Origin of the sequence: Actinoplanes derwentensis (assembly GCF_900104725.1) — a bacterium.
Lineage (GTDB): Bacteria > Actinomycetota > Actinomycetes > Mycobacteriales > Micromonosporaceae > Actinoplanes > Actinoplanes derwentensis.
Window position 1 is genome coordinate 9224038 of record NZ_LT629758.1, and the last position, 230686, is coordinate 9454723.

Genomic DNA, 230686 nt, shown 5'->3' on the forward strand with positions numbered 1-230686 from the left:
CACCGTACGGGTGTGCTCGCCCTCGAAGGTCCGGGCGATCTCCGGGGTGTCGTCGTCGGTGTTGTTGATGATGACGTGGATGACGTCCGGCATCCGGGTCTGGGCCAGCAGGCTCCGCAGGACGTCGCCGATCGTGTCCTGCTCGTTGTAGCAGGGGATGATGCAGCTGATCGTGGCGTGCCGGGGCCCGCCGGCCGCGGCGGCGGCGATCTCGCCGGAGACGGTCTCGACCGCTTCCAGTTCGGCCAGCCGGGGGACCGGCGGCAGGGCCATCGGGCCGGCTTTGGCGCTGCGGGGCAGCAGGATCTGGCGATCGCCGGAGCGGCGTAGGCCGGGAACGGTCTCAGTCATCGGTGGCACCGTCCTTGACCAGCGGCAGGGTGAGGGAGTCCAGAGCGGTGGACCGGTAGTAGGTGTCCGCCTCCGGAGCGGTCTCCACCAGGAGATCCATCCGGACGGTCAGCGTGAGCGCGGTGGCGCCCGCGGTGGCGGCCGGCAACGTCACCACCGTGTTGTAGGGGTAGGGCGGGGTGACGTCGAACTTGCCGTTGTCGGTGCGCACGTTGGCCCGTGCCGCACCGTCGTCCTGGGTCACCTGGAAAGTGCTGACCGTGACGCGCTGCTTGCCGTCGGTGTCCTCGATGTGGGCCGCGATGTTGAGGGTCTTGTTCGACCCGGCGGTGTAGAGCTTCGCGTTGTCGGAGGTCCAGTAGGTCAGCGTGACCGTGAAAGCGCCCTGCTTGACACGATGGACGACCGAGCCGGTGTCCAGTGGGCCGCTCGCCCGGACCGGCTTCTCCGCCGCGGCGCTGCTGCTGACCGACACCGACACCGATGGGGACGGTTCGGTGCTGGGATCGTTTGTCGAACTCTTGCCGAGCAGCGGTGTGCTGCTGCTGGTCAGCTCCTGGAAGCTGGCGCAGCCGGCCAGGCTGCCACACAGCACGGCGGCCATCAGGCCGACGGCCGCACTTCGGGGGAGGCGCACGGATGCCCCTTCGCTTGGGGTTCGGAGGGCTGGTACGGGCGGGGGACGACGGCCTGATCAGGCAGGGGTCGGCGGTTCAAGTCGGCGCCCCGGCGCCCCAGTTGAGGAATCCGCGGGAGGTTGTCTAAGAAGTGCTTAAGAGCGGGAGGTATTTGTACGAATTTGTGGCTGATGGTGAAATTCGCGTCCCGGAAACGATCAGAACTCTCATGGGCAATTCCTAGGAATCGCTTCTAAGTTCGATGGATGAAGACTCTGGCGGTCGTGCCGTGATGACGGTGCTCCGCCCGGATGGTTCCGCGACCCCGGAGCCCGTTCCGGAGGAGCCGAAGAGGCGGTTCAGCACCGCCTGGAACACGCCCGAGCTGCGCCGCAGACTGTTCATCGGCGCCATCGTGATCTGGGCTGTCGCGATCACGGTGCTGGTGGCCGTACGCGGCGGGGGTGACGACCAGACACCGGCCGCGGCCGGCCCGACGGCCTCGCCCTCCGCATCGGACGCGCCCCTGTCCGTCGCCGAGGTCTATCAGACCCTCACCCCGTCGGTGGTGCTGATCCAGACCACCGGACACGACTCGCAGGATCGCCTGGAAGCCGGCACCGGCACCGGCGTGATCGCCAACGCCGACGGCACCATCATCACCGCGAACCACGTGGTCGACGGCGCCGAGTCGATCCGCCTGGTCTACGCCGACGGCACCCGCTCCACCGCGGAGGTCGCCAGCGCCGACCCCACCCAGGACATCGCCACCCTCACCCCACAGCAGCTCCCGGAGACCCTGGTCCCGGCCGTGCTCGGCGGCGGCGCGGCGGTCGGTGACGACGTGGTGGCGATCGGCAACCCGCTCGGCCTGACCTTCAGCACCACCAGCGGCGTCGTCTCCGGGACCGACCGGGACAGCGGTGACATCGAAGGCCTCATCCAGTTCGACGCCGCGGTCAACCCGGGCAACTCCGGCGGCCCGCTGATCAACGACCGCGGTCAGGTGATCGGCATCGTCATCGCGCTCGTCAACCCGAGCGGCGCGGGCACCTTCATCGGCATCGGTCTCGCCGTCCCGATCGGCGCGGCCCTCGGCGGCGGCGAGGGCGAAGGCCAGTCCCCGCCACTGTGACAAACCCAGAAACCCGAGGACGGATACATGAGCTGGACCGAAGCCCCGCCCGCCTCCGCCGGCCCGATCGAGAAGGTCCTCTACGAGGTCAAGAAGACCATCGTCGGCCAGGACGTGCTGCTCGAGCGGCTGATCGTGGCACTACTGGCCCGCGGTCACATCCTGGTCGAGGGCGTGCCCGGCCTGGCCAAGACCCTCGCCGTGAAATCCCTGGCGGAGGCGATCGGCGGTGACTTCCACCGGGTGCAGTTCACCCCCGACCTGGTGCCCGCCGACATCGTCGGCACCCGTGTCTACAACCAGCAGAAGGCCGAGTTCCAGGTCCAGCTCGGCCCGGTCTTCACCAACCTGCTGCTGGCCGACGAGATCAACCGGGCTCCGGCCAAGGTGCAGAGCGCACTGCTGGAGACCATGCAGGAACGGCAGGTCACCATCGGCCGGGAGACCCACAAGCTGCCCGTCCCGTTCCTGGTGATGGCGACCCAGAACCCGATCGAGAACGAGGGCGTCTATCCGCTGCCCGAGGCTCAGGTCGACCGGTTCATGATGAAGGTCGTCGTCGGCTACCCGAGCGTGACCGAGGAGTTCGTGGTCGTCGAGCGGGCCCTCGCCCGGACCGCGGCCATCCAGAAGATCATCGACCCGCAGACGCTCGTCACCCTCCAGGAGGAGGTCGACCGGGTCTACGTCGATCCGTCCCTGATCGAGTACGCGGTGAACCTCGCCCACGCCACCCGCGACCCGTCCCGGGTGGGCCTCACCGACCTGGCGAAGTACGTCACCTTCGGCGCCAGCCCTCGCTCCTCGATCAGTCTGGTGCTGGCCGGGCGGGCCCTGGCCTTCCTCCGCGGCCGGGAGTACGTGGTGCCCGAAGACCTCGGCGATCTCGCGCTGGACGTGCTGCGCCACCGGCTGGTGCTCTCCTACGAGGCACTCTCCGACGAGGTCACCCCGGATCTGATCATCGCGAAGATCCTGGCGAACCAGTCGTTCCCGGAACCCGCGGGCCGGGTCCGGTAGATGACGACCGCCCCCGACCGGCTGCTGCGGCGCCTGGAGTGGAAACTCGGGCGCCGTCTCGACGGGCGTCTGCAGGGCTCGTACCGGACTGTGTGGCACGGCGCCGGTTTCGACTTCACCGATCTGCGGGCGTACACCCCGGAGGACGACGTCCGGCACATCGACTGGAACGTCACGGCGCGCCTGGACGAGCCGTTCGTCCGGCAGTACACCGAGGACCGGGAGATGACCTCCTGGCTGGTGATCGACCGGTCGGCGTCGATGCGGTTCGGCGGCGGCGCCGGCAAGGAGTCGACGGCCGCCTCGCTCGCTGTCGCGATCGCCCGGTTGATCTCCCAGGGTGGCAACCGGGTCGGGGCGATCCTTTTCGACAATCAGACCCATAAGATCATTCCGCCGCGTACGGGCCGGGATCAGATTCTGCGGATAACCCGCGATCTGACTTCTAGTGTCACGAAAAAGTCGGACAAAACGACGGACCTCGCGGAGATGCTGCGACTCGCCGCCACCACCACCGCCCGGCGGCGCAGCCTCGTCTTCGTCATGTCCGACTTCATCGGCGAACCCGGCTGGGACCGGCCCCTCGCCCAGCTCACCCATCGGCACGAAGTCGTCGTCATCCGCGTCGTCGACCCGTCCGAACTGGAACTGCCCGACCTCGGCCTGATCCTGGTCGAAGACGCCGAAACCGGCGAACAACTCCTCGTCGACACCAGCGACCCGCTGCTGCGCGCCCGGCTCACCGAGCAGGTCGGCGCCCGCGAGGACGAACTGGCCGACGGCATGCGCCGAGCCGGCGTCGACGCCCACCGGATCACCACCGACCAGGACATGCTGGCCACCCTGGTCGACATGGTCCGCCGTTCCGGACGGAGACGCCGGTGACCTTCCTCTACCCGGCCGTCATCGCGATCGCGGTGCTGGCCAGCGCGGCGGCCGTGGCCGGTTACACGGCCCTGCAGAAACGCCGCGCGGCAGCGCTGTCGGCCGCCGGGTTCTCGTCGCTCACCGGCGGGGGCGTGCGCAGACACCTGCCGTACGCGCTGCTCCTCGCCGCCCTTCCGGTCATGCTGATCGGCCTGGCCCGGCCACAGGCGGAAGTGGCCGTGCCCCGCGTCGCCGGGACCGTGCTGCTCGCCTTCGACGTCTCCAACAGCATGTCCGCCGACGACGTCGCACCGACCCGGCTCGCCGCCGCACAACAGGCCGCCACCGCGTTCGTCGAGGACCAGCCGGACACCGTCGACGTCGGAGTGCTCGTCTTCGGCGACCAGGCCCTGCTCACCCAGGCACCCACCGACGACCACGCGGCAGCGGTCGCCGCGATCGGCCGGGTCTCGCCCAGCGGCGGCACCTCGCTCGGGCAGGCCATCCTGGTCGCGCTCGGCACGATCACCGGCAAACCGGTCAGCCTCCCCTCGACGGAGGGCGGCGCGCAGGCCACCTCGGACCTCGGCTACTGGCCGTCGGCGACGATCGTGGTCTTCTCCGACGGCGAGGAGACCGGCGGGCCCGACGTGCAGGCCGCCGCCGAACTCGCCGCCGCCGCCGGAGTACGCATCCAGACGGTCGGCGTCGGCACCGCCAAAGGCGCGACCGTCGAAGTCGACGGCTTCCAACTGGGCACCCAGCTCGACGAGACCCTGCTGACCACGGTGGCACAGGTGACCGGTGGGGCGTACCAGCAGGCCGGCGACGCCGGGGCGCTCACCGACAGCACCAAAGCGATCGACCTGCGACTGACCACCGAGAAGGAACCGATCGAGCTGACCGCCCCGTTCGCGGCCGCCGCCCTCCTGCTCCTGACGCTCGGCGGGCTGCTCGGCACCCGCTGGCACGGAAGGATCGTCTGATGTCGCTGAGCTGGCCGTGGGCGCTGCTCGCGCTGCTGGCCGTCCCGCTGCTGCTCCTGGCCCGCTGGTTGCTGAACCGGCGGCGGAAGCGGACCGCGGTGACGGTGTCCAGCGTCGCACTGATCCGGGCCGCACTACCCGGGCGGACCGCCTGGCGCCGGCGGATCCCGGTCTACCTCTTCCTGGCCGGGCTGCTCGCGCTCGCCGGTGGGGTGGCCCGCCCGCAGGCGTCGATGGCCGTGCCCTCCAACGACACCACGATCCTGCTGGCCATCGACGTGTCCGGCTCGATGTGCAACATCGACATCGCACCGAACCGGCTGGCCGTCGCCACCGACGCGGCCCGCGAGTTCGTCGAGGCCCAGGACGGCGACACCCGGATCGGGCTGGTCGCCTTCTCCGGCATCGCCGGCCTGCTGGTCCCGCCGACCGCCGAGAAAGCGCCGCTGCTGGAGGCGATCGCCGGGCTCAAGACCGCCCGCGGCACCGCGATCGGCCAGTCCATCCTCACCTCGATCGACGCGATCGCCGAGATCAACCCCGAGGTGGCCGGCACCGGCGTCGAGCTGGCCGCACCCGCGACCGGCGGGGCGCCCGTCGACTACGAACCGGACACCATCGTGGTGCTCACCGACGGCTCGAACACCACCGGCGTCGACCCGGTCACCGCCGCCGAACAGGCCGCGGCCCGGCGACTGCGGGTCTACACGATCGGGTTCGGCACCACCGACCCGCAACAGATGGTCTGCACCCCCGACCAGGTCAGCGGCGACTCCGCGTTCGGCAGCGGCTTCGGCGGCAACGGGTTCGGTGGCGGCGGTGGCGGCCGGGGCGGCAACCGGGAGATCGACGAGGAGGCGCTCACCCAGGTCGCCGACCTGACCGGGGGTCGCTACTTCAAGGCCCAGGACGCCGAACAGCTCACCGACGTGCTCGGCGACCTGCCCCGCGAATTCGGCGTGACCAAGCAGAACGTCGAGATCAGCGTCTGGTTCCTGCTGCTCGGCACACTGCTGGTCACCGCCGGTGTGACACTCTCCCTCTGGTGGAACCGTGGCCCGGCTCCCCGGCGCCCGAAAGCAACCGCGGCCTAGGTTCCGGTGAGGCGGCGGTGGCGCTGGGCGGCCATCCGGACCGGGGCGTTCGGCTCGCCGAAACGGTCGTAGCCGGCGCGGCGTTCGACGATCTCGAAGAACACCCGGCCGCCGATCACCGGGGTGTAGAGGTGCAACAGTTCGCCGCCGTTCGCGTCCCGGTCGTAGAGGATGCCGTGCTTCCGCAACGTCGCCACGAAGCCGGCGTCCAGGGCGAACCGGGCCGCCAGGTCGTCGTAGTAGTTGTCCGGGACCGGGAGCGCCGGCAGGTCCAGGGCTTCGGCGGTGGCGAGCAGATCGGCGGTGGCGAAGGCCACGTGCTGGGGGTCGGAGACCGCGGGCGCCCACTCGCCACGGCGCAGAAGGGACACGGTCAAGGCCACCCGGACGCGGCGGGCCGGGTCGGCGACCGCGCGGGACCGCATCAAACCGAACGGGGCGGCGTACTCCTCGGCGGCGAGATGATCCAGGCCGAGAACCGAATGGTAGAAGAGGCCGGCCTCGTCGAAGTGATCGAACGGCTGCGCCAGCCCGAGATGATCAACAGCCAGCAGCCCGGCGCCGGCCTTCGCGTCATCGGCCTCCGGTTCGCCGGCCGTCCACCCGCCGGCCTTCGCGCCGGTCGGTAGGAAGTCCGCGCGCCACGGATTCGCCGGGCCGGTCACGAAGACCTGGGTGCCGTCGGGGGCCGTGATCGCGGCGAGTTCCGCCTCACCCGGCTCGCGGACGTTGGGGTGAGCGGGGGCCCGCAAGGCCTCGGCACGGGCGAGGGCGGCCGCCGGATCCACCGAGGTGACCGCGAAAGCGCTGATGGCGGCGGGGCCGGTCGCGGTCACCGCGCTGTTGAGGATCACGCGGCAGGAATGCTGTTCCCAGAGTTCCACCGGTTTGGTGCGGTGCTGACCGGTGTGCAGGAAACCGAGGCCCCGCAGGGCGGTGCGCAGTTCCGGGCCGGAGCGGCCGTCGACGGCGAATTCGGTGAAGGCGTGCCCGGTCAGGTCCGGCGCGGGCGGGAGCGCGCGGAGGGCGGTGCGGCTCCCGTCGTACCCGGCAATCGTCAGTTGATCTTCAAGGGCGACCAGGGACCGCATCGCGTCGACCGCGGTCCGGGTGGGATCGGCCTGCCGGAAGACGTCGTTGAAGACCTCCAGCGACAGCGGCCCGTCGTAGCCCGCGGCCAGCACCAGCCGGACGAAACCGGGCAGATCGAAGGCGCCCTGGCCGGGGAAGAGCCGGTGGTGGCGGCTCCACTGCAGCACGTCCATGCGCAGATGCGGCGCGTCGGCGAGCTGCAGGAAGAAGATCTTGCCGGGGGTGATGCCGGCGATCGGGTCCGGGCTCACTTCCCGGGACAGTACGTGGAACGAGTCCAGACAGAGCCCCAGCGCCGGATGATCAGCCCGCCGCACGATCTCCCACGAGCGGTCCCACGTGGACACGTGCCGTCCCCAGGCCAGCGCCTCGTAGGCGATGCGCATCCCGTGGTCCGCCGCCCGATCGGCCAAAGCGGCGAGCTGGGCGGCGAGCAGGTCGTCATCGTTCACGGCGTCCGGGGCCACTGAGGAACACACCAGCACCGTGTCCACCCCCAGTTGCGCCATCACGTCGAACTTCCGCCGTGCCCGGTCCAGACTCTTGCGGAAATGTCCGTCGTCGAGCGAGTCGAGGTCCCGGAACGGCTGGTACAGGTCGATCGTGAGGCCCAGGTCAGCGCAGCGGGACCGAACCTCCACCGGCGACCACGGCGACACCACGAGATCGTTCTCGAACAGTTCGATGCCGTCGAACCCGGCCGACGCGGCGGCGGTCAGCTTGTCGTCGAGGGTGCCGGAGACACAGACGGTGGCGATCGACCGGCGCATGCGGCCTCACTTTCGTAGATAGCCGGTCACCAGATCCCCGAGCATCGTCCGGTAGTGCTCCCGACGATCCGGGGCGAGCAGGTCCCGGTCGAAGAGAGCGCCCCAGGTGTGACGGTTGGCGACGCGGAAGAAACAGAACGAACTGATCATCATGTGTACGTCGAGGGCGTCGACGTCGTCGCGGAACACACCGTCGCGCACACCGCGGTCGAGGACTCCGCGGAGCAGGTCGACGGCCGAGCTGTTCAGGTCGACGAGCCGGGCCACGTGGTTCATGTGCTTGGCGTGCTGCGCGTTCTCCACCCCGACGAGCTTGATGAACGCGGGGTGCGCCTCGTGGTGGTCGAAGGTGACCTCGGCGAGCCGGCGGACGGCTGCCGGGGGATCGAGATGGTCGACGTCGGCGGTCTGTTCGGCGGCCCGGATCTCCGCGTACGCCCGTTCCAGAACTGCCAGGTAGAGCTGCTCCTTACCGCCGAAGTAGTAGTAGATCATCCGTTTCGTGGTGCGGGTGCGCGCGGCGATCTCGTCGACCCGGGCACCGCTGTAGCCGCGTTCGGCGAACTCGTCGGTGGCCACGTCCAACAGATCTGTGCGGGTGCGTACGGCGTCGCGCTGCCGTTCCTGCGTCATACAGGTAAGTCTGCCGTGGGTCTTGACAGTGTCGGCCGTCACACCTCATAACTAACGTACCAGTTCGTACATTAGCAAGGAGCTTGTGAATGTCGGCTTGCCGATGCGGGTTGATCGGGACCGGGATCGGCGCGTCGCTGTCACCGGCACTGCACGAGGCCGAGGGGAGCCACCACCACCTCGGGCTCACGTACACGTTGTTCGACGTGGACACCCCGGCAGAACTCGAACGCCGGCTCGATCTCGCCGAACGTTCCGGGTACGCCGGGCTCAACATCACCCACCCCTTCAAACAGCAGGTGATCAAGCACCTCGACGAGTTGTCCCCGCAGGCCCGGGAGATCGGCGCGGTGAACACCGTGGTCTTCCGGGACGGCCGCCGGTACGGCTACAACACCGACGCGCCCGGATTCGCCGAATCGTTCCGGACCGGCCTGCCCGGCGCTGCCACCGGCCACGTGGTGATGCTGGGCGCGGGCGGGGCCGGAGCCGCCTGTGGTCACGCGCTACGGGAGCTGGGCGTCACGGAACTGACCATCGTGGACCCGTCCGTCTCCCGCGGCCGGGAACTGGCCGACCGGCTGGGCGCCGGATACCTGCCCGCTGTCACCACCCTGAAAACCGCCGACGGCCTGGTCAACGCCAGCCCCATCGGCATGCGGCACCACCCCGGGATCCCACTGCCCGCAGAGCTGCTCCACCGCCGCCTGTGGGTCGCCGACATCGTCTACATGCCCGTCGACACCGAGCTGCTGATCGCCGCCCGTGCCGCCGGACTGCCGGCGATCGGCGGCGCCGCGATGTGCGTCTACCAGGCCGCCGCGGCGTTCGCACTGTTCACCGGATCCACCCCCGATATCGCGCGGATGTTGCTTCACCTCTCCCATCTTCTGGAGCGCCGCAATGTTGACCGAGACCACCACTCGTGAACTTCCCGAACCCCCCGCGCTACGCCGCATGGTCGGGCCCGGCATCGTCGCCGTCGGCATCGGCATGGCGGCCGGCGAGATCATCCTCTGGCCGTACCTGACCGCGATCGGTGGCCTCGGCCTGCTCTGGCTGGCCTTCACCACCCTCGCCGTGCAGTTCGTCATCAACATGGAGATCGAGCGATACACCCTGGCCACCGGCCAGACCGTCGTCGCCGGATTCTCCCGCTGGTGGAAGGGCTGGGGCATCATCATCTGCCTGGCCGGGGCCTTCCAATACGTCTGGCCCGGCTGGGCGACCAGCGGGTCCACCGTCTTCACCTACCTGATCGGCGGCGGCGACCCGGTCTGGATCACCGTCGGCGTACTGGTCACCATCGGGGTCTTTCTGACCCTGTCCAAAGTGATCTACAAAACCGTGGAACGCGTCGAGACCGTCAAGGTCATCCTGACCCTGTTCTTCCTGGTGGTCGTGGTGATCTTCGTGATCTCGCTGAGCACCTGGGGCGAGGGCGCGAAGGCCACCGTCACCGAATTCGGGCAGATCCCGGACGGCATCACGTTCACCATGCTGCTCAGCGCCATCGGCGCGGCCGGCGCTGGTGGCGTACACAACCTGGTGTTGAGCAACTGGATCCGGGACAAGCGATACGGCATGGGTGCCCACGTGCCCCGCCTGATCTCCCCGATCACCGGCCAGGAAGAGGCAGCCGGCGCCGACCGCTACACGTTCCCGCTCGACGAGACCTCACTGAGCCGCTGGAACCTGTGGTGGAAACGCGCCAACACCGAACACCTGGTCACCTTCGTAGCGGTCTGCTTCGTGACGATCGGCGTGATGAGCCTGCTCGCCTACGAGACCCTCTTCGGCCGCGGCGACCTCAAATCGGACCCGTCGTTCCTGCGGACCCAGGGCGAGATCTTCGAAACCGAAGTCGGCACCTGGCTCAAACTGCTGTTCCTGGCAGTCGCGGCGGTCTCGCTGTGGGCCGCGGCGATGGGCCTGCTGGACATCATCGGCCGGGTCGCCTCGGACTTCCTGCGCCGCAACTACCTTCTTGAATCGGCACGTTGGACCGAAGCCCGGATCTACCTGGCGGTGGTCTGGATCGAGATCGTCCTCGGCTCGGCGATCCTGCTGGCCGGGTTCACCCAGCCGCTGGGCCTGCTGATCGTCTCCACCTGCGCGGCCTCGGTGGTGACCCTGCTCTACTCGATCCTGCTGGTCCGCCTCAACACCCGCGACCTGCCGGGCCCGATCCGGATCCGCGGCTGGCGCCTCGGCGGCCTGCTGGTGGCGATCGCCTTCTACGGCTTCTTCGCCATCGCGATGGTCGTCACCCAGCTCGACAAACTGTGAGGTTTCGCCCGGGCTTTTGCAAGCCCGGGCGAACCCGTCAAACCCGGCGCCGTCGGGTCCAGGAGAAACCGATCAGGCCGGTGATCGCGGCGAGGATGCCACCGGTCACCGTCCACACCCATCGCGACGAGAAGTCCGGAAGCCAATCCACCGAGAAGTACTCCTCCTCCGGCTCCGCGCTCGCCGACGGCACCGGGGTGGTCAGCAGCTTGCCGGGCTGGTTGTTCGGCACCAACGGAGCAGCCAACTCACCCTGGTCGGCACCGGTGTCGCCGGTCGGTGACGTGAGAGTCAACGACACGTCGAGCGGCAGGCCCAAATCCTTCTCCGGCAACTCAGTACTGGACAACCGCACGTAATAGGTGCCGGGCAGCGGGTCACCGTCCCACGGCTCGGCCCATGAACGGACCTGCCGCAACCGGCAACCGAGCTTCACCGCAGTGTCGGTGGTCGCGGCCACCGGGCTCTGCTCGCCACCCACACAAGCCTGCCGGCGGCGCAACCCGTCGAACACCTCGACGGTCCACGAATGATCACCGCTGCGACCGCTACTGGGCAACGTGACGTCGACAGTCAGATCGGGCCGCTGCCCGGCCGTCGCCGGGAACTGCCAATACAGGTAGTCGCCGGTCACCGCACTCACCTTGACCGGCTGCTCCGGGGCGATCGCCACAGCGGTCAAGAACGACGTACCGGCCGACGTGATGCTCTGCAACGGCGTCGGCCCGTCCGTCGGATCGGCGGCGAAAGCGGGAACAGGCAGCAACACGAGACCGAGAACGGCCAACGGGAACAGTCTCCGCATGATCAGTTCTCCCTCCAGGTAGCGACCCACCAGCGGGTCAGCCAACCCGCCAGCACACCGGCGATCAGGCCGGCGATCGCGAGCACGAACAGCAGCAGCCAGCCGCGTCCCAGACCGGGAGCATCCGGTGCCTGCGAAGCCGGAACCAGGTCGATACTCAGCTCGACCGGCATACCGGGTGCACCGGCCGCCGTCGTCGAAGCGAACGAATTACTCACCACCAGGCAGATGTCCGAAGTCGCGGCCAAAGCCGGCTCCTCATCGCCGGACCAGCGCAGACCCGCCGAGATCACATCGGCGCGGCCACTACCCGCGTCCAGACCACGAACCAGTTCCCGGCCGTCCACCGTGGCCGCCTTCACCAGCACGCCATAGTCCCGGTTCAACGGCCGGTCCAAGGCGATACTGACACTCGCGCGCAGTTCGCGGCCGGCGTCCACCGACACCCGGTAGAAGCGGTGCTCGCCGATCAGCTCACGGTCGGTGTAGACACCGGCAGCCAGCAGCGGGGCAGTGGCACAGTCCTTCGCACCCTGCACCACGGCCGGGGTGACCGGCGGCGGCAGCGCGGCCCGGTCGACGAGCTGCTTGATCCGGTCGGTCAGCTCCTCCTCGCTGTTCGCCGCGGCATAGGTGCCACCGGTCGCCTGCGAGATGCAGACCAACTGCTTACGGGTCTTCTCGTCCGGTGCCAGACCGAGCGTGTCGACAACCAGATCGGTGCCCTGGGCGGCCAGTTCCCGGGCCACGTCACAAGGATCCGGCGGGGTGCAAGTGTCCTCACCATCGGTGATCAGGACGATCCGGCGGGCCGAACCGGCGCCTTCCAAGTCCTTGGCCGCCGACCGTAGCGCCAAACCGATCGGAGTGAACCCGGTCGGCTTCAACGTGGCGATGGCGTTCTTGGCCGCCACCCGGTTGACCGGGCCGACCGCGACGATCTGCTGAGTGTCCCGGCAGCCGAGCCGCTTGCTGTCACCGCCATACGTCGCGCCGAGCACCCGGATACCGAGCTGCGTAGTCTCCGGCAGCGCGTCGACGACCTCGTTGAAAGCTCGTTTGGCGACCGTCATCCGGGTCTGCCCGTCGATGTCGGCGGCCTTCATCGAGCCGCTCACATCAAGGACCAGTTCCACCACCGGTGGTTCGGTTTCCGGTGTGGGCTCTTCTGCGTACGCGGGGGTGGCGCCGAGAAAGGCGGAAGCCGCGATCAATCCCGTCGCTGTCACTATGGACAGTGTTCTGTGGATCACGCGGCAAGATCATAAGCAATCGATCCGGTACGGGGTAAACGGCACCCCCCAACCACATCCCCCTGTCTCGTGATAGCCCACACAGCCACCCCGCCAGAACCTCCCGCCCCGCCAGCCGGCCCCGCCGTCCCCGCCGGCCCCTGTCAGCCGGCCCGCCAGCGCTGGCAGTCACGGCCAGTGCCAGGACCAGTGCTGGTGGCCAGGTTCGGGGCCGAATCCTTCGGCTAGCCGTAGCTCAGCAAGGTCATTGGGGGTCGATAACCTCGCTCAGCTACGGCTCGAGTCACCCAGCCGTACACCAGACATGGAATGACCCCGTAATGACCTGTCTGAGCTACGGCTAGCCATGACTCGGGGGGTTTAACGTTGCTGAGGTACGGCTAGCCGCCACGGACGGGGTTGTTTTGGCTGGTGGGGGTGGGTTCCTCGGTGTCGTGGGTCTTGTGTGGATGGGGAGGAAGGGCTGTGGGTGGGGCTCTGGGGGGCTTACGAGCGCGGCGGTGTGGGACTAGCGGTATGCGGCGTGGCCCGTCAACGTCTGGCCGATCACCAGCGTGTGGATCTCGGAGGTGCCCTCGTAAGTCAGGACGGATTCCAGGTTGTTGGCGTGACGTAGCGGTGAGTAGTCAAGCGTGATGCCGCTGCCGCCGAGGATGGTGCGGCATTCGCGGGCGATGGCCAGTGCCCGGCGCACGTTGTTGAGTTTGCCGACGCTGATCTGGTGCGGTTTGAGCGTGCCGGCGTCCTTCAGGCGGCCCAGGTGCAGGGCGAGCAGTGCGGCGGTGTTCAGGTCGACCGCCATGTCGGCGAGTTTCTGCTGGGTGAGCTGGAACGCGGCGATCGGTTTGCCGAACTGGATCCGGGAGTTCGCGTAGCCGATCACGGTGCGCAGACTGTCCAGGGCCGCCCCGGTGGAGCCGAAGACGATGCCGAACCGAGCTTCGCCCAGGCAGCTCAGGGGCGCACCCAGGCCCTTGGCGAGAGGCAACTGGGCTGAGGCGGGCAGGCGCACGTCGTCGAGGGACAACTCGCCGGTGATCGAGGCGCGTAGTGAGAGTTTGCGTTTGATGGTGCGGCTGGTGAATCCGGGGGTGTCCCGGGGGACCAGGAAGCCGCGTACGCCGTCCTCGGTCTGTGCCCACACGGTGGCCACGTCGGCGATGCTGCCGTTCGTGATCCACATCTTGGAGCCGTTGAGGATCCAGTCGTCGCCGTCGCGGGCGGCCCGGGTGCGCATGTTGGCGGGGTCGCTGCCGAAGTCGGGTTCGGTGAGGCCGAAGCATCCGATCGCCTCACCCGCGGCCATCCGCGGCAGCCATTCGGTCTTCTGGTCCTCGGAGCCGTACTTCCAGATCGAGAACATCGCCAGCGAACCCTGCACCGACACGAAACTGCGCAGCCCCGAGTCGCCGGATTCCAGTTCCAGGCAGGCCAGCCCGTACGCCACCGCGCTCGTCCCGGCACACCCGTAACCGTCCAGGTGCATGCCGAGCACACCCAGTTTGCCCAGTTCGGGGGCCAGCTCCCGGGGGAAGGTGCCGTCTTCGAACCAGTCCGCTACGTACGGCCGCACGTGTTCGGTCACGAACCGGGCCACCGTTTCGCGGATCTGCCGCTCCTCGTCGCTGAGCAGGCCGTCGAAGTCGAGTAGTTCGAGCGGATCGGTGAGCGCCATCCGTCGATGATGCCACCGCGGGCCTCGTCAGCGGTCTCTCAGCCGGGTGTTCTAGCCTCATGATCATGACGGCCCCCACGCTCACCGACTTCATCGATCCGGCTGTCCGTGACTCCGTGACGGGGTTCCTGGCGACCGTGGAGACCGAGCTGCGCGTCGCCGTGGCCAGCCCGGACCCGCTGGTCGACGAGGTCGCGGCGTATCTGGTGCAGGCCGGTGGCAAACGGTTCCGCCCGCTCACCGTGGCGCTCTGCGCGCAGCTGGGCGACCCGGACCGGCCGGAGTTGCTGCCGTCGGCGGTGCTGATGGAGCTGACGCACCTGGCCACGCTCTACCACGACGACGTGATGGACGAGGCGTCGCTGCGGCGCGGTGCGGCCAGCGCCAACTCCCGGTGGAGCAACAAACTCGCGGTGTACGTGGGGGACTTCCTGCTGGCCCGCGCGGCCCAGATGGCCGCCGGATTGGGTGAGGAGGCGGTCCGTCTGCAGGCCCGCACCCTCTCCCAGTTGGTTCGTGGCCAGCTCGCGGAGACCGTCGGCCCGCGGGGCGCCGATCCGATCCGGTTCCATCTGCAGGCCGTCGAGGACAAGACCGCCTCGCTGATCGCCACGTCGGCCCGGTTCGGTGGCCTGTTCTCCGGCCTGCCCGCACCGCACGTGGAGACGCTCGCCGAGTTCGGCACCGCGATCGGCATCGCCTTCCAGCTCTCCGACGATCTGCTCGACATCGCGTCGGAGTCGGAGCAGTCCGGCAAGACTCCGGGCACCGATCTGCGCGAGGGTGTGCCCACGCTGCCGATGTTGTATGCGCTGGCCGCCGACGACACCGGGGCTGACGTACGACGGCTGAAGGAATTGTTGTCGTCCGGTCCGATCGTCGACGACGCGCTGCATGCCGAGGCGCTCGGGCTGCTGCGCGGGTCGGCTGCTCTGAAGCAGGCGCGGGAGACCGTGCACGGTTATGCCGGAGCGGCCCGCCGCAGTGCCGGCACCCTGCCGGACGGTGCGGCCCGCCGCACTCTGGAGTCGCTCTGTCACTACATCGCGGATCGCACCGGCTGATTTACCTTCACTTCCCGCGTTTTCCGCCGATGGTGCCAGTGCGATTTTTGTACGGCGGACAGCGGGGAGTGAGATGCGCGAGAAGGACGAAGGCTTCTCCATCGTCGAACTCATCATGGCGATGGCGGTGCTCAGTATCGCCATGGCCGGCTTCGGTGCGTTCTTCATCAACGGCACCAAGACCGTCGATCAGCAGCGTGACCAGCGGCAGGCGGCGCAGCTGGCGTCGACCGCCATCGAGCAGGTCCGGGCACTGCAGGCGACGGCTCTGATGAAGGACCGGGGCAAGACCGCCGTCCAGGAGCAGTGGGATGAAGCGCTGACGAAAAGCCTGTTCAAGGACCGGCTGAAACCGTATCTGGACAGCATGGCGATCGGGTACGACGAGAACGCCACCGGCGGTGCCGACGCGCCCATCTCCACCAGCACGATGACCCAGACGATCAACGGCACCGATTTCAAGCAGACCATCTTCGTGGGCACCTGCGAGGTGTACTACGCCTGGACCGAACAATGCGTCGACCCGGCCACCGCGACCCGGGTCCCGGCCGACGAGACCCAGAAGCTCAAGTACTACCGGGTGGTCGTGTTGGAGTCCTGGTCCCAGCAGGGCTGTGCCGGCGACCAGTGCGGTTACCTGGCCTCCACGCTGGTCTCCCGGGTCGCCGAGCCCCAATTCGACATCAAGCGGCCGTCGCCGGTGGTCCGCAGTCTCGCGCTGAACCCACTCCCGGTCTTCTACGTCGGGCTGAACACGGTCACCTACCAGTACAAGGCGACCGGTGGCACGCTGCCCAACGTCTGGACCTTCACCGGGCTGCCGACCGGCTTGACCGGTAACGCGGGCGGTCTGATCAGTGGCACCCCGACGACGGCCGGCACGGTCAGCGGCGCCACCGCGAAGGTCACCGACGACTCCGGTCGCTCGGACACCCTCAGCAACATCAGCTATACGGTGGTCGTCCCGCCGGTGGTGACCGCGCCGAGCGCCCCGAAGAATCACGTCGGCGAGGCCGTCTCGCTGCAGCCGACCGCGACCGGCGGAGACACCTCGGGCTCCCCGAAGTACACCTGGACCGCGACCGGGCTGCCCGCCGGTCTCGCCGTCGACGCGGCGACCGGGGCGATCACCGGCACCGCGAGCAGCACTTACACGGCCACGATCCGGGCCACCGACGTGAACGGCGTCTACGGCGAGGCCACCTACACCCACACGGTGTATCCGGCGATCGTGCTGACGAAGCCCGCCGACCAGACCGTGGCCCTCGGCGCGTCGGTGATCGCCACGCCCACCGCCTCCGGCGGTTTCGGCACGCTGACGTTCTCCGCCTCCGGCCTGCCTCTCGGCGTGTCGATCAACGCGTCCACCGGCGTGATCAGTGGAACCCCGACCCTGCCGGGCCGGTACGTGCCGACGATCAGCGTGACCGACAGCATCGGCCCGGCCGTCAGCGACCGGTTCATCCTGACGGTGACGACCACCGGGCTGACCCTCACGCTGCCGGGCGGTGACCCGACGTCGCCGACCGGCCAGGTGGTGACGATCCCGGTCGGCACCAACGCCTCGCTGCTCGGCATCACGATCCCGCCGACCACCACGGTGACGGGTCTGCCCGCCGGAGTGACGTGGAACAGCGGCAAGGGCACCCTCAGCGGCACACCCACCACACCCGGCGTCTACGTGGTGACCGTGAAGAGCGTCAGTACGGTGCCGGTGTCCACCGCCATCTACAACTTCGTCTGGACGATCACATGAAGCGGCTGATCCGGCGGCTCTCCGACGATCGCGGGTTCTCCCTGGTCGAGGTGATGATGGCGGCGACCATCATGACGTTCGTCCTGGCCATCGCGCTGACCGGGGTGGTGCAGTTCTACGCCAGCACCAACCAGACCCAGCAGACCTCGGACGCCCGGGACCAGTTGGACATCAGCTTCCGGCGGCTGGACCGGGAACTGCGCTACGCCACCTGGGTCGCCACCCCGGGCAAGGTCGGCACCCGCTGGTACACCGAGTACGCGCTGCCGGACGACGCCACCGGAAACAGCCCGTGCCGGCAGATCATCCTCAACAACGGCCAGCTGATCCTGGCCGCCTGGGACCTGCCCGCCAAGACGCCGGCGACGCAGACGGTCCTGGCCACCTACGTGACCGCGGACACCAGTGCCGGGCCGGTGGCGGTGTACTCACCGGGCGACTCGCCGTACGCCAGCGCGAGTGTCGGCGCCGCCGGTGTCGGCTCCGGCTTCCAGCCGCAGTTCAAGCAGGTCCGGCTGCGGTTCACGGTGACCGTCGGCAAGGTCGCGCTCCCCTTCGACAGCACCTTCACCGCCCAGAACATCGACCGCAACGCCAGCCAGAAGACCGCCAATGACTGCAGCCAGGGGAGGCCCACCACATGAGCCCACATCGCCTCTTCCGGGACGAACGCGGATCGCTGCCGATGGCGATGCTGGTCGTGACCATCGGCCTGTCCCTGTCCGCCATGCTGTTGCCGGTGATCCTGCGGCAGGTCACCAGCACCCGCACCGTGAACGACCGCAACAGCGCCCTCAACGGCGCGCAGATCGGGCTCGACGTGGTGATGGCCCGGGTCCGGGCGGCCTCCACCCTCAACGACAAGGACAAGTTGATGGGCCAGCTGGAGGACATGCCCGGCTGCGACATCACCGGTGACGGCGGGGTCGACGGCACCGGCGAGTCGCTGCGGTACATCGTCACCATCGTCTACAAGGACCAGGACGGCAAGGCTCTGGCCTGCCCGCTCACCAAGGTGCCGACCACCGCGACGGTCACCTCGCAGGGTCTGCGCAGCAGCGCCTCCACCGGTGACACGTCCGGCTCGCGCACCCTCAACGCCACCTACAACTTCTTCACCAGCAACACCAACATCCCGGGCGGTACGATCCAGATCGCCGCGTCCACCGTCGGCAGCCTCTGCTTCGACGCCGGCTCGAAGACGCCCGCGGTCGGCACCGCGCTCGTCGTGAAGACCTGCAACGGCGGCAGTAATCAGCAGTTCGGCTACACCGAGGACCTGTATCTCAAGCTGGTCAACTCGGAGACGACGGCCGCGACCGACGGCCTCTGCCTGCACTCCGGGGCGACCCACTCCAACAACAACCCGGTCACCCTGCAGAAGTGCCCGACGGACTCCCGTAACACGCTGTACCAGTGGAGCCTCGACGGCGCCAGCCTGTTCCACTCGACCAGCTCGAAATCGGCGATCGAGAGCACCTGCATCAACATGAAGACCGCCAACACCATCGGCAGCGCGGTCATCCTCAACTCGTGCTCGGTGAACACCTCGGTCACCGTGTGGCGGTCGTCCGCGGGTGTCGGCGCCGGCATGGCCGGTGACTCCACCAACCAGCTGGTCAACTACTCCCAGTTCAGCCGCTGCCTGGACGTGACGAACCAGGACGCCGGGTACTCGTACATGATCGCGTGGTTCTGCAAGCAGAGTCCCAGCGGCGCGGTCGACTGGAACCAGATCTGGGTGCACCCGGTCCCGGTGGCGCCGGCCGTCAAGGAGACCGGTGCGATCACCGTGACCAGCAAGGACGGCAAGACCAAGTACTGCCTCAAGACGCCGAACAGCACAGCCACCAACGCGTACGTCACGACGATGACCTGCCCGGCCACCCCGTCCAACAACAAGGACCTGATGTGGACCGTCGTGCACAACACCGGTGACTACGCGACGAGTTACCGCATCGAGGACAAGAACGGCTACTGCCTCCAGCCGACCGACCTGAACTCCTCGCCGAAGGACACCCACTCGGACGGCACCAGCAAGGTCAAGGTCGGTAAGTGCAGCAGCTCGGAACTCCAGAAGTGGAACGCGCCGGCAAACCTCAGCCGGCTCACCCCGCTGACCGACGTCCGGGAGAACTAGAAGAAGTCGCCGGACACCTTCAGCGAACCGGACTCGGCCACGTAGGTGTCGCCGCCCGCGTCCCGGCTGCCGGGCGGGTGCTTGTACCGCGCGGCGAACGTGTAGGTGCCCGGCGCCAGCGTGTCGGCCGGCGCCATCACGAACCGGTAGACGAAGGCGTCCGGATCCTCGGTGACCGTCGTGGTCACGCTGGCGCCGGGCGTGCTCTTCGCCCCGCTCCGGGCCACCAGGCCCTCGGTGCGGGCCACCCGGATCACCACGGTCAGCGAGGTCAGCGTCTCCGTCGTCTTCAGGGTGACGACGCTGGAGCCCTCGGACACCACCGAGCCGTCCGCCCAGAGCGGCCCCTGCTCGACCGGGGGCGTCGTCTTCTCCTGCGCCGGAGAGGCCGACGGGGACGGCTTGAGGGAAAGGAGCGAGGGTGACGGCGACGGGGTGAACGGGGCGACACTAACCGGGGCGGTGTCCACCGGACTCGGCGCGGCAGTGACCGGCGCCGGCGTCGGAGCGGCTTCCGGGCGGCCGGACGAAGAGGTCAGCGCCCAGGTGCCCACTCCGCCGCCGCCGAAGAGCACGGCCACCGCGGCGGCCACCGCGGCCGTCCGCATCCGCGGGCCTCTCCGGGCCGGGAGTCGATGCCCGGAGTCGCGCATCGCGGACGCGGTGATCCGGTCGAACATGGCCGCCCGGTCCGGCTGATGAGCGGCGGCCTCGGCCCGCAGCGCGGCCCGGAGCCGGTCGTCGTCGGAGGGCTTCACCGCGCCGCCTCCCAGCCGTCGATGCCGACATGATCACCCAGCATCCCGGCGAGCTGCTTCGCACCCCGGGACGTGGCGCTCTTCACCGCGCCCACGGAGATCCCCAGGATCGCGGCGACCTCCCGTTCCGGCAGGTCGAACGCGTACCGCAGGACCACGCAGGCACGTCTCCGATGCGGAAGTCTACGGAGCGCGCCACGCACGTCCAGGACCGCCGGCACATCGGTGTCGCGGCGCAGCGCCTCGAACGACAGCAGCCGCTCCCGGCCGCGCCGGCGCACCCAGTTGCGGGCCAGGTTCATCACGATGCCATGACCGTAGGCGGCCGGGTCGTCGGCCGCGGTCACCCGATCCCAGTGCCGCCACACCTCGGTCAGCGCGTCGGCGGCCAGATCGTCGGCCACCGACGACTCGCCGGTCATCAGGTACGCCAGACGGGACAGGGAGGCATGATGCCGCTCGAAGTACGCACGGAACGCCTCATCACGCACTCTGACACACCTCCCCGGTCAACCAGCAGACCGGCCGACGTTAGAGATCGGTACGGACCCAGGGCAAGCGAAGTTCGGTCGGTGAGACGCGGATATCATCCCCTGCGACATGGAGATCAGCTGGCAGACCGGGCCGGCCGGGTTCGCCGCCGGCCTGCTCATCTCGATCGTGACGGCACCCGTCGGCGGCGTCTACGGCATCGGCGAGGGCTCCCTGCTCGGCCCGATCCTGGCGGGCCGCGGGATCCCGATGTCGACCGTCGCCCCGGCCGCGCTGGCCGCCACCTTCGTCAGCTCGGTCGCCGGGTCCGGCACCTACGCCCTGATCGCCGTCACCACCGGCGGCGCCGAGATCGCCCCGCACTGGGTGCTGGGCCTGCTCTGCGGTCTCGGCGGCCTGATCGGCGGTTACCTCGGCGCCCGGCCGCAACGGCACATCCCGGAAGCCGCCCTGTGGTTCCTGCGCGGTGCCCTCGCGGTCGCCCTGGCCGTCTCCTACCTGGACTTCTAGAACGATCGTGCCGACGGCGCGGCTCGGATCGCCGAGGACGACCTCGCCGCTGGCGGGCTTCAGACCGTCAGGACCACCTTGCCGGTGGTGCGGCGGGCCAGCAGGTCCTCGTGGGCGCGGCGGGCGTCACCCAGCGGATAGGACGGTCCTGGCGGCAGGACCAGACGCCCGTCGGCGACCAGGGTGAGCAGCTCGGACAGCGGTTCGCGGAAACCGCCGGGCTGATCCAGGGCCGGGCGCAGCCAGAACCCGCCGACCGACGTGTTCCGATCGGCCAGCGCACCCGGGTCGACCGGCGCCCGCCCCTGCCGGGACGCGTTGCCGTAACTGATCAGGCGACCGTAGTGGGCCAGCCCGCCCAGTGCCGCGGCCAGCGTGTCACCACCGGTCGAGTCGAGGATCACGTCCGCGCCCCGGCCGCTGGTGGCTTCCAGGATCCGTTCCGCGTACCCGTCGGCCGCACTGTCCACCGCGACGTCCGCTCCGAGCCGCAACGCCCGCTCCCGTTTCTGGGCGGTGGAGGCGGCCGCGATCACCCGCCCGGCCCCGAACTGTGCCGCGAGCTGCACCGCGACGGTCCCGACACCCCCCGACGCGGCGCCGACCACCACGGTCTCCCCTTGCGACAGCCGGGCACTGCCACGCAGCAGATGCCAAGCGGTGAGCCCTTGCACCAGCAGCGCCAAGGCACTCGCGTCGTCCACTTTGTCGGGAATCTCGACGAGGTCACCGTCAGCCACCGAAGCCCGCGACGCATACCCGCCACCCGGGAACAGCAGCGCCACCACCCGCCGCCCGTCCGGCCCGACCCCGGCCACCTCGGTCCCCGGCACGAACGGCAACACCACCGCCGCCCGATAACTACCGTCGGTGCGATGCGTGTCGGCGTAGTTCACCCCCGCCGCCGTCACGTCGACCAGAGTCCGTCCCGGCTCCGCCACCGGATCGTCCAGCTCAGCGGCCTCCAGAACCTCAGGCCCACCAAGCCGGGACACCAGAATCGCCCGCATGCAACGCACCTCCCCAACCGCGCCACCAGCGCGAACCAAATACCAAAACCATAGAAGAACTATGATTCGGTACGGACCACACCCCCTCACAAGCACCCACCACGCCCGCAGCGATCACGCGAGCCAGGCGGCACTCCAGACCGTCCCCGACCGCCGGGCCGAATGCGATGGTCACCAAACCCCCAGGCCGCTCCGCGGCCACAAACCCGGTTGCGGTGGTCCCGGGCATTCCGGCCGGCTGCCCGCCACCGGGGTCTCCATCCGGGTGTCGCCAGTGGCCAGCCGGGTGCCGGCGGTGGTGTGACCGGGTGTTCTCAGTCGCTCATCAGGTGTTCGAGGAACCGGCCCGGGTCGGCCAGGAACGCCCGGGTCATGGCGACCGCCTCCACCTGGTCGTAGGCCACCTCCTCGATGGCCCCGCCCGCCGCGATCTCCAGAATCGTCGCCCCCGGGCAGGCCAGCAGAACCGGCGAGTGGGTGGCGATCAGGAACTGGCTGCCGGTCTCCACCAGTTCGGCGATCCGCAGCAGCAGCGCCAGACAGCCCTGCACCGACAGCGCCGCCTCGGGTTCGTCGAGCAGGTAGAGCCCACCGGCCCCGAACCGATGGTTGGCCAGGTCGAGAAACGACTCCCCGTGCGACCGCTGGTGCGGTGACACCCCACCGTAGGACCCGGCCACCCCGAGCCGCTCGATCTCGGTGGCGACGTTGTAGTACGACTCGGCCCGCAGGAAGAACCCGGTCCGGGGTTTACGTCCGGCGGTGCGCACCAGCGTCAGATGCCCGCCGAGCTCCGACTCACTGGCCCGGGTGGCGAAGTTGAACGAGGTGGTCCCGCCTTCCGGGTTGAACCCGGCGGCCACCGCGATCCCTTCGATCAGCGTCGACTTCCCACTCCCGTTGTCCCCGGCCAGCAACGTGACCGCCGTCGGAAACCGCAACTCCCCACCGGCGACCAGTCCCCGAACCACAGGCAACCCGAACGGATACCCGTCCCCCGGCACCGCATCCAGCCGAACGGCCCTGATGAACATCTCCCGCACGCTACCGGGCGTCACCCCGAGGACGTCCTCTTGGACCCGAGGTCGTCCTTCCGCCGCAACCAGAAGGACCGAGCCGGAATCCATCAGGTAGCTCGCAGAAGTAACCGCGACCCCGCGCTCACGCCCGGTGGTCGCGGTGCGGTCCGGGCCAAGCGCCTTGCCTTGCGGGGAAGGGGCGGGGCCGGTGGATTTCGGCGGGAGCCGTGGGGCGTACCGGCGCGGTGTGGTTCGGGTTCGGGTTCGGTTCTTGGGGTGGGCGGCGCGCGGAGGGCCGCGCGCCGCCGTCTGGTCAGTCTTCGTGGGGGACCGGGACGGGGGCGACACGCCAGATGCGGGCGGCGTAGTCGGCGACCGTGCGGTCGGAGCTGAAGAAGCCGCTGTGGGCGGTGTTCAGGATCGACATGCGGATCCAGCGGTCCCGGTCGCGCCATGCTTCCTCGACCTGCGCCTGGGCGTCCAGGTAGGCGCGGTAGTCGGCGAGGGTGAGGTATTCGTCCCAGCCGAGCAGGGAACTCGCGACCCGGTGGCCGACGTCGCCGAAAGCCCCGGAGCCGAGCGCGTCGATGGCGGCGCGCAGTTCGGCGTCGTGTTCGTAGAAGGCGCGCGGCTGGTAGCCGTTGATGCGGGCCTGCGCGGCCTCGTAGGCGTCCAGGCCGAAAAGGAAGAAGTTGTCCTCGCCGACCCGGGCCCGGATCTCGATGTTGGCGCCGTCCAGGGTGCCGATGGTGACCGCGCCGTTCAGGGCCAGTTTCATGTTGCCGGTACCGGACGCCTCCTTGCCGGCGAGGGAGATCTGCTCGGACAGGTCGGCCGCTGGGATGATCTTCTCGGCGAGGGTGACGTTGTAGTTGGAGGGGAAGACGACCTTGAGGTACGGCGAGGCCACCGGGTCCGCCGCGATCGTGGCGCCGACCGTGGCGATGAGCTGGATCAGGTCCTTGGCCGCGTGGTACGCCGGGGCCGCCTTGCCGGCGAACAGCACCGTGCGCGGCACCCAGTCCCCGGCCGGGTTGGCGTGGATCCGCTGGTAGAGCGTGACGACGTGGAGCAGTTTGAGTTGTTGCCGCTTGTACTCGTGGAACCGCTTGATCATCACGTCGGTGAGCGAGTCGGGGTCGCCGGCGGCCAGGGCGACCTTGTTGGCCCGTTTGATCGACTGCCAGCGGTCCCGGAACGACGCGTCGCCGATCAGGGACTCCAGCCCGGCCAGTTTCTCCAGGTCACGCAGCCAGCTGTCGTCGCCGAGGCCTTCGGTGATCAGGTCGGACAGGCGCGGGTTCGCGATCCGGATGAAGCGGCGCGGGGAGATGCCGTTCGTGACGTTCTGGAACTTGGCCGGCCACAGGTCGGCGAAGTCGTCGAGGACCGTCTCCCGCAGCAGTTTCGAGTGCAGCTCGGCGACCCCGTTGACGGCTTCGGTGCCGACCACCGCGAGATGTGCCATCCGGACCCGGCGCTCCGGCTCCTCCTGGATGATCGACATCCGCCGGATCCGGTCCTGGTCACCGGGGAACTGGGCGCCGACCTCCCGCAGGAACAGCATGTTGATCACGTAGATGATCTCCAGGTGCCGGGGCAGGAGTTTCTCGATCAGCCGAACCGGCCACGTCTCCAGGGCCTCCGGCAGCAGGGTGTGGCACGTGTAGGCGAACGTCTTGCGGGTGATCTCCCAGGCTTTGGACCAGTCCAGTTCGTACTCGTCGACGAGCAGCCGCATCAGCTCGGGGATCGCGATCGTCGGGTGCGTGTCGTTGAGCTGGATCACCGTCTTGTCGGCGAACTCGCTCCAGTCCTCGTTACGCAGCCGGAACCGGCGGATGATGTCCCGCAGCGAGCAGGAGACCAGGAAATACTGCTGCTTGAGCCGCAGTTCCCGGCCCAGTTCGGTGCTGTCGTCGGGGTAGAGGACCTTGCTGATGTTCTCGGCGCGGACCGCTTCCTGCACGGCTTCGGCGTACTGCCCGGCGGAGAACCGGCTCAGGTCGAACGAGGCCTCGCTGGCCTTGGCGCTCCACAGCCGGACGATGTTGACGGTGTCGGTGCCGTAACCGGGGACCAGCATGTGGCTGGGCTCGCCGAGCACGATCTCGCCCGGCACCCACACCTTGCGGTCCGGTGAACCGGGGACCGGCTCGGTGTGCCCGTAGAAGCCGACGGTCTGCCGGTCGTCGGGTGCCGGGAACTCCCACGGGTTGCCCTGGAAGGCCCAGTCGTCGGGCAGTTCGGTCTGCCCGTTCTCGGTGATGATCTGCCGGAAGATGCCCAGGTCGTAGCGGATGCCGTAGCCGACGGCCGGGATGTCCCGGGTGGCCAGCGAGTCGACCAGGCAGGCGGCGAGACGGCCCAGGCCGCCGTTGCCGAGTCCCGGCTCGACGTCCAGGTCCTCCAGGTCCTCCAGGCTGAAGCCGAGAGCTTTGACCGCCTCGGCGGCCAGATTGCCGGTGCCGGAGTAGAGCAGGTTCTGTTCGAGCTGAGCACCCAGCAGGTATTCCGCGGAGAGGTAGTAGACCCAGCGGGGGTTGCTGGCGTAGTGCGCGGCGGCGGTGCGGGCCCGGCGCTCGGCGAGCCGGTCCCGGACGGTCAGCGAGAGCGTCTCGTACGCGTCCCGCGCGCTCGCCGACTCGACGGTCGTGCCGCGCCGGTAGTAGAGGTTGCTCAACAGGTCCTGCTGGAACTCATCGGCGGTCTTGCCCAGTTTGCGTAGACCGATGCCCTGTCGAAGATCCATGCCGCCATTGTGCCTCGCCGGTGTTTCCGGTGCCCCTTCTTCCTGCTTCCCGTTCAGGCTGGGAATGGGAGACTCCTCTGATGCTCCTGAGATCGCTGTTGCCGTCCTCGGTCACCACCGCCGAGGCGTACTCCGACGATCCCGCCGAAGCCGCTTTCCCCGGCGAGCAGGACCTGATCGCCGCCGCCAGCGAGGGCCGCCGCCGGGAGTTCGTCACCAGCCGCCGCTGTGCCCGGGAGGCCCTCGCCGCGCTCGGTGAGCCGGCGGTGCCGATCCGGCCGGGCCCGCGCCGCGAACCGGTGTGGCCGACCGGGGTGGCCGGCAGCATCACCCACTGCACCGGTTACCGGGCCGCGGCGGTAGTGCGCACCAGCGACGTCATCGGCCTTGGCATCGACGCCGAACCGCACGCCCCGCTTCCGCCCCGGGTGCTCGGCGCCGTCACCGCCCCCGGCGACGTCGAGCACCTGGCCGCGCTGGCGGCCGGGGACCCGTCGGTGCACTGGGACCGGCTGCTGTTCAGTGCCAAGGAGTCGGTCTACAAGGTGTGGTATCCGCTGACCGGCCGGTGGCTGGGGTTCGGCGACGCGGCGCTGGAGATCGACCCGCGGGCCCGGACCTTCACCGCCCACCTGCTGGTCGACGCGCCGTTCCGCACTCTGACCGGCCGGTTCCTGGTCGAGCGGGGCCTGGTGGTGACCGCGGTCGCCCATCACGAGTAGTGCCGCACGCGGGGCCAGATCACGGCCCACGAAGCGGCCGGCCGGCAGACGTAGACACGCGCGCCGACCTCGTCGTTCACCACTGCGGGAGTGTTGTGCAGGGTGCCTTCGGCGGTGCACGGCCCGAGCATGCCGGCCGGCGGCTCCCGCAGCACCGCGACGACGACCCGTTTCGACTCCGGCGGCGGGCCGAACCGGTGCAGTTCGTTGTGCCCGCTGTAGACCGCGGGCAGGCCGATCGAAGGGCCGAACCGGTCCAGGGCGCCGGCCTCGCCGTAGTTGCCGGTGAACAGCACGGCCCGGCGCTGATCGGCCGGGGACAGCCCGGCATAGACGAGGCCGATCTGCCACACGTACTGCCGCCAGCCGACCTGGTCGGCGACGGTCTCGTTCCGCTCGGCCGGCAGGGATCCGGCGAGTTCGTCCTCCGGGACGACCGGCAGTGACATGACCGTGCCGGCCAGAGCCGACAGCACCACCCCGGCCGTCACCAGCGCCTGCCGCCCGCGCCGTCCGGTGAGCCAGCGCTCGGTGGGCACCGCCCCGATCGCCAGGATCCCGAAGAGCAGACCCAGCGGATGGTACGGCCGGCCCGCGGTCACCAGCACCGCCACCAGCATCAGCGGATAGGCCACGGCGATCACCCGCACCCGCCGCAACCGCGGATCGCGGATCAGCACGACCAGTCCGGCGATCCACACCGGAGGCAGGATCAGCAGCGTGAACTGCGCCGGCAGCAGCGCCAGCCGCGACCCGGCGCCCTCCTGGCGGGCGACGGCCACCGCCAGTTCCACCTGCGGGAAATCGTTGACCACCTGGTAGATCAGGTTGGGCAGGCCGATCAGCACGGCCAGTCCGGCACCCGCCCACAGGTGCCGGGACCGGAACACCTCGCGCGGCCCGGCCAGCAGTAGTGCCACCGCCAGGCAGAGCAGCAGGAGCAGGACCAGATGCTTGTTCCAGAGACCCAGCCCGGCCACCACCCCGGCGCCGAGCCAGGCCCGCGGGCGCTCCCACAACAGGGCCCGCACCACCAGGAGCAGCACGAGCAGCCAGACCAGCAGATCGGTGGCGGTGGCCGAGGTGACGTGCGCGGCCGACAGTGCGACGGTGCTGAAGACCCCGGCCGCGGCGATCGACTGGGCGGCCCGGCCCCCGCCGGCCTCCCGGGCGATCAGCGCGGCCACCACGGCGGTCAGGCCGAGCAGCACGGCCGGGGCCACCCGGATCGCCCAGACGGAATCACCGAACGACGCGATCCCGAACCGGACCAGCATCGGCGTGAACGGTGGCTGATCGACGTAGCCCCACTGTGGATGCTGGCTCAGCAGCCGGAAGTACAATTCGTCGCGGTGGTAGCCGTAGCCCCCGGAAGTGATCAGAAGCAGTAGCGTGGCGGTGGCGGCGGTCAGTCCGACCGGCCACCACGCGACCGGTCGACGGGCGGACTCGATACGCTGCGTTGCCGTGATGTCACTGAGAGCATCGACCACGGACCCCACCGTACGGGCAACTCGTCGCCCGTTGCCAATGTCATCTCGACCAGCCCGCCCCGAGTAGACAGGTTCCGCAGCCCCGGCAGTCGCCGTCCCCGTCGACCGTACCGTCGGTACGCAGCGCATACGGGCACGGATCCCCGGTCGGTGTCGCGTACCGGCGCTCCACTTCGGTCTTTCGGGGCTGTTCCTTGACGGTCGTGGTCATACCTCCATTGGTGCACGGGACCCCCGGCTCGGTCGCGTGCCGAAAGTCCCGGGACCTCAGGATGGTCTCCTTGTGGATCGACGGTGACATCATGAGATCGCGAAGCGTGTCGATGCACACGGAGGATCGGTGACCGGACAGGAACCCCTCGACGATGCCGTGGAAGCCGCCGACGAACGGGCCCGTGCCGGGGTGCGGAACTGGATCCGTGACTCCGGTCGCCGGACCCGGGCCGGACTGCGCGCCGCCAGCCCGTACGCCATCCTTGCCTTTCTGACCGCCTCCGTCGTCGCCCCGGTGGCCGGCGCCGGCCTCGGTGCCCCGGACGCCTTCGCCGCCGCCCTCGACCAGGTCGGCGGGCTGGGCAGCAACTACCTCGCCGACACCCTCGCCGACACCGCCCGCCGGCTGCGCGATCAGGAACCCCCAGCGGGCGGCTGGTCCGAGGCCCGGTGGCGGGACGCGATCGCCGCCGACCTGCTGCCCCGGCTCGCCGCCGCGGACGACCGGGGCCGGGCCCTGCACGAGGAGATCTCCCGGGTGCTGCGCGAGGTCGGCGCGGTGGCGGTGGCGATCGCCGAGGCCGCGGTCACCGACGACGACCTGCGCCGGGCGCTCGAGGGCGCGTTCCAGGAACTGGGCCTCGGCGTCGCCGAGCTGGGCTGGATGGTCACCGACGTCCGGCAGAGTGTGGACGGGCTGCGGCAGGACTTCGCCCGGCAGACCATCGAACTGAACCGGCGCCTCGACGAGGTGCGCCGGCATCTGGTCGACGTCACCCGCGAACAGTTGCCGGTCGGTGACGAGGTGCCCGCCGAGGTGCCGGGCGGTGCCGTTCCACCGTACCCGGGCCTGGTCAGCTTCCAACCGGAGGACGCGCCTCGCTTCCGTGGCCGGGAACCGCAGATCGCCCAGTTGCTCAGCCGGGTCGCCGAACAGGCGCTGGGTGGCCCGCCGCTGGTGGTCACCGGGGTCTCCGGCGCCGGTAAGTCGTCGCTGCTGCGGGCCGGACTGCTGCCGGCCATCGCCGGAGGCGCGCTGGGCGAGGAGGCCACCGCCTGGTCGTGGGTGCTGGCCGACCCGGGGGTGCGCCCACTCGCCGACCTGGTCACCCGGCTGCACCACCTGGACGGCTCGGGGACCGCCGAGGAGAACACCCGGTTGCTGCGCGAGATTCGGCACAGCCCGCGCCGTCTCGGTGAACTGGCCGCGAAGGCGGCCACCGCCGGGCACCGCCCGATCATCGTGATCGACCAGTTCGAGGAACTGTTCACCCAGTGCCCCGACCCGGCTGAACGACTGGCCTACGTGACCGCGCTGACCAGCGCCGCCCCGGCGATCGTGGTGATCGCGGTCCGCTCCGACTTCTACCCGTCGTGTGTCGCGCTGCCGCCGCTGGCCAAGGTGCTCGCCGCCGGTCACGTCGTGCTCGGCCCGCTGGACGCCGCAGCGATCCGGCGCGCCGTCGTCGAACCCGCCGAGCACGTCGGGCTCACCGTCGAACCCGGCCTGCCCGGCCTGCTGCTGCGCGACCTGGGGGTCGACGACCGGGGCGGGTACGAGCCGGGCGCGCTCCCGCTGCTCGCCCACGCCCTGCGCGCCACCTGGGACCGGCGCGAGGGGATCCGGCTCACTGTCAAGGCGTACCAGGACACCGGTGGCATCCGGCACGCCATCGCCGGCACCGCCGAGAAGATCTACCTCGACCAGAGCCCGGAGGACCGCGACCGGTTGCGGGACGCCCTGCTCGCCCTGGTCACCGTCACCGGGGACGGCACCGCCGTGCGCCGTCGCGGTGAGCGGGCCGCCAGCGACTCCCGGGTGCTCCGGCGGCTGGTCCGGGCCCGCCTCGTCACGGTCGGTGCGGACACCGTGGAGATCAGCCACGAGGCGCTGCTGACGAGTTGGCCCCGGCTGGCCGGCTGGGTCGCCGAAGCCCGTGAGGACCTGCTGCTGCGCGAGTCGGTCACCGAGGCCGCCCGCGACTGGGACCGCTCCGGCCGCGACCCCGACCTGCTGCCCCGCGGTTCCCGCCTGATCGCCGCCCGCGAACGGATCCACAGCGGTGACGGGGTGCCGCCGGTGGTGGGGGAGTACCTCGCCGCGGGCGGTGCCGCCGCCGCCCGGGAACAACTCGACCGCGATCGTGGCACCCGCCGCCTGCGCCGGCTGGCCGCCGGTCTCGGCGTCACACTGCTGCTCACCGCCGGTGCGGGCCTGGTCGCGCTGGACCGGCAGCGGACGGCCGAGGCAGTCGGCCGCGACGCCACATCCCGGCAGTACGCGGCGGAGACCCTCGCGCTGCTCGACCAGGACGAACCGGCCGCCGTCCGGAAAGCTCTGGACGCCTGGCACGAGAAACCGACCGCGGAGGCGCGCGGCGCCCTGCTCTCCACCCAGATGGTGCGGTTCGCCGGCCGGCTGGGCACCGTCCCGGGCGGCAACTCGGCAGCGGTCAGCCCGGACGGGACACGCATCGCGATCGGCGACAACATCGGCCTGATCCGGCTCTGGGACGCGGCCACCCTGACCGAGATCACGCCGCCGCTGGCCTACACCGGTTCGGACGCCGATCTGATCTGGGTCAACTCAGTGGAGTTCTCCCCGGACGGCCGTTATCTGGCCAGCGGCGCACTCATGGCGGAGGGCGTGAAGATCTGGGACGCGTCCACCGGCAGGCTGATCCACACCCTTCCGGCGTTCGGCGCCGTCACGTGGCTACCCGGCACCAGCACCGTCGTGGCCACCAGCACAAAAACCGCCGGAGGTCAGACGGCGCTCGGGTTCTGGGACGCGGCCAGCGGCCGGTCGGTCCGCACGCTACCGGTGGGGAAGGGGAGCGGGGCCTCGCTGTCGATCAGCCCGGACGGCACCCATCTCGCCGAGGTCGGCAACGATCCCAGCGTCGAGATCTGGCGGCTGCGCGACGGCAAACTGCTGGCCTCCCTGCCTGGCCCGAACTATCTCGCGTTCGCCCCGGATGGCTCGCTCATCACCAACGAGCCGATCCCCGGCAACCGGACCCGGCTGCGGCAGTGGGACGCGGCGAGCGGCCGCAAACTGCGGGACATCTCGCCGGAGTGGGCCGCTACGGGGTCCAGGACGACATTCACTGTCACCGGCGACGGCATGATCATCGGCAGTGGCTTGGAGGGCCGGGTCAACCTGTGGTCGCTCACCGGGGACATCACCGGTGAACTGCGGACCGGGCCCATCAGTTACGGGGCGTCAGCGGCGTCGGCGTCCGGCCAGTTGGCCGTGGTCACCGCCCCGAACAGCCCGACCCTGGTGTACCGGCGGGTGGTGAACACCTTCAACACCGATGGCGAGGTCTACGACGCGCACTTCTCCCCGGACGGTCGCCGGATGGCCGCAGGCGGCTCGGACGGCACCGTCCGGATCTGGGACGCCGCCACCCGCGAACGGGTCCGGTCGTTCCGCCCGGCCGGCACGGTGACCGACCTGGCCTGGACGTCGGGTGGCCTGCTCGGCGTCGTCACGCTGGCCGAGACCCTGGAACTCTGGGACGAACAGGGGAAACGGCAGGCCTCGGTGAAACTGCCGTCGTGCCCGAAGGACATGACGGTCTCCCCGCGCGGTGACCTGATGTATGTGTCCACCTCCGAATGTATCGACGATGATCTCCTGAAGCCCGCCGGCGACATCGTCGTGTACGACGTGGGCGGCCGGCGGATGCGCAACAAGATCACGCTCGGCGCCGACAGCAGCTACGCGATAGCCGTCTCCCCGGACGGCGGCACCCTGTACGCGGCGATCACCAGGACCAGCGTCGAACCTGGGATAGCCGGGTTGTCGGCGGAACTGCGGTCCTGGCACACCGGAGACTTGACCGAGATGGGCGCGGCTAGGCCGCTGGGCGGCTACCAGCCCCTGGACCTCGCCATCGCGCCGGACGGCCGGTCAATGGCGGTTACCGGAAGTAACCGGTTCGTCGACATCCGCAGTGCCGACGGCGTCGAGTCGCTGTGGCAAACCCGGAAACAGGGTGACCAGATCGACCGGATCGCCTGGTCACCCGACGGTCGGACGCTGGCAGTCGGCGACCATGGCGGCCCGATCCGGCTCTGGGACACCGCGAGCCATCGGAACACCGCGGTGCTGAACGGCCACGGGGCGGCGCCGATCGCACTCGAGTTCTCCCCCGACGGGCGGTTGCTGATCAGCGGCGGGGTCGATTCGCAGGTGTACGTCTGGCCACTGGACCCGGCGGTGGCGGTGCGCACCCTGTGCGGAATCGCCGAGCCGCTCAGCCGCAACGACGGCCTCCCGGTCTCCCCCGCCTGTTCGTGAGCTGTTCCGGGCGTGTTCCCCCGAACCGGCCCGAATGCTAGGTTAGCCTTACCTAACCTGAGGTCGCGGTGCGATCTCTCCTGAACAGGCCCGGTGCGCCGGCACTCCTCGGTCTCGGCGTACCGGGCTGTCCTTTCCGGACTCTCAGCACTCGAACCGGATCCGCCTTCCCGGCGTACCCTCCGGCAAGGACCCGTCGAGAGACGGTTGTCGATCAGCTGGGCGGATGCCGTGGGACAACTGGCCGGACTGCTGGAGCCGCGGGAATCGTCAACGGGCCGTTGTACCGCACGGCGGGAACCCTGGTGCCCAACCTGCGGATCGCTCGCCGCGCGGACGGAGGACTGTCGACCGAGGTGCTCGCCGGTGACAGCGAGGTGGAACCGGTCGGCCAGTTGGCGGCGAACATCAGGCTGCACATGGAGCACTGGGAAGGCGACGCGGCGACCGAGTTCTCCGGGTACTTCTCCAAGCTCGGCACCGCCGCGATTCTGCAACAGTCGACGGCGCTCAACCTCGCCGATCTCAGGTGCCACGGTTCAGGACGTGATCCAGTCGATGTCCGTTGCCCTGTATGCCTTGCAGGCACGTGTCGACGAGCAGGAGGAACTGTTGGTCGGTGCGCTGACCGAGCTGTCCGACGCGATGGATTCCCGGCGACGCCTACTGGTCGTCGAACCGCTGGGGAGCTACAGCGGCTTGGCCGGTGTGGATCTCCCCGAGATCAGGGAGCAGTTCTACAACCGCTGATCAGGGGTCAGATCTGGCGGTTTCGGCCGGCCAAAGCTCCGGCCAGCATCTGGGGGAGCATCAGGGCGACCATGAAGCCCAGCGGCAGGCGCCAGCCGCCGGACCAGTCGTGCAGGGCGCCGACCAGGATCGGGCCGGGGATGGCGATCAGGTAGCCGACGCTCTGGGCGAACGCGGACAGCCGGACCACCGTCGCGGGCGAGCGGCCGCGCAACGTGATCATCGTCAGGGCCAGGGGGAAGGCGGCGTTCACCACGCCGAGCAGGATCGCCCACAGCCACGGGGCGGCTGCCGGGGACGCCCACAGGCCGGCCCAGCCGGCGATGCCGAAGGCGCCCAGGGCCAGGGCTATGCCGCTCTGCGAACGGAGCCGGCCGGCGTATGCCGACAGCAGGAACGACAGGGGCACGCCCAGCAGGGAGGTGACCGCGAACAGGACGCCGGCCAGGGATGCGGACAGTCCGGCGTCGCGGTAGATCTCCGGCAGCCATCCGATGATCACGTAGGCCGACGTGGACTGCATGCCGAAGTAGACGGCCAGAGCCCAGGCGACGGGGTGGCGACTCACCCGTACCGGCGCGGGGGTGGTGGTCTGGGCGGCCGCGGACCGGTTGTCGCGGGCCAGCAGCAACCACGGCGGAAGGGCGAGGACCGCCGCGAGGGACCAGCAGACCAGGCCCAGCCGCCAGTCGTCGCCGAAGGCGCCGGTGATCGGCACCGTGGCGGCGGCGGCCGTGGTGGCGCCGATGTTGAGGGCCACCGAGTAGAGGCCGGTGACGGCGCCGACCCGGTCCGGGAAACGGTCCTTGACGATCGACGGCAGCAGCACGTTGACCAGGGCGATGCCGGCCATCGCGACGGCGCTGAAGAGCAGGAACAGAAGCGAGCCGCCGGAGTACGGACGGACCAGCAGACCCGTGGTGAGCAGCGACAGGCCGCCGAGGATCACCCGAGGGGCGCCGAATCGGGCGGCGAGGCGGGGCGCGGTCAGGCCGATGACGGCGAAACACACCACCGGCACCGACGTGAGCAGCCCGGCCACGGTGGCGCTCATGCCGAGCCCGGTGCGGATCTCGGTCAGCACCGGGCCGATGCTGGTGACCGCGAGCCGTAGATTGACGGCGGCCAGCAGCAGCGCCGTCAAGGCGAACAGGCTGCCTGTTCGCGTCTTCTCCCCGATCACCATGGACCCCATCGTATTGGGTGATCGGGGTTACACTCCTTACAGGCTCGTCACGCGGCTTCCTGCTCGCGTTCGACCTGCTCGTTCCACTCCCGCTTGCCGGCCTGCCAGCCGTCCTCGTTGAGGCCGCGGCGCCAGTAACCCGAGATGGACAGCTGGTCCATGGTCAGGCCGCGCTCCAGCCGCAGGTGACCGCGCAGCTCGCGAACGAAGCCCGCCTCGCCGTGCACGAACGCCTCCACCCGCCCGGCCGGGAACTCCAGTTCCTTCACGGCGGCGACCAGCAGCTCGCCGACCGGTCGTGCCCCGCGGTGCAGCCAGACGATCTCGGCGTCGCCGGTCGTCTCGATCTTCTGCTCCTCGTCGGGCCCGGACACCTCGATGAACGCGCGGGCCGGAACGCCGTCAGGCAGCCGCTCCAGGGACGCCGCGATCGCCGGGATGGCGCTCTCGTCGCCGGCGAGCAGGTGCCAACCGGCGTCGGCGGACGGCAGGTAGGCGCCGCCCGGCCCCATGAAGCGGAACGGGTCACCGGGACGGGCCCGGCCGGCCCACGGGCCCGCAACGCCCTCGTCGCCGTGGACGACGAAGTCGACCCACATCTCGCCGATCTCCGGCAGCCATTTACGGATCGTGTAGGTCCGCACGACCGGCCACGTCTCCCGGGGCATCGTTTCGCGGATCACACTCATGTCGAAGGGGGCCGGATAGTCGGCGTCGCCCTGCGGGAAGAGCACCTTGATGTAATGGTCGGAGAACTGCCCGGCCTCGATCCGAGTCAGAGCGTCACCACCGATGACCACACGCACCATGTGGGGGGTGAGCTGCTCCACCCGGGTGACCACACCCTCGTGGGCCGGTCGCGCGGGTCTGTTCGCCATAACTGCACCTCACTGCCGGTGGAAAAGACTCAGACAGGTAAGGCTACCCTTATTCCCGGCGATCTACCGTCTCGCCGCTGGATTCTTGAAAGTCTGACACGATCAAGATCGCCGGAGCTTCGTTTTCCTGAATACTCTCCGTATTCGACCCTTCCGGGCCATGATTCATGCACCGGCGGCTCCCCATCTCCAGATACTGATACGGGAAACAGGCGGGACCCGATGGGTCCCGCCTGTTCACCTACGCGCTATTCAGCGCCAGTTGTTCCGGGGGCGGGCCCGCATGAAGGCCGCGATCACGAGACCGACCAGGACCAGCACCGCGCCGCCGCCGATCCAGACCAGGTTGCTGCTGATCAGGTTGAACGAGCTGCTCTGGGTCGCCGGCGGCTCGGCCAGGTTGTCCGAGGTGCTCTCCGCGTCGGGAGCGCCGTTGCCGGGGTCGTCGGCCAGGGCCGGGCCGTCGGTGTCGGTCGCCTCGGGCTCCGGCTCGTCGATCTCCGCAGCGGTGGTCGCCTTCTTGGTGCTCTTCGGCGTCGCCGTGGTGGTGTTCTCGGACTCCGTCTCGGTGGACTCCGATTCGGTGGTCTTCGTGGTGGTCGCCTTGGCCGTCGGGGAGGGGCTCGGCTTGGTGCCCGAGGACGTGGCGTCCTCGTCCTCGTCGTTGTCCTCGGTGTCCCGGGAGATGGTGGCCTTCGGCGTGGCGGTGAACGTGGTCACGTCCGTCTTCGGTGTGAGGGTCACGACCGGCGCGGACGGCGTCACCTCACCGGTGTTGGGGTTGTTGCCCCCGTTGTTCCCACCGCCGTTGTTGCCGCCGTTGTTGTTCCCACCGCCGTTGTTGCCCCCGCCGTTGTTGTTCCCACCGCCGTTGTTGCCCCCGCCGCCGTTGTTCCCGCCGCCGTTGTTGCCGCCGCCGTTGTTGTTACCGGCGGCGCGGGCGGTGACCCGGACGGAGTCGAGGGCGGGCGTCTGGTTGGCGCGCTCCATCATCGGGATGCGGTGCGAACCGTCACCGGCCCACGACGAGCACTGGAAGGTGCCCTCCTGGGGCAGGCCGGGCACCTGGATCACGACGGTGTCGGGCTCGGAACCACCCTTGCTGTCCTCGGTGGCGACGAAGAACGCCGGCACCGGCTCCGGCGCGGGCGCCTGGTTCTGGCTGTCCAGGATCCGGCAGGCGGTGTGGAAGTGGCCACGGACCAGGCCGTTCTGCAGAACGCTGCTCTCCACGTAGTAACCGCCCTGGCCGGCCGCGAGGAAACGGTCCCGGATCAGGTTGCGGGTGCTGATGCGGAGCTGGAACGCCGCACCGACGACGACGTTGCGTGGGGCTTCGGTGATCAGCAGGGTGGGGTTGTTGGCGGCCGCGCCGACCTCGCCGAACTCGGTGGACACGCAGCGCTCGCCGCGCTGGAAGCCGTCGTGCGGCGCCAGATCGCTGTCGATGCAGGTGTCGGTGAGGATGGTCAGGTTGTTGCCGACCACCTTGCCGGCGCCGCTCTCGGTGGCGGCCTTGGTGGAGACACCTGGAGTCTCGGCGGCGGAGGCGAACTGGGTGAAGCCGATGACTCCGCCGATGGCGGTGAGCACCGCGCCGGCGGCCAACAGCCGGGTACGTGTCTGACCCGAGCTTCGCATGACGGAACCTTCTTCTTCCGATTTCCCGGACGGCGGCCGCCCCGATGGGTTCAAGCACGGGCAGCCGACGCCCAGACGTTAGGAGGAAGCCTTACAGAAAGCAATTCCGGAACTTGAATTAGGAAGTTCTTACAGCCCACTTAAAAAAGATTTATGGGAGTGGGCTCGAACTCCGGACATCAGCCGAACGGATGATGTCGAGGGTTCACCGGATCTGGGAGGAAAGTCCCTGAGCAGGGAGGTTATCTGATGAACCTGTGAACGGACGGTCGCCCTACGCTATCCACAATCCGCGCGCCGCATAGACGTCCCGGAGTATCTCGATACGGTCCGTCATGATGCCGTCGACTCCCATGTCGATTAGCCGTTCGATTTCGGCGGGATCGTCGACGGTCCAGATGTGAACGGCCAATCCGAGCCGGTGCAGGTAGGCCAGAAATCGCGCAGTGAGCACGGTGACGGGTCCGTGCCGGACCGGGATCTGGGCGGCGACCGCCGACGGGGGCAGTCGCAGCGGCAGTCCGGCGATCGCGGCCGCCCACAGCCGGGCGACCGCGCGCTGGCCGAGGGAAGTGGCGATCCGGGGGCCGCCGAGCGCCCGGACCCGGGCGAGCCGGGCGTCGTTGAACGAGCCGAGCAGCACCCGGTCCCCGGCACCGGTACGCCGCACCGCTTCGAGTGCCGGCGTGACCACCGCGTCGGCCTTGACCTCGATGTTGAACCGGGTCGACGGCCAGGCGTCGAGCACCTCGTCGAGGCGGGGCAGCAGCGACTCCCCAGCGATCCGCACGGTGGACAGATCGGCCCAGGTCAGGTCGGCGACCCGGGCGTCGAGACCGGTCATCCGTTGCAGGCCGGGGTCGTGGATGACGACCGGTACGCCGTCGGCGCTGGCGTGCACGTCGGTCTCGATGTGCCGGTAGCCCATCGCGACGGCCCGTCCGAAGGCGGCGGCGGTGTTCTCGTCGCCGTCGGCGGCCCCGCCGCGATGGGCGAAGGCGAGTGGGGCGGGCGCGTCGAGGAACGGGTGCGGCACAGGGGCAGTATGCCGGGCTTTGTTCCACGTGTGTAAAAGACCTGTCGGCCCATTGACCACGGCCTCGCGCCTGATGATCCTAGGTGCCACGGCCGGGGGCTGAGCACGGAAGGCAGGGCACGAAACTGAACACCATCGAGGACGACGTGACGGTTCGCCGGCCGCTGCGTTCCCGGGCGCTCAAGAACCGTCTGGTGACCCGGCGTTTCGGAGTCCGCAGCCGGGCCCGGCTGCGATTCACCCCCCGGTGGCCCTGCCGGCGATGGCCGTCGGGCAAAGGCTGATCGGATGACCGGTCCCGCGGTGGTGATCATCGGTGCCGGGATCGTCGGGTGCGCGCTGGCCGACGAACTGACCGCACGGGGCTGGACCGACGTCACCGTGCTGGACCAGGGACCGCTCTTCACCGCCGGTGGTTCCACCTCGCACACTCCGGGCCTGGTGTTCCGGATCGACGCCTCACGGACGATGACCCGGCTGGCCCGGTACACCGCGGAGAAGTACGCCCGGCTCGGCTGTTTCGAGGCGGTCGGCAGTCTCGAGGTGGCGGCCACGCCGGAGCGGCTGGCCGAGTTGCACCGCCGGTTCGGGTTCGGCCGGTCGTGGGGTGTCGCGTCCACTGTCGTCGACCCCGCCGCCTGTGTGGCGCTCTTCCCGTTGCTGGACGGCGCTGCCGTACTCGGCGGGTTGCATGTCCCGGACGACGGTCTGATCCCGGCCGTCCGGGCCGCCGAGATCCAGGCCGCGCGGGCCGCGAACGCCGGCGCGCGGTTTATCGGGAATAGGCGAGTCGACAATGTCTTATCGAATAATGGCCGGGTGACCGGTGTCCGGACCGCGGACGGCGAGACCTTCCCGGCCGCGGTGGTGATCGAGTGCACCGGGTTCTGGTCCACCGGGCGGCCGCTGATCCCGATGGTCCAGCAGTACGTCCGGACCACCCCGGCCGGTGCCGCCGACAGCCTGCCGATCCTGCGCCATCCCGACCGGGACCTGTACTTCCGGGCGCACGGCGACCGGATCGGTATCGGCTCCTACCGTCTCGTTCCGGGTCCGGACGACCTCGACGATCTGCCCGGTGACGGGCGCCCGGCGATGCTGCCGTTCACCCGGGACGGTTTCCGGTCGTCGTGGACGGCGGCCACCGAGCTGATCCCGGCACTGCGCGGGACCGCCATCGACGACGCCTTCAACGGTGTGCTCGCGATGACCGCGGACGGTTTTCCGCTACTGGGCGAGGTCGAGCCGCGCGGGCTGTGGACCGCGGCGGCGGTGTCGGTGGCGCATTCGGCCGGTGCGGCCAAGGCCCTCGCCGAGTGGATCATCGACGGGGCGCCCGGCATCGACCTGCGCGAACTCGACGCCGACCGGTTCGGGGCGGCTCAGCGCGTACCGGCGTACGTCAAAAGGAATGTGATCGCCGCGAGCGCGATCGCCCATCCGCACGCCCCGCCCGCGCTGCGCGATCTGCGGATCGGCGCCTTCCACTCCCGGCAGGTCGAGCTGGGCGCGGTCTTCGGCGCGGCCGGCGGCTGGGAGCGGCCGCTCTGGTACACGTCGAATCCGCCCCCGGACGACGCCCCGCCCCGCGACGAGTGGTCGTCGCGGCACGGCTCGCCGATCGCCGGGACCGAGGCGCGGCTGACCCGGCGCAAGGTCGCACTCTTCGACCTGACCGCGGCCGACCGGGCGGAGTTGCTCGGCCCGATGCCCGGCCCGCCGGTGGGGCAGCTGATCCGGTCCGGTGGGATGACCCTCGCGCGGGTCGCCGAACATCGAACCCTGATGGTGGGCGGCGCTCTCCCGCGACAGCTCCCGCCGGGAGTCACGGTGCGTGACATCACCGGCGGCACGTGTGGTCTCGGCGTGTGGGGGCCGGTGGCCCGCGAGCTGGTCACCCCGTTGACCGGCCCGGTCGCCGTGGACGTCTGGGAGGGCGTGCTGGGCCTGGTCCCGGTCACCATGCTGCGGATTCCGCTGCTCGGCGAGCCGGGCTGGGAGATCTACACCGAGGCCGGGTACGGGGCGCGGCTCTGGGACACGCTCTGGGCGGCGGGCCGTGAGCTGGGCCTGGTGGTGGCCGGTCAGCTGGCGCTGGACTCGTTGCGGCTGGAGGCGGGCCGGCGGGCCGACCCGCCGGCCGGGGACCGGTCCGATCCCGACCGGTGTCTGGTCTGCCTGGTGGTGACGGAGAGTGGGGACGTCCCGGTCGGGGGCGAGGCGGTGTACGCCGGCGGGTTCGCGGTGGGCCATGTGACCGAGGCGGCGTACGGGTGGACCGTGGGCGCCCCGATCGCCTACGCGTGGTTGCCGGCCGCGTTGTCCAGCCCCGGGACACAGGTGGAGATCGGCTATTTCGATCGGATGCTGACCGCCACGGTGTCCGCGGAGCCGCTGTTCCGACCGGAAAACGAAGGCACCCGGATAACCCGGTAAATCGGGATTTTCCAGCGGATAGTGGCCCGGTTGTGCCTACGATCTACGGCGTCCCGCGTCGAAGCGCCATCCGTCCGGGGTAAATCGCACGACTCCGTCACGCGGCTCTGCGGACTGTCCTAGCTTAGGCCAGGTCTAAGTCGGGCAAATCCGTCGAATTGGAGTTTATCGTGCGCTCTACTCGTGCGCCCAGGACCGCCCGGGGCGGTCTCTTGGCCTCCGCACTGCTCGCGATAGTGGCCGCGGTGAACACCGGAGGGTCGCCCGCGGCCATCGCTGATCCCGACGAGTACAAACCGCCCCTGGCCCTGAACGGCACCGCCTCCCTGATGTGGCGGGCCGGCGACGACGAGCGGGTCATCCGGCTGACCGACGGCGGCTACAAGCAGACCGGCTCGGCCTGGAGCACCCTGCGGGTGACCCTGGAGCGCTCCTTCGAGTCGACGTTCACCGCCCACATCCGCAACGGCAAAGCCGGCGCCGACGGCATCGCCTTCCTGATCCAGGGCGAAGGCCCCCGCGCACTCGGCGGTTGGGGCGGCGGCCTCGGCTACCGCGGCATCGGCCGGAGCGTGGCGGTCGAGTTCGACACCTACCAGAACTCGTCCGACCCCAGCAGCAACCATCTCGCGGTCGTGTTCGGCGGCCACCCGGACAAACACGCCGCGCAGGCCCCGTCGCCGGTGCCGCTCTACGGCAAACCGTTCCGGGCGCGGGTCAAGTACGACGCCGGCCGCGAGCGCCTGACCGTGCACGTCCGCTCCACCACCGAGGGCGCCCCCGAAAAGCTCGTGCTGAACCAGAAGGTCGACCTGGCCGACCGGATCGGCACCGACATCGCCTGGGTCGGGTTCACCGGCGCCACCGGCGAACTGACCGCGCGCCAGGACATCTACCAGTGGTCGGTCGGCTCGCCGAAGGACTGAGCGCCACCGCCCTTTTCCCGTACGCCGGCCCTGAATCCGGGCCGGTGCTCTGCCCGATCGGAGACAGATATGCCCACGGTCGACCGTGTGCTGCCCGAGGAGACCGACGCCGTGATCACCTCCCTGCGCGTCGCCGACATCCCGGTCCCGGCGGCCCCGCCGGGCAACGACGGCGTGATCGAGCCCCGGATCAGCGTCATCGTCCCGGCGCTCAACGAAGCCCGGAACCTTCCGCACGTCTTCGCCCGGCTCCCCGAGGTCGACGAGGTCGTCCTGGTGGACGGTGGGTCCACCGACGACACCGTGGCGGTGGCCCGCCGCCTGCGGCCCGACATCCGGGTCGTCCGGCAGAACCGCCGTGGCAAGGGCAACGCCCTGGCCTGTGGATTCGCGGAGTCGACAGGCGACATCATCGTCATGATCGACGCCGACGGGTCGACCGATCCGATGGAGATCCCGGCCTTCGTCAAGGCGCTGCGCGACGGCGCCGACTTCGCCAAGGGCTCCCGCTTCCAGGGCAACGGTGGCAGCGCCGACATCACCCGGCTGCGCCGGGCCGGCAACAAGTGCCTCAGCCTGCTGGTGAACGTCCTGTTCCGGACCCGGTACAGCGACCTCTGCTACGGCTACAACGCGTTCTGGGCGCACTGCCTCGACGTGTTCGACCTGGACAGCACCTCACCGGCGCCGGACAACACCGACGGCCGGCTGTGGGGCGACGGTTTCGAGATCGAGACCCTGCTCAACCTGCGCGCCGCCCGCGCCGAACTGAAGATCACCGAAGTGGCCAGCTTCGAGCACAACCGGATCCACGGGGTCAGCAACCTGAACGCCTTCACCGACGGGATGCGCGTGCTCCGGACGATCGCCCGCGAGTGGAATCCGCGCCGGTCGCGGACCACCCGGACCGCCCAGCGAGCCGCCCGATGAGAATCGGTGTCGTCTCGAACGCCTACCACCCCGACATCGGCGGGGTGGAGACCCACGTGAAGCGGCTGTGCGCCGGCCTGACCGCGGCCGGCGACGACGTCGAGGTGATCACCCAGCACGCCGTCCGGTCCGTGGAGACCGTCGACGGCGTCCTGGTCCGCCGTTTCCCGCTCACCGTCCCGGCCGGCAACTACCGGCTCTCGGTCCCGCTCTGGCGCTGGCTGCGCGCCCACGCCGCCGAGTACGACGTCCTGCACGCCCACAGCTACCACGCCCTCGCCGCGCTCTGCGCCGCCCTGGGCAACCGGGCCCCGCTGGTGTTCACCCCGCACTATCACGGCACCGGGCACAGCCGGTTCCGGGCCGCGCTGCACCCGCTCTACCGGCCGCTCGGCCGGACCGTGATGACCCGGGCCTCGGCCGTCGTCTGCGTCACCTCGGCCGAGCGGGATCTGGTGCTGCGCGACTTCCCGGCGGTCGGCACCCGGGCCGTGGTGATCCCGAACGGCACCGACCCGCGCCCGCCGGCCCGGCGCGGCGCCCCCGGCAAGGCCCGCCGCATCCTCTGCGTCGGGCGGCTGGAGCAGTACAAACGGGTCGACCGGGTGATCCGGGCGATGACCCGGCTCGGCCCGGAGTACCGCCTCGACGTGGTCGGCACCGGCCCCGCCGCGGACCGGCTGCGCCAGCTCGCCGCCGGTCTCGGGCTGGCCGGCCGGGTGGTCTTCCACGGGCGTCTCGACGACGCCGCCTTCGACGCCTGCGTCGGGCAGGCGGCGGCCGCGGTGTCCGCCTCCGCCCACGAGGCCTTCGGCATGTCCGTCGCCGACGCCCTCGCCGCCGGGCTGCCCACCGTCGCCACCCCGATCCCGGCTCACCGCGAAGTGGCCGGGCTGGCCGGGGACAGCGCGTGGCTGCGGTTCGCCGACCCGGAGGACGAGGCCGTGCTGGCCGCCGCGCTCCAGGACGCGGCCGCCGCCGGCCGGACCCGGCCGGCGATCCTGCCCACCTGGGCGGACGTGGTCACCGCGACCCGCAACGTCTACGCCGCGGTGGCCTGCCGGACGGCACCGGTGGGGGCCGTCAGCCGATGATTGCCGCCACGGCCAGTCCCACGATCGGCCGGCGTGGTGGTCGGGAGACCGGGCCGGACAACTCGGCCCGGCTCGCTGCCGCCGCCGCGGTCAGCCTCACGATCGCCGGTGCGGCCGGTGCCGTCGCCCTGGTCACCGCGTACCAGCGGGCCGAATGGGGGCAGGACGGCGCGTTCACCTGGTTCTGGGCGGGCATGCTGATCTTCAGTCTGCCCGCCGCCTGGTGGGCGGTACGGCGCGGTTCGAGCGCCCGGCTGCGCCTCGCCGTCCTGATCGGTTACGCCTGCTTCACCTTCCTCCCGAAACTGCTGCGCAACCCGGCCGGGCCGCTCTACCACGACGAGTACGCCCACTGGGGCCAGGCCCACGACATCCTCCTGGACGGCGTGCTCTTCCAGCAGAACCCGATCGTCCGGGTGATCGGCGACTATCCGGGCCTGCACGCCACCGTCGCCTCGCTGGCCACACTCACCGGTCTGACCGTCTGGCACACCGCTCTGTTCGTCCTGATCGTGGCGCACGTCCTGGTCACGCTCGGGGTAGCGGTGCTGGCCGCCCAGCTCTGGCCGGACGCCCGGATCGCCGCCGCGGCCGCCATCGTCTACAGCCTGAACAGCTCCTACCTCTACTTCGACACCCAGCTCGGTTACGAGTCGCTGGCCATCGGGGTGCTGGTGTGGGCGCTGGCGTGCGCGATGCGCGCGATCCGGGCCGGTACACCCGGCGCCCGGCTCGGCTGGTCGGCGCTGACGGTGCTGCTCACCGTGGCGATCACCGCCACCCACCATCTGACCGCGATCTGGCTGACCGGCATGCTCTGCCTGATCGCCCTGTCCAGTTCGTTCTTCCGGGTTCCGGCCCGGACGGCCTGGACGCTCACCGCGATCTCCGGGGCCTCGGTCGGGTTGTGGATGGCGTCGGTGTCGCCGCGGACCGGGCGATATCTGGAGCCCTACCTGGGCCGGGCCCTCGACCAGTTCGGCGGGATGGCCGGCTCCGGCTCCGGCGGGCGCACCCTGTTCAGCCAGTCGGTCGCCCCGTGGTGGGAGCAGTACGCCGCCTACGCGGCTCCCGGCTGCGCCGCGCTGGCCACGGCCGGTGCGGCGGTGCTCTGGTGGCAGCGCCGGCACACCGCCGAGCCGGTCACCAAGGCCGCCTCGGCCGCGATGCTGCTGCTCGGCGCGCTCTACTTCCCGGCCACCCTGCTGATCCTGACCCCGTCCGGGGCCGAGGGCGCCCGCCGGTCCTGGGCGTTCAGCTACCTCGGCATCGCTCTGGCGGCCGCCCCGTTGATCATCGCACTCCTGGACCGCTCGCACCGCCGGATCAGTGTTTCCGGCGCGTTACTGCTCGCCGGATGCGGCCTGGTCATGATCGGCAACACCGCGGCCGGGATGAATCCGTCGTACCGGTTCCCCGGCCCGCCGGTCTTCGGCTCGGACACCCGCGCCTCCACTCCCGAGGTGCTGGCCGCCGCCGAGTGGCTGCGCGAGACCCACGGGCGCGGCGCCCGGCTGGTCGCCGACCGCTACTCCGGACTGATCTTCGGGTCGTACGGCGAACAGGAACCGACCACCGGTTCGGAGAGCTTCCCGGCCTACCAGCTCTACATCGCCCGCCCCGGCAGCCCGATGCCGGAGAGCCTGATGCGGCAACTGCGGGACTGGCGTTTCGAGTATCTGGTGGTCGATCGCCGGATGGCCGAACAGGTCCCCGAGATCAAGATCTATTTCGAGAACAACGAGCCGATCCCGCACGACGGCCGGCCCGGATTCACCCGAGCCCAACTGACCAAGTTCGACACCATGCCCTGGCTGATCAAGGTCTACGACGGCCCGCACATCGCGATCTACCGCTTCGACTTCGACCGCGCCGGGCAGCCGATCCGCACGGGGGCCCGATGATCCGATCACTGCTCACGGCGTACGCCGCTCTCATCGCTCTGCTCCTCGCCGTCGGCCGGCCCTGGCTGGCGGCCCCACTCTGCCTGATCGCCCTGCTGTCGATCGGCGCACTCTGGCTCCGCGCCCTCCCCGGACTCCCCGCCGAGACGGCCGTCCCCGCCGTCCGTGGCGGTCTGGCCGCGATCGCCGGCCTGGTCACCGTCCCCCTGGTGGCACTCGTGCTGCACGCCTTCGGCGCTCCGGTCCGCCCGGGCCCGCTGATCATCGGCTGCGCGGTCCTGGTCACCGTGCTCGGCACCGTGGCGCTGCTGCGTCCCCGCCCCTCCGGCGAAGACCCTTCACCATCACCTGCGGGGTACGCCCGGAGCACAGCGGCCGTGGCCGTCCCGGTGATCCTGGCGGTTGCCGTCGGCGGCGTGGCCGTGCACGGCTACCGGACCGGGCCCAGCCCCGCCGAACCGGGCTATCTGAGCATCGCCCTCAACGGCTGGGCCGCCGCCATCGACCGCCCGGTGACCGTTCCGGCCCGCGGCCTGGCCGTCCCGATCCGGGTGGCCAGCGCCGGCCTCGACGAGATCACCGGCCTCCTGCAACTGCGCATCGGCGGCCAGGTGGTGGACCGCGAACCGATGACTCTGGCCGCCGACACCATCCGCTTCCTGACCGTCCACGTGCCCGCCCCGCCCGCGGACGGCCACCTCCGCGCGGTGGACATCAGCATCGGCGGCACCAGCACCGGCTTCTACGCCCGGTCCCCGGCCGTCCCGCACCCGTCCCCGCAGCCCCAGCCGGTGGCGCCGGAACGCCCGGACCCCGGGTTCCGCGGACCGGCACCCGGCTCCTGGCCGACTCCCCGCGACGGGCGGAGCACCCGGAACGCACCGCTGGCGAAACCGCCCGCCGAGATCCGGGCCACCAGCACCGGGCCGGCCGTCAAGGTCGGCCGCCCACCGGTGGCCGACGGCTCCACCCGCACCCGGAGCACCGGGGCACCGGCCACCGGCGCCGCCGATCCGCCGGACGAACCCGGCGAACGACCGTCCGGCACCGGGCCCACCGGCTCCACGGACAGCGGCGGCAAACCGATCCGGCCGAAACCGATCCCGCCGCCGGTCGACACGTTCGTCGACGGCGAACTGCCGGTCCCGGACTCGCTCGGCTGGCTGGTCGCCTCGGTCGGCGGCCACATGATCGGCCCGGTCCCCGACCGGGAGACCCACCGGTCGTGGCACGACCGGAAGTCCGGCAAGTGCCGCAACGCAGAGGAGCCGGTCGAATGTTGATCGGTGCCGTCCGGCGGCTCGCCGGGGACTCGCTGGCCCGCAACAGCCTGCTGATCATGGCGACCACGGTCGGCAACGGCGGCCTCGGATACCTCTACTGGATGGTGGCGGCCCGGACCGTCCCGCCCGACCGGATCGGGCTCGCGACCGCGGTGATCTCCGCGGCCACCGCGGTCAGCATGCTCGCCAACCTGGGCACCGGGCACATGTTCATCCAGCGCCTGCCCGGTGCGGACGCCGCCACCTGGACGCGGATCGTCACCTCCGGCCTGACCCTGAGTTCGGCGGCGACTGCGGTGGCGGCGATCGCGGCGGCCCTGGCGGTACCGGTCTTCTCCGGCAACTTCGCCTTCCTGAGCGGGCCCGGCGGCACACCCGCGCTGATCGCCGCCGCGATCGCGGTGACCCTGACGACGCTGTTGGACAACCTCTGGGTGGCCCACCGGTCCGGCCACGGCATGCTGATCCGGAACCTGACCATCGCGACCGGCAAGATCCTCACCCTGGTGGCGGTCCTGGACGCCGGTCTGCAGGGTGCCGTCGCGATCCTCGTCTCCTACGTCCTGCCGACCCTGCTGATCAGTCTGTTCACGATCGCCGTCGCGGTTCGCCGGCTCCGCCCACCGGCCACCACGCCGGGTGGGCAGCAGGGGTTCTGGGCCGGGCTGCGTACCGAGGCGCCGCATCTGCGGACCGCGCTCACCGGGCACCATCTGATCAACCTGACCCAGGCCGGCCCGGCCGCGCTCCTGCCGGTGCTGGTCACCGCCCACCTGGGTTCGGAGTCGAACGCCCACTTCTACCTGGCGTGGATGACCGCGTCGATGCTGTTCATGGTCTCCCCGGCGGTGGCCTCGGCCCTCTACGCCGAACGCGCCAACGCGGTGACGGTCCCGGTCTCGCGGGCGGCCCTGGTGGTCGCGGCGGTCGTCGGGCTGCCCACCGTCGTGTTGTTGCTGGCCGGTGACCGGATCCTCGGGCTGTTCAGCCCGGACTACGCCGCCGAGGGTGGCCTGCTGCTGCGGATCCTGGTGCTGGCCGCCCTCCCCGACGCGGTGGTCAACCTGGCCGTCGCGCACTGGCGGTCGGCCGGGGAGTTCCGGCGCTGCCGTCGCCTCAACCTGGTCCGGGCGATCACCTGTCTGTCGCTGGCCTGGCTGCTGCTGCCCGGCTCCGGCGTGACCGGCGCCGGGATCGCCTGGCTGACCGGCCAGCTCGCGGCCGCCGTCCTGGTGGTGGCGACCACCGTGCTCCGGGCCGGCGCGGGTGCCGGCGGTGCCCCGGCCGGTCGACGTGCCGCTGGTGCCCCGCTCGGTGGACGTATCGGCGGGTCGCCGGGCCGCGCTGGGCCTCCGCCGGGTCCGGGGTGTGCAAATAGTGATCAACGGGTCGATGAGCGGCGGCGAACCGCCGGCGAGGCACCCACCGGGAGCAACCGATGAAGATCCTGCATCTGTCCAACCTCTACGCGCCGGTCATCGGAGGCCTGGAACGCAGCATCGCCACCAGCGGCGCGGAGATGGTGCGCCGCGGGCACGAGATCACCGTGCTGACCCTGGCGACACCGGCGGCGCCGCACCGGGAGACGATCGACGGAATCCGGGTGATCCGGGTTCGCAGCGTCGCGAACACCCTGCTCCCGGGCATGAACAGGGACCCGCGCAAACCGTTCCACCCGACCACGGCCGACCCGCTGACCACCGCGGCGATCGCCCGGGTGCTGCGCGACGGCGACTACGACCTGGTGCACAGCCACGACTGGCTGATGTACAGCTACCTGCCCCTGCACGGCACCCCACTGGGCCGGCCGCACGTGCACACCGCCCACGACTTCGGGCTGACGTGTGTGCGCAAGACGTTCGCCCGGGACGGCCGCCGCTGCGACGGCCCGAGCCTGGGCCGCTGCGTACCCTGCGCCGCCGGCCAGTACGGCACCCCGAAGTCGGCCCTGCTCACCGCGGGACTGCTCGCGCACCGGCACCGGGGCATCGACTGCCTGACCGCGATCTCGCACTCGGTGGCGTCGGCGCTGAACCTGGCCCGGCTCCCCGGCGAACTGCCGGTCCAGGTGATCTCCAGCCTGGTCCCGGACGGCCTGGACGAACTGGCCCGGACCACACCCCGCCCGGACTGGCTGCCGGACCGGCCCTACCTGCTGTTCGTCGGCCAACTCGGCCCGCACAAAGGCATCGACGTGCTGTTCGACGCGTACGAGAAGCTGTGCGCGGACTGGTCCGGCCCGGACGAACCGCCGCGACTGGTCTGCCTCGGCACCCGCCGGGAGGACACCCCGCCGATCCCGGACGGAGTGCTGCTGCGCACCGACGTACCGCATCCGCAGGTGATGTCGGCCTGGCGGCACGCCGCTGCCGGAGTGGTCCCGTCACTGCTGGAAGGCATGGGCCAGGTGGCCGTCGAAGCGATGCTGGCCGGCACGCCGCTGATCGCCTCGGCCTCCGGCGGCCTGCTCGACGTGGTCGGCGACGACAGCAACGGCCTGCTCGTGCCACCCGGCGACGCCGGCGCCCTGCACCTCGCGCTGCGGCGGGTGCTCACCGAACCGGACCTGGCCGCCGCACTGCGCGCCAACGGCCACCGGCGGGGCCTCGAATTCACCGCGGCCCGCGTCGTACCCCAGATCGAGGAGGTCTACCGTGCCTGCATCGCCGCCACCCGCTGACCCGCGTCCCCGGATCCTCGTCGTCGGCTCCGGATGGCATTTCCTCTCCGGGATCAGCTACTACACCTGCCGGCTCAGCAACGCGCTGCGCGACCGTTACGACGTCGGTGCGATCCTGATGCGACGGCTGCTGCCGGCCCGGCTCTATCCCGGCCGGGAGCGGGTCGGTCACCGCCTGGCGGATCTTCACTACGACGCGGGCGTACGGGTTTTCGACGGCATCGACTGGTGGGCCGTCCCCAGCCTGGCCCGCGCCGTCCGGTTCCTGCGCGAGTTCCGCCCCGACGTGCTGGTGCTGCAGTGGTGGACCGGGGCGGTGCTGCACTCGTACCTGATCCTGGTCCTGGCCGCCCGGCGGCTCGGAATCCGGGTGATCGTCGAGTTCCACGAGGTTCAGGACACCGGGGAGGCCCGGCACCGGTGGGCGGCACGATACGTGCGCAGTTGCATCCGGCCGCTGCTGAACCGCACCGACGGGGTGATCGTGCACTCGCGGTTCGACCGGGCGGCGCTCGACGAGGCGTACGACCTGGGTGATGTTCCGGTCGAAGTGGCCCTGCACGGGCCGTTCGATCATCACCGGCCGTCGGCGTCCTCGCTGGTGGCCGCCGCCGACGGCACGTGCCGCCTGCTGTTCTTCGGGACGATCCGGCCGTACAAAGGACTGGAAGATCTGATCGGCGCCTTCGCCGACCTCGGCCCGCAGTACCACCTCACCGTGGTCGGGGAGACCTGGGAAGGCTGGACCGGGCCCGGCGAGATGATCGGCTACTCGCCGGTGCGGGACCGGATCACCTTCGTCAACCGGTACGTCTCGGACACCGAGGTCGACGAGTTCTTCGCCGAGGCGGACGTGGTGGTGCTGCCGTACCGCCGCAGTTCGGCCAGCGGACCGCTGCACATCGCGATGAGCCACGGCCTGCCGGTGGTGGTGACCGCGGTCGGCGGCCTCGTCGAAGCCGCCGAACACTACAGCGGCACCGTCTTCGTGCCCGCCGGCGAACCGGCCGAACTGCGTGAAGGCATCGTGCGTGCCGCCGGACTGTCCGGCCGCCGGCACGCCGACCCCTCCTCCTGGGAACGCACGGTCGACGCGTACGCCCGCCTGCTGGCTCGTCTCGGTCATCCCTCGATGGGAGACACCACCACGTCGTCGAACCAGACCGAACCCTTGTTGTCGCCCGACTTCAGGTGAAGCTGGACGCCGGTCGCCCCCGCCGGGGCGACCGCGTCGACGGTCAGCCGGGTCCAGTCGCTGGTGCCTTTGGCCACCTGCTTCGAACTGTTCTGACCCAGCCATCTGCCGTTGATGTCGAACCAGCTCAGCGCCATCTCGTTGGAACCGGTCACCTGCGCCCCGAGCGCCCACACCTCGGCGTGCCACTTCTGCCCGGCCGTCACCGGGGCGATCGGCGCGGTCCGGATCGACGGCAGGTTCGAGCCGTCCCGCACGGTGCCCGCGAACCGCGCCGAATACTCGCCGGTCCGGGCCGCGTCCCCGGCCCGCGTCGCCACCCCGTCGTCGGTCAGGTACGGCCGCCACGGCGAACTCGCCGGGCCCGCCTCGAAACCGAGATCGAGCAGGTCGTTCGTCAGATCCGCGCCGGCCCACGCGGACCGGACCACGGCCGCCGCGAACTTCGGCGTCCCGTCCGCCCGGTACAGCCCGAACTTGTACTGCGCCGGCACCTTCGACACCTGCGAATTCGACGGGATCGCCCCGTCCGCGAAGTCGTACAGCGTCCACGGCGCCACCGAACCCACCCCGGCCATCGCCGCGGCCTTGAACACCCGGGCCAGGTACGCGCCCTGCTCACCCTCACTGCCGGCGGCGGCCGTGCTCAGTCCCGTCTCGCCGATCACGATCGGGTCCGGGGCCACCGCCTCCTGCGCCCGGCGGATCTCGGCCAGCGCCCGCTCCGAGTTCCCGTAGAAGTGGAAGTCGTAGTAGTCCAGCGGAGTGTCCACCAGCGACGCCTTGATCCGGCCCAGCCCGGCCGCACCACTCTGCCCGTCGACCGACAGCGTCAGCGGCATCTGCGGAACAGCCGCGCGGACCGCCGGGATCAGCTGGCGCACCCAGTCCACGGCCGCCTGATCGTTCGCCACGAACTCGTTCTTCAACTCCACCGACAACACCCGGCGGTCGTCGGCGTACGGCGCCAGCACCGCCTTGGCCCAGGCCGCGCTGCCGGCCGCGTCGGAGTAGGCGGCCCACCAGTCGAACAGGGTCAGCTTGACGGTCAGGTTGTTGGCGTCGGCGATGCTGATGAACTTGCGCAGCCGCTCGGCGTAGTCCGCCTTCGGCTTGGGATAGCCGAACGCCTGCGGGAAGACGATCACCCGCACGTTGTCGGCACCCAGCGCCGCGGCCCGGGCCATGTCCTCGTCGACGCGGGCGGCGTCGAAGCCGGTCCACATCGCCGACCAGCCCGCGTTCGTCGGGTAGTAGTTGATGGTCTTGGCCGTCGTCACCGCGGCGAGCCGGGCACCCATGAGCGTCTCCGGGGCGACCGTCGGCAGCGGAGCCGGCTGTGTCTCCGGCTGAACGGTCTCCGGCGCGGCCGGGTCGGTGGTGGCCGGTGTCTCCACGCCCGCCGGGGTGGATGTCGCCGCGGCCGTCGATTGGAACGCGGGTACTGCGACGGCGAGGAGGAGCGATGAAGCCAGGATCGCCGCACTGGTGCGAGCAGTACTCACGTAGGTCAGCCCTTCACTTTCTGGTCAGGTGGTGACCCCTCCATTCGGTTGACCGGCTTCCGCCGTCAGTGTCGATTCGATGCAGTGCGGTTGCTTCCCGGGAGCGGCCCGCCGGGGCCCCTCAACTACGAGCCCCGGCATCCGCTCCCCTGTTCCTCAGCCCGGGTAGTGCCGAGGGGTGAAGACGGCCGTGGTGCCGTCGCCCCTGGTCACCGCGCGGGTCTGCGACGAGCCGACGATCAGCAGGCAGCGCATGTCGACGGTGGCCGGGTCCAGCGCGGCGAGAGTGGTGATCCGCACCGTCTCGGTCGGCCCGCCGACGTCCCGGCCGACAACCACCGGGGTACCCGGCCCGCGGTGGGCCCGCAACACCTCCAAAGCACGGACCAGCTGCTCCCGTCGGCTCTTCGACGCCGGGTTGTAGAGGGCGATCACCAGGTCGGCCATCGCGGCGGCTTCCAGCCGGGACTCGATGACCGACCACGGCTTGAGCCGGTCCGACAGCGACAGGACGCAGAAGTCGTGCCCGAGCGGCGCCCCGGCCCGGCTCGCCACCGCCTGCGCCGCGGTCAGTCCCGGGATGATCCGGATCGGCACGTCCCGCCACTGCGGATCCTCGGCGACTTCCAGGACCGCCGCCGCCATCGCGAAGACCCCCGGATCGCCCGACGAGACGACCGCCACCCGGCGCCCTCGTTTCGCCAGATCCAGCGCGAACGCGGCCCGCTCCGCCTCGACCCGGTTGTCCGACGAATGCCGCTGCTGCCGCGGGTTCGGCGGAACCCGGTCCACATAGGGCCCGTAACCCACCAGGTCGTCAGCGTCGGCCAGCGCCTCCTGCGCCTCCGGGGTCAGCCAGTGCCGAGCACCCGGCCCGAGCCCGACGACGGTCACCCCACCGGAACCGGCCCGTGCTTCACCGGCCCCGATCCTCGCCGCGTTCGCGTCTTCCAGACTGACCAGCCCGCCGCCACCCACCGTGCCGGTGAGACCGTCCACCCCGGCAGCGGCGAAGCGCGTGTCCACACCGGCCTCCGAGAAGTTCCGGGCCGAGGTCGTCCCGTTCCCGTTCCCGGCCCTGTTCCCGTCTCCGTCTCCGTCTCCGGAGAACGTGGCCGCGGCTGGGCTCGGCAGCAGTGCCAGCGAGAAATACGGCACCGTGGCCGGATCGACGTCCCGCAGCGGCAGCGACCGTTCCTGACCGGTCGTGGCCCGCTCCACATACCAGGCGTCATCCAGACGCCCGGCCTGCTCCAAAGCCTCCCGAACCCCCGAGAAGGTGCGGCCCAGCTTCATCACGGCGGCCGAGTCGGTACCGGCCAGACGAGCGGCCAGATCCTGCGGGTCCAGAGTGCCCGGCAGGACGGTGAGAACCTCGTCGCGCTCCATCAACGGACGCCCGATGACGGCCGAGGCGGCGCTCACCGACGTGACCCCCGGGACGACGGTGGCCTCATAACGCCCGGCCAGCCGCTTGTGCATGTGCATATAGGAGCCGTAGAAGAACGGATCCCCCTCGGCCAGCACCACCACGTCCCGCCCGGCGTCCAGGTGCGCCGCCAGCCGAGCCGCCGACTCCGCGTAGAACTCGTCGATCGCGCCCTGATAGCCACCCGGATGATCGGTCGTCCCGGTGGTCACCGGGTAGATCAGGGCCTCCTCGATCTGGCCCTCACGAAGGTATCCGGCCGCGATGGCCCGCGCGTTGCTGCGCCCGTGCCGAGCCGCGTGATACGCGATCACGTCAGCCGCGCCGATCAGCCGCGCGGCCTTGACCGTCACCAGCTCCGGGTCGCCAGGACCCAGCCCGACCCCGAAGAGACGCCCGGCCTTCTGTGTTTCCGTCATTCTCTTCCACTCTGCTTCGTTCCGGCTCGATGCCGCGTTCCGGGGCTCAACGCCGCGTTCAGGGACCCGCACCATGCGGCGCTTCATGCCGTGTTCGGGCTCATTCCGCCTCCGAGGCGAGGGCGTTCACCGCCGCCGCGGTGATGGCGCTGCCACCCCGACGGCCACTAACGATCAGGAACTCCAGCCCGGACTCGGCCAGCGCCTGTTTGGACTCGGCCGCCCCGATGAACCCGACCGGGATCCCGATCACCGCGGCCGGCCGGGGCGCACCCGCCTCGATCATCTCCAGCAGCCGGAACAGGGCGGTCGGCGCGTTACCGATCGCCACCACGGCCCCGCCGAGCCGGTCACCCCACAGGTCCAGCGCGGCCGCGCTACGGGTGTTCCCGATCTCCGCGGCCAGCGCCGGCACGGCCGGGTCCCGCAGCGTGCAGATCACGTCGTTGGTGGCCGGCAGCCGAGACCGGGTCACTCCTGACGCCACCATCGCGGCGTCACACAGAATCGGGGCGCCGCCGATCAGCGCCGTCCGGCCCGCGGCGACGACACCCGGGCTGAACCGGACATCCTCCACCAGATCCACCATCCCGCAGGCGTGAATCATCCGGACCACCACCCGCGAAACGTCCTCCGGCAGCCCCGATAGGTCCGCCTCGGCCCTGATGGTGGCGAACGAACGCCGATAGATCTCCGCGCCGTCGCGCACGTACTCCATCTCTCAGGCCCTCCTAGCCACTGCCACCACGTCTCCCAGCCCCCTCGTCCGGGGGCCGGCCGTGACCGGTTCGGCCCCGCCGATCCTCAGCGATCCCGCCGCCGCAGTCGATGGCCCGACCAGCCCGCTTTCCCCACCCGGTCCGCTTCCCGGTGCCGGACGCCGAGTGATCATGTAACCGTTGGTGGTGGCCTCGGCCAGGACGTGCGGGCCGGCCGGGCTGCCGCAGGCTCGCGCGCATCCGGCCCAGTGGACCGGCAGCCCGTCGACGAACCGGGCCGCGGCGACGGCGTCGGCCCGCACGTCGGCCAGCGATTTCGCGCACCCGGGCCGCCCGGCGCACGCGGTCACCCCGGACCACGGCGAGCCGGGCGTCACCGCGAGACCCGCTCCGGCCAGGCGATCCGCCCACGGCTGCGCCGCCTCCGGCGGCAGATCAGCCACCAGCACCCCGCGCCACGGCGTCACCACCAGATGGTCGGCGTCTTCCAGGACCCGCAGCTGTACGCCGGTCAACCGGCCCAACGGCACCAGGGCCGCGACCGCCACGAGCCCGTCCTGCTGGGGCACGATCCCGATCAGGTCACCCGGCTCCGTGGCACCGACCGGAACCGCGACCTCGACCGCCACCGGCGTCAGACCGAGCGCCGCCACGACCCTGGCCGACACCCGCCCCGGGCCGTCCCGAAGCTCCCGCAGCCGCCACACCGCTGAACCGCCGGCCAGCCGAACATCCTGCCGCGTGTCCTGTTGCACGTCCGTCCGGGTGTCGCGTTGCACGTCGCGTTCGGACAGGAACGCGTGCGCGGCCGCGATCAGCGCCGGAGCCACCTGAGTGGACTCCACCCGCACCCCGGTGTCGTGCCCGGCGAACCGGACAGCGAACAACGGATCCGCCGATTCACCCTGGTCATCGCTCACTCCGACGGGGATCGCCGCGACGTCCGAGGCGAGTGGGACATGCCCGATCGCGAACAGGAACTTCCCCGGCAGAGCGGGCAGCAGCGGGTCACCGAGGATCGCCCGGTCGAGCTCGTCCACCAGCACGCGCAACGCTTTGACGGGCAGGGGCGGGGCCGCGATGTTCCGTACGTTGTCGTGGGTCGTCGAAGGCAGCAGACCGGCCGACCGCAACCGGGCCGCCAGAGCCGGCGCATCGCCGGGACCCAAGCCTCTGAGCTGCAGGTTGGCACGCGAGGTCAACTCCAGCGCGCCGTCACCGAACTCCTCGGCCAGCTCCCGCAGCGACCGCAACCGCGCCCCGGACAGCATCCCGCCGGGCAGCCGCACCCGAGCCAGCATGCCGTCGGCCGCGGCGTGCAGCCGCAGAGCGCCGGGGCAGGCATCGGTCTCGGAGGTTCGACGGTGAGCCATGGCCCGGATACTACGGCCGCCCTCCGACACGAATTCACCTTCGGTGGGCCGTGGTCGGGAGCGTCACAGCGCCGGGTTCGCCTTGACGCGGGACACCGGGGTTCGGGAAGCTCAGGGGGCTCAACGGGCGGCGACGCCGCGGAGGAAGCCGGTGTGAGTCCGGCGCGGTCCCGCCACTGTCACCAGGGTTTTCTCCTGGCAGCCAGGAACTCCGGTCGCCGCCTTTCCTTTTCTACCCGGGGCGCGGACCCCGAGGGGGAGTGCGCGCGTGTTCCTGCTGCTGTCGACATCCGACACCGATCTGCTCAGCGCCCGGGCCAGTGGCTCGCCATGGCGTCTCGCCAACCCGGCCCGCACCGGCGTCGCCGATCTTCCGGCCCTGCTCGACGGGGTCGAGCTGGTGGTGGTGCGCATTCTCGGCGGTCGCCGCGCCTGGGAGGCGGGCCTCGACTCGCTGCTCGCGGGCACCGTGCCGGTGCTGGTGCTCGGTGGCGAGCAGGCCCCCGACGCCGAGTTGATGAGACTGTCCACGGTGCCGGCCGGCGTGGCCGCGGAAGCGCACGTCTACCTGGCCCAGGGCGGTTCGGAGAACCTCACCGCACTGCACGACTTCCTCTCCGACACGGTGCTGCTGACCGGCAACGGTTTCGCGCCCGCGGTCGCCGCGCCGGAGTGGGGCCCGCTGCCCCGCGAGGCCGCGCCCGGCACCGGCCCGTCGACCGTGGCGGTGCTCTACTACCGGGCCCATCACATGGCCGGCAACACCGCCTTCGTCGAGGCTCTCAGTCAGGCGATCGAGGCCAAGGGCGCCCGGGCGCTGCCGATCTACACGGCATCGCTGCGGACCGCGTCGCCCGAGCTGCTCGCCGAGTTGCGTAAGGCGGACGCCCTGGTGGTGACGGTGCTGGCGGCCGGCGGCACCAAACCGGCCACGGTGGGCGCGGGCGGCGACGACGAGGCGTGGGATGTCGGCGTCCTCGCCGACCTCGACGTGCCGATCCTGCAGGGCCTCTGTCTGACCAGCTCACGGGCCGCCTGGGAGGCCAGTGCCGACGGTCTGACACCGTTGGACGCGGCGACGCAGGTGGCGATCCCCGAGTTCGACGGCCGGATCATCACGGTGCCGTTCTCGTTCAAGGAGATCGACGAGGACGGGCTGTCGGTCTACGTGGCCGACCCCGAGCGGGCGTCCCGGGTCGCCGGGATCGCGGTGTCGCACGCCCGACTGCGGCATCTGCCGCCCGCGGAGCGCAAGGTCGCGCTGATGCTGTCGGCCTACCCGACGAAACACTCCCGGATCGGCAACGCCGTCGGTCTCGACACCCCGGCTTCGGCTGTCGCGCTGCTCGCCGCCCTCGACGGTCAGGGCTACAAGATCGGAGACTTCGGGTCGTACGACGGTGACGGCCTGATCCACACCTTGATCGCGGCCGGCGGCCAGGACCCGGACTGGCTGACCGAGGAGCAGTTGGCCGCCAACCCGGTGCGGATCTCCGGTGAGCGTTACGCGGCGTGGTTCGCGACCCTGCCGGCGGACTTCCGGGAGAGCGTCCAGCAGCATTGGGGCCCGCCGCCCGGCGAGCTGTACACCGATCAGGGCGACATCGTGCTGGCCGCGCTCCGTGACGAGAACATCGTCGTGATGGTGCAGCCGCCGCGCGGTTTCGGGGCCAACCCGGTGGCCATCTACCACGACCCCGACCTGCCGCCGAGCCACCACTACCTGGCCGCCTACCGGTGGCTGGCCGACGACTTCGGCGCCCACGCGGTGGTGCACGTCGGAAAGCACGGCAACCTGGAATGGCTGCCGGGGAAGAACGTCGGCATGTCCGCTTCGGACGGCACCGACGCGGCCCTCGGTGACCTGCCGCTGATCTACCCGTTCCTGGTCAACGACCCGGGCGAGGGCACCCAGGCCAAACGCCGGGCGCACGCCACCCTGGTCGACCACCTGATCCCGCCGATGGCCCGGGCCGAGTCGTACGGCGACATCGCCCGCCTGGAGCAGTTGCTCGACGAGCATGCCAACATCGCCGCCCTCGACCCGGCCAAACTGCCGGCCATCCGGGCCCAGATCTGGACCCTGATCCAGGCCGCCAAGATGGACCATGACCTGGGCCTGTCGAACCGTCCGGACGATGAGGAGTTCGACGACTTCATCATGCACATCGACGGATGGCTGTGTGAGGTCAAGGACGTCCAGATCCGCGACGGACTGCACATCCTGGGCGCGGCGCCGACCGGCGAGGCCCGGATCAACCTGGTCCTCGCGATGCTGCGGGCCCGGCAGATGTGGGCCGGCAAGGTGGCCGCCCTCCCGGGTCTGCGGGAGGCGCTGGGCCTGCCCGAGGAGGCTTCGACGGCCGCGACCGACGCGGTCGAGAACCAGGCTCGCGCCCTGGTGACGGCGATGGAGGAGGCCGGCTGGCCGACGACCGTCCCGGACTCCCTGGTGAGCACCGCCCTGGACACCGTCTCCGCCGCCCCGGCCGAATCGCCGGATCTGGAAGCGGTGACGCGGGTGCTGGAGTTCGCGGCGACCGAGGTGGTTCCGCGACTCGCCAAGACCACCGACGAGCTGACCCACGTGCTGCACGCCCTCAGCGGCGGCTACGTTCCGGCCGGACCCAGCGGCTCCCCGCTGCGCGGACTGATCAACGTGCTTCCGACCGGGCGCAACTTCTACTCCGTCGACCCCAAGGCCATCCCCAGCCAGCTCGCCTGGGAGACGGGGCAGGCGATGGCCGAGTCACTGCTCGACCGGTACCGCGCCGACTACGGCGACTGGCCCCGGTCGGTCGGCCTCTCCGCCTGGGGCACCAGCGCGATGCGGACCGCCGGCGACGACATCGCCGAGATCCTGGCCCTGATCGGGGTGCGGCCGGTCTGGGACCCGGCGTCCCGGCGGGTCACCGCCCTGGAACCGATCACGGCTGAGGAGCTGGGCCGCCCGCGTATCGATGTGACGGTCCGCATCTCCGGGTTCTTCCGGGACGCGTTCCCGCACGTGGTGGCGATGCTCGACGACGGTTTCCAGATGATCGCCGAGCTGGACGAGCCGGACAACTACGTGCGCGAGCACGCACTGCGTGATCAGGACGAGCACGGCGACTGGCGGCGGGCCACCACCCGGATCTTCGGGTCCCGGCCGGGGGCGTACGGCGCCGGCATCCTCCCGCTCATCGACAGCCGGAACTGGCGCGACGACGCCGATCTGGCCGAGGTGTACGCGGTGTGGGGCGGCTTCGCCTACGGCCGGGGCCTCGACGGGGTGCCGGCCCGCGGGGACATGGAGAACGCGTACCGGCGCATCGACATCGCGGCCAAGAACATCGACACCCGCGAACACGACATCGCCGACTCCGACGACTACTTCCAGTACCACGGCGGCATGATCGCCACGGTCCGCGCGCTGACCGGCAAGGCTCCGGCGGCGTACATCGGCGACTCCACCAACCCGGACCAGACGCGGACCCGCAGCCTGACCGAGGAGACCGCCCGGATCTTCCGGGCCCGCGTGGTGAACCCGCGGTGGATCGCCGCGATGCGCCGGCACGGCTACAAGGGCGCCTTCGAGCTGGCCGCGACGGTCGACTACCTCTTCGGGTACGACGCGACCGCCGGTGTCGTCACCGACTGGATGTACGAGCAGCTCGCCGCCAGTTACGTGCTCGACCCCGAGAACCAGAAGTTCATGCGCCAGTCCAACCCGTGGGCCCTGCACGGCATCAGCGAGCGCCTGCTGGAGGCCGCCGAACGCAACCTGTGGGAGGCACCCGAGCCGGACACGCTGGCCGCCCTTCAGCAGATCTACCTGGAGACCGAGGGTGACCTGGAGGACGGCCCGTCCTGATGGCAGGTCGGACGGGTGATCGTCCGACGTGAGTTTCCCAGCGACATCGACGCGATCCGGGCGGTGACGGCCGCGGCCTTCACCCGCCCGGCCGTCACCGACCTCGACGAGGTCGGCATCGAGCCCGTCGAGGCGGCCCTGGTGGACCGGTTGCCGGCCTTCTCCCTGGTGGCTGTCGACGACGGCGAGGTCGTCGGCCACGTCGTCTGCACCCGTGGCCGGGTCGGGGAGCGGGCCGCTCTCGGACTGGGCCCGCTCAGGGGCGCCGCAGCAGGTAGGTGTCCATGATCCAGCCGTGGCGCTCGCGGGCCTCGGTCCGGGTCTTGACGATCTCGTCGGCGACCTCGGCGACCGGCCCGGAGGCGAGCAGCTCATCCTCGGTGCTCACGTAGGCGCCCCAGTAGATCTCGGCTTCCGGATGCTTCGTGAAAGCCTGCTGCGCGTCCAGCATCACGACCACGTCGTCCACGCCATCCGGCCAGCCCTCGGCGAGGCGCCGTCCGGTGGTGATCTGGAACGGCTGCCCGACCCGGTTCAGCCCGATCCGGTGTTTGGCGGCGAGCGCGGAGACGCTGCTGATGCCGGGGATCACCTCGAACTCGAACTCGACTGCCCCACGGTCCAGGATCTCCTCCAGGATCGCGATGGTCGAGTCGTACAGCGCCGGGTCGCCCCAGACCAGGATGGCACCGATCTCGCCGTCCTTGAGGTTCTCGGTGATCAACTCTTCCAGCACCAGGGACCGCCGGTGCCGCCAGTCGGCGACGGTGCCGGTGTAGTCCGCCGGGTTCCGGTCCCGGTCGGGGTCCCGCCCTTCGATGATCCGTTTGCGCGGCTTCGAGTAGGCCCGGATGATCCGTTCCCGCACGTTGATCAGGCCGGCTTTGGTCTCACCCTTGTCGAGCAGGAAGAACACGTCGGTCCGGCCGATCGTCTTGGCCGCCTGAAGGGTCAGATGGTCCGGGTCGCCCGCGCCGATGCCGACTACAGATATCTTCCGCACGGCTGAAGTCTGCCTTACCGGCGGCAGCACATCGCCGCCAGGCTCACCGGCGGCGGTGGGTCGCGGCCAGGCCGGAGCGGTGGGCGATGGCGACGAGTTGCGCCCGGCTCGCGGCGTTCATCTTGGTGAGGATCCGATGGACGTACGTCCGGACTGTCTCGGGGCTCAGTGACAGCTCGCGGGCGACGGCCGTGTTGTCGTCACCGTTCGCGAGAGCCGCCAGCACTTCGGTTTCGCGGGCGGTGAGCCGGGCCAGGCGTGGGTCGTCGACCGGCTGTGGTGACGCCGCCGCGTGTCCCATGACCTGCCTGGTCACGCTTGGGGAGAGGACCGGTTCGCCGCGGGCGGCGGCGCGGACCGCGGTCCGTAGGGGTTCCGCCGCGGTGTCCTTGAGTAGGTACCCGTCAGCACCGGCCCGCATCGCCCCGAGCACCTCGTCGTCGGTGTCGAAGGTGGTGAGCATGAGGATCGCCACGTCCCGGCAGCCGGAGTCGGCGCGGATCGCCCGGGTGGCGGCGATGCCGTCGGTCCCCGGCATCCGAATGTCCATCAGGACGACGTCGGGCCGGATCCGGCGAACCAGCGCGACAGCGGCCGACCCGTCGGAGGCCTCCCCGGCCACCACGATCCCGCTCCTGTCCCCGGTGAGCAGCGCGGTGATCCCCGCCCGAACCAGCGACTGGTCATCGGCAAGCACCACCCGGATTTCACTCACGATCCCGTCCCCCACTCGTGAGGTGCGATCCGAACTCCCCGAGTCACCACATCGGTCCGGGGTGCGGGGCGGCTGACAGGTCGGGGCGGCTCGTCGGTGGGGAGAGCCGCGCTGACTCGCCAGCCGAGCCCGCCCGGTCCGGCGTCGAAACGCCCGCCGAGCACGGTGATCCGCTCCCGAAGCCCCGCCAGACCGGTCCCGCCCACGCCTGCCGATGCCGAATGCGGGCCGGTGGGGGAGCCGTCGTCCTCGACGCGGATCAGCAGTTCGCCGCCGGATGAGCGCATCTCGATCTCCAGCCGCCGCCCGGCCGAGTGCCGCAGCACGTTGGTCACCGCCTCCCTGATCAACCGGTAGGCCACCGACGGGTCCCGCACCGCCTCGAGTCCGGCGTGGACTTCGAAACCGGCGGCCCGCGCGGTCTTCAGCAGCTCTTCGACGTCCTCGATCGACGGACCCTGCACGGTACGCAGGTTCCGCACCGTTCCCCGCAGGTCCGCGAGGGCTTCGGTCAGTGCCCGCCCGACATGATCGAGAGCGGCGACCGTGGCAGCGGGGCTGCGGTGAGCCTCCTGCCGGGCCACGTTCGCCTGGATCGCGGCGACGGTCAGCGCGTGCCCGATCGAGTCGTGCAGTTCGCGGGAGAGTTCCCGGTTGTGTTCGTGGACGCGCCGTTCGGTTTCCCATTCGATCTGCCGCCCGGTCAGTGCCGCGATCCGCCGCCGGGCCCGGACCAGTTCACCGAGAGCGATCGCGGCGCCCATCAGCGCCAGATGCGCGGTTCCGTCGTAGAGCACCACGTACCCGAAGTCCTGCCCTTCCCGGAGCCGGAATCCCACCGAGACGCCGAGTGCCACGAACGCCCCGGCGCAGGCGCTGCGGCGGTGCCCGGCTTCGGCCGCCGAGTAGAGGGCGGCGGCCACCGGCACGGCCACCCCGATCGGTGGGAGTCCGGCCGCGTACCAGGTGAAGAGCCCGAGAACAGTGCACACCAGCACCGTCCGGGCCCACCGTCGGCGCCCGAGCATCAGCGCGCCGAGCGCGACCGCCGCGAGGTAGGCCCATCCGCTGCCGTGCCCGTCCAGCTCGGCCGAGGCGATCAGGGCCAGCACTCCGGCGACCCCGGCCGCGACCGCGGTGTCCACCAGCCGTTTCCGCACGTGTCCACCCTCAGGGTCGGTCTCGGGGAACACGGCGGTGCGCGGTCCACGAGGAGGCCATGGGAAAAGCCTAGGCCGGTTCCTCGGGGTCCGGGTACGCCGTGAAGCGACATCTGCTGACGCTCCCGGCGGGATTCGGCGCGGCGCTCCGATTCCTACCGTCGGTTCATGACGAGTTCCCTGAAGACGACGTTCTGGCTGCCGGCTGCTCTCGGCCTGCTGGCCGCGCCCCGGGCCGTTCTGCACGACCTCGAACTGATCGAGCCGGAGACCGGTCTCAACGCGGCGCTTGTCTTCGTACCGCTGATCGTCTGGATCGTGGTCGCGGTCCGCACCGAGGCCGGCCCGTTCCGGTTGCTGCTGCCGACCGGACTCGCCTACGGCACTTACCTCGCGGTGATCCACAACCTGCTGTGGGACGGCCAGGCCCGGCTCGGCGGAAACCTGTCGGGCCGCCTCTCCGGCCCGGCCGAGGAACTGGCGCTGCGCGCGACGATGTCGGTCTCCAGCCTGGTCACCGGCGTTCTGGTCGGCGCCGCCTGCGGTGCGGTGACGTGGCTGATCACCCGCCGGAAGAAGGACACCCGGCAGGGAGTCACTCGGTAGCAGAGGAGGCCTCCCCACACGAAAGGAGCCCCAGCCAGAAGGGCAGGAGATCTCCGGCCGGGAATGATCAGTCGGGCAACAGGGGAACGGACGGGTGCAGCTCCCGGCCGACCATCGCGGCCCGGCGCAGGGCGGTCGAGCCGAACCGGTCACGCACACTGTCGACCGCCGCGTCCAGGCCGTCGGCTCGTGGCTCCTCGAACGGCAGCTCCATCTGGACCGCGCCGTCGCCGTCGAGGTTGCTGACCGCCACTCCGACCAGGGTCAGGCCCCGGACGATGACCATCGGCCAGGCCTCGCGCAGTAGATCGACGGCGGTCCGCAGCACCACACCGGTCCCCATGGTGGCCGTGAGCAGGCTGCGGGACCGGGTGACCCGCTGGAAATCGCCGAACCGCAGTCGCAACGTGATCGTCCGCCCGGCCCGATGGGCCCGCCGCATGCGCCCGGTGACCCGGTCGACCAGCGCTCCGAGAACGGCCTCGACCTCGGCGGGACTGCGGGAGACGGCCCGGCCGAGCGCGCTCTGCGCCCCGATCGACCCGCGCCGCCGGCTGGTCTCGACCCGGCGTGGGTCCCGGTTGTGGGCGAGCGCGTGCAAGTGGTGGCCGGCGTTGCCGCCGAGCATGGCGACGAGCGCGGCCTCACCGACGCGGGCCACATGCCCGACCGTGTGGATCTGCCGTTCCCGCAGCTTGGCGGCGGTGACCGGGCCGACACCCCACAGCCTCTCCACCGGCAGCGGGTGCAGGAACTCCAGCTCACCGCCGGGTGGGACGACCAGCAGCCCGTCGGGTTTGCCGACTCCGCTGGCCACCTTGGCCAGGAACTTGGTGCGGGCCACGCCGACCGTGATCGCCAGCCCGGTCCGTGAGCGCACGTCGGCCCGCAGCCGCCGGGCGATCGCCTCCGGGTCACCCCGGATCCGTCGCAGGCCGTCGACGTCGAGGAACGCCTCGTCGATCGAGATCGGCTCGACGAGCGGTGTGGTGTCACGGAAGACCTCGAAGACCGCCTTGCTGGCCGCCGAGTAGGCCGCCATCCGGGGTGGCACCACCACGGCGTGCGGGCAGAGCGCCCGGGCCCGGGCGAGAGCCATCGGAGTCCGGACCCCGAACGCTTTCGCCTCGTAGGAGGCGGCGAGCACCACTCCGCCGCCGACCAGCACCGGCCGGCCACGCAGCGCAGGATCGTCGCGCTGCTCGACCGAGGCGTAGAACGAGTCCAGGTCGGCATGAAGAATCATGCGAGCTATATTAGTACGCATGTTCGAAGCGATGGGTTCCCGGCCCCACCACCTGCACCGACGACGGCAGCACGACCTCGGCCGACGTGCCCGGCGGCACCTCCACCTCCAGATCCAGGCGCCCGTCCGCGAGCCGCCAGGAAGAGCAGATCCGGCCGTACGGGCTGTCGTGGCCGGCCGAGGCGCTGGTGATCCCGCCACCCGGCACCGGCTCGATCCGGAAGTCGCGATAGCCGGGCGCCCCGACCCTGATCCCAGCGGTGTAACGGTGCAGGAACCCGGCGACCGCACCTTTCGAGTAATGGTTGAGCGAGTCCCGTGGCCGCCCGGCGGCATCCACCCCGTCCCACCACTCCCAGACCGTGGTCGCACCCCGGTCCAGCATCACCATCCACGACGGCTCGCTGTCCTGGAGCAGCAGTTCGTAGGCGACATCTGCGTGCCCGTGGTCGGCGAGCACCGGCAGCAGGTCGGCGGTGGAGAGGAAACCGGTGGCCAGGTGCGTGCCCGCGGCCCGGATCAGTTCGGCGAGCCGGTCGGCGGCCGCCTGGGTCAGATGCTCGGGAAGCAGACCGAAGGCCAGCGCCCGGACCAGATTGTGCTGAGTGTCCGGCCGGATCGTGCCGTCGGCGCCGATGAACTCGGCCTGCCAGGCGGCACGCACCGCGGCGGCGAGTGCCGTGTAACCCGCGGCCTCCCCGGTGCGGCCGAGGACTCCGGCGATGCGGGCCATCAGCGCGGCCGAGCGGAAGAAGTAAGCGGTGGCCACGTCGGCCTTGTCCCGAGCCTGATATTCGCGCATGTCCCCGATCTGTTCGCCGGGGATCAGCCACTCACCCCAGTGGAAACCGGTGTCCCACAGATGAGGGTCCGGTTTCCGGGCGGGGTGGTGTCCGCCGGCGGCCGCGCGCTCCACGTGATCCAGCCAGGCCACCATGGACGGCCACTGTTCGGCGAGGATCCGCTCGTCACCGTAAGCCTGATACAGCGACCAGGGGACGATCACCGCCGCGTCACCCCATCCGGCCGACCCGTTCCAGCCACCGAGCGGCCCGTGCCGGCCCTCAGCCGGCGGGCACGGTGACATGTTCGCCACCACACCGGTGTCCCACTGGTCGGCGGCCAGGTCACGCAGCCATTTGGTGCTGAAACCGGCGACGTCGTACAGGAAGGCCGCGGTCGGCGAGAAGACCTGCCAGTCACCGGTCCAGCCGGCCCGTTCCCGGGTCGGGCAGTCGGTGGGGATGTCACAGGCGTTGCCGCGGAAACTCCACAGTGCCGCCTCGTGCAGCCGGTTCACCCGCTCGTCGCTGCAGGTGAACCAGCCGGTCCGGCGCAGGTCGGTGTGCACCACGATGCCGGTGACCTGGGCGGGCCCGCCTTCGACCCGCACATAACGGAACCCGTGGGTGGTGTGCCGCGGTTCGAAGGTGTCCGCACCGGCCGGGGTGACCCGGTCGACCTGCCCGGCCGACAGCGGCTGCGGCAGGAACGGCATGTCCGGCGCGAGATGTCCGGTGTCCACGTCGCCGTCCGGCCCGAGCGATTCCCCGTGCGTCAGGGTGATCTGCCCGGTCACACCGGCGAGCCCGGTGAGGCGTACCCAGCCGTTGATGTTCTGCCCCAGGTCGACGACCTGCCGCCCGGCCGCCGGGAAGGTGACGGCCACCGGCGACAGCTCCTGGACCCGGCGCACCGGCGGAGCCACCACCCCGACCAGCCCACCGAACCCGATCTCAGTCGCGACCTCGACGGGCATCCCGGCCGAAGGTTGCGGTGCGCGGGTGGGCACTCCGGTAGGAGGTTGCGGTGCGTGGGTGGACACCCCGGCAGCAGGCTGCGCTGCGTGAGTAGGCGCTTCGGCAGCAGGTTGCGGAGTGCGAGTGGGCTGCTCGGCGGAGGGGCGTGGTGTGCGGGTGGCTCTGTCGCTGGTGGGCTGTGGGCTGGAGGTGGGCGCTTCGAAAGTGGGCAGTGGGCCGAGGTCCGAGGTTTGGCCTTCGATCAGGTCGGCCGTGCGGATCGGGGAGGGCAGGGTCGTCCAGGTGCTGTCGGTGCCGCCGATGATGGTGCCGTCGGCGTGTAGCTGGGCCAGGAACGCGGTTCGGCCGCCCCACTGGTCGGCGGATCGGAGCAGGCCTACCTGGCCGCGGAACCAGCCGTCGGAGAGGCGTACGACGATCTCGTTGTCGCCTGGCCGAAGTAGTGCTGTCACGTCGTAGGTCTGCACCTGGAGCCGCACCGTGTACTGGGTGAAGCCGGGCGTCAGCTCCTGATCGCCGACGCGCTGCCCGTTCAGGAAGACCTCGTAGAGGCCGTGCGCGGTGGCATAGAGCCGGGCCCGCGTGACGGTTTCCGGGCAGGTGACGATGCCGCGCAGGTCGTGGGCCGGTCGCTGCCCCGCAGGCGGGATGTCGGTCTCGGCGGGCCGGATCCAGCTCGCGGTCCAGTCACCGGGTTCGAGCAGGCCCGTCTCCAGCGAGCACGGTCCGGACCAGTCGCTGTCGCCGAGTTCGGTGCGCACCCGGACCTGCCAACTGACGTGTTCCGCCGACTTGAGCGGCGCGAACGGCCAGTCGACCAGGATGTGGCCGGCGTCAGCGACCCACCCGGTGTCCACGACATCGCTGCCCGGGCTGGCGGTGTCCCGACCTGCGGTGTCCGGGCCGTCGCTGTTCATGCCTGCGGTGTCTCGGCCCGCCGGGTCCGGGCCGTCGGCAGTCTGACCATCGACGAAGTGGTCGTCGGTGGTGCGGGCGTCGCGGGCGCGGGTGTCGAGGGAGTGGCCGTTGGTGGTGCGGATTTGATAGGCGAGCTGGCGGGCAGCTTCAGGGGGCAGTCGCCAGGACAGACGGGGTCGTCGCTCGCCGATGCCGAAGGCGTGATCGAGGTGTTCGACGCGGGTCATGGCCGCGACCCTAGGTGTTAAAAACTGAGTATACAAGGTTTTCGGTACGAGGTCGTAAGGTGAACGCGTGCCACCACGCAGCAGGTCAGGGAGCTATTCGGTCGGCCGTGCACGACGCGAGCGGATCGTCGTGACCGCTTCCGAGCGCTTCGCCGGCACCGGCTATCACCGCACGTCACTGGCGCAGATCGCGGAGGCAGTGGGGGTGACCGAGGGTGGTCTGCTCTACCACTTCCCGTCGAAGCGTCACCTGCTGCTGGCGGTGGCCGAGCATCGCATCGAGACCATCGCCGGATGGTGGTCGGAGCTGAGCCCGCGGGCGACCTTCGGCGAGGTCCTCGACGCGCTGGTCGCCACCACCGGCCGGTTCCTCCAACAGCCGGGCCTGATCGAACTGTCAGTGCTGGCGGTGGCGGAGGCGGCCGACCCGTCGGGGCCGGCGCACGAGGTGTTCGCCGCGCGCTACCGGGAGGCGGTCGGCGGGCTGGCGGCGGCGTTCGGCCGTTGCGCGGAGCGTGGCGAACTGGCCCCCGATGTCGACTGTGTGGCGCTGGCCCGCGAGTGCATAGCGGTGAGTGACGGCCTGCAATTGCAGTGGGTGCTCACCGCCGGCGACCTAGACCTGGCCGCCGCCATCAGGCACCACGTCGACCGGGTGGCGCGCAGCGCCGCGAGCCCAACCGCCAGCGCTGCGAGCCCAACCGCCAACGCTGCGAGTCCGAGCGCCAGCGGATTGGCGTCGCAGTAGCCGCGGGCGTTCGCATTGCCTGTCGTTATCGGGGATTCAACGTGCCGTGGCCGGGGTGGGAGAACGCCACGGCCCGCTCGGAGGCCGCCACGAACGCCTGGACCACGGGGCGATCGTCGTCGGTTCGGCGTCCGATCGCCCGGATCGCCATGCGGACCCGGGCCGGGGAAGACGGTCTCAGTGCTGGAACCGCAACCAGTTCAGGTTGACCAGTTCGGTGCCGTCGTCCGAGGTGAACGTGATGAAGACGGTGTGTACCCCGGTCACCGGGGCCAGCACGGCGGTGTCGGTGCGCCAGTTCTGCCAGTCCCCGGTGTTGCTCACCGAGATCTCGCCGACCGGCTCGCTGTCCCGGCTGTCCAGCCGGATCTGGAGCCGTCCGGTGGCGCTGGAAGCGGACGCCACCCGAATCGCGGCCTTGGTGGCCGGCACCGAGCCGAAGTCGAAGTTGTCGAACCGCAGATGGTCGTCCCGGTTGATCCACCCGACGTTCTTGCCGCCGCCCTCGTCGCTGGTGTCCTCGGTCTCCACCCCGGAGAGCTCGGCCGCCGACTCGGCTTGGAGCACCGCGTACTCGATCGCGGAGGCAGAGGCGGACGGAGACGGCGACTCGTCAGAAGCTGGGGAGGCAGCACCTGGAGAGGCAGAAGCCGAGGAGTTGGAAGCGGGGGAGACAACAGGTGCGGGCGGAAGCGCTACCGCCGGAGTGTCGTCCTGCCAGCGACCGATCGCATAGCCGATCACGACGAGACCGAGGACACCGAGCGCGATCAGCGCCCGCTGCCGGGTCTTCCAGGACTTGGTGCGGTAGATGTTCGGGGATGGCTGGTCCACCCGATCAAGGGTAGTCAGCGCCCGGCGACGCGAAATGTCAGGCTGTGTGAAGTCCGGGTGCGGTCTCCCGCAGCAGCGGTTCCTCGGTGGCGCAGACGCACCGGGTCCGGAGACGGCGGGCCGGCGGGACTGGGCGCGTCCTCCGCAGACGGATACCGGTGTCCGGGGAGAGAACCACGACCAGGAGCGGCAGAGATCAAGCTTGCGTGTACGGGTGGCAGGGCCGCTCGTAGAGAGTTCGGCGCACCCGCCCTGTTCGACGATCCGGCCCGGACGCATCACCGCGACCCGGTCGCGGAACGAAGTCGGTGAACCAACAGAGAGCCCAGCCGATCCCGATCGCCGTTGATGGCAGTGTAGCCGTCATCGCTACGATGAGTGACGGCCGAGCGTCGTGGGCCCACCGGGTGAAGAGGTCGCGGCCGACCCCGAACCGGTGGGCCCGATGGCGGGCTGCCCGAAGTCATCGCCGAGGTCCTGGAGCGGGGGCGCCGGGTCCTGGCCCTCGGGCGCGGCCAGTGACTGGACCCTGACCTGCGCCTTCGTCCCCACGGGAATGCCCACCTCTCGTCAGATACGGTCATACCACTCAATTCGTACAAAATGGTGGAAGCTTGTCCTTGATTCGCAAAGCGTTACCAAGAGGTCTTTCGGCTGGGGTCCGGAGCGCGGCCGGATGCGCTTCGTTACGCTGAATGCCGACCCCGTCAGGGCGCCGCTGTGGACAGTTCCGGCGCGTCTCGCGCCTGTTCCGATGGCCCGCCGGTAATCGGGTGTCGATAAAGGCGGATGCCCCAGAGGGAAACATTCATCAACAAACGCCTATGATCGCCGGAAATCCGAAACAATCGAGAAACGATCTTGTCGGGTTCGGGGCGGATGGAAAGCGTGACTCTCCGCAACGGAGGGCATGCACAAGTACGGTGAAGCAGACAATCGAGACAAGGGTGATGGTTCGCCGAAACATTGCTGGGATTTATCCCTAAAATGGGGTCTTATCACCTCCGGCGTGGGCTGGCGGTATGACCTAGGCCTTATGGGAGCGAACCCGTTCCGTTACCGGATCGATGCGTCAACACATTTCTCGGCCAATGGTTGTCGACTACATTTTCCAAGCGCGGCAGGCGAATACCGCTCACATACGTCCCGCACTAGGGATACGGGGAAAGGGTGGTGCGAGATGTCGCGAGGTAACATCCCCGGCCGGATCATCCTCGTCACCCACACGAGGCAACGGTTCGCCCCGCGTCCAAGTCCGCTACGAGGAGAAACCGCATCATGAGCAACACCCCGGCCGCCGCCGACTCCCGCTCACCAGGCACCGAGGACACGGCGGTAGCGGTTCTCCAGCCCGACACGGCGGCGAAGGCATTCGTCGGCCGGTCACCGGGCCAGCTCGCGTGGATCCGCCTCAAGCGGGACCGGACCGCGTTCGCCAGCTTCATCATTGTCGTCTTCTTCATCTTGATCGCGCTGTTCGCGCCGGTGATCTCCCGGCTGTACGGAGTAACCGCGACCGAGGGCTTCAGCGACAAGCTGACCTACCAGGGACTGCCGACCGGCTACCTGGGTGGCATCAGTGGCGACCACTGGCTCGGCCTGGAAGCCGGCATCGGCCGTGACCTGTTCATGCAGTTGATCTTCGGCATGCGGACCTCGTTGATCATCGCCTTCCTGTCCGCGATCATCTCGATCGTGCTCGGTGTCGTGCTCGGCATCGTCTCCGGTTACTTCGGTGGCTGGGTCGACCAGAGCCTCACCTGGTTCACCGACTTCATGCTGGCGTTCCCGTTCCTGGTCTTCGCGCTGGCGATCATCCCGATCATCAACACCGCCTCCTACGACGTGGGGGAAGAGGTGCCGGGCTCGTTCCGGATCGCGGTGATCATCGGGGTGTTCGCGCTCTTCGGCTGGATGACGACGGCTCGCCTGGTTCGCGGCCAGATCCTGTCGCTGCGCGAACGTGAGTACGTGGAGGCGGCCCGTGCCGCCGGCGCCGGCAGCGCGCACATCCTGTTCAAGCAGCTCCTGCCGAACATCTGGGCGCCGATCCTGGTCTCCTTCTCTCTGGCTCTGCCTGGCTTCATCGCCGCCGAGGCAGCTCTGTCGTTCCTTAACATCGGTGTCGTGGAGCCCACGCCCGACCTCGGCCGGCTGGTCTACTACGGCCGGCAGTGGCTGGGTACCCCGGACTGGGCCTACTTCCTGATCCCCGCATCGACCGTGTTCGTCGCGGTCCTCGCGTTCAACCTGCTGGGCGACTCGCTTCGTGACGCTCTTGACCCGAAGTCCTCGAAGTGACCGGCCGGAACTGAAACACCCCGTGTATTTCCGCTCGTGCCGCGGCGGGTCGGGTGGCCCAGGCACGAATCGGTTGAGAGAAGGAGAACCTTAAGTGCGACGCAGATTCGGAGCGCTGCCCATCGGCGTTCTGGCGGTTGCCCTTGTTGCCAGCGGTTGTTCGGAGACCACGAACGACGCTGACGGCGGCAACCAACAGACCGTGGTGCAGACCGGCTCGATCGCGACCGACCCGGCGGACTCGCTTGGTCCGGCCAAGGCGGTTGACGGTGCCACGAAGGGTGGCACCGTCAAGCTCCTCCACGCGGCGGAGTTCGAGCACCTCGACCCCCAGAAGATCTACGTCTCGGACGCGCTGTCCATGGCGACCCAGTACGCCCGTACCCTGACCGGGTACAAGGAGGACGGCACCGGCGCGCTGAAGCTGGTCGGCGACCTCGCCACCAACGCGGGCGAGGACGTCAACGGCGACTGCAAGGTGTGGAAGTACACCCTGAAGGACGGCCTGAAGTTCGAGGACGGCACGCCGATCACCGGCGCTGACGTCGCCTACGGCATCTCGCGCTCGTTCGACCCGGAGTGGGGCGTCGGCCCCACCTACATCCAGCAGTGGCTGACCGGTGCGGTCGAGTACAACACCACCTACAAGGGCCCGTTCCTGAGCGCCGGCGCCGAGGTGCCCGGTCTCAAGGCCGAGGGTAACGTGATCACCTTCACGTTCCCGCAGGCCCAGTGCGAGACCCCGTTCGCGGTGGCCATGCCCACCACGGCGCCGGTCCCGAAGGCCAAGGACACCAAGGGCGACTACGACCGCAAGCCGGTCTCGTCCGGTCCGTACATGATCAAAGAGCACGCGTACGACCAGTTCATCGACTTCGTGCGTAACCCCAACTGGGACCCGGCCACGGACCCGATCCGTAACGCGTACCCGGACGGTATCCGGGTCGAGTTCGGCATCGACGCCGAAGCTGGCGCCAACCGGGTCGTCGCCGACGCCGCTGACGACCAGGCCGCCTTCATCTGGGCGAACGTCCCGGCCGCGGTGCTGTCCAAGACCAACACTCCTGAGGTCAAGGAGCGCGTCGAGGCCGGCGCGTCGCAGTACGTCGAGTACACCTGGATCAACACCGCCCGGGTCACCGACCTGAAGGTGCGCCAGGCGCTCAACTACGCCGTCGACCGTGACGCGATCATCAAGGTGCGCGGTGGTGTCGACCAGTTCGGCTCGACCATCATCTCGCCGACCATCGCGGGCTACGAGAACTTCAACGCCTACGACGGTGGCCAGAGCGGCAACGCCGAGAAGGCGAAGGAACTGCTCGGTGGCAAGACCATCAAGCTGACCTACGCGTTCCCGAACGTGCCGGTCCGGCAGCAGATGGCGGCGAAGACCAAGGAGGTCTACGCCAAGGCCGGTATCGAGCTGGTTCTGACCCCGCTCGACCCCGCGACCTACTACGACAGCGTCGGCACCAAGGGCAACCAGTACGACCTGATCCGTGGTGGCTGGGGTGCTGACTGGCCGTCCGCCTCGACCGTCATCCCGGCTCTGCTCGACGGCCGTACGATCCGTGACAAGGGCAACCAGAACCTCGCCTACTTCAACGACGCCACGATCAACGCCGAGATCGACCGGATCAAGGGCCTCAAGGCCACTGAGTCCGCCGCCGAGTGGGCCAAGCTGGACAAGAAGATCATGACGGAGTTCGCGCCGCTGATCCCGCAGTACTACATCGGCAACTACGAGATCCACGGTTCGAAGATCGGCGGGACGTTCCTGAGCGACTCGTACGGTCACATGACCCTCAACACCATGTTCGTCAAGCCGTAACAGTCTCTCCAACCACACCGGTGGGATGATCGCGCGACCCGCGGTCATCCCACCGGCCGTGGCCAGTCACGAGGAATGTAGAGAACCGTGTTCCGCTTCCTGATCAAGCGCCTGTTACTGGCGTCGACCACGCTTGTGGCCATCTCGATCGTCACCTTCCTGTTGTTCTTCGCGGTGCCGTCCAGTCCCGCGTGGGTGATGTGCGGGCGGAACTGCTCCCCCGAGCGGATCGCCCAGGTCGAGCAGAGCCTCGGTCTCGATCAGCCGATCACCAAGCAGTACACAGACTTCGTCAAGGGCGTCTTCGTCGGCCGTACCATCGACGACGCCGGCACCATCCGCGAGTGCGACGCCCCCTGCCTCGGCTACTCCTTCCGCAGCAAGGAGCCGGTCACCGACACCATCGTCCGGTCGCTCCCGATCACGGTGAGCATCGTCGCCGGCGCCATGGTGATCTTCTTGACCGTGGGTGTCGGGCTGGGCATGCTGGCCGCGCTGAAGAAGGGCACGGTCTTCGACCGGGTCGCGATCGGTGCCTCGGTCGGCTTCGCCTCCACACAGACTTACACCCTCGGTGGTGTCCTGCTCCTGGTACTCGTCTACTCGACCGGGCTGCTGCCCAACCCGCACTACACGCCGATCACCGAGAATCCCCTGGACTGGGCGGCCGGCATGCTGCTGCCCTGGATCACCCTCGGTCTGATCAACTCGGCGATGTACGCCCGGTTGTCGCGAGCCCAGATGATCGAGACGCTCCAGGAGGACTTCGTCCGGACGGCGCGGGCCAAGGGCCTGTCGCCCCGGGTGGTCAACCGGCGCCACGCGCTGCGTGCCGCGATCACCCCGATCATCACGATCGCGGGTGTCGACCTGGGCGCCTACCTCGGCGGCGTGGTCATCACCGAAAGCGTGTTCAGCCTCAACGGCATCGGCCGCGAGGCCGCACAGGCGGTCACCGACCTGAACCTTCCGGTAGTCATGGCCACCGTCCTGCTGGCGGCGTTCTTCATCGTCACCATGAACATCATCGTCGACATGCTCTACGCGGTGATCGACCCCCGCGTCCGACTCGGCTGAGCCGTACAGAGCTGACGTGGAAAAGAGCGAAATGACGACTTCGAACAGCCCTGCCACAGCCGCCGTCGACCCGGACGCCTACCTGCAGGTCCGCGATCTCAAGGTGCAGTTCCCCACCGAGGACGGCCTGGTTCGCGCGGTGGACGGCGTGTCCTTCTCGGTGCGCCGCGGGCAGACCCTCGGCATCGTCGGTGAATCCGGCTCCGGCAAGAGCGTGACCAGCATGTCGATCCTCGGCCTGCACAATCCCGCCCGGACCAAGATCAGCGGCGAGATCTCGATCGGTGGCAAGAACATCGTCGGGATGAAGGAGGAGCAGATCCAGCGCCTCCGCGGCAAGGACGTCGCGATGATCTTCCAGGATCCGCTGTCCGCGCTGCACCCGTACTACAAGGTCGGCCGCCAGATCGCCGAGGCCTACAAGGTGCACCACCCGAGGGCGAGCAAGAAGGAGGCCACCGCCCGGGCGATCGACATGCTCGACCGGGTCGGCATCCCGCAGCCGCAGCGCCGCGCCCTCCAGTACCCGCACGAGTTCTCCGGCGGTATGCGCCAGCGCGCGATGATCGCGATGGCCCTGGTGAACGACCCCGCGCTGCTGATCGCCGACGAGCCGACCACCGCGCTCGACGTGACCGTGCAGGCCCAGATCCTGGAACTGCTGGAGGACCTCCAGCGCGAGTTCCACTCGGCGATCATCATGATCACCCACGACCTGGGTGTGGTCGCGCAGGTCGCCGACGACGTGCTGGTGATGTACGGCGGCCGCCCGGTGGAGACCGGCTCGGTCGAGCAGATCATGAAGCGCCCGCAGCACCCGTACACCTGGGGTCTGCTGGCCAGCGTCCCGTCGCTGCACGGTGACGCGGGCGCCGACCTGGTGCCGATCAAGGGCAACCCGCCCAGCCTGATCAACCTGCCGACCGGATGTGCGTTCAACCCGCGCTGCCGGTACGCCGGCCAGAACGGCAACCTCTCGTTCACCGAGCGGCCCGAACTGCGGTCGGCCGGGGAGGCCGGGCACAACGTGGCCTGCCACCTCTCTCATGAGAACCGCCAGCGCATCTACGCTGAAGACATCGCGCACGCAGGAGTGGCCCAATGACTGATCTCGCAGACTCCACGGCGAGCGCGGCTGTCGCGACCTCGCCGGTCCGGGAGCCGCTGCTCAAGGTCGAGGGCCTGACCAAGCACTTCCCGGTCCGCTCCGGCGCGTTCGGTGCCAAGCAGTTCGTCCGCGCGGTGGAGAACGTCAGCTTCGACGTGCGCCCCGGTGAGTCGCTCGGCCTGGTCGGCGAGTCCGGCTGTGGCAAGACCACCACCGGCCGGATGCTGGTGCGTCTGCTGGAGTCCACCTCCGGCAAGATCACCTTCCAGGGTGAGGACATCACCCACACCAAGGGCAACCAGCTGCGCAAGCTGCGCCAGGACATCCAGATCATCTTCCAGGACCCGTACGCCTCGCTGAACCCGCGGCACACGGTCGGCAAGATCGTCGCGATGCCCCTGCAGGTCAACAACATCAACCCGCCCGGCGGGGTGAAGAAGCGGGTCCAGGAGCTGCTGGACACCGTCGGCCTGAACCCGGAGCACTACAACCGGTACCCGCACGAGTTCTCCGGCGGCCAGCGGCAGCGCATCGGCATCGCCCGGGCGCTGGCCCTCAAGCCGAAGCTGATCGTCGCCGACGAGCCGGTCTCCGCGCTCGACGTGTCGATCCAGGCCCAGGTGGTCAACCTGCTGCGTCAGCTGCAGAAGGACCTGGGGCTGTCGTTCGTCTTCATCGCCCACGACCTGGCGGTGGTCCGGCACTTCTGTGAGCGGGTCGCGGTCATGTACCTGGGCCGGATGGTGGAGATCGGCACCCGCGAGCAGATCTACGAGCGGCCGTCGCACCCGTACACCCGGGCGCTTCTCTCGGCTGTCCCGGACGTCACCAAGCTCGGCGCGGCCGGCCGGATCAAGCTGGAGGGCGACGTCCCGTCGCCGCTCAACCCGCCGACCGGCTGTGTCTTCCACACCCGCTGCTGGAAGGCACAGGAGAAGTGCTCCGCCGAAGCCCCGAAGCTGGTGGCGACGGTGGACGGGTCCACGGCGGCCTGCCACTTCCCGGAGACCGGCAAGCTGGTCTGAGTCTTTCGAGCAACAAAGACAGCGGCTTTCGTACGTCGTACGAAAGCCGCTGTCTTTTGGTCTTTTCAGACCGTCGCGCCCTCCAGGAACAGCCGCCCTGCCTCGGCGGCCGGGATGGGCCGGGAGAAGTAGTAGCCCTGAGCGAACCCGCAACCCATCTCGCGCAACGCCGCCAGCTGGCCGAACTCCTCGATGCCCTCGGCCACCGTCGACATGCCGAGACTCTTGCCGAGCCGGACGATGGTGTCGGTGAGCGCCGTGTCGTCGGCGATCACCCCGAGGCGCTCGACGAACGACCGGTCGATCTTGAGGGTGTCGACCGGGAACCGGCGCAGGTACGCCAGTGACGAGTACCCGGTGCCGAAGTCGTCGATGGCCAGCGTCAGACCGAGAGCCTTGAGTCGCACCAACTGCTCCAGGTTGGCCTCGGTGTCGGTCATCAGGACACTCTCGGTCATCTCCAGGCACAGCAGCCCGGCGGCCATCCCGGTCTCGGCCAGCACCCGGGCGACCGACTCGGCGAAGTCGGCCCGGTCCAACTGCCGGACCGAGACGTTCACCGCCATCTTCAGCGGGCGCCCACCGGCCGCCGCGGACCACTCGACGGCCTGCCGGCAGGCCTCCTGCAGCACCCAGTGCCCGAGCGGCACGATCTGGCCGGTCACCTCGGCGATCGGGATGAAGTCCAGCGGATTGATCATGCCGCGGGTCGGGTGCGGCCACCGGACCAGCGCCTCGAAGCCGACCACCTGACTGGTGGCCAGGTCGATGGTGGGCTGATAGTGCAACCGCAGCTCACCACGGTCCAGGGCACCCCGCAGGTCGTTCTCCAGTTCCAGGCGCTCGACCAGGCCCTCCCGCATCCGGGGGTGGTAGCCGGTGACGACACCCCCACCGGACGACTTGGCCTGATGCACGGCCAGGTCGGCGTCCCGCATCAACTGCTCGGCACGCTCGCCGGGGCGGTCGGTGCCGATCTCGTCCGGCAGGGTGGCCGTCGCGGCCAGGCCGATGCTGGCCCGCACGTGGATGAGGCGGGTGCCGGCCTCCACCGGTGCCTCCAGATCGTCGAGGATCCGCCGGGCGATCACCTCGGCGTCCCCGGAGTCCGCGGCGAGGATCGCGAACTCGTCGGCACCGAGCCGGGCGACCAGGTCCACCTCCCGGACACACGCCTTCAGCCGGTCGGCGACCCGCACCAGCAGCTGATCACCGGCCAGGTGGCCGAGGCTGTCGTTGACCCGCTTGAAACCGTCCAGATCCAGGTGGAGCACCGCCACGTCACCGCCGTCCCGCAGTGCGGCAGCCGCCCGGTCCCGGAACAGCGCCCGGTTGCCGAGCTGGGTGAGCGAGTCGTGGTACGCCTCGTGCACCAGCTGGTCCTGCAACTCCTTGCGCTCGCTGATGTCCCGGGTGTTCAGCACGAACCCGGCCACCCGCGGGTCGTCCACCAGGTTCGTGATGATCACCTCGGAGGGGCGCTTCCGGCCGTCCCGGTGGGTGTGGATCACCTCGAGCGTGACGGTCCCGTACGCCGTGGTCGCCGCCCGCCGCATCGCCTCGGCCAGCCGCATCGCCACCTCGGCCTCGACCAGATCGGTGTACCGGTGGCCGACGAACACCTCCGGCCCGTACCCGAACACCCCCTGGATCGACTCGCTCTGGTAGCGGATCACCCCGTCCGCACCGATCACCGTCACCACGTCCGAACTGTGCCGGATCAATGACTGGAACCATTGCTCACGGTTGTGCAACTCGGCGGTGCGCTCGGCCACCCGGAACTCCAGGGTGCGAGTCAGGGCCCGGTTCTCCAGCTGGGTGAGCAGTTGCCGGCCGACGATCAGCAGGATCAGCAGCGACCGGGTGTAGTTGACGAACGGGTGACTGGCGCCGGTCTGCAGGTGGAACCAGACACTGGAACCGAGGGCGGCCAGCACCGCCGCGTACGGCACCATGATCGCGGTGTTCCAGACACCCGGCGGCAGCTCCAGCGCGTTCAGGTGGTCCACCCGCGGCCGGAGCGCGCCCAGGGCGATCAGCGCGTAACCGGCCACTGAGGCCAGGTGCACGATCGGCGCGGCGTCGTACGAGTCGACGAGCACCAGGTAGACGTGTCCGATGTCGGTGATCACGAAGGCGCTGACACCGGCGCCGAAGAACATCAGGTCGGAACCGCCGCCGTGCTGCCGGCGCTGCGCCGGCAGCATGTAGCCGACCATGGTGGCCAGCATGATGTCGGCCAGCGGGAAGACGAGCGTCGAGTAGAAGGCCGGCCCGGACGCCCCGGACTCCAGCCGCGGATCCATCACGAACACCCAGGCGACCAGGGCCAGCGACACCGCGATCAGGAGCCCGTCCAGGACGCTGCGCAACCGGTTCGCGAGCGGCTGGGAGGTGCTCGGCAGGATCAGCAGACCGGCCGGGATCAGCACCACCAGCCCGGCCAGGCTCGGGATCTCCAGCACGGCGACGAGCGGCGGCCCGGCGAACCAGGCGAACTGGCCCAGCCCCCAGAACAGCAGACCCGTGCCGATCAGCGCCCAGCCCCAGCGCGCCCGGCCCATGAACCCGGCGGCCCGCCACAGACAGGCCGCGGCCGCCGCCGCGCCCCCGCCGAGCAACGCCCAGGAGGTGACCGTCCAGACGACCCCGGGACCACCGGCCCCGGACACCACGAGCAGCACCAGGACGGTGAGGATCACCCCGGCCACGATGGCCAGCCGGGCCCAGCGGCGGGCCGCACGGGGATCCCGAGCCGTGTTGTCGGCTGCCATCCGTCCCCACCCTTCGACCCCACCTCCGTGCTCGGTGGTCAACCGGGGACATCGGGCCTGGCCAGGAGCTTCTGAGGAGATTTACAAGATCAATTGCCGTCCGCCTCCCGGCGGGCCCTGGCCCGGCGCTTGCCCTCGTGCATCGCCTGGACCCGGGCCACCGGGATGGTGTGCCCCTCGGTGACCAGCCCGGCCGGCAGCTCCCGCGGTTCGGGCATCGCGGTGGCCCACGGGTCACGCTCGCCGAGCAGCGCGGGCGCGGTGTGCACGGTGAAGTCGGCGGGGCCGACCCGGTCCAGATCCGCCCAGTCGACCGGGAACGAGACCGGCACTCCGGGCCGGGCCCGCGGGCTGTACGCCGCCACCACGGTTGCCCCACCGGCCCGGGTGGCGTCCAGGAAGACCTTGCCGTGCCGGTCCTCGCGGATGAACGCGGTGGTGGCCAGCTCCGGATCGAGCCGTTCGGCCCGGGCGGCCACCGCGCGCTGGGCGGCTGCCACGTCCTCCGGCGCGGGAGTACCGGCCAGCGGCACGAAGACGTGCACGCCCTTGGCGCCGCTGGTCTTGACCGCCCCGTCCAGCCCGGCGTCGGCGAGCGCCCGCCGGACCAGGCGGGCGCCCGCGACGGCCAGCGCGAACCCGCCGTCCTCGGGCGGGTCCAGATCCATGATCAGATGGGTGGGGTGCGGCGACCCGGTGGTGGTCAGCGCCGGGTGGTACTCGACGGCCCGCTGATTGCCCAGCCAGAACAGCGTGCGCCGGTCGTTGGCCAGGGCGTACGTCACCTCCCGGTGCGACGAGTCGGCCCAGACACTCGCGCGGGGCACCCAGTCCGGCGTGTATTTGGGCAGATTTTTTTGCATGAACCGGTCCTGGCCGCGGAGCACCCGGATCACCGACAGCGGCCGGTCCCGCAGCACCGGCAGGAACCGGCCGGCCATCACGTCCAGATAGTCGACCAGGTCGCGCTTGGTGGCACCGGCCCCGGGAAACAGCTCCTGGTCCAGGTTGGTCAGTGGTACGCCGTCGCGTTCCTCACCCATCCACCCATCGTGCCCGGTTACTGCTGCCGGATGAACTGTTTGGCGGCCGCCGTCAGGGCGGCCTGCAGCGAAATCCGGTCGCCGGAGACGGAGAACGCGGCGACCGCGGCGTTCGCGGCGTTCTGCCAGGGCTGGGAGCAGGCCGAACCGTGCGCGCACGACGGCACCGGGACACCCGACCGCCAGTCCTTCGCCGCCTCGACCTGGTAGTCGGTGAAGCCGGTGGTGGCGGTGTCGGTCCGGGCCGGGATCGAGCCCTTGCGGGCGTTGAACTCCCGCTGGCCCTCCGGTGAGGCGACGGTCCGCAGCCAGCAGCGCGCGCCCTCGGGATTGGCGGCTGCGCTGGTCAGGGCGAACGAGTCGGCCAGCCACTGGAAGGCGGTGCCGTTGCCGGGGAAGGCGAACGTGTCGAACCCGGCCGCCAGGTCGGCGGCCATCCAGTCGCCCATCAGCTGATAACCGGCCGTGCCGTCGACGAGCAGCCGTTGTGCCTGCGGCCAGTCCAGCGAGTTCCGGTCGGTGTTGCTGAACGTGATGACCCGGGCGTAGTCGCCGATCGCCGCCGTCACCGGGGCGCTGTCCCATCGGGTCTCGCCGGTGAACAGCCCGGTGAACCGCTCCGGGCCCAGCCCACTGATCAGCACCGCCTCCAGCAGCATCAACTGGGTCCAGTCCCGGCCCAGAGCCAGCGGGGACTCCACCCCGCTGCCGCGCAGAGTCTCCAGGTCGCGGACGAACTCGTCCAGGTTCGCCGGTACGGTCCGGATCCCGGCGGCGGCGAGCACCCGCTCGTTGGCCCAGACCACGTTGGCCCGGTGCACCCCGGCCGGCACCGACCAGACCCGGCCGTTCACGGTCAGGGTCTCGATCAGGCCGGCCGGCAGCGCGGTGCGCAGGCCCCACGCGTCGAATTCGGCGCTCAGGTCGGCGACCTGGCCGGAGTCGATGTGGTCGAGCAGTTCCGCGCCGGCGTGCACCTGGAACGTGTCCGGCGGGTCGCCCTGGCGCAACCGGTCGGCGAGCACTTGTTTGGCGGTGATCCCGGCACCACCGGCGACCACACCGTTCTCGAAGCTCTGCCCGGGGCATCCGGTGCCGAACCGGGCCACCAGGGCGTCCAGTCCGTCCTTCTCGCCGCCCTCGGCCCACCAGGTGAAGACTTCGACCGTCGACGTGGCCGGGTCGTCCTCGGTGGTCGAGCAGGCGGCCGCCACCAGCAGGGCGGCGGCGCTGACGACGGCCGTCAGGGCGCGTCGTGTGGTGCGCATGGACTCTCCTTCTCTCCCGTGGACTCTCCCGTCGACCGACTTAATTCCTCCGGGGTACGTCAAACGGGCCATAGCTCGCGGTCTATTCCAGTCTGCACAATCTAGGCATGACCGCACCGGGCGACACCATTCTCGTCATCATCCTGGCCGCCGCCCTCATGGCCTGCTGCGGATACGCCACCGGACGACTGCACCAGCGCCGGCAGAGCGGGGCCGACCGGGCCACGGCATACAAGCGCGGGTACGACGCCGCCACTCGCAGCGTCTTCAGCATGGCCGCCCGCGCCGCCGGCCGCCGGGCCACCGCTCCGGAGGTCGTCGAGCTCGGCCCCGACGTGCCCGGCCAGCGGGAGGCCCGGCACGCCGTCCCCGAGGAACTGGTCCGGGCCGCCACCTACCTGTTGCCGCCGGACCGGGTGGCCCGCGCCCGGGTGCCGCACCCGCGCACCTGATCAGCGGCCTGCGGCGGCCAGGGCTTCCTTCAGGCCGCGGGCGGCCAGGCGGTCAGCGCGCTCGTTCTCCGGATGCCCGGCGTGGCCCTTCACCCAGTGCCACGTCACCGTGTGCCTGCGGACCACGGTGTCCAGCCGCTGCCACAGGTCGACGTTCTTCACCGGCTGCCGGGACGCGGTCATCCAGCCGTTGCGTTTCCAGTTCTCCAGGTACTTCGTGATGCCGTTCCGGACGTACACACTGTCGGTGTAGAGATCCACGGTCAGCGGCGCGCGGTTCAGAGCCTCCAGCGCCATGATCGCGGCCATCATCTCCATCCGGTTGTTCGTCGTGGACTCGGCCTCCCCGCCACAGAGATCCTTCTCCGCCTTTCCCCAGCGCAGCACCGCACCCCAGCCCCCGGGCCCGGGGTTCTTCGAGCACGCGCCGTCCGTATAGATCTCCACCAAGGCCATACCCGGAGCCTAAACGGCGGCCTCAGGGAGGAGGACGGGCCGCCGCCGGACCGGGCATGGTGAGACAAGCCATCCGGTGCACCGTCGAGCGGGGGCTATCAGGCGGCCACCGTAAGGTGACCGGTGGCGGACGTATCGGCGGATTGGCGGGACTCATGGTGGGTGGCGACGCGGCCGCGGTGCGGGTACGGGACGTCGTGGTGCGCTACGGCGACACGACCGCCGTCGGTGGGGTGTCCCTGACCCTGCCACGCGGGCGGGTGCTCGCCCTGCTCGGGCACAACGGCGCCGGGAAGACGAGCCTGCTCCAGGTGTGTGAGGGCTTCCGGCGGCCGGCCGGCGGCGAGGCCCGGGTGCTGGGGCTGGACCCGGTCGGCGACCACGACGAGCTGATGCCCCGGCTGGGCATCATGCTGCAGTCCGGTGGTGTCTACCCGTGGGCGACAGCCGGTGAGATCCTGCGGCTGTTCGCGTCGTTCGCCGCGAACCCGCTCGACACCGACATGCTGCTGGACCGGCTGGGGCTGCGGAAGTTCGAGCGCACCCGGTTCCGCCGGCTGTCCGGCGGCGAGCAGCAGCGGCTGAGCCTGGCGGTGGCCCTGGTCGGCCGCCCGGAGCTGGTCTTCCTGGACGAGCCGACCGCCGGCATGGACACCGAGGCCCGGCACACCACCTGGCAGCTGATCGAGGAGTTGCGCTCCGACGGCGTGTCGGTGCTGCTCACCACGCATCTGCTGGACGAGGCCGAACGCCTCGCCGACGACGTGGTGATCATGCGATCCGGCCTGGTGGCGGCGACCGGCACCCCGGCCGAGCTGACCTCCTCGTCGGCGATCGACGTGCTGGAGGTGCGCGCCGACCCGGGCCTGGACCTGAGCGGGCTGCGCGCCGGCCGCACGGTGGCCGAGCCGTCCCCCGGTTTCTACACGGTCTCCGGCTCGCTGGACACCGCCGGGCTGGCCGAGGTGCTGGCCTGGTTCGCCGCCGCCGGGGCCGGGGTGACCGCGATCAACACGCGCCGCCGCACCCTGGAGGACGTCTACCTCTCCCTGACCACCCCGACCCCGGTTGGAGTCGCCCGATGAGCACCTTCACCCCCGCTCCCGGTCGCGCTCCGATGCGCGTCATCCTCGGCAAGCAGATCAAGATGGAGCTGCTGCTGACCGCCCGCCGTGGTGAGGCGGTGGTCCTCGCGATGGGGGTGCCGCTGCTGGTGCTGCTCGGCGCGGGACTCTTCGACGTGACGAACCTGCCGACCGAGGACCGTCTCGGGTACGTGGTGCCCGGCGTGCTGGCGCTGACCGTCATGTCGACCGCGTTCACCGGCCAGGCGATCACCACCGGCTACGAGCGTAGTTATGGCGTACTCAAAAGGCTCGGCGCTTCGCCGTTGACCCGGCCCGGACTGCTGATCGCGAAGACCGCCGCCGTGCTCGCCCAGATCGTGGTGCAGGTGCTGGTGCTCGCGCTGGTCGGGTTCGCGGTCGGCTGGCGTCCCGAGGCCGGCGCGCTGCTGCCCGCGGTCGGCGTGACCGTGCTGGCCGCCGCCGGTTACAGCGGCCTGGCCCTGCTGCTGGCCAGCGTGCTCAAACCGGAGACCACCACCGGTGCGGCGACCCTGATCTACGTGGTGATGCTGTCCGTCGGCGGGATCATGTTCGGTGCCCCCGACCTGGGCGCCGCCGGCTGGTTCCTGCTGCCGCTGGCCGCACACGCCGAAGCGCTGCGGGAGGCCCTGATGCACGGCGGCTCGGTCCCGCTCGGCATCTGGGCGGCCCTCCTGGCCTGGGCGATCGTCTGGCCGGCTGCGGCAGCCCGTAACTTCAAGTGGGAGTGAATGCGGTGGTACGACCGTCCCTTGACTGGCAGTAATGTTTGTCTTTGCCAATCCTTGTTCTGTCTGCCAAATCATGATGGTTGATGACAGGACCGCTGTAGACTGGCATGCGAGGAGGTCGTTATGGCGAAGGTTTTGGAAGGTCGAGTCTCGAAGGAAGGCCGGGTGGTGATCCCGGCGGACATCCGGCAGATGCTGGGTGTCGCTGAGGGTGACCGGGTGCAATTCGTCGTCGAGGACAGCGGTGATGTGCACCTGACCACTCAGCAGGCGCTGGCGGAGTCTGTGTGGGCGCAGAACTCCCGGGTGGTCGACGACGTCGACGAGGCCGATCGCTCTCAGGAGAGCAGTGCGGACGCCGGCCGGGTGGCCCGCTGGTTCGACGGCGAGGCTGAGGACATGGCTCCGATGCCGGGCGACGCGTTGCTGATGCAGCTGTTCGCCAAGTGAAGCAGGGAACGGCCGGGCCGCTGGTGCTGGATGCGTCGGTGATGACCGCGTGGATTCTGCAGCAGGATCAGCGGTGGCAGCGGGTCAATCGGCTGTTCCAGGCTTCGCCCACCGATCTCGTCGCTCCGGTGCCGGCCCTGACTGAAACCATGTACGTTGCCCGTCGTCATGGCAACGGTGCCAGCTACCAACAGCTGCTCGCCGCTCTGACAAGCTTCGGGATCCGGACTGAACCGAGTACCGAAGCAGATGCGCTCTGGGCAGCTGACCGGATCGCCGAGTCGGAAGTCAACCCGGCGATCTGGACCACCGCCCGGGGCGAGTCGCGTGGCCCTGGCGCGTTGTCGCTGGGCGACGGTCTCGTTCTTGCCACGGCACACCGCCTGGGGACCTTTGCTCTGACATTCGATCAGGCGTGGGGAAACTTTCCCACGATGAAGTTGCCGTCGGCGAATGCCTGGAACCTGCCCATGTGACTGTCCACCAACCGGTTGACACTGTCTGACAGTCGCCCGGTCGTCCCGTGTCATCCGGTTCTCCGCGAGGCTCTTACCTATGGAAGCCATCGAGGTAACCGGACTTCGGAAGACATATGACGGGCGGGACGCGGTCGCGGGAATCGATCTCGTCGTCGCCCGCGGCGAGATCTTCTCGCTGCTCGGCCCGAACGGGGCCGGTAAGACCACCACCGTGGAGATCCTGGAGGGCCACCGCCGCCGGACCGCCGGTGACGTGCGGGTGCTCGGCGAGGACCCGGGCAAGGCCGGCTCGGCCTGGCGGACCCGGATCGGCATCGTGCTGCAGGACGCCGACGACGCCGCCGACCTCACGGTGCGCGAGATGATCCGGCACATCGGCGGCTTCTACCCGGACCCGCGCACCCCCGACGAGGTGGTCGAACTCGTCGGCCTCACCGCCAAACGCGACAGCAAGATCCGGACCCTCTCCGGTGGCCAGCGCCGCCGCGTCGACGTCGCCCTCGGTATCGTCGGCCGTCCCGAACTGCTGTTCCTCGACGAGCCGACCACCGGTTTCGACCCGGAGGCCCGCCGGCAGTTCTGGGACCTGATCCGCACCCTCGCCGCCGACGGCACCACCATCGTGCTGACCACCCACTACCTGGACGAGGCGGAAGCGCTCGCCGACCGGCTCGCGGTCGTGGCGGACGGCCGGATCGTCGCCGAGGGCACCCCCGCGACCCTGGGCGGCCGGTCCGCCAGCGAGGCCCGGGTGTCCTGGAGCGAGGACGGCTCGAAGCGAAGCGAACAGGTGGCCGACCCCAGCGACCTGATCCGGCACCTGGTGAACTCCGGCATCGACCTGACGACGCTCACCGTCACCCGGCCCACCCTCGAAGACACCTACCTGAACCTGATCGGAGCCGACAAGTGAGCACCCTCGCGATGAGCGCCAGCCGGGGTCACGTCGAGATCCTGATGTTCCTGCGGGACCGGACCGCGGTGGTCTTCACCTTCTTCTTCCCGGCCCTGCTCCTGCTGCTGTTCGGCACCATCTTCGGCAGCGACTCGTCCGACGGGGCAGTCGCGGCGAGCCGGATCTTCACCGCCAGCATGATCGCGTACGGCGTGCTGAACACGGCTTTTGTGACGATGGGCGCCGGACTCGCGACCGACCGTGAGGACGGGACACTCAAGCGGCTGCGGGGCACACCGATGCCCGCCACCGCGTACCTGATCGGCAAGGCTCTTCTGGTTCTGGTCCTGAGCGTCGCCGAGGCAGCCGTCATGCTCCTCGTCGGTGTCCTCGTCTTCGACATGCCGTTGCCACCGGCCGCGCACTGGCTCACCTTCAGCTGGATCTTCGTGCTCTCGGTGATCGCCTGCTCCCTGCTCGGCATCGCCGTCAGCGCGCTGGTCCGGAACGCCCGCAACGCCGGTGCCATCCTGAACGTGCCGGTGGTGGCCCTCCAGTTCATCTCCGGCGTCTTCATCCACCCGATGAGCCAGCTCCCGGACTGGCTGGAGAACGTCGCGTCGGTCTTTCCGGTGCGCTGGATGGCGCAGGGGTTCCGCTACGTGTTCCTGCCCTCCGACGCTTCGTCGCAAGAGCTCGGCGGCACCTGGAACCTCGGCGGGGTGGCCGTGGTGCTCGGCATCTGGTGTGTGGTCGGATTGGCGCTGTGCCTGGGGACTTTCCGGTGGAGCGGTCGCGACCGCTGAGCATCCGGCTGTGGGAGTTGTACTACCTGGTGGTCGCGCTCGCTCTGGCGGTCGCGATCGCCTTGCTGGACGGATACTCCCCGATCCCCCGGATGCTCGCCGTCGGCGCCATCGCCGGGATGGCCGCCCTCTACCTGCTGGGCACCCGACCGCGGATCCTGAGCAACCGGCAGAACACCCTGGTGGCCGCCGCCTACCTGCCGCTCTTCGCCCTCGCCGTGGCCTGCGTGCCGCACGCCACCTGGATGCTGTTCGCCGTCATCCCGATCTTCTTCATGACGACGGCCTTGCGGACCGCGGTCGTCCTGGTGGTGATCGTCAACATCATCCCGGTCGTGCTGGAACTCCGGGCCGCTCCCGGCGGCATCGCCCTCGACCTGATGATCGCCGTCATCTCCACCGCCGCCGGTGTCTGCATGGGCGTCTGGATCACCAGGATGGCCGAACAGAGCAACCAGCGCGCCCAGCTCATCGCCGAACTCGAAGCCAGCCGGGCCGAACTCGCGCGCCTCTCCCACGAGGCCGGAGTCGCGGCCGAGCGGAACCGGCTCGCCGGCGAGATCCACGACACCCTCGCCCAAGGCTTCACCAGCATCATCACTCTGATCCAGGCGGTCGATCCGGTACTTCGCGACGAACGCTTGGCCCTCGCGGTCCGGACCGCCCGAGAAAACCTGACGGAATCCCGGGCCATGGTCGCGGCCCTCACGCCGTCGGCGTTGACCTCGGCCTCCCTTCCCTTCGCGGTACGCCGGTCGACCGCCCGTTTCACCGAGGAGTCCGGGGTGCCCTGCTCGTTCCGGATCACCGGCGACGAACGCGCCCTGCCCACCCGGGCCGAAGTGGTGTTGCTGCGCGCCGCCCAGGAGTCGCTGACCAACGTCCGCCGGCACGCGGGGGCCCAGGAGACAGCGGTGGTCCTCGCCTACACGCCGACGTCGGTGCGCCTGGTGGCCCGCGACGACGGTTGCGGTTTCGACCCCGCGACATCCTCGGGATTCGGACTCTCCGGAATGCGGGCGCGCGCGTCGGAACTCGGCGGCACCCTGGTCATCCGCAGTTCCCCCGCGGACGGCACCGTCCTCGAACTGGAGATCCCCGCATGATCCGGATCCTGCTCGTCGACGACCATCCCGTGGTGCGGATGGGCCTGCGCGGCATGCTGGACGCCGAACCCGACCTGACGGTCATCGGCGAGGCGTCCTGCGGTGCCGAGGGGACCGCGCTGGCCCGCACCGCACGGCCCGACATCGTGCTGATGGACCTGCGGATGCCCGGTGGCGACGGTGTGGACGCCATCGGCGAGATTCTTTCCACAACCACCGGTGTACGTGTGATGGTGCTGACCACCTACGAGTCGGATCGTGACATCCTGCGCGCCATCGAAGCCGGCGCCTGTGGCTACCTCCTGAAGGACGCCTCCCCCGCGGAACTGGCCGAGGCGGTCCGAGCGGCCGCCCGCGGTGAGACGGTGCTGGCCCCCAGCGTGGCGTCGACACTGGTCCGGCAGGTGCGCAGTCCCGCGCCGCCGGCCCTGTCCGCCCGCGAGACCGAGGTGCTGCGGCTGGTGGCGTCGGGCCTGACCAACGCCGACATCGGCAGGCGCCTGTTCATCAGCGAGGCCACCGTCAAGACTCACCTCCTGCGGGCTTTCACCAAGTTGGAGGTGGCCGACCGTACCGCCGCCGTGACCACCGCGATGCGCCACGGCCTGCTCTGAGGTTTTCCGCGTCGGCCCTTTCAAACCTGATCGGTTTCCTTCTCGACCGATTTTCCGCCTAACCGGTGAGAAGACCGCCCGTCCGGCCGGTCCGAATCCCGTTCGCCGGAACCGGTCCGCTGGTCCTGCGTAGGTTCGCCGCGAGACAGGCACCCAGACGAAGTGTTGCGTTGGGGTGGATTCCCGGCTATGTGAAGGCATTTCTACCGGAAAACCCGTTCCGCCGGTAACCGCCCTATACGCCGGTTAGATTGCAGTTGGCGTCGCCTCGCATCCTTGCAGGCACCGCTGGAGGCCGGTCCCGAACCGGCACCCCCAACCGCCCTAGGTGCGGTACCCGAACAGGCAAACCCGTCGCGAGGCGGGGACGCAAAGCCAGGGGCCTCCGCTGGAGGCAGCCCAGCCGCCGAAGGAGACAGGAAGAGAATGCGTCATCGACCAATCCAAACGGCGCCGCGAGAGCGGGTGCCGTACACGCTCTGGGGACACACCCGCGTCCGGCAAGCCCTGGCAACCGCCACAGCCGCTGCCGTCGGCCTCGTTCCCGTCGTCTACGTCGGCTCTCCGGCCTACGCCACTGCCGCCGACGACCTCACCATCACCAGCCCGTCCAACTGGGAGGGCGGGGATCTCGAGTTCAGGTTCACCTACACGGGGACCGTGTCGGCCACCTACGCCCTGTCGATGCCGGCCAGCGCCCCGGGAATCACCGCGGGTGGCGGCGCGACTCTGGCGGGAGACGGAAGTGTGGACTACGTCAGCACTCCGTTGACCACGGTGACTTTCGCGGCGTCCAGCGTGGGCTCGCCCTCTATCCAGACGATCACGGTCGAGACCGGCGCCGACACTGACGCGGCGGACGAGACCTTTACCGTGACCGCGACGAATACCCTGCTCGGTGGTGGCGCCGGTGACGGCACCACCGATACCGGGATCGGTACCATCTGGGCGGCTCCCGTCGCTGCACCGGACTTGACCCTGTCCGCACCGAGTACCGTCTCGGAGAACGCCGGGTTCGCCACGGTGCAGGCGAATCTCTCCCTCGCTCTCGCCCACGACCTCCAGGTCAAGGTTGCCACCGGCACCGCAGCCAGGGGCAACGGGGAGGACGCGGTCTCGCCGAACGACTACACGGCGCTGGCCTCCGACGCGGTCATCACGATCGCGGCTGGCGCTACGTCGGGCGTCGTCAACATTCCGATCCTCGACGACGACATCGACGAGGCGGACACCCAATATCTCCGGGTGACCGGGACGAGCACGGTCGATGTCGCGGTGGCCTCCGCGCCCACGCCGAGCACGGTGGACATCGGGATCAATGACAACGACGCCATCCCGACTGTCTCCATCGCCGATGCGGCGACGGTCACCGAAGGTGGTGTCGCGAGTTTCCCGGTGACGCTCAACCGCGCGTCTGAGAGGACCCTCAAGGTCGACTTCTCGACCACGGACGGAACAGCGGCCACCCCCGCCGACTACACGGCGGTGACCAGCTCGACCATCACCTTCGACCCGCTGACCCAGACGGTCAACAAGACCGTGCAGACAGCGACCGATGCGGTGACGGAGGAGACCGAGACCTTCACCGCCACTCTCACCGCGGTACCCAACCTCGCGGCTCCGTCTATCGCCCCGACGCTGGGAACGGCGACGGCGACCGGCCGAATCCGGGACGTGCTCACCGTTCCGTCGGTCGGCGACGCCCTCACCATCACCCCAGCGACCAACTGGGAGGGTGGCGAGCTCGCCTTCAAGCTGTCCTACAGCGGTACGGCGGCGGCCTCCTTCAACATCACCTTCGCCAACGGCACGGCGACGGGAGCCGCGGTTCCCGGAGCCGGCGGCAGCGCGGACTTCAGCAACGTGACCCGGGCGGTGTCCTTCCCGGCGTCTTCCGCGGCCAGCCCGAGTTCGACGACGGTCACGGTCGCCACGGTCGCCGACGTCGACACCGCCGATGAGGCCTTCACGTTCACCGCCACGAGCGCGCAGGACAACAGCGCGAAGACGGCCACCGGCACCATCTGGGGCTGGGACACCAACGACATCACGCTGAGCGGCGCCACAAAGGTCGCCGAGAGCGCCGGATCGGTGACCGTCTCCGCGACGTCCACCTACCCGATGGCGCACGACGTGATGATCCCGGTGCGGACGACCAACCCGGCCCGGGCGGCCCTGGCGGGCGGCGACTACACCACGTCGTGGGCCCGATCCTCGGGCGAGGGCTTCCGCGACTACACCACTCTGCCGACCGACGCGTGGATCACCATCCCGGCGAACCAGACGTCCGGCTCCACGACGATCGCGATCAACGACGACACGGCTGACGAGGACGACACCCAGTACTTCGACGTCGCGGTGGATCCGGGGCGCACCGCCCTGGGTGGCGCCGTCGTGACCGCGCAGAACTCGGTCGAGATCGCACTCACCGACAACGACAACAAGCCGACACTCTCCATCGCCGACTCCGCGAAGACCAAGGAGGGCAATCGCCTGTCGTTCCCGGTCGCGCTGACCAACCCGTCGGAGAAGGTGACCTCCTTCGAACTCACGACCGCGGGTGTCATCGTGACCGGTGCGGCGGCAGCCGTCGGTGCGGCCTCCGACACGGGGACCAACGATTTCCTCAACGTGGCGGCTGCCCCAGCGCAGACCATCCCGCAGTACGGCGCGCTGGTAAACGTCCCGGTGACGACCTACATCAACCCGGCCGCCACCTGGGAGGGCCCGGAGAACGTCAGGGCCACGATCGCCAACATCTCCAGCGGCAACGCCACACTCGGCGCGAAGACGACCGCGGACGGCGTCATCGTCGATGCCGAGGCGGGCCAGACGGTCCAGTACAGCGCCGTCACCCCGTTCAACAACGCGGTTCGCTACTGGGACCCGGAGGGGAACACGGGCTCGGTCGAAAAGAAGATCTACCTCAAGTTCGCTACGGACTCCCCGCTGCCGGCGACGCTGAACTACACGTTCGTCGACGGGACGGCCAAGAACGGCGAGGACTTCGTCGGTAAGGCAGGAACGGTCAACCTCGTCGCCGGTGCCCCGGGTGCCTTGACACCGGTGGAGATCCCGATCACCGTCAACGGTGACCGGATCGCCGAGGCCGACGAGACGTTCAAGCTGAACGTGACGAGCACGAGCGGTGTTGCGGACGACGCCACCCTGGGTGAGATCGAGTTCACCATCGACGATGACGACGCGGACCCGGTCTGGACCGTCGCCGGTGACGTCTCGGTTCAGGAGGGCACCAGCGGTTCCAGCCTTGCGCGGATCCCGATCCGGCTGAACGGCCCGGCCGGCACGGACGCCACCTTCACGGGCGCGATCACCGCGAATTCGGCGGTCGAGTCCACCGGTGTCGCCGGTTTCGACGACTATGACGAGCCCAAGGCCCTGACCGTGACCATCAAGGCCGGTGAGACGGTCGGATACTTCGAGGTTCCGATCAACGGTGACGTGGTCTACGAGCGGGACGAGACCTTCACTGTCGCGTTCACCGCCACGCCCAATGTGTCCACCACCGCCGACAGCGTGACCTCGACGCGTGTGGTCATCGGCAACGACGATGCCCAGCCGAAGCTCACGTTCGCTGCGGCAAGTGGTCCTGAGGGCGGGACGACCACTGTCGTGCCCACGGTGACCGGCATGTCCGCTTACCAGTACAAGGTCGGCTTCGTGGCCGGCAGCGGCGGGGAGTTCCCGGCGACCGTCGGGACGGACTTCGAGATCCCGACCACCTTGTCGGCGGCTCAGGCCACCATCCCGGTCGGCTACGAGGGTCCGCTCTCCAAGCTGGCGACACCGTTCACCGTTCCGGCGTTCACCATGCTGAACGACGACATCGACGAGCCGACCGAGACCTTCATCGTCACGGCGAACGAGGTCTCCGACGTTCTTCAGGGATTCACCACCTCGTCCACGGCGGTCAAGGTCACCGACGACTCGCTGGACCTGCCTCCGGCGGTTTCCGTCGGGGACATGAAGGCCGACGAGAACGCCGACTACGTCGAGGTTCCGGTCGACCTGGCCTGGATCGGTGAGGCCACCTCCACGGTGCAGACCGTGACGGTGCCTTTCTGGACCGAGAACGGGACGGCCAGGGCCGGTCAGGACTACACCGCCGTCAAGGGCGAGCTGGAGATCCCGCCGGGTTCCATGAAGTGGAGCATCAAGGTCCCGATCCTGAACGACTGGGACGTCGAGAGTGACGAGACCTTCACGGTTCGCCTCGGTCAGCCCGGTCCGCTGGGCGCCCAGGCCACCCGGAACCAGGCCACGGTCACCGTCAAGTCGGACGACACGGTGAAGCCGGTCACCCCGACCCTGATGGTCGACGGCCCGGACAAGGGTGTCGGCAAGGTCTCCTTCAGCGGGATGGCCACGCCGGACAGCACTGTCGAACTGTGGGGCGCCCCGCTGCCGACGATGGACCCGGCGAAGTTCAAGATCCTCGCCGACGTCAAGGCCGACAGCAAGGGCTGGTACGAGTTCGACGACCGGTCGGTCGCGACGGGCTACGCGTTCGTCGTCAAGGCGTACGACCTGCTCTCCGCGGTCAAGACGGTCAAGATCACTCAGAACCCGTCGCTGACGGTCAGTTCACCCTCGAGGGGCAAGCTGAGCGCCTCGGTGGCCGGCAACCCGCGGGCCGCTGGCGTGAGCGTCAAGCTTCAGTGGCTCGACGGCAAGAAGTGGAAGGACCTCGCCAAGGGGACCACGAATTCGGCCGGGACCTGGAAGGGCACCTGGACCCTGAAGGCGAAGGCCAAGATGAAGCTGCGAGTCGAGGTCGGCGGTAAGTCGAGCATCGGCATCAACAGCGGCTGGTCCGCCGTGAAGAGCGTGACTCTGAAGTAGCCGGTAGAAGCGAGACGGGGGCGGCCGAAAGGCCGCCCCCGTCTTCGTATATAGGGAACCGTCAGTCGAGTTCGACGACCGCCTGGGCGAACTGGGCTGAGTAGAGGCGGGCGTAAGCCGCGTCCGCTGCGATCAGGGAGTCGTGGGTGCCCTGTTCGACGATGGTGCCGTTCTCCATCACCAGGATCACGTCGGCGTCGCGGATCGTGGAGAGGCGGTGGGCGATGACGAAGCTGGTACGGCCGGTGCGCAGCGTGGCCATGGCGCGCTGGATCAGGACCTCGGTGCGGGTGTCGACCGAGCTGGTGGCCTCGTCCAGGATCAGGATGCTCGGTTCGGCCAGGAACGCGCGGGCGATGGTGACCAGCTGTTTCTGGCCGGCGGAGACGTTCGAACCCTCCTCGTCGATGGTCGTGTCGTAACCGTCGGGCAGCATCCGCACGAAACCCTCGACGTGGGCGGCCTCGGCGGCGGCGTGGATGGCGGCGATGTCGGGGGAGTCGGCGCCGTAGCCGATGTTGTCGGCGATGCTTCCGCCGAACAGCCAGGTGTCCTGCAGGACCATCCCGATCTGTTCGCGCAACTGTTCGCGGGGCATCGACGCGATGTCCACGCCGTCCAGGGTGATCCGGCCGCCGGTCACGTCGTAGAACCGCATCAGCAGGTTGACCAGGGTGGTCTTGCCGGCGCCGGTGGGGCCGACGATCGCCACGGTCTGGCCGGGTTCGACGATCAGGTTGAGGTGCTCGATCAGCGGCTTGTCCGGCAGGTACCGGAACGACACGTCCTCGAACGCGATCCGGCCGCGCACCCCGTCGAGCGTGACGGGAGCCGGATCCGGGGACTGTTCGGGGGCGTCGAGCAGGGCGAACACCCGCTCGGCCGAGGCGACACCGGACTGGACCAGGTTCGCCATGCTGGCTACCTGGGTGAGCGGCTGGCTGAACTGGCGGGAGTACTGGATGAACGCCTGCACCTCGCCGAGGGTCAGGGTGCCGGACGCCACCCGCAGGCCGCCGACGACCGCCACCAGCACGTAGTTCACGTTGCTGATGAACATCATGGCCGGCTGGATCAGGCCGGAGATGAACTGGGCGCGGAAACTGCTGGCGTACAGCTTGTCGTTGTGCTCCTGGAAGACGGCGGAGGACTCCGCCTGCCGGCCGAAGACCTTGACCAGGGTGTGACCGGTGAACATCTCCTCGATGTGCCCGTTGAGATGCCCGGTGACCTTCCACTGGGCGACGAACTGAGGCTGTGACCGTTTGCCGATCACGGTGGTCAGCCAGATCGACAACGGCACCGTGAACAGCGCGATCAACGCCAACAGCGGGGAGATCCAGAACATCATCCCGAGTACGCCGACGATCATCAGCAGAGCCGTCACCAACTGGGCGAACGTCTGCTGCAGAGTCTGCGCGATGTTGTCGGTGTCGTTGGTGGCCCGGCTCAGCACCTCACCGCGCGCCTGCTGATCGAAGTAGGACAGCGGGAGCCGGCCGAGTTTGTCCGCAACCTGCTGGCGCAGGTCGTAGACGGCGGACTGGACGGCACGGGTGGTGAGCCGGCCCTGGAACACGCCGAAGACCCACGCGAAGACGTAGATCAGCGCCACCCAGGCCAGCCCGCGGGCCAGCCGGTCGAAGTCGATGCCCTGGCCGGGCACGAAGTCGACACCGGACAGCAGGTCGGCCTGGGTGTCCTGGCCGCCCGCGCGCAGCTGTTCGACAGCCTGCTCCTTGGTGACTCCGCCGGGAAGTGACCGGCCGAGGTACCCGGCGAAGATCACGTCGGTGGCGTGGCCGAGCAGGTAGGGGCCGAGCACGGAGAGGAAGACACCGACCGCACCGAACGCGAGCGCTCCCCCCACGTACAACCGCTGGGGTTTGAGAAGTTTGAGGAGACGCTTGGTGGAGCCTTTGAAGTCTTCGAGCTTCTCCGGAGGCCCACCGGCCATCATCATCCGGGCTGCGGGCGGCCCGCCGGGAACGGGCCCGCGACGCTGGGGTTCACTCATCGGGTGCTCGCCTCCTCGACCGTGAGCTGGGACAGGACGATCTCGCGGTATGTCGGGCTGTTCGCCATCAGGTCCTCATGGGTTCCGGTGCCGACCACCTTGCCGTCGTCGAGCACGATGATCCGGTCGGCGTCGCGAATGGTGCTGACCCGCTGGTCCACGATCACCACGGTGGCGCCGGTGATGTGCGCGGTCAGGGCGGACCGCAACGCCGCGTCGGTGGCGTAGTCGAGCGCCGAGAACGAGTCGTCGAAGAGGTAGACCTCCGGCCGGTGCACGAGGGTGCGGGCGATCGCGAGGCGCTGCCGCTGGCCGCCGGACACGTTGGTGCCGCCCTGCGCGATCGGGGCGTCCAGCTGCCCGTCCATCGACTCCACGAAGGACCGGGCCTGGGCGATGTCGAGGGCCTGCCAGAGTTCCTCGTCGGTGGCGTCCGGATTGCCGTACCGCAGGTTGGATCCGACCGTGCCGGTGAACAGGTACGGCTTCTGCGGGACCAGGCCGATCACCTTCGCCAGCAGATCCGGGTCGATCTCCCGGACGTCCACCCCGTCCACCAGGACCTGGCCCTCGGTGGCGTCGAAGAGCCGGGGAACCAGGTTGAGCAGGGTGGTCTTGCCGCTGCCGGTGCTGCCGATGATCGCGGTGATCTCGTTCGGGCGGGCGGTCAGATGTACCCCCGAAAGCACACCTGCCTCGGCCCCGGGATAGTGGAACCCGACATCACGCAACTCCAGTTCGCCGTGCCGGGCCAGGCTGGTGACCGGCGTCTTCGGCGGCACCACGCTGGAGTCGGTGCTCAGCACCTCCTCGATCCGCTCGGCACAGACCTCGGCACGCGGGATCATCATGAACATGAAGGTCGCCATCATGATCGACATCAGGATCTGCATCAGATAACTGACGAACGCGGTGAGCGCACCGATCTGCATGCCGCCGGAGTCGATCCGCACGCCACCGAACCAGATCACCGCCACGCTGGAGATGTTCACGATCAGCATCACGGTCGGGAACATCAGCGCCATGATCTTGCCGACCCGCAGGGACACGTCGGTCAGTTCGGCGTTGGCCACGCCGTACCGGGCCCGCTCGTGGTCGTCGCGGACGAAGGCACGGATCACCCGGATGCCGGTGATCTGCTCGCGCATCACCTGGTTGACCCGGTCGATGCGCACCTGCATGGAGCGGAACAGCGGCCGCATCCGGGCGATGATCAGGCCGATCACGGTGACCAGAATCGGCACGACGACCAGCAGCAACGAGGAGAGCGGAGCATCCTCGCGCAGGGCCAGCACGATGCCGCCGACACACATGATCGGCGCCGACACCATCAGCGTGAAGGTGAGCAGGACCAGCATCTGGATCTGCTGGACGTCGTTGGTGGTCCGGGTGATCAGCGACGGCGCGCCGAACTGGCCCACCTCACGGGCCGAGAAGGTCTGGACCCGGGTGAAGATCGAGGAACGCAGGTCCCGGCCGACGGCCATCGCGGTCCGGGCGCCGAAGTAGACCGCCACGATCTGCGCGGCGATCTGCAACAGGGTCATGCCGAGCATCCCGGCGCCGACCTGCATGACGTAGGCGGTGTCGCCCTTGACCACGCCGTTGTCGATGATGTCGGCGTTGAGCGCCGGCAGGTACAGAGTGGCGATGGTCTGGAAGAACTGGAAGAGCACCACCAGGGTGATCTCTTTGCGGTACGGCCGTAGATGAACTCTCAACAACTTGATCAGCATGTCGGAGACTCCTTGATGTGGATCCCGTCGAGCAGCAGGGACGCCAGGTCCGCGCCGCTGAACGAGTCGGGCTCCCCGTAGGGCCCGAAGGTGTTGGCGCCGCAGAAGAGCAGCAGCAGCCGGGCGGCCTTCGCCGGTGTGACCCGCAGGACCGCCGCGTCGGGTTCGAAGACGGCGGTGACCGCGGCACTGATCGCTTCCCGGCCGGCGGCCATCTGGGCCATGGTCGCCGGGTCCTGCTCGCCGACCATGATGAGTTTGCGGGCCGCGTGCATCAGGTGGGCGCGCTCGGTGAACCGCCGGTGCACCAGCTCGGCGGCGGCGGTCACCCGCTCGTGCAGGGGAGCGGAGCGGTCGATCGCGGCCAGAGAGTCGATGTCGGGTTGCGGGTCGAGCGCTTTGATCACCGAGCAGACCACCAGTTGGCTCTTGCTTTCGAAGACGCCGAAGATGGTGCCCTCGGCCACTCCGGCGGCGCTGGCGATCTGCCGGGTGCTGACCTCCAGGCCGTGCTCGTGCAGCAGCGGAATGGTCGCCTCGATGAGGGCGGCCCGCCGCTCCTCCGGCTGCAGGGCCGGGACGCGTCTGCGTCGTTGTTCCATGCCGTGAAGTCTACTGAGTGAGTACTCGCTCATTCAAACGCTTTACACCGGTCGAACCAGAGTTACGGGCGTGGCGTATGAAGAGAACGTGAGCCCAACGAAGCCGTACCGCCGCGTCCTCCGGCACGTGAGCACGGGATTCGCCGCAGTGCTGGTGTTTCTTGCCTTGATCGTTCCGGACCAGATCACCCGTCTGCCGCCCGGAAACTCGCCCTGGACCGCGCTCCTGCGGATCCCGGTCGAGGCCCTGATCGCCGGGGCGATTCTGCTCCTGCTGCCGAAAAAAGGCCGCCGCGGCATCGTGATCGGCCTCGGCGTCACACTCGGTCTGCTCACCGTGATCAAGATGATCGACGTCGCGTTCTACGCCGTGCTGGCCCGCCGGTTCGATCCGGTGCTCGACTGGATCCTCGCCGACGACGGGTTCAACTTCCTGGTCGACTCGATCGGCAAAGCCGCCACCATCGGCGTCAGTGTGGGCCTGGTGCTGTTCTCGGTGCTGCTGGTCGCCGGGATGGCCTGGGCCGTGCTGCGGCTCGACACCGTCATGCGCGGCCACCGGATCGGGGCCTGGCGGGGGATCGGCACGGCCGGCGTCGCCTGGGGCGTACTCGCGGTGCTGGGTGTCCAGCTCATCGGCGGTCTTCCGGTCGCCTCGCACGCAGCCGCCGACCTCGCCGGGCACACCGTCATGGCGCTGCCCCAGAACCTCGCCGACCGGAAGAAGTTCGCCGCCGAGGTGCAGGTCGACAACTACCGGGACCGCGACCCGGACCAGATGCTCACCGCCCTGCGCGACAAGGACGTGATCATCGGGTTCATCGAGAGTTACGGACGGAACGCGATCGAGGACCCGGCCTACAACGGCGCCGTCCTCGCGTCGTTGCAGGCCAACACCGAAAAGCTCACCGCGGCCGGGTACGTCAGCCGCAGCGGCTTCCTCAGCTCACCCACCGCCGGAGGTGGCAGCTGGCTGGCGCACTCGACCTTCCTGTCCGGCCTCTGGATCGACAACGAGCAGCGCTACCGCAGTCTCGTCTCCTCCGACCGGCTCACCCTCACCCGCGCGTTCGCGAACTCCGGGCACCGGTCGGTCGGCATCCAGCCCGGCATCGTCTTCGCCTGGCCGGAGGGCGCGTTCTACGGCTACGACCAGATCTACGACTCGCACAGTTTCGGCTACAACGGGCCGTCCTTCAGCTGGTCCCCGATGCCCGACCAGTTCGTGATGTCGGCGTTCCAGCAACTGGAGTACGGCAAGCCCGGCCGGGACCGGCTCCTCGCCGAGATCACCCTGACCTCCAGCCACACCCCGTGGTCACCGGTCCCGTCGATGCTCGACTGGGACGCGCTCGGCGACGGCAGCGTCTACGGCCCGGTGGTGGCCCAGTCGGAGAGCACCGCCAACGTGTGGAAACACGACGAGAAGATCCGGACCGAGTACGCCCGGTCTATCGCGTACTCGATCGACAGCCTCCTCGGGCACCTGGCCGAGTACGGCAACGATGACACGGTGCTGGTCTTCCTCGGCGACCACCAGCCGGCGTCGGTGGTGGTCGGCACCGAGGCGACCCGGGACGTCCCCATCACGATCATCGCGAAGGACCCGAAGACCCTGGACCGGATCGACTCGTGGGGCTGGACCGACGGCCTCAAACCGGACCCGGCCGCCCCGATCTCGCGGATGGACACCTTCCGCGACAAGTTCCTGGCCGCCTTCGGCCCGGAAGGCGACCCGCACTGACGTTTCCTGGAGGCTGGACGCCACGGCGTCCAGCCCTCAAAGAACGTCGATGACCTGCTCGGCCGGGAGCCGGGGGGTCTTCGGCGGCGCTGAATGCGCCGGATCCAGCGTGCCGAGACGCACCGCGAGGTAGGGGAAACCGACGTCCCCCAGCATCCGGCGCAGCGTCTGCCGGGTGAACGGGATCTCCACCGGGCCGCTCAGCGGCAGCAGACTCACCGCCTGCTCGGTCGCGGCCAGCCACAGCCGGCTCAGCGCCTCCCCGCCGCGCAGCCAGTCCTCGGCCTCGTCACCGTCGCCGTACAGCACCGCGTACGTCGCGGCCCGGTCATGCCCGTCACCAGCGGTAAGCGTTCCGGCGGTCTGGAAGTCACGTTCGGCGACCGTGGTCAGCGGCACCTCCTCGGGCAGCACCGCCGCCGGAACGCCGGTGCCGTCCGGCCGGTCGCCGCCCACCCAGGCCGCGGTCTCGGCGGTGATCCGGTCGTCGCCGTCCTCGGCGTGCTGGGCCCGGTCGACCGCCACTGCCAGAGCGAGGACCTGATCCCGGCCGAGTACGTGCAGGCGGGCACCGCTCTCCTCGGTCACCTTCGCCAGGTCACGCAGAATGTCCTCGGAGACCCGCTCGTCGGTGACGGTGCGCCGGTCGGTACGCCGTACCCCCAGCATCTGGAAGTGCCGGGTGGCCTCCGGCGCGACCGGCACCCGCTCGACCGGGCGCAGCACCGCGAGGGGCTCACCGGCCGGCCGGTCCACCTCGTACCGCCAGCCCTCGGCCTCCAGCGCCACCCGGGCGTGGTGCAGGGCGGTCCCGCAGCTCAGCAGCAGCATCCGCCCGGTCGGGTCCTGCTCGCGCAGTTGCCGCTCGGCGACCCCGAACAGTTCCAGCCGCCCGTCGGTGACCACCCAGCGCCACGGCTGCGTGTTGTGGATCGACGGAGCGAACCGAGCCGCATCCGCCGCCTGGACCAGTGCCCGCTTGACCTCGTCGTTGTCGTTCATGGCTTCAGCGTGCGCCTCCCGCTCGGCGACGGGTACGGTCTTTGGGCCCTACCACGGTTAGGCTCAGCGCGTGTTCTCGATCGAGTTGACCGAAGGTGCCCAGCTCCGCCCGCTCGAACCGTGGCAGGCGGAGGAGTTCCTGGCCCACATGGACCGGGCCCGCGCGACCCTCGACCCGTGGATTCCGTGGGCCAGTGTCAGCGCCGATCTCGCCAGTGCGACCGCCACGCTGCAGCGGTACGCCGACGGCACGGCCCAGGACGGTAAGCGGCTGTTCGGGATCTGGCTCGACGGTGTCCTGGTCGGCGGCACCATGTTCGTGGCCTTCGACGTCAAGAGTGGCAACTGTGAGGTCGGTGTCTGGCTGGAGCCGTCCGCGACCGGCCGGGGCCTGATCACCCGGGCGGCCCGGGCGCTGATCGACTGGGCGTTCACCGTGCGCGGCCTGCACCGCGCCGAGTGGCACTGCAACCCGGACAACATCGCCAGCTCCAACGTCGCCCGCCGGCTCGGCATGACCCGCGAGGGCCTGCTCCGCGAGTCCTTCCCGTGGCAGGGCAAGCGCAACGACAGCGAGATCTGGGCAGTCCTCGCCTCGGAGTGGAAGTCAGGGCCGCAGTAGTCCGGAATCGATCCGGCAGGGTCGCCGCGACCAGCGGGGTCATCAGTCGTCTCATGATGGTTGGACCCTTTCGGGGATGTGCCGGTTCCGGTGATTAAACGGGACAAAAGTACACCTGACATGATGTTGCGCGCGTCACAGTCGCCCGGTCATGCTGAGTTCGTGCCGGAACGCATCACCGAAGTCACCGCGCTGCTCGCCGAGGTTCTGGCGCCCCGTGCCCCGCTCACCGTGATCGTCGACGGTGGTGACCCGGGCGCCGCCGCCACGTTCGCCGCCCGGCTCGCCGCCGCGTTCCCCGCCACCGCCCGTGCCTGGAACGTCGACGCCGTCCTCGGCCTGATCGGCCCCGGTGGCGGCATGTTCGACTCCGCCCTCAACGTCCTCGAACCCGCCACCGACCAGATCCTCGTCTTCCTCCGCGGCGGCCCCCGGCACCGGTTCGCCGAAGGTGACGGCGAACGCCGCGCCCAAGTCGTCATCGACCACCGCGACCCCGACTGGCCGGTCATCCGCCACCTGCACCCGGGTCTGGCCGACGTCGACCGCTGGTACCGCTCGGAGAGCCAGGCGTTCTTCGCCGCCCGCGCCGCCGAATGGGACAGCAGATTCGGCGACGACATGCCCCGCTACCTGGACGCCGTCCGCCGCGCCGGAGCCGGCCCCGGTCATGTCGTCCTCGACGTCGGTTCCGGCACCGGCCGGGCACTGCCGGCCCTGGCCGCCGCGGTCGGCCCCACCGGCCGGGTGCTCGGGCTGGACCTGACCCCGGACATGCTCACCGCGGCCCGCAACGCCGGCCGCGGCGACTGCGCCGACCTGGTGCTGGGCGACGCCCGTCACCTGCCGATCGCCGACGCCACCGCCGACGTGGTCTTCGCCGCCGGTCTGGTCCACCACCTGCCCGACCCGGTCGCCGGCTTGCGGGAACTGGCCCGGGTGACCCGCCCCGGCGGCACCCTGACGATCTTCCAGCCGCTCGGCCGGACCCAACTCGCCGCCCGGCACGGCCGCGTCCTGCGCCCCGGCGAGCCCCTGAGCGAGGAACGCCTGGGCCCCATGCTGGCCGCTTCCGGCTGGACGATGACCGCATACGAGGACGTCCCCGACTGTTTCCTGGCCCTCGCCACCCGCCGCACCGCTTGAGGGGTACCCAGTGTGGTGACTTGTGGTGCGATTCGAACCCCGCCTCACCACGCTGTGGCCGCCGGGCTGTCGTGTGCCGAGGTGGGGTTCGATGCGAACCGTAAGTCACCACGCTGGGGCGGTGAGGGACGCGTTCGGCCCGGTGGTCGCGGGGTGGCCGTGAGGGTGCGCGGACCTCGCGGGGTAGTCCGGGACGCGTGGATTCGGCGATGAGGTCGTCGAACGTACAATATGGGTGCTTTGAAGGTTTTTGCCGGGACGGGCCCAGCCTGACGTGGTCGCCGAAACCGGGTGTCGCATGCAAGGCTGGGATCCATGGGGATGGTCAAGGTCGTCGGGCTGGTGTTGCATCCGCGACGGGATTGCGGTGCGGCCATCGAGGCGATCACCGGGTGGGCTGAGGCGCGTGGAGTGACCGTGCTGGGGCTGCCCGATGAGGTGAGCCGCATCACTGGGTGCACCGCTGAGGCGGTCGAGGCGCCGGAGATGGTGGATCGAGCGGGACTGCTGGTGAGTCTCGGTGGTGACGGCACCATGTTGCGCACCATGCGCCTGGCCGAGGGGCGGGAGACTCCGGTCCTCGGGGTCAACGTGGGGCGACTGGGGTTCCTCGCCGAGGTGGACCTTCCGGCGCTCGGGGAGGCGCTGACCGCGATCGACGAACATGACTACAAGGTGGAGTCCCGGACCGCGGTGCGCACGGTGCTGCCGGACGGGCGGGAGGTGTCCGCCTTCAACGACATCGCGCTGGTGCGGGTGCCGGGGCACGGGCTGGCCGCGGTCGGCATCCGGGTCGAGGGCAGCGGGTTCGTCAACTACGCGGCCGACGCGGTGATCGTGGCGACGCCGACCGGGTCGACGGCGTACAGCTTCTCGGCCGGTGGGCCGATCGTCTCGCCGAACGTGCGGGGGCTGATCGTCTCCGCGGCGGCCGCGCACTCCTCGTTCAACCGGTCCCTGGTGCTCGACACGTCCGAGCAGCTCGCGCTGGACGTGCTGCCGAGCAGTGGCCGCCTGGCGATCGAGGTGGACGGGATCATCGAGGGCCACGCGTCGCCCGGTGACCGGCTGGAGATAGTGCCGGTGCCGGCCGCCGCCCGGGTGATCCGTTTCGGCCACACCTCGTTCTACGAGCGGGCCCGGCGCAAACTGCGGGTCGAGGGCAGCGCCCAGGCGGTCGCGGAGGACATGTCGGACGCCGTGGTGGTCGACAGTTTCGAGCAGCGCCGTTACGAGGTGCAGCTCGGCGGTGAGGTGATCGGTTCGCTGACCTATCGCCGGTCGGCCGACGGCATCGAACTCCTGGACACCGTGGTCGAACAGGCCTACTCCGGGCGGGGACTGGCCGGGCGGCTCGCCGCCGCGGCTCTCGCCGACGCCCGGTCCCGATCGATTCAGGTCACCGCCACGTGCCCGTTCGTCGCGGGCTATCTCGAACGTCATCCCGAGAGTTGAGGACAACGACAACATGGGCCAAGCCGCGATCCTCACGGTCGACGACGACCCGTCCGTCTCCCGAGCCATCGCTCGTGACCTGCGCCGCCGGTACGCCGAGAAGTACCGGATCGTCCGCGCCTCCTCCGGCGACGAGGCCCTGGAGGTGCTGCGCGAGCTGAAACTGCGCGGCGACCGGGTCGCGGTCATCCTCGCCGACTACCGGATGCCGCAGATGAACGGCATCGAGTTCCTGGAGCAGGCGATGGACCTGTTCCCGCACGCTCGCCGGGCACTGCTGACCGCCTACGCCGACACCGACGCCGCGATCCAGGCGATCAACGTGGTCGACGTCGATCACTACCTGCTGAAGCCGTGGGATCCGCCGGAGGAGAAGCTCTACCCGGTGCTGGACGCGCTGCTCGACGCGTGGCAGGCGGCCGGTGACCAGGAGTTGCCGGACATCCGGGTGGTCGGGCACCGGTGGAGCGAACCGTCCTTCCAGATCCGTGACTTCCTGGCCCGCAACCTGGTGCCGTACAAGTATTTCGGTGCCGACGAACCGGAGGGCCGCCGTCTGCTGGAGGCCGCCGAGGTCGGCCCGGAGGCGGTGCCGCTGCTGGTGACCGCCGACGGGCGCGCGCTGTCGCACCCGACGGTGCAGCAGGTGGCCGAGGTGGCCGGGCTCTCCACCAGCCCGGACCGGGACTTCTACGACCTGGTCATCGTCGGCGGCGGCCCGGCCGGGCTGGGTGCCGCGGTCTACGGCGGGTCGGAAGGCCTCAAGACGCTGCTGATCGAACGGCAGGCGGTCGGCGGGCAGGCCGGCCAGAGTTCCCGGATCGAGAACTACCTGGGTTTCCCGGACGGCATCTCCGGTGCTCAGCTCACCGACCGGGCCCGGCGGCAGGCCGACAAGTTCGCCGCCGAGACGCTCACCACCCGGGATGTCGTCGGGCTGCGCACCGAGGGTTCGGCCCGCACTCTGACGTTCGCCGACGGCGGGGAGATCTCCGCGCACGCGATCCTGCTGGCCACCGGGGTCTCCTACCGGCCGCTGATCGCCGACGGCGTCGCCGGTCTGACCGGGTCGGGAGTGTTCTACGGCTCGGCCGCCACCGAGGGCCCGGCCTGCGCCGGCACCGACGTCTACATCGTCGGCGGCGCCAACTCGGCGGGACAGGCGGCGCTCTTCTTCGCCCGGTACGCGAACCGGGTCACCCTGCTGGTCCGCGGTGACTCCTTGGAGTCGTCGATGTCGTACTACCTGATCCAGCAACTGGCCGGGATCGAGAACATCCAGGTCCGGACCCGCTGCGAGGTGATCGGCGCACAGGGCGACGGCCATCTGCAGGCGATCACGATCTGCGACAGCAAGGACGGCTCCAAGGCCACCGTCGAGTGCGGTTACCTGTTCGTCTTCATCGGGGCCGAGCCGCGCACCGACTGGCTCGGTGACACCCTGGAACGAGACGGCAAGGGCTTCATCCGTACGGGTACCGATCTCCTGCTGAACGGGGAGCGACCGCGGGGATGGGATCGGGACCGGGATCCGTTCTACCTGGAGAGCAGTGTCCCCGGCATCTTCGCGGCCGGCGACGTCCGGGCCAGCTCGGTGAAACGGGTGGCCTCGGCGGTCGGCGAGGGTGCGATGGCCGTCGCGCTGGTCCACCGCTATCTGGAGGCGCAATGACCATCGAGCCCATCGTCATCGAACCCTGCGAGCCCGGCCGGCTCACCCCGGACGACCTGCGGACCCTGTTCCTGTTCGAGAAACTCACCGACGAGCAGCTGGGCTGGCTCGCCGAACACGGCTGCACCATGCGGGTCGGCTCCGGAGGGCTGGTCGTCCGGGAGGGCGATCCGGCCGAGTCGTTCTTCGTGCTGCTCAGCGGCGCGGTCTCGCTGACCACCCGGGTCGGCGACGACGAGGTCACCACCAACCGGACCGATCAGCGCGGCGTCTACATGGGCGCCACCCAGGCGTACCTGCGTGACGACGGCATGCCCCGCAAGTACATGGCGTCGATGCGGGCGCTGTCCGACACCGAGTTCTTCGTGCTCGCCGCCGAGGACTTCGGCGGCCTGATGCGCGACTGGTTCCCGATGGCCATCCACCTGCTCGAAGGCCTTGCCCTCGGCATCCGCAACAACCAGGCGGTGGTCGGCGAACGGCAGCGGCTGTCCGCCCTGGGCGCGCTGTCCGCCGGGCTGATGCACGAACTGAACAATCCGGCCGCGGCCGCCTCCCGGGCCACCAGCGCGCTGCGCCAGCGGGTCGCCGCGATGCGGATGAAACTCGGCAAACTCGCCGCCGGCAAAGTCGCCCCGGACCGGCTCGTCGCCCTCCTCGAACTCCAGGAGGAGGTGATCGAACGGGCCGCCAAAGCCCCGGTGATGACCGCCATGCAGGTCTCCGACCTGGAGGACGAACTCGGCGGCTGGATGGAGGAACGGTCGATCACCGCGGGCTGGGACATCGCGCCGGTCTTCGCCCAGGGCGGCATCGACACCGACTGCCTCAACGAGATGGAGACCCGGCTGGCCTCCCCGGAGCTGCTCGACCAGGCGATCCACTGGGTCGGTTACGCCCTGGAGACCGAGCAGCTGATGAGCGACATCGAGGACGCCACCGGCCGGGTGTCCAATCTGGTGCACGCCGCCAAACAGTATTCGCACGTGGACCGGTCCGCCCATCAGTGGATCGACGTGCACACCGGACTGGACAGCACCCTGGTCATGCTGGGCCACAAGATCGGCGAGGGCGTACGGGTGGTCAAGGACTACGACCGCACCCTGCCCGAGATCCCGGCGCACCCGGCCGAACTCAACCAGGTGTGGACCAACATCGTCGACAACGCGGTCCAGGCCATGCACGCTGCCGGGACACTCACGATCCGCACCTACCGTGAGGACGAGCGGCTCGTCGTCTCGGTCGGTGACACCGGGCCCGGGATCCCGCCCGAGGTGCGCAAACGCATCTTCGAACCGTTCTTCACCACCAAACCGGTGGGCGAGGGCACCGGGCTCGGCCTGGACATCTCGTACCGCATCGTGGTCAACACCCACGGCGGCGACATCGATGTCTCGTCCGAACCCGGCGACACCCGTTTCCTGATCCGGTTGCCGTTCAGCGAGCCGCCGTCAGCCTAGGGAATCCTCGGTCGTCGACTGGCCGGCGTCATCGGTCTCGGTCTGGTCCTGCTCCTGCTCCGGGACGCCGGTCTCCGGCACTTCCGCGGCCGGCGTGGTCGCGGCCGGGGCGGTGGTGGGCGCCTGGGTGGGCTCGTCCACCGCCGGGACGCCGGTCTCAGGGGTATCGGAGGGCTTGGTCGTGGCGCCGGGCTTCTCCTGGTTCTCTGACGGGGCCACCTGCGGCTGCTCCTCGTCGCTGTCATCGCTGTCGTCGCCGGCGTTGTCGAACACGATGGTCGGGCTGCCGTTCTCGCGGCCACTCGTGACATCTGCCGCCGAGCGCCCGGCGAACAGTTCTGCCGTGGTCAGCACACCCATCCCCAGTACGAAGAACGCACCGGTGATCAGGGCGACCCGCTTCCAGTGGATGCGGTACCCGGATTCGGCCGCCGCCGTGCCGGTCTCACTCGCCGGTGCCTCGGGCTCGTCCGACGGCGACGACTCCTCGCCGGCGGAGACCGATGGGGTGCCCACCGCCGCTGGGGCGACGACAAACGCCGATTGGATGCGTTTCGTCCCGTGATGGATGGACCGGTGGTAGATCTCCGTCCCGATCGAGCTGATCAGGCTCGCCAGTGCGGCCCCGATCAGCGTGCCCGCGACTCCCAGAAAAGAGCCCAGAACAGCCGCCGAAACGGCCGCCAACGTGCCGGCCACGGTCTTCGGAACGTCGATACCGGACCAGAAACGGCCCGCTGCCTGCTCAGACATGTCCTCCTAGCCCCCTGCGTCAGATCGGGCCCCGGTGACGGGGTTCGATGTGTGGACTAGGGAGCCTTTACCTCCAGCGGAAACGCTAAACCCGCGGACTCGGCGGCGACGTGCCGCCGGGTCAGCCGGCGGGTCCGCAGAATGCCTACCACCCCGGCCGCGGCCACCACGAACTGAACCGACATGGCGATCCGGAAGTCATCGATGTGATAGTCGTTACCGCCGCCGGTGCGGTAGTCGAGGATCAGCCCGATCAGCTGGATAGTGACCAGCGACGCCGTGAACCCACCCACGTTGACCACCCCGGTCGCGGTGCCCAGCCGGCTCGGCGGATTGAAGGTGCGCGCGAAGTCGAAGCCGATCATCGACGCGGGCCCGCCCAGGCCCAGCGCCACCACCAGCACCACGAGCAGCCACAGCGGAGCCCGGCCCGGCCAGGCGATCACCGCGGCCCACGCGGTCATGTTGATCCCCACGATGCCGAGGACCATCCAGGACCGGCGCAGCGGATGCCGCTGAGTGAGCAGCCCCAGAATCGGGCCGGCCGCCATGCCGGTCACCACGAAGACGGTCAGCAGCACCCCGGCCGTCTCCCGGCTCAAGCCCTCACCGGCGACCAGGAACGGGACACCCCACATGAGGGCGAACACCGTGCCGGTGAACTGGGTGGTGAAATGCGCCCACAACCCCAGCCTGGTCCCCGGATGCCGCCACGAACTGCCCAGATCGGTGCCGAGCCGGCTCCAGCTCATCGAATCGCCGTTGTTGATCCGACTCTCCGGGGTGTCCCGCAGAGCGGCGACGACCACGATCGTGACGAGCACACCGACGGCCGCCGCACCGAGGAAACCGGCGCTCCAGCCCGGCCCGGCCAGCACCGCGGCCAGCGGAACCGCCGCCAGGATCTGCCCGGCCTGCCCCATGATCCCGGTGATCTGGCTCATCACCGGCACCTGCCGGGCCGGGAACCAGTGCGGCACCAGGCGCAGCACACTGACGAACGTCATCGCGTCGCCGGCGCCGACCAGCACCCGGGCCGTGATCGCCCCGCCCATGCCGTCGGTGAAGGCCATCAACGTCTGCCCGGCCACCATCAGCAGGCCACCGGCGACCACCAGCCGCATCGAACCGAACCGGTCGAGCAGCAGCCCGATCGGGATCTGCAGCACGGCGTAGACCAGCAGCTGCAGCACCGCGAAGACCGCGAGCGCACCGGCGCCGACACCGAAACGCTCCTGGGCGTCCAGCCCGGCCACCCCGATCGAACTGCGGTGCAGCACGGCGATGGTGTAGGCGGCCACTCCGGTCGCCCACACCACCCAGGGACGCAGGTGCATGGGGTGCCTTCCGTCGGCCGAATTAGGTGCGACTCCCACACTTCTCCGCCACCGACACCCCCGGCAACGTGCGTCTGCTCACTGCACCCCCACCCACCAGCCCGAACACCCACCGGGTGTGGCACACCCCGCTTCTGCGTGGTCAGGCGGGGTGCGAATCGCACCGTAGGTCACCACGCTTGCGGTGCGGATCACGCGGGTGTCCGGGTTGTCCACAGGTGCTCGGTGCGGCTCGGCCGGATCTGCGAACGTGGCGTGATGGTCACCTCCGGCAACCCGGACGACGGCTCGTTCGCCCGAGTGAGTTCACAACAGTCCGGCATCCTCACCACACCACAGGCCGTCGAGCTGCTCGGCCGGGGCATCGTGCGCGGGCACGTGCGAGCCGGGCGCTGGCGCAGCATCTGCCGGGGAATCGTCATGACGTCGAACGGTTCGCTGTCGCCACCACAGCATTTGTGGGTCGCGCTCCTGGCCGCCGGCCCCGAAGCCGTGCTCTCCGGCACGACCGCGCTGACCGAGGCGGGAGTGCGCGGGATTCGTACCGGCGCACTGCGCATTCTCGTTCCCGCCGACCGCAAGGTCAGCCTGTGTTTCCCGGTGATGCCCGGTGAGATGCCGTCGGTCCGGGTGACCCGGACCCGGGTGCTGCCCGGCGAACACCGGCAGGCGGGCAGTCCACCCCGGGTCACCACCGCCCGGGCGCTCGTCGACGCGGCGGTCTGGGCTCAGAGCGGAGACGCCGCGCGAACGATCATCGCGATGACCTTCCAACAGCGGAAGGTTCTGCCCGAGGAGGTGTTCGAGGTGCTGGCGATGCGCCGTCGACTTCCCCGGGCCAAGCTGATCGAGCAGACGGTGCTCGACATGGCCGGTGGTTCGCTGTCGCTGTCCGAGATCGATTTCAAGGAACTCTGCCGGAGCAACCGGATCCCGGCCCCCGATCGTCAGGTCCGGCGTCGTGACGCCGCGGGACGCATGCGGTTCCTCGACGTGTACTGGCAGAAGTGGCGTGTCCACGCGGAGGTCGACGGGTCTCACCATATGGAGACGAGGCACTGGATCGACGACATGCTCCGGCAGAACCAGTTGTGGATCGCCGGTGATCGTCTGCTGCGGTTTCCTGCGGGACTCGTCCGCTCCCGGCCGGAGTTGGTGGCCGGCCAGCTCCGAGCAGCCCTGGAGGCAGCCGGTTGGCAATCAGCGTGGTGACTTACGGCGCGATCCGGACCCTGGCTGGCCACGCAACAGCGCGAAGCCCGCAGCGTGGTGACTTACGGCGCGAATCGAATCGAACCGTAAGTCACCACGTGGCGGGCGGGACGGGCGTGGCGGGCGCGCGCTGAGCGCCCGGTTGACGGGCGACCGGAGACTTCAGTGGGGCTGGCGGGTCAGGTGGTTCTCCAGCCAGGTGAGGGTCTCGCGGAGGAAAGTGGCTCGGGCGGTGCGGTGCAGCAGTTCGTGGCCCTCGCCGGGGAAGAGCAGGTAGCGGTGTGGGTGGTCGCGGGCGGCCAGCGCCTCTACCACCTGGGTGGCCTCGATCACCGGCACGTTGCTGTCGTTCTCGCCGTGCACCACCAGCAGGGGGGCACGCAGCCGGTCGATCCGGTTGATCGGGGAGAGATCGTGCAGCAGGGCGGCGTCGTGAGTGGGGTGGCCGTATTTGCTGACCGCGGCGGCGGCGATCCACGGTTCGGTGTGGTCGTAGAAGGTGGCGAAGTTGGACATGCCACAGATGTCGACGCCGACGTCGAACAGGTCGGGGTGCCAGGTCAGCGCGGCCAGCGTGAGGTAACCGCCGTAGGAGCGGCCCATCACCCCGATCCGCCCGGCGATCCCGGTTGACCGAAGGTGATCAGCGCAGGTGCGCACGTCCTCGATGGCGCCGTAGCGCAGCGCCACGTTGTCGGCGTCGACGAACGCGCGCCCGAATCCGGACGATCCCCGCACGTTGGCGGCGAAGACGGCGATACCCCGGTCCACCAGGGACTGGAAGAGCGGGCCGTGACCGGGGCGTTCCTGGGCTTCCGGGCCGCCGTGCAGCCACACCACGGTCGGGTGCGGGCCGTCGGTCGCCGGGGTGAACAGCCAGCCGGTCAGTGTCAGCCCGTCGTGTGCCGGGAAGGACAGCAGCCGGGGACGGATCGCGCCGGGGGCCTCCGGTTCCGCGGAGACGGCGCGGATCTGACCGGATTCGTACACCCAGACCCCGTGCGGTCGCCCGGGCCCCTCGGCGGTGAACCCGAGCGCCGATCCGTCGAAGCTCCAGGTCAGGTCGCCGACGACCGGGCCGGGCAGCGGGATGACCGGGTTCGGGGCGCGGTCCCCGTCGTGGTCGAGGTCGATCAGGGCGACCTCGGATTCGCCGCCCCGGACGTTCCACAACACCGCGGCGGTACGCCCGTCAGCGGTGATCGTGAAGTCCTCGACCTCTCCGTCGTGGGCGAGCACCTCGACCGCGTCACCGGTGATCCGCAGCAGGACCGGGAACTCGCCGTCCTGACTGAGCGCGTAGATGCACCCGCCGCCAGGGCTGAACACCGCGCGTTCGCCACGGGTGACCGGCTTCTCGGCGGCGGAGGAGAAGCCGGCGGAGATGGAACTGGCGGAGGCGGCACTGGCGGACAGGTCCCGGAGGACGATCGAACGCGCGCCTCGGGGTCCGTACCGCAACAGCGCGAAGCGCCCGGCCGGATCGACGTCCAACAGGGAGAGGAGCGGCCCCTCCGCGACCACCGTCCGCTCGCCGGTCGTCACGTTGATCAGGACGGCGCTGGTCAGGTTCTCGGTGAGGGCCAGCACCGGCCGGCCGGGCAGCCACCGCATGTTGTCCGCGGTGTCGGTGCCGAACCCGGCGATCTGGTGCAGGTCGGAGCCGTCCGGCCGGACCAGCCAGATCTCCTGCCGGGGCGCGCCTCCGGGGGCGAGCTGGCAGGCCAGCCAGCCGCCGCCGGAGGACCAGCGGACCGTCGACACCGGCTCGGGGCCGGTGTCGACGCGGAAGGTCAGCTCGCTGCCGACCGGTTGCACCCAGACGGCTGGGGAGCCGCCACGGTCGGAGACGTAGGCCATGTGCCGCCCGTCCGGGGACAGCGCCGGCGACCAGTTGCCGGCTATCTCCGACTCGATGCGGTTGAACCCCGCGGGGAGCACGGTCACGTCGATGCGATGGAGCTGACCTTCCACAAGGATCCTTTCGTCTACAACTGCTGCAACCACATCTCCAGCAGCGCGAGCTGCCACAACTGGTTCGCCCCGAGCGTGGTGCGCGGGGTGTTCGGGTCGGCGAGGAGGGCCTCGACGTACTCCGGGCGGAACAGTGCCCGTTCCCGGGCGGCCGGCGCGTGCAGGGTGTCCCGCACCAGGTCCAGCATCGGGCCCTCCAGATGCCGGATGCCCGGAACCGGGAAGTAACCCTTCGGCCGGTCGATGATCTCGTCGGGCACCAGCCCGCGGGCGGCGTCCTTGAGCACTCCCTTGCCGTCACGGGCCAGTTTCAGCTCGGGCGGGCAGGCCGCCGCGAGTTCCACCAGTTCGTGATCCAGGAACGGTACGCGGCCCTCCAGCCCCCACGCCATAGTCATGTTGTCGACCCGTTTGACCGGGTCGTCGACGAGCATCACCTGTGAGTCGAGCCGCAGTGCCGCGTCGACGGCGGTCTCGGCTCCGGGCCGCCCGAAGCTCGCCGCCACGAACTCGCTGCTGACGTCGGTCTCCAGCAGCCATTCGGGGTTGAGCTGACCGGCCAGGTCGTGGTGCGACCGGTCGAAGAACTGGGCCGCGTACGCCTCGGCGGCCCGTTCGCGGGGGACGCCGGCCAGTGGCGGGTACCAGCTGTAGCCGGCGAAGATCTCATCCGCCCCCTGACCAGATTGCACGACCTTGACCTGTTTCGCCACATCTTCGCTGAGGAGGTTGAAGGCGATGCAGTCGTGGCTGACCATCGGCTCGCTCATCGCCGCCACCGTCCGCGCCACCGCCGGCAGGAACCGGTCCTGACCGATCCTGATCTGGTGGTGGTCGGTGCCGAACTGTTTGGCGACCAGATCCGAGTACGCGAACTCGTCCCCGCTCTCCCCGCCGCCCGCGTCGAATCCGATGCTGAACGTGGTGAGCCCGGTCTGCCCCTGCTCGGCCAGCAGCGCCACGATGAGACTGGAGTCCAGACCGCCGGAGAGCAGTACACCGACCGGTACGTCGGCCACCGTCCGCCGCTCGACGGCCTGCCGGAGCTTCTCCCGGACCGCCTCCGTCCACTCCGGCCCGCTCGCGGCGCCCGGCCGGGTGAACGTGGCCTCCCAGTAGACCCGCTCGGTCGACGTGCCGTCCGCCCGGATCACCCGGACCGTGGCCGGTGGCAGTTTCCGCACACCGGACAGAATGGTCCGCGGCGCCGGCACCACCGAGTGGAACGTCATGTAGTGGTGCAGCGCCTCCCGGTCGATCGTGGTGTCCACGCCACCGGCCGCGAGCAGGGCCGGCAGCGTCGAGGCGAACCGCAGCCGCCCCGGCGATTCGGCCAGGTACAGCGGCTTGATCCCGAGACGGTCCCGGGCCAGCACGACGGTGCCGGTGTCGTGTTCGGCGATCGCGAAGGCGAACATCCCGAGGAACCGGTTCACACAGTCGGTGCCCCAGCGGTGGTACGCCTTGAGGATCACCTCGGTGTCCGACGTCGACGAGAAGGTGTAGCCGTACCCCAGCAGCTCTTCGCGAAGCTCTTTGTAGTTGTAGACGCAGCCGTTGAAGACCACGGTGAGGCGCAGCCGCTCGTCGGTCATCGGCTGGGCACCGGCCTCCGACAGGTCGATGATCTTGAGACGACGGTGGCCGAACGAGATCCGGCCACCGTCCCAGAGCCCGGCGCCGTCCGGGCCCCGGGACTCCAGGCTCGGCAGCATCCGCCGGACCGTCTCCAGGTCCGATCTCCGGTCGCCGTAACAGATCTCGCCGGCGATCCCGCACATGTGTTACCTCCTGTTATCCGAGCAACCAGGTGTCCTTCGAGCCGCCGCCCCGTGACGAGTTGACGATCATGCTGCCCGCCGGGGCCACCCGGGTCAGCGCGGCCGGGGCGACCACCGACTTCTCGCCGGTGAAGACGAACGCCCGCAGGTCGACGTGCCGGGGTGCGAGCCGGTGACCGTCGAAGACCGGATGGGTCGACAGGTTCACCACCTCCTGGGCCACCCACCGGTGCGGGGTGGTCCGGATCTGCCGGCGCAGCGCCGCCAGTTCGTCGGCGGTGGCGTGCGGGCCGATCACGATCCGGTCGCCGCCGTAGCCGTCGACCGGTTTGCAGACCAGTTCGTCGAGCCGGCCCAGCACCTCGGCACGCTGTTCGGGAATCCCGCACAGGTAGGTCTTGACGTCGGCGAGCAGCGGCTTCTCGTTCAGGTAGTACTCGATCAGGCGGGGGACGTACGCATAAACGGCCTTGTCGTCAGCGATGCCGTTGCCCAGCGCGTTGGCCAGCACCACGGTGTCCGCGTGCAGCGCCGACACCAGGCTCGGGCCCAGCGGCATGCCGTCCGCACCCGGCGAATGCACCAGGCTGTCCTCGCCCATCCGCAGGTAGATGACGTCGACCGGGGACCGGTGACCGTCTCGCAGACGCCACACCCGGCCCTCGTCCACGAACAGTTCGGTGCTGCGGACGACCGGCACCTCCATCGCCTCGGCCAGCATCTTGTGCTCGAACCAGGCCGAGTCCTCCGGGCCCTGGCTCAGCACCACCAGCGCCGGGTCGTCCCCGGCCGACGGTCCGGCCGCGTCCAGCAGCGCCCGCTTGAGCAGTCGCGGCGTCTCCTCCACCGAGATCAGCGCGGCCGGGCGGGGCAGCTCGGGCAGGACGCTCCAGGTGAGACGGCGGTTCTGCATGGCGTACGCGATCCCGGACGGCACCCGCAGGTTGTCCTCCAGCACACACCACTTGCCGTCGCCGTCGCGGACCAGGTCGACCCCGGCCACCTGGGTACGCACACAGGCGCGGCTGATCAGGGCACCGCTGGCCCGCAGCTCGGGCGAACCGTCGATGACCCATTCCGGGATGATGCCGTCGGCCACCACCTGACGCTCGCCGTAGACGTCACCGAGGAACGCGTTCAGCGCCCGCACCCGCTGGACCAGGCCCTTGCTCAGGTCGGTCCAGTCGGCGGCCGGAACGATCCGGGGCACCAGGTCGAACGGGAACAGCCGGGTAGCCGCCTCTCCCGCGACGCTGAACGTGATGCCGCGTGCACGCTGCTCGTCGTCACGGGCGTCCTCGCGCTGCCGCAGACCGGTCGCGCCGAGGGAGGTGAGGACCGGAAGGATGCCGGTGTACGCGGGGTCCACCCGGCCGTCCGGGAAGGCCTCGTCACCGTCGGCGGCGTACGCCTCGATCAGAGCCGGGGTGGGCACACCCGCCGGGCCGGTCTCGGTGACTCCGCCCCGGGTCTCGGCCACCAGCATGTCCACCACGTCGGAGAGCCGGCCGCGGCGGGCCAGCGCACGGCGTTGCCGGGCGGCCGAACTACCCCGGCTCAGCGCCCGCAGGGTCAGGTCCTCGACCTGCTCCCAGTCGCCCAGCTCCTCCAGTTGCGGCCGGAGTCCGCCGACCAGGCGCTCGACCGCGACGGCGGCCGGCACCGGGACCGGGGAACGCGGCACGTCGAGCAGATCGCCCTCCAGCCCGGACCGGGCGGCCCGCCACATGGCGGCCCGGTGCAGCGGCGGACGGGACACCGGCAGTGGTACCCCGGCCCGGTGCTCGCCCTGGGCCCGCAGCACCAGGGCCCGGAAGATCCCGGCGAGCAGCACCACGGTCTCGGTGTCCGGGCTCGCGTCGGTGACCCGCAACTCCACGGTGGGTACGTGCGCGGACGGCCGGACGTCGAAGTAGATCATCTTCGGGTCGCTGATCGTCCCGGACGAGATCAGGTCGCTGACCAGGGCCTCGTGCTCGGCGGCCGAGTGCAGCGGGCCGCTGTCACCGGCGGTCGGCCAGCGCATCCACACCAGGGAGCGGACGCTGGCGTACCCGGAGTCCTCGCCCATCCAGTACGGCGAGCTGGTGGAGAGCGCCAGGAGAACCGGCAGGACCGGCGTGACGCGCTGTGCCACCGACACCGCCTCGTCCCGGTCCGGTACGCCGACGTGCACCTGCGTGCCGCAGATGAGCTGCTCGCGGACGAGCATCTGGTATTCGTGCAACATCCGCTGGTAGCGGGACGTCGGGGTGACCGGCAGAGCGTCCAGGTCGACGAGCGGAACGGTGCCGGCCGAGACCAGGCCCAGCCCGAGCGACTCGGCGACCTTGATCGCCTCGCGCCGCCGGCCGGCCACACCGGCACGCAGATCGTCGAGTGTGTCACTGACCGGCGTGTTGGTCTCCACGACCGATCGGTGCAGCTCCGCGGAGAAGTGTGCCGCGTCCAGCCGGTCCAGGATCTCCGGAGCGCGGGGTACGAGTTCCCGCGTCCCGAGATCGACGACGTGCAGCTCCTCCTCCACACCGAGAGTCAGCGCGGCCCCGCGCGGGGCCGGCTGGTGTTCTGCCTGAAGTGACTCCGTCATCGAGACCGCCCTTGCAACTCGTCAGCAATCCGGTGGTTATCGTCGGAGCTTTCCGATCGGATGTAGCGAACCCGTGACGTGCCCATTTCGTGCCACGGTCAAGCATGACGATCACGACACAGGCGCCCGGGCCGTCAGACTGCACCAGCTCACCGGTACTCTCCCGGTGACGCCCGGCACCCGCTTCGCGTACGCATCACCGTCGCGCGTATTGCCTTCGTGCGCATCGCCTTCGCGTGCGAAGAGCCGGAGTCTTACGAACCGGAGGTCAGCAGAATGAGCAGCGTCGTCGTAATCACCGGATCGGCCGGTCTGATCGGGTCGGAAGCGGTCCGCCACTTCGCCGCACTCGGCATGGACGTGGTCGGGGTCGACAACGACATGCGCGGCTACTTCTTCGGCGCCGACGGTTCCACCAAGTGGAACCTGCAGCGCATGGTCAAAGAGGTCGGCGACCGTTACACGCACCACAGCATCGACATCCGGGACCGGGACGGCCTCGACAAGCTCTTCACCGAGCTGGGTTCGAACATCGGCCTGGTGATCCACGCCGCCGCGCAGCCGAGCCACGACTGGGCCGCCCGCGAGCCGTTCACCGACTTCGACGTGAACGCGGTCGGCACGATCAACATGCTGGAGGCGACCCGCCGTCACGCGATCGAGGCGCCGTTCATCTTCACCTCGACCAACAAGGTCTACGGGGACACCCCCAACTCGCTGCCGCTGGTCGAGCAGGAGACCCGCTGGGAGCTGCCCGAGAATCACCAGTGGTTCGGTGGCATCGACGAGACCATGTCGATCGACAGCAGCATGCACTCGGTCTTCGGTGCCTCGAAGGTGGCGGCCGACATCATGGTGCAGGAGTACGGCCGCTACTTCGGCATGCCGACCGCGGTGTTCCGGGGCGGCACCCTGACCGGTCCCGGCCACTCGGCGGCGGAACTGCACGGCTTCCTGGCGTACGTGATGCGCTGTGTGATGGAGCAGCGGACGTACCGGATCTTCGGGTACAAGGGGAAGATGGTGCGCGACGCCATCCACTCGCACGACCTGATCACCGCGTTCGAGGCGTTCCACCAGGCGCCGCGGGTCGCCGAGGTCTACAACATGGGTGGCGGCCGGTTCTCGAACTGTTCGCACATCGAGGCGTTCAAGATCGCTTCGGAGATCACCGGGCTAGAGGCCCGCACCGAGTACGTCGAGGAGAACCGGGCCGGCGACCACCAGTGGTGGATCAGCGGCACCGGGCGGTTCGAGGCGCATTACCCGAGCTGGAAGCTCACCTATGACGTTCCGGCGATTCTTCGGGAGATCTACGAGGCCAACCACGAGATGTGGAAGGCCTGACACGTACTTTCCTTAGATAACGCGGTCGTGCGGCATTCAGCCGCGCGGCCGCGTTTTCTGTGCCTTTTCGGTAAGGGGTATTTACGTAATGACCCGTTAACCAAGGTTCGGTACATTACGGATATGTCCGACTTGACGCAGTTCCTGCGCCGGGACTTGCCGGCGTCCATCGTCGTGTTCCTGATCGCCATCCCGCTGTCGCTCGGCATCGCCGCGGCATCGGGAGCGCCCTTACTCGCGGGCCTCGTCGCCGCCGTCGTCGGCGGCATCGTGGCGGGTGCCCTCGGCGGATCTCCGCTCCAGGTCAGCGGGCCCGCAGCCGGTCTCACCGTGATCGTCGCGGGGACCGTCGCCACCTTCGGTTTCGCCGGGACGGCAGCCATCGTCGCCGTCGCCGGTCTGGTCCAGATCGCCCTCGGCGTGTCCCGGCTCGGCCGGGCCGCCCTGGCCCTCTCACCGGCCGTCGTGCACGGCATGCTCGCCGGGATCGGGCTGGTCATCGCCCTCAGCCAGGTGCACGTGATGCTCGGCGGAGCCCCGCAGAGCTCCGCCTGGCAGAACATGATCGACCTGCCCGCTCAGATCGCCGGCAACCACAGCGTGACCACCATGCTGGGCGTCGGCACCGTCGCCGTCCTGGTCGTCTGGCCCCGCCTGGTCCGGGTCTCCCTGCTACCCGCGGCCCTGGTCGCGGTGGTGTCGATGACCGCGCTCGCGTCGGCCATCGGCGCCGACGTGACACGCGTCCAGCTCCCCGACGAACCACTCGCCGAACTGATCCGGCCCGCCTGGCCGGACGCGCCACTGCGCGAGATCGTCGTCGCGGTGCTGACCATCGCGATCGTCGCGAGTGTCGAATCCCTGCTCTCCGCCGTCGCCGTGGACAAACTGCACGACGGCCCGCGCGCCGACCTCAACCGGGAACTCATCGGCCAGGGGGCCGCCAACACCGCCTCCGGGCTGCTCGGCGGCCTGCCGGTCACCGGCGTGATCGTGCGCAGCTCCACCAACGTCGCCGCCGGAGCGCGCACCCGCGGATCAGCGATCCTGCACGGTGTCTGGATCGCGGCGTTCGTGCTGTTCTTCGCCGGCTTGATGGAGACCATCCCGATGGGGGTGCTGGCCGCCGTACTCATCGTGGTGGGTCTGCGGTTGATCAGCCTGGCGCAGATCCGCACCTACACACGGCACCGGGAACTGCCCACCTACCTGGTCACGGCAGTCGCCGTCGTCTTCACCGACCTGCTCACCGGTGTCGCCCTCGGCATGGTCACGGCGGTCGTGCTGATCCTCTGGCGGCTCACCCGCTCGGAGATCCGCCGGGACGAACGGGCCCCCGGCGACTGGTTGGTCACCATCAGTGGCACCCTGTCGTTCGTCGAATCGGCCCGGCTCAGCCGCGAACTCGGCAGTCTGCCACCCGGCGCGGCGGTCGAGGTCGAACTGCACCTCGACTACCTCGACCACGGTGCCTTCGAGACGATCAAAGACTGGAAGGCCGGGTACGAACGGACCGGCGGCTCGGTCCGGATCCGGGAAGTGCACGACTCCTGGTTCCATCAGGCCACCTCCGGCCGGCTCGGCGACGGCAAACGCACCCCGCGCCTGATCGGCTCCTGGTCCCGTTGGCAGAACATGGACCAGCAGCGGCGCGGCGCGATGGCAGCCGGTATCGCCGAGTTCGAGCGCAACGTCGCCCCGATGGTCCGGCCCGAACTGGCCGACCTGGCCCGCGACGGCCAGCACCCGGAGCAGCTCTTCATCACCTGCGCCGACTCGCGGCTGGTCCCCAACCTGATCACCGCGAGCGGGCCGGGTGACCTGTTCTGCGTCCGCAACATCGGCAACATCGTCCCGCCGCACGACACCGGCGACACGTCGGTCGGAGCGGCCATCGAATTCGCCGTCGACATCCTCGGCGTCACCACGATCACCGTCTGCGGCCACTCCGGCTGCGGCGCGGTCCGGGCCCTGATGAACGACGCGGCCGGCCCGGACTCGTCGCTGGGCGAATGGCTGGGCCACTCCGGCGTCCGCTTCACCGACGTCACCGACGAGGAACGCTGCTGCACCGACAACGTGTACCAGCAGCTGGTCAACCTGCGCACCTACCCGACGGTGCTGGCCGCCGAATCCGCCGGCCGCCTGAGCCTCACCGGTCTGTACTTCGACCTGACCGAGGCCCGCATGTACGAGGTGGACCCGATCCGCGGCGAAACCCACCCCATCTCCGTCAAACCCGCCGCCTGACCCCACACCGAGAAACGGCGTTCGGGGCCCGCTTCGTACGGACCTCGAACGCCGTCTCGCTCCCCGGTGGCGCTCGGAGTGTGGTGAGTTGGGGTGCGAATCGCACCGTAAGTCGGCACGCAACTGGTGGCTATGCCTGGTGCTGCGGGGGAGGGTCAGCGGGGGATGAAGATCAGGCGGTCGCGGAAGGTCGCCAGCTTCTCGGGGGTCAGGGCGGCGCAGTAGACGATCAGTTCCTCGGGGGTGGACAGGCCGTTGTGCACGTCGCGGACGGCGATGATCTCGTCCGCCAAGGGGCGGTCGATGTGCAGGTGGCGGGCCAGGTGCTCGGCGGGCACGTGGTTGACGTCGACCAGGCCGCCGTCGTCGTACTGGCGGCCGGGCATGTCGGGGCGGCCGATCATCAACTCGGCGGCCATCGACGGCTGGGTGGCCTGGAGCTTGCGCGCCTCCTCGCGGCGGCCGGCCCGCCATCGGGCCCGGGCCAGCGCCGGGTCGACGCCGGGCTGGTGCCAGGGCGGCGGCGGGGGCGGGTAGTGGGACAGCGCGGGCGAGCCGGACCGTCGTGGTGGGCCGGGGCGCGGTGCCTGACCGGTGCCGGCCGGGTGATTCGGGTAGCGGACGTGACCGGTGCGGGGGGTCGCTGTGCCGTACACCCGCGGTTGGGGGTGGCGGTGGAAGTGTTCGGCCCGGACCCGGGCGCCCAGGAAGGCGACGTGCACCATCCCGATGATCATCATGATGAAGTAGGCGACGCTGACCAGGACGTTGGCCGTGGTTTCGGGTTCGGTGTCGGTGGCTGCCGAGAGTCCACAGTTGATGAGGATCACCGCGAAGTAGCCGCCGGCGAGCATCCCGTGCAACTGGGACCGCAGTTTGATCGCACCGGTCAGCACCATCGGCGCCGTGCCCAGACCGCAGGTCAGCAGTGGAACCAGGAACCACCACCAGGTGACCGGAGGGTCCGGTGGTCGCTGCCATCCGGCACCGGTACGCGGATCGGGCTGCATGCCCCGACGGTAGAACCGCTGGGCAAGTTCGGCCAGCGGTAGTCCCCCGGACAGGGGTCGGACCCGCCCGCGCCCGGTCGGCGGGCGCGGGCGGGCCGGGGATCAGTTGCGGTTGATGGTGAACGTGCTGGTCGGGTTCTCGATGTCGCGGTAGTTGTTGCTGAGCTGCAGGTTGTTGAAGGTCACCGAGCCGACCGCGGGACCCTGCCCGGCCTCCGGCAGCGGGTTGGCCCAGATCGCGTAACCGGACTTGGCGTCGTACTGGTCACCGCTCTTCTGCGCCCCGCTGATCGTGACGTTGGTGAAGACGGTGTCCTTGACCGGGTTCTGCGGCTGTCCGCCGACGTAGTTGGTCTGGAACATGATTCCCGAGTAGGTCGGGTCGACGATGTCGACGTTCGAGACCCGGATGCCCTGGAACACCTTCGACGCGGAGAACACCCAGATCGCCGGGAAAACCTGGTTGCCCCAGAAGTGGCCACCGGACCGGATGACCGAGATGTTGTCCAGGACGGTCGGCGGGTCGGCGCCGAAACCGTTCATCGGGTAGCCGAAGTCCAGCGAGCTGATCGTGATGCCCGAGTAGACCAGGGTGTCCGCGATGTAGATGTTCTTGAACGTGTTGGCGTAGCCGCCGTAGACCGCGATCCCGGCCGCCCGCCACGTCAGAATCGACGTCAGGTTCGAGAAGACGTTGTTGATCTCGTCGGCGCCGCCCGCGTCGATCGCCGAGAACAGCGCGAAGCTGTCGTCGCCGGTGGCTCGGGCCTCGTTGTTGTCGACCAGGTTGCCGGTCGAGCCGTTGGTCATGTTGACGCCGTCGGCGAAGGTGTTCCGGATCCGCGAATTCTTGATCACCATGTCGTCGGTGTTCGCGCCCCAGTACAGGCAGACCACGTGCTCGGCCCAGATGTCGTCGATGGTGATGTCGGCGACGTTGGCGAAGTCGAAGACCTTGCCGGGGCCGTCGATGCGGATCGTGTAGTTGCCGAAGAACGCGAAGCCCGCGAACGTCGACCCGTTGGCGGTGGCGTCGGCCCGGAAACCGGCGTCCGTCTCGGTCTGGGTGGACGGCGTGTGGAAGCGGGTGAACCACGGTCCGGCGCCGACGATCTTGAGTGCCCGGCCGTACACCTGGAACTTGTTCGCGGTCTGGTAGTCCCCGGCCGGGAGGTAGACGCCCAGCTTGGTGGTGTCCTGCCGGGCCGCGTCCAGGGCGGCCTGCACCGACTGCTGGTCGAAACCGGCCGGGACGACGTACTTCGACACGTCCGGGTTGGCGATCGGCGCGACCTGCTCCAGGTTGATGAAGTCGATCGCGATGGTGCCGGTGTTGACGGCGTCCTTCTGCAACTTGACGGTACTTCCGGCCGGGAACGATCCGGTCAACACGACGTTCGCCTCGTCGTAGATGTGCCGTGGGTCGCTGCCGGAGTTCTGCGGTGCCGCCTCGTTGCCGTAGAGCCACGCGTACTTCGAGGTCAGCGGCAGGGTCTTGTTGAGTGCACCGTTGACGTACACGTTGATCGAGCTGTTCGTGTTGTCCGGGATGGAGAACCGCGCGACAAGCGTGTTGGTGGCCGCCCGGGTGGTCCACTGGACGTAGGACCCGGTCTGGTTCAGGGTGACCGCCTTGCGGCCGGACGCCTCCCCGGCCAGGTCGCCGACGATCCGATTCGGTCCGACGACTGCCGCGCCGCCACCGGTCTGACCTTCCTCGGCCTCGTAGAAGTCGAACGGCATGTTCGCGCCGCGACCCACGAAGAGCGGCTTCTCAGCGGTGTTGTTGGCCTGCTTGACCGGCAACTCCGCGGAGTCGGCGGCGATCACGGTCCGCACCGTGTAGCGGCCGTTCACCGCGGTCCACGAACCCGGGTCGAGGGTGGTCGACGCACCGGCCGCGAGTGTTCCGGTGTAGGAACCGGTCAGCGTACGTGCCACCGTCGATCCGCTGAGGACCGTCAGTGTCACGGCGTGTGCACCCGGCGACGTCGGGGCCGAACCCTGGTTCTTCAGAGTGACCGAGAACGACACCGCGTTACCGGCGGCCGGGGTGGCCGGGGACCACGTGACCGCCGAGGCGACCAGATCGGCGCTGCTCACCGGCGTGACAATGAGCGCGGACGGGTGGGTCCAGGAGTTGTTCGCCTCGTTCGACTCGATGATCGCGCCGGCCTCGTCGACCTTCGCGGACAACTGGTAGCTGCCGGCGTCCTTCGCTCCGATGCTCGTCGACACCGTCTGTGACTGGCCGGCCGGCAATGCCGGGACCGCGACGGTGCCTACCTTCGTCGTACCCAGGTAGAAGTTGACGGTGGAAGCCGCCGCGGACGCGGTGCCCGCGTTGCGGACCGTGGCCGACGCGGTGATCGCGTCCGTCTCCACCGGTGCCGCCGGAGAGTAGCCGGTCGAGGTGATCGTCAGGTCCGGGTTTGGTGCCCACGAGCCGAAGGCCTGCAGTTCGGCGACCTGACCGCTCGGCGCGCCGGTGTTCGCGGTGAAGGAGAGCCGTAGGTCGGCGACGGTTGCGGAGACCGGCACGGTCACCGAGTTCCCGGTCGAGGGATTGAGGGTGTACGCCTTACTCGCGGCGACCGTGGTGAACGACGAGGCGTTCTGCTCCCGTCCGAGGACCGCGAACGTCTGCGTCCGGGTGCCCCACGCGCTCGACGGGTTGAGTTTGACGACCACCGAGGTCAGCGCCGCGTTCGCACCCAGCTTGACGGTCAGGTCGGCGGGGAGGCCGCTGCCCTCCCAGTAGGTGGCGAGGTCCTCGTCGTTGGCGTTCGTCGCGACGAAGGAGTGCACCGTCGACGACGCGTCGATCGGCTTCTTCGCTGCCAGGTTGTCGCCGGTCGGCGGCTGGGGCTCCCCGGTACCGCCGCCCGGACCGTAGATCTCCAGTTCGGAGAGCTGCCCGGCGGGCCAGCCGGTGTTCGCGGTGAACGTCAGCCGGACGTATCGGGTGCTCGTGTTGACGAGATCGATGGTGACAGTGTTGGCGGTGGACGGGTTGAACGTGTAGACGGCACTCGACTTGATCGTGGTGAACGTCGAGCCGTTCGTACTGCCCTGAATCGTCAACGTCTGCGTGCGGGTGGCCCAGACGGTGGCCGGCGGCAGCTTCAGGACGGCCTGGTTGATCTCGGTGCCGGCGCCGAGGTCGGCCTGCAGCCACTGCGGAAAGGCGTTGTTGCTGCTCTCCCAGTAGGTGTTCGGATTGGCGTCCCCGGCGTTCGAGGCCGTGTAGGACTCGGAGGTGCTGCTGGCCGTGAAGGTCTTGCCGGCGGCCAGGTTGGGACCGGCGGCGTTGGCGGCGGGAGCGTGGACGAGAGCACCGATGACGCTGGCGGCTGCCATCACCGCTATGGCTTTTATCGACAATCTGGACATGCGGGAGCGCACCCTTCTTCCGTGAGAGGTGTTTCGTGCGGTTTGTTCCGGAGGGTGCCGGTGGGCGGCCGCGATCGGCGTCCGGTGGGCTGCTCCGGAGGGGTGCCGGGGCGGGCGGCTTCGGTGGAGACCGCCCGCCCGGACGTGTCAGGAGGTGTAGACCTCGAACTCGGAGAGCTGGCCCGCCGGCCAGCCCGAGTTGGCCGTGAACGTCAGCCGGACGTAGCGGGCGCTCGTGTTGACGGCATCAATGTTGACGGTGTTGGCGGTGGACGGGTTGAACGTGTAGACGGCACTCGACTTGACGGTGCTGAACGTCGAGCCGTCAACACTTCCCGAGACCGACAGCGTCTGGGTACGGGTGGCCCAGGCGGCCGCGGGTGGCAGTTTCAGCACGAGCCGTCCGACCGCCCGGCTCTGGCCGAGGTCGACGGTCACCGACTGCGGGAAGGCGTTGTTGGTGCTCTCCCAGTAGGTGCTCGCATTACCGTCGGTGACGTTTCCCGGCCCGTAGACGTCGGCCTGCCCGGTGGCGGTCGCCGTCTTGGCGGCCGCGAGGTTGCCGGCCGGCGGCGGCGGCGTCGACGTGCTGGGCGACGGCGACGGGCTGCTGGGTGGCGGGCTGCTGGGCGGCGTCGTCGGGGTGGTGCCGTACTGCGGAGCCGGCCACGGACCGCAGTACGGAGTGGCCGTCTGCCAGCCCTCGTTGCCACCACCGTCGGTGATCGCCAGCCCGGATCCCACACAGCTGTAGGTCGGCGGGTTCTGGGCGATCCCGCGCGCCTTGACGTTGGTGAACCGCGCGGTCGCCGGGGCCTGCGCCTGCAACGCGAACGTACCCGCTCCCACGATGTTCACGTTGGTCAGGTTCAGTCCGGTGGTCTGGTTGCCGATCCACTGGATCCCGGCGTACGAGCTGTCCAGAATGTCGGTTTCGGTGATGTTGATCGTCGCCCCGGTGATCGCACCCTGGTCCGCCCAGAACCACAGTGCGCCGATGCCGAAGTTCCAGTTGTAGTCGGCGTTCCCGGTGCGCAGCAGGGTGTTGCGGGCCATCGTCCAGGTGCCGGCGACCGCGGTCGGCCCGGTGACACCCGGGTAGCGGTTGCCGACGTGCAGGCCACCACCGTTGGTGACCGTCTCGGCCATCACGTTGTCACTGATCGTGATGTCCCGGCCGCCGTAGCTGACGATGTTGTTGGCCAGGATCGGCGCGACCACGGTGTTGAAGGTGAACGCGTTGCCGACGTTCGGGGTGTTCTCCGCCCACATGGCCAGCCCGTCGTCGCCGGTGTTGCGGACGAACGTGTTGGTGACGGTGGAGTTGGTGACCCCGATGTGGAAGTTCACGCCGTCGGCGGTCTGGTCCAGGATCCGGCTGTTGCGGATGGTGAACCGGTCCATCGGCCCGTCCATCCACGCGCCGACCTTGGTGTGCTGCATCCACACGTTGTCGATGGTGGAGTTCGACATCGCACCGCCGAACGCATTGACTTGATGCTCGTCAACACGTTCCTGGATGTCGCCGATGATCGCCAGGTCCTTGACGACCACGTTCTGGCTGGGACCGCCCTCGTTGGTGTACTTGCCGTAGATGCCGGCTGCCTGGTCGCGCTGGGTCGGGTGACGGCCGCCGAGGACCGAGTACCACGGCCCGGCCCCGGCGATGGTGACCCGGTCGGCGATCACGTGGCTGTACAGGGTGTAGTTGCCCGGCGGGATGTAGACCACACCACCGGTGTTCACCGCGGCCTGGAACTTCGCCGTCGAGTCGGTGGCGCCGGTCGGGTCGGCACCGTAGTCGGCTACCACGTCGATCGCCCCGGCCGGCTTGCCGATCGGGGCCGGCACGTTCTCGAAGTCGGCGAGGTCGATGGTGAAACTGGGCGACTGCGCGACCGAGCCGACCTGGATCCGGATCTTCGTACCGGCCGGGTAGGTCGTTCCGAACAACGCCCGGGTCTCGTCGTAGAAATGGTGCGGCCGTCCGTCCGCGGGGTTGTTGGTGAACGGGTAGTAGCCGTAGAACCAGGAGTACTTAGCGGTCACCGGCACCGTCTTGATCAATGTTGATCCGGTTCGCAGATCCAGCGATGCGTTCCGGCCGTCCGGGACGCTGTACCGGAAGGTGACCGCGTTGGCCGGCTTGGTCAGGGTGAACTCGACGTACTCACCCACGGCGTCGAGGGTGATCGCCTCCCGGCCGGACGCCTCCGAGGAGAGCGTGCCGTAGGTCCGGGCGGTTCCGGTGGAGGTGCCGTTGTGCGCGGCCTTCTCGGCCTCGAACTCGGTGAACGGCACGGTCGCGCCGCGTCCGGGAAAGTCGAAGGGGGACGGTCCGGCGGCCTGTGCCGGGGATGGTTGCCAGATCACCGCGGTGACGGCTGCCGTGAGGACGGCGGCGAGTGTGACGAGTGGGACGGTTCGGTTGGCCATGTTCCCTTCCTTGGTGTGGCCAGCCCCCGAAGTGGGCGCCCTCCGCGGTGGAACGGCGGACGCCCGTTTCGCACTAAAGACGCAGCCAGACCGCGGTGTCCCGGGGGAGGAGGGCACCGTCGAGCGGACTGCTGGCGAGCAGGATGGCCTGATGCTCCGGCAGGGGGACCGGAACTCCGGACAGATTGAGTACGCAGGCGAAATCGGTCCCGCGGGTGTACGCGAGCACCTCCGCGCCGAGGTCGAGCCAGGTGAGGTGCTGATCGGTGAACTCACGGAGGCGGATCGCGGTCCGGTACAACTCGAGCATCGAGCTGGGGTCGCCGGTTTGCGCCTGGACGGTCCGGTCCTTCCACTCGGCGGGCTGGGGGAGCCACGGTTCTGCTCTGGAGAAGGCATAGGGCGGCTCGTCGCCGGACCACGGCAGCGGGACTCGGCAGCCGTCCCGGGAGTGCCCTCGCCGGGCGTACATCGGATCCTGCAGTTGATCTGCCGGGATCGTCTCGTTCTCCCAGAGACCCAGTTCCTCGCCTTGGTAGACGTAGGCCGAACCGGGCAGCGACAGGGTCAGCAACGCGGCCGCGCGGGCCCGCCTGGTGCCCAGTTCCAGGTCGACCGGGGTGCCGTCCAGGTTGTTCTCGAAACTGAACGTGGTGTCGGCCCGGCCGTAGCGCGTGACGTGCCGGGTCACGTCGTGGTTGGACAGGACCCAGGTGGGCGGTGCGCCGATGTGGGCGTGCGACTCCAGAGTGCGATTGATGGACAAGCGCATCTTGTACGGGTCCCAAGCGCACCCGAGCAGGTCGAAATTGAACGCCGCGTGCAGTTCGTCCGGCCGCAGATAGTTGGTGAACCGTTCGACGTCGGGCATCCACACCTCGCCGATCAGCGCACGATCGGAGTACTCGTCGGCGATTCGCCGCCACGCCCGGTAGACGCCGTGCACCGCGTCGAGGTCATGGAACGGGTGCGGCTCACCGCCGGTGACCTCGGGCAGTTCCGGGTCCTTGAACAGCAGCGCCGCCGAGTCGATCCGGATCCCGTCCGCGCCCCGGTCGAACCAGAACCGCAGAATGCTCTCGAATTCCGCTTGTACGTCCGGGTGTTCCCAATTCAGGTCGGGTTGTTCCGGGGTGAACAGGTGCAGGTACCAGGTGTCGTCGTCAATACGCGTCCACGTCGTACCACCGAATTCTCCGGTCCAGTTTGTGGGCATATTTTGGCTCTTACGGAACCAAAAGTAGTCCCGTTCTTTGGCACTCTCGCTTTTCAGAGCCGCCTTGAACCAGGGGTGCTCGCTGGAGACGTGGTTCGGGACGATGTCGATGATGATCCGGATGCCGCATTCGTGAGCCTCGGTGATCAGCGCCTCCGCCTCGGCGAGAGTGCCGAAGACCGGATCGATGTCACGGAAGTCGGAGACGTCGTAACCCGCGTCGGCCATCGGCGACGGGTACCACGGACTCATCCAGATCGCGTCGACTCCGAGATCCCGCAGGTGGCCCAGTCGCGCCCGGATACCGGCCACGTCGCCGACCCCGTCGCCGTTCCCGTCGGCGAAACTGCGCGGGTACACCTGGTAGATCACTGCGTCACGCCACCACTGTTCAGTCATCCCGCTCATCCCTTGAGGCTGCCTGAGGTCAGGCCGGACATGATGTTGCGCTGGAAGATCAGGAAGATGATCACGGTCGGCAGCGCGGCGATGACCGACGCGGCGATCACCACGTTCTGCGGGGTGCCACCGGCGAAGGCGTAGATGCCGACGCTGACCGTGCGGGTCTCCGGATGCGGCATCACCAGCAGCGGCCAGAGGAAGTCCTTCCAGACCGCGGTCACCGCGAAGATCGACACCACGCCCAGGATGGGCCGCGACATCGGCAGGATGATCGACCAGAGGGTACGCAGCGGTGACGCCCCGTCCACGAACGCCGCCTGCATCAGCTCCTCCGGGATCGAGTCGAAGAACCGCTTGAGGAGGAAGATGTTGAACGCGTTGGCGACCATCGGCAGCCAGATCGCGAACGGCGAATCGAGCAGGCTGACGTCGATCACCGGCAGGCTGATCACCGTCTGGTACTGCGGCACGATCAGCACCATCGCCGGAATCATCAGCGTCGCCAGCATCGCGCCGAGCACCACGTTGCCGAAGGCCGGGCGGAGCTTGGAGAGCGCGTACGCCGCGGCGGTGTCGAAGATCAGCTGGAAGACCACCGCGCCGGCCGCATAGTAGAACGTGTTGAACAGCAGCTTCCCCAGATTCAGCTGCTCCCACGCCGCGGTGTAGTTGGACAGCTGAGGATCCCGCGGGAACAGCGTCGGTGGGGTCTGCGCCACCTCCTGGGCCGACTTGAGCGCGCCTGTGACCATCCAGTAGAGCGGGCCGATGAAGACCAGGGTGAACACCGAGACGACGACCGCCAGCAGGGTCCAGTAGAGGACGCGGCCGCGCTTGAGCTGAGTGGAGGAGACGAGAGTCCGGGTCATGATTCGTTCCTGGTGGTCAGCCGCAGGTAGAACGCGGAGAAGACGGCCAGCACCCCGAGCATGATCACACCGAGCGCGGCGGCGCCGTTCAGGTCGTTCTGGAAGAAGCCGTGCTGGTAGATCAGGTACGCGACCGAGGTGGCCGAGTCCTGGGTGCCCGCGCCGTTGGCCAGGATCAGCGGCTCGATGAAGAGCTGCATCGTCGCGACGATCTGCATCATCGCCAGCAGGGCCAGGATCAGCCGGGTCTGCGGGATGGTGATGTGCCAGATCCGCTTCCACAGTCCGGCCCCGTCCAGCTCGGCCGCCTCGTACAGATCGCCCGGGATGTTCTGCAACGACGCCAGATAGATCAGCACCGCGCCGCCCATGTTCATCCAGGTCGATGCCAGGACCATGGCCGGCATCGTCATGGTCGGCGACTGCATCCATTCCGACGTGGGCAGATGCAGACTGGTGAGCACCGCGTTGAAGAGACCGGCTTCGCTCGGGTCGTACGCGTAGTACTTGAACAGGTAGAGCGCCGACGCCGGCGGCAGCATCACCGGCAGGTAGACCAGCACCCGCAGATAGCCCTTGGCGTGCCGGAACTCGTTGAGCAGGAGCGCCACGAAGAACGGCACCACGAACCCGACGATCAGGGCCAGGCCGGTGAAGTAGAAGGTGTTCTTCCACGCCACCCAGAAACTCGGGTCCGCGACGATCCGGACGTAATTGTCCCAGCCGACCCAACTGGTCTCGCCGCGCCGCGTGCGCTGGAAGCTCATCACGAAACCGCGGATCATCGGGTACCACATGAAGAGGGCGAAGCAGGCGATCGCACCGATCAGGAACCCGTACCCGCTCAGGTTGCTCTTGATCCTGCTCTTTCGCCGGCCGTTTCCGGGGGCCGCCGCCCCGGCTTTCACCGGGGCGGCGGGTGCGATGGCGACCATGCTCAGCTACCGGCCGCCAGCAGCTGGTTTACCTTCTCCTCGGCGGTCTTCAACAGTGCGTCGACGTTCGCCTTCGGGTCGGTCAGGACACCGGACATCGTCGAGTCGAGCACCGCATAGATCGCCTGCGCGTCCCGCGGTTCGCCCTTGATCGGCACCGGGGTCGCCTCGAACAGCTTGAAGTTCTCGGTGTCGATGTTCGCGTTCGCCTTGCGCAGTTCCAGTTCCTGTTTTTGCGCGTCGCTGCCGTTGGCGAACAGCAGCGGCTGCGGCAGGCCGACCGGGTAGTTCTGCGGCTTCGCCCGGGCGTAGTCGAACTGGCCCTTACCCGGAGTCAGCTTCTGGTAGGCGATCCACTTGAGGCCGGCCTTGACCTGTTCGGGAGTGAGGTCCTTCTTGAAGAAGTAGCCCTCGCCGCCACCGAGCGTGCCCTTCGCGGCTCCGGCCTGACCGGGCAGCGGAGCCATCGCCCAGTCCTCGTACTTGCCCTGGAACTGGCTGACGATCGCCTGGGTGGTGTCCGGCGCGCCGACGAACATGCCGACCTTTCCGGCGGCGGCACTGGTCAGCAGGTCGCCCCACTGCAGGAGCTGGCGGGCGCCCATGCTGTTGTCGCCGAACCGCATGTCCTTCAGGTTTTGCAGGACCTGCTTGCCTTCCGGACTGTTGAAGGCGGCTTTCTTGCCGTCCTCGCTCAGCACCGTGCCGCCCTGCGAGTAGAGCAGCGACGTGAAGTGCCAGCCGCCGGTGTTGCCCGCGCTGTACTCCGAGTAACCGGCGACACCGTCACCCAGCGCGGCGATCTTCTTCGCCGCGTCCCGGACCTCGGTCCACGTCTTCGGCGGGTTGTTCGCGTCCAGCCCCGCCTTCGCGAACAGGGACTTGTTGTAGACCAGACCCATCGAGTAGTTCTTCACCGGAACCGCGTAGATCTTGCCGGCGTCGGTGAAGACCCCGGTCAGCGCCGGGTCGATGCTGTCCCAGGTGGGGACGTTCTCCTTGTTCGCGAACGGGGTGATGTCCAGCGCCTGGCCGGCGTCCAGCACCTGCTGCAGGTCGGTCATGTAGCCGTAGAAGACGTCGGTCGTGGTGCCGCCCGCGAGCCGCGCGGTGAAGTCCGGCGGGTTGTTGCACTGCTGGCCGACGCTGATGCTCTTGATGACGATGTCGGGGTTCTGCTTCTGGAACTCGGTGACATCCGCGTTCCAGTTGTCGAGCAACTCCTTCTGAGCGGCGACCGGCTGGCAGTCGACCGTGATGGTGACCTTGCCGCCGGCTGCCGAGCCGCTGTCGTCGTCACTCTTCGTGGAGCATGCCGTCAGGCTGAGCCCCAGACCGGTCACGAGCGCGAGCGCCGCGACCTTCCGGTACTGCGGTACGGACATCTGTCCATCCCTTCGGGAACGGGTTCTATCCATGGACGTCGCTGAGAGGCGTGATTTCTGCACTGCGGGCTTTTATGAGGACTGTTTCCCGTAGTGAGTGGAGTCACTGTAACTACGCGCTCATGTTGCCGCAAGGTTTCGATCGTGCTCTGCAAAAACGCGACTTACTTGCGGCAGGCGTTGGCTTGCGGCTTTTTTGCCTGCTTTTGTACGTGAAAAAGCCGCCGACCGCGGCATGCGGTCGACGGCCTCGTGGCCCTACGTCTTGTTCCTGTTCCCGTTCCCGTTTCCGAACCGGCCCGCGCGTGCGGGCCTTGCCCTGCTCCAGCCCTGCTCTTGCCTCCGGCCTGCCCTTGCCTCCGGCCTGCCCTGCCGTGTTCTTTCCTGCTTTTGTGCTATCCCCGGCGGACTGGCCCCGTCGAGCCGCGGACCACCAGCTCCGGCTCGAACAGCAGCTCGTCGGAGAACTCGCGGGCCTCGTCGATCTGGCTGACCAGCAGATCCACCGCGGCCTGGCCCATCGTCTCGATCGGCTGCCGCACCGTCGTCAACGGCGGATCGGTGCAGGTCATGAACGCGGAATCGTCGAACCCGACCACCGACACATCAGCCGGAACCGCTTTACCCAGCCGCCGGGCCGCCCGGATCGCGCCCAAGGCGAGCACGTCGCTGGCACAGATGATGCCGGTGACGCCCCGCTCGACGAGTTTCGTAGCCGCGACCCGTGCGCCCTCCATCGAGAAGCTGGACCGCTCGACCTCCGGCTCGGTGTCTGCCACCTGAATCATCGCGACCAGCTTGCGGCGCGACGGGATGTGCCCCTCCGGCCCGAGCACCATGCCGATCCGCTCATGCCCGAGCGACCGCAGATGCCCGTAGGCCTGCTCGACCGCCACCGCGTCATCGGTCGAAACTCGGGGAAAGCCGAGCTCGTCGACGCCCGCGTTGACCAGCACCACCGGCAGCCCACGCTCGGTGAGCCGGCGGTAGTGCTCGTGTGAGGCGTCGGCCAGCGCATACGACCCACCCGCGAAGATCACGCCACTGACCTGGTGATCCAACAGCATCTCGACATAATCGGACTCGGGCACACCACCGATCGTCCGGGCGCACAATGCCGGCGTGAACCCACGCTGCGCAAGCGACCCGGTCACTACTTCAGCGAGCGCCGGAAAGATCGGGTTCTGCAGCTCAGGAAGCACCAGCCCGACAAGCCGGGCCCGCTCCCCACGCAGTTTGGTGGGCCGCTCATACCCCAGCACATCGAGCGCGGTGAGCACCGAAGTCCGGGTGGCCTCAGAGACTCCGCTGCGCCCATTGAGCACCCGGCTGACAGTCGCCTCGCTGACGCCAGCCTTCTTCGCCACCTCGGCCAGTCGTTTCGTCACCCCGGAATCCTACGTCATTTTCTTGCAAAAACAGAACCACTCAAAGCCCAATCTTGCAGATCCTTGCTTCCATCCCATCCCACACGTCGCAAGTTCTCTCTCACCAGAACCATCCCTACCTCTCCCCACCCACAAATCAGTCATCCGCGGGCCCGCTCCCGCGCCGGACCCGCGCCCTGGCCGCGCCGAAGCCTTGCGTCCGATGCCGGATCTGCTGGGCCCAGGCCGAATCGAACTGACCCACCGCCCGGGCGACCTTCCGCCTGACGGCCTTCTGCCTGCCGTCCGTCCACCTGCAGACCTTCTGCCTGCCGCCCTCCCAGCTGACGGCCTTCTGCCGGATGGTCACGCGCACGGCGGACTCTCGGCCGATGACCTCCGTGCGGCTGGCGGCGGGTCGATGGCCGACCCGGGTGGTCCGTCGGCAGTGGTGGATTCGCCGGGTTCGACGGTGGAGCGGACGCGGGTGGTCCTGCTGGCTCTGGTCGAGCGGGCCGGTCCGGTACTCGGTGACCACTACGCGCGGCTGCGTGCGGCCCTCGCGCGGCTGGAATGAGCGGAATGCCCCCGATGGCGGGTTGTGGGTTCGCTGGATCGGGGAAAACGCTTCGCGGTCCGTGGGCGGGATGGGATGTTTTGAGCGATCAGTAGAGAAGGGGGCGCTTCCACCATGTCCGACTGGAATCAGAATGACGGGTGGGCCTCCAACAGCCAGCAGGACCGGCAGCGGGACTCGGTGCACCGGCTGGCCAACGTCAGCAACGACATGGCCGCGGCCACCGACGCGGCGGTGCGTGCGGCCGTGACAGCGGTGCAGGTGATCCAGCGGCTGGAGGCGAGCAGCACCGAGATCGGCAAGGTCGTGCAACTGATCGCGACGATCGCGAAGCAGACCAACCTCCTTGCGCTGAACGCGACCATCGAGGCGGCCCGGGCCGGTGAGGCGGGCCGGGGGTTCGCCGTGGTGGCCAGCGAGGTCAAGGATCTGGCGAACGAGACCGCGACGGCGACCAGCGAGATCGGCACCCAGGTCGGGGGGATCCGGGCGGACACCCAGAACGCGGTCTCGGCGATCGAGGAGATGCAGGGACTGATCGAGGAACTGGACCGCTGTCAGAAAGTGATCAGCGGGATCGTGGTGGAGCAGCAGGCGGCCTGAGGTCGTTTCGGGCATGCCGAGATGAGTACCGCGGTGAGCGCGCCGCAGCCATCCGCCCTGTGGACAGCCGAGGAATGTGGATAACTTCGAGGGCTGCCGGAGGGGTGGGGGAGACTTGGCGCCATGGCTCGCAGATCCCCCAGGACCAAGACCGTCCCCACGCAGTGTCCGTGCGGGGCGGGGTTGTACGACGACTGTTGTGGCGCCCTGCACGCCGGAAAGGCCGCGGCCGATCCGGAGGCCCTGATGCGTTCGCGTTTCAGCGCCTACGCACTGGACAACAGTTCTCATGTGCTGGCCACCTGGCATCCGGAGACGCGGCCCGCGACCATCGACAATGACTCCGGGCTGCGCTGGGCGCGCCTGGAGGTGGTGGATCGCAGCGGTGGGGGCGTCTTCGACGCGGAGGGGACCGTCGAGTTCCGCGCGCACTACGTCGACGGCGGCCGGCCCGATGTCCTGGCCGAGAGGAGCCGGTTCGTCCGGCACGACGGCCGATGGGTGTACTGGGGCTCCCTGTGATCTGCTGGAAGTGAGGAGGATTCGTCATGTCGGCACAGCGGCCGTTGGAAAACGGCATCGTCACCAACTTCAAGGTCAATCTCTCGTACGGTGAGTATCTCCGCCTGGACGACATCCTCGGAGCGCAACGACCGGTCAGCGTGCCGGAGCATCACGACGAGTTGCTGTTCATCGTGCAGCACCAGACGTCGGAGCTCTGGCTGAAACTGATCGTCCACGAGCTGTATGCGGTCCGTCAGTACCTGGCCAAGGACGAGTTACGGCCGGCGCTCAAAGGGCTGGCCCGGGTCAAGCACATCCAGCGCACCCTGACCGATCAGTGGTCCGTGCTGGCCACCCTGACCCCGACGGAGTACGCGGAGTTCCGCAGCTTCCTCGGCACCTCATCGGGTTTCCAGTCGTACCAGTACCGCGCGGTCGAGTTCATGCTCGGCAACAAGAACCGCGACATGCTGCGGCTCTTCGACGAACAGCCGGAGGCCCGGGCGCTTCTCGAGGAGACGCTGAACGCCCCGACCGTCTACGACGAGTTCCTGCGCTTCCTGGCCCGGCGTGGCCATCCGGTGCCGGAGGCGATCCTGAACCGCGACGTCACCGAGGCGTACGAATACCAGCCCGACCTGGTCGCGGTCTTCCAGGAGATCTACGAGAAGGCCGAGCAGAACTGGGACGTCTACGAGGCCTGTGAGGAACTCGTGGACCTGGAGGAGAACTTCCAGCTGTGGCGGTTCCGGCACCTCAAGACGGTGGAACGGACCATCGGATTCAAGCGGGGATCCGGCGGGTCGAGTGGGGTGTCCTTCTTGAAGGCGGCTCTCGATCTGACATTCTTCCCCGAGCTCTACGCCGTCCGTACCGAGATCGGAGTCCGGAGTTGACCGACGAACTGCTGGCACGCGCCGCCGCCCTCGACGCGGCCGACCCGCTCGCCGGGCAGCGGGAGCAGTTCATCACCCCGCCACCGGCCGAGTTGCTCTCCTACCTCGACGGCAACTCGCTGGGCCGGCCGCTGGAGGCGACCGCGCGGCTGGTCGACGAGTTCATCCGTGAGCAGTGGGGTGGCCGGCTGATCCGGGGCTGGGACGAGGGCTGGATGGACTGGCCGGTCCTCCTCGGTGACCGGCTCGGTGCGGCTGCTCTCGGCGCTGCCGCCGGGCAGACCGTGGTCGCGGACTCGACGACGGTGCTCATCTACAAGCTGGCCCGGGCCGCGGCGGACGCGCGTCCCGATCGCCGGACCGTCGTGCTGGACACCGACAACTTCCCCACCGATCGGTACGTTCTGGAGGGCATCGCCGCCGAGCGCGGCCTGCGCCTGGTGTGGATCGAGACCGACCCGTCGGCCGGCATCGACCCGGCCCAGGTCGCCGAGGTCGTCGACGCGGACACCGCACTGGTGCTGTTCAGTCACGTCGCCTACCGGTCCGGCTGGCTCGCCGACATCGCGGAGATCAACCGGGTCGCGCACGCGGCCGGTGCGCTGACCATGTGGGACCTGTGCCACTCGGCCGGTTCGGTGCCGATCCAGCTCGACGAGTGGGGTGTCGACCTCGCCGTCGGGTGTACCTACAAGTACCTGAACGGCGGCCCCGGAGCACCGGCGTTCGCCTACGTGCGGCGCGAGCTGCTGGGCGAGCTGCGGCAACCGATCCAAGGGTGGATGGGGCACCGGGCCGTGTTCGAGATGGGGCCGGGTTACCAACCGGCCGAGGGCGCCCGGGCGCTGCTCAGCGGGACGCCGCCAATCCTGGCGATGGTGCCGCTGCACGCCAACCTGGACATGCTCGCCGCCGTCGGCATCGAAGCGGTGCGGGCCAAGTCGTTGCTTCTCACCGGGTTCGTGCTGGATCTGGCCGACGAGTGGCTGGCGCCGTATGGCGTCGAGGTGACCAGCCCGAGGGACCCGTCCCGCCGCGGCGGGCACGTGACACTGCGTCGCGACGGGTTCAAGTCGTTCCTCACGCCGTTGTGGGACAACGGTGTGATCCCCGACTACCGGCGGCCCGACGGCCTGCGCATCGGCCCGGCACCGTTGAGTACCAGCTTCAGCGAGGTCTATCAGGGGCTCCGGGTGCTGCGGGAGCTGCTGGAGAAGGACCCTCGGTGAGTGCCGATCCATCGCCCGGCACGCCGGACGTCTGCGCGAGCGACACGACGGAACGCCCAGCCGGAGCTGAGCGTGCCGGAGCTGGTTGCTGCGGTGGTTCCGCTGCGGGGGCGGGCTGCGGGTTGTCGGCGCTGCGCCGCAGCTCCGGCCCGCGCCCGACGGTCACAGTCGCCGAGGAGACCACACTGCCGGACGCTTCCGGCACGGCCGTTCCGGAAGCGACTGCAGCGGCGAGCGCGGCAGTTAGCGCGGAGGCGAGTCCGGTAGTTAGTACGGCGGCGAGAGCAGCAGTTAGCGCGGCGGCGATCGGGCGGGTCGAGTGGCTGGTCGCGGATTCGGTCTGGTGGGGCGGGCGCCTGCGTAAGGGCGTCGCGCTTAGGGTGGCGCCGGACGGGGCGATCCGGCCGGTTCCGGCTGAGATCGCTCCCGCCGGTGCGGACACCCGCAGATTCCCGGGGACGCTGCTTCCGGGACTTGTCGATGCCCATGTGCACTCGGCGCTTGTCGATCTGGGCACGGTTCGGGCTGGGGGGATCGCCGAGGTGTGGGATCTCGGTGGGGTTCCGTCGGAGGTCGCGGGGCTCGCCGAGCGGGGGCGGCAGGCGGGTGCAGGGCTGCCGCGTATCCGTTTCGCTGGACCGTTTCTGATCGCACCCGGGGGCTATCCGAGCGACCGTTCGTGGGCGGCGGCAGGCAGTTGGCGGGAGATCAGCACGGCTGCCGACGCCGGTGCCGCGGTCGCCGACCTTGCCACGGGCGGCGCGAGCCTGGTCAAGGTGACCGCGCACACCGGTGGGCCGCAGCTCGCACGGCCGGTACTGGAAGCGCTGGTGACCGCCGCGCACGCGGCCGGGCTTCCGGCGGTCGTGCACGCGGAGGGGGCGGGGACGGTCGAGGCGGCGTACACGGCCGGGGCCGACATCCTCGCGCACACTCCCTGGACCGAGCGGATCGACGACACGCTGCTGCGGGCCTGCGCGCAGCGCATGCGCTGGATCAGCACCCTGGACATCCACGGCTGGGGCGATCCCGATCCGGCGCGGCAGGTCGCCGTCGACAATCTGCGGCGGTTCATCGGGTACGGCGGGGTGGTCCGCTACGGGACCGACCTCGGCAACGGGCCGCTGCCGGCCGGGATCAACATTCGGGAGATCCGTCTGCTGGAGTCGGCCGGGCTGACTCCCGACGCGGTCCTGACCGCCATGACCGAGAAGGACAGCACCACAATGTCCTGGATCTCCGGCGGTCTCGACCTCACTCCGGAGCGGTTCGCCGACACACTCGCTACGGCCCGTGTCCTTGACACCGGAGCCGACCCCCGCTCCTGAACACCGAAGCGTGCCGACTTGCGGTGCTGTAGGTCGGCACGTGCGAGAGGCGAGAGGCGGGGCGGGAGCGAGCGCGGGAGGTGGGTGGGGGCGAGGGCTCTTTGGGGGCGTACCGCAGCGGGGGTTGTCTGAAGTTGGTCATCCGGGGGTTGAGGCGGCCACCACCCAGATGGTCAGGACGGCCAGGAAAGTGCCGCTCGCGCCGGCTGCCTCCACGCATGCCAGCCACTCTTCGCGTAGGCCGGGTGGGGTGGCCCATGCCGATTCGGGGACGTCGGGGTTGACCATCGGCAGTACCACGGCGGCTGACTCGGGCGTGGCGAAGAAGCACGTCACCGGGGTGGCCGTCAGATCACGCAGGCCGGCAGCCACCAGACGGCGGCGCAACGTGCGGCCCATGTCGTGCTGCTGGGGCGTGAAATGGCCGTGCACGTGGCCCAGCACCATGTCGCCCAGACCGGCCGGCATGCCGTCGAAGGCCAGGGAACCCCAGTCGGTGTCGATCAGGCAGATCCGGCCGCCGGGGCGGGTCACCCGGATCAGTTCGCCGATCACCGCGTCGGCGTCGTCGACGTGTTGCAGGAGACGCTCGCACCACACGCCGTCGACGTGGCCGTCGGGCAGGTGCAGATCCCCGGCGTCGCCGGTCAGGTAACGCACGTTGCTGCCGTCGTGCGAGCTGATCGCGGCCGCCGTCATCGCCGACGAGTGGTCCACCGCCAGGATCTCGCCCTGCGCGCCGACCGGGACGGCCAGCGCGCGGGCCACCTCGCCGTTGCCGGAGCCGGCGTCGAGCAGCCGCTGGCCGGCTGCGGGCTGCAGCGCGTCGAAGGCGATCCGGCGGACCCGCCGGATCTCCGGATGCCGGCCCATCGCGGTGAGCGCGTCGAGCACGATTTCCGACATCTGTGCCGTGAGGCCGTCGATGTCGGAAAAGGGCGTCCGGTCCTTCTGCGCGGGTTCCATCCCGCAATTGTTCATCTGGCGGGCGCCGATCGGCTGTCGCCGTCATCCATCCGACAGGCGCGGTACCTGCCCTTTCGCTAGATCAAGCGGCAAGTGTTCGCGATCCGTACACGGATCGGCCGCGACTTCAACCCGTACGCTCCGTGATGTCTCGCGCATCACACGTAACCGGTGAAATCATCGGCAACAGGCAGGCAACCGATGTGTAAAAATTCCGGACATGATCGAACGGGTGAAGTTCGGGCTGGTCGGCTTCGGCACCGGCGGCCGGGTGTTCCATGCGCCGCTGATCGCGTCGGCGCCGAACATCGAATTCGTCGGTGTGGTGACCACGTCCGAAGAGCGTCAGGCCCAGGTGGCCGCGGAGTTGCCGGGTGTCGCGACGTATGACTCGATCGCCGCGCTGGCCGCCGACGGCGTCCAGGCGGTGGCCATCTCGACGCCGGCCGCCACCCATGCCGGCCTGGCCGTCGAGGCGATCGAAGCGGGGCTGGCGGTCGTCGTCGACAAGCCGTTCGCGCTCGACGCCGACGCCGCCCGCAAGCTGGTCACCACGGCCGAGGAGGCCGGTGTGCTGCTGACCGTCTACCAGAATCGGCGGTGGGACTCCGACCTGCTGACCATCCGCAAGCTGGTGGAGAACGGGTCGCTCGGCGACGTCAAGCGGTTCGAGTCGCGGGTCGAGCGCTGGGCGCCGGACCGGCTGCCCGGTGCCGCCGGTGGTGGCACTCTGCTCGACTTCGGTTCGCACCTGGTCGACCAGGCGCTTCAGCTGCACGGCCCGGTCTCACGGGTGTTCGCGGAGCTGCACGGACCGGACGGTGGTCTCGACGACGACTTCTTCGTGGCCCTGCACCACACCGGTGGCGTCGAGTCGCACCTGTGGGGTTCGTGGCGCCAGGCCGGACCCGGCCCGAGGTTCCGGGTGACCGGCTCCGCCGGCACGTTCATCTCGCCCGAGCTGGACTACCAGGAGACCCTGCTGAAGGCCGGTAAGACCCCGGCTCTGATGGGCGACCGCTGGGGGGTCGAGCCGGAGCACCGCTGGGGTCACCTGTTCCGTGGTGCCACCGGCGCCCCGGTCGAGAGCTGCCGGGGCCGGTGGGACACGTTCTACCCGGCGGTGGCCGAGGCGGTGGCGGGCACCGGACCGCTGCCGGTGGACCCGTGGGACTCGGTCCGCGCCATGGAGATCCTGGACGCGGCCCGCAAGAGCGCCCTGACCGGCACCACCGTAGAGGTCTGACACCCGAAAGCGTGGTGACCTGGGGTGTGGATCGAACCTCAAGTCACCACGCAGGGCGGTGCGCTTGGAGGCGTGGTGACCTGGGGTGTGGATCGAACCTCAGGTCGCCACGCAAAAAAGGTCAGTCGCTGACCGGGCGCATTCGGTTCAGGAGCTGGTCCAAGGGCATGCTGGCGAAACTGATCCGGACGTCGCTGGAGGCGTACGGCAACCAGAACCGCCCGTCGTGGACGATCCCGCCGCACGAGTAGAGGACGTTGGGCACGTACCCCTCGCGTTCGATCTCGTCCGGGTCGATCAGACCGTCCGGCAGGTCGGCGATCACCTTCGAGGGGTCGTCCAGGTCGAGGAGCATGGCGCCGATGGCGTAGCGCCGCATCGGCCCGACTCCGTGGGTGAGCACCAGCCACCCGGCTGGGGTCTCGATCGGCGAGCCGCAGTTGCCGACCTGGATTAGGTCCCAGCCGCGGTGCGGCACGAGCACCGGCCCGACGTGCTGCCAGCGGTGCTTGTCGTCGCGGGCGCTGAGGCCTAGGGTCTCGCCGTCGGAGCGGCAGAGCGCGTACTTGCGCCCGTTGATGTAGCGCGGGAACAAGGCCATGCCCTTGTTGCGGGCGGCCGGCCCGTGCAGGGTGGTGACTTCGAAGTGCCGCAGATCCCGGGTGAAGATCACGCGGCCGGCGATGTTGAACCCGTCGTACGCGGTGTAGGTCGCCTGGTATGCCATCCGCCCGTCGGGGTCGAGCACCTGCACGAACCGGGCGTCCTCCATGCCGCGGGACTCGGTCGGCGTGGACGGCCACAGCACCCGCTGGTGCAGCGGGACGGTGGCCGGGAAGGTGACCGCGTAGTCGGCGCCGACGATGCGCCGGATGGACTCCAGCGCGGTCGGCGTGTTGGGCCGGGCCAGGAGTTCGGCGGGCAGGTGGCCGAGGATCTCCTCGAACTCGTGGTCGTCGTAGCGTTCCGGCAGAGCGTTCAGCACGTACGCGGAGGCCTCGGTGTCGATCTCCTCCTCGGCGAGCGCCGCTTGCAGCTGGTGCCGCATGTGTTTGGCGCCGACCCGGTGGCCGATCGTCAGCGGCCCGTCCCGGTCCTCCATCCGCAGTGCCGGGCCGGGGCCGAGGATCGCGGAGCAGAAGCCGATCGAGGAGATGTGGCCCTCGCCGATCTGCCGCAGGCTGAGGGCGACCCGTAGTTCGCCGGGGAGCATTTCGGACTGGTCCGGATGCGGCACCATCGACGGGTTGCAGAGGGCGGCCGCCTCGACCGAGAACTCGTGGCTGAAGTAGGCGCCGATCAGCGTGCGGGCGGCCGGGGAGAGTTCGATCTCCGCTGGCACCCGGTGCTGCACCACTTCGTAGTGGTGCTGGAAGACGCCGAGGATGTCGTAGTGCCGCCCGGCGAACCGGGTGAGCACGTCGTCGAGCAGCGCGTTGATCTCGCTCTCGTCGAGTCGCAGGATCCGTTCGATCAGCATGGACGCCCGGTTGTGGACGGCGTGCGCGTCCTCGCCCGGAACGAACAGTTTGATCACGACGCGCCGGCCGTCCGGCGCCATGGTGATGTCGTGGCGGGTGATGTCCGTGGTGTTCACCGTTGCAGTCACGCTGGGCCGCCTGACGGTCGGGTCGCGCTTCGGCTCGCCAGCGTGCGGGCATGCTGGAGGGTGGAGACGAGCGCGAGGGTGGATTCGGCTCCTTGGTTCAGATTAGGACCATTGGCCGTCAATCCGTCATAACATCCGCCAGTATCCGCGTCATACATCACCGATCCGGTGTCGTTGTCCCCGAGGAACCAGGTGATGGCCTGAAAGAGCGGGGCGTCCCACTGTTCGTCGCCGGTGATCGCGGCCGCGGTGGCGCAGGCGTCCGCGGTGGCCGCCACCTCGATCGGTTGCTGGTCGAAACGATCCGTTCGCGAAACGCCCGAGCGCCACCCCCGGACCGGCACGGTGGAGAGGTGCCCGTCGTTGTCCTGCATGCGGCACAGCCAGGCGAGCATGCGCAGGCCGTCGGTGAGCATGCTCTCGTCGCCGAGCAGGTCACCGGCGGCTATCACGACCTCGGCGAGCGACGGATTGGCGTACCGCAGCTCGGGTTCCGGCCAGACCCAGTCCGGGCCGGAACCGGGCAGCCCGATCACGGTGGCGGCGTCGCCGAGGAGTTCGGCGACCGCCGGGTCGTGCGGACCGGCCCGCAGAATCTCGGCGGCACCCAGCCCGGCGAAGGCCATCGCCCGCGGCCAGGGGGAGCGCTGGTGCAGACCCTGCCGGAAGGCGATGGTCGCCTCCCGGCGGATCCAGCTGGTCGGCCCGTGCGCGGCGGCGGTGCCGAGTCCCCACATGGCCCGTCCCCAGCAGTCGCCGAGGCCGGGTTCGTCGGTCCAGCGGCGATCCCAGCTCATCCGGTTGCGAAAGTCGCCGTCGGCGCCCTGGGCATGGGTGAGGAAGGCCAGGTACCGCTCGGCCAGCCGGACCAGTTCGGGTCCGGGCCGGGGTTCGCGGGCCACCACGAGCAGCCCGCGGGCCACGTCGTCGACGCAGTAGCCGTGTTCGCGCCGGGCGATCGCGTTGCGGGCGTGTTCGAGAAGCCCGGTGTCGTCGGAGAGCCGGAACACGTGGTCCCAGCAGGGTTCGGGCACGTCGCGCAACTGGATGGGCGGCGGGAGCAGCCGCAGCGTCTGCCCCATGTCTAGGCGGGGATCGTCTCGGCCGCGAGCGGCCGGCGTTCGGCGGTCAGCCGGGCGGCCAGTGCCTGGTAGCGCGCGGCCACGGCGGGCCAGCGCAGGGTGGGCCCGCCGGCGAGGCCGGCGATCCGGCCGGGGAGACCGGGTTCGGCCAGGACGTGCCGGATGGCCACGGCCATCGCTTCCGGATCCTGATGCGGTACGAGCAGGCCCGGGCCGTCCGCGAGCAGTTCCACCGCGTGCGGGAACTCGGTGGCGACCACCGGCACTCCGGCGGCGACCGCTTCGATCAGCACCCCGGACGTGACCTGTTCGGTCGAGTCGTAGGGCAGCACCACCGCGTCGGCCGACCGGATCAGCCGGGACAGCCCGGCGGGCTCCAGGTAGACGTCCAGCCACTGGACACAGTCCTCGACGGCCAGTTCGGCGGCGAGGTCCTTGAGTGACTCACGGTAGGCGTCGCCCTGGTGTTCCAGGACCTTCGGGTGGGTACGCCCGGCCACGGTGTAGAGCGGCCGCGGTCGTACGTCGTCGAGGTACGCCAGGGACCGCAGCGCCCATTCGATGCCCTTGCCCGGCCCGAGCAGTCCCCAGGTGAGCAGGTGCGGCCGGTCGTGGTCCTCGCGTGGGGTGCCACTGTGGCTCGCGGCGCCGTGCGGGATCACCGTGATCTTGCGCGGGTCGACGTCGTAGTAGCTGGTGAGCCGCTGCCGAGCGGTGTCGGTCATGGTCACGACGGTGTCGGCGGACTCGGCGATCTGTTCGAGGACGGCGCGCTGCTGCCGGTCGGGGTGGGTGAGCACGGTGTGCAGCACGACGATCGACGGGATCCGCAGCGCCTGGAGCACCGGCAGCACCTCGTCGCCGGCGTCACCGGGATAGATGCCGTACTCGTGCTGGATGATCGCGATGTCGTAGCGGTTCAGAGCGGCGGCGGCGGCCATCCACCCGCCTGGCCGGTCGGTGTTCCAGGTGTGGACGACGCGTGGTGCGGCCCGGTCGAGCGCTATCCCGGCGCCGGCGTTACCGCCCGCGAGAAGGCGAACCACCCCCGATGCTCCGGCGCTGCCAGGCAGATGCGTGGCGAGGGCCGCATTGAATGTCGCCAAACCGCATTGTGTGGGGGGATAAGTGCTCAAAAACCCGTATGTGGCGGGCATAACTGGGCCTTTCTCCTCGGCCGGCTGCACACCCGCAGCACGGACTCAGCGCGCGCGGGCACGGTGCCGCACACCGCGGGTGAACGGCACATACGCGGCACAGGAATATGGCCCGTTTAACGCGCAATTCACATTGCGACGTTAACAAGATTTAGGTAATCAACTGACGATTTTTCGGTAAATCGCCAGGTACTCGTCGACCATGCGTTCCGCCGAGAAGCGTTCCCGGGCACGCGCCGAGCAGCCTGCCCGGTCGATGGCCGCGATCCCCTGAACCGCGGCAACGGCCTCGTCCACCGAGTCCACCAGCCGTCCGGTGACCCCGTCGTCCACCACTTCGGGCATGGACCCTTTTCGGTACGCCACGACCGGCGTCCCGCAGGCCATCGATTCGACCACGGAGAGCCCGAACGGCTCGGCGAACCGAATCGGGTGCAGCAGGGCCGCACTTGAGCCGAGGATAGCCCCTCGCTCCTGCGGGCCTACCGAACCGAGATAGACGACACGATTCCCATCGATCAGGGGTTCCACACATTCGGCGAAATAGTCGCGGTCCTGCACGATTCCGCAGATGACCAGCCGCCGACCGGCCCGGCGGGCGATCTCGATGGCGATATCGGTGCCTTTGTCCGGGTGAATACGCCCGAAAATGATCAGATCATCACCAGCGTCGGCTTGAAACGGCAGCCCGGTCAGGTCGACGCCGTGGTGAACGGTCGCCAGGTAGTCGAGATCGGGGGAGCGGTCGGCGTCCGAGATCGAGACGAAGTGTGACCTGGCCCGCGCGTACGCCGGAAGGATGTTGTTCCCGGAGAAGCCGTGCACCGTGGTCAGCATCGGGGCGCGGGAGTGCGCCGAGAAGGCCAGCGGCAGCCAGTCCAGGTGATTGTGGATCAGATCGAACTCGCCGGAGCGGGCCAGCGCGTGACTGACATGGATCGCCTCCCACACCCGGCCGTCGATCGCGGCGCTCTCCTCGTAACCGGTGGGGACCACCCCGTCGAGCGCCGCCTTCGTCACCGAGTCGAGAGTGGCGAAGAGTGTGACGTCGACACCGCGTTCGGTCAGTCCCTCGGCCAGCAGGCTGGTGATCAGCTCCCAGGGGCCGTAGTGCCGGGGCGGCGTCCGCCAGGCGATCGGCCCCAGCAATGCGATCTTCACGACAAATCCGAATTCCCGTGCATAACCACGTGCACAGTATGCATCCCCGGCGACCGGGCGGTTCTCGTGTTAGAGAAGAGCAATGACGGATTCGTGGTGGAAACAGTCGGTCGTCTATCAGATCTACCCCCGCAGTTTCGCGGACGCCGACGGCGACGGCATGGGCGACCTGCGCGGGATCATCGACCACCTCGACCATCTGGCCGAACTGGGCGTCGACGTGCTCTGGCTCTCCCCGATCTACCCCTCACCGCAGGACGACAACGGCTACGACATCAGCGACTACCAGGACATCGAGCCGCTCTTCGGTGACCTGAAGACCTTCGACGAACTGCTGGCCGCCGCCCACGAGCGAGGCCTGAAGATCGTCATGGACCTGGTGGTGAACCACAGCTCCGACGAGCACCGGTGGTTCCAGGAGAGCCGATCGTCCAAGGACGCCCCGAAACGTGACTGGTACTGGTGGCGGCCCGCGCGCGCCGGCATGGAACCGGGTGCCCCCGGTGCCGAGCCGACCAACTGGGGATCGGTCTTCGGCGGCTCCACCTGGGAGTTCGACGAGACGACCGGTGAGTACTACCTGCACCTGTTCTCCCGCAAACAGCCCGACCTCAACTGGGAGAACCCTCAGGTGCGGGAGGCCGTCTACACGATGATGCGCTGGTGGCTGGACCGTGGGGTGGACGGTTTCCGGATGGACGTCATCAACATGATCTCCAAGACGATCGGTACGGACGGTTCACTGCCCGACGGGCAACTGCCGGTCGGTTCGGCGTACGCCGACGGCTCCGCCGGTTTCCTGGGTGGCCCGCGACTGCACGAGTTCCTTCAGGAGATGCACCGGGAGGTCTTCACTGGACGCGACGGCCTGCTGACCGTCGGCGAGATGCCCGGCGTCACGGTGGACGCGGCGATCCTGCACACCGACCCGGAACGGCACGAGGTCGACATGGTCTTCCAGTTCGACCACGTCTGGGTGGACCGCGGCTCCGACCCGTGGACGGTCCTCCCGCTCCAGCTCACCAAACTCAAAGCGGTCCTCGGCAGGTGGCAGGCCGGGCTCGCCGAGGTGGGCTGGAACAGCCTCTACTGGAACAATCACGACCAGCCGCGGGTGGTCTCCCGCTACGGCGACGACAGCCCCGAGTACCGGGCGGTCTCGGCCAAGATGCTCGGCACCGTCCTGCACCTGCACCGCGGCACGCCCTACGTCTACCAGGGCGAGGAACTCGGCATGACGAACCACCCGTTCGGTGGCATCGACGAGTTCCAGGACATCGAGGCGCGCGGCTTGTACCGGCAGGCGGTCGAGCTGGAGAACCGTACGCCCGAAGAAGTTCTGACGGTCTTGCGGGCCCGCGGCCGCGACAACGCGCGCACCCCGATGCAGTGGGACGACTCGCCGAACGGCGGGTTCAGCACCGGCACGCCGTGGCTGCCGGTCAACCCGAACCACGTCGAGATCAACGCGAAAGCGCAGCGGGCCGATCCGGACTCGGTCTTCCACTACTACCGTCGGCTCATCGAACTGCGCAAGACCGAACCGGCGGTGGCTGGCGGCGACTTCACCATGCTGCTGCCGCACGACGAGCGCCTGTACGCCTTCACCCGCCGCCTCGACGGCACCGAACTGCTGGTGATCGGCAACTTCACCGGCGAGACCGTCCGCGCTGAGATCGACGGCTGGGCGGGCGCCGAACTCGTGCTGACCAACCTGGACAGCCCGCCGGACGACCTGACTCTCGGCCCCTGGCAGGCCGTCGTCTACCGCCGGTCGGTCTGACGCATCATCGCGCCGAGAATCGCGAGTGTGAGCCGCCGCCCGGCCAGCCGTTGCGCCCCGATCGCGATCCGGTTGGGCAGGCCGGTGATCAGGCTGGGCGGCGGGTTGCGCCGGTCCAGGGCGCGGATCGCCTGGTCGACGACCCGGTCGGCGCTCATCCGCGCCATGCCGCCGTCGGCGTTCTGCCCGGCCACGTCGAAGAACTCGGTGTTCGTCGGGCCGGGGGAGAGCGCCATCACCCGCAGCCCGGTGCCGCGCGATTCCGACCAGAGCGCCTCGGTGAAGCTGAGCACGTAGGCCTTGGTGGCCGCGTAGACCGCGAGGGTCGGGCCCGGCTGGTAGGCGGCGATGCTCGCCACGTTGACCAGCACCCCGCCGCCGTGTGCGCGCAGCCCTTCGATGAACGCCCGGCTGATCTCGGTCAGGCTCGTCACGTTCAGGGTGATCTCGTCGGTGATCCGCTGCGGGTCGGCCTCATGGAACCGCGTGTGCGTACCGAAACCGGCGTTGTTGATCAGGCTGGTCACTTCGATGCCCTGCTCGGCCACCGCGGCGGCCAGCTTCCCGCCCGCGCCCGGCTGGGCCAGGTCCATGCCGATCGTGGTGACCTGAACCCCGGACAGCTCGGCGGCCAGGCTCTCCAGGCGATCGGTACGCCGGGCGACGAGGACCAGGTTCGAGCCGCGCGCGGCCAGGCGCCGGGCGAACAGGGCGCCGAGGCCGGAGCTGGCACCGGTGATCAGGGTGGTCTGGTTGCGGTAGTCGACGGCCATGAGTGAAACGGTATGCCTCTGGGTAACGCGTACTCATGACCAGCCAGGTGATGCACAAGCAGGGTTGGCTCGGACTGGCCGGGTTCGTGGCGGCCGCCGCGGTGGCCGCCGGGCTCGGTGGGCTCGGAGTGGCCGGGACCGCCGGTGAGTACCAGAGCCTCCAGCAACCCTCCTGGGCTCCGCCGTCGTGGGTGTTCGGCCCGGTCTGGACCGTGCTCTACCTGATGATCGCGGTCAGCGGCTGGCTGGTGTGGCGCCGGACCGGCTGGTCACCGGCCCTCAACTGGTACGCGGCCCAGCTGGTCCTCAACGCGATCTGGACCCCGATCTTCTTCGGGTTCGGGCAATACGGTCTCGCCCTTCTCGACATCGTGGTTCTCTGGGTGTTGATCGGGGTCACGGCGTGGAAGTTCCGCCCGACGTCACCGCCCGCGGCGGGTCTGCTGCTGCCGTACTGGGCCTGGGTGACGTTCGCGACCGCCCTGAACGCCGCCATCTGGCTGGCGAACTGAAAGATCTGAACTTTTTTCACCGAACTCCCCACCCGCTCTGCCGCTAACCGGCAGGGTGTCTGTTGGCCGCCGGGCATCCGAAATGACCCGTTCTGCCGGTGGCCAGGGGAGTTCACATGCGCCGCAACCGGCTCACCGCACGTCTGCTCGCCGCCCTGGTGGTCACCACCGGGGCGGTAGCCGTGCACGCACCGGCCGCCGGTCCGGGCCCCGTGGCCGAGGGAGCCGCCGCCGGTCCGGTCCTGCAGTCCTTTCCGCTGGCCGAGAGCCGCCCGCGGACGGTCTACTCCGGGATCGCGGCCGGGCCGCACGTCGCCGCGACGGCTCCGCGGAGCACCGGACCCTTCAGCCTGGTCGGAGTGACCTGGGCCGATCCGCGGTCGATCCCGGCCGGAGTCGTCGAGGTCCGGACCCGGCACGCCGGCACCGGCATCTGGACGTCCTGGCAGGCCCTGGAGATCGACAACCCGGACGCCTCGGTGGGTGCGGAGGGGCCGGCGATCCGTGGCTCCAGCGATCCACTCTGGGTGGGGCCGTCCGACGGCGTGCAGAGCCGCGTCGTCACGGCGGGCCGGGCCGGGCCCTTCCCGGCGGATCTCCGCGTCGACCTGATCAACCCGGAGGGTGCCGTCCGGCGAGAGGTCACCGTCGGCACCAGGTTGGTCTCCGCCCGGAACGCGGGCCCGGCGAAGCGTGCGGTCGTGCTGCCGGTCCGGCCGATGCCCCGGATGGTGACCCGGAACGGCTGGCGCGCCGACGAGGCGATGGTCGTCGAACCGCCCGAGTACACCGGGGCCGTGCACGTCGTCTTCGTGCATCACACCGCCTCCGGGAACGCCTACGAGTGCGCCCAGTCGGCCAGCATCGTCCGGGGCATCGAGGCCTTTCACGTCCGTAGCAAGGGCTGGAACGACATCGGCTACAACTTCCTCGTCGACAAGTGCGGGCGGATCTTCGAAGGGCGGGCCGGTGGGGTCAGCCGGTCGGTTCTCGGCGCGCACACGATGGGGTTCAACGAGAACGCCAGCGCCATCGCGGTGATCGGGGACTTCCGGGCCACCGGGATCTCGGCGGAGGCCCGTGCGGCGGTGGCGCAGTTGGCCGCGTACAAGCTGGGGGCGTCCGGGAATCCACCGCTCGGCAAGGCCGGCCTGGTCTCCACCGGCAGCGACCGGTTCGCGAAGGGGTCCAGGGTGGTCCTGAACCGGATCTCCGGCCACCGGGACGCCGGCCGGACCGAATGCCCGGGGAACTCGCTGTACGCGCAGTTGCCGGGGATCCGGGCGGTCGCGGGCGCCGCCCCGGCACGGTTGCGGTACCGCGGGGTGAACGGGACCCGGGAGTACGCCGGGAAGTACTACACGAGGGGCCCGGCCGGTCCGGCCTGGAACCTGGACACCCCGAGCCGGATGATGGACCGGTTCGAGGTGTACGTGGACGGCCGGCTGTCGGCGGCCGCGCCGTCGGGGCACCGGCAGGCCGGGGTCCGGCTGGCACCGGGCGCCCACCGGGTGACGGTGCGGGCGGTTCACCTGTCCGGGCGGATCGCCACGACCACGGCCCAGGTGGTGGCCGATCCGGTGGCGCCGAAGTTCACCGGCACGCCGCTGGTGTCGTTGCGGGAGGGCCTGGTCGGGGTGTCCGCGCCGGTCCGGTTGAGCTGGTCGATCACCGACACATCGGGACTGGACGCGGTACGGGTGTCCGGCTCGGCTGCCGAGTCGCTGTCCGGAGCGGCCCGATCGCTGGCGGACAAGGCCCGGCTCGGTGACCCGGCGACGTGGACCGTCACGGCCACCGACCGGGCCGGGAATTCCTCGAACGACTCGGTCACCCGTACCCCCGTGTTGTTGACGGAGGCGGAGGCACCGCGGACCGGGACCTGGCGAGCGATCCGGGATCAGGGTCATCTCGGCGGTGAGGCCGTCGCCGCCTCGGCCGCCGGTGCCTCGCTGAGCTGGACTTTCACCGGCAGTTCGGCCGCCGTGGTGGCCGGTCGGACGGCGGGCTCGGGGCGGGTGCGCGTCTATGTGGACGACGAGTTCCAGGGTGTGGTCGATCTGCGGTCGGCGGCGCCGCAGTACGCCCGCGCGGTGTGGACCCGGTCCTGGCGCAGCAGCGGCACCCACACGATCCGGGTGCAGGCCGAGGGCACCGCGGGCCGGCCGTCGGTGGTGCTGGACGGCCTGGTCTACTTGCGATAGTCGCGGAGCGTGATGGCGTCGGCCTTACTGAACTGGCGCTCCGCGATCTGCTTCGACGGCCAGCGGGTCATCATCCGCATCGACAGCACCCGGAGCCCGATCATCATCCGGGACCGTGGTGCGAACATGCGCATCCCGCCGGGCGGCAGTTCGAGGCCGGTCGCCACATAGTCGGTCATCTCCCGCTGGTACGCCGCGAACGCCTGCCGGGGGTCGGTGGCCGTGGCCAGTTCACCGGCGAGCACGTACGCCCCGACCAGGCTCATGCTGGTGCCCAGCCCGGCCAGCGGTGACCCGCAGTAACCGGCGTCGCCGAGCAGGACCACCCGGTCGTTCCACCACCGGTCGACCCGCACCTGGTTGATCGAGTCGAAGTAGAAGTCATCGGCGGACGGCATCGCGGCCAGCAGTTCCGGGACACGCCAGCCGGCCCCGGCGAGCCGTGCGGTGATCAGTCGTTCGGCGTCGGCGCGGGGCAGCCGGTCGAACGACGGATCCGGATGCGGGAACGACAGCGAGGCCTTGGCGGTGCCGCCGTTCTCCGGCCGGATCATGGCGACCCGCCCGCCGACGGCGTTGTACATCAGCAGCCAGTGGTCCAGATCGCCAGGATCGGGCACGGTGAAGTAGGTCGTGTAGCCGCCGAGGTAGCGGACGAACCGCTCGTCGGGGCCGAAGGCCAGCCGCCGGGTGGACGAGTGGACGCCGTCAGCGCCGACGATCACGTCGTAGTCGGCGCTACCGCCACTGGCGAACGTCACCCGGCCGCCGTCGATCGCGGTGATCCGGTCACCGAACCGGTAATCGGTTCCGGTGGTGGCCTCCAGCAGGATGCGAGCCAGGTCGCCGCGGGCGATCTCGATCTCGGCGACGATGCCCTCACCACCGAACGCGGTGGCCGGTAACTCGGCGAGCCGCCGCCCGGCACTGTCGACCAGGGCGAAACCGCGCTCGTCGACCTGCCGTGCCCGGATCTGCTCGCGCAGTCCCATCTTCTCCACAACGGTACGGGCCACCCCGCGCACGTCGACCGCGTGCCCGCCCGGCCTCGGTTCCGGTGTCCGCTCGACCACTGTCACGTCGGCGCCGGCCCGCTGCAACCAGAACGCCAGCGCGGGCCCGGCGATCCCGGCCCCGGAAATCAGTACACGCATCTCCCCGCCCCTCTGCGTACTCTGTACATCGATGTACTGGACGTTAGGCACCGTTAATATCCAGGGCAAACCGCACTAGTACGGAAAGGCTGGTGTACTACCATGGAGTCCCCGTACCGCCGGATCGTCGCGGAGATCCGCCGCCGCATCGAGACCGGTGAACTCCGGCCCGGCGACCGGGTGCCGTCGGCCCGCGCCATCACCCGCGAGTGGGGGGTCGCGATCGCCACCGCCACCAAGGCGCACGCGGCACTGCGGGAGGCGGGCCTGACGACCGCCCGGCCCGGTGTCGGGACGGTGGTGGCCGGCCCGGCCCCGCCGAAACAGACCGATCTCAGCCTGGACCGCATCGTCGCCGAGGCCATCACCATCGCCGGCCGCGACGGTCTCGCCGAGGTCTCCATGCGCCGGATCGCCGCCGGGCTGAACGTCGCCACGATGTCGCTCTACCGGCACGTGCCGAGCCGTGACGACCTGGTCCACGCCATGATCGACGCGGCGCTCGGCGACCTGCGCGTCCCGGCCCGCTACACCGGCGACTGGCGCACCGACCTGGACCGGTGCGCCCGCGCCCTGTGGGCGGCCTTCCAGCGGCACCCGTGGCTCGGGCCGTCGATGTCGGTGACCCGCCCGCAACCGGCGCCCAACGCGCTGCGCCTGGGCGAATGGCTGATGGGCGCGCTGGGGCCGACCGGGCTCGGGGTCACCGACCGGATGCTGGTGCAGGTGCTGCTCTTCAGTTTCGTGCGCGGGGTGGCCAGTGGGCTGGAGCCGGAGGCGCTCGCCGTGCGGGACACCGGGATCTCCGACGAACAGTGGATGGAACGCCAGGCCGGGGTGTTCGCCCGGTTCGTAGAGCAGCACCCGGCGCCGCATTACGAGCAGCTGTTCCGGGGCGATCTGGACTTCGAGTTCGACCTGGACGTGCTCTTCGAGTTCGGCCTGGCCCGTCTGCTCGACGGCTTGGCGGTGTGGATCAATCGGTGATCGTCACGACGACCTTGCCCCGGCCGTGGCGGGACTCCACCTCCGCGTGCGCTTCGGCGATCCGGTCGAACGGGTGGGTGCTGATCCGGGTCCGGACCTTCCCGGCGGCGGCGAGGGCGGCGACCTCGGCGAGCCGCTGCGGTGACCGCGCGGCCCGCACCACGACGGCGCCGTGCTCGGCCGCGGCCTCGTCGTCGACGATCGTGCCGACCCGCGCCGGCGCGACACCCAGGGCGATCGACTGGGCGACAGCCGGCCCGCCGGCGGCATCGAGGGCGACGGTCGGCACCAGGCCGGTGGCGCGGACGGCGTCGATCAGTTCGTCGCCGTACGGCACGGCGACCGCTCCCAGCTCCCGCAGGAAGTCGTGGTTGCGCGGACTGGCGGTGCCGAGCACGATCGCCCCGGCGAGCCGCGCCAGCTGGATCGCGAGCGTGCCGACACTGCCCGCACCGGCGTGCACGAGCAGTACGTCGCCGGCGGTGACGCCGAGTTCACGCAGGGCCCCGCTGGAGGTCTGGGCGGCGGCGACCAGCCCGGCCGCGGTCGGGAAGTCCAGCTCGGCCGGTTTGCGGACCACGTTCTCGGCGGCGACCGTCAGCAGTTCGGCGGCCCCACTGAGCATCGTCGAACCCATCACCGGGTCCCCGACGGCGAACCCGTCGACACCCGCACCCAGCGCTTCGACGACCCCGGCGTACTCCTGACCGATCTGTTGCGGGAAAGAGGCCTTGACCCAGGGCATCCGCCCCTGGCGGACCGCGACGTCGAACGGCTGGACCCCGGCCGCCCGCACCCGCACCAGCACCTCCCCGGGACCGGGCACCGGATCGGGCAGCTCGGCCAGGTGCAGGACGTCGGGCGGACCGTAGACGCGGAAGACAGCGGCTCTCATCCGGGCAGTCTGCGAGTTGAATGAAGGTTGAGGTCAAGCCCCGAAGGGGGAGCTGATTGCAGCCCGCACACTCGGGGCTCGATACGGTATGCGGGTGTCTCAGATCCCGTGGTGGGGGCTGCCCCTGGTGGCGGTGGTGTTCGCACTCGCCGGTGCCGCGGCGGCGCACCTTGTCTTCGCCCGTAACAGTGAACTGCTCAACCGGACCATCCGCGACCGTCGGTGGTACGACGAACGCAACGAGGCGTACTGCCGGCTGCTCGCCGCTTTCGAACACGCCACGCAACGCTTGCGGGTGACGTTCGAGTCGGGGGAGAAGCCGCCGACCGCCTTGAACTACGTCGACCAGATCGGCCCGGCGCTGATGCCGGTGCGGCTGCTCGCCTCGGGGCCGGTGCGTAGCGCGGCCCTGGCGGTGCATCTGCAGTTGGAGCGTCTGCACGGCGAGATGAACCCGGCCGGGGTGGCCGGGGTGCAGCCGCAGACCCACTTCCGCGAGCTGCTGGCTCAGGTGCCGCTGGTGATGCAGCAGTTCGAGGCGGCGGTCCGGGACGAACTCGGGATCATGGACACTCCGCCGAAGTCGCTGCCGTCACGCAACGGGAGGGCACCGCTGCGGAAGGCCAAGGAAGTGCCCTGAGCACCCCTTTCTGCAAACGTTTGCATCGGGCAGGATCGAGGGCGTGACTGATCTACGTACTCCCCTCGATCCTGTCTCCGCCGCCATCGCCGACGGTGGCATCGTCGCCATCCTCCGCGCGCCCACCTCCGCCGGATTCGCCGCGGTCGCCGATGTCCTGGTCGCCGCCGGGATCACCGCGCTGGAGGTCACCCTCACCTCGCACGGCGCTTTGGAGGCGATCTCCGGCCTGCGGCGGCAACTGCCCGACTCGGTCCTGGTCGGTGCGGGCACCGTGCTCACCGAGGACGACGCGAAAGCCTCCGTCGACGCCGGAGCGTCCTTCCTGGTGGCTCCGGTCAGCGGCCTCGGACCGCAGCCGGTGCCGTTCTACCCGGGCACGTTCAGCCCGACCGAGGTCTACGCGGCGCACCGGTCCGGCGCCCCGCTGATCAAACTCTTCCCGGCCGGCGGTCTGGGCCCGGCGTACCTCAAGGATCTCCGGGGTCCCCTGCCGGACGTGCGGATCATGCCGACCGGCGGCATCGGCCTGGAGGACATCTCGAAATGGCTGGTCGCGGGCGCGGTCGCGGTCGGTGTCGGCGGTCCGCTGGTCGGTGACGCGGCCGTCGGCGGCAGCCTCACCGCCCTCGCCACCCGGGCCCGGCACGCGGTGGACGCCGTGGCGTTCGCCCGCTCATGAGTGGCCTCTTCACGCTCGGCGAGTCGATGGGCATCTTCGTCGCCGACCAGATCGGCCCGATCGAGCACGCCCGCGGCTTCACCCTCGGTGTCGCCGGCGCGGAGAGCAACGTCGCGATCGGGGTGGCGCGACTGGGCGGGTCCGCGACGTGGGCGGGCCGGCTCGGCCCGGACGCGGCCGGCGGTCTGATCAAAACCAGACTTCGAGCCGCTGGGGTACGGGTGATCGCGGTCCCCGACCCGGCCCACACCGGTCTGATGATCCGTTATCAGCGGTCGGCCCAGTTCATCCAGGCCGACTACCACCGGGCCGGGAGTGCCGGTTCCCGGCTGAGCCCCGCCGACCTCCCGCTCGACGAGATCCGCGCGGCCGGGATCGTGCACGTCACCGGCATCACCCCGGCCCTGAGCGACACCTGCCGGGCGGCGGTCTTCCAGGCCGTGGAACAGGCGCGGGCGGCCGGGGTGCCGGTGTCGGTGGACGTCAACTACCGGAGCAAGTTGTGGTCCCGCGCCGACGCGGCCCCGGTCCTGCGTGATCTGGTGAGCCGGGCCGATGTGGTCTTCGCCGGCCCGGACGAGGCGGCGATCTTCGTGGACTCGAAGGACCCGGTGGACGGTCTGGCCCGGCTCGGTCCGTCCGAAGTGATCGTCAAGGACGGGGCGCGCGGTTGTGTGGCAGTGATCGACGGCGCACGTCATGAGGTGCCCGCGCTGCCGGTGACCGCGATCGACCCGGTCGGGGCTGGGGACGCCTTCGTGGCCGGGTACCTGGCCGACCGGCTGGCCGGTGTGGACGCACACGGGCGGCTGCGGACGGCGATCGCCGCGGGTGCGTTCGCGGTCACCGTCCCGGGTGACTGTGAAGGACTCCCGAACCGCGCTGAGCTGGCCGCACTCTCCGGCGGCGACATAAATCGATAGAACGGTGGTTAGCCCGCGGGCTGGCCGGGTATCCATTGCTCGACGGACAAGTCAACTATTTGAGGAGACCGTTATGCAACCGACGCCGTTCACTCCGTGGGCATGGCGCGAGCCGTCGACATCGGGCAACGACCCGGTGACGGCGCGGACTGCCGACGAATTCGGCACTACCGGCGTGGATCTGGTCGGCTACAAGGTCGAGGCCACCGATGGTCACATCGGCTCGATCGACAAGGCCAGCCACGACGTCGGGGACTCCTTCCTGGTCGTCGACACCGGCCCGTGGATCTTCGGTTCGAAGGTCCTCCTGCCGGCCGGCACGGTTCAGACGTTCGACCACGACGAGCGCAAGGTCTACGTGGACCGTACGAAGGAGCAGATCAAGGAGTCTCCGGAGTACGACAAGGAGACCTTCGAGTCGCCGGAATACCGTCAGCAGGTGGGTGACTACTACACCGGTAGTTACCGCGACTTCCCTCGCTGATCGCACAGACCCGTCGCCCCGCCCGTATCCCCCACGGGCGGGGCGACGTGCGTCTAGGCCCGGTCCAGGTGGCCGGACAGCCGAGCCGCGCCGGTGAGCATGGCCCGGCCGCGTGCGGTGATCCGCTCCCGCCACTGTTCGATCGACGCGGCCAGGGGCCCGGGGCCGCCGGCCGCGCGGACCTGCTCGATCACGGTCGCGATGTGGTCCAGCCGGTAACCGCCGCGCCGTAGCAGGTGGGCCAGTTCGGCGTCCCGGACGTCGTCGGGGGAGTAGACCCGGGCTCCTTGCTCGCGGGCCGGGGCGAGGATTCCCGCGTGTTCCCATTTGCGCAGGGTGGCGGGGGTGACGCCGAGCTGGTGAGCGAGCGTACCGACAGATAGGTGTTTGTCGGTCTTTCGCGAAGTGAGGGCGTGTGCCGCCGATGCCACCCGGGCCAGGGTCTCCCGATCGCGCTGGAGCTGGACATGGGCGGCGCCGATCGCGGCCAGGGCGGCGTCGAGATCGCCGCGGAGCACGGCTCGCATGATCGTTCCGGCGGCTTCGTAGCCGTACCCAGGAAGAAGTCCGATGTAAGCCGACAAGGCGCTCACGTGGTCGTCGGTGTAGATCCGATAGCCGCTCTCGGTCCGCCTCGCGGGCGGGATCACCCCGGCCCGCTCGTAGTTGCGGATCGCCTGCGCGGACAGCCCGTGCGCCCGCGCCAGATCCACCGGCCGGTGCACCCCGATTTGAGACTTCAGAGCACTCTCCCAGTGGATACTCGAAGAAACCTTCACACGGTGGTTCAACGATACGGTTGAGGTCATGGCTTTCGACACCGAGCTGTCCGCACTGATCTCCGAGCGCCTTCCACACCTGCTCGCGCTGGGCGAGCCCTACCACGGCGAACCGGCGTTCGCCCGGCTCCGCAACCGGATCCTGGAGACCCTCGCCGGGCACGGTTTCCGCTCGATCGTCATCGAGTCGGACCGGGCCGCCGCACTCGCCGTCGACGACTACGTGCAGGGCCGCCGCGACGATCTCGACCTGTCCACCGGCATCAGCCACGACTGGGGTTCCCGGCCGCCGACTCGCGAGCTGATCGACTGGCTGCGGGTTCACAACGCGGACCGGTCGGACGCCGAGCGGATCACCTTCCACGGGTTCGACGCCCCCACCGAGATCCAGGCGGCTCCCAGTCCGGTTCGCTACCTGCGGGAACTCGCCGGCTACCTGGGCGTCGCCGTGGTCCTCGACGACGACGAGGATCGCTGGACCGCACCGGAGATCATGTACGACGCGACGCGCTCTCCCGGCCGGTCACCCGAGGCTCTCGCGCTGCGCGGTCTGGCCGAGGACCTTCAGACCCGGTTGTACGCCGACGCACCGCACCTGATCCAGCAGTCCTCCGCGCCGGCCTGGTACCGGGCCCAGGTGCTCGCCACGACGGCGATCGGCCTGCTCAGCTACCACGCGGCGATGGCTGACCCGGGTACCCAGTCGGAACGGGTCGGACGCCTGCTCAGCACCCGGGACGCGATCATGGCCCGGAACCTGCTCGACATCCGCACCCACGAGCGCGACCGCGGCCCGACCATGGTCTTCGCGCACAACGCCCACCTCCAGCGGCCGTCCAGCAGTTGGGAGACCCACTGGGAGGGTGTGGACATGGCCGCCGAATGGTCCGGCGCCGGTTCGATCGTGTCCGCGCTGCTCGGCGAGCGGTACGTGTTCATCGCCGGAAGTCTGGGCGCCAGCGGCCTCGCCGGTCTGGACGAGCCGGAACCCGGCACGTACGAGAATCGGCTCGGCCCTTCGACCGGCGTCTTCCCGCCCCCGCCCGCCGACGGTCTGCACGACCGGGAGACCGAAGTGCTCGGGCACTTCCCGCTGACCGGAAGCCTGGCCGGCACGTCCGACGCGATCCTGCACATCGGGCACCGGCCGGGCGCCGCCGACGCGGCCCGGATCGCCGGGATGCCCGGAGTGACCGAGACCTGGATCGCCACCGGGTCCGACATGCCGTCCTACACGTGGGAGGACCGGTTCTTCTTCGCCGGTGCGGACCGGATGCGGCCGTTCGCCACCATCGTCCTGCACGACGTGCCCGATTTCGACGAGCGCTCGCAGTTGTCCGGGCCGGGGCGTTACCGGGTCAACGTCGAGGTCGGAAGAGCGCAGTTCAAAACCCTTTTCGGGTACGGGCCGGAAGAGTTCGCCACCCACCAGGAGAAGATCGACTTCGCGGTGGTGGACACACTCATGCCACATCCGGCCTACGCGGTCCAGGGCTGGGCCAGCGTGGTCTGTCCCGGGCCGTCCACCGCGGCTGAGCTGGACCGCCTGCTGGAGCACGCACGGGTCCGGTCACTCGCCCGCCAGCGCTGACTCTTCTCCGTCGACTCCGCTCTGGTGACTCCTGTCTACTGACTCCTCTCTGTTGACCGGATCGTTCCGGGGCCCGGCCCGATGATGCCTTCTGCCCGGGCCCCGGCAGGCGTTGGATTCAGGTATGACCAACGCACTCGTCGTGATCGACGTCCAGGAATCGTTCCGGGCCCGGCCGCTCTGGGCCACCAACAGCAACCCCGACGTGGTGAAGAACGTCAGCCGCCTCGTCGAAGCCGCCCGCGCCGCCGGTGACCAGGTGATCTGGGTGATCCACTCGGAACCCGGCACCGGCGGCGTCTTCGACCCGGAGAGCGGCTTCGTCCGGGTCGTCGACGAACTGCCGCGTGCCGAGGGGGAGCCGCTGCTGGTCAAGACCGTGCACAACGCGTTCACCACCACCAACCTGCAGCACCTGCTCACCGTCGCCGGAGTCCGGTCGATCACGGTGGCCGGACTGCGGACCGAACAGTGCGTGGAGACCACCGCCCGGTTCGCCTCCGACCTCGGTTACCAGGTGACGTTCGCGATCGACGCCACCTCCACCAGCCCGATCCCGCACCCGGACGCCCCCGCCGACCAGACCGTGGAACAGTTGCTGGCCGACCCCCGTACGCTGTCGGCCGAGGACGTGGTGGCCCGCACCGTCTACGCGCTGGCCGGCCGCTTTGCCACCGTCAAGACCGTCTCGGAGATCCTCGGGGAGTGACCGGATCGTGAGCAGGGTGCTGTTCGTCCTGACCCCGCAGGTGCACCTGCTCGACCTCGCCGGCCCGGCCCAGGTGTTCTCCACCGCGCCGGGCTACGAGCTGCTCTACTACGCCGAGACATCGCCGGTGCCGACCTGGCAGGGGGTGCCGCTGGTCGCCTCGTCGTCCTGGCCGTCGCTGGGCCCCGGTGACCTGGTGCTGGTGCCCGGCTGGCGGGACGGCCACGGCTATTTCACCCCCGGCACCCTCGACCGGATCGCCGCGCATCACACCGCCGGCGGCACGGTCGCCAGCGTGTGCGCCGGAGCCGACGCTCTCGGCCGGGCCGGGCTGCTCGACGGCCGCCACTGCACCACCCACCACGGCCTGCAGGACCGGCTGGCCCGCAGCCATCCAGCGGCGAGGGTCGTCCGGGACGTGCTCTACGTCAGCGACGACCGGGTGGTCACCTCAGCCGGCATCGCCAGTGGCATCGACCTGGCCCTGCATCTGGTAGCCCAGCGCCACGGTCCGGCCGAGGCCGCCCTGGTGGCCCGCGAGATGGTGGTCTACGCCCGCCGCAACGGCGACGACCAGCAGGACAGCGCCATGCTGCGCCACCGAGCCCACCTGAACGACGTGGTCCACCGAGTCCAGGACCGCATCGACGCCGACTTCACGGCCACCCTGCCCCTGTCCGACCTGGCAGCGACGGCAGGCGTCAGCGAACGAACCCTGACCCGCCTCTTCACCACCGCGACCGGCCGAACCCCACTGCGCTACCAGCAACTACTCCGCGTCGAACGCGCCGAACACCTGATCGGCCACGGCGCCACCACGGATTCCGCCGCCCGAGCAGTCGGCTTCACCGACGCCCGCATGCTCCGCCGCCTCCGCTCCCGCACCCCGGTGCGATGACCTTCGACTACGAGGCGAGCCGGAACTCGGCGTGCATACCCGTGCCGGTGATCTGGAGATCCAGCTCGCCCTGCAGTGCACTCGCTAGGCGATGCAGCAGAGGGAGCGTGGGCGTGACTGCGCCACCCTCCAGCCGCGAGATCACCGTCTGTGTGGTTCCGGCCCGCGCGGCAAGCTCGGCCTGGCTGATTCCCAGGACGGTCCGCCGGTCATAAACGGCCTGGCCGAGGGCGATCCGGGTGCCGGCCTCGATGTACTCGGCGCTCTCCCGATGCTCGTCCGGAACAGCCCACTTGGTGTGGTATCCCTTCATCGCCTATCTCCTTCACGGTCGTAGAGGTGAGCCGCTGCCCTGTGCTCACTTTCACACACCTTCTGCGCGGCGATGGCACGCTCGACCTCGCTCGTCTCCCGAGCACGGGTCTTGCGGAAGACCGTCAGCAACACGATCCGACGCTGAGGCGCAACCCCAGTAGGTGACCCGCCAGGCAACCCGGCCGAGGTGAAACCTCAGCTCGCGAACCGCTCCCTGAAGATGCTTGCTGTATGGCTCGCCAAGCGTGGTCGGTGCTTCAGCGAGCCTGTCCGCATGAAACTCAACTGTCCGATATGCCGGGAGAGGGAGCGAGTCCAGCCACCTTCTGACCTCGGGCTCTAGCTCGACGTCATACCGATCCCCCATATACGCGAGCATATAGCGATGCGGTGACGATGCCAAAAGCCCCACGGTCCGGCCGAGGCCGCCCTGGTGGCCCGCGAGATGGTGGCCTACGCCCGCCGCAACGGCGACGACCAGCAGGACAGCCCACCCTGCCCCTGTCCGACCTGGCAGCGACGGCCGGCGTCAGCGAACGAACCCTGACCCGCCTCTTCACCACCGCGACCGGCCGAACCCCACTGCGCTACCAGCAACTACTCCGCGTCGAACGCGCCGAACACCTGATCGGCCACGGCGCCACCACGGATTCCGCCGCCCGAGCAGTCGGCTTCACCGACGCCCGCATGCTCCGCCGCCTCCGCTCCCGCGCCCCGGCGGAGTGAGCCTCAGCTAGGCAGTCGCCCTCCACTGTGTAGTCCTGGTCTTGTCGCTGGGCGGCCTTATTCGCGTACCGATCATGCAGAACATGTTGTTCGTTCCGGGAAGTGCGGTTCGATGTGGTTACCGGCTGGATGTCTGACTTGAGGTAACGCCGGCGCGAGGTGGTTCGGTTGGTATCCGCTGGCCTGGCAGGTCGATCGGAGGGCGGTATTGGGCTACTGGGCGAAGCATCCGAAGAAGGAGCTGGAGGACGTACTACAGACGCTCCACGAACACGGATCAAGATCCTGAACCCGCCGAAGTACTACACGGCTCGCTGCTCGTGCGGTGCTCATCAGCGACAGATACATCTGACGCCGAGCAGCGCGCACTACGCGAACCATGTGGTGCAGTGGGCGCGGAACAAGCCCTGTTGGTGACGAGGAAGGGACGACTGATGGTTGAGCTTCGACTGGAGCTTTCGTTTGCCGTCGGTGACCGGGATGGTCAGCCGCTGCCGACTGAGCGACTCCACGCGGTGGGCGAGCAACTCATGGAGGCACTGCTCGATCTGGAGGGTTGTAACGACGGGCTGAAGGATCCGGCGACGTCGAGCGACTCGGACCTCAGCGAGGTGACGATCGATCTTCTCGTCGCCGCCGCGAGTGATACCGAAGCGGTCGGTGTCGCATTGAATCTGTGCCGGACGGCGATTCACGCCATCGGCGCGTCAACGCCGAACTGGCCGTCCGACCCGGCGAGTTCCGCGGACACGGACTTCCGTCCGAAGAACGTGCAGTTCGACTACGTCTCCTGAGCTTCAGCCCACACCTGGTGCGGATCGGACCGTAGGTTGCCACGCGATGGCAGACGGCGACTTGTGTGGTGACTTCGGGTGCGGATCGGACCGTATGTCACCACGCTGGGTTGGCGTCTTGGGCCGCTTCGGCCCGGAAGCCCGGAGTCGGCCCGGTGTGCGGACTGCCGGGGATGTGGCCACGGGGCTGTGCGTTCAGCGTACGAAAAAGAATGGTGTGACGCCGAACGGCCGGACCCGTCTGGCACCGGATCCGGCCGTTTCTTCGGAGGCTTACGCCGTTACTGGGGGAAAGCGCCGGAATCGCGCTTCAGCAAGGCGTAAGCAGGTCACTTGTAGGTGATGTTCGAGGTGCTGAACTTGCAGTTCGTGCCGTCGCCGCCGGTGGCCGCGGTCTGAGTGGCGACCTTGGTGGGTTCGGCGCCGGTCTTGTTGCCCTTGAAGGTCACGCAGATGGCGATCTTCTTCTTGCTGTCGCCGCTGATCGTGATGCCGGAGAGGGTGGCGGTGTCGCCGAAGTTGGAGTTGATGCCGACCAGGCTGCCGCCGGGGGCGGTGGCGGTGACGTTCTTCAGGACGACGCTGCGCTTGTACTGGGTCTTGCAGTTGCCGCAGGAGCGGTACAGCTTGCCGAAGTCACTGACCGCGAAGTTGCTGACGGTCAGGGTGCCGCCGCCGTTGTGCTGGAAGACCTTGTCGTCGGCGCCTTTGGCGGCACCTCCGGTGACCGTGTACTTGGCGCTGGAGCCGCCCTTGAACGTGGCGGCGTCCTCGCCGACGTTCTCCCACCACACGTTGGAGATCGTGCAGGAGCCGAGGCAGTGCACGCCGTCGGCGGCCGGCGAGCCGATGATCACGTTTTTCAGGGTGGCGCCGTCGGCCAGCGTGAACAGCGGGTCCTGGCCCTCGTCCTGGCTGTCGCCGCCGAGCGCGCCGCTGCCGACGAAACGCTTCAGGCCGCCGTCGAAAGTGCCGGAGACCGCTTTGCTCGCGGTCAGTTTGGTGGTGCCGGTGGCGGTCGGGAAGGTCGCCGCGGAAGCGCCCTGGGTATAGACCACAGCGCCCATGCCGAGGCTGAGAGCGACAACCGTCACGAGGCCGGCACGCCAGCGCTTCTGCAGTTTCTTGAACACGAGCGACCCTTCGTAGGAGCGGGAAAAGCGATTCCACTGGGGTAGTGGCCCGCTCCTGCCGAAAGGTTGCTCGTAATCTTGCGTCGTCAAACGGTTACGGAAAGTCGATGTCGGTATCGTCGGCGATGTCGCCGACCGGAATCACCATCACCTGGTTGGCGCGCAGATAGTCACGCGCCCCGCGATCGCCGGTGGCCGTGGCCGCGACCCCGTTCCAATGGTCCCGGCCGATCAGTACCGGATGGCCCCGCCGGTCGCCGTAACCGCCCGTCACGAGAGCATCCGGCCTGGCGTGAGCGACGATCCGGCGCACCGCCTCGGGCGTCACGCCCGGCATGTCCACCAGCAGGATCACGGCCGCTGTCGCGTCGGTCCCGGCCAGATGGCGCAGCCCGGCCCGCAGCGACGAGCCCATTCCGGTGTCCCAGTCGGGATTCGTGATGGAGACCAGATCTCCAGCCGCTGCCCGGACCTCCTCCGCCGCCGCACCCAGTACCACCGTGGCGGGGCAGCCGGCCGACTCCAGGACGGCGACGGCCCGCTGCACCAGCAACCGGCCCTCGTAGTGGACCAGCGCCTTCGGCATGCCGTAGCGGCGGCCCGCCCCGGCCGCCAGCACCAGCCCGGCGGTGGTCATCGCGACAGCACCAGGCCGGGGACGGCGGCCAGCGGCAGCGCGGTCCGCAGCTGGTAGGCGATCCGCCACAGGCCGCCGTGGGTGGCGGCGAAGGCCTCGTCCTGCCAGGCGGCCGGTGCGGCCGAGCGGGGCTTGCGGATCTGGTGCACCAGCAGCAGCGCCATCAGCTTGCTCGCCGTCTCCGGCTCGAAGATCTCCACGTCGAACAGGTGCGCTCCGGCGTAGGCGGCGGCCAGCCACCGGTTGCTGACCACCGAGCGGGTGTTCGTCGGCGGCGCCACGGTGAAGCCGACCGTGGAGTCCCGGCGGGCGACGGTGGCCCGCCACCGGTGGATGCGCTTGGCGAGGGCGTAGTTCGGGCCCTGCTGCGGCACCAGGCTGTCGTTGATGCCGGGCTCGCCGGGGTACGGGTAGTTGGGGCGCAGCATCCGGCCGCCGGTGAGCAGCGCGCCCGCCTTGGACCGGGCCGGCCGGGTGGCGTAACGGTTCCGGGAGTCGGTGACGGCGGCCTCCGGGACGGCGTACACGTCGGTGGGGGTGGCCAGGAACGCGACCGCCGTGTCGTGCCGGTGCTGCCGCAGGTGCGTGCCGAGCGCGTCGACGGCGGCGGCCAGCAGCGGGTACGCGCCGCCGGGGGCGTACACGTAGTTGCCGAGGATCAGCCGGCCCTCGAAGCCGAGCAGCCACTGGGCCACCGCGCTCAGGTCGTTGAGCAGGTCTGCGCCGGGGGTCTCCCCGCTGACCGGGGCGAGCAGCCGGCCGGCGCCCGCGGTGGCGATCTTCTCCACCCGCTCCCAGACGCGTTCCCGGGGCAGGTCCAGGGCGAGGACGGTGCCGCCCCAGCCGAGGACCGAGGCGACCGGGCCCATCTCGGTGCCGGCCCCGGCCGCGACCAGCACCTGGTCGCTGAGGTCCAGCCAGTCCGGGGAGGCGGCCACCTCACCGACGGCCTCGGCACCCGACTCCTCGATCACTCCGGCGGTCACCCAGGCGTCGAGCTGTCGCCGCAGGGCGTCGCCACGGAGCAGTTCGCCCTTGTACGGCAGGACCACCTCGGTCTCGGGCCGGGCGGTCCCCTTCACCTCGACCGTCTCCAGCGAGCGTTCCGGCGCCGCCATCAGCGCCTGGGCCAGGGTGAAGTCGCCGTCGTCCCGCCGGTACCGGATGCGGGCCTGCACCGAGGCGAGCCCGGCTTCGGCGATCTGGTAACCGGCCGCGCCGCCGGCGGCCAGACCCGTCTCGACCAGGGCTTTGAAGTGGCGCGGGTAGCCACGGCGCCAGTCGCTCTCCCGCTCCGCGGCCGCCGCGGCGGCGGGGTCGACCTGGCGGAGCGCGTCGGCGACGACGGCCCGCCCGAAAGCGGTGCTGGAGCGCCGTCCGGACTCGTCGGCGGGGAAATCGATCAGGGGGGCGGTGTGATCCACCGCGTCAGTATCGCCGTCTCCTACCAGCGGAGGAGAAGCCCTCCTCCGACCGGCCGCCGGTACGGCCCCCGGTCGGGTGATTCGGCGCGCGGAAAGGGCCACGGTGAGGACATGACCACCATCGACAGTCTGCCCGCCGTACGCGCGGAAGCCCGCTGGAACAGACCGCTGCTCTGGCTCAGCGCCGCAGCCGTGGTCCTGGCCGTCATCTCCGGCGCCGGGATCCTGCTCGACGACCGGATCGTGACCGGCGCGCCGATCTGGCTCAAGCCGTTCAAGTTCGCCGTCTCGTTCATCTTCTACGGCTGGACCCTCGCCTGGATCCTGGCCGTGCTGCCCCGCCGCAGCCGCGCCGCCGAGTGGGCCGGTGTCGTCATCGTCGGGATGTCGGTGATCGAACTGGCGGTCATCATCGCCCAGGTGCTCCGCGGCCAGGCCAGCCACTACAACGTCAGCACCCCGCTGAACGCGCTGCTCTGGTCGGCGATGGGCACCTCGATCATGGTGCTGTTCATCGCCCAGACGGCGATCGGTGTGGTGGCGCTGCGGCAGCGGATCCCGGACCGGCCGACCGCCTTCGCGATCCGGCTCGGGCTGGGTGTCTCGCTGCTCGGCATGGCCGTAGCGGTCCTGATGACCTCCCAGCAGACCGCGAGCGGGCTGATCGGTGCGCACGCGGTCGGTGTGCCGGACGGCGGGCCGAGCATGCCGATCACCGGCTGGAGCACCACCGGCGGGGATCTGCGGATCGCCCACTTCGTCGGGCTGCACGCCCTGCAGGCGCTGCCGCTGCTGGCGTACGCGCTGGGCCGGTGGACCGGTCTGACCGAACGGGTGCGCGCCGGGCTTGTGCTGATCGGCGGAAGCGCGTACGCCGGACTCGTGTTGTTGCTGACCTGGCAGGCGCTGCGCGCGCAGCCGCTCACCTCGCCGGACTCGATCACCCTGGCCGGGTTCGCCGCGCTGGCGGTGCTGACGGCCGGTGCGAGCGCCGTGGCGATCCGGGGCCGCTCGTGACCGCGTTCCTGTTCGAGCTGACGTTCCTGCTGGCCGCCCCGTTCTGGGCCCTGATGATCCTGTTGCCGAAGTGGTCGTGGACGCACCGGATCGTGTCGAGCCCGCTGATCGCGCTGCCGATCGTGGCGATCTACGGGGTGCTGGTGGCCGGTTCGTTCGGCGAGGTGTGGCCGGCCGTGACGAACCCGACCCTGGACGGGATCCAGGCGCTGCTCGGCACGCCCGAGGGCGCGGCGGCCGGCTGGGCCCACTTCATCGCCTTCGACCTGTTCGTCGGCCGATGGTCCTACCTGGACAGCCGGAAGCGCGGGATTCCGGTGCTGCTGATGGCACCGATCCTGCTGCTGACGATCCTGCTCGGCCCGGTCGGGCTGGCCGTCTACCTGGCGGTGCGCCCGTGGTGGCGCGAACCCCTAGGCTGACGGGCATGGCGCGGCTCTTCAACGCGCGGGAGACACTTCCGCGGATGCTGCTGCTGATCCTCAGCGGTCTCGGTTATCTGCTGGTGGTCTGCGGCACCCAGAACCCGCCGACCGGGCCGCAGTGGGCGCTCGCGGTGCTGGCGTTCGTCTCCGGGCTGCTGCTGCACCGGCACCGGCCGGCCAACCTGCTGGCCCAGGCAGCGCTGTTCGCGGTCTCCCTGGTGGTGCTCGACGATCCGACGATCAGTCAGGTGGGCACCGCGTGGGCGCTCGGCGAGCTGGCGTTCTGGGCGCCGCGCCCGGCCTGGGTCGGTGCCGGAGCGGGCCTAGTCTCGGTGATCTACCTGACGCTCGGCCTGCCGCACGCCGACAGCATCGGTGAAGGGCTGGCCGGTCTGACCACGAACCTGGCCGTGCCGATCCTGCTCGGCACGGTCGGGCGGACCACCGCCCAGCTGGGCGAGCAGGAGGCCCGGCGGGTCGAGTCGGAGCAGCGTGCGGCCCGCGCCGACGAGCGCAGTGCCATCGCCCGTGAGCTGCACGACGTGGTCGCGCATCACATCGCGTCGATGGTGCTGCGGGTCGGCGTGGGCCGGCACGTGCTGCCCGATCTCGACCCGCGGGTCGCGGAGATCTTCGACGACGTCCACCGGACCGGGTCGGACGCGCTGGGTGACCTGCGGCGGCTGGTCACGGTCCTGCGAGACCCCGATGAGGTACGCCGGGACGCCTCGCTGACCGCCATCGAACCGTCCGCTCTGCCCGCCGCGCTGGCCGGTGCCGTGGAGAAGGCCCGCCTGGCCGGGGTGAACGTGGAGGCCGAGATCGATCCGTCGGTCGGCGGCCTGGACGCGGTCCGGGGTCTGGCCGTGCTCCGGCTCACCCAGGAGGCGCTGACGAACGTGGCCAAACACGCCGGCCCGTCCGCCACCGCCCGGCTGCGGGTGACGCTCACCGCATCCGATGTGGACTGGGAGGTCACCGACGACGGCGGCCTGCCGGGCACCCGCGAGGTGCCGTCCGGTGGCGGGCACGGCCTGACCGGCATGCGGGAGCGGGCCGAGGTGCTGGGCGGGACGCTGTCGGCGGGACCGTCCGGGAAGGGATGGCGGGTGGCGACGATGCTGCCGGGGGAGACCGCGTGATCCGGGTGCTGCTGGTCGACGACCAGCAACTGATCCGGGCCGGCCTGCGGATGCTGTGCGACGCCGCGCCCGACATCGAGGTGGTCGGCGAGGCCGGGGACGGGCGCCTGGCGGTGGAGTCGGCGGCCCGGCTCGTACCGGATGTGATCGTGATGGATCTGCGCATGCCCGGTGTCGACGGGATCACCGCGACCAGCCGCATCGTCGCGGCTCGTCCGTCGTCGCGGGTGCTGGTGCTGACCACGTTCGGCGACGACGACCACCTCTACCCGGCGTTGCAGGCCGGCGCGTGCGGTTTCCTGCTCAAGGACGCGCCTCCGGAGGAGTTGCTGCACGGGATCCGGCAGGCGGCGGCCGGGGAGAGTCCGTTCAGTCAGGACGTGCTGCGTCGGCTGGTCCGGCGCGCGGTGGACGCCCGCCCGGAGCAGCGCCCGGTGGTCGGCGGCCTGACCGTCCGGGAGAACGAGGTGCTCGGCCTGGTCGCGGAGGGCCTGAGCAACGCCGAGATCGCCGAGCGCATGCACATCGGGGTGACCACGGTGAAGACGCACATCACCGCGCTGATGACCAAGACCGGCAGCCCGAACCGGGTCCGGCTGGCGCTGCTCGCCCATCGGGGGTGAATCCTCAAGCCGGGCTTCCGGCGGCCGATCACGGCGGTCATGCGAAAGACGATCCTTGCCGCGCTGGTCGCCGCTGCCGCTCTGGTGGTCCCGTCCCCGGCACAGGCCGCCCAGCCGGAGGATCGTTACATCGTGACGATGCGGGACAGCGCGCCCGGGTTCACCGCGGGCGATCTGGTGCGCGGTTTCCGGGCCTTCCCCGGGTTCGTCTCCACGATGACCGCCGCCGAGGCCCGCCGGGTGGCCGCCGACCCGAACGTGCGGTCCGTCGAGGTGGACCGGATCGTCTCGCTGGCCGGTGTGCAGAAGAACCCGACATGGGGCCTGGACCGGATCGATCAGCGCGCGGTGAAGCCGTCCAAGACCTACCGGCCGTCCGCCGACGGCGACGCGGTGCACGCCTACGTGATCGACACCGGGATCCGGATCAGCCACACCCAGTTCGGCGGGCGTGCGGCGTACGGCTACGACTTCGTCGGTGACGACGCGGTCGCCGACGACTGCAACGGGCACGGCACCCACGTGGCCGGCACGATCGGCGGCTCCACCTACGGGGTGGCGAAGAAGGTGAAGCTGGTGGCCGTCCGGGTGCTGGACTGCCAGGGTGAGGGCTACATCTCCGACATCATCGACGGCGTCGACTGGGTGACCGAGAACGCGGTCCGCCCGGCGGTCGCCAACATGAGTCTCGGTGGCGGACGGAGCCCGTCGCTGGACTACGCGGTAGCCGACTCGATCGCCTCCGGTGTCACCTACGTGGTGGCGGCCGGCAACGAGAACGTCAACGCGTCGCTGAGCAGCCCGGCCGACCTGCCGCAGGCGGTCACGGTGGCGGCCGGTGACAGCAAGGACCGGCGGGCGTACTTCTCCAACTACGGCAAGCTGGTGGACCTGTTCGCGCCGGGTGTGAACATCAAGTCGGCCACCGCGGCGAGCAACACCGCGACGGCGAAGTACAGCGGCACCTCGATGGCCAGCCCGCACGTGGCCGGTGCGGCGGCGCTGATCCTGGACGCGTACCCGTACTGGACCCCGGCGAAGGTGCAGGCGAAGCTGATCGCCGACTCGACCAAGGGCAAGATCACCGACCGTAAGGGCAGCCCGAACCGGCTGCTCTACGTCCCGGCGCCACCGAAGGCCGTGGTGATCACCACCGGCCAGACCCCGAACGCCGCCGCTGGCGTCGCCTACTCGGCGCGGCTGGCCCTGAAGCCGTCCCGCCGGGGCACCTGGAAGCTCGCCTCCGGTTCGCTGCCGCCGGGCCTGTCGCTCTCCGCCGCCGGGGTCCTGTCCGGTACGCCGACGAAGGCCGGCCGTTACCCGGTGACCGTCCGGTTCACCGACTACGTGCCGCAGGCAGTGACGAAGAAGATCATCATCCCGGTGCTCGCGTCGGCTCCGGTGATCGAGACCGCGATGCTGCCCGGCGCGGTCGCCGGTGACGACTACGAGCAGGGGCTCACCGTGGCCGGTGGCCGCGCGGGGACCTGGACGCTCGCGTCCGGCGCCCTGCCGGACGGTCTCGCCCTGGCCGGTTCCGGGATGATCAGCGGCACCGCGGCCACGGCCGGCGAATTCACCTTCACGGTGCGGTTCACCGACACCGCCGGACAGACGGCGACCAGGCTCTACACGGTCACCGTCAGCTGACGGCCGGGCTCACCAGTCCAGGGCGGCGGCGTACTTCTGGGCGATCGCGGCCGACTCCGGCAGGTCGGACTCCAGCACCGGCAGGCCGGGCCGGACCACGATGGCACCCAGCTCGACCAGCAGCTGCCGGAGCAGCGCCTCGGCGGCGGTCGCCTGCGTCGTGACCCCGGCGGTCACCACCGGCACGGCCAGCTTACCGGCCAGCGCCCGGGCCGGGAGCTGGCCGAGCAGGACCTTGAGCACGCCGGTGTAGCTGCCCTTGTCGGTGGGGGTCGCCACGACCAGCAGGTTCGCCTCGCCTAGGACGGCGACCGCGGCCGCGGTCGCCTCGTCACCGGGCACGAGCAGACCCGGGCCGAGGGAACCGGCCTCGATCACGTGCGGCTGTGGTGAGCCGAGCCGGCCGGCGATCGCCGCACCGACCGCCACGGCCAGCGCTGAGGTCCGGGACCCGGCTCGCGGGTTGCCGGACACCACCACGATTCCCGTCATTTCGGCTCGCGCCTTCTCTCTGTTGACGGTCCACTCCCTGGGAAAGCCCAGCTGTGGCGCTGAAATATCCTAGTTATCCGATGGGTGATGGTCACTGGCCAGGATATGATGCCCGCCACTATGATCGGAGATGCCTATCTAACAGATAGGAAATGTATCCTTGCGGTGCGCCCGGCCGCAATCGGCCGGTGCACGTGCCCCCTGAAGGGTCAGAAGGAGTAGTCATGTCCGTTCTCGCCGTCGCGCACCCGCACGCCACGTACCCCCGCCCGGTCTTGCTCAGGCCGGTGCCCGACTCGCCGCCGGAGCAGCAGTTGGACGACGATCAGGCCCCCGTCACCGTGACGATCAGCATCGCCGGGGGTGCCGGTGGCCGGGAGCGGGTGCTCGCCGCTCTCCGTGAGCTGGTCGATGCCGCCGGTGCCACCGCCGCGGTCGAGTTGGGGGGTGCCGAGGCCGGATCCCGGCCGGGGGGCGCCGCCGAGATCCGTCTGGACCCGCGGGCCCGCACCGCGTTCCGGGGTGGCCGCCTGCTGGAGCTCAGCCGCCTGGAGTACGACCTGCTCCTCTTTCTGGCCCGGCACCCGCGTCAGGTGTTCAGCCGGGCTCAGCTGCTCACCCACGTCTGGGGTCACCGGCACACCACCAATCGCACGGTCGACGTGCACGTCAGCCGCCTGCGCACCAAGCTCGACGACCCGGAGCTGATCACCACGGTGTACGGCCTCGGTTACCGGCTCGCGGACGACGCTCCCATCGTCGTCGTCGAGCGGTAGGCGGGTCGTCGAGGTGTGTCGATGTAGGGCTCGTGCCGGCCGGCGACGAAATGTTGCCGGCCGGTTACGCTTCTCCGGACTTTCATCCCGAAAAGGCCATAAGCCCACGATATGCCCTGGGTGTTTTGCCTGGTCACCATCATGTCGATCTATGTTTGGTGATCATTAACCCGCCTTGCCCTTAGATCGAACAATTTAAATACTACGAGCACGAGGTACGTCGGATCGGCGTACCCCACCCGTTCCCCTGGGAGGAAACGTGCTCAACCCGATGCTTCGCCGACCGATCGTCGGCCTCGCGGTGGGCGTTCTCGTCGCCAGCGGCTTGGCCTCGTCCCCCGCGTCGGCCGCGCCCATCATCAGCGGCGACCACTCGGCTCTCGCCAGCACCCTGGACGCCAAACTCGGCGCTCGTGACGCCGGTTCATACGTGGACGCCTCCGGCAAGCTGGTCGTGAACGTGACCGACGCGGCGACCGCCGCCGAGGTGCGGGCCGCCGGTGCCACCGTTCGCTACGTCAAGCACAGCGGTGCGACCCTGGCCGCCGCCGACACGAACCTCAAGACCAACCTGAAGACCCCGGGCACCGCCTTCGCGGTGGACCCGGTCACCAACCAGGTCGTGGTGAGCGTCGACGAGAGTGTCACCGGCGCCAAGCTCGCCGCGGTCCAGGCCACCGTCGCCAAGCTCGGCGACACCGCCCGCGTCGAGAGCGTTCCCGGCACCCTGAGCACCTTCATCGCCGCCGGCGACGCCATCTACACCGGCGGCAGCCGCTGCTCGCTCGGCTTCAACGTGCGCACCAGCGCGGGCGTGAACTACTTCCTGACCGCCGGGCACTGCACCAACGCCGGGACCACCTGGACCAACGGCTCGGCGACCCTCGGCACCCGGTCGGGCACCAGCTTCCCGACCAACGACTACGGCATCGTCCGCTACACCAACACCACCATCGCCAAGACCGGCGGTTTCAGCTCCGCCTCCACCCCGGCGGTCGGCACGGCGGTCACCCGTCGCGGCTCCACCACCGGCACCCGGACCGGTTCGGTCACCGCGCTCAACAGCACGGTGAACTACTCCCAGGGCTCCGTCTCCGGTCTGATCCGGACCACCGTCTGCGCCGAGCCGGGCGACAGCGGCGGCCCGCTCTACCGCGGCACCGCCGCCTACGGCCTGACCTCGGGCGGCAGCGGTAACTGCACCTCCGGTGGCGTCACCTACTTCCAGCCGGTCACCGAGGCGCTCAGCGTCTACGGCGTCTCGGTCTTCTAAGACCCACCGCGTCTTTCTAGACACACCGCACGGCACCGGCCCCCGATCCACGTGGATCGGGGGCCGGCGCCGTCTCAGCTGCTCTCGTGCACCCGCTCCTCGCCGCGGCGGCGCAGCATCTTCAGGCCGGGCAGGCCCGCGATGGCCAGGTGCAGGTCCTCGGTGACCTCGAGAAGCTTGTGCAGGTCCGGGCCGACCTGGTCGAGCTTGCCCAGCAGCGGCATCACGTCGGTGACCAGGTGGTGCTGGAGCGCCGGCAGCTGGTCGATCATCCGGATCGCGGCGGTCACCTCGTCAGGCGTCAGCTCGGCGACGAAGCGGGCGGCCAGCGGGGCCGCGTCACGCAGCGCCGGCGCGTAGTCGCCGATCAGAATCTCGACCTCGCCGGCCACGGCGCCAGCCCGGTTCGCGATGGTGGTGACCTCGCTCACAGCCGTGGAGGCGTCGCCGACGACCACGCCGGCCGCCTCGGCCGTGATCGACACCCGTCGAACGAGATCACCCGCGGTGGCTGAGATGGCAGCCGCCTCCTGGACGGTGAGAGCCGCGACATCGGCCACCGCCCGAGTCTCGGCCACCGTCGCCTCGGCGGCCGCGACCACCGCGGAGACCCGGTTGATCAAGGCCTCCACCTGCGCGACCGCCAGCGTCGCCCGGTTGATCAGGAGCTCGCTCTGCCCGATCAGCCCGACCGCCCGCACTGGGATGGTCGCGGCGGTGGCCGCCGTCTCGATCACCTTGCCGACCGCTGCGGAGGTGAGCTGAACGGCGCCGGACAGAAGATTGAACATGGTTCCATTGTGCGCCGGTTCCGCACCCCGCACCCGGTGACGCAACGTACGGGCAGCGCAGCGGTGCGTCGAAAGTCAGGAATACACAGGAATCCGGCGAGCCACAGAGGCCACCGACACGGCAGTATGCATGGGTGCCTAGTTCCCGAAACTTGATCCTCGTGGCCGCCGCGGTGGGCATCCTGGGAGGTTCGGTCCTGGTCGCCCAAGGCATGCTGGGCAGCGGTTCCGGCGGAACCGGCGGCTCGCTGGCCGGCTCCTTCCGGGACGTCCCGGCGGCGGCGTCCCCCACGCCGACCGGCCCCACTCCTGAAGAGCTGGCCGCCATCGAGCGCGCCAAACGGGTCAAAGCCCTCGACGCGGCGCTCAAGAAATACGCGACCGGCAAACCCGAGTTCTCCGTCGCCGTCTTCGACCGCAAGACCGGCGAGACGTACGCGTACCGCGGCGACGAGAAGTACGAGACCGCCAGCATCGTCAAGGTGCAGGTGCTCGCCTGTCTGCTGATGACCGCCCAGGACGACGACCGCAAGGTCACCACCAGCGAGAAGTCCCTGGCCGACAAGATGATCCGGTTCAGCGACAACGCCGCCACCACGTCGCTGTTCAGCAAGATCGGCCGCTACACCGGGCTCAGCGCCTGCAACAAGCGGCTCGGCCTCACCCAGACCAAGGTCAGCAGCTCCTGGGGCCTCACCAAGACCACGGTGAAGGACCAGGTGAAACTGCTCGCCGCGATCGAGGACGAGGACGGCGAGCTGGACGGCACCTCCCGGCAGTACGCCCACAAGCTGATGACCACCGTCTCCACCGACCAGGACTGGGGCGTCCCGGCCGTGGCCGCGGAGGGCGAGGACGCCGCCGTCAAGAACGGCTGGCTGCAGCGTTCCACCGAGAGCAACCTGTGGATCATCAACACGGTCGGTCAGATCACCGGCGACGACACCGACGTCTCGATCGCCGTGCTCTCGCACACCAACAAGAGCATGACCGGCGGCATCAGCCTGGTGGAGCGAGTCGGCAAGCTCACCCGGACGCACCTGAAGTACTGACCTCGCGGCGCTTGTCCCACCACGTCAGGGCTTGGTTGACCAGCAGTATCACCACCACTGCGGCGACCACGCCCTGCCACGGCTCGGGAAAGAGCGACCCGCCGGCCAGCCCGATCGCGGCGTAGACCACCGACCACAGCACGCAGGCCGGCAGGTTGGCGACCACGAACGTACGCCACCGGATTCCGGCGAAGGCGGCCGCGAGCAGCACCGGGATCCGGCCGCCCGGGATCAGCCGGGACACCAGCAGAACCGGCACCTGCCGCTCCCGCAGCCGATCCTTCACCCCGGCGAGCCGCTGTTCGTCACGCAGCCAGCGCAACCGGCGGGCCAGCTTCTCACCGCCGAACCGGCACATCGCGTACATCACCAGATCGCCCGCGTACGCCCCGGCCGCGCCCGCCGCCACCACGAACCCGATCGAGAACGGGTGCTCGTGGAACATCAGCGCCGCCGTCCCGCTCACCGCCGCCCCGGTCGGCACGATCGGCACCACCGCACCGAACGCCACCACCAGCAGCAACCAGCCGAGCGAACTCAGCGTGCCGATCACGCGGCCGGCTCCAGATCGAGGGTCTCGCCGTGCGCCAGCACCCGCACCCGGCTGTCCGGTGCCGCCTGCGCGGCGAACTCGGCGAACCGCGGCCCCGGCTCGTCGAACATGTGCCGCCGCACCCGGCCCATCCCGATCGGCCAGAACGTCCCGTAATGCACCGGCACCGCCCACGACGCCTTCACCCGGCGCAGCGCCTCGGCACCGTCCCGGGCATCCAGGTGCCCGTGCGCGCCGAGCGTCGGGCCCCAGCCGCCGACCGGGATCAGTGCCAGATCCAGCGGCCCCAGATCGGACATCTCGTCGAACAGGCCGGTGTCGCCCGCGTACCAGGTCCGGGCCACCCCTTCCACGACGAACCCGACGGCGATCGCCCGCTCCCGCGACCACGGCCCCCGGTTGCCGTCGTGCGCGGCCGGAACCGCCCGCACCCGCACCGCGCCCACCTCGGTCTCCTCACCCGGCGCCAGCTCCACCACCCGGCGGGCCATCTCCGGGCCCAAGGCGCGGGCGGCGAACCCCCGGGCTCCCTTGGGCACGATCAAGAGCGGATTGCCGGGTACGGCACGAAGTGACGCGCAGTGGAAGTGATCGGCGTGCAGGTGCGACAGCAGGATCGCGTCCGGAGCGCCGGGCAGACGGGGTGACGGGCCGGCCATCCGCCGCAGATGCGCGAGCCGGCCGGTCAGCACCGGGTCGGTCAGCAGCCGGGTGCCGGAGTCCTCGAGCCACACGGTGCTGTGTCCCCACCAGGTCACTCTCACCGTTTCACGGTACCCAGGCGGCGCAGGGCGAACCCGCAGAGGCGTGCGAACATGTGCTGGAACCCGACCGCGAACGGCCCGGCCACCCGCATCAGCGGGCCCGCCGGGCGACTGAACGCGGTCACCACCAGCCACACCCGGTCGTGCTCGTCGCGTTCCACCACGAACGCCTCCTCGCCGGTGGCCGGATGACCCGGCCGGGTGCCGTACGCGAACCCGATCCGGTCACCCTCCTCCAGCGTCCAGACCACCTCGCACGGCGCGCGCAGCGGCCCGAGCCCCACGGTGAGCAGCACCCCCGGAGCGGCCCGGTGGGCGTCGGCGGTGATCCGGGTGCCGGTGGCCCGGTGCATCCGGAAACTGAGGACCGCCTCGCCGGCGCGGGCCAGCACGTCCTCCCCGGTGCCGAGCCGGGTGCGGTAGCGCAGATGCCGGTACCCGGCGGGTAGCCGCCCGGTCCGCGTCGACCCAACATGGGGGTACGTCAAATCGGTCACCCGAGAAGTGTGCCTCGCACGTGTCCGGCCGTGCCGGTCGAGTCGCCGCCGTGACATGACTCCGGCAAACTGGGCGACGTGACAGGACCACGCTCCGCCGTCGTGTACAACCCCAAGAAAGTGGCCGATCCCGATCACCTGCGGCGTACCGTCCACGAGGCTCTGCGCCGGGCCGGCTGGCCGGCACCGGCCTGGTACCAGACGACCCCCGGCGATTCCGGCCGCGGTCAGGCCAAACAGGCGATCGCTGAGGGCGCCGAGCTGGTCTTCGCGTGCGGCGGCGACGGCACCGTCACCGCCGTCGTCACCGCGCTCAGCGGCACCGGCGTGGCCCTCGCGGTCCTGCCCGCCGGCACCGGCAACCTGCTCGCGGCCAATCTGGGACTCGGCAACGACCCGGCCGCCGGGCTGGAGGTGGCCCTGGAGGGCGGCCGCCGACGTATCGACGTCGGCATGCTCGGCGACCGCTGTTTCGTGGTGATGGCCGGCATGGGCTTCGACGCCCAGATGCTGGGCGACACCTCGGAGCGGGCGAAGAAGCACATCGGCTGGCCGGCCTATCTCGGCGGCGCCGCCAAACACCTGCTGGACCGGCCGATGCGGGCCCGGATCCGGCTCGACGGCGGCCCACCGATGCCCCGCCGCCCGGCCGCCGTGATCGTCGGCAACGTGGGCCGGCTGCAGGGCGGGGTGAAACTGCTCAGCAAGGCCGAGCCTGACGACGGGCGGCTCGACGTGGCCATCCTCAGCCCCACCAACCTGGCGCACTGGGCGGCCCTGGCCTGGGCCGTGCTCAGCCGCCGGGAGCGGGTGCCGCTGATGGAGACCTATACCGCACAGCGGATTGAGATCTACAGCAACCGGGCACAGGCCCGCCAGCTCGACGGTGACACCATCACCCCGGGCAAGGTCATGAAGATCCAGGTCCGGCCGAAGGCGCTGCTGCTCTGTGTGCCCCAGCCGGACGCTGATCCGGACCTGGCGTACGACGCCTCCGCGGTTGCCGAACGTGCCGAACCGCTTCGGGAGGCCGTGGCGGAGGAGAAGGCTTGAGCAGTACCGAACCGGTCCCCGAGACCCGGATGATGCCCGGGGACAAACTCTCCGCCGACGACGCGTTCCTCGCGTTGCGGCACTACGGGCGCTGGCCGCTGCTGCACGACGCGTTCGTCCGGTTCCGCTACGGTGACGGCTTCAGCCATTCCCGGGCGTTCGGCTTCCAGCTCTGCCTGGCGATCGTGCCGTTCCTGATCGCTCTGTCCGGGCTCGCCACCGACCTCGGTGTCGAGGACGGCGGCCAGGTCGTCGCCGACACCGTCATCGCGCTCACCCCCGGCGCCAGCGAGCCGCTGGTCACCGAGCTGCTGATGGACGACGAGCGGACCGAGGACGCCGGTGAGCTGGCACTCACCCTCGGTATGGTCACCGGCCTGTTCGCGCTGACCAGCGCGATGGCCCAGATCGAGCGTGGCGCCAACCGGATCTACGGCGTCGAACGCGACCGGCCGGCACTGCCCAAGTATCTGCGGGCCGCGGTCCTGGCCCTGATCGCCGGGCTCCCCGCGCTCTTCGGCTTCCTGCTGCTGGTGGCCGGGAAAGCCGCCGGTGACTCGGCCGAGGAACATTTCGGCATCTCGTCCGGGCTGCGGGTGGCGTGGGACGTGGTCCGCTGGCCGGTCAGCCTGGCCCTCATCGTCTTCGCCGTCGGCCTGCTCTTCCGCCATTCGGTACGCCGCAACCAGCCCGCCCTCTCCTGGCTGCTGTTCGGTGCCGTGGTGTCGACCGTGCTGTGGTGGCTCGCCAGTCTTCTGCTCGCCGGATACATCCGGTTCAGCGACGGCTTCGGCGCCACCTACGGCCCGCTCACCGCGATGATGGCGCTGCTGATCTGGGCCAACCTGACCGGCATCGCGATCTTCGTCGGTCTCGCCTTCGCCGCCCAGCTGGAGGCCCGTCGTGTCGGCGTGCCCCGGCCCGCTCTGGAGGACCGCTGGGAACCCGACGAGAAACCGGACATCCCGGCGCAACGGGATCCCGGTGTGACACCCGAGCCGGCCGGGTAAGCAAGCGCGCACCCCCAAACGTTGGAGTGCGCCGTGACCGAAGACAACCGCGTGGTGGAACGCACCGGCTGGGCGCCCGTGCGGCACTTCGCCGAACGCAGTGTGCTGGGCCTGATCGTGGTGGCCGCCATCGGCCTCACCTTCGGCGTGCTGCTCCTGCTGGTCCGCTTCCACTGGCAGCCACTGCTGAACCTGGACCAGTCGGTGGCACACAACCTGAACAGCTGGGCGGCCGGCTCCGAGACGACCGTGGCGGTGCTCCAGCAGATCTCCTCGTTCGGCGGCCGGGGCGTCCTGCTCCCGCTCGTGCTGCTCTCCGCCGTCCTGCTGTTCCTGCGCCGGCTGCCCCGCCCGGCGATCTACCTGCTGGTCACCGGCGCCGGTGCGCTGGTGCTCGACCCGTCGCTGAAAGCGCTGATCGGGCGGCTGCGGCCGGTCGTCGAGGTGCCGGTCGCCTCCGCACCCGGCAACAGCTTCCCCAGCGGGCACGCGCTCGGCTCGATGGTCGTCTACGGGATGCTCGTGCTGATCTTCCTGCCCGCGATGCGGCGCCGGTGGCGGCCCTGGTTCATCGGCCTGGCCGCGGTGATCGTCGCCGCCGTCGGTTTCACCCGGATCGCCCTCGGTGTGCACTTCCTCTCCGACGTGTTCGGCGGCTGGCTGCTCGGGATCGCCTGGATCAGCGTCACCGCGTACGCCTTCCGGATCTGGCGGCGGGAGGCCGGCCACGAGACCCCGCCGATCACCGACGGCCTCGACCCGGAAGCCGGCCCCGACCTGCGTCCCGCCCCCGCCGAGAAGGAACTCCTGCCGCACCCGTGGGCCAAGGGCGCCGAGATCCTGGTCGGCTGGGTCTTCGTGTTCGGCCTGCTCTACGTGGTCGGCTACTCGGTGACCCGCTGGGAACCGCCGTTCGACGACGGTGTGCCGCGCTGGCTCCAGACCTTCCGGACCCCGTCGCTCGACCACCTGAGCTGGCTCGCCAGCAAAGCCGGCGACACCCACGCCATTCTGATCATCTCGCTGATCTTCTGCCCGATCGCGCTGGCCGCCTGGCGGCAGTGGCGGCCGGTCCTGTTCCTGGCCCTCACCATGGTCGGCGAACTGACCCTGTTCCTCTGCGCCGCCGTCGCGGTCGGCCGGGAACGCCCGTCGGTCGAGCAGATCGACGGCCAGATGCCGACGTCGTCGTTCCCGTCCGGCCACATCGCCGCCACCATGTGCCTCTGGGTCGCCATCGCGATCATCGTGATGGCGAGGGTCCGGCAGCCGTGGCGCTGGATCTTCCCGGCCCTCGCGGTGATCATGCCGGCGATCGTGGCGACGTCCCGGATGTACCGCGGCATGCACCACCCCACCGACGTTCTCGGCGCCACCCTGCTCACCGCCGCCTGGATCGGCGTCCTCTGGTGGGTGATCCGCCCCAACGCGAACGCCGCGACCCTCAGCGAGGCCGCCGAGGAGGCCGAGCGGGCCAACCGATCCCGCAGCCTGGAGACGGTCGGATGACCCTGCGCCTGATGACCTGGAACATCAAACACGGCGGCGGTGACCGTCTGCAGGCGATCATCCAGGTCATCCGCGACGCCCGTCCCGACGTCCTCTGCCTGCAGGAACTACTGAACTACCGCCGCTACGGCCGCCGCCGCCTCCAGGAACTGGCCACCGCCACCGGAATGACGGCCCACATGGCCCCGTCTGCCCTGGCCCAGCCGGTGGCCGTCCTGGTCCGCAACCCCTTCAAGATCCTTCGCCGTACGTCGGTCACGTGGCGCCTCCACCACGCCGCCGCCGAGGTGGTGGTGGAGACGGGCGCGGGCCCGCTGACGGTGGTGAGCACCCACCTGAACCCGTTCTCCCCGTCCCGCCGTTACCGGGAGGCCCGCTGGCTCGCCGCCCGGCATGCCTCGGCCGACGGCCTGGTCGTGATCGCCGGGGACATGAACGGGCTCGACCCGCTCGGTGACCATGAGCGGGAGCTCGCGGGCCTGCCCTCGCTCTACCGGCAGCGACACCTGGCGCCGGACGGCACCGCCGACACCAGGGCGATCGCGGCGTTCCACGAGGAGGGCTACACCGACCTGTGGCACACGGTAGGCGAGGGCGACGGCCGCACCGTTCCCACCGACTACGCCGGCCGCGAGTTCGGCGCCGTCCGCCTGGACTACCTGATGGCGAGCCCCGCCCTGGCAGCCCGAGCCGAGCGCCTGTGGTCCCTCCGCGACGAGACCACCGCGACGGCCTCCGACCACTACCCGGTCCGGGCCGACGTCGACCTCTGACCCGATCCACGCCGACCACCGATCTGGTCCGGAGCCGGCCTCGGCCCTACTGTTCGGTTCACTCGCCGATGGGGCCTCCAGCCAGTTCGGCGACGATGTCGAGGTGGCCGGCGTGGCGGGCGTACTCCTGGAGCAGGTGGAAACAGATCCGCTCCAGAGTGGCCGGGTCGTCGCCGGCCCAGCGTGGGCCGGGCTGCCCGATCCCCGCCAGGTCGTTCCCGGTGATCACCGCCGTGGTGTGCACACCCTGGGCGCGCAGCGCGGCGGCGAGTTCCGCCAGGGTCTCCGCCGGCCCGACGTGCCAGCGGTCGTCTTTCCGGTCACCCCACGGCTCGTCTACGGCACGGCCCTGGAAACCCCAATCCAGCCAGCGCAACTCCACGAACCGCAGGTGTTTGAGCAGCTCCAACGGCGTCCAGCCGGATGGCAGACGGCTGGACCGCAGCTCCGCCTCGGGCAGCCCACCGGCTTTGGCGAGCACGGTCTCCCGATAGAAGTCCAGGTAGCGGACGAAGACCTCGGCCTGCCCGGCGGCCGGGGTCATGGGTGAGGGGAACGGGATCGTCGAGTCATCGGCCATACCCGGATTCTGCCCGGACCCTCTGACATCTTCTGGGCCTGGCCGGGGGAGGACGCTGTGGGTCAGCCGGCGACGACGCGGTCGCGGCCGGAGCGTTTGGCGGCGTACAGGTTGCGGTCGGCGATCGACAGCAGTGCCGAGAAACTGGTCACCTCGGCGTCCGTCGTGGTCACCCCGATGCTGGTGGTCACCTGGAGGGTGCCGGTGACCGGCTCCCAGCCGTGGGCCCGGATCCGCAGGCGCAGCCGTTCACAGCGCATGGCCGCCTCCTCGGCGTCCACTCCGGGGAAGACCAGCAGGAACTCCTCGCCACCCATCCGGGCGGCGACGGCGGCTCCGGGCGCGGCCTCCTCGATCAGTTCGGCGACACGTTGCAGAACGGTGTCCCCGGTGGCGTGCGACAGAGTGTCGTTGATGCGCTTGAAGTGGTCCAGGTCGATGATCGCCACGGACAGCGGGCGGCCACGGGCGGCGGATTCCAGCATCAGGGCGGGGAGGCGCTCGTTGACGTACCGCCGGTTGTGCAGTCCGGTCAGCGCGTCCCGGTGGGCCATCTCCCGGAAGTGTTCGCTGGTCCGGCGGGCCTCGTTGGCCTCGAAGACAGCCTGCAGCGCGCGGGCCCGGGCATCGCGTTGCACCGACTGGAGCGCGGTCATGTCGGCGTGGAAACTGCGATGTTCCTCGTACGCCTCGGCGAAGCGCCCGGTAGCCGCGTAGAGGGCGGCCTGCTCCTGACGGACCCGGGCCGCGATGGCGCCGAGTTGCCGTTCCGCGCAGCTGGCCCGAGCCGCGTCGAGGGCTTCCTGCGCGGCGTCGTGGCGCCCGTCGAGACGGCGGGCCCGGGCCAAGGTGAGCCGGCACTCGGCGAGCGCGTCCCCTTCGTTGGCGACGACCAGGTCGGCCAGCACGGGGGAGAGCAGCTCCTCGACCGCCGCGTACCGCTCGCTCATCAGTTCGACCTGGGCCATGGTGTCGAGTTCGTTGGCGGTGAACCGGTGCCCGTCCCGGCCCTGGACCTCACGCATCTGGGCGACGAGTGCGCGGGCCTCGGTCTCGTCGCCGATCTCGGCCGCGCTGTAGGCCATGTTGTTGAGCATGGCGAGGACCATCTCGTGGTCGCCGGCCTGGGCGGACAGTGCCAGGGCCTCCCGGCCGCGACGTTTGCCGTCGGCGTGCGAGCCGGTGTCGGAGAGCGCGACCGCGAGAGTCATCAGGTGCCGGGCCCGCAGATGGGCGGGCACGTCGTCGGTGAGGAAAGCGACACTCTGGACCGCGTGGGTCAGGGCGTCGGAGAAGTCACCGACGTGCCGGTAGAAGACGGACAGTTCCCGGTGCGCGCGGGCCAGTACGTAGCGTGCCTCGTTCTCCTCGGCCCACGCCTTGACCTGGAGGGCGAGCTGGCCGCCCTCACCGGTCTGGCCTTCCCGGAGCAGCACTCCGGCCTGCAGCAGGACGGCGCGCTGGATGATCTCGTCGGCGCCGACCTCCTCGGCGCGCTGGCGCAGGGCGGCGGCGGGCGCCCACACGGTCCGGAACTGCGACGGTGTCCGCTCTTCGAGTTCCGTCACGGCGGCTTCGAGTTCGGTGAGCTGCCGAGTCTGTTCGATGGGGACGAGACTCGCCGCTTCCGTCGTCACTGTGCCTCTTCCCTGTCGTGGCCCGTGACGACCCACGGTCCGGGGCAGGAGGAGCGGTTCGGGTCGCCGCCGGTTGCGGGACGGTTGCATCACCGCCGGGTGCATAACGGGGCGGCTGCCGCCGTGGTACGGCCGGTGGACTCGACCGCGACGGTGAAGCAGTAGTCCGCGTCGGCGCTGAGGCTGTAGACGACGTAGTCGGCGGCGCCGGTGGGCAGCTCGGCGATCGTCACCGGTGCCTGCCCGGCTCGTCCACCGGTGATCAGCACGTCCCCGGTGGCGCCGCGCGGGTAGGCCCACTGGAGCGCGACACTGTCGCCGCCGTCGCGCAACCGCACGTTCTGCGGGGCGCCGGGAACGACGGTGGCGGTGAGCGGGTCGGCGGCGACCGGAGTGGACGGTTCCGGTGACCGGGTCGCCCCGTCGGCGCCGGGCAGGGTGAGGATGACGACGACCGCGGCGGTGGCGACCACTCCGGCCAGCATCGCGGCGAGCAACAGCGGGTGGGCGATACGAGAACGACCCGGCTGCTCGGTACGAACCGGCAGGCGCCGTGAGTTCGGCGGATCGGTGCGGGTGCTGGCCCGTGCCGTACCGATGGGAAGGGGTTTGCCGTCCTCTCCGTAGTCGGGGGCGCGGTTGCCGGGCAGCGGCGGTGGGGTGTCGGCGCGGGCGTGCCGGCCGGTCGGGTCACCGGGCAGTCCGAGGTCGGCGAGATAGAGCGGCTGCTGGTAGACGGTCCCGTTGGGGTCGGTGATCCGGTCGTCCGCCGGGGGCAGGTCGTCGTAGTAGTCGCCGCCGGTGGCCGGGTCGCCGACCGGTGGACCGCCGGACGCGACCGGTGGACCGCCGGTACCGGCCGCGTCCGGCGGAACCGGATAGACCGTGCCGGCCGGGTCGGTGGGCCGGTCGTCGGGCGGCGGCTGGCCGGGCGCGTGGACCGGGAACGGTGACGGCCCGGCCCCGGTCGGGTCGGGCACGGTGGGCCGGCGCGGGAACGGCCGGAACGGTTTACCGCCGGTGGCGTCGCGCCGGCCGCAGGTGTGCCGCCCGGACGCGGTGCCGGCGATGAGAGCGGCGGTCTGCCGGGCCAGCGGGTGATCGGCCGGCAGATAGCGGGCGCTCAGCTCACTCGCCAGAGCCAGATGCTCGCGGGACTCGGCGTCGTGGCCGCACTCGCGCTCCATCGAGCCGAGCCGGGCCAGCATCTTGACACCGGCCGCGCTGGCGTCGCCGTGCATCCGGCGGTGCCGCCGCCAGGCTCGGGCCAGCCGGGCGCGGGCCTCGGCACAGTGCCCGGCGGCGTGTTCGGCGGTGGCCAGGTCGGCTTCGGCGGCCAGCACGCGCGGGGAATCGGGACCGTCGGTCAGGGCCAGCTCGCCGATCAGGTCGTGGTAGACCGAGGCGGCCCGGCCGTGCTGGCCGATGCGCTGGAGCACCGCCGCGTGCAGGGCGGCAGCGGCGATGGTGCGCTCGTCACGCCGGCCGTGCAGGCGCTCGTCGGCGGAGTGCGCGAAGGCGGCCCACAACCGGGCGGACTCCGGGTCGCCGAGGGCGATGAGGATCCGGGCGTGCAGGGTCGCGGCGACCGCGAGATCGGCGGTGGCCCGGCGCGGATCGGCGTCGGCGGTACGGAGCAGATCGTCCAGAACCGCCCGGGCGCCCGCGAGATCACCCGACGACGACAGTGTCTGCGCCTGGGCGGTGACTTCGGCGAGCGGAGGGGCCATGTTTCCCATAGTGCTCAACTGAACACCCTCGGTACAAGTTTTCGGTAGCGGAGTGGACACGGTAGAACTTCGGTATGTCCGTGATCTCGTCCGTGAAGACTGAACTACTCGTCCGCCACCTGCGAACCTGGGCCGAAGGGGCGCTGGGCCGCGCGCGGCGGGTGACCTATGTGCACGGGTTCGCCGACGCCGACGGGGGTGCCGCCGCCGAGGCCGCCGTGCGCGTACTGGCCGATTTGCCGGATCTTGCACGGGGTCGGGAACTGTCCATGGTGGCCGTCGGCCAGGACATGACCGAGGTGGGGAAACGGCTCACCGCGACACAGCGGGAGCGGGGGATGACCGCCGGGCTCGCGGTGTTACCGGTCGGCGGTGGTACCGACGAGCGCCTGCCCGTCGTGTTGAAAGCGGCCGGTGCTCTACACGTACCGCTGCTGGGTTATCTCGACGCCTCGGCCGCGAGTGAACCGCCCGCGGTGACCACCGTCCGCGCGATCACCGCCGGGAAACCGGCCGAAGTGCTGCTCGTACTCCCGCCGGGAGGCAGCGTCGACCCCTATCGTGGACTGGGGTTCCCGCTGGTCACGGCGGTCGAACTGGCGAACGGCGAGGTGATGGCACTCGCCACCGGCTCGGCCAAGAGCCTGGAGGGTTTCAAGGAGGCGCTGTGGGTGGCCGACCCGGAACGCCTGCCGGACGACGCCGCGCTGCAGCGGGACCTGCTAGAACATCTGGCGGCCGGGCCCGCGACGGTGACCGGACTGCGCACTTTCGCGCTGACCGCGACCGTCTACCGTGCCGCCGACGCCACCCGGGTGCTCCACGCGCTCGTGGACGAGGGCGCGGTCACCCGGGTGCCGGCGGAGGGCCGGCTCGGCGGCGACGTGACGATCAGCCTATGACCGGCTCTTGTCCTGCTTCCAGGAGATCGGGCCGGGCAGGTCGTAACGGTGCGCGCGGGTCTTGGAGTTCCAGGACCACTTGCCGATCTTGAGGCTCCACGAGGAGTACCCGTTCTCGGTGAAGTTCAGGACCAGCGGGCCGATCTTCTTGCGCTTGCGGAAAACGATGCCCATCGGAGCCTCTCCCATCTAGGTGGTGACGGGAGACCTGATTCCCGATGGGATCGATTTACAAACGTCAGCGTGGCTGCCAGGCATCCGGCCTGGTGGTCAGCTTGCGGACGTGGGCCGGCATCCGCCCGCTGATCAACTCGGCGAGACTCACCTCGTCGACGACCTCGCGGACCGCGGCTCGCACCGCGACCCACAGGTTCGGCAGGTTCTCGGCGGCCCCCGTGTACTGCGTCTCCTCCGGGCGGAGGCCACGCACACCTGCTAGCGGACCGTCGACGGCCCGCAGGATCTGGCCGATCGTCACGTCCCGCGGTGGGTGCGACAGCGTGTAACCGCCCTCGGCACCACGTTGCGCGCGCACCACACCGGCACGACGCAGGTCGGCGAGCACTGCCTCGAGAAACTTCCGGGGCATCTCTTGGTCTTGAGCGATGGCCTGGGCGGACATCAGCGCCGGGTAAGCCTGCGCCAAGCTGAGGGCGGCCCGGACCGCATAGTCGCCGCGCGCGGAGATCTGCACCCGACTATTCTGCCCCGGCCATGCAATCCGGATGCACATACCCCAGGGATTTGTGGGAATTAACCGTCAGTCAGTGGGGCGTCGCGGTCCGGGTATCCCCCCTGGACTGTCGTCGGTGAACCGTCCGCGGAACTGCCCGGGACTCAGGCCGGTCTCCCGGTGGAAGAACCGGCCGAAGTTCGTCGGCTCCCCGAACCCCAGGATGCGGCCCACCTCGGCGACCGACAACGGGGTCGCGGCGAGCAGGCGCCGGGCCTGCAGTGCGACGCGGTCGTCGACGACCTGCTTGGCGGTACGCCCGGACAGCGCCAGACTGGCCCGGGTGAGGGTCCGCACCGAACAGCCCAGCTCCGAGGCATAGTCCTCGACTCGCCGGGTGTGCGGATAACCCTCCTCCAGCCGGATCCGGAACCGCTCGAACGTCCGGCCCTCGACGTGTGCCCGCACGTCGCCGTCCGGATCGAGAGCCCGAATACGCAGCAACAGCGCGGCCAGCTGATGCCGCAGCAGCGCCGCGGTGACCGGCCCCGGTGGCCCGGCGGAGTCAGCGATGAGATGGGTGAACGCGGCCCGGAAGACCCCCGGATCGGGTGGGGCCAGCGGCGCGCGGGCCGGCCCGGCCGGATCGTCGGGACTCACCCCCGGCAGCTCGTCCGGGCCGAAAAGGCCCGGCCGGAACACGATGGTCACCGGATCGTCCGGTGATTCGGCGAACCGTAGCGCCTGCCCGGGCCGGACCCAGAGCAGTGTGCCCGGACCGGACGAGAACTCGGCGAAGTCGATCTCGGCGAGCAGTGGTCCGTCGGTGCTGAGCACGAGCGCGTGACAGTTCAACAGGTCGGTGGTGGCGCCGGCGGCCACCGGCAAGGTGCAGCCCCCGACGCCCGACCAGTCCGGTGGAAGGGAGGCGGGTGCCGGCTCGGTGTACTGAATGAGTGCTGACATCGCGCCTGACGGTAGTCGTCGATGCGTTCCTTCGCATCCACTAGCGCACCGACTGAGGTTTATGTCCGATTTCCGGCTCGGTATTCGCTATACGTCCGATTCCGATTTCTTTTTGGAGATCGATTGCATTTCCGGATAAAGCGAGACCCGCGCGGACCGGCAGAGTCCGTGCGGGTCTCGCTGATATCGCTTACCGGCCGGCCAGTAGCCGATTGACTGCCGCGTCCACGTCCAGGTGGTCCGACTCCCGGCCGCGGGGCACCACCACATAGGTGCGCCGCAGGAAGCGGACCAGGACACTGCGCGGTACCTCGAACAGCGCGTTCCCGTCAGGTGACGAGAGCGCCAGGGCGACGAAATCGCCCCGCGGGGTGGCCCACGGCCACACCCGGACGTCGCCGATCCCGGCCGGCTCATCGAGCCCGGTCACGAGCAGTTCCCGCGCAAAAGACCAGCTCACGGCTTCCCCACCGGCTGATTCTGCGTGGAACAACACGTGGACCGCATAGGGGTCGGCTGGGTCGTACCGCAGACTGGCACGCACGGGCAGTGCCGTCGCGTCAGGCGCTACGAGCCGCAGCGAGGTTTCGACCTCGACGGTCGTTGGACGAATGGTACTCATGGACGAACTCCCCCCGGCACCGCTGCGAGGCTGGTGAACCCCGCGTTTCCCATACTCAGGTGATCCCTGTCGTTACGCTCCGCCATACGCTGATCTCACCCAGTAGTGGGAAGACGGTTCCGAAAACCGTTCCAAGCGAGACACAATGAGATATCTTGTCCCGTTCCGCCCAAGTACCCGGTTCCGCCCGGCGTCGGGTGGTCCAGCAGTTGACTTACTCCGGTAACGTCCATTCCTCCCGGGTAGTGACGGGGCCCCCGGACACTGGGGGATGAAATGGGCCTAAAACCGGACGACGGGGTTCTACGACGTGCGTGTGCTTGACCGTATCCGGTCCAACTCCACTGGCCGGCTGGCTCTGAAGATCGGCGTCGGCATTCTGGGCGCCCTGGTGACCGCGGTGGGGATCATCCTGATCCCGCTCCCCGGCCCCGGCTGGGCCATCGTGCTCCTCGGCCTGGCCATCCTCGCCATCGAATTCCACTGGGCCAGAGCCCTGCTGGCCTTCACCAAACGGCACGTCCAGAGCTGGACGCACTGGATCGCCAGTCAGTCTCTCCCGATCCGGGCCCTCGTCGGACTGGTCGGCATGATCTTCATCAGTGCGGTGGTCTGGCTGAGCGTCCTGCTCACCTTCCACCTGAACCTGTTCACCTGGACCCTCGACTTCCTGGGGTGGCGCTGACCCCCTGATTTACACACGCCGCCCACCGTCTAGTAGAGTTCCATCTCGTTGAGGGCGATTAGCTCAGCGGGAGAGCGCTCCGTTCACACCGGAGAGGTCACTGGTTCGATCCCAGTATCGCCCACTCGGATCCACAGGTCAGTACCATGATCGCTGACCTTGCTCATCGGCTCCCATCTTCGTATGGGAGCCTTTTTGCTCCCACGGTAACCATCAACGTGCTCATCACTCGTTACTTCGGTGGTATGCCGAGCTCGGGATGCCCAGCACTTTCGCGTCTTTTAGCTTACGAAGTCGGGTTCGGCTGGGGTTACCAGTAGCCGCCGTTGTCGAGCCAGCGAGCTTGCAGGTTGTCGAGTAGCCGGGCGGTCATGGTGGGGGTGACGTGGGCGTAGACGCCGCGGATGCCGGGGATGGCGTGGCCGAGGCGGTGGGCTTGGAGCACTTCGGGGGTGTGGTCTTCGTCCATCCAGGTGCGGTGGGTGTGGCGCAGATCGTGGAAGTGCATGCCGCTGAGGATGGGCGGCCAGTCGGCGCGGGGGTGGCCGTCGCAGGCGGGTCGCCAGCGGCGGTTGTTGTAGTCGGTGCGCCACAGCCACCGCCCGGTCGGTGTGCAGAAGACGGTGTCGTACGGGTGAGCGTGCAGGAGCCGGTCGAGGCCGTCGACGAGGAACGGCGGCAGGGCGATGTCGCGGACGGCGGCCGGGGTTTTCGGTGGGCCGAGGGTCAGGTGGCCGCGGACTTCGTGGAGGGCGCCGGTGGTGGCCGAGACATGCAGGCGGGCTTCGGCCAGGTGCAGGTCGGCGCGGCTGAGGGCGGTGAGTTCGCTGATGCGCATGCCGGTGTAGGCGGCGGTGATCACCAGGGTGCGGGTGATGGTGTCAGGCATGCGGGCGGCGATCTGCCAGACCTGGACGGCTGTGGCGAACGGGCGCTGCTCGCGCGGGAGGCGGCGTAGCCGGAGCCGGGCGGTGGGGTCGAAGAACATCAGGTGGTCGTCGACGGCCTCGCGCAGTATCTGGCCGAGCAGGGTGACGATGTGGCGCACGCTGCTGTCAGCGAGGTGCCCGGCCAGGCCGCGGGCGAACGCTTTGACGTCCTGGTGGGTGATCGAGTCGATGCGCCGGCTGCCGAACGCGGGCAGGATGTGTACACGCAGCAGGCTCTCGTAGCGGGCCAGCGTCGAATCGGCGGCCAGATGCCCGGCCTGCCAGATGACGACCCACTCGTCCAACCGCGGCGCCGGTGAGGGCTGGTAACGCAGCCGGGCCGCCCGGGTGGCGTTGTTCAACCGTGTTGCCTCTGCCTCGGCGTCCTCGCGGCGGGTATAGGTGCTGTCGGTGACGGTGCGCCCGGCCCGGCGATAGCGAACTCGGCTTCGGCTTCCGCGCTCTTCGACCCAGGCCATGGCTTTCTCCCGACCAAATCGCTTTCCGTCTTGGTTTCCTGTGGTTGTGCCCATCGACGTGTTCGACTATCGGCCTGTTCCCGGATGGCGCGTGGTCAATGCGGCAGGCGTCGTTCAGTCACCCGTCCGTGAACCGATCCGGCCACGGCGACGTCGTCGGCCTGGCATGGCAGGTGGCTGGCTCTGGGTAACTGGTCCCGGAGTAGCTGCCGGCATGGTGACGACGGTGCCCCCTGGTTTTTGCTTCCCGAGGCTCATCACCACAGAGGACATCGCATCACCGCTGCGGGCTTCACGCTCAAGACCGCGTTGCTGGGAGTTCACCTCGGCGGAGCCTTGCAGCCCTATGGCTGCACAATTCTCCTATGGAAGGGGATCGAGAAGCGCCGACCGCCGCTGAGTTGCTGGCGTTCGCCGCCACGCTGCCAGTAGAGGAACGAGAGAAGCTTCTGGCTGCCATGCACCCTGCGCCGCTGGCACCGGAACCCGTTGGTGAGGGGACCGTGCCTGACCCGGTGTACCGGTCCTGGGCGGATTTTCTGGCCGCGACCACGACGGCTCAGCGGATGGCATGGTGCAGCCGTAAAGCGCGTCGGGCCAACCGGCCGCGGCTGATGTCCGGTCCTCCCGGCCTCCGGATCACCGCGTCGGTCGTGTGGGAGGTTCTCGATGCGGCTGCTGGTAAGTGCGGCGACTGCGGGTCTTTCGCTGTCGAAGGCCGACCGTCCGGCCCGGACGGCAGACCTGTCGCGTGGGCTGCGATAGGTAGGCGAATCGGCTCGCTCGGGCATCGCCTTGCCCGTTTCAACGGTGGTGACAACGATCGCGACAACCTCTACTGGTGCTGCCTGTGGTGCAACACCTGGCCCTCCGAACGCCGACAGGGCGCGACGGATCACGGCGCTGTCCTGTGATGTCGTAGCTCCGAGGCTCGCAGCCCGATCGTTGCCGCAGAGGAGGTGACCGGATCGCGGCAAATGAGGACGGCGCGCGACGGTACCCTTCGGCCGTGCCGCATCGCTTCTATCGCCGTCGCTGGGACGAGACCCGAGGTGATGAGTTCGACGGCTGGGGCCATTCGGACTGGTACTTCGAGGTTGGCGATGACGGCTGGCCCGTTCGCCAGGTCGAGGTGTACGACACTGGCCGTGTCCTGCGCTACGGCCCCGATCATCAAGAAGACCGCTACGGCGGTCTCGGCGAAGCGAGCCTCTACGACTCTGGCGATGATTGGAGCGACTTCGAGATTGCGGAAGTCGAGTTCGAGCGCGTGTGGGACGCCGACGGAGAGTGACGCCCGAAAAATCAGCAGGGCCCTGATTGCGGCAAATCCGTGCGTCGGTCGAATGTATCGACGTCACGGCCGGATGGTTGCCGAAGAGTTTACTGGCCCGTGCGTCCATCGATGCATTCGCGGAGTAGGTCCGCGTGGCCGCAGTGCCGCGCGTACTCCTCAACCATATGGATCAGGATGTCGCGGACGCTGGCCTGCTCGCCGTTGGCCATGCTGACCATCGTGCCGAGGTCGGTCGCCGAATCCAGCCACCTGTCAGCCGTGAGGATCTGCTCCCGCCAGGTGGTGAACGCGTCGTTGATGACGTTCGGATCAGCCACCGCACCGTCGAAGTCCAGGTCGCGCTCCTCGGTGGACCAGTAGAGCCGCGGCGCGTTCAGGTTGCCCTGCAGGGTCCGGTAGAACCAGTTGTGCTCCACGGCGGCCATGTGGCGGATCAGGCCGAGCAAGCTCATCGTCGACGGCGGAACCGATCGAACGGCCAACTGCTCCGGCGAGAGATCCTCGCACTTCATGCCCAGCGTCAGGCGGTAATTAGACAGGTATTCACGGATGGTTGCCAGTTCGCCGACAGGGCTGACGTCGGACCTGGGGTCCGCCTCGGGTTTGGCCCACATGCCGTTGTAACCGACTTCCCGCTGACTGGTCATGCGTGCACCCTTCCCGATGACTTCGATCCTGCCAACTCCGTTTCCGCGGGCATCCGTGTGGCTTGCCGACGCGCTCACATCGGCAGATCCGGAAACGCGATCATGGCTGGGGCGGTCCATCTTGACTACGTTCGGTGACCGCGATCCGAGGTGGATGCTTCGCTGATGGGGGAGCAGCGCGATGGTAAGCCGGACTCCTTTTGGGTGTCGCTGGGCGGCCGTGTGCTCCCAGGTTGCTCCCCGCCGGGCGTCTTGCCGGTTTTCTGCGGGGGAGTCGGCCTCCCGGTCTGGCCGGTCTCTGGAAGGTGGCCCGAGGTGTCATGCGTGGGGAGCAGGGTCGGTTCTCCCGGCGGGCGTGTTTGTGCTGGTCGTTGGCCGTTCTTTTCGGACGTGGGGAGCACCACGGCGATGAATTCGGCGTTCCTGGCGGGGGTCGTGCGGCGCTGCTCCCCAAAACCGGTGATCGGCGGGGAGCAAATGGGGTGGTCACCGGCAGCGCCGAGCGTCGCCGAACGGCGTTCAGTGACGTCGGGTAGCGTCGTCTGAGCAGGCCTAATTTGCGTTTTTCCTGGTCAGTAGCTTGATCGGACTACGTTTCACACCGGAGAGGTCACTGGTTCGATCCCAGTATCGCCCACGAGTACGTTGACATGCGAAAAGGTCCACCGCGATTATCCAATGCGGTGGACCCTTTGTCATCAGGATTGTTCGCTCCCTGCCTGGCCTCTACCAGGTCACGAAGGAGCTCATCCAGAGGTGCTTCCGCTCCCATCCATCGAACTCAGCGCATCGATGGATGGAGCCGGGTCCGCGTCGTTGCCGGTGATCAGATCGGCGTAGTCGGCCCACGCGGTCGAACAGGTCGCCATCGCCACCACCACCGGCACTTCGACGGTCAACACCAGCCAGACATTCCTGTACGACAAATCCGGCAACGCTGAGACCCCCATCCTCAGCAGCACTCTGACCCAGAAGCTCGCCTGCGACGCCGAGGGCCACGTCACCCAGCATCACCCAGGGCACCAACGTCACGTCGTTCGTCTACGACGCGGGCGGGCAGCGTCTCATCCGCCGGGACCCGGCCACCAAGTCGGTGACCTCTACCTCGGCGCGATGCAACTCAAGCTGAACACCACGAACGCCACGCCGACTAGCCAGACGCCACCGAAGGCGACTGGGTCAACGCCGGCCTCTCCTTCGCCTCGGTCATCCCGGTCGCCGGTTATGCGGCAAGCGCCGTCAAGGGTGCCAAGTACGTCTCGACGAAGCGGTCGACGTGGCCCGGGCGACAGGCAAGGCGCTGGAGGGCGCAGACCTCGGCCCCTCGTCTTGTCTGCGGTTGGCCGGCGTGGTGAGTCACAGGTGATCACGTCGTCGGGCGAAGTCGTGGGTGGTCTCGGGGGATCTTTGCACGGCGTTGGAACAATGCCGCCATGAATCGATATGTTTCGAGTATTGTTGCCGGGTTGCTCGGTGTGCGCTGACCGTTTCCCCAGCTCAGGCCGCGCCCCGTCCCGTACCCGAGGCTGTGATGTTGCAGTCGGCGGATCTCGGTGGGGCGCAGCCCGGTCCGGTCGAGCCCGACCTGATCCACCCGTTGCTGCCGCAACCATGCGCGGATGCCTCGATGCCGCAACCCATCGCGCAGCGGAGTCTGGCGGCGGACTACGACCCGCGACACCGAGTCTACGAGAATGTGGGCCGCTACCGGCCCGGTGACGCCCGGGCCTACCTGGCCGAGCTGAAGGACCAGCTGGCCCGGTGCCGGGCCGGCGGCGACGAGACGGGCTTCCGCGGCATCGCCGAGGACACCGCCGGACCGGACACGGTGCTGTTCATCAGGCAGTACGACGAAGGTGACAGGTGGGCGGCCTATCTCGTCGCCGCGGTGGGACGGTATGTGGTGGTCGTTCTGGTGACCGATCCGGTGGTGGGTGCCGGCGACTACACGATCGTCAACGACTTCGGCCGCGCCGCCATCGACAGGGTTCGGGCGAACTGATCACGGTCGGCTCGTCATAGTCATAGTCATAGCAGCTCAGAGTCGCCCTCAGGTGCGAGCGGTAAGGCGATCGAAAGCGCTACTGAGCAGAGTCTCCTCGTTGGCGTCATCGCGCGACGGAGGTAGTCATGCGCTTCACCGTGCTGGGACCGTTGACGATGGAGCCGGGCCGGCTGCCCAGTGCTCCGAAGCAACGGCAGCTGCTCGCGCTCCTGATCCTGCACGCCGGCACCATCGTCACCGTCGACGATTGTGTGGACGAGCTGTGGGGTGAGCAACCACCGGTCAGTGCGCACTCGACCTTGCAGACGTACGTGATGAATCTTCGTAAGGTCCTGCGCTCCGGCAACGACGGTGATCGGATTCGCACCCGCGAGCGGGGTTACGCCCTCCGGCTGGAGCCCGGCGAGCTGGACCTGGACGAGTTCCGCCGGCTCGCCGGCAACGGCAGCGCGTCGTTCGCCGCGGGCGACTACCGGGAGGCGGCCCGGCTGCTGGGTGCGGCTCTGAGCCTGTGGCGTGGACCGGCGCTGGTCGACGTGCACGCGGGCCCGATCCTGCGGACCCAGCTCGAAGGGCTGCGTGAGGCTCATCTCGCCGTCCACGACGAACGGGTCGAGGCCGACCTTCGCATCGGACACCACCGGGAGCTGCTGGGTGAACTGCGTGTCCTGGTGCGCCGGTACCCCACCCACGAGAACCTGTGTGCCCAGCTCGCCGTCGCGCTGTACCGCAGCGGCCGGATCACCGAGGCGCTGAGCGCGCTGCGGCAGTTGCGCGCCACGCTCGCCGACCAGTTCGGGCTGGAGCCGTCCCGGCGGCTGCAGAGCCTGGAACAGGCGGTCCTGCGCGCCGACCCGGCTCTCGACCTGGCCGTCGGGCACGGACCGGGCTACCTGCTCGTCAGCTGACCGTCGAGAAGAGCCCGTCGGCCGACCGTCGAGAAGAGCCCGCCAGCTGACCGTCGAGAAGAAGCCGGCACCGAGAAGAAGCCGGCACCGAGAGAGAAGGGGACGATCATGACGACCGAATCAGAGGTCTCGCGCGTTGTCGACGCGCGTACCTACGCCGAGGTTCTGCAGTTCTACTCCCGCCACTTCCAGTTGCTCGACGAGGGCCAGGCCGAGCAGTGGGCGCGGCAGTTCACCGAGGACGGGGAGTTCGGGCAGAACGTCAAGCCCGAGCCACGACGCGGCCGGGCCGCCATCGCCGCGTCGATGCGCCGCGGCATCGACCGGCTCGCCGGAACCGGCGTCACCCGGCGGCACTGGTTCGGCAACGTGATCGCGGAGCCGGACGGCGACGGAGCCGTGCGAACCCGCTATTACGCGACAGTCTTCGAGACGCCGGCCGGCGGTGGGCCCGCGCGGGTCTATCTGAGCACCACCGCCGAGGACCGGCTCGAACGACAGAACGGCGAATGGCTCGTACGCCGCCGTCACATCGTTCACGACGGGACCTAGAAGTTCAGTCCACCGTCGACGTTGAGCACGTGCCCGTTGATGTATGAACTCTCCGGCGCGGCCAGGAACAGCACGGCCCGGGCGACGTCCGCGCCGGTTCCGGACCGGCCGGCGGCCAGCGACCCGCGTAGCCGGTTCCACAGCCGGTCGCTGGCCAGGATGTCGCGGCCCATGCCCTCGTCGATGACGCCGGGGGCCACGGCGTTCACGGTGACACCGTCGCCGGCCAGCTCGGCGGCGAGCACCCGGGTCAGCGTCTCCAGGGCCGCCTTGGAGACGCTGTACGCCCCGGCACCGGCTATCGGCCGGCGGCCGAGCAGCGACGACATCGTCACGATCCGCCCCTCGCCGGCCGCCCGCAGCAGCGGCGCCGCGGCCCGCACACAGTTCAGCACGCCGGTCAGGTTGGTGGCGAGCACGTCGTTCCACTGCTCCGGCGGCAACGTCACCAAGGGGCCCGGGTGGTTGATGCCGGCGTTGGCGACCAGGACGTCCAGGCCGCCGTGCCTCTCGTGCACGGTGGACACTAGCGCATCGACCGAGTCCCGGTCGGTGACGTCGACCGGGAACCGGTCACCGGTGTCCGACGCGCCGCGGGCCGCCGACACCACGGTGGCGCCGGCGTCGGCGAGTGTCCGGGCCACGACCGCCCCCAGGCCGGTGGTGCCGCCGGTGACGATCGCGACCTTCCCTTTGAGGATCATGAGAACTCCCTCTCTCGGCGCCGGACCGTGGGTCCGGCCGTAATGGATCCGGCCTTGAGCGCGGACCGGGACGCTTCGCGGGTGTTGTCACACCGATGTGCTGAGCGGACCGCCGTGCAGCCGGACCATGTCGCCCATGACCGGCCGGGACGGCAGGTACGTGCCGGGCGGCTCGCCACGCTCCTCGGCGTACGCCCGGTGCAGGTTCGCCACCAGACGCTCCGCCTCCGGAAGACGGTGAAACGGATGTCCCGCCGCCTGTCGGGCGGCCTCGAGTGGATCGAGGTTCGCGGCGATGCCGCGGGTCGCCTCCCGAAGCAGCCAGCGCAGGTACGCCTCCGTGGCGTCGAGCACCTCCGGCCCACCCACCTCCCCGTGCCCGGAGACCACCAGTCGCGGCCGCAGCGCGCGCAGTTCGGCCAGGGCCCGCAGCGAGCCGCTGACCGAACCCATGAGCACGAACGGTGTCCGGCCCGCGAAGACCACGTCACCGGTGAACAGCACCCGCGATCGGGGCAGCCACACCACCACGTCGTTGGTCGTGTGAGCCGGCCCGACATGGATCAGTTCGACGGCCGGCCCACCGGGGGACAGCGAGAGCCGGTCGCGCATCGTGACGGTCGGCAGGCGCAGATCGATGCCGCCGAAGTCGGCCTCCGGCCACAGGTCTCGCATCGCCAGGCCGGTCCGGGCCATCTCGGCGCGGGCGATCTCGTGCGCGACGATCACCGCTTCCGCGGGGAAGACACAGTTGCCGAACACGTGATCGCCGTGGGCGTGGGTGTTCACCACGATCTGCGGACGGTTCGGGGCCAGCCTGCGTACACAAGCCAGCAGTGCCTCCGCCCGGAGCCGGGTGGCGGCGGTGTCCACCACCACGACCTGCTCACTGCCGACGATGATGCCCGCGTTCCCGACACACCAGCCACCCGGCGGCTGGATGTAGGCGAACACCTCGGGTGCCAGCGGCACGAGCCGGCCGAACGACGTGATGGTCATGTCACCTGCCTCGGGTCGGTGCGGTCCGCGGCCCTCAGTGGGCCCGAACGCGCTCGGTTCCCGCTGGAGGTGGCGTATCGACCGGAGAGGTTTCACGATGCTGATCGATGTCTTCGGCGGTCTGCGGCTGGGAGCCGGTGGTGCCGACGCCGGCCCCAGCGCGCCCAAGCAGCGGCAACTGCTCGGCCTTCTGGTGTTACGGGCGGGCACGACCGTGACGGTGGAGACCTGTGTGCGCGAACTGTGGGACGACCTGCCGCCGCGCAGCTGCGCCACCACGTTGCAGACCTACGTCATGCACCTGCGGCGGGTGCTCGCCCGTGCCGGTGTGCCGGCCGTGGTGGAGACCTGCCGACGGGGATACCGCCTGCTCGCCGATCCGGCGCTGACCGATCTCGGCGTCGTCCGGGAGCTGGCCCGCCAGGGCGACGAGCACGCCGGTGCGGGGCACGCCGCCCGGGCCGCGCGCCGCTGGCGGGAGGCGCTGGCACTGTGGCGGGGGCCGGTGCTGGCGGACGTGCGTACCGGGCCGGTGACCACGGACATCGTCGAGCACCTGCACCAGTGGGGGCTTCTGCTGGTCGACCGGTACCTGGAGGCGGAGCTGCGCTGCGGCCGGCACCGGCAGGTGGTCCCGGCCGCGACGGCGCTCGCCGGGCGCCATCCCCTGCGTGAGCCGATCCACGCCAGCCTGATGGCCGCGTTGCACCGCAGCGGGCGGCAGGCCGACGCGGTGCTCGTCTACCAGCGGCTGGCCGGCGCTCTGCGCCACGAACTCGGGGTCGAACCGTCGGCGGCGGTGCAACGGCTGCATCGTGCCGTGCGGGCCGGTGCCGGACCCTGGCTCGAACCGCCGGAGGAGCACGCGTCCCTCGTCGTCCGGCACCGTCATGTCGTCTCCGCGCCGTCACCCGGCGCATCGTGATCGGGGGTTCCGTCATGCCCGTACCCGTCCAGCGAGATCCCGAACTGACCCGGGCCCGGCTCGCCGGCTGGCTCCGTGACCACCTCGCGGCCCGGGACGTCACCGTCGGGCCGCTGACCGTGCCGGCGACCGCCGGCTTCTCCGCCGAGATTCTGCTCGGTGACGCCACCTGGACGGAGCGCGGGCGTACGCGAACCGTGCCTCTCGCCGTACGCGTCGCGCCGGCCGTCCACCGGATCTTTCCCGACCTGCGCTGGGCGGAACAGGTCGGCATGCAGACGGCATTGGCCCGTGCCGGCGTACCTGTCGCACCGGTGCTCGGGTACGAGCATGATGCCGGTGTCCTCGGCGCACCGTTCGTCGTGATGAGCCGGGTCGCCGGCACGGTGCCCGCGGACCTGCCCTCGTACCACCGTGAAGGTTGGCTCGCCGACGCCTCGCCCGACCGTCGGCGGACGATGTGGCTCGCCGCCCTGACGGCGATGAGCCGGGTGCACCGGCTCGACCCGCAGACGGTGGGCGCCTCCCCGGCGCCCTCCGGTGACCTCGACTTCTATGCCGGTCATCTGGAGTTCTTCGGCGTCTCCGGCGACACCGACGTGCTGGCGGCTCTGGACTGGCTGCGCGCCCACCGGCCCCCCGCGCCGGCGTCGCCGCGCCCGCTGTGGGGCGACGCGCGTCTCGGCAACATCGTCTTCGCCGGCGACCGGCCGGCGGCCCTGCTGGACTGGGAGATGACCGATCTCGGCCGGCCCGAGAGCGACCTGGCCTGGTTCCTGCACATGGACCGGTTCCTCAGCGACGGTGTCGGCGTTCCCCGGCTGCCCGGCCTGCCCCCGCAGACCGAGACCGAGCGGTGGTACGCGGAACTGCTCGGCCGGCCCCTGGAGCACCTGGCCTACCACCAGGTGGAGGCGGCGTTCAAGTTCAGCGTCATCACCGCGCGTGTGGTCCGGCTGCTGGAGCTGACCGGGGTCATGCCGCCGGGGTCCGACTTCCCGTTGCACCGGAACGCGACCGCACTGCTGCGCCGGTGCCTGGCGAATCCGGAGTGGATCTCTCCAGCCCGGGTGTAGCGGGCCTCCACCACCTCCGGCGATGGTCGGCCGGGTGTGCGGGACCGGCCGCGGCCCGCCCGAATGCGAGGGAGCTGGAATGAAGTTCGGTATCAACCTCTTCCCGACCGTCGGCCCGCAGGACAAGCCGGCCGTCCAGTACTTCGAGGAGAGCCTTCGCCTTGCCGAACTCGCCGACGAGTTGGGCTTTCACCACGTCAAGACGGTCGAGCACTACTTCTCCCCGTACGGCGGTTACAGTCCCGACCCGGTCACGTTCCTGGCCGCCGCGGCGGCGCGGACCAGCCGGATCCGCCTGGTCACCGGCGCGGTGCTGCCGGCGTTCACCCACCCGGTGAAACTCGCCGGGAAGCTGGCGATGCTCGACGGCATCTCCGCGGGCCGCCTCGACGTCGGCTTCGGCCGGGCGTTCCTGCCCGACGAGTTCCACGCCTTCGGCATACCGCTGGACGAGAGCCGGGCCCGTTTCGACGAGGGGGTGGCCGCGTGCAAGCTGTTGTGGTCCGGCGAGGACGTGGTGTGGGACGGCCGGTTCCACCGGTTCGGCCCGGTCACCCTGCTGCCCCGCCCGGTCCAGCGGCCGCATCCCCGGATCCTGGTGGCCACGGCCAAGTCGCCGGAGTCCGCCGAGGCGGCCGGCCGCAACGGGTACGGCGTCATGCTCGTCCCGTCGATCAATTCGCGGGAGCAGGTTCAGGACGTCCTGGCGCTGTACCGTAAAGCCGCGTCGTCGGCCGGGTTCGAGCCGGCCGACGAGGACGTGCACATGAGTTACAACGCGTTCGTCGCCGAGGACGCCGACGAGGCCCGGACGCTGGGCCGGCAGTATTCCGAGCAGTCGCACCGGGCGCTCGCGGCGGCGGTCTCCTCCTGGGCGCACACCCGCAGTGCCGACTACCCGGGCTACGAGAAGATCGTCGAGCGGGTCGGCAAGGGAGACTTCGACCGGCAGGTGGCGGAGCGAAAGGCGCTCGTCGGTTCGCCCGGCGAGGTGGTCGCCGCGGTGGAGGCCATCCGCAACTGGTTCGGCGAGGTGACCCTGAGCCTGCAGGTCGTCTCCGGAAACGTGCCGTACGAACACGCGGCCCGTTCCCTGCGACTGTTCGCCGAGCACGTGCTGCCCCGGTTCTGACGGCGCCACCGGTGTCCACGCAGACGGCGGTTCCGGCCGACAGCTATGCCGACGCCCGGCCCGCGCCACGCCCCCTCCGGCGGGCCGCCACCGTCGCCGGCCTGATCGGGCTCCTGGTCGCGCTGGTGAGCATGGTGCGCAACCCGGCCTTCCAGTGGGACGTCGTGGGCCGGTACCTCACCGCCGACATCGTCCTCGACGGGTTGCGCACCACTCTGCTGCTCACCGCCGTCGCCCTCGCCAGTGGCTTCGCCCTCGGCACGCTGCTCGCGGTCATGCGGCTGTCCGGCAGCCGCCTGCTGCGGTCGGTCAGCTGGGGATACACCTGGCTGTTCCGGTCCGTGCCGATCCTGGTGCAACTGCTGTTCTGGTACAACATCTCGCTGCTGTATCCGCGGTTCACCATCGGGCTGCCTTTCGGGCCGGCACTGGTGGACATGCCGACCCGCGGCCTGATCAACGGCCTGGCGGCGGCTGTCATCGGCCTGACCCTGCACGAGGCGGCACATGCCGGCGAGATCGTCCGGGCCGGGCTGTTGTCGGTCGACAGGGCACAGACCGAGGCGGCGCAGGCTCTGGGGCTGTCCCGCACCCGGACCCTGTGGCGGATCGTGCTGCCCCAGGCGATGCGGGCGATCGTGCCTCCCGCCGCCAACCAGGCCGCCGCCTTGCTGAAGGGCACCTCAGTGGTCAGTGTCATCGCCGGACAGGATCTGCTGTTCTCGGTCCAGCTCATCTACAACCGCAACTACCTGGTGATCCCGCTGCTGCTGGTGGCGACCCTCTGGTATCTGTTCTTCACCACCCTGCTGAGTGGGGTCCAGTACCTGCTGGAACGGGCGTTCGCGCGAGGTGACGGGCGAGCCTCGCGGCGCCTGCCGCCGACCGGGGACGACCGATGAGCGCCACCGCCGGGCCGCTGGCGGTGGCCTCCGGCGAACCGGGCCCGATGGTGCGGCTCATCGGGATCAGCAAGAGCTTCGGCGGCGTCACCGTCCTCGACGGCGTGGACCTGAGCGTCGCGGCGGGGACCGTCACCTGTGTGGTCGGGCCGTCCGGTTCCGGCAAGAGCACGCTGCTGCGATGCGTCAACCGGCTGGAACGGCCGGACAGCGGCGCGATCCTCGTGGACGGCCGCCCGGTCGGCCTGGAACGACGTGGCGACCGGGTCGTCGAGGCCTCGCCGCGGGTGCTCGCGCGGCACCGCACCAGCGTGGGAATGGTGTTCCAGGCATTGAACCTGTTCCCGCACCTGACGGTGCTGCAGAACATCGTGGAGTCGCCGGTCGCGGTGCAACGGGTGCGCCGCGACGAGGCCCGGGCCCGGGCGCGGGAACTCCTCGACCGGGTCGGGCTCGCCCACAAGGAACGGGCCTATCCTCGTGAGCTGTCCGGTGGGGAGCAGCAGCGTGTCGCGATCGCGAGGGCGCTCGCCGTACGGCCGAAGGTGATGTTGTTCGACGAACCGACCAGCGCCCTCGACCCGGAACTGATCGGCGAGGTGCTGACCGTCGTGCGCGACCTCGCGGCCGGGGGGATGACCATGCTGATCGTCACCCACGAGTTGCGCTTCGCCGCCGAGGTCGCCGACGAGATCGTCTTCATGGACCAGGGCCGCATCGTCGAGCAGGGGCCGCCCGCCGCGATGCTCGGCCGGCCGCGTCACGAGCGGACCGCCCGGTTCTTCGCCACCATCCAGCAACGTTGAAGGAGTCATCGTGACTGTGTCCCCTCGCCGGCTCCGCTGGCCGGCCGTTCTCGTCGCCACCCTTGTGATGTCCGGGTGCCTGCATTCCGCGCCGGCCGCCGTCACCGGCGCCGAGGCGCCCCGCGACCTCGGCGCCGAGGACGTGGTGTCGGCCGTCCGCGCCGACCCGGCGCTGACCGCACTGCTCCCGGCGGACATCCGGCGGTCCGGGGTGCTGACCGTCGGATCGGCCGTCGGCACCCCGCCGATCGCCTTCCACCCTCAGGACGGCGGCGCCCCGCGCGGCGTCGACATCGACGTGGCCGACGCGGCGGCCCGGAAGCTCGGCCTCGTCGTCGAGCGTGAACAGGTCAGCGGGGCCTCGCTGCTGACCGGGCTGGCGGCCGGCCGGTTCGCCCTCGGCACCGCCAACTTCTCGGTCACCGAGGAACGCAAGAAGGTCCTCGACTTCACCGTCTACCTGACCGACGGGACCGGGATCGTGATCCGGGACGACAGCGACCTCACCGAGGTCACCGGACTGGATCAGCTGTGCGGGCGCACGATCGGCACCGGTGTCGGCACCACCTTCGAGAACGATCTGCGCAGCCGGGAACACCGCTGCACCGATGTCGGCGGCCAGGCCTACCGGATCAGCACCTACAGCGACGCGGCGGCCCATTTCCTGGCACTGCGGGAGGGGCACGTCGACGTGCTGGTCAGCTCCGCCAGCGTGTTGCGGTACGCCGCCGCCCAGCAACCGGGTCTGCGGTTCGCCGGGCAACTGGACCGTCGCGACGTCGGGCTCGCCACCAAGAAGGGCAGCGGGCTGGCCGAGCCGCTGCGCGCCGCCATCGATCAGCTGATCGCGGACGGCACCTATCAGCGGATTCTGGCGAAGTGGCACCTGGAGGAGGCCGGGATCGAGAAGTCGGCGGTCAACCCGGCGGCCGGCTGACCCCTACACCGCCCCGTCCGGCACCTCGTCGATCTCCAGCACCGCACACGTCCAGGAGTACCCGGCACCCACCCCGGCGAGCAGCACCCGCTCGCCGGGGCGCAGTACTCCGGACTCCACCAGGTGGTTCAGCCCGCTGAACTGATCTCCGGAACCCAGGTGCCCGACGGTGCGAGCCCACTCCCACGTCGTCACCTCCGGCTGGAGATTCCACGGGCGCAGATACGACGAGGTCAGCCGGCGCAGCCCGAAATGCGGCAGCACGAACCAGCGTACGTCGGCGAAGGTCGTCCCGGCCCTGGCCAGCGCGCCGTTCAGTGCCTCCGCCTGCCCGGCCACCACCCGGCTGATGCTGTACGACACCCCGGTCCGTGCGACGAAAGCCTTCTTCGCCACCTCCAGATTCACCGGTCGCCGCTGGGCCAGTGGCAACGCGCCGAACGGGTCGTCGCCACGGTGCAGCCCCTCCAGATCCGGGTCGGAGACGGTGACACAACTCAGCAGTCGCGCGAACCCGCCGTCACGCGACAGCACCAGTGCGGTGCCCGCGTCGCCGTAGACGGTGCCGGGATCGCTGTTCCACCGGTCGAAGCCGGGCGGTCCGAACCGATCGCCCGTGGTCAGCAGGGCCGCGCGCCGGCCGGGTGCCGCCAGGTACGCCGCCGCGAGCTCCAGGGCGCCGAGCCCGCCGTTCGACAACTGCCGCACCTCCAACGCCGGGCAGCGATTGCCGACGGCCATCCGCTGGATGTAGGAGGCGGGCGCCCAGATGTCATGGCCCTGGTGGTAGACCGACGCGTGCAGCAGCAGCGACACGTCGTCCGGAGCGTGCCCGGACCGTTTGAGCGCCAGGTCGGCGGCCCGCACCGCCATGTCCGGCGCCGACTCGTCGGCCGACACGGCCACCGTGTGCAGCCCGGTCTGTGCCGCCAGCCGCGGCGGACAGGTCCCGTCGGCGACCGCGTCACCGACCCGCACCCGGCCGGGGATGTGCGCGGCCACGCCGGACACATAGATCGTATTCGTTTGCATGTGGGCCGCTCCCATGTCGAAGAACCGCAGTGCCGCCGGGCCGGCGCTCGTGGCGCCGGTCCGGCGGCGGTCGCCGGCCCGGGATGGGGCGGGCTTCGGTACGGGCAGGCCTGCGGGGTGGCCGCGAGGTTGTGCCGTGGTGGTCCCACCGTCGTCCGGCGCACTCGGCGCGCGGTCGAGAAACCGTCGAGAGGTGTGCGCCTGGAGACGGCCTCGAGCGCCCGGTGCAACGGTTCCCGGCATGTCTGACACCACAAATCGCGTACGGGTGGCCCTGCTCTTCCCGGGACAGGGCGCGCAGCGGCCCGGCATGGCGGTGGGGCTCTACCGGGCCGCACCGGACTTCCGGCGGCACGTGGACGAGGTCTTCACACTGTGGGGCCCGGAAGGTGCCGCCATCCGCGCGGACTGGCTCGCCGACGATCCGGCGATTCTGCTGGACGACATGCGGCGCTCCCAGCCGTTGTTGTTCGCCGTCGGGTGGGGACTCGGGCGTACGCTGCTCGACCGCGGCGTCCAGCCGATGGCACTGCTCGGGCACAGCGTCGGCGAGGTGGTCGCGGCGACCCTGGCCGGCGTGCTGGGGCTGGCCGACGCCGTTCGTGTCCTGCGGGACCGGCTCGCCCACCTCGCCGAGGCGCCGCCTGGCGGGATGCTGGCCGTGGCGGCGACCGTCGACCAGGTGCGGTTCAGCCTGGGCGGGGGAGTGGTGATCGGCGCGGTCAACGGTCCACGCCAGTTGCTGCTCGCCGGCCCGGAGGGCCCACTGGCCCGTTCCGCCCGGCTGTTGCGCGACGCCGGCATCACCTGCCAGCCGGCCCGTTCCACGGTGGCCTTCCACAGCCCGGCCGTCGCGGTGCAGGCGGCCCGCGCCGAACCGTTGCTGCGCTCGATGCCGTTGCGGGCGCCGCTGCTTCCCGTCTACTCCTGCTACACCGGTTCTCCCCTGACCGCGGCGGTGGCCACCGACCCGGCGTACTGGATCCGGCAGCCGGCCGCTCCGGTGTACTTCGCCACCGCCCTCGACGCCGTCTGCGCCGCCGGACCCGACGTGCTGCTGGAAGCGGGCGCACCGCACGGGCTCACCGCCCTGGCCCGGCGCCATCCCGCGGTGCGCCGCGGCGCCTGCACGGTGCGGTCCGCGCTGCCCGCCCGCGCCGGCGGCCGGGACAGCGATCTCGCCGCGTTCACCGAGGCACTGTCCGCTGTGGCACAGCCGGTTTCCAGAACGCCTCGACCGGCGCTTGAGCCTCGGATGTGACGGTCGCGGCATGAGTCGTCGCGTGGTCGTCACCGGACTCGGGGCTGTCGCTCCGGGCGGTAGCAACGTCAAACAGTACTGGGATCTGCTCAGCTCGGGCCGCACCGCGACCCGGCCCATCACCGCTTTCGACGCGTCGCCGTACCGATCGCGGATCGCCGCCGAATGCGACTTCGACCCGGTCGAGGCCGGGCTCAGCCGGCAGGAGGCACGGCGGATGGACCGCGCCACCCAGTTCGCGGTCGTCGCCGCCCGCGAGGCGATCTCGGCCAGCGGCCTCGACCTGACGGGCGAAACCGGGGAGCGGATCGCCGTGTCGCTGGGGTGCGCGGTCGGCTGCACCACCAGCATGGAGCGCGAATACGTCGTGCTCAGCGACGCCGGTCGATCCTGGCTGGTCGATCCCGGATATGCGGTGCCCCACCTGTACGACTGGTTCGTACCCAGCTCGGCCGCCGCCGAAGTGGCCCACGCCGTGGGTGCCCAGGGACCGGTGGCGCTGATCTCCGACGGCTGCACCTCCGGGCTGGACGCGGTGGGGCACGGCGCCGAGCTGATCCGCGAGGGCAGCGCCGACGTGGTCGTCGCCGGCGGCACCGACGCGCCGATCTCCCCCATCACGCTGGCCTGTTTCGACGCCATCAAGGCGACCAGCCCGCGCAACGACGACGCGGCCCACGCCTCGCGCCCGTTCGACCTGACCCGCAACGGGCTGGTCCTCGGCGAAGGCGGCGCGGTGCTCGTACTGGAGGAGTGGGAGCACGCCCGGCGCCGTGGCGCACACGTCTACGCCGAGGTCGCCGGATTCGGCAGCCGCAGCAACGCCTACCACATGACCGGGCTGCGGCCCGACGGCGTGGAGATGGCCGAGGCCGTACGAACGGCCCTGGACGAGGCACGTATCGCCCCGGAACAGGTCGACTACGTCAACGCGCACGGATCCAGCACCAAGCAGAACGACCGCCACGAGACGGCGGCGTTCAAGCGCAGTCTCGGCGAGCACGCCTACCGGGTGCCGGTCAGCTCGATCAAGTCCATGATCGGGCACTCACTCGGCGCGATCGGTGCCCTGGAACTGGTCGCCTGCGCGCTGGCGATGGAGTACGGGCTGATCCCGCCGACGGCCAACCTGCACACCGCCGACCCCGAATGCGACCTGGACTATGTGCCGCTGACCGCCCGGGAGCAGCGGGTCGACACGGTATTGAGCGTCGGCAGCGGCTTCGGCGGATTCCAGAGCGCCGTCCTGCTGGCCCGCCCGGATCGGAGTGCGGCATGACCGCGCCGGTGGTGACCGGTCTCGGGGTGGTCGCGGCCAACGGGCTCGGCACCGAGGCGTACTGGCAGGCCACCCTGAACGGGCGGACCGGTGTTCGTACGATCAGCCGCTTCGACCCGGCCGGCTATCCGGTGCGCCTGGCCGGCGAGGTGCCGGACTTCGTCGCGGAGGAGCACCTGCCGGGGCGGCTGCTGCCCCAGACCGACCGGATGACCCGGCTGAGCCTGTACGCGGCCGAGCAGGCACTCGCCGACGCCGGTGTGCCGGACACGGACGGTCTGCGCTACGACGTGGGGGTCGCCACCGCGTCCTCGATGGGTGGTTTCGAGTTCGGGCAGCGAGAACTGGGCAACCTCTGGAGCAAGGGCGGCAGCCATGTCAGCGCCTACCAGTCGTTCGCCTGGTTCTATGCGGTGAACTCGGGACAGATCTCGATCCGGCACAACCTGCGCGGGCCCGGTGCCGCCCTGGTCACCGATCACGCCGGCGGCCTCGACGCGCTCGGGCACGCACGCCGGCAGATCCGCCGGGGCACGGCGAGCATGCTCACCGGCGCGGTGGACGGTGCGCTCTGTCCGCTCGGTCTCGCCGGGCTGCTGAGCACCGGCGTGTACAGCACCGGGACCGACCCGGGCACCGCGTACCGGCCGTTCGCCGCCGATGCGGACGGCGCCGTGCCGGGCGAGGGCGGTGCGCACCTGATCCTGGAGGAGAAGGACGCCGCCCGGGCCCGCGGTGCGAGGGTCTATGGAGAGCTTTCCGGGTACGCCGCCACGTTCGACCCGTCCGGAGCGGCGCCGACCGGGCTGCGCCGGGCGATCACCGGAGCCCTGCGCGACGCGCGTGCCGAACCGGGGGACGTCGATCTGGTCATCGCCGACGCCACCGCCGACCGGGCGGCCGACCGGGCCGAGGCCGCCGCCCTGGCCGAGGTGTTCGGCCCCCGGGCGGTACCCGTCACCGCGCCGAAGACCCTGGTGGGCCGATTGCAGGCGGGCGCGGCCGCTCTGGATGTGGCCACCGCGCTGCTGGCACTGCGCGACGGTGTCGCCCCGCACACCGCCACTGTGGACACACCCGCCCCGGACTACCCGATCGACCTGGTGACCGGTGCGCCCCGGACGCTGCCGTTGCGCCGCGTTCTGGTGGTGGCCCGGGGCCGGGGCGGCTTCAACGCCGCCGCGGTGCTGCGCCGGGTGTGACCACCTGCCATCCACTGGACGACTGAAAGGACACCACCTGCCATGGCCATCGATCAGTTGCTCGATCTCGACAACCTGCGCCGCATCCTCAAGGAGGCGGCGGGCGAGGACGAGAGCCTCGACCTCGACGGGGACATCCTCGACACCTCGTTCCTCGACCTCGGCTTCGACTCGCTCGCTCTGCTGGAGACCGTCTCCCGGGTGTCCCGGGAATTCGACGTGGCGCTGCCGGACGAGGTCCTCGAACGCTGCGAGACGCCGCGCGCGCTCCTGGAGGACGTCAACCGGTCGCTGACCGGCGTATGAGACGGCGGCGGGGTACGGCTGGCCGCCCGGCCGGCCGTACCCCGCCGCCGTGGTCCCCGCTCAGTCGGAGACCGGCTGCAGGTACTGGCGGGCCTGCTGGAGCGTCCGGGTGCTGTTGGTGCTGAGGTTGCGCTGGACCAGGGCCCGGGCGTCGGCGAGCGTCGCGGCCGCGCCGAGCAACGGCTCGATGCGCTCGGGGCGCAGTACCACGGTGTGCTGGGACGTCACGGTCACCCCGTCGCCGTCGGCCCGCAGGGTCCAGGCGCCGGTGTGCGCCGCCAGCAACGGCGGCAGGGTGGTCTGCTTGTACACGATCCGGCTGGTGGGGAACCCGACCCGGACCGACTTGGTGGTGTGCACCGAGCCGTCCGGTGCGATGGTGTCCATCTCCAGCGTCTGCACGTCCGGATCGTCCTCGGTCAGCTCGACCCGGGCGACGTGCGGCAGCCGTTCGTTCCACCGGTCCGCGCGGTACAGGAACTCGTAGACGTCGCCCGGCGGGGCGGGCACGTGAACCGAGTCCTCGAACGACAGCCGGGTGCCCGCGGCGGCCGGCAGTGCCGCGGCCCTCAGCGCGGCGAGTTCCACCGTACTGTTGGCATCGACGGCCTTCTCCACCCATGCGGCGGCGCCGGGATCCTCGCCGGCGACGGTGAAATCGTGCAGGAGGATCACCCGGGTCCGGCCGTCGCCGAGCGGCTCGAGCCGCCATTCGCCCCCCATCGACGCGACCGGGGCTGCGGACACCTCCTGCCGGAAGACGATCCGCCCGGCGGCGGGGGTCAGCGTGCGCCGTGAGGTCCACGAGCGCACCACCCCGTTGGCGGTGGCCCACAAGCGCAGCCGCTCCGTCCGCTCCGGGCCGTCGGCGTGGTGTTCGAGCAGATCCACGTGGATGGTCGGGCCGAACGTGTACGGCCACCGGGTGACGTCGGCGATGATTGGATAGACGGCATCGGCGGACGCCTCCACGTCGATGCTGTGCCGGGTGTGGTGAACAGCGGCTTCGGGCACGGGGATTCTCCTGACGCGTCGGTGCGGGTGATGAGCCGAGCGTCCCGCCCTCTGATCGGTTCCCGGTGGAGCGTTGTTGGAGGGCTACCGCACCCGCTGCCCGTCCCGGAACACTGCGGCGACCCGGCGCAGGGCGGCCGGACGGGTGAGCGGATCACCGTGTACCGCGAGTAGGTCGGCCGCGTACCCGGGCGCGATCCGGCCCACGCGGTCACCGAGCCCGCAGACCTCGGCCGCGCCGGAGGTCACGGCGCGCAGTGCCCGTTGCGCCGGGAGGCCGAGACCGGTCATCGCCTCCACCGCGTACGCGAGCGATCCGTGCGGTTTGCCGGGGCCGCAGCCGGCGTCGCTGGCGCAGGCCACCGGAACGCCCGAGGTGGCGACACGGCGCAACGCGTCGTGCATGGCCACACGGCGGGGATCGTCACCGCCGTGGTCGACGGCCGCGGCCGGCCCCACCGTGCCCAGCGTGAGGGTGACCCGGGTGCCGGCGGTGACCATGGCCTCCAGCAGCAGCGGGTCCACGAAGATGCTCTCGGCGGTGACGAAGGTGCAGTGCTCGATGCCACCGAACCCGGCCGCCACCGCGGCGGCGATGCCGTCGGCGGCGTGACAGTGCCCGGTGACCGGCAGACCGTGACGAGCCGCCTCGTCCGTGACGGCATCCAGTTCGGCCGCGCCGAACTGCACCTCGTGCGGGTGTGAACCCTCGGTGAGCCGGCCCCCGGTCACCACCACCTTCACCACGTCGACACCGCGGGCTGCCCGTTCGCGGACCGCCGCGCGGACAGCGTCGGAGCCCTTCACCTCACCGCCGAGGAACCAGCAGTGGCCGCCGACCGACGTGACGGGCGGCCCGGACACCAGCAGTCGCGGCCCGCGGCGGGGATCGGCGGCGGATTCGGCGCGTACCCGCAAGCTCAGATAACCACGGTCACCGAGATCGCGGGCGGTGGTGACACCTGCGTCGAGTGTCGCGGCCGCCGCGGCACGCATGCGGTCCAGCAGGATGTCGTCGCCGACGGCCAGAGCGCCGACCGTGTCCGGCGTGGCGTCGAACGCCAGATGGACGTGCGCATCGATGAGGCCGGGGAGCAGGGTGCCGGCGCCAAGATCGATCACGTCGGCGCCGGAGGGTGGCGGCCCATCCGTGACCGCCTCGACGACACCCCCGTCGACCAGCACCGTAAGCCGATCCCCTTCGACCACGTTCACGCCGTCGAACAACCGGTTCGCTCGGATCGCCAGCATCGTTTACCCTTCCGGACGCTCCTCTGATCGCCTGGCAGCGTCTCAGCGCCCGATCGGAGCTGACTGGAGCGGTGCGAGGAGTTCGCGGACCCGGAACTGCCAGCGCGCCGACCCGGTGGCCCGGGCGGCGCGGACGGCCTGCCCGGCCATGACGGGCACCTGGTGGTCCCGTCCCTGCCGATGGGCCAGCAGGGTGAGCCCGGTGAGCGCTTCGCAACGGGCGCCCGGGTGGCCGATCCGCTCGGCCTCGCCCAGCGCACGCCGGTACTCCCGCTCCGCGTCCTCGGCCCGCCCCTGGTCGTGATGCAGGCCGGCGAGCAGGTTACGGGCGTTGACCAGCACCGCGGCGTAGCCGGCCGGTTCGGCGACGGCCATGGCGCGAGCCACGTGTGCGTGCGCGCGGTCGGGACGCCCGGTGGCCCGCCGCAGCCGGCCCAGCTCGTACGAGGCGAGCGCCACCGAATGCGCCGAACGTGCCGACCGGCCCATCCGCAGTGCGGTCCGCAACCGCCGGACCGCCTCATGGTGCGCGCCGAGGTCGGTGCAGACCGCGCCCAGCCGGGCCAGGATCTCGGTGTGCGGCGAGCATCGCCCGGTCCGTTCGGCGATCCGGGCCGCGGCGTTGAGACACCGGCGGGCCAGGCGCAGTTCGCCACGCCCGTGATGGGCCATGCCGAGGTGCAGCAGGCATCGTGCCTCCGCCTGACGGGCCCCCGATCGGCGGCAGAGTCGCAGGCCACGGTGCAGGAGCTCGATCGCGTCGTCGAACCGTTTCGTCGGCTGCTGGAGGCGGTGCATCGCCAGAGCGGTCACCGCGACCATCTCCAGCTGTGCCGGGCCCCGGGTGCGGAACCGGTCGTACGCCTGCGACAGGTGAGTCTCGGCGGCGCCCAGCTCGTTGAGGCCCTGCAGCGCCAGAGCCAGGTTGAGCCGGGCCACGGCGGCGTCCGCGGGCTCACGTATCGGATCGACGGCGGCGAGCGCGGCCTCGGCGGCGAGCCGCCAGTCGGCGTGGTGCCGTTCGGCGCCGCACGGTCCACGCAACGCCTCGGTCAGGGCTACGGCGAGGGTGTCCAGGCCGCTGGACGCGGAGTGGACGGCCACCGCGACGAGGTTGCGTCGTTCCCGCCGCAACCATGCCCGGGCCGCACGCTCGCTGGCGAAAACGGCCGGCCCGCCGCCGGTATCGGCGCGCAGCACGTCCGGATGGCACAGGCGTACGGCCTCGTCGGCGAATCGCAGGTACCACTCCGCCAGCCGTTGCGCCGCCGTTCGCCGGTCCGACGGCGAGTCCTCGGCGTGCACGCGTTCGGCGGCGTACCGGGCCATCAGGCTGTGCAACCGGATCACGCCGTCCGGGCCGAGGCCCACGATCTGGGCGCGGACCAGGTCCGCGACGATCGCCGACGCCGCGGACGGTGGCATGCCGGTCAGCTCGGCGATCGTCTCGACACGATGTGACAGACGCGGTACGAGCGCCAGGTGCCGGAACAGCCGCCGGGCGTTGCGGGGGAGGGCGGAGTAGGCGAGCTCGAAGGTGGTGCGTACCGCTGCCCGGCGACTGCCGGGAATGGTGAGGGCGGTGAGCGGGTCGGCGCCGAGGCGTGCCGCGAACGCGGCGATACTGCCGGGGCGGGTCGCCAGGTGGGCGCCGGCGATCCGCAGTGCCAGCGGAAGCCGGTCGCACCGTTCGACGAGTGTGTCCAGTGCGGCGGGCTCGTGCCGGGCCCGGGCGGGCCCGACCATCCCGGTCAGCAGCTCGACGGCCTCGGCGTGCTGAAGCACCGGGAGTACGACGACGTGGGCGAAGTCGCAGGCGTGGGCGTCCGGATCGGCACGCCGCACGGCGAGGACGGCGCTTCCCGCCGGAAGGGGCAACAGGCCGGGTGGTGGGGCGCCCTCCGGGATGTCGTCGATGACCAGCAGCACCTTGCGGCCGTCGATCTCGCGGCGCAGCCGGGCCACGGCCGCGGCGGTGCCGGCCGGTGGCTGCCGCACACCGGTGGTGGCCAGCATCTCGGCGAGGATGTCGGACCAGGTACGACCACCGGCCCGGACGAACCACTGCCCGTCGGGAAACCGGGCCCGCAGGCGGTGTCCGGCGCGGACGGCGAGTGCGGACTTGCCGGCCCCGGGTGCGCCGGTGATGCAGACCACCGGCGAGTCGTCCGGTCGCAGCGTGGCGCACAATTCGCCCAGGACGGCCGCCCGGCCGGTGAAGTCGGTGAGGTCCGGCGGCAGCTGGCATTGCGGCCACCAGCGGTCACGGCCGGTGGCCGGCGCCGCCGTACCGCTGCCGGGGCCTTGTCCGGCCTCGGCGATCAGGTCACGGTACCGGCGTCGCAGCTCCGGGCCCGGTGTCACCCCGAGTTCGGCACGCAGCTGCCGGCGCGCCTGGTGGTACACGGCGATGGCGGCCGGCCGGTCGTCGCAGGCGGCGAGGGCGTCCATGAGCTGGCCCCACAACCGGTCCCGTTCCGGGTGAGCGATCGTCGCGGCCCGGAGTTCCCCGACGATCTGGTCATGGCGGCCGAGGGCCAGCTCGAGCTCGAACCGGCGCTCGGTCCACCCCAGACGCTCGTCGACCAGGGCGGTGACGACTTCCCGCTGGAGACGGACCGAGGGGACGAGAGCCAGTGGTTCGCCCCGCCACTGGGCGAGGGCACGGTGGACCCAGGTCAGTTCGGCGTCGGGTGTCGCGCCGCGCCGGGCACCGCGTGCCCGGCCGATCGAGTCCCGGAACCGGTCGAGGTCCAGGGATCCCGGCGGCACCACGATGCGGTAGGCGCCGGGACGCGCCTCGATCGGCCCGGCCTCGCCCGGCAGGCAGGCGGCGAACCGGGATCGCAGTCTGGTGAGGTGCACCTGAAGGGCGCCGCGCGGGTTCTCCGGCGGTGGCCGGTCGTCCCACACCGCGCCGGCCAGCTCCGCGGTGCTGACCCACGAGCCGGCCCGCACCAGCAGGGCCGCCAGGATGATGCGCTGTTTCGGTGCGGTCACCGGCACGGGCCGGCCGCGCAGAATCACCGTCAGCGGGCCGAGCACGCGGTACTCGTCCGCCGGCGGAGCCCCTGGATCGACGGTCACGGTCACCCGATGCCTCCTCGTAGATCGAGGATTCCATCGTCGCACGTGAATATTACGAACCTGGGGCCGGTCGGTTGACGAGTGTTATGCGCCCTGTGTCGCCGCGACCCTGCGGGGCCGGACGCCGAGGGCCTCGGCCAGCAGCGCGTACGAGCGCACCCGGTCCTCGTGCCCGTGGATCGTGGACAGCACCACGAACTCGTCGATGCCCACCGCGGCGGCCATGGCCGTGAGCTGCTCCGCGACCTCGGCCGGGGAACCGACCGCGTAGGACGGCCACTCGGGCCGTGCGGTCGGCGGGATCTCGGGCCGGCCGTGCAGTTCCGCCAGCGCGGTCTCCGGGGCCGGCACCGGCCGCAGATCTCCGCGGGACATGCGCTGCCGGAACAGCCGCTGACTGGCGAAGACGCGTTCGGCTTCGGCGCGGGTCGGCGCGCAGTACACCCCGATGCCGGCCATCACCCGTGGGGTGCCGCCACCACTGCCGTCGAAACTCTGCCGGTACGCCCGGACCGCCTCGGTGACGATCTCCGGGCGGCCGAAGTGCGCGAACGAATAGGGCAGGCCGAGCCGGCCGGCCAGCGCCGCGCTCGACGGGCTGGCGCCCAGGAGCCAGATCTCCGGCATGCCGTCCACCGGCGGCATGATCCCGTCCCGGTCGCCCCGCTCGCCGAGAAATGCGCGCGTCGCGCTGACCTGCTCGGCGAACGCGTGATCGGAGGGGTGGCCGAGGGCCGGGTTGAGCAACCGCGCGTCCCGGGCCGTGGCCCCCGAGCCCCGGCCGATGCCGAGGTCGACGCGGCCGGGGGCCAGCGCCTGCAGCACCCGGAAGGTCTCGGCCACCTTGAACGGGCTGTAGTACGGCAGCAGGACACCGCCGCTGCCGATGCGCAGCCCGGTGGTCTCCGCCGACAGCCGCGCGGTCATGATCTCCGGCGCGGGGCTCGCGAACGACGCCGTGGCATGGTGCTCGGCGAGCCAGTAACGGTGATAGCCGAGCGCGTCCGCGGCCCGGGCCAGATCGATGGTGTTGGTCAGAGCCTGCGTCGGTGTGGATCCCTCCGGGACCATCGACTGGTCGAGGATCGACAACTGCACTGAAGGACTCCCTCGGTCGGGTCTCAGGTCTCGGCGGGCGCGGCGATGGGCCTGGTGAGCCGGGCGACGACGGAGGCCAGGTGCTCGTCGAACGCGGCGGCCTCCAGTGCCGCACCGAGCTCGGCACGGCTGACCTTGACGGCTGCGGTGTATCGCTCGAGGCCCTGGTCGGTCAGCTGGCAATAGACGCCCCGCCGGTCGTGCTCGCAGCTGACCCGGGCGGCGAGCTGCTTGCCGGTGAGGCGGGAGACCAGGCGGCTCATGGACGACTGATCCAGGGCCACCGCCTCGCTCAGGTCCTGGATCCGCAGGCCGCGCGGATTGCCCCGGCTGAGCTGGTCGAGCACGAGCAGCTCGGACAGGGTGATGTCGAAGTCGCGCACCAGCTTCTTGTCGAGTGCCTGGCCCAGCCGGCCGGTGAGGACCGTCAGCTGTCGCCACAGGTCCAGCGCGTCCGGCTGTCCGCCACGTCGTTCCGCCATCGCATCGCTCCCAGGGTCGTCGCAGTGCACCCTACACTCCAGGCCAATTCAATGTACATGCATGTTTGTTTCCTCAGCTCAGAGCGCCATTTCCGCGTTGTCCCACGTTTCCTGGCAAAAATATGTCTGCACCTACATGTAATCTGTGCCCGACTTGACGAATGTGCGGAGGTAAACACATGTCCAGCGCAACCCAGCGGAGTCCGGAAGTGGACGACCGCCTTGATCCCGCGTTCCTGCGCATGGCCGGCGTGCTGCTGCTGGCCTTGCTGATGGCCCTGCTCGACGAGACCATCGTGAACGTCGGCGTGGACCGTCTCGGAGCGGAGTTCAGCGCGCCGCTCGCGACCATCCAGTGGGTGACCGCGGGATACCTGCTCGCCGTCGCCGTCGCCACCCCGGTCTCCGGCTGGGGCGTGGACCGGTTCGGTGTGCGCCGGGTCTGGGTCCTCGCCGTGGTGCTGTTCACCCTCGGCTCGCTCCTGTCCGGCCTCGCCTGGTCGGCCGGCAGCCTGATCGGGTTCCGGGTGCTCCAGGGCCTCGGCGGCGGGATGATCTTCCCCGTCGTGCAGGCCGCGATCGCCCAGGCCGCCGGCCCCGCCCGGGTCACCAAGGCGATGGGGCTGGTCTCCATCCCGCTGACCATCGGGCCGGTGCTGGGTCCCGTCCTGGGTGGGTTCTTCGTCGACGACATCAGCTGGCGCTGGATGTTCTTCATCAACCTTCCGGTCGGCGTCATCGCCCTGGTGCTGGCCTTCAAGGTTCTCCCGGCGGCCGTCCCCGACGCGGAAGGAGCCCGGCCGCGGCTCGACATCCTCGGCCTGGCCCTGCTGTCGCCCGGGTTCGCGGCGCTGATCTACGGGCTCACCACCGCGGCGCATCGCGGCGACTTCGGTGACCCGATGGCCCTCACCGCCTTCGCCGCCGGCGCGGCACTGCTCGTGGGTTACGTCCTGCACGCCCTGCGCACCACCGCGCCACTGATCGACGTGCGGCTGTTCAGCCGGCGCGGGTTCACCATGTCGGTGGTCACCATGCTGCTGGTCGGTGCGGTCGCCAACGGTCTGCTCTTCCTGACCCCGCTCTACCACCAGCAGGCGCGCGGGTTCGGAGCCCTGCACGCCGGCCTGCTCATGATCCCGTCCGGCATCCTCGGCGCCGCCGGGGCCATCGCCGTCGGCAAAGCCGGGGCCCGGCTCACCGCCCGGGTGACCGCCCCGATCGGGATGCTGCTCGCCGCCGTGGCCGCTCTCGCCCTGTCCACCGTCGGCGCACACACCTCACAGGTCTTCACCGCACTCGCCTTCGGCATCGCCGGATTCGGTATCGGCTTCACCGTGCCGGGCGTGATGGCGTTCATGTATCTCGCGGTCGGCTCCGCCGACGCCCCACGGGCCACCAGCGCGCTGTTCATCCTGAACCAGATCGGCGGGTCGCTGGGCATCGCCGTCGTCGCGGTGGTTCTGCAGCAACGGCTCGCCGCCGCCACCGGTTTCCCCCCGGAGGCGTACGGCCGGACCTACTGGATCGTCGTCGGGTTCGCGCTCGTGGCCGGGCTCGCCGCCGCGCTCGTGCCCGGGCCCGCGCGGTCGCCCGCACCGCGGACCGAGTGACCCTCCGGCTCTCCTCGACCGGCCCACGAGCGCACCCGGCTACAACCGGCGGTGGCGGTGTCCCGCCACCGCCGTGACGGAAGGGGTATTCGTATGCGCGTCATCCGCTACTACGAGCACGGCGGCCCGGATGTGCTGACCGTCGAGAAGGCACCGGATCCGGTGCCGGGCGACGGTCAGCTCGTGGTCGGTGTCGAGGCCGTCGGCGTCAACTTCATCGAGACCCAACTGCGTTCCGGTACGGCACCCTTCCCCTCACCGGTGCCGCGCGCACCACACGGCGACGTGGTCGGCCGGGTCGTCTGGGCCGGGCCCGGCACGCACCGTTTCGCCGTGGGGGACCGGCTGGCGGCCTGGGGTGTGGACGACGCGTACGCCGATCTGGTGCTGGTCGACGAGACCCGGGCGGTGCCGGTGCCGGACGACGTTCCCGCGCCGGTCGCCACCGCGCTCGCATCGACCGCCCAGGTCGCCGCCAGCGTGTTGAGTGTCGGGCGGCTCGCCCCCGGCGACACGGTGCTGGTGCATGCCGCCGCCGGCGCGATCGGCCACCTCGTCACCCAGTTGGCCAGACTGCGGGGCGCGGGCCTGGTGATCGGCACGGTCAGCTCACCGGAGAAGGCGGACTTCGTCCGTGAGCACGGTGCCGACGCCGTCGTCGACTACTCCCGGCCGGACTGGCCCGACCGGGTCCGCGAGGCCACCGGCGGCACCGGAGTCGACCTGGTCCTCGACAGTGTGGAAGGTGCGGTGTTCGCGCCCGGCCTGGCCCTGCTCAAGCCGCTGGGCCGGCTGGTCTACTACGGCTTCGCCGGTGCTTCCGGCGAGGCGGGCCGGGTCGCGCTGACCGACCTGCTCGGCCTGAAGACCGTCGTCGGGACGGCCCTCGACGCGTGGCTGGCCGCCGCCCCCGAGGAGGCGGCGAACACCCAGCGGGAGCTGACCGAGCTGGTCGGTGACGGCCGGCTGCGCGTCGCCGTGCACGCCGTCCTGCCCCTGGAGGAAGCGGCGCGGGCGCACCGGCTGATCGAGGACCGCCGTCAGCTCGGCCGTGTGGTCCTGGTCCCGTGACCGCCGTCGAGCACCATCCCGTTCTGGTGGTGGGCGCCGGGCCGGCCGGGCTCAGCACCGCGATCTTCTCCGCCTTGCACGGAGTCCGGCCGCTGGTAGTGGACAGCCGTCCCCACGCCTCGACCGCCGTGAAGGCCACCGGCCAGTACCCGCACACGATGGAGGCCCTGCGTATCGCGGGGGTGGCCGACCGGATCCGCGAGCTGAGCCGCCCCGACCGGACCGGCTTCGCCATGGTTCTCGCGCCACGGCTGGCCGGGCCGGTGACCCGGACGCTGATCAGCGGCCGGGAACTGACCATGCGGCACGTGTCACCGGAGGAGTGGGGCACCGCCAGTCAATCCGGCGCCGAACGCGCGCTGGCCGAACGAGCCCGGGAACTCGGCGCCGAGGTCCGCTTCGGAACCCGGGTGTCCGGGCTGACGCAGGACGACGAGGGCGTCACCGCTTTCGTGGAGGACGCCGCGACCGGAACACGCCGCCGGATCCGGGCCCGGTACCTGGTGGCGGCGGACGGCTGGCGCAGTCCGATCCGCGAGGCGCTCGGTGTGCCCCTGCAGGGGCGCGGTGTGGTGGGCCGGGTTCTGCGGGTGCTCTTCAAGGCGGACCTGAGCGAACCTCTCGCCCATACTCCCGGGGCCGCCGACGGTTCGCGATTCGTGGCGTTCCACCTCGGGCGCGCGGTGCTGTTCAACACCGAGGTCCCCGGCCTGTACGGGTACTTCCGCAACCTCACCCCGGAGTTGCCCGACGGCTGGCACCACTCCCGGGAGGGGATCGTCCGGCAGATCGCGGCCGATCTGGGCCTCGGCGAGAACGTCGCACTGGACGTCGTCGAGTCCGGCGAGACCTCGATCGCCTGTGCGGTCGCGCAGCGTTTCCAGGTGGGCCGGGTGCTGCTGGCCGGCGATGCCGCACATGTCATGCCGCCGACCGGCGGGCTGGGTGGCAACACCGCGATTCTGGACGGGTTGTACCTGGGCTGGCGGCTCGCGGCTGTGGTGGAGGGGTGGGCGGGCCTGGAGCTGCTGCGCACCTTCGAGACCGAGCGCCGGCCGTACGCCCGTCTGCTCGTCGAGCAGCAGTTCGCCAATCTCGTCGAGCGGGTCGCGCCGGAACTGCGGGACGGCGACGTTCCCGATCCACTGCCGCCGGCGGTGCTGGCTTTCGGTTATCGGTACCCGGCCGGTGCCGTCCTGCCCGATCCCGGCGACGATCAGGTGCTGGTGGAGGATCCCGCAACGGCCACCGGGCGGCCGGGATCGCGGGCGCCCTATCTGCCGCTGGTGGCCCCGGACGGGACCGCGTCGTCGACGACGGCGCTGTTCGGGGCCGGATTCGTGCTGCTCACCGGTCCACAGGGAGGTGAGTGGGTGAAGCCCGCCACGCTCGCCGCCGAGCGTCTCGGCGTACCGCTCACCGTGCATGTCGTCGACGCCGACGGCTTTCCCGCCCGGTACGGCATCGGGCCCACCGGCGCATCGCTGGTCCGCCCGGATCGTTTCGTCGCCTGGCGGACCGCTGAGCTGGTGGAGGATCCCGCCGCCCGGGTGGAGGAGGTGCTGCGGACTCTGCTGCGGCGGTGACGCCGGTGGCGGCCGGGCGGGCTCGCGCTGGGAGGGGTCGATCGACCGGGCGCCGTAGAGGGCCACCAGTTCCGGGAGAACCCGGTCGCCGACGACGACCACGGCGGATCGCGAGGTCCCGGGCAGTAGATCGCGTACCTGCTCGGTGTCGTGGGCGTCGTCCAGCAACAGCAGCACACGCCGGTCCGCGAGCCGGGCCCGGTAGGTGTTGACCAGGTCTCGCCGTGCCGCCGGGACGGCCTCGGGCGCCGTCCCGGACAACCGCAGCAGCCGTGCCAGCACCGCGCCCGGGTCACGCGGCCGGCCGTCGGGGCCGGTCAACCGGACGTACCACTGGCCGTCCGGGAAGTCGTCGCGCAACCGGTGAGCCAGGGCGACCAGGCCGGTGGTCCGGTCCGCTCCGGCGGGCCCGGCCAGGCACACCACCGGCAGTCCGGTGTCGGCGCCCCGGCCGAGCAGGGTTCCGGCGACGGTGGCCCACCCGTGTCCCCGGATGGTGCGCCGGGTGTCGACCGGCGGCAGGTCGGTCCGGGCGTGCCAGTCGTCGCCGGTGATCCCCCGGAACTCGGCCACCAGCCTGGGGCCGGGCGTGATGCCCAGCCGGGTGCGCAGCGTCGTGGTGGCCCGGTCGTACGCATCGATCGCGGCCTCCCGGTCCCCGGTGCGGTGCAGCGCCGAGACCAGCAGGAGCCACAGCTGCTCACGCAGCGGATGAAGGGCCACCAGCGAACGCAGGCGCGGGACGACCTCGGCCGGAGGCGACACCGCCAGTGCGAGCTCGCACTCGCGTTCCACCAGGCACAGCCGTTCCTCCAGCAGCGAGGGCCCGGCCTCGGCGGCGAGCGACGGCACCGCCGAGAGGGAGGCGATCGAGTCGCCGGTCCACTGTGCCAACGCGGCTCGCACGTGTGCCAGCTCGGTGGCGGTGTCGGCGGACTGCCGGGCCTGCAGCGCCTGACGGGCCGCCGCCCGGAAGCGGAACAGGTCCACCGTGTCCGGTGCGGTCCGCAGGACGTATCCGCCGCCGAGGGACCGGATCCGGGGCCGTCCCGGCCGGTCGCCGGTTCCGCTGCGATCCCCGAGCGCCGCGCGCAGCCGGGCGACGTGAACGTGCAGAGCGGCCGAGGGCGCGGCGGGCGGCCGGTCGTTCCACAGCCGCCGGTAGATCTCCTCCACCGGTACCTCGTCGTCGACGTGCCACAGCAGCGTCACCAGTAGCGCCTGCTGTTTCGGAGCGCGGATCGTCACCGGCGCCCCGTCGATCGTGAGTGTCAGCGGACCAAGTAGACGAAAGTCGGTCACCAAGGAGTCCCCCCGTCGGGCAGGCGGTTGCTCCCTGTGTGGTCGTCGTGACCCTGTGCAGCCGCTGGGTTCATCCTGCCCGCGGTGATCCGCGCCCAGCAACGCGCCCGGGCAGTGATACCGGTCGCACGGGCCGCACTCCACCAGGACTCCAGAAGCCGCCGGTACGAAGAGTGCGAAAGGGGAGATGACTGTGAAGGCACTCGTCACGTCCGCCGGCGTGTCCCCCGGGATACGCCTGGAATCGTTGCCCGACCCGGATCCGGCCCCCGGTGAGGTGTTGATCGAAGTGAAGGCCGTGGCCGTCAACCGAGCCGACCTGCTGCTCGCCGCCCGCCGGCCACCCGGGTCGCAACTCGGCCTGGACGTCGCCGGTGTCGTCGTCCGTGCCGCGTCCGACGGCACGGGACCACCGGCCGGTACGCCCGTCGCGGCCCTGGCGGCCTCGACCGGCTGGGCCCAGCTCGCCGCGGTGCGGACCGACCGGCTCGCGATCCTGCCGGACGGGGTCGAGCCCGCTGTCGCCGCGGCGGTGCCGGTGGCCGGTCTGACCGCCCTCTACGCGCTGCGGCGGGCCGGCTGGCTCCTGGCCCGGACGGTGCTGGTCACCGGCGCGAGCGGCGGTGTCGGCGGGTTCGTGGCCGACCTCGCCGCCGCGGCCGGGGCCTCGGTGCTGGGATGGGTCGGTTCGCCGGAGCGCGGAGCACATCTCGCCGAACGCGGTCACCGGCTGCACATCGGTGACGGGCCACCGCCCGGCGAGACAACCGACGTCGTCGTCGACAGCGTCGGCGGCACGGTGTTGCGGGACGCGTTCGTCACGCTCCGGGCCGGCGGGGTCGCGGTGGTGTTCGGCAACACCGTCCGGGCCGACCTGGTGCTTCCCCCGGACTGGGGGCACGGCCGTCCCGGCGTACGCCTGGAGCACCTGTTCCTGCTCGACGAGATCGAACGGCGTGACGCCGCCGGAGACCTCGGCACGCTGCTCGGTCTCGTCGCCGACGGCCGCCTGCGACCCCACGTCGGACTGCGCGCCGACTGGGCGGACGCCGGGTCCGCGATCGAAGCCCTGCTCGAACGCCGTGTCACCGGCCGGGTCGTCCTGAGCCTCTGAGACCGGCACATCTCCGCCCGCGCACTGACGACACCTGAGAAAGGACACCACCATGACGGAATCCACCGGCCGCGGAGCGGCCCTGGTCACCGGCGGCACCAGCGGGATCGGCCTGGCCGTGGTCGAGACGCTGGCCGAGAGCGGTTTCGCCACCTACTTCTGCGCCCGGGACGCCGCCCAGGTGGCCACGGTCACCGACAAGCTCCGCGGGCGCGGGCTGGAGGTAGGCGGCGTGGCGGCCGACGTCCGCTCCTCCGACGACGTCACCCGCCTGGTCGCCTCCGCGGTCGACAGGTTCGGGCCGGTCACCGTGCTGGTCAACAACGCCGGCCGGTCCGGTGGCGGCGTCACCGCCGACCTCAGCGACGCCCTGTGGGACGACGTGCTGGCCACCAACCTCACCGCCACCTTCCGGGTCACTCGCGAGGTGCTGCGGGCCGGCGGCATCCGGGAGAACGGCTGGGGCCGCATCATCAACATCGCCTCCACCGCGGGCAAGCAGGGTGTCGCCCTCGCCGCGCCGTACACCGCCGCCAAACACGGCGTGGTGGGCTTCACCAAGGCGCTCGGCTTCGAACTGGCGGGCAGCGGGATCACCGTGAACGCGGTGTGCCCGGGCTATGTGGAGACGCCGATGGCGGTCCGGGTCCGGCAGGGGTACGCCGCGCACTGGGAAACCACCGAGCAGGCGGTGCTGGACCGGTTCCAGGCGAAGATCCCGCTCGGGCGCTATTCGACGCCGGAGGAGGTCGCCGGACTGGTCGGCTACCTGGTCACCGACACGGCCGCCTCGATGACGGCGCAGGCCGTCAACGTGTGCGGCGGTCTGGGCAACTACTGACCCACGAGACGCGGCGGCCGCCCGGTGGGAAACCGGGCGGCCGCCGCGGACATCGCTCAACCGGCCGTGTCGTACCGCAGAACGGGTTCGGTCAGGTGCGGCTCACCCTTGATGACACCGGTCAGCCGGTCCAGCCGGCTGCGGAACTCCGGCTCCTGCAACGCGGCCCGGAACGACTCCTCGTCGGTCCACTCGGCGATGTTGTAGTACGTCGACGGGTCCTTCTGGGAACGGCTCAGGACGTAGCTGACGAGCCCGGGCCGGGTCCGCATGTACTCGGCGACCTTCGCGTACCGGCTCTCCAGGTCCTCCGCGGCACCGATCAGCGTGAGCTTGTTGACGAAAACGACCATGATGTGGTGTCCCCTTCTCTGACGTCGGCTTTCGGATAGTCGAGATAGCCCTGCCGCCCACCCTGATAGAAGGTCGCCGGGTCGGGACGGTTGAAGTCGATGCCCTCGGCCAGACGGTGGGGCAGGTCCGGATTGGCCAGGAACTGCTTACCGAAGGAGAGCGCGTCGAAGCCGGCGGCCAGAGCACCGGCCACCACCGCACGGGTGGCGTCCGGGTCCAGGTCGCCGGTGCCCGGGTTGAGCACGATCGGTCCCTCCCACCGGTCACGCACCGCCCGGACCAGGCCGGGGTCGGAGCCGTGGACCAGATGCAGGTACGCCGGGCCGACCGGCCGCAGCGCCGCCAGCAGGACCGGGTACAACTCCGCGGCGTCGGGTTCGCTCATGTCGTTGAGGCCGAAACCGGGGGACAGCCGGATCCCGGTCCGGTCCGCACCGACGGCGGACGCCACCGCTTCCACCAGGTCCACCGCGAACCGGACCCGCCGGTGGGGCGGCCCACCGTAGCCGTCGGTGCGGCGGTTCACCGTGGACGACAGGAACTGATGGACCAGATATCCGTTCGCCCCGTGGATCTCCACACCGTCGAAACCGGCCTCGATCGCCGCGACGGCGCACCGTACGACGTCGTCGATGGCACCGGCTATGTCACCCGGCGACATCTCCCGTGGTACGGGATACGGCTGAGGGCCGTTCCACGTGCGAGCCCGTCCCGCCGCGGGTACGGGTGACGGCGCCAGTGGGATGTGGCCGTACAGGTCGGGATGGCTGATCCGGCCCGCGTGCATGATCTGCAGTGTCATCCGGCCACCGGCGGCGTGCACGGCCGCGGCGACCGTCCTCCAGGCCGCGATGTCGTCCGCGGAGTGACAGTGCACCCCGTACGGGTGGCCGGCCGCGTGCGGAGCCGGGCAGGTGGCCTCGCTGACGATCAGTCCGGCCGTGGCCCGTTGAGCGTAGTAGTCGGCCACGTAGGGTAGCGGCGTCCCGTTGCGGTCGGCTCGGCCCCGGCCCATCGGCGCCATCACGATCCGGTTGGGCAACCGGAGACGGCCCAGCTGAACCGGTTCGAAGAGTGTCGGCATAATGGGATGGTCGCCAGCGCTGGTGGAGGCCCCGTGGAGGCCGCCTACAGAGTCACGGTCGCCGTCGTGCCCGTCGGCACGGACGTTTCATGATCGATGGTGGCGGTGAGTGATGATTCCTGCGTTGGCGTGTCGGATATGGACGAAGCTCCGTTGAGTCCAGGTCTTCTCACGGATCTGGTTCAAACGGAGCTTCGTCGTGCCGCAGTCTGCAATCCTCGTCACCGATCCGTCTTCCGCGCCGCTGTCCGGGGACCTCTCGTTCACGCCTTCGTGTCACGGTCTGCTCGACCTGGTGCTCGCCGTCGGCGACGGCCGCTCCGACCAAGGCCGTGATCACCCGGTCGCGGTCGTGCTCGCGCTGGTCGCAGCGGCCACAGTCGCCGGGCTCAAGGGCTACACCGCGATCAGCGGCCGGGTCGCCGACGTGCCCACCGACGTCCTCGACAGCCTCTACCTGCGGGCCGAGGCCAGGCCGGCCGGGCGACCGTCACGCTCCACACTGTGGCGGGTCTGCACCGACACCGACGGCGACGTCCTGGACACGGTGATCGCCGAGTGGACCACCACCCGGCACGCCGGCAGCGACACACCGTCACAGGTCCGCCTGGACGGCAAGACCGTCCGCGGCTCCGCCGCCACCGGCGGCGAACAACTGCACCTGATCGCTGCCCTGACCGGCGCACCCGGCCCGGACCCGACCGCCGTCATCATCGCCCAGACACCGACCGACGGCGCCAAGACCCGCGAACCCGAAGCCGCTCGCGCCCTCCTGGAGACCCTCGACCTGCGCGACGTGACCGTCACCGCCGACGCCCTGCACACCGTCAAGGCCACCGCCGACCTCATCCACCAGCAAGGAGGCCACTTCGTCCTGCCGGTCAAGCAGAACCGGGCCGCGCTGTTCGACTCCCTCGACGCCCTGCCCTGGGCCGCCACGCCGATCGGTCACGAGAGCACCGAGACCGGGCACGGACGCACCACCCGCCGCACCATCCGGGTCCTTCCCGCCCCGCCCGGCCTGCGGTTCCCGCACGTCAAACAGGTCTGGCTGATCGAACGCTACGTCACTACAAGCGACGGCAAACAGTCCGCCATCGCGCAACTCGGAATCACCAGCCACCCCGCCGAAACCGCCGGACCGGCCGCGATCGCCGCGTTCAACCGCGGCCAATGGGCCATCGAAACCCTGCACTTCATCCGCGACACCTGCTACCGCGAGGACCAGTCCCGCATCCGCACCCGCTCCGGACCACGTGTCCTGGCATCACTGCGCAACCTCGCCATCAACGCCCTACGCCTGGCAGGCCGAACCGACATCACCGAAGCAACCCGCTGGGCCGGCCGCGACATGACCAGGCCATTCACCATCCTCGGCCTCACCAGATGATGTTGAAACGGCCGTGGCCGGCGGGTTGCTGGAGGTTCTGCTCTTTCCGCTCCCGATGCTGCTCGGCGCACCCGGACACCTTGTCTGCGGCAAATGAGTGCCCGCCCAGCCGAGGTTTTATCTTGCGGCTGGCGCCGTGACGGAGCGTAAGCCGCATTGCCTGTTCCTCTACGATCAAGCCGGAGTAGTTCCGCACCTGATCTAATTCTTCGGGTTGTGCCTGATGCCGACTCGGAAACTCCGCACCGAAACATATGTGAATAATAGGCCGAAGAGTATCAAGGCGTATGCGGAAAGTTCACGACCGTGACGATTGCAGGCCTGTGGTGAGCATTCGGGAAAATCCGCCCATCCCAACAGAACCTGAATTCCCACCATGGCTATTATAGATACCCAAAAAACAATCTTGGACGGCCTCGCCATAGCCACGGGGCGCCTGTGTCCTTCATTGTGATTTTTGGCACCGAATGCCATTCGTATCGTGATCTTGATCAAAGAGAAAAAAGTTACGACAGCAAGCCCTAGCCATGGTAGCCAGCTCGCATACGCCGCAGGTATCAGCGGATCTCGGGTGATCTGGTCTCCGATATTTAGCATGTACCGATCGGCATCCGCTGAGTATTGATAAGTAAGGTTCGGGATGAAGAACGACAGAACGAGAGCAGGCCCGGCTCCAACAACTAGCGCCCGAGCACTGCGCCCGACATCCTGGACGTCATGCTGACGAAGTAACACCATGGAGGCGGAATAGAAGAGTGAAAGGATCGACAGGCCGAGGCAGAGAGTACCCAGTATCAAAAAGTCTCTAACCCAGAAATCCAGCAGGTCACGATTGTAAAAGTTTGCGATGACAAATGTGCAAACAATCAGTGATCCCATGTTGTAAAGAAGCGATTCAACGATCTCGGATCGCTTCAGGAATGGATGCTCCTCGCCCCCGAGTTGCCTCCCTCCTGAGATGTATACGACAATCCCGGAGAAGGCCACGGCGGCCAGCCCAACACCTATAGTTGAGTAAGTATCAATTAGCTTGCTCAGTGATTCCTGACTTGGCACGCTCGCAACGCCGACCGGTGTCATTTTCACCACGCTTGATCAAATGGATCGACCGTCGATCTGCCTCCTCTTACGGGACCAACGCGAGGCTCGTTGAAGAGTGTCAGATTTCAGTCGTACTCGAGCCTTAATGATCATTCCAGCCTCGATCAGATGCACTCACATCGGCATGACAGTAAGAGTGGTTCTTCGGCATCGTCGGATCGTTCGCTTGCGTGACCTCGGGTCCTGGCTTACGGGAGCGCATTGGGAGCACGGCCCTGGCCCGACCACGTTTCTGGGCTCGGCGAGGACGGGGCGGCATGGGGAGCAATCCACTCCTCGCTGACCACGATGTTTACCCTGTTCAGAGGCCGTCCTCAGCGCTGGCGGGGAGCACCGCCACGATGAAATCGGGTTGTTCGGGGTGGGCGGTGCGGCGCTGCTCCCAAAACAGGTGATCGGGCGGGGAGCAAGCGGGGTTGAAATCAGCAGCGTCGAGCACCGCCGAACCGCGTTCAGCAGCGTCGGGCGACGGCGGCTGAGCAGGGATGATCTATGTTTGTGCTGTTCAGTGGCTTGATCGGGCTACGTTTCACACCGGAGAGGTCACTGGTTCGATCCCAGTATCGCCCACTCGGATCCACAGGTCAGCGGCATGATCGCTGACCTCGCTCATTGGCTCCCATCTTCGGATGGGAGCTTTTTTGCTCCCAAGGTAACCATCCAAGTGCTCATCACTCGTTACTTCGGTGGTACGCCGAGCTCGGGATGTCCGGCACTTTCACGGCTTTTAACCGGCGAAGTCGGTTTCGGCGGGGGTCACCAGTAGCCGCCGTTGTCGAGCCAGCGAGCTTGCAGGCTGTCGAGTAGCCGGGTGGTCATGGTGGGGGTGACGTGGGCGTAGACGCCGCGGATGCCGGGGATGGCGTGGCCGAGGCGGTGGGCTTGGAGCACTTCGGGGGTGTGGTCTTCGTCCATCCAGGTGCGGTGGGTGTGGCGCAGATCGTGGAAGTGCATGCCGGTGAGGATGGGCGGCCAGCCGGAGCGTGGGTGACCGTCACACGCGGGTCGCCAGCGGCGGTTGTTGTAATCGGTGCGCCACAGCCACCGTCCTGTCGGTGAGCAGAAGACAGTGTCGTACGGGTGGGATCGCAGGAGCCGGTCGAGGCCGTCGACCAGAAACGGCGGCAGGGCGATGTCGCGGACGGCGGCCGGGGTTTTCGGTGGGCCGAGGGTCAGGTGGCCGCGGACTTCGTGGAGGGCGCCGGTGGTGGCCGAGACATGCAGGCGGGCTTCGGCCAGGTGCAGGTCGGCGCGGCTGAGGGCGGTGAGTTCGCTGATGCGCATGCCGGTGTTGGCGGCGGTGATCACCAGGGTGCGGGTGATGGTGTCGGGCATGCGGGCGGCGATCTGCTGGACTTGGGTGGCTGTGGCGAACGGGCGTTGCTCGCGCGGGAGGCGGCGTAGCCGGAGTCGGGCGGTGGGGTCGAAGAACATCAGGTGGTCGTCGACGGCCTCGCGCAGGATCTGGCCGAGCAGGGTGATGATGTGGCGCACGCTGCTGTCGGCGAGGTGGCTGGCCAGGCCGCGGGCGAAGGCTTTGACGTCTTGGCGGGTGATCGAGTCGATGCGCTGGCTGCCGAACGCGGGCAGGATGTGAACGCGTAGCAGGCTCTCGTAGCGGGCCAGGGTCGAGTCGGCGGCCAGATGCCCGGCCTGCCAGGTGGCGACCCACTCGTCCAGCCGGGGTGCCGGTGAGGGTTGGTAGCGCCGCCGGGCCGCTCGGGTGGCGTTGTTCAAGCGTGTTGCCTCGGCCTCGGCGTCCTCGCGGCAGGTGTAGGTGCTGTCGGTGACGGTGCGCCCGGCCCGGCGATAACGAACCCGGCTTCGGCTTCCGCGATCTTCGACCCAGGCCATGACCGTCTCCCGACCGAACCGCTCTCCGTCTTGGCTTCCTACGGTTGTGCCATCTATGTGTTCGGCTATTTACCTGTTCCCGCATGTGGCGTGGTCAATGCGGCAGGCATCGTTCAGTCACCCGTCCGTGAACCGGTCCGGCCATGGCAACGTCGTCGGCCTGGCATAGCAGGTGGTCGGTTCCGGGTAGCTGGTCTCGGAGTAGCTGCCGGCATAGTGACGACGGTGCCCCCGGGTATTGCCTCCCGGGGCTCATCACCACAGAGGACATCGCCATCACCGCTTTGGGCCTCACCCCAAGACCGCGTTGCTGGGAGCTCACGCCGACGGGAGCCTTGCAGCCCCTATGGCTGCACAATCTGACTATGGAAGGGGATCGAGAAGCGCCGACCGCCGCTGAGTTGCTGGCGTTCGCCGCCACGCTGCCAGTAGAGGAACGAGAGAAGCTTCTGGCTGCCATGCACCCTGCGCCGCTGGCACCGGAACCCGTTGGTGAGGGGACCGTGCCTGACCCGGTGTACCGGTCCTGGGCGGATTTTCTGGCCGCGACCACGACGGCTCAGCGGATGGCATGGTGCAGCCGTAAAGCGCGTCGGGCCAACCGGCCGCGGCTGATGTCCGGTCCTCCCGGCCTCCGGATCACCGCGTCGGTCGTGTGGGAGGTTCTCGATGCGGCTGCGGGCAGGTGCGGCGACTGCGGGTCTTTCGCTGTCGAAGGCCGACCGTCCGGCCCGGACGGCAGACCTGTCGCGTGGGCTGCGATAGGTAGGCGAATCGGCTCGCTCGGGCATCGCCTTGCCCGTTTCAACGGTGGTGACAACGATCGCGACAACCTCTACTGGTGCTGCCTGTGGTGCAACACCTGGCCCTCCGAACGCCGACCAGGCGCAACGGATCACGGCGCCGTCGTGTGATGTTGAAGCTCTGACGCTCGCAGCCCGATCATTGCCGTAGAGGAGGTGACCGGATCGCGGCAGAACAGTGCGTCGCTCGTAACGGCGCAGTGCGGTCGGGAAGTCGATTGATCAGATCGCCTGGCAGGGGATCAGTACGTTGTAAGGGCACGAACTCGACTTGATCTCTACCCCGTGATAGGCAACCTTACGTAGCTTTGGCGATTTCGGGTGGGAGGGGTCGTCGGTGGGTGGTTCGTCGATCAGCGGAGATAGCTTCGCGCTGTCCGATTTGTTCAGCAAGGCCACGTACGCGATCGACTACTACCAGCGCGAATATGCGTGGACTGCTGGCGATGTACGGACTCTGGTGGACGATCTGTGCTCCCAGTTCGACGAAGCCGTCCAGGACCCGAAGACGCGCCGGGGGATGCGGTACGCCGACCCGTACTTCCTGGGGCCGATCGTCTACTACGAACAGCGTGGCGGTTCGCGCTTTCTCGTTGACGGACAGCAACGGTTCACCACCGTGCATCTGATCTTCATGCATCTACATCGGCAGGCGCGCGAGCTAAGGCTCCGGGATGCCGAGGCTCGCCTAGATCGCGTGATCCGGGAGGCGCACGGCGGCACCTGGCGATTCCGGATCGACATCCAGGAACGCCGTGATCTCCTCCAAGCCCTCTACAACGGACGGAAGTACGAAGTCCCCGACCACGGGGCGTCGCTTTCTTTGCGGAACCTTCACGCGCGGAGTCTTGAGCTCGAGCAACTGCTAGCGGAACGGATCGCAGCGGATGATCTGAGCAGGTTCACCGATTGGTTGCTCGATCGGGTGATCTTGGTCGGGATCCAGGCGCCGAGCCGGGACACCGGTTTCCGGATCTTCGAGTCGATGAATGATCGAGGAGCCCGACTAACCGCCGTTGACCTCCTGAAAAGCTTTTTGCTGTCGCACGTGGGCCAGGACGAGGAAGAACTCAACAAGAGCTGGCGGGAGATGCTGGCATCACTGACGCCGGCCTGGGATGACCACGGCGCTCCCGGAAGATTCCTCAAGTCCGTCCTCATCGCCCACCATGCCCGGCTGGGCGGTGAGTTCCGGGACCGCGACGACATCAACATGGCGCTGCACCTATGGATCCGCCAGAATGCGGACGGGCTTCTCGGGCTCAAGCAGCCTAACCAATACTTCCGGTT

The 230686-nt window shown here is 69.8% G+C and carries 199 protein-coding genes, 1 tRNA gene, 1 pseudogene and 2 riboswitches (2 of these 203 running past the window's edge); of the genes and pseudogenes, 109 read left to right on the plus strand and 92 right to left on the minus strand.

From position 1 onward, the window contains the following. Positions 1 to 351 carry the 5' portion of a glycosyltransferase family 2 protein gene (locus BLU81_RS41305; RefSeq protein ID WP_092554290.1) on the minus strand. The gene continues 1161 nt to the left of window position 1, outside the view, so 351 of the gene's 1512 nt are visible here — the first part of the coding sequence; its start codon is at positions 349 to 351; its stop codon lies beyond the left edge, outside the window. Continuing rightward, entirely contained in the window at positions 344 to 988 is a 645-nt protein-coding gene (locus BLU81_RS41310; RefSeq protein ID WP_092554293.1) for a hypothetical protein, read from the minus strand. The genes BLU81_RS41305 and BLU81_RS41310 overlap by 8 nt, the downstream gene beginning before the upstream one ends. A 272-nt stretch (positions 989 to 1260) precedes the next feature. Here BLU81_RS41310 and BLU81_RS41315 point away from each other — a divergent pair, with 272 nt between their 5' ends. The 5 genes from BLU81_RS41315 to BLU81_RS41335 are packed head-to-tail and all read left to right on the plus strand — an operon-like array spanning position 1261 to position 6070. Next, positions 1261 to 2103, plus strand: a complete 843-nt coding sequence (locus BLU81_RS41315; protein ID WP_092554297.1) for a S1C family serine protease — start codon at positions 1261 to 1263, stop codon at positions 2101 to 2103. Positions 2104 to 2130: 27 nt separating this feature from the next. After that, positions 2131 to 3123, plus strand: a complete 993-nt coding sequence (locus BLU81_RS41320; RefSeq protein ID WP_092554300.1) for an AAA family ATPase — start codon at positions 2131 to 2133, stop codon at positions 3121 to 3123. Then, positions 3124 to 4008 (plus strand): DUF58 domain-containing protein, encoded by an 885-nt coding sequence (locus BLU81_RS41325; protein WP_092554303.1) that lies wholly within the window; start codon positions 3124 to 3126, stop codon positions 4006 to 4008. After that, a complete protein-coding gene (locus BLU81_RS41330; RefSeq protein WP_092554306.1) occupies positions 4005 to 4976 on the plus strand; it encodes a VWA domain-containing protein in 972 nt (323 codons plus the stop codon). Before BLU81_RS41325 ends, BLU81_RS41330 begins: the two co-directional genes overlap by 4 nt. Beyond that, entirely contained in the window at positions 4976 to 6070 is a 1095-nt protein-coding gene (locus BLU81_RS41335) for a VWA domain-containing protein (RefSeq protein ID WP_092554309.1), read from the plus strand. The genes BLU81_RS41330 and BLU81_RS41335 overlap by 1 nt, the downstream gene beginning before the upstream one ends. Here the strand turns inward: BLU81_RS41335 and BLU81_RS41340 are convergent. Both BLU81_RS41340 and BLU81_RS41345 read right to left on the minus strand, forming a co-directional pair. Next, a complete protein-coding gene (locus tag BLU81_RS41340) occupies positions 6067 to 7932 on the minus strand; it encodes a bifunctional sugar phosphate isomerase/epimerase/4-hydroxyphenylpyruvate dioxygenase family protein (RefSeq protein ID WP_092554312.1) in 1866 nt (621 codons plus the stop codon). The two genes, BLU81_RS41335 and BLU81_RS41340, sit on opposite strands and share 4 nt — an antisense overlap. A gap of 6 nt (positions 7933 to 7938) precedes the next feature. Next, positions 7939 to 8565: a TetR/AcrR family transcriptional regulator gene (locus tag BLU81_RS41345; protein WP_092554315.1), complete on the minus strand. Its 627-nt coding sequence runs from the start codon at positions 8563 to 8565 to the stop codon at positions 7939 to 7941. 89 nt (positions 8566 to 8654) lie between these two features. Here BLU81_RS41345 and BLU81_RS41350 point away from each other — a divergent pair, with 89 nt between their 5' ends. Both BLU81_RS41350 and BLU81_RS41355 read left to right on the plus strand, forming a co-directional pair. Continuing rightward, positions 8655 to 9494, plus strand: a complete 840-nt coding sequence (locus BLU81_RS41350; RefSeq protein WP_092554318.1) for a shikimate dehydrogenase — start codon at positions 8655 to 8657, stop codon at positions 9492 to 9494. Continuing rightward, positions 9469 to 10854 (plus strand): Nramp family divalent metal transporter, encoded by a 1386-nt coding sequence (locus BLU81_RS41355; RefSeq protein ID WP_157751999.1) that lies wholly within the window; start codon positions 9469 to 9471, stop codon positions 10852 to 10854. Before BLU81_RS41350 ends, BLU81_RS41355 begins: the two co-directional genes overlap by 26 nt. 37 nt (positions 10855 to 10891) lie before the next feature. Here the strand turns inward: BLU81_RS41355 and BLU81_RS41360 are convergent, their stop codons facing one another. From BLU81_RS41360 to BLU81_RS41370, 3 genes are all read right to left on the minus strand, one after another. Next, positions 10892 to 11659: a peptidase gene (locus BLU81_RS41360; RefSeq protein WP_092554324.1), complete on the minus strand. Its 768-nt coding sequence runs from the start codon at positions 11657 to 11659 to the stop codon at positions 10892 to 10894. A 2-nt stretch (positions 11660 to 11661) separates the two neighbouring features. After that, positions 11662 to 12912 carry a VWA domain-containing protein gene (locus BLU81_RS41365; RefSeq protein WP_092554327.1) on the minus strand — a complete coding sequence of 417 codons (1251 nt, stop codon included), beginning with the start codon at positions 12910 to 12912 and terminating at the stop codon, positions 11662 to 11664. Between the two features lie 508 nt (positions 12913 to 13420). Next, positions 13421 to 14587 carry an acyl-CoA dehydrogenase family protein gene (locus BLU81_RS41370; protein ID WP_092554330.1) on the minus strand — a complete coding sequence of 389 codons (1167 nt, stop codon included), beginning with the start codon at positions 14585 to 14587 and terminating at the stop codon, positions 13421 to 13423. Between the two features lie 65 nt (positions 14588 to 14652). Between BLU81_RS41370 and BLU81_RS41375 the strand changes: the two genes are divergently transcribed. The 4 genes from BLU81_RS41375 to BLU81_RS41390 all read left to right on the plus strand — a co-directional run bounded on the left by BLU81_RS41375 (position 14653) and on the right by BLU81_RS41390 (position 19547). Further along, complete coding sequence (locus BLU81_RS41375; protein WP_373873373.1) at positions 14653 to 15651, plus strand: polyprenyl synthetase family protein; 999 nt, start codon at positions 14653 to 14655, stop codon at positions 15649 to 15651. A gap of 73 nt (positions 15652 to 15724) precedes the next feature. Continuing rightward, positions 15725 to 17407: an Ig domain-containing protein gene (locus BLU81_RS41380; RefSeq protein ID WP_172890716.1), complete on the plus strand. Its 1683-nt coding sequence runs from the start codon at positions 15725 to 15727 to the stop codon at positions 17405 to 17407. After that, the gene (locus tag BLU81_RS41385) at positions 17404 to 18051 is read left to right on the plus strand and encodes a prepilin-type N-terminal cleavage/methylation domain-containing protein (protein ID WP_092554339.1); all 648 of its coding nucleotides are present in this window, start codon (positions 17404 to 17406) and stop codon (positions 18049 to 18051) included. Before BLU81_RS41380 ends, BLU81_RS41385 begins: the two co-directional genes overlap by 4 nt. After that, positions 18048 to 19547 (plus strand): ricin-type beta-trefoil lectin domain protein, encoded by a 1500-nt coding sequence (locus tag BLU81_RS41390; protein WP_092554342.1) that lies wholly within the window; start codon positions 18048 to 18050, stop codon positions 19545 to 19547. Before BLU81_RS41385 ends, BLU81_RS41390 begins: the two co-directional genes overlap by 4 nt. On the opposite strand, the gene BLU81_RS49375 is transcribed toward BLU81_RS41390, so the two are convergent. Beyond that, the gene (locus tag BLU81_RS49375) at positions 19544 to 20305 is read right to left on the minus strand and encodes a hypothetical protein (protein WP_172890717.1); all 762 of its coding nucleotides are present in this window, start codon (positions 20303 to 20305) and stop codon (positions 19544 to 19546) included. The two genes, BLU81_RS41390 and BLU81_RS49375, sit on opposite strands and share 4 nt — an antisense overlap. Beyond that, the gene (locus BLU81_RS49380; protein WP_172890718.1) at positions 20302 to 20796 is read right to left on the minus strand and encodes a SigE family RNA polymerase sigma factor; all 495 of its coding nucleotides are present in this window, start codon (positions 20794 to 20796) and stop codon (positions 20302 to 20304) included. The genes BLU81_RS49375 and BLU81_RS49380 overlap by 4 nt, the downstream gene beginning before the upstream one ends. Positions 20797 to 20905: 109 nt before the next feature. On the opposite strand from BLU81_RS49380, the gene BLU81_RS41405 reads away from it, so the two are divergent. Continuing rightward, entirely contained in the window at positions 20906 to 21307 is a 402-nt protein-coding gene (locus tag BLU81_RS41405) for a TSUP family transporter (protein ID WP_092554348.1), read from the plus strand. A gap of 59 nt (positions 21308 to 21366) precedes the next feature. Here BLU81_RS41405 and BLU81_RS41410 read toward each other — a convergent pair whose 3' ends face one another. The 3 genes from BLU81_RS41410 to BLU81_RS41420 all read right to left on the minus strand — a co-directional run bounded on the left by BLU81_RS41410 (position 21367) and on the right by BLU81_RS41420 (position 26088). Continuing rightward, positions 21367 to 22317: a quinone oxidoreductase family protein gene (locus tag BLU81_RS41410; RefSeq protein ID WP_092554351.1), complete on the minus strand. Its 951-nt coding sequence runs from the start codon at positions 22315 to 22317 to the stop codon at positions 21367 to 21369. Positions 22318 to 22631: 314 nt separating this feature from the next. Further along, positions 22632 to 23351 (minus strand): AAA family ATPase, encoded by a 720-nt coding sequence (locus tag BLU81_RS41415; protein ID WP_092558377.1) that lies wholly within the window; start codon positions 23349 to 23351, stop codon positions 22632 to 22634. Positions 23352 to 23649: 298 nt separating this feature from the next. Next, on the minus strand, positions 23650 to 26088 hold the full coding sequence (locus BLU81_RS41420; RefSeq protein WP_092554354.1) for a glycogen/starch/alpha-glucan phosphorylase: 2439 nt from the start codon (positions 26086 to 26088) through the stop codon (positions 23650 to 23652). 80 nt (positions 26089 to 26168) lie between these two features. Between BLU81_RS41420 and BLU81_RS41425 the strand changes: the two genes are divergently transcribed. After that, on the plus strand, positions 26169 to 26810 hold the full coding sequence (locus BLU81_RS41425) for a 4'-phosphopantetheinyl transferase family protein (protein WP_092554357.1): 642 nt from the start codon (positions 26169 to 26171) through the stop codon (positions 26808 to 26810). Here BLU81_RS41425 and BLU81_RS41430 read toward each other — a convergent pair. Further along, positions 26801 to 28303, minus strand: coding sequence for a glycosyltransferase family 39 protein (locus tag BLU81_RS41430; RefSeq protein WP_231953758.1), 1503 nt, complete (start codon positions 28301 to 28303; stop codon positions 26801 to 26803). The two genes, BLU81_RS41425 and BLU81_RS41430, sit on opposite strands and share 10 nt — an antisense overlap. Before the next feature lie 40 nt (positions 28304 to 28343). Continuing rightward, the gene (locus BLU81_RS51145) at positions 28344 to 28514 is read right to left on the minus strand and encodes a hypothetical protein (RefSeq protein WP_231953759.1); all 171 of its coding nucleotides are present in this window, start codon (positions 28512 to 28514) and stop codon (positions 28344 to 28346) included. A 129-nt stretch (positions 28515 to 28643) separates the two neighbouring features. Here BLU81_RS51145 and BLU81_RS41435 point away from each other — a divergent pair, with 129 nt between their 5' ends. Then, the gene (locus tag BLU81_RS41435; protein WP_092554363.1) at positions 28644 to 32825 is read left to right on the plus strand and encodes an AAA family ATPase; all 4182 of its coding nucleotides are present in this window, start codon (positions 28644 to 28646) and stop codon (positions 32823 to 32825) included. A gap of 558 nt (positions 32826 to 33383) precedes the next feature. Continuing rightward, on the plus strand, positions 33384 to 33575 hold the full coding sequence (locus tag BLU81_RS41440) for a hypothetical protein (RefSeq protein ID WP_157752000.1): 192 nt from the start codon (positions 33384 to 33386) through the stop codon (positions 33573 to 33575). Between the two features lie 7 nt (positions 33576 to 33582). Here the strand turns inward: BLU81_RS41440 and BLU81_RS41445 are convergent, their stop codons facing one another. From BLU81_RS41445 to BLU81_RS41460, 4 genes are all read right to left on the minus strand, one after another. Continuing rightward, positions 33583 to 34761, minus strand: a complete 1179-nt coding sequence (locus tag BLU81_RS41445; RefSeq protein WP_092554369.1) for a CynX/NimT family MFS transporter — start codon at positions 34759 to 34761, stop codon at positions 33583 to 33585. A 47-nt stretch (positions 34762 to 34808) separates the two neighbouring features. Then, positions 34809 to 35639, minus strand: coding sequence for a siderophore-interacting protein (locus tag BLU81_RS41450; protein WP_092554372.1), 831 nt, complete (start codon positions 35637 to 35639; stop codon positions 34809 to 34811). 252 nt (positions 35640 to 35891) lie between these two features. Then, a complete protein-coding gene (locus tag BLU81_RS52175; protein ID WP_092554375.1) occupies positions 35892 to 37280 on the minus strand; it encodes a hypothetical protein in 1389 nt (462 codons plus the stop codon). Between the two features lie 274 nt (positions 37281 to 37554). Then, positions 37555 to 38316 carry a glycerophosphodiester phosphodiesterase gene (locus BLU81_RS41460; RefSeq protein WP_092554377.1) on the minus strand — a complete coding sequence of 254 codons (762 nt, stop codon included), beginning with the start codon at positions 38314 to 38316 and terminating at the stop codon, positions 37555 to 37557. Positions 38317 to 38604: 288 nt separating this feature from the next. Between BLU81_RS41460 and BLU81_RS41470 the strand changes: the two genes are divergently transcribed. The 9 genes from BLU81_RS41470 (at position 38605) to BLU81_RS41510 (ending at position 50764) form a co-directional block, all read left to right on the plus strand. Continuing rightward, the gene (locus BLU81_RS41470; RefSeq protein ID WP_092554383.1) at positions 38605 to 40752 is read left to right on the plus strand and encodes an FAD-dependent oxidoreductase; all 2148 of its coding nucleotides are present in this window, start codon (positions 38605 to 38607) and stop codon (positions 40750 to 40752) included. Positions 40753 to 40997: 245 nt separating this feature from the next. After that, positions 40998 to 41678 (plus strand): L-type lectin-domain containing protein, encoded by a 681-nt coding sequence (locus BLU81_RS41475; protein ID WP_231953760.1) that lies wholly within the window; start codon positions 40998 to 41000, stop codon positions 41676 to 41678. 69 nt (positions 41679 to 41747) lie between these two features. Then, positions 41748 to 42608, plus strand: coding sequence for a glycosyltransferase family 2 protein (locus BLU81_RS41480; RefSeq protein ID WP_092554389.1), 861 nt, complete (start codon positions 41748 to 41750; stop codon positions 42606 to 42608). Beyond that, positions 42605 to 43702, plus strand: a complete 1098-nt coding sequence (locus tag BLU81_RS41485; RefSeq protein WP_092558379.1) for a glycosyltransferase family 4 protein — start codon at positions 42605 to 42607, stop codon at positions 43700 to 43702. Before BLU81_RS41480 ends, BLU81_RS41485 begins: the two co-directional genes overlap by 4 nt. Continuing rightward, entirely contained in the window at positions 43699 to 45606 is a 1908-nt protein-coding gene (locus BLU81_RS41490; RefSeq protein ID WP_231953761.1) for a hypothetical protein, read from the plus strand. The genes BLU81_RS41485 and BLU81_RS41490 overlap by 4 nt, the downstream gene beginning before the upstream one ends. Beyond that, positions 45603 to 46889 carry a hypothetical protein gene (locus BLU81_RS41495; protein ID WP_092554392.1) on the plus strand — a complete coding sequence of 429 codons (1287 nt, stop codon included), beginning with the start codon at positions 45603 to 45605 and terminating at the stop codon, positions 46887 to 46889. Before BLU81_RS41490 ends, BLU81_RS41495 begins: the two co-directional genes overlap by 4 nt. Then, positions 46883 to 48331 carry a lipopolysaccharide biosynthesis protein gene (locus tag BLU81_RS41500; RefSeq protein WP_157752001.1) on the plus strand — a complete coding sequence of 483 codons (1449 nt, stop codon included), beginning with the start codon at positions 46883 to 46885 and terminating at the stop codon, positions 48329 to 48331. The genes BLU81_RS41495 and BLU81_RS41500 overlap by 7 nt, the downstream gene beginning before the upstream one ends. Continuing rightward, the gene (locus tag BLU81_RS41505) at positions 48328 to 49569 is read left to right on the plus strand and encodes a glycosyltransferase family 4 protein (RefSeq protein WP_092554395.1); all 1242 of its coding nucleotides are present in this window, start codon (positions 48328 to 48330) and stop codon (positions 49567 to 49569) included. Before BLU81_RS41500 ends, BLU81_RS41505 begins: the two co-directional genes overlap by 4 nt. Next, complete coding sequence (locus BLU81_RS41510) at positions 49544 to 50764, plus strand: glycosyltransferase (RefSeq protein ID WP_092554398.1); 1221 nt, start codon at positions 49544 to 49546, stop codon at positions 50762 to 50764. Before BLU81_RS41505 ends, BLU81_RS41510 begins: the two co-directional genes overlap by 26 nt. Here BLU81_RS41510 and BLU81_RS41515 read toward each other — a convergent pair. From BLU81_RS41515 to BLU81_RS41530, 4 genes are all read right to left on the minus strand, one after another. Beyond that, positions 50692 to 52269: a cellulase family glycosylhydrolase gene (locus BLU81_RS41515; RefSeq protein ID WP_092554401.1), complete on the minus strand. Its 1578-nt coding sequence runs from the start codon at positions 52267 to 52269 to the stop codon at positions 50692 to 50694. The two genes, BLU81_RS41510 and BLU81_RS41515, sit on opposite strands and share 73 nt — an antisense overlap. A 156-nt stretch (positions 52270 to 52425) precedes the next feature. Further along, positions 52426 to 54117, minus strand: a complete 1692-nt coding sequence (locus BLU81_RS41520; RefSeq protein ID WP_092554404.1) for a precorrin-2 C(20)-methyltransferase — start codon at positions 54115 to 54117, stop codon at positions 52426 to 52428. 100 nt (positions 54118 to 54217) lie between these two features. Next, on the minus strand, positions 54218 to 54835 hold the full coding sequence (locus BLU81_RS41525; RefSeq protein ID WP_092554407.1) for a precorrin-8X methylmutase: 618 nt from the start codon (positions 54833 to 54835) through the stop codon (positions 54218 to 54220). A gap of 3 nt (positions 54836 to 54838) precedes the next feature. Continuing rightward, positions 54839 to 56209, minus strand: a complete 1371-nt coding sequence (locus tag BLU81_RS41530) for a precorrin-3B synthase (RefSeq protein ID WP_092554410.1) — start codon at positions 56207 to 56209, stop codon at positions 54839 to 54841. A gap of 107 nt (positions 56210 to 56316) precedes the next feature. Further along, positions 56317 to 56439, plus strand: a riboswitch (cobalamin riboswitch). A 38-nt stretch (positions 56440 to 56477) separates the two neighbouring features. On the opposite strand from BLU81_RS41530, the gene cobN reads away from it, so the two are divergent. Then, positions 56478 to 60062, plus strand: coding sequence for a cobaltochelatase subunit CobN (gene cobN, locus BLU81_RS41535; RefSeq protein ID WP_092554413.1), 3585 nt, complete (start codon positions 56478 to 56480; stop codon positions 60060 to 60062). A 15-nt stretch (positions 60063 to 60077) separates the two neighbouring features. Beyond that, positions 60078 to 60350: a GNAT family N-acetyltransferase gene (locus BLU81_RS41540; RefSeq protein WP_092554416.1), complete on the plus strand. Its 273-nt coding sequence runs from the start codon at positions 60078 to 60080 to the stop codon at positions 60348 to 60350. Here BLU81_RS41540 and cobF read toward each other — a convergent pair. From cobF to BLU81_RS41555, 3 genes are read right to left on the minus strand one after another with little or no spacing between them, the layout of a single operon-like run. Further along, entirely contained in the window at positions 60319 to 61065 is a 747-nt protein-coding gene (gene cobF / locus BLU81_RS41545; RefSeq protein WP_092554419.1) for a precorrin-6A synthase (deacetylating), read from the minus strand. The two genes, BLU81_RS41540 and cobF, sit on opposite strands and share 32 nt — an antisense overlap. A 43-nt stretch (positions 61066 to 61108) precedes the next feature. After that, entirely contained in the window at positions 61109 to 61780 is a 672-nt protein-coding gene (locus BLU81_RS41550; protein WP_092558381.1) for a response regulator, read from the minus strand. Further along, complete coding sequence (locus BLU81_RS41555; protein WP_092554421.1) at positions 61777 to 62940, minus strand: sensor histidine kinase; 1164 nt, start codon at positions 62938 to 62940, stop codon at positions 61777 to 61779. Before BLU81_RS41555 ends, BLU81_RS41550 begins: the two co-directional genes overlap by 4 nt. A 168-nt stretch (positions 62941 to 63108) precedes the next feature. On the opposite strand from BLU81_RS41555, the gene BLU81_RS41560 reads away from it, so the two are divergent. Further along, the gene (locus tag BLU81_RS41560; RefSeq protein WP_092554424.1) at positions 63109 to 63546 is read left to right on the plus strand and encodes a hypothetical protein; all 438 of its coding nucleotides are present in this window, start codon (positions 63109 to 63111) and stop codon (positions 63544 to 63546) included. Positions 63547 to 63613: 67 nt separating this feature from the next. Here BLU81_RS41560 and dinB read toward each other — a convergent pair whose 3' ends face one another. Further along, positions 63614 to 64792: a DNA polymerase IV gene (dinB, locus tag BLU81_RS41565; RefSeq protein ID WP_092554427.1), complete on the minus strand. Its 1179-nt coding sequence runs from the start codon at positions 64790 to 64792 to the stop codon at positions 63614 to 63616. A gap of 10 nt (positions 64793 to 64802) precedes the next feature. Beyond that, complete coding sequence (locus BLU81_RS51155; RefSeq protein ID WP_231953762.1) at positions 64803 to 67697, minus strand: family 78 glycoside hydrolase catalytic domain; 2895 nt, start codon at positions 67695 to 67697, stop codon at positions 64803 to 64805. A 130-nt stretch (positions 67698 to 67827) separates the two neighbouring features. On the opposite strand from BLU81_RS51155, the gene BLU81_RS41580 reads away from it, so the two are divergent. Next, entirely contained in the window at positions 67828 to 68445 is a 618-nt protein-coding gene (locus BLU81_RS41580) for a TetR/AcrR family transcriptional regulator (protein ID WP_231953763.1), read from the plus strand. Between the two features lie 177 nt (positions 68446 to 68622). Here BLU81_RS41580 and BLU81_RS41585 read toward each other — a convergent pair whose 3' ends face one another. Continuing rightward, complete coding sequence (locus BLU81_RS41585) at positions 68623 to 69279, minus strand: carbohydrate-binding protein (protein WP_231953764.1); 657 nt, start codon at positions 69277 to 69279, stop codon at positions 68623 to 68625. 1278 nt (positions 69280 to 70557) lie between these two features. On the opposite strand from BLU81_RS41585, the gene BLU81_RS41595 reads away from it, so the two are divergent. From BLU81_RS41595 to BLU81_RS41615, 5 genes are all read left to right on the plus strand, one after another. Beyond that, on the plus strand, positions 70558 to 71580 hold the full coding sequence (locus BLU81_RS41595) for an ABC transporter permease (RefSeq protein ID WP_092554439.1): 1023 nt from the start codon (positions 70558 to 70560) through the stop codon (positions 71578 to 71580). Positions 71581 to 71674: 94 nt separating this feature from the next. Further along, the gene (locus BLU81_RS41600) at positions 71675 to 73411 is read left to right on the plus strand and encodes an ABC transporter substrate-binding protein (protein ID WP_092554442.1); all 1737 of its coding nucleotides are present in this window, start codon (positions 71675 to 71677) and stop codon (positions 73409 to 73411) included. Positions 73412 to 73498: 87 nt separating this feature from the next. Continuing rightward, positions 73499 to 74488, plus strand: coding sequence for an ABC transporter permease (locus BLU81_RS41605; protein ID WP_092554445.1), 990 nt, complete (start codon positions 73499 to 73501; stop codon positions 74486 to 74488). A 31-nt stretch (positions 74489 to 74519) separates the two neighbouring features. After that, positions 74520 to 75593 (plus strand): ABC transporter ATP-binding protein, encoded by a 1074-nt coding sequence (locus tag BLU81_RS41610; RefSeq protein WP_092554448.1) that lies wholly within the window; start codon positions 74520 to 74522, stop codon positions 75591 to 75593. After that, positions 75590 to 76621, plus strand: coding sequence for an ABC transporter ATP-binding protein (locus BLU81_RS41615; RefSeq protein WP_092554451.1), 1032 nt, complete (start codon positions 75590 to 75592; stop codon positions 76619 to 76621). Before BLU81_RS41610 ends, BLU81_RS41615 begins: the two co-directional genes overlap by 4 nt. A 65-nt stretch (positions 76622 to 76686) precedes the next feature. Here the strand turns inward: BLU81_RS41615 and BLU81_RS41620 are convergent, their stop codons facing one another. From BLU81_RS41620 to BLU81_RS41630, 3 genes are all read right to left on the minus strand, one after another. Further along, positions 76687 to 79395 carry a putative bifunctional diguanylate cyclase/phosphodiesterase gene (locus BLU81_RS41620; RefSeq protein WP_092554454.1) on the minus strand — a complete coding sequence of 903 codons (2709 nt, stop codon included), beginning with the start codon at positions 79393 to 79395 and terminating at the stop codon, positions 76687 to 76689. Positions 79396 to 79484: 89 nt separating this feature from the next. Continuing rightward, a complete protein-coding gene (locus tag BLU81_RS41625) occupies positions 79485 to 80438 on the minus strand; it encodes a DNA polymerase domain-containing protein (protein WP_092554457.1) in 954 nt (317 codons plus the stop codon). Between the two features lie 17 nt (positions 80439 to 80455). Continuing rightward, complete coding sequence (locus BLU81_RS41630; protein WP_092554460.1) at positions 80456 to 81706, minus strand: ABC transporter substrate-binding protein; 1251 nt, start codon at positions 81704 to 81706, stop codon at positions 80456 to 80458. 107 nt (positions 81707 to 81813) lie between these two features. Between BLU81_RS41630 and BLU81_RS41635 the strand changes: the two genes are divergently transcribed. Beyond that, complete coding sequence (locus BLU81_RS41635; RefSeq protein WP_092554463.1) at positions 81814 to 82158, plus strand: hypothetical protein; 345 nt, start codon at positions 81814 to 81816, stop codon at positions 82156 to 82158. On the opposite strand, the gene rnhA is transcribed toward BLU81_RS41635, so the two are convergent. Further along, entirely contained in the window at positions 82159 to 82614 is a 456-nt protein-coding gene (gene rnhA / locus BLU81_RS41640) for a ribonuclease HI (RefSeq protein WP_092554466.1), read from the minus strand. 155 nt (positions 82615 to 82769) lie between these two features. Here rnhA and BLU81_RS41645 point away from each other — a divergent pair, with 155 nt between their 5' ends. The 9 genes from BLU81_RS41645 to BLU81_RS41685 all read left to right on the plus strand — a co-directional run bounded on the left by BLU81_RS41645 (position 82770) and on the right by BLU81_RS41685 (position 93664). Then, positions 82770 to 83699: an ABC transporter ATP-binding protein gene (locus BLU81_RS41645; protein WP_092554469.1), complete on the plus strand. Its 930-nt coding sequence runs from the start codon at positions 82770 to 82772 to the stop codon at positions 83697 to 83699. Beyond that, a complete protein-coding gene (locus tag BLU81_RS41650; RefSeq protein ID WP_231953765.1) occupies positions 83696 to 84451 on the plus strand; it encodes an ABC transporter permease in 756 nt (251 codons plus the stop codon). The genes BLU81_RS41645 and BLU81_RS41650 overlap by 4 nt, the downstream gene beginning before the upstream one ends. 123 nt (positions 84452 to 84574) lie before the next feature. Next, positions 84575 to 84901 carry an AbrB/MazE/SpoVT family DNA-binding domain-containing protein gene (locus BLU81_RS41655; protein WP_092554476.1) on the plus strand — a complete coding sequence of 109 codons (327 nt, stop codon included), beginning with the start codon at positions 84575 to 84577 and terminating at the stop codon, positions 84899 to 84901. Continuing rightward, on the plus strand, positions 84898 to 85377 hold the full coding sequence (locus tag BLU81_RS41660; RefSeq protein ID WP_092554479.1) for a PIN domain-containing protein: 480 nt from the start codon (positions 84898 to 84900) through the stop codon (positions 85375 to 85377). The genes BLU81_RS41655 and BLU81_RS41660 overlap by 4 nt, the downstream gene beginning before the upstream one ends. 79 nt (positions 85378 to 85456) lie before the next feature. Next, the gene (locus BLU81_RS41665) at positions 85457 to 86293 is read left to right on the plus strand and encodes an ABC transporter ATP-binding protein (protein ID WP_092554482.1); all 837 of its coding nucleotides are present in this window, start codon (positions 85457 to 85459) and stop codon (positions 86291 to 86293) included. Beyond that, positions 86290 to 87081, plus strand: coding sequence for an ABC transporter permease (locus BLU81_RS41670; protein ID WP_231953766.1), 792 nt, complete (start codon positions 86290 to 86292; stop codon positions 87079 to 87081). The genes BLU81_RS41665 and BLU81_RS41670 overlap by 4 nt, the downstream gene beginning before the upstream one ends. Continuing rightward, positions 87060 to 88187, plus strand: coding sequence for a sensor histidine kinase (locus BLU81_RS41675; protein WP_231953767.1), 1128 nt, complete (start codon positions 87060 to 87062; stop codon positions 88185 to 88187). Before BLU81_RS41670 ends, BLU81_RS41675 begins: the two co-directional genes overlap by 22 nt. Beyond that, positions 88184 to 88801, plus strand: coding sequence for a response regulator (locus BLU81_RS41680; protein ID WP_092554485.1), 618 nt, complete (start codon positions 88184 to 88186; stop codon positions 88799 to 88801). Before BLU81_RS41675 ends, BLU81_RS41680 begins: the two co-directional genes overlap by 4 nt. Before the next feature lie 334 nt (positions 88802 to 89135). Next, positions 89136 to 89212, plus strand: a riboswitch (cyclic di-GMP riboswitch). A gap of 15 nt (positions 89213 to 89227) precedes the next feature. After that, complete coding sequence (locus BLU81_RS41685; protein ID WP_092554487.1) at positions 89228 to 93664, plus strand: Calx-beta domain-containing protein; 4437 nt, start codon at positions 89228 to 89230, stop codon at positions 93662 to 93664. Between the two features lie 61 nt (positions 93665 to 93725). Here the strand turns inward: BLU81_RS41685 and BLU81_RS41690 are convergent, their stop codons facing one another. From BLU81_RS41690 to BLU81_RS41700, 3 genes are read right to left on the minus strand one after another with little or no spacing between them, the layout of a single operon-like run. Then, positions 93726 to 95681, minus strand: a complete 1956-nt coding sequence (locus BLU81_RS41690) for an ABC transporter ATP-binding protein (RefSeq protein ID WP_092554488.1) — start codon at positions 95679 to 95681, stop codon at positions 93726 to 93728. Continuing rightward, positions 95678 to 97417 carry an ABC transporter ATP-binding protein gene (locus BLU81_RS41695; RefSeq protein ID WP_092554490.1) on the minus strand — a complete coding sequence of 580 codons (1740 nt, stop codon included), beginning with the start codon at positions 97415 to 97417 and terminating at the stop codon, positions 95678 to 95680. Before BLU81_RS41695 ends, BLU81_RS41690 begins: the two co-directional genes overlap by 4 nt. Next, positions 97411 to 98019 (minus strand): TetR/AcrR family transcriptional regulator, encoded by a 609-nt coding sequence (locus BLU81_RS41700; RefSeq protein WP_092554492.1) that lies wholly within the window; start codon positions 98017 to 98019, stop codon positions 97411 to 97413. The genes BLU81_RS41695 and BLU81_RS41700 overlap by 7 nt, the downstream gene beginning before the upstream one ends. 127 nt (positions 98020 to 98146) lie before the next feature. On the opposite strand from BLU81_RS41700, the gene BLU81_RS41705 reads away from it, so the two are divergent. Beyond that, on the plus strand, positions 98147 to 99763 hold the full coding sequence (locus BLU81_RS41705; RefSeq protein ID WP_231953768.1) for an alkaline phosphatase family protein: 1617 nt from the start codon (positions 98147 to 98149) through the stop codon (positions 99761 to 99763). Positions 99764 to 99799: 36 nt separating this feature from the next. Here the strand turns inward: BLU81_RS41705 and BLU81_RS41710 are convergent, their stop codons facing one another. After that, positions 99800 to 100765, minus strand: coding sequence for an Acg family FMN-binding oxidoreductase (locus BLU81_RS41710; RefSeq protein ID WP_092554494.1), 966 nt, complete (start codon positions 100763 to 100765; stop codon positions 99800 to 99802). A gap of 70 nt (positions 100766 to 100835) precedes the next feature. On the opposite strand from BLU81_RS41710, the gene BLU81_RS41715 reads away from it, so the two are divergent. From BLU81_RS41715 to BLU81_RS41735, 5 genes are all read left to right on the plus strand, one after another. After that, entirely contained in the window at positions 100836 to 101387 is a 552-nt protein-coding gene (locus BLU81_RS41715) for a GNAT family N-acetyltransferase (RefSeq protein ID WP_092554496.1), read from the plus strand. Positions 101388 to 101549: 162 nt separating this feature from the next. Then, positions 101550 to 102533: a class I SAM-dependent methyltransferase gene (locus tag BLU81_RS41720; RefSeq protein ID WP_092558391.1), complete on the plus strand. Its 984-nt coding sequence runs from the start codon at positions 101550 to 101552 to the stop codon at positions 102531 to 102533. A gap of 315 nt (positions 102534 to 102848) precedes the next feature. Further along, on the plus strand, positions 102849 to 103988 hold the full coding sequence (locus BLU81_RS41725) for an NAD(+)/NADH kinase (protein ID WP_092554498.1): 1140 nt from the start codon (positions 102849 to 102851) through the stop codon (positions 103986 to 103988). 13 nt (positions 103989 to 104001) lie between these two features. After that, on the plus strand, positions 104002 to 105660 hold the full coding sequence (locus tag BLU81_RS41730; RefSeq protein ID WP_092554500.1) for an FAD-dependent oxidoreductase: 1659 nt from the start codon (positions 104002 to 104004) through the stop codon (positions 105658 to 105660). Next, the gene (locus BLU81_RS41735; protein WP_092554502.1) at positions 105657 to 107120 is read left to right on the plus strand and encodes an ATP-binding protein; all 1464 of its coding nucleotides are present in this window, start codon (positions 105657 to 105659) and stop codon (positions 107118 to 107120) included. Before BLU81_RS41730 ends, BLU81_RS41735 begins: the two co-directional genes overlap by 4 nt. On the opposite strand, the gene BLU81_RS41740 is transcribed toward BLU81_RS41735, so the two are convergent. Continuing rightward, positions 107112 to 107873 (minus strand): hypothetical protein, encoded by a 762-nt coding sequence (locus BLU81_RS41740; RefSeq protein ID WP_092554504.1) that lies wholly within the window; start codon positions 107871 to 107873, stop codon positions 107112 to 107114. The two genes, BLU81_RS41735 and BLU81_RS41740, sit on opposite strands and share 9 nt — an antisense overlap. Positions 107874 to 107929: 56 nt before the next feature. Continuing rightward, complete coding sequence (locus BLU81_RS41745) at positions 107930 to 109210, minus strand: MFS transporter (protein WP_092554506.1); 1281 nt, start codon at positions 109208 to 109210, stop codon at positions 107930 to 107932. A gap of 225 nt (positions 109211 to 109435) precedes the next feature. Here BLU81_RS41745 and BLU81_RS41750 point away from each other — a divergent pair, with 225 nt between their 5' ends. Beyond that, the gene (locus BLU81_RS41750) at positions 109436 to 110422 is read left to right on the plus strand and encodes an endonuclease domain-containing protein (RefSeq protein ID WP_231953769.1); all 987 of its coding nucleotides are present in this window, start codon (positions 109436 to 109438) and stop codon (positions 110420 to 110422) included. Positions 110423 to 110584: 162 nt separating this feature from the next. Here BLU81_RS41750 and BLU81_RS41755 read toward each other — a convergent pair whose 3' ends face one another. The 3 genes from BLU81_RS41755 to BLU81_RS41765 are packed head-to-tail and all read right to left on the minus strand — an operon-like array spanning position 110585 to position 116767. Then, the gene (locus tag BLU81_RS41755; protein ID WP_092554508.1) at positions 110585 to 112396 is read right to left on the minus strand and encodes a S9 family peptidase; all 1812 of its coding nucleotides are present in this window, start codon (positions 112394 to 112396) and stop codon (positions 110585 to 110587) included. 14 nt (positions 112397 to 112410) lie between these two features. Beyond that, positions 112411 to 114177 (minus strand): N-acetylglutaminylglutamine amidotransferase, encoded by a 1767-nt coding sequence (locus BLU81_RS41760; RefSeq protein ID WP_092554510.1) that lies wholly within the window; start codon positions 114175 to 114177, stop codon positions 112411 to 112413. 13 nt (positions 114178 to 114190) lie between these two features. Continuing rightward, entirely contained in the window at positions 114191 to 116767 is a 2577-nt protein-coding gene (locus tag BLU81_RS41765; protein WP_092554512.1) for a carboxylate--amine ligase/circularly permuted type 2 ATP-grasp protein, read from the minus strand. A gap of 276 nt (positions 116768 to 117043) precedes the next feature. On the opposite strand from BLU81_RS41765, the gene BLU81_RS41770 reads away from it, so the two are divergent. Both BLU81_RS41770 and BLU81_RS41775 read left to right on the plus strand, forming a co-directional pair. Continuing rightward, the gene (locus tag BLU81_RS41770; protein WP_092558396.1) at positions 117044 to 118114 is read left to right on the plus strand and encodes an NAD-dependent epimerase/dehydratase family protein; all 1071 of its coding nucleotides are present in this window, start codon (positions 117044 to 117046) and stop codon (positions 118112 to 118114) included. A 123-nt stretch (positions 118115 to 118237) separates the two neighbouring features. Further along, complete coding sequence (locus tag BLU81_RS41775) at positions 118238 to 120364, plus strand: SulP family inorganic anion transporter (RefSeq protein WP_092554514.1); 2127 nt, start codon at positions 118238 to 118240, stop codon at positions 120362 to 120364. Positions 120365 to 120519: 155 nt separating this feature from the next. Here BLU81_RS41775 and BLU81_RS41780 read toward each other — a convergent pair whose 3' ends face one another. The 8 genes from BLU81_RS41780 to BLU81_RS41815 all read right to left on the minus strand — a co-directional run bounded on the left by BLU81_RS41780 (position 120520) and on the right by BLU81_RS41815 (position 133398). Next, entirely contained in the window at positions 120520 to 121374 is an 855-nt protein-coding gene (locus BLU81_RS41780; RefSeq protein ID WP_092554516.1) for a hypothetical protein, read from the minus strand. A 102-nt stretch (positions 121375 to 121476) separates the two neighbouring features. Then, positions 121477 to 124734 carry a discoidin domain-containing protein gene (locus BLU81_RS41785; RefSeq protein WP_157752002.1) on the minus strand — a complete coding sequence of 1086 codons (3258 nt, stop codon included), beginning with the start codon at positions 124732 to 124734 and terminating at the stop codon, positions 121477 to 121479. A 180-nt stretch (positions 124735 to 124914) separates the two neighbouring features. Further along, entirely contained in the window at positions 124915 to 127203 is a 2289-nt protein-coding gene (locus BLU81_RS41790; RefSeq protein WP_092554520.1) for a discoidin domain-containing protein, read from the minus strand. 73 nt (positions 127204 to 127276) lie between these two features. Then, positions 127277 to 128818 (minus strand): glycoside hydrolase family 13 protein, encoded by a 1542-nt coding sequence (locus BLU81_RS41795; protein ID WP_092554522.1) that lies wholly within the window; start codon positions 128816 to 128818, stop codon positions 127277 to 127279. Positions 128819 to 128823: 5 nt separating this feature from the next. Continuing rightward, positions 128824 to 129690, minus strand: coding sequence for a carbohydrate ABC transporter permease (locus BLU81_RS41800; RefSeq protein ID WP_092554524.1), 867 nt, complete (start codon positions 129688 to 129690; stop codon positions 128824 to 128826). Then, positions 129687 to 130625, minus strand: coding sequence for a carbohydrate ABC transporter permease (locus BLU81_RS41805; RefSeq protein WP_092554526.1), 939 nt, complete (start codon positions 130623 to 130625; stop codon positions 129687 to 129689). Before BLU81_RS41805 ends, BLU81_RS41800 begins: the two co-directional genes overlap by 4 nt. A gap of 2 nt (positions 130626 to 130627) precedes the next feature. Further along, complete coding sequence (locus tag BLU81_RS41810) at positions 130628 to 132010, minus strand: ABC transporter substrate-binding protein (protein ID WP_092554528.1); 1383 nt, start codon at positions 132008 to 132010, stop codon at positions 130628 to 130630. A 395-nt stretch (positions 132011 to 132405) separates the two neighbouring features. Continuing rightward, positions 132406 to 133398, minus strand: coding sequence for a LacI family DNA-binding transcriptional regulator (locus BLU81_RS41815; protein WP_092554530.1), 993 nt, complete (start codon positions 133396 to 133398; stop codon positions 132406 to 132408). Between the two features lie 400 nt (positions 133399 to 133798). Between BLU81_RS41815 and BLU81_RS48880 the strand changes: the two genes are divergently transcribed. The 6 genes from BLU81_RS48880 to BLU81_RS41845 all read left to right on the plus strand — a co-directional run bounded on the left by BLU81_RS48880 (position 133799) and on the right by BLU81_RS41845 (position 138514). Beyond that, the gene (locus tag BLU81_RS48880; RefSeq protein ID WP_157752003.1) at positions 133799 to 133954 is read left to right on the plus strand and encodes a hypothetical protein; all 156 of its coding nucleotides are present in this window, start codon (positions 133799 to 133801) and stop codon (positions 133952 to 133954) included. 114 nt (positions 133955 to 134068) lie between these two features. Further along, positions 134069 to 134557, plus strand: coding sequence for a methyl-accepting chemotaxis protein (locus BLU81_RS41825; protein WP_092554534.1), 489 nt, complete (start codon positions 134069 to 134071; stop codon positions 134555 to 134557). A gap of 183 nt (positions 134558 to 134740) precedes the next feature. Further along, on the plus strand, positions 134741 to 135079 hold the full coding sequence (locus BLU81_RS41830; RefSeq protein ID WP_407923907.1) for a YchJ family protein: 339 nt from the start codon (positions 134741 to 134743) through the stop codon (positions 135077 to 135079). 26 nt (positions 135080 to 135105) lie between these two features. Beyond that, the gene (gene kynA, locus BLU81_RS41835; protein WP_092554538.1) at positions 135106 to 135957 is read left to right on the plus strand and encodes a tryptophan 2,3-dioxygenase; all 852 of its coding nucleotides are present in this window, start codon (positions 135106 to 135108) and stop codon (positions 135955 to 135957) included. Beyond that, the gene (gene kynU, locus BLU81_RS41840) at positions 135954 to 137186 is read left to right on the plus strand and encodes a kynureninase (protein ID WP_092554539.1); all 1233 of its coding nucleotides are present in this window, start codon (positions 135954 to 135956) and stop codon (positions 137184 to 137186) included. The genes kynA and kynU overlap by 4 nt, the downstream gene beginning before the upstream one ends. A 380-nt stretch (positions 137187 to 137566) precedes the next feature. Next, positions 137567 to 138514 (plus strand): amidohydrolase family protein, encoded by a 948-nt coding sequence (locus BLU81_RS41845; RefSeq protein ID WP_231953770.1) that lies wholly within the window; start codon positions 137567 to 137569, stop codon positions 138512 to 138514. Positions 138515 to 138652: 138 nt separating this feature from the next. Here the strand turns inward: BLU81_RS41845 and BLU81_RS41850 are convergent, their stop codons facing one another. Then, entirely contained in the window at positions 138653 to 139480 is an 828-nt protein-coding gene (locus tag BLU81_RS41850) for a methyltransferase domain-containing protein (RefSeq protein WP_092554541.1), read from the minus strand. A gap of 220 nt (positions 139481 to 139700) precedes the next feature. On the opposite strand from BLU81_RS41850, the gene BLU81_RS41855 reads away from it, so the two are divergent. After that, the gene (locus BLU81_RS41855) at positions 139701 to 140726 is read left to right on the plus strand and encodes a Gfo/Idh/MocA family protein (RefSeq protein ID WP_092554543.1); all 1026 of its coding nucleotides are present in this window, start codon (positions 139701 to 139703) and stop codon (positions 140724 to 140726) included. 121 nt (positions 140727 to 140847) lie between these two features. Here the strand turns inward: BLU81_RS41855 and BLU81_RS41860 are convergent, their stop codons facing one another. The 4 genes from BLU81_RS41860 to BLU81_RS41875 form a co-directional block, all read right to left on the minus strand. Continuing rightward, complete coding sequence (locus BLU81_RS41860; protein ID WP_092554545.1) at positions 140848 to 142335, minus strand: glycoside hydrolase family 130 protein; 1488 nt, start codon at positions 142333 to 142335, stop codon at positions 140848 to 140850. After that, positions 142332 to 143417 carry a glycosyltransferase gene (locus tag BLU81_RS41865; protein ID WP_172890719.1) on the minus strand — a complete coding sequence of 362 codons (1086 nt, stop codon included), beginning with the start codon at positions 143415 to 143417 and terminating at the stop codon, positions 142332 to 142334. The genes BLU81_RS41860 and BLU81_RS41865 overlap by 4 nt, the downstream gene beginning before the upstream one ends. A 2-nt stretch (positions 143418 to 143419) precedes the next feature. Then, complete coding sequence (locus tag BLU81_RS41870) at positions 143420 to 144574, minus strand: glycosyltransferase (protein WP_092554547.1); 1155 nt, start codon at positions 144572 to 144574, stop codon at positions 143420 to 143422. Between the two features lie 159 nt (positions 144575 to 144733). Beyond that, positions 144734 to 145735, minus strand: coding sequence for a glycosyltransferase family 4 protein (locus tag BLU81_RS41875; protein WP_092554549.1), 1002 nt, complete (start codon positions 145733 to 145735; stop codon positions 144734 to 144736). An 82-nt stretch (positions 145736 to 145817) separates the two neighbouring features. Between BLU81_RS41875 and BLU81_RS41880 the strand changes: the two genes are divergently transcribed. Then, positions 145818 to 147518, plus strand: coding sequence for a glycoside hydrolase family 13 protein (locus tag BLU81_RS41880; protein ID WP_092554551.1), 1701 nt, complete (start codon positions 145818 to 145820; stop codon positions 147516 to 147518). Here the strand turns inward: BLU81_RS41880 and BLU81_RS41885 are convergent. Then, on the minus strand, positions 147500 to 148291 hold the full coding sequence (locus tag BLU81_RS41885) for an SDR family NAD(P)-dependent oxidoreductase (protein WP_092554553.1): 792 nt from the start codon (positions 148289 to 148291) through the stop codon (positions 147500 to 147502). The two genes, BLU81_RS41880 and BLU81_RS41885, sit on opposite strands and share 19 nt — an antisense overlap. A 35-nt stretch (positions 148292 to 148326) precedes the next feature. Between BLU81_RS41885 and BLU81_RS41890 the strand changes: the two genes are divergently transcribed. Then, positions 148327 to 148803, plus strand: coding sequence for a TspO/MBR family protein (locus tag BLU81_RS41890; protein WP_092554554.1), 477 nt, complete (start codon positions 148327 to 148329; stop codon positions 148801 to 148803). Positions 148804 to 148919: 116 nt separating this feature from the next. After that, positions 148920 to 151007 carry an N-acetylmuramoyl-L-alanine amidase gene (locus BLU81_RS41895; RefSeq protein WP_092554556.1) on the plus strand — a complete coding sequence of 696 codons (2088 nt, stop codon included), beginning with the start codon at positions 148920 to 148922 and terminating at the stop codon, positions 151005 to 151007. On the opposite strand, the gene BLU81_RS41900 is transcribed toward BLU81_RS41895, so the two are convergent. Further along, positions 150995 to 152161 (minus strand): FAD-dependent monooxygenase, encoded by a 1167-nt coding sequence (locus BLU81_RS41900; RefSeq protein WP_092554558.1) that lies wholly within the window; start codon positions 152159 to 152161, stop codon positions 150995 to 150997. The genes BLU81_RS41895 and BLU81_RS41900 overlap by 13 nt on opposite strands. A 102-nt stretch (positions 152162 to 152263) precedes the next feature. On the opposite strand from BLU81_RS41900, the gene BLU81_RS41905 reads away from it, so the two are divergent. After that, positions 152264 to 153148 (plus strand): TetR/AcrR family transcriptional regulator C-terminal domain-containing protein, encoded by an 885-nt coding sequence (locus BLU81_RS41905; protein WP_092554560.1) that lies wholly within the window; start codon positions 152264 to 152266, stop codon positions 153146 to 153148. Here the strand turns inward: BLU81_RS41905 and BLU81_RS41910 are convergent. Next, a complete protein-coding gene (locus BLU81_RS41910; RefSeq protein WP_092554562.1) occupies positions 153138 to 154043 on the minus strand; it encodes an NADP-dependent oxidoreductase in 906 nt (301 codons plus the stop codon). The two genes, BLU81_RS41905 and BLU81_RS41910, sit on opposite strands and share 11 nt — an antisense overlap. 88 nt (positions 154044 to 154131) lie before the next feature. Between BLU81_RS41910 and BLU81_RS41915 the strand changes: the two genes are divergently transcribed. The 4 genes from BLU81_RS41915 (at position 154132) to BLU81_RS41930 (ending at position 156772) form a co-directional block, all read left to right on the plus strand. Next, the gene (locus BLU81_RS41915) at positions 154132 to 154683 is read left to right on the plus strand and encodes a hypothetical protein (protein WP_231953771.1); all 552 of its coding nucleotides are present in this window, start codon (positions 154132 to 154134) and stop codon (positions 154681 to 154683) included. Between the two features lie 43 nt (positions 154684 to 154726). Next, positions 154727 to 155365, plus strand: coding sequence for a bifunctional 4-hydroxy-2-oxoglutarate aldolase/2-dehydro-3-deoxy-phosphogluconate aldolase (locus BLU81_RS41920; RefSeq protein ID WP_092554564.1), 639 nt, complete (start codon positions 154727 to 154729; stop codon positions 155363 to 155365). Continuing rightward, positions 155362 to 156288 carry a sugar kinase gene (locus BLU81_RS41925; RefSeq protein WP_092554566.1) on the plus strand — a complete coding sequence of 309 codons (927 nt, stop codon included), beginning with the start codon at positions 155362 to 155364 and terminating at the stop codon, positions 156286 to 156288. Before BLU81_RS41920 ends, BLU81_RS41925 begins: the two co-directional genes overlap by 4 nt. Positions 156289 to 156361: 73 nt before the next feature. After that, positions 156362 to 156772 carry a PRC-barrel domain-containing protein gene (locus BLU81_RS41930; protein WP_092554567.1) on the plus strand — a complete coding sequence of 137 codons (411 nt, stop codon included), beginning with the start codon at positions 156362 to 156364 and terminating at the stop codon, positions 156770 to 156772. Positions 156773 to 156825: 53 nt separating this feature from the next. On the opposite strand, the gene BLU81_RS41935 is transcribed toward BLU81_RS41930, so the two are convergent. Continuing rightward, positions 156826 to 157497, minus strand: a complete 672-nt coding sequence (locus BLU81_RS41935) for a TioE family transcriptional regulator (RefSeq protein ID WP_092554569.1) — start codon at positions 157495 to 157497, stop codon at positions 156826 to 156828. 82 nt (positions 157498 to 157579) lie between these two features. Between BLU81_RS41935 and BLU81_RS41940 the strand changes: the two genes are divergently transcribed. The 3 genes from BLU81_RS41940 (at position 157580) to BLU81_RS41950 (ending at position 160749) form a co-directional block, all read left to right on the plus strand. After that, complete coding sequence (locus BLU81_RS41940) at positions 157580 to 159142, plus strand: DUF6194 family protein (protein WP_092554571.1); 1563 nt, start codon at positions 157580 to 157582, stop codon at positions 159140 to 159142. Between the two features lie 124 nt (positions 159143 to 159266). Next, positions 159267 to 159851, plus strand: a complete 585-nt coding sequence (locus BLU81_RS41945; RefSeq protein ID WP_092554573.1) for an isochorismatase family protein — start codon at positions 159267 to 159269, stop codon at positions 159849 to 159851. A 7-nt stretch (positions 159852 to 159858) separates the two neighbouring features. Further along, entirely contained in the window at positions 159859 to 160749 is an 891-nt protein-coding gene (locus BLU81_RS41950) for a GlxA family transcriptional regulator (protein WP_092554575.1), read from the plus strand. 7 nt (positions 160750 to 160756) lie between these two features. On the opposite strand, the gene BLU81_RS41955 is transcribed toward BLU81_RS41950, so the two are convergent. Beyond that, complete coding sequence (locus BLU81_RS41955; protein WP_092554577.1) at positions 160757 to 161062, minus strand: helix-turn-helix domain-containing protein; 306 nt, start codon at positions 161060 to 161062, stop codon at positions 160757 to 160759. 51 nt (positions 161063 to 161113) lie between these two features. Continuing rightward, positions 161114 to 161443: a type II toxin-antitoxin system RelE/ParE family toxin gene (locus BLU81_RS52180; RefSeq protein ID WP_407923875.1), complete on the minus strand. Its 330-nt coding sequence runs from the start codon at positions 161441 to 161443 to the stop codon at positions 161114 to 161116. Positions 161444 to 161460: 17 nt separating this feature from the next. Between BLU81_RS52180 and BLU81_RS41965 the strand changes: the two genes are divergently transcribed. Both BLU81_RS41965 and BLU81_RS41970 read left to right on the plus strand, forming a co-directional pair. Continuing rightward, complete coding sequence (locus BLU81_RS41965) at positions 161461 to 161790, plus strand: helix-turn-helix domain-containing protein (protein WP_231954893.1); 330 nt, start codon at positions 161461 to 161463, stop codon at positions 161788 to 161790. A 389-nt stretch (positions 161791 to 162179) separates the two neighbouring features. Continuing rightward, positions 162180 to 162584, plus strand: coding sequence for a hypothetical protein (locus BLU81_RS41970; protein ID WP_157752004.1), 405 nt, complete (start codon positions 162180 to 162182; stop codon positions 162582 to 162584). Between the two features lie 329 nt (positions 162585 to 162913). Here the strand turns inward: BLU81_RS41970 and BLU81_RS41975 are convergent, their stop codons facing one another. The 3 genes from BLU81_RS41975 to BLU81_RS41985 form a co-directional block, all read right to left on the minus strand. After that, complete coding sequence (locus tag BLU81_RS41975) at positions 162914 to 163717, minus strand: pectate lyase (RefSeq protein ID WP_231953772.1); 804 nt, start codon at positions 163715 to 163717, stop codon at positions 162914 to 162916. A gap of 94 nt (positions 163718 to 163811) precedes the next feature. Next, on the minus strand, positions 163812 to 164354 hold the full coding sequence (locus BLU81_RS41980; RefSeq protein ID WP_092554581.1) for a nucleotidyltransferase family protein: 543 nt from the start codon (positions 164352 to 164354) through the stop codon (positions 163812 to 163814). Beyond that, positions 164351 to 165778 carry a hypothetical protein gene (locus BLU81_RS41985; RefSeq protein ID WP_231953773.1) on the minus strand — a complete coding sequence of 476 codons (1428 nt, stop codon included), beginning with the start codon at positions 165776 to 165778 and terminating at the stop codon, positions 164351 to 164353. Before BLU81_RS41985 ends, BLU81_RS41980 begins: the two co-directional genes overlap by 4 nt. A gap of 111 nt (positions 165779 to 165889) precedes the next feature. Here BLU81_RS41985 and BLU81_RS41990 point away from each other — a divergent pair, with 111 nt between their 5' ends. Genes BLU81_RS41990 through BLU81_RS42010 form a run of 5 tightly spaced genes read left to right on the plus strand, consistent with a single transcriptional unit; the run spans position 165890 to position 170635 of the window. Then, positions 165890 to 166795, plus strand: coding sequence for a hypothetical protein (locus BLU81_RS41990; protein ID WP_092554583.1), 906 nt, complete (start codon positions 165890 to 165892; stop codon positions 166793 to 166795). Further along, positions 166792 to 167217, plus strand: coding sequence for an ABA4-like family protein (locus BLU81_RS41995; protein ID WP_092554585.1), 426 nt, complete (start codon positions 166792 to 166794; stop codon positions 167215 to 167217). The genes BLU81_RS41990 and BLU81_RS41995 overlap by 4 nt, the downstream gene beginning before the upstream one ends. A 5-nt stretch (positions 167218 to 167222) precedes the next feature. After that, positions 167223 to 168362, plus strand: a complete 1140-nt coding sequence (locus BLU81_RS42000) for a sensor histidine kinase (RefSeq protein WP_172890720.1) — start codon at positions 167223 to 167225, stop codon at positions 168360 to 168362. Continuing rightward, complete coding sequence (locus tag BLU81_RS42005; protein WP_092554587.1) at positions 168359 to 168985, plus strand: response regulator; 627 nt, start codon at positions 168359 to 168361, stop codon at positions 168983 to 168985. Before BLU81_RS42000 ends, BLU81_RS42005 begins: the two co-directional genes overlap by 4 nt. Before the next feature lie 39 nt (positions 168986 to 169024). Further along, positions 169025 to 170635 carry a S8 family serine peptidase gene (locus BLU81_RS42010; protein WP_092554589.1) on the plus strand — a complete coding sequence of 537 codons (1611 nt, stop codon included), beginning with the start codon at positions 169025 to 169027 and terminating at the stop codon, positions 170633 to 170635. Positions 170636 to 170644: 9 nt separating this feature from the next. Here the strand turns inward: BLU81_RS42010 and BLU81_RS42015 are convergent, their stop codons facing one another. After that, entirely contained in the window at positions 170645 to 171127 is a 483-nt protein-coding gene (locus BLU81_RS42015) for an NADPH-dependent FMN reductase (RefSeq protein WP_092554591.1), read from the minus strand. A 224-nt stretch (positions 171128 to 171351) separates the two neighbouring features. Between BLU81_RS42015 and BLU81_RS42020 the strand changes: the two genes are divergently transcribed. Together BLU81_RS42020 and BLU81_RS42025 are read left to right on the plus strand one after the other, a co-directional pair. Continuing rightward, a complete protein-coding gene (locus BLU81_RS42020) occupies positions 171352 to 171903 on the plus strand; it encodes a winged helix-turn-helix domain-containing protein (protein WP_092554593.1) in 552 nt (183 codons plus the stop codon). Positions 171904 to 172174: 271 nt separating this feature from the next. Next, the gene (locus tag BLU81_RS42025; protein WP_092558410.1) at positions 172175 to 173176 is read left to right on the plus strand and encodes a S1 family peptidase; all 1002 of its coding nucleotides are present in this window, start codon (positions 172175 to 172177) and stop codon (positions 173174 to 173176) included. A gap of 74 nt (positions 173177 to 173250) precedes the next feature. Here the strand turns inward: BLU81_RS42025 and BLU81_RS42030 are convergent, their stop codons facing one another. Further along, entirely contained in the window at positions 173251 to 173967 is a 717-nt protein-coding gene (locus BLU81_RS42030) for a hypothetical protein (protein ID WP_092554595.1), read from the minus strand. Between the two features lie 134 nt (positions 173968 to 174101). Between BLU81_RS42030 and BLU81_RS42035 the strand changes: the two genes are divergently transcribed. Further along, positions 174102 to 175019 (plus strand): serine hydrolase, encoded by a 918-nt coding sequence (locus BLU81_RS42035; RefSeq protein WP_307833807.1) that lies wholly within the window; start codon positions 174102 to 174104, stop codon positions 175017 to 175019. On the opposite strand, the gene BLU81_RS42040 is transcribed toward BLU81_RS42035, so the two are convergent. The 3 genes from BLU81_RS42040 to BLU81_RS42050 are packed head-to-tail and all read right to left on the minus strand — an operon-like array spanning position 174994 to position 176833. Beyond that, on the minus strand, positions 174994 to 175572 hold the full coding sequence (locus tag BLU81_RS42040; protein ID WP_231953774.1) for a DedA family protein: 579 nt from the start codon (positions 175570 to 175572) through the stop codon (positions 174994 to 174996). The two genes, BLU81_RS42035 and BLU81_RS42040, sit on opposite strands and share 26 nt — an antisense overlap. Further along, complete coding sequence (locus BLU81_RS42045; protein WP_092554597.1) at positions 175569 to 176336, minus strand: MBL fold metallo-hydrolase; 768 nt, start codon at positions 176334 to 176336, stop codon at positions 175569 to 175571. Before BLU81_RS42045 ends, BLU81_RS42040 begins: the two co-directional genes overlap by 4 nt. Further along, positions 176333 to 176833: a DUF1990 family protein gene (locus tag BLU81_RS42050; protein WP_092554599.1), complete on the minus strand. Its 501-nt coding sequence runs from the start codon at positions 176831 to 176833 to the stop codon at positions 176333 to 176335. The genes BLU81_RS42045 and BLU81_RS42050 overlap by 4 nt, the downstream gene beginning before the upstream one ends. 78 nt (positions 176834 to 176911) lie before the next feature. Between BLU81_RS42050 and BLU81_RS42055 the strand changes: the two genes are divergently transcribed. The 4 genes from BLU81_RS42055 to BLU81_RS42070 are packed head-to-tail and all read left to right on the plus strand — an operon-like array spanning position 176912 to position 181178. After that, on the plus strand, positions 176912 to 177886 hold the full coding sequence (locus tag BLU81_RS42055) for a diacylglycerol/lipid kinase family protein (RefSeq protein WP_092554601.1): 975 nt from the start codon (positions 176912 to 176914) through the stop codon (positions 177884 to 177886). Beyond that, positions 177883 to 178896, plus strand: coding sequence for a YihY/virulence factor BrkB family protein (locus BLU81_RS42060; RefSeq protein WP_092554603.1), 1014 nt, complete (start codon positions 177883 to 177885; stop codon positions 178894 to 178896). Before BLU81_RS42055 ends, BLU81_RS42060 begins: the two co-directional genes overlap by 4 nt. A 33-nt stretch (positions 178897 to 178929) precedes the next feature. Further along, positions 178930 to 180405: a phosphatase PAP2 family protein gene (locus BLU81_RS42065; protein WP_172890722.1), complete on the plus strand. Its 1476-nt coding sequence runs from the start codon at positions 178930 to 178932 to the stop codon at positions 180403 to 180405. Next, positions 180402 to 181178, plus strand: coding sequence for an endonuclease/exonuclease/phosphatase family protein (locus BLU81_RS42070; protein ID WP_092554605.1), 777 nt, complete (start codon positions 180402 to 180404; stop codon positions 181176 to 181178). The genes BLU81_RS42065 and BLU81_RS42070 overlap by 4 nt, the downstream gene beginning before the upstream one ends. 58 nt (positions 181179 to 181236) lie before the next feature. Here the strand turns inward: BLU81_RS42070 and BLU81_RS42075 are convergent, their stop codons facing one another. From BLU81_RS42075 to BLU81_RS42085, 3 genes are all read right to left on the minus strand, one after another. Beyond that, complete coding sequence (locus BLU81_RS42075) at positions 181237 to 181758, minus strand: mycothiol transferase (protein ID WP_092554607.1); 522 nt, start codon at positions 181756 to 181758, stop codon at positions 181237 to 181239. A 62-nt stretch (positions 181759 to 181820) separates the two neighbouring features. Continuing rightward, the gene (locus BLU81_RS42080; RefSeq protein ID WP_231953775.1) at positions 181821 to 183395 is read right to left on the minus strand and encodes a tetratricopeptide repeat-containing diguanylate cyclase; all 1575 of its coding nucleotides are present in this window, start codon (positions 183393 to 183395) and stop codon (positions 181821 to 181823) included. Positions 183396 to 183484: 89 nt separating this feature from the next. Next, positions 183485 to 185125 carry a fibronectin type III domain-containing protein gene (locus BLU81_RS42085; protein WP_231953776.1) on the minus strand — a complete coding sequence of 547 codons (1641 nt, stop codon included), beginning with the start codon at positions 185123 to 185125 and terminating at the stop codon, positions 183485 to 183487. Between the two features lie 92 nt (positions 185126 to 185217). On the opposite strand from BLU81_RS42085, the gene BLU81_RS42090 reads away from it, so the two are divergent. Continuing rightward, complete coding sequence (locus BLU81_RS42090) at positions 185218 to 186027, plus strand: hypothetical protein (RefSeq protein WP_231953777.1); 810 nt, start codon at positions 185218 to 185220, stop codon at positions 186025 to 186027. Here BLU81_RS42090 and BLU81_RS42095 read toward each other — a convergent pair. The 4 genes from BLU81_RS42095 to BLU81_RS42110 form a co-directional block, all read right to left on the minus strand. Further along, positions 186022 to 186201 (minus strand): DUF4236 domain-containing protein, encoded by a 180-nt coding sequence (locus tag BLU81_RS42095; RefSeq protein WP_092558420.1) that lies wholly within the window; start codon positions 186199 to 186201, stop codon positions 186022 to 186024. The two genes, BLU81_RS42090 and BLU81_RS42095, sit on opposite strands and share 6 nt — an antisense overlap. A gap of 64 nt (positions 186202 to 186265) precedes the next feature. After that, positions 186266 to 186721: an RrF2 family transcriptional regulator gene (locus BLU81_RS42100; protein ID WP_092554613.1), complete on the minus strand. Its 456-nt coding sequence runs from the start codon at positions 186719 to 186721 to the stop codon at positions 186266 to 186268. 66 nt (positions 186722 to 186787) lie between these two features. Then, entirely contained in the window at positions 186788 to 187666 is an 879-nt protein-coding gene (locus BLU81_RS42105; RefSeq protein WP_092554615.1) for a helix-turn-helix transcriptional regulator, read from the minus strand. Positions 187667 to 187856: 190 nt separating this feature from the next. Next, entirely contained in the window at positions 187857 to 188288 is a 432-nt protein-coding gene (locus BLU81_RS42110) for an SsgA family sporulation/cell division regulator (protein WP_014446635.1), read from the minus strand. A gap of 310 nt (positions 188289 to 188598) precedes the next feature. On the opposite strand from BLU81_RS42110, the gene BLU81_RS42115 reads away from it, so the two are divergent. Beyond that, the gene (locus tag BLU81_RS42115) at positions 188599 to 188973 is read left to right on the plus strand and encodes a TIGR02611 family protein (RefSeq protein WP_092554617.1); all 375 of its coding nucleotides are present in this window, start codon (positions 188599 to 188601) and stop codon (positions 188971 to 188973) included. 52 nt (positions 188974 to 189025) lie between these two features. Continuing rightward, positions 189026 to 189097 (plus strand) — tRNA-Val (locus BLU81_RS42120). Positions 189098 to 189283: 186 nt separating this feature from the next. Here BLU81_RS42120 and BLU81_RS42125 read toward each other — a convergent pair. Next, positions 189284 to 190381, minus strand: a complete 1098-nt coding sequence (locus BLU81_RS42125) for a tyrosine-type recombinase/integrase (RefSeq protein WP_172890723.1) — start codon at positions 190379 to 190381, stop codon at positions 189284 to 189286. Between the two features lie 1009 nt (positions 190382 to 191390). On the opposite strand from BLU81_RS42125, the gene BLU81_RS42130 reads away from it, so the two are divergent. Continuing rightward, positions 191391 to 191675: a hypothetical protein gene (locus tag BLU81_RS42130; protein ID WP_092554621.1), complete on the plus strand. Its 285-nt coding sequence runs from the start codon at positions 191391 to 191393 to the stop codon at positions 191673 to 191675. An 89-nt stretch (positions 191676 to 191764) separates the two neighbouring features. On the opposite strand, the gene BLU81_RS42135 is transcribed toward BLU81_RS42130, so the two are convergent. Together BLU81_RS42135 and BLU81_RS48885 are read right to left on the minus strand one after the other, a co-directional pair. Then, positions 191765 to 192325 (minus strand): DinB family protein, encoded by a 561-nt coding sequence (locus BLU81_RS42135; protein WP_197686034.1) that lies wholly within the window; start codon positions 192323 to 192325, stop codon positions 191765 to 191767. A gap of 746 nt (positions 192326 to 193071) precedes the next feature. Beyond that, positions 193072 to 193329, minus strand: coding sequence for a hypothetical protein (locus tag BLU81_RS48885; RefSeq protein ID WP_157752005.1), 258 nt, complete (start codon positions 193327 to 193329; stop codon positions 193072 to 193074). Positions 193330 to 193952: 623 nt separating this feature from the next. Between BLU81_RS48885 and BLU81_RS42140 the strand changes: the two genes are divergently transcribed. The 3 genes from BLU81_RS42140 to BLU81_RS42150 all read left to right on the plus strand — a co-directional run bounded on the left by BLU81_RS42140 (position 193953) and on the right by BLU81_RS42150 (position 195790). Beyond that, positions 193953 to 194327 carry a hypothetical protein gene (locus BLU81_RS42140; protein WP_157752006.1) on the plus strand — a complete coding sequence of 125 codons (375 nt, stop codon included), beginning with the start codon at positions 193953 to 193955 and terminating at the stop codon, positions 194325 to 194327. A 128-nt stretch (positions 194328 to 194455) separates the two neighbouring features. Next, positions 194456 to 195238, plus strand: a complete 783-nt coding sequence (locus tag BLU81_RS42145; protein ID WP_092554625.1) for an AfsR/SARP family transcriptional regulator — start codon at positions 194456 to 194458, stop codon at positions 195236 to 195238. A 108-nt stretch (positions 195239 to 195346) separates the two neighbouring features. After that, on the plus strand, positions 195347 to 195790 hold the full coding sequence (locus BLU81_RS42150; protein ID WP_092554627.1) for a nuclear transport factor 2 family protein: 444 nt from the start codon (positions 195347 to 195349) through the stop codon (positions 195788 to 195790). Here BLU81_RS42150 and BLU81_RS42155 read toward each other — a convergent pair. Further along, positions 195787 to 196494: an SDR family NAD(P)-dependent oxidoreductase gene (locus tag BLU81_RS42155; RefSeq protein WP_092554629.1), complete on the minus strand. Its 708-nt coding sequence runs from the start codon at positions 196492 to 196494 to the stop codon at positions 195787 to 195789. The two genes, BLU81_RS42150 and BLU81_RS42155, sit on opposite strands and share 4 nt — an antisense overlap. A gap of 87 nt (positions 196495 to 196581) precedes the next feature. Then, a complete protein-coding gene (locus BLU81_RS42160) occupies positions 196582 to 197493 on the minus strand; it encodes an MBL fold metallo-hydrolase (protein ID WP_092554631.1) in 912 nt (303 codons plus the stop codon). Between the two features lie 97 nt (positions 197494 to 197590). Between BLU81_RS42160 and BLU81_RS42165 the strand changes: the two genes are divergently transcribed. The 6 genes from BLU81_RS42165 to BLU81_RS42190 all read left to right on the plus strand — a co-directional run bounded on the left by BLU81_RS42165 (position 197591) and on the right by BLU81_RS42190 (position 203271). Continuing rightward, positions 197591 to 198418 (plus strand): AfsR/SARP family transcriptional regulator, encoded by an 828-nt coding sequence (locus BLU81_RS42165; protein ID WP_172890724.1) that lies wholly within the window; start codon positions 197591 to 197593, stop codon positions 198416 to 198418. 14 nt (positions 198419 to 198432) lie between these two features. Then, on the plus strand, positions 198433 to 199494 hold the full coding sequence (locus BLU81_RS42170) for a phosphotransferase family protein (protein ID WP_092558424.1): 1062 nt from the start codon (positions 198433 to 198435) through the stop codon (positions 199492 to 199494). Between the two features lie 79 nt (positions 199495 to 199573). After that, a complete protein-coding gene (locus BLU81_RS42175) occupies positions 199574 to 200626 on the plus strand; it encodes an LLM class flavin-dependent oxidoreductase (RefSeq protein WP_092554635.1) in 1053 nt (350 codons plus the stop codon). An 11-nt stretch (positions 200627 to 200637) separates the two neighbouring features. Next, on the plus strand, positions 200638 to 201528 hold the full coding sequence (locus BLU81_RS42180) for an amino acid ABC transporter permease (RefSeq protein WP_092554637.1): 891 nt from the start codon (positions 200638 to 200640) through the stop codon (positions 201526 to 201528). Further along, a complete protein-coding gene (locus BLU81_RS42185; RefSeq protein WP_269460969.1) occupies positions 201525 to 202334 on the plus strand; it encodes an amino acid ABC transporter ATP-binding protein in 810 nt (269 codons plus the stop codon). Before BLU81_RS42180 ends, BLU81_RS42185 begins: the two co-directional genes overlap by 4 nt. A gap of 10 nt (positions 202335 to 202344) precedes the next feature. Further along, positions 202345 to 203271 (plus strand): ABC transporter substrate-binding protein, encoded by a 927-nt coding sequence (locus tag BLU81_RS42190; RefSeq protein WP_231953778.1) that lies wholly within the window; start codon positions 202345 to 202347, stop codon positions 203269 to 203271. A 3-nt stretch (positions 203272 to 203274) separates the two neighbouring features. Here the strand turns inward: BLU81_RS42190 and BLU81_RS42195 are convergent, their stop codons facing one another. Then, positions 203275 to 204303, minus strand: a complete 1029-nt coding sequence (locus tag BLU81_RS42195) for a ketoacyl-ACP synthase III family protein (protein ID WP_092554640.1) — start codon at positions 204301 to 204303, stop codon at positions 203275 to 203277. Between the two features lie 241 nt (positions 204304 to 204544). On the opposite strand from BLU81_RS42195, the gene BLU81_RS42200 reads away from it, so the two are divergent. Genes BLU81_RS42200 through BLU81_RS42215 form a run of 4 tightly spaced genes read left to right on the plus strand, consistent with a single transcriptional unit; the run spans position 204545 to position 208351 of the window. Next, positions 204545 to 205564, plus strand: coding sequence for an acyltransferase domain-containing protein (locus tag BLU81_RS42200; RefSeq protein ID WP_092554642.1), 1020 nt, complete (start codon positions 204545 to 204547; stop codon positions 205562 to 205564). 10 nt (positions 205565 to 205574) lie between these two features. Beyond that, positions 205575 to 206843, plus strand: coding sequence for a beta-ketoacyl-[acyl-carrier-protein] synthase family protein (locus BLU81_RS42205; protein ID WP_092554644.1), 1269 nt, complete (start codon positions 205575 to 205577; stop codon positions 206841 to 206843). Further along, entirely contained in the window at positions 206840 to 208045 is a 1206-nt protein-coding gene (locus tag BLU81_RS42210; protein WP_092554646.1) for a ketosynthase chain-length factor, read from the plus strand. Before BLU81_RS42205 ends, BLU81_RS42210 begins: the two co-directional genes overlap by 4 nt. Before the next feature lie 42 nt (positions 208046 to 208087). Then, positions 208088 to 208351: an acyl carrier protein gene (locus BLU81_RS42215; RefSeq protein WP_092554648.1), complete on the plus strand. Its 264-nt coding sequence runs from the start codon at positions 208088 to 208090 to the stop codon at positions 208349 to 208351. Between the two features lie 60 nt (positions 208352 to 208411). Here BLU81_RS42215 and BLU81_RS42220 read toward each other — a convergent pair whose 3' ends face one another. The 5 genes from BLU81_RS42220 to BLU81_RS42240 form a co-directional block, all read right to left on the minus strand. After that, positions 208412 to 209365 (minus strand): aromatase/cyclase, encoded by a 954-nt coding sequence (locus BLU81_RS42220; RefSeq protein ID WP_092554650.1) that lies wholly within the window; start codon positions 209363 to 209365, stop codon positions 208412 to 208414. Positions 209366 to 209449: 84 nt separating this feature from the next. After that, positions 209450 to 210616 carry an amidohydrolase family protein gene (locus BLU81_RS42225; RefSeq protein WP_092554652.1) on the minus strand — a complete coding sequence of 389 codons (1167 nt, stop codon included), beginning with the start codon at positions 210614 to 210616 and terminating at the stop codon, positions 209450 to 209452. Positions 210617 to 210658: 42 nt separating this feature from the next. After that, positions 210659 to 213709, minus strand: coding sequence for an AfsR/SARP family transcriptional regulator (locus BLU81_RS42230; RefSeq protein ID WP_157752007.1), 3051 nt, complete (start codon positions 213707 to 213709; stop codon positions 210659 to 210661). A 78-nt stretch (positions 213710 to 213787) separates the two neighbouring features. Beyond that, positions 213788 to 214801, minus strand: a complete 1014-nt coding sequence (locus tag BLU81_RS42235) for an LLM class flavin-dependent oxidoreductase (protein WP_092554656.1) — start codon at positions 214799 to 214801, stop codon at positions 213788 to 213790. A 23-nt stretch (positions 214802 to 214824) separates the two neighbouring features. Continuing rightward, the gene (locus BLU81_RS42240) at positions 214825 to 215283 is read right to left on the minus strand and encodes a MarR family winged helix-turn-helix transcriptional regulator (RefSeq protein ID WP_092554658.1); all 459 of its coding nucleotides are present in this window, start codon (positions 215281 to 215283) and stop codon (positions 214825 to 214827) included. A gap of 179 nt (positions 215284 to 215462) precedes the next feature. Between BLU81_RS42240 and BLU81_RS42245 the strand changes: the two genes are divergently transcribed. The 3 genes from BLU81_RS42245 (at position 215463) to BLU81_RS42255 (ending at position 219553) form a co-directional block, all read left to right on the plus strand. Then, positions 215463 to 216896 (plus strand): DHA2 family efflux MFS transporter permease subunit, encoded by a 1434-nt coding sequence (locus BLU81_RS42245; protein ID WP_231953779.1) that lies wholly within the window; start codon positions 215463 to 215465, stop codon positions 216894 to 216896. Between the two features lie 93 nt (positions 216897 to 216989). Beyond that, positions 216990 to 217967: a quinone oxidoreductase family protein gene (locus tag BLU81_RS42250; RefSeq protein WP_092554662.1), complete on the plus strand. Its 978-nt coding sequence runs from the start codon at positions 216990 to 216992 to the stop codon at positions 217965 to 217967. Then, positions 217964 to 219553, plus strand: coding sequence for an FAD-dependent oxidoreductase (locus tag BLU81_RS42255; RefSeq protein WP_092554664.1), 1590 nt, complete (start codon positions 217964 to 217966; stop codon positions 219551 to 219553). Before BLU81_RS42250 ends, BLU81_RS42255 begins: the two co-directional genes overlap by 4 nt. A gap of 627 nt (positions 219554 to 220180) precedes the next feature. Here BLU81_RS42255 and BLU81_RS52185 read toward each other — a convergent pair. After that, positions 220181 to 221065: pseudogene (locus BLU81_RS52185) on the minus strand (AfsR/SARP family transcriptional regulator); the annotation flags it as partial. On the opposite strand from BLU81_RS52185, the gene BLU81_RS42265 reads away from it, so the two are divergent. Next, positions 221043 to 221969: a zinc-binding dehydrogenase gene (locus BLU81_RS42265; RefSeq protein WP_231953781.1), complete on the plus strand. Its 927-nt coding sequence runs from the start codon at positions 221043 to 221045 to the stop codon at positions 221967 to 221969. The pseudogene BLU81_RS52185 and the gene BLU81_RS42265 overlap by 23 nt on opposite strands. Before the next feature lie 52 nt (positions 221970 to 222021). Then, positions 222022 to 222810 carry an SDR family NAD(P)-dependent oxidoreductase gene (locus BLU81_RS42270; protein ID WP_092554666.1) on the plus strand — a complete coding sequence of 263 codons (789 nt, stop codon included), beginning with the start codon at positions 222022 to 222024 and terminating at the stop codon, positions 222808 to 222810. A 56-nt stretch (positions 222811 to 222866) separates the two neighbouring features. On the opposite strand, the gene BLU81_RS42275 is transcribed toward BLU81_RS42270, so the two are convergent. Both BLU81_RS42275 and BLU81_RS42280 read right to left on the minus strand, forming a co-directional pair. After that, positions 222867 to 223163, minus strand: a complete 297-nt coding sequence (locus BLU81_RS42275) for an antibiotic biosynthesis monooxygenase family protein (RefSeq protein ID WP_172890725.1) — start codon at positions 223161 to 223163, stop codon at positions 222867 to 222869. Next, positions 223133 to 224248 (minus strand): oxidoreductase, encoded by a 1116-nt coding sequence (locus BLU81_RS42280; protein ID WP_092554670.1) that lies wholly within the window; start codon positions 224246 to 224248, stop codon positions 223133 to 223135. The genes BLU81_RS42275 and BLU81_RS42280 overlap by 31 nt, the downstream gene beginning before the upstream one ends. Before the next feature lie 199 nt (positions 224249 to 224447). Here BLU81_RS42280 and BLU81_RS42285 point away from each other — a divergent pair, with 199 nt between their 5' ends. Then, entirely contained in the window at positions 224448 to 225638 is a 1191-nt protein-coding gene (locus BLU81_RS42285) for an ISAs1 family transposase (protein ID WP_092554672.1), read from the plus strand. 201 nt (positions 225639 to 225839) lie between these two features. On the opposite strand, the gene BLU81_RS48890 is transcribed toward BLU81_RS42285, so the two are convergent. From BLU81_RS48890 to BLU81_RS42290, 3 genes are all read right to left on the minus strand, one after another. Next, positions 225840 to 226718 carry a hypothetical protein gene (locus BLU81_RS48890; protein ID WP_157752008.1) on the minus strand — a complete coding sequence of 293 codons (879 nt, stop codon included), beginning with the start codon at positions 226716 to 226718 and terminating at the stop codon, positions 225840 to 225842. A gap of 322 nt (positions 226719 to 227040) precedes the next feature. Continuing rightward, positions 227041 to 227178: a hypothetical protein gene (locus tag BLU81_RS48895; protein ID WP_157752009.1), complete on the minus strand. Its 138-nt coding sequence runs from the start codon at positions 227176 to 227178 to the stop codon at positions 227041 to 227043. Between the two features lie 317 nt (positions 227179 to 227495). Next, positions 227496 to 228593 carry a tyrosine-type recombinase/integrase gene (locus BLU81_RS42290; protein ID WP_092554674.1) on the minus strand — a complete coding sequence of 366 codons (1098 nt, stop codon included), beginning with the start codon at positions 228591 to 228593 and terminating at the stop codon, positions 227496 to 227498. 365 nt (positions 228594 to 228958) lie between these two features. On the opposite strand from BLU81_RS42290, the gene BLU81_RS48900 reads away from it, so the two are divergent. Together BLU81_RS48900 and BLU81_RS42295 are read left to right on the plus strand one after the other, a co-directional pair. Next, on the plus strand, positions 228959 to 229507 hold the full coding sequence (locus BLU81_RS48900; protein ID WP_157752010.1) for a hypothetical protein: 549 nt from the start codon (positions 228959 to 228961) through the stop codon (positions 229505 to 229507). 226 nt (positions 229508 to 229733) lie between these two features. Further along, a protein-coding gene (locus tag BLU81_RS42295) for a GmrSD restriction endonuclease domain-containing protein (protein ID WP_092554676.1) crosses the window boundary here: on the plus strand, positions 229734 to 230686 show its start. It continues 1252 nt past the right edge of the window; 953 of the gene's 2205 nt are visible here — the first part of the coding sequence; its start codon is at positions 229734 to 229736; the stop codon falls past the right edge of the window.

Bases quoted from the DNA above. Each gene is read 5' to 3' on its own strand.
- BLU81_RS41315 (WP_092554297.1), top strand. From the start codon at position 1,261: ATGACGGTGCTCCGCCCGGATGGTTCCGCGACCCCGGAGCCCGTTCCG.
- BLU81_RS41320 (WP_092554300.1), top strand. From the start codon at position 2,131: ATGAGCTGGACCGAAGCCCCGCCCGCCTCCGCCGGCCCGATCGAGAAG.
- BLU81_RS41325 (WP_092554303.1), top strand. From the start codon at position 3,124: ATGACGACCGCCCCCGACCGGCTGCTGCGGCGCCTGGAGTGGAAACTC.
- BLU81_RS41335 (WP_092554309.1), top strand. From the start codon at position 4,976: ATGTCGCTGAGCTGGCCGTGGGCGCTGCTCGCGCTGCTGGCCGTCCCG.
- BLU81_RS41340 (WP_092554312.1), bottom strand. From the start codon at position 7,932: ATGCGCCGGTCGATCGCCACCGTCTGTGTCTCCGGCACCCTCGACGAC.
- BLU81_RS41345 (WP_092554315.1), bottom strand. From the start codon at position 8,565: ATGACGCAGGAACGGCAGCGCGACGCCGTACGCACCCGCACAGATCTG.
- BLU81_RS41350 (WP_092554318.1), top strand. From the start codon at position 8,655: ATGTCGGCTTGCCGATGCGGGTTGATCGGGACCGGGATCGGCGCGTCG.
- BLU81_RS41355 (WP_157751999.1), top strand. From the start codon at position 9,469: ATGTTGACCGAGACCACCACTCGTGAACTTCCCGAACCCCCCGCGCTA.
- BLU81_RS41360 (WP_092554324.1), bottom strand. From the start codon at position 11,659: ATGCGGAGACTGTTCCCGTTGGCCGTTCTCGGTCTCGTGTTGCTGCCT.
- BLU81_RS41370 (WP_092554330.1), bottom strand. From the start codon at position 14,587: ATGGCGCTCACCGATCCGCTCGAACTACTCGACTTCGACGGCCTGCTC.
- BLU81_RS41375 (WP_373873373.1), top strand. From the start codon at position 14,653: ATGACGGCCCCCACGCTCACCGACTTCATCGATCCGGCTGTCCGTGAC.
- BLU81_RS41380 (WP_172890716.1), top strand. From the start codon at position 15,725: ATGCGCGAGAAGGACGAAGGCTTCTCCATCGTCGAACTCATCATGGCG.
- BLU81_RS41385 (WP_092554339.1), top strand. From the start codon at position 17,404: ATGAAGCGGCTGATCCGGCGGCTCTCCGACGATCGCGGGTTCTCCCTG.
- BLU81_RS41390 (WP_092554342.1), top strand. From the start codon at position 18,048: ATGAGCCCACATCGCCTCTTCCGGGACGAACGCGGATCGCTGCCGATG.
- BLU81_RS41405 (WP_092554348.1), top strand. From the start codon at position 20,906: ATGGAGATCAGCTGGCAGACCGGGCCGGCCGGGTTCGCCGCCGGCCTG.
- BLU81_RS41410 (WP_092554351.1), bottom strand. From the start codon at position 22,317: ATGCGGGCGATTCTGGTGTCCCGGCTTGGTGGGCCTGAGGTTCTGGAG.
- BLU81_RS41415 (WP_092558377.1), bottom strand. From the start codon at position 23,351: ATGTTCATCAGGGCCGTTCGGCTGGATGCGGTGCCGGGGGACGGGTAT.
- BLU81_RS41420 (WP_092554354.1), bottom strand. From the start codon at position 26,088: ATGGATCTTCGACAGGGCATCGGTCTACGCAAACTGGGCAAGACCGCC.
- BLU81_RS41425 (WP_092554357.1), top strand. From the start codon at position 26,169: ATGCTCCTGAGATCGCTGTTGCCGTCCTCGGTCACCACCGCCGAGGCG.
- BLU81_RS51145 (WP_231953759.1), bottom strand. From the start codon at position 28,514: ATGACCACGACCGTCAAGGAACAGCCCCGAAAGACCGAAGTGGAGCGC.
- BLU81_RS41440 (WP_157752000.1), top strand. From the start codon at position 33,384: ATGTCCGTTGCCCTGTATGCCTTGCAGGCACGTGTCGACGAGCAGGAG.
- BLU81_RS41445 (WP_092554369.1), bottom strand. From the start codon at position 34,761: ATGGTGATCGGGGAGAAGACGCGAACAGGCAGCCTGTTCGCCTTGACG.
- BLU81_RS41450 (WP_092554372.1), bottom strand. From the start codon at position 35,639: ATGGCGAACAGACCCGCGCGACCGGCCCACGAGGGTGTGGTCACCCGG.
- BLU81_RS52175 (WP_092554375.1), bottom strand. From the start codon at position 37,280: ATGCGAAGCTCGGGTCAGACACGTACCCGGCTGTTGGCCGCCGGCGCG.
- BLU81_RS41470 (WP_092554383.1), top strand. From the start codon at position 38,605: ATGACCGGTCCCGCGGTGGTGATCATCGGTGCCGGGATCGTCGGGTGC.
- BLU81_RS41480 (WP_092554389.1), top strand. From the start codon at position 41,748: ATGCCCACGGTCGACCGTGTGCTGCCCGAGGAGACCGACGCCGTGATC.
- BLU81_RS41485 (WP_092558379.1), top strand. From the start codon at position 42,605: ATGAGAATCGGTGTCGTCTCGAACGCCTACCACCCCGACATCGGCGGG.
- BLU81_RS41490 (WP_231953761.1), top strand. From the start codon at position 43,699: ATGATTGCCGCCACGGCCAGTCCCACGATCGGCCGGCGTGGTGGTCGG.
- BLU81_RS41495 (WP_092554392.1), top strand. From the start codon at position 45,603: ATGATCCGATCACTGCTCACGGCGTACGCCGCTCTCATCGCTCTGCTC.
- BLU81_RS41500 (WP_157752001.1), top strand. From the start codon at position 46,883: ATGTTGATCGGTGCCGTCCGGCGGCTCGCCGGGGACTCGCTGGCCCGC.
- BLU81_RS41505 (WP_092554395.1), top strand. From the start codon at position 48,328: ATGAAGATCCTGCATCTGTCCAACCTCTACGCGCCGGTCATCGGAGGC.
- BLU81_RS41520 (WP_092554404.1), bottom strand. From the start codon at position 54,117: ATGACGGAAACACAGAAGGCCGGGCGTCTCTTCGGGGTCGGGCTGGGT.
- BLU81_RS41525 (WP_092554407.1), bottom strand. From the start codon at position 54,835: ATGGAGTACGTGCGCGACGGCGCGGAGATCTATCGGCGTTCGTTCGCC.
- BLU81_RS41530 (WP_092554410.1), bottom strand. From the start codon at position 56,209: ATGGCTCACCGTCGAACCTCCGAGACCGATGCCTGCCCCGGCGCTCTG.
- BLU81_RS41560 (WP_092554424.1), top strand. From the start codon at position 63,109: ATGACGAGTTCCCTGAAGACGACGTTCTGGCTGCCGGCTGCTCTCGGC.
- dinB (WP_092554427.1), bottom strand. From the start codon at position 64,792: ATGATTCTTCATGCCGACCTGGACTCGTTCTACGCCTCGGTCGAGCAG.
- BLU81_RS51155 (WP_231953762.1), bottom strand. From the start codon at position 67,697: ATGACCCGCGTCGAACACCTCGATCACGCCTTCGGCATCGGCGAGCGA.
- BLU81_RS41595 (WP_092554439.1), top strand. From the start codon at position 70,558: ATGAGCAACACCCCGGCCGCCGCCGACTCCCGCTCACCAGGCACCGAG.
- BLU81_RS41610 (WP_092554448.1), top strand. From the start codon at position 74,520: ATGACGACTTCGAACAGCCCTGCCACAGCCGCCGTCGACCCGGACGCC.
- BLU81_RS41615 (WP_092554451.1), top strand. From the start codon at position 75,590: ATGACTGATCTCGCAGACTCCACGGCGAGCGCGGCTGTCGCGACCTCG.
- BLU81_RS41620 (WP_092554454.1), bottom strand. From the start codon at position 79,395: ATGGCAGCCGACAACACGGCTCGGGATCCCCGTGCGGCCCGCCGCTGG.
- BLU81_RS41625 (WP_092554457.1), bottom strand. From the start codon at position 80,438: ATGGGTGAGGAACGCGACGGCGTACCACTGACCAACCTGGACCAGGAG.
- BLU81_RS41630 (WP_092554460.1), bottom strand. From the start codon at position 81,706: ATGCGCACCACACGACGCGCCCTGACGGCCGTCGTCAGCGCCGCCGCC.
- BLU81_RS41635 (WP_092554463.1), top strand. From the start codon at position 81,814: ATGACCGCACCGGGCGACACCATTCTCGTCATCATCCTGGCCGCCGCC.
- rnhA (WP_092554466.1), bottom strand. From the start codon at position 82,614: ATGGCCTTGGTGGAGATCTATACGGACGGCGCGTGCTCGAAGAACCCC.
- BLU81_RS41645 (WP_092554469.1), top strand. From the start codon at position 82,770: ATGGTGGGTGGCGACGCGGCCGCGGTGCGGGTACGGGACGTCGTGGTG.
- BLU81_RS41650 (WP_231953765.1), top strand. From the start codon at position 83,696: ATGAGCACCTTCACCCCCGCTCCCGGTCGCGCTCCGATGCGCGTCATC.
- BLU81_RS41655 (WP_092554476.1), top strand. From the start codon at position 84,575: ATGGCGAAGGTTTTGGAAGGTCGAGTCTCGAAGGAAGGCCGGGTGGTG.
- BLU81_RS41665 (WP_092554482.1), top strand. From the start codon at position 85,457: ATGGAAGCCATCGAGGTAACCGGACTTCGGAAGACATATGACGGGCGG.
- BLU81_RS41680 (WP_092554485.1), top strand. From the start codon at position 88,184: ATGATCCGGATCCTGCTCGTCGACGACCATCCCGTGGTGCGGATGGGC.
- BLU81_RS41685 (WP_092554487.1), top strand. From the start codon at position 89,228: ATGCGTCATCGACCAATCCAAACGGCGCCGCGAGAGCGGGTGCCGTAC.
- BLU81_RS41690 (WP_092554488.1), bottom strand. From the start codon at position 95,681: ATGAGTGAACCCCAGCGTCGCGGGCCCGTTCCCGGCGGGCCGCCCGCA.
- BLU81_RS41695 (WP_092554490.1), bottom strand. From the start codon at position 97,417: ATGCTGATCAAGTTGTTGAGAGTTCATCTACGGCCGTACCGCAAAGAG.
- BLU81_RS41700 (WP_092554492.1), bottom strand. From the start codon at position 98,019: ATGGAACAACGACGCAGACGCGTCCCGGCCCTGCAGCCGGAGGAGCGG.
- BLU81_RS41710 (WP_092554494.1), bottom strand. From the start codon at position 100,765: ATGAACGACAACGACGAGGTCAAGCGGGCACTGGTCCAGGCGGCGGAT.
- BLU81_RS41725 (WP_092554498.1), top strand. From the start codon at position 102,849: ATGGGGATGGTCAAGGTCGTCGGGCTGGTGTTGCATCCGCGACGGGAT.
- BLU81_RS41730 (WP_092554500.1), top strand. From the start codon at position 104,002: ATGGGCCAAGCCGCGATCCTCACGGTCGACGACGACCCGTCCGTCTCC.
- BLU81_RS41735 (WP_092554502.1), top strand. From the start codon at position 105,657: ATGACCATCGAGCCCATCGTCATCGAACCCTGCGAGCCCGGCCGGCTC.
- BLU81_RS41740 (WP_092554504.1), bottom strand. From the start codon at position 107,873: ATGTCTGAGCAGGCAGCGGGCCGTTTCTGGTCCGGTATCGACGTTCCG.
- BLU81_RS41745 (WP_092554506.1), bottom strand. From the start codon at position 109,210: ATGCACCTGCGTCCCTGGGTGGTGTGGGCGACCGGAGTGGCCGCCTAC.
- BLU81_RS41760 (WP_092554510.1), bottom strand. From the start codon at position 114,177: ATGTGCGGGATCGCCGGCGAGATCTGTTACGGCGACCGGAGATCGGAC.
- BLU81_RS41765 (WP_092554512.1), bottom strand. From the start codon at position 116,767: ATGACGGAGTCACTTCAGGCAGAACACCAGCCGGCCCCGCGCGGGGCC.
- BLU81_RS41770 (WP_092558396.1), top strand. From the start codon at position 117,044: ATGAGCAGCGTCGTCGTAATCACCGGATCGGCCGGTCTGATCGGGTCG.
- BLU81_RS41775 (WP_092554514.1), top strand. From the start codon at position 118,238: ATGTCCGACTTGACGCAGTTCCTGCGCCGGGACTTGCCGGCGTCCATC.
- BLU81_RS41780 (WP_092554516.1), bottom strand. From the start codon at position 121,374: ATGCAGCCCGATCCGCGTACCGGTGCCGGATGGCAGCGACCACCGGAC.
- BLU81_RS41785 (WP_157752002.1), bottom strand. From the start codon at position 124,734: ATGGCAGCCGCCAGCGTCATCGGTGCTCTCGTCCACGCTCCCGCCGCC.
- BLU81_RS41790 (WP_092554520.1), bottom strand. From the start codon at position 127,203: ATGGCCAACCGAACCGTCCCACTCGTCACACTCGCCGCCGTCCTCACG.
- BLU81_RS41795 (WP_092554522.1), bottom strand. From the start codon at position 128,818: ATGACTGAACAGTGGTGGCGTGACGCAGTGATCTACCAGGTGTACCCG.
- BLU81_RS41800 (WP_092554524.1), bottom strand. From the start codon at position 129,690: ATGACCCGGACTCTCGTCTCCTCCACTCAGCTCAAGCGCGGCCGCGTC.
- BLU81_RS41805 (WP_092554526.1), bottom strand. From the start codon at position 130,625: ATGGTCGCCATCGCACCCGCCGCCCCGGTGAAAGCCGGGGCGGCGGCC.
- BLU81_RS41810 (WP_092554528.1), bottom strand. From the start codon at position 132,010: ATGTCCGTACCGCAGTACCGGAAGGTCGCGGCGCTCGCGCTCGTGACC.
- BLU81_RS48880 (WP_157752003.1), top strand. From the start codon at position 133,799: ATGGCCGACCCGGGTGGTCCGTCGGCAGTGGTGGATTCGCCGGGTTCG.
- BLU81_RS41825 (WP_092554534.1), top strand. From the start codon at position 134,069: ATGTCCGACTGGAATCAGAATGACGGGTGGGCCTCCAACAGCCAGCAG.
- kynA (WP_092554538.1), top strand. From the start codon at position 135,106: ATGTCGGCACAGCGGCCGTTGGAAAACGGCATCGTCACCAACTTCAAG.
- BLU81_RS41850 (WP_092554541.1), bottom strand. From the start codon at position 139,480: ATGGAACCCGCGCAGAAGGACCGGACGCCCTTTTCCGACATCGACGGC.
- BLU81_RS41855 (WP_092554543.1), top strand. From the start codon at position 139,701: ATGATCGAACGGGTGAAGTTCGGGCTGGTCGGCTTCGGCACCGGCGGC.
- BLU81_RS41865 (WP_172890719.1), bottom strand. From the start codon at position 143,417: ATGGGGCAGACGCTGCGGCTGCTCCCGCCGCCCATCCAGTTGCGCGAC.
- BLU81_RS41870 (WP_092554547.1), bottom strand. From the start codon at position 144,574: ATGCCCGCCACATACGGGTTTTTGAGCACTTATCCCCCCACACAATGC.
- BLU81_RS41880 (WP_092554551.1), top strand. From the start codon at position 145,818: ATGACGGATTCGTGGTGGAAACAGTCGGTCGTCTATCAGATCTACCCC.
- BLU81_RS41885 (WP_092554553.1), bottom strand. From the start codon at position 148,291: ATGGCCGTCGACTACCGCAACCAGACCACCCTGATCACCGGTGCCAGC.
- BLU81_RS41890 (WP_092554554.1), top strand. From the start codon at position 148,327: ATGACCAGCCAGGTGATGCACAAGCAGGGTTGGCTCGGACTGGCCGGG.
- BLU81_RS41895 (WP_092554556.1), top strand. From the start codon at position 148,920: ATGCGCCGCAACCGGCTCACCGCACGTCTGCTCGCCGCCCTGGTGGTC.
- BLU81_RS41900 (WP_092554558.1), bottom strand. From the start codon at position 152,161: ATGCGTGTACTGATTTCCGGGGCCGGGATCGCCGGGCCCGCGCTGGCG.
- BLU81_RS41905 (WP_092554560.1), top strand. From the start codon at position 152,264: ATGGAGTCCCCGTACCGCCGGATCGTCGCGGAGATCCGCCGCCGCATC.
- BLU81_RS41910 (WP_092554562.1), bottom strand. From the start codon at position 154,043: ATGAGAGCCGCTGTCTTCCGCGTCTACGGTCCGCCCGACGTCCTGCAC.
- BLU81_RS41915 (WP_231953771.1), top strand. From the start codon at position 154,132: ATGCGGGTGTCTCAGATCCCGTGGTGGGGGCTGCCCCTGGTGGCGGTG.
- BLU81_RS41925 (WP_092554566.1), top strand. From the start codon at position 155,362: ATGAGTGGCCTCTTCACGCTCGGCGAGTCGATGGGCATCTTCGTCGCC.
- BLU81_RS41930 (WP_092554567.1), top strand. From the start codon at position 156,362: ATGCAACCGACGCCGTTCACTCCGTGGGCATGGCGCGAGCCGTCGACA.
- BLU81_RS41940 (WP_092554571.1), top strand. From the start codon at position 157,580: ATGGCTTTCGACACCGAGCTGTCCGCACTGATCTCCGAGCGCCTTCCA.
- BLU81_RS41945 (WP_092554573.1), top strand. From the start codon at position 159,267: ATGACCAACGCACTCGTCGTGATCGACGTCCAGGAATCGTTCCGGGCC.
- BLU81_RS41955 (WP_092554577.1), bottom strand. From the start codon at position 161,062: ATGAAGGGATACCACACCAAGTGGGCTGTTCCGGACGAGCATCGGGAG.
- BLU81_RS52180 (WP_407923875.1), bottom strand. From the start codon at position 161,443: ATGCTCGCGTATATGGGGGATCGGTATGACGTCGAGCTAGAGCCCGAG.
- BLU81_RS41965 (WP_231954893.1), top strand. From the start codon at position 161,461: ATGCCAAAAGCCCCACGGTCCGGCCGAGGCCGCCCTGGTGGCCCGCGA.
- BLU81_RS41980 (WP_092554581.1), bottom strand. From the start codon at position 164,354: ATGACCACCGCCGGGCTGGTGCTGGCGGCCGGGGCGGGCCGCCGCTAC.
- BLU81_RS41990 (WP_092554583.1), top strand. From the start codon at position 165,890: ATGACCACCATCGACAGTCTGCCCGCCGTACGCGCGGAAGCCCGCTGG.
- BLU81_RS42000 (WP_172890720.1), top strand. From the start codon at position 167,223: ATGGCGCGGCTCTTCAACGCGCGGGAGACACTTCCGCGGATGCTGCTG.
- BLU81_RS42010 (WP_092554589.1), top strand. From the start codon at position 169,025: ATGCGAAAGACGATCCTTGCCGCGCTGGTCGCCGCTGCCGCTCTGGTG.
- BLU81_RS42015 (WP_092554591.1), bottom strand. From the start codon at position 171,127: ATGACGGGAATCGTGGTGGTGTCCGGCAACCCGCGAGCCGGGTCCCGG.
- BLU81_RS42020 (WP_092554593.1), top strand. From the start codon at position 171,352: ATGTCCGTTCTCGCCGTCGCGCACCCGCACGCCACGTACCCCCGCCCG.
- BLU81_RS42025 (WP_092558410.1), top strand. From the start codon at position 172,175: ATGCTTCGCCGACCGATCGTCGGCCTCGCGGTGGGCGTTCTCGTCGCC.
- BLU81_RS42030 (WP_092554595.1), bottom strand. From the start codon at position 173,967: ATGTTCAATCTTCTGTCCGGCGCCGTTCAGCTCACCTCCGCAGCGGTC.
- BLU81_RS42070 (WP_092554605.1), top strand. From the start codon at position 180,402: ATGACCCTGCGCCTGATGACCTGGAACATCAAACACGGCGGCGGTGAC.
- BLU81_RS42075 (WP_092554607.1), bottom strand. From the start codon at position 181,758: ATGGCCGATGACTCGACGATCCCGTTCCCCTCACCCATGACCCCGGCC.
- BLU81_RS42085 (WP_231953776.1), bottom strand. From the start codon at position 185,125: ATGGCCCCTCCGCTCGCCGAAGTCACCGCCCAGGCGCAGACACTGTCG.
- BLU81_RS42095 (WP_092558420.1), bottom strand. From the start codon at position 186,201: ATGGGCATCGTTTTCCGCAAGCGCAAGAAGATCGGCCCGCTGGTCCTG.
- BLU81_RS42105 (WP_092554615.1), bottom strand. From the start codon at position 187,666: ATGTCAGCACTCATTCAGTACACCGAGCCGGCACCCGCCTCCCTTCCA.
- BLU81_RS42110 (WP_014446635.1), bottom strand. From the start codon at position 188,288: ATGAGTACCATTCGTCCAACGACCGTCGAGGTCGAAACCTCGCTGCGG.
- BLU81_RS42125 (WP_172890723.1), bottom strand. From the start codon at position 190,381: ATGGCCTGGGTCGAAGAGCGCGGAAGCCGAAGCCGAGTTCGCTATCGC.
- BLU81_RS42135 (WP_197686034.1), bottom strand. From the start codon at position 192,325: ATGACCAGTCAGCGGGAAGTCGGTTACAACGGCATGTGGGCCAAACCC.
- BLU81_RS42140 (WP_157752006.1), top strand. From the start codon at position 193,953: ATGCCGCAACCCATCGCGCAGCGGAGTCTGGCGGCGGACTACGACCCG.
- BLU81_RS42145 (WP_092554625.1), top strand. From the start codon at position 194,456: ATGCGCTTCACCGTGCTGGGACCGTTGACGATGGAGCCGGGCCGGCTG.
- BLU81_RS42150 (WP_092554627.1), top strand. From the start codon at position 195,347: ATGACGACCGAATCAGAGGTCTCGCGCGTTGTCGACGCGCGTACCTAC.
- BLU81_RS42155 (WP_092554629.1), bottom strand. From the start codon at position 196,494: ATGATCCTCAAAGGGAAGGTCGCGATCGTCACCGGCGGCACCACCGGC.
- BLU81_RS42160 (WP_092554631.1), bottom strand. From the start codon at position 197,493: ATGACCATCACGTCGTTCGGCCGGCTCGTGCCGCTGGCACCCGAGGTG.
- BLU81_RS42165 (WP_172890724.1), top strand. From the start codon at position 197,591: ATGCTGATCGATGTCTTCGGCGGTCTGCGGCTGGGAGCCGGTGGTGCC.
- BLU81_RS42170 (WP_092558424.1), top strand. From the start codon at position 198,433: ATGCCCGTACCCGTCCAGCGAGATCCCGAACTGACCCGGGCCCGGCTC.
- BLU81_RS42175 (WP_092554635.1), top strand. From the start codon at position 199,574: ATGAAGTTCGGTATCAACCTCTTCCCGACCGTCGGCCCGCAGGACAAG.
- BLU81_RS42185 (WP_269460969.1), top strand. From the start codon at position 201,525: ATGAGCGCCACCGCCGGGCCGCTGGCGGTGGCCTCCGGCGAACCGGGC.
- BLU81_RS42195 (WP_092554640.1), bottom strand. From the start codon at position 204,303: ATGCAAACGAATACGATCTATGTGTCCGGCGTGGCCGCGCACATCCCC.
- BLU81_RS42200 (WP_092554642.1), top strand. From the start codon at position 204,545: ATGTCTGACACCACAAATCGCGTACGGGTGGCCCTGCTCTTCCCGGGA.
- BLU81_RS42205 (WP_092554644.1), top strand. From the start codon at position 205,575: ATGAGTCGTCGCGTGGTCGTCACCGGACTCGGGGCTGTCGCTCCGGGC.
- BLU81_RS42210 (WP_092554646.1), top strand. From the start codon at position 206,840: ATGACCGCGCCGGTGGTGACCGGTCTCGGGGTGGTCGCGGCCAACGGG.
- BLU81_RS42215 (WP_092554648.1), top strand. From the start codon at position 208,088: ATGGCCATCGATCAGTTGCTCGATCTCGACAACCTGCGCCGCATCCTC.
- BLU81_RS42225 (WP_092554652.1), bottom strand. From the start codon at position 210,616: ATGCTGGCGATCCGAGCGAACCGGTTGTTCGACGGCGTGAACGTGGTC.
- BLU81_RS42240 (WP_092554658.1), bottom strand. From the start codon at position 215,283: ATGGCGGAACGACGTGGCGGACAGCCGGACGCGCTGGACCTGTGGCGA.
- BLU81_RS42245 (WP_231953779.1), top strand. From the start codon at position 215,463: ATGTCCAGCGCAACCCAGCGGAGTCCGGAAGTGGACGACCGCCTTGAT.
- BLU81_RS42250 (WP_092554662.1), top strand. From the start codon at position 216,990: ATGCGCGTCATCCGCTACTACGAGCACGGCGGCCCGGATGTGCTGACC.
- BLU81_RS42265 (WP_231953781.1), top strand. From the start codon at position 221,043: ATGACTGTGAAGGCACTCGTCACGTCCGCCGGCGTGTCCCCCGGGATA.
- BLU81_RS42270 (WP_092554666.1), top strand. From the start codon at position 222,022: ATGACGGAATCCACCGGCCGCGGAGCGGCCCTGGTCACCGGCGGCACC.
- BLU81_RS42275 (WP_172890725.1), bottom strand. From the start codon at position 223,163: ATGGTCGTTTTCGTCAACAAGCTCACGCTGATCGGTGCCGCGGAGGAC.
- BLU81_RS42280 (WP_092554670.1), bottom strand. From the start codon at position 224,248: ATGCCGACACTCTTCGAACCGGTTCAGCTGGGCCGTCTCCGGTTGCCC.
- BLU81_RS48890 (WP_157752008.1), bottom strand. From the start codon at position 226,718: ATGACACCGGTCGGCGTTGCGAGCGTGCCAAGTCAGGAATCACTGAGC.
- BLU81_RS42290 (WP_092554674.1), bottom strand. From the start codon at position 228,593: ATGGCCTGGGTCGAAGATCGCGGAAGCCGAAGCCGGGTTCGTTATCGC.
- BLU81_RS48900 (WP_157752010.1), top strand. From the start codon at position 228,959: ATGGAAGGGGATCGAGAAGCGCCGACCGCCGCTGAGTTGCTGGCGTTC.